Origin of the sequence: Neobacillus piezotolerans, assembly GCF_003362805.1 — a bacterium.
Classification (GTDB): Bacteria; Bacillota; Bacilli; order Bacillales; family Cytobacillaceae; genus Bacillus_D; species Bacillus_D piezotolerans.
Genome location: NZ_QNQT01000001.1, coordinates 573,507 through 804,192, shown reverse-complemented (window position 1 = coordinate 804,192; position 230,686 = coordinate 573,507). Strand labels below are relative to the sequence as shown.

General features: G+C 46.0%; 215 protein-coding genes, 1 tRNA gene and 1 other annotated feature (2 of these 217 only partly in view). Of the genes, 16 read left to right on the top strand and 200 right to left on the bottom strand.

The window, feature by feature from the left end:
* The 9 genes from DRW41_RS03775 to DRW41_RS03740 all read right to left on the bottom strand — a co-directional run.
* Window positions 1–1,462: the 5' portion of a glycoside hydrolase family 3 protein gene (locus DRW41_RS03775; RefSeq protein WP_115450605.1), read on the bottom strand. It extends 656 nt beyond the left edge of the window; 1,462 of the gene's 2,118 nt are visible here — the first part of the coding sequence; the start codon lies at window positions 1,460–1,462; its stop codon lies beyond the left edge, outside the window.
* 207 nt (window positions 1,463–1,669) lie between these two features.
* The gene (locus DRW41_RS03770; protein WP_245959326.1) at window positions 1,670–2,587 is read right to left on the bottom strand and encodes an RNA polymerase sigma-70 factor; all 918 of its coding nucleotides are present in this window, start codon (window positions 2,585–2,587) and stop codon (window positions 1,670–1,672) included.
* Window positions 2,588–2,946: 359 nt separating this feature from the next.
* Window positions 2,947–3,540, bottom strand: a complete 594-nt coding sequence (locus tag DRW41_RS03765; protein ID WP_115450604.1) for a glycine/sarcosine/betaine reductase selenoprotein B family protein — start codon at window positions 3,538–3,540, stop codon at window positions 2,947–2,949.
* A 257-nt stretch (window positions 3,541–3,797) separates the two neighbouring features.
* Window positions 3,798–5,096: a cell division protein FtsZ gene (gene ftsZ, locus DRW41_RS03760; protein ID WP_115450603.1), complete on the bottom strand. Its 1,299-nt coding sequence runs from the start codon at window positions 5,094–5,096 to the stop codon at window positions 3,798–3,800.
* Window positions 5,097–5,584: 488 nt separating this feature from the next.
* On the bottom strand, window positions 5,585–5,722 hold the full coding sequence (locus tag DRW41_RS22830; RefSeq protein WP_181884394.1) for a hypothetical protein: 138 nt from the start codon (window positions 5,720–5,722) through the stop codon (window positions 5,585–5,587).
* Window positions 5,723–5,832: 110 nt separating this feature from the next.
* The gene (locus tag DRW41_RS03755; protein ID WP_115450602.1) at window positions 5,833–6,048 is read right to left on the bottom strand and encodes a hypothetical protein; all 216 of its coding nucleotides are present in this window, start codon (window positions 6,046–6,048) and stop codon (window positions 5,833–5,835) included.
* 501 nt (window positions 6,049–6,549) lie between these two features.
* Window positions 6,550–6,822: a hypothetical protein gene (locus tag DRW41_RS03750; RefSeq protein ID WP_115450601.1), complete on the bottom strand. Its 273-nt coding sequence runs from the start codon at window positions 6,820–6,822 to the stop codon at window positions 6,550–6,552.
* Window positions 6,823–7,054: 232 nt separating this feature from the next.
* Window positions 7,055–10,801: an SIR2 family NAD-dependent protein deacylase gene (locus tag DRW41_RS03745; RefSeq protein ID WP_115450600.1), complete on the bottom strand. Its 3,747-nt coding sequence runs from the start codon at window positions 10,799–10,801 to the stop codon at window positions 7,055–7,057.
* Between the two features lie 826 nt (window positions 10,802–11,627).
* On the bottom strand, window positions 11,628–11,927 hold the full coding sequence (locus DRW41_RS03740) for a hypothetical protein (protein WP_115450599.1): 300 nt from the start codon (window positions 11,925–11,927) through the stop codon (window positions 11,628–11,630).
* 1,202 nt (window positions 11,928–13,129) lie between these two features.
* Between DRW41_RS03740 and DRW41_RS23540 the strand changes: the two genes are divergently transcribed.
* Window positions 13,130–13,255 (top strand): hypothetical protein, encoded by a 126-nt coding sequence (locus DRW41_RS23540; protein ID WP_281272277.1) that lies wholly within the window; start codon window positions 13,130–13,132, stop codon window positions 13,253–13,255.
* The gene (locus tag DRW41_RS03735; RefSeq protein ID WP_115450598.1) at window positions 13,256–13,894 is read left to right on the top strand and encodes a Shedu immune nuclease family protein; all 639 of its coding nucleotides are present in this window, start codon (window positions 13,256–13,258) and stop codon (window positions 13,892–13,894) included.
* Window positions 13,895–14,151: 257 nt separating this feature from the next.
* On the opposite strand, the gene DRW41_RS03730 is transcribed toward DRW41_RS03735, so the two are convergent.
* The 4 genes from DRW41_RS03730 to DRW41_RS03720 form a co-directional block, all read right to left on the bottom strand.
* Window positions 14,152–14,649 (bottom strand): DUF7380 domain-containing protein, encoded by a 498-nt coding sequence (locus tag DRW41_RS03730; protein WP_115450597.1) that lies wholly within the window; start codon window positions 14,647–14,649, stop codon window positions 14,152–14,154.
* A 582-nt stretch (window positions 14,650–15,231) separates the two neighbouring features.
* Entirely contained in the window at window positions 15,232–16,098 is an 867-nt protein-coding gene (locus DRW41_RS23225) for a hypothetical protein (RefSeq protein WP_115450596.1), read from the bottom strand.
* A 23-nt stretch (window positions 16,099–16,121) separates the two neighbouring features.
* The gene (locus DRW41_RS22820) at window positions 16,122–16,292 is read right to left on the bottom strand and encodes a hypothetical protein (RefSeq protein ID WP_181884393.1); all 171 of its coding nucleotides are present in this window, start codon (window positions 16,290–16,292) and stop codon (window positions 16,122–16,124) included.
* 22 nt (window positions 16,293–16,314) lie between these two features.
* The gene (locus DRW41_RS03720; protein ID WP_115450595.1) at window positions 16,315–16,971 is read right to left on the bottom strand and encodes a hypothetical protein; all 657 of its coding nucleotides are present in this window, start codon (window positions 16,969–16,971) and stop codon (window positions 16,315–16,317) included.
* A 210-nt stretch (window positions 16,972–17,181) separates the two neighbouring features.
* On the opposite strand from DRW41_RS03720, the gene DRW41_RS03715 reads away from it, so the two are divergent.
* Window positions 17,182–17,586 carry a helix-turn-helix domain-containing protein gene (locus DRW41_RS03715; protein WP_115450594.1) on the top strand — a complete coding sequence of 135 codons (405 nt, stop codon included), beginning with the start codon at window positions 17,182–17,184 and terminating at the stop codon, window positions 17,584–17,586.
* Complete coding sequence (locus DRW41_RS03710) at window positions 17,587–18,381, top strand: ImmA/IrrE family metallo-endopeptidase (protein ID WP_115450593.1); 795 nt, start codon at window positions 17,587–17,589, stop codon at window positions 18,379–18,381.
* A 185-nt stretch (window positions 18,382–18,566) separates the two neighbouring features.
* Here DRW41_RS03710 and DRW41_RS03705 read toward each other — a convergent pair whose 3' ends face one another.
* From DRW41_RS03705 to DRW41_RS03675, 7 genes are all read right to left on the bottom strand, one after another.
* Window positions 18,567–19,082 carry a hypothetical protein gene (locus DRW41_RS03705; protein ID WP_142752172.1) on the bottom strand — a complete coding sequence of 172 codons (516 nt, stop codon included), beginning with the start codon at window positions 19,080–19,082 and terminating at the stop codon, window positions 18,567–18,569.
* A gap of 103 nt (window positions 19,083–19,185) precedes the next feature.
* Entirely contained in the window at window positions 19,186–20,058 is an 873-nt protein-coding gene (locus DRW41_RS03700; protein ID WP_115450591.1) for a WD40 repeat domain-containing protein, read from the bottom strand.
* Between the two features lie 895 nt (window positions 20,059–20,953).
* Window positions 20,954–21,364: an SMI1/KNR4 family protein gene (locus DRW41_RS03695; protein WP_115450590.1), complete on the bottom strand. Its 411-nt coding sequence runs from the start codon at window positions 21,362–21,364 to the stop codon at window positions 20,954–20,956.
* 14 nt (window positions 21,365–21,378) lie between these two features.
* Window positions 21,379–21,984 (bottom strand): HNH endonuclease, encoded by a 606-nt coding sequence (locus DRW41_RS03690; protein WP_115450589.1) that lies wholly within the window; start codon window positions 21,982–21,984, stop codon window positions 21,379–21,381.
* Window positions 21,981–24,986, bottom strand: coding sequence for an ATP-binding protein (locus DRW41_RS03685; protein ID WP_115450588.1), 3,006 nt, complete (start codon window positions 24,984–24,986; stop codon window positions 21,981–21,983). Before DRW41_RS03685 ends, DRW41_RS03690 begins: the two co-directional genes overlap by 4 nt.
* 21 nt (window positions 24,987–25,007) lie before the next feature.
* On the bottom strand, window positions 25,008–25,628 hold the full coding sequence (locus tag DRW41_RS03680; protein WP_115450587.1) for a hypothetical protein: 621 nt from the start codon (window positions 25,626–25,628) through the stop codon (window positions 25,008–25,010).
* A complete protein-coding gene (locus tag DRW41_RS03675) occupies window positions 25,621–27,633 on the bottom strand; it encodes a dynamin family protein (protein ID WP_115450586.1) in 2,013 nt (670 codons plus the stop codon). The genes DRW41_RS03680 and DRW41_RS03675 overlap by 8 nt, the downstream gene beginning before the upstream one ends.
* 252 nt (window positions 27,634–27,885) lie before the next feature.
* On the opposite strand from DRW41_RS03675, the gene DRW41_RS03670 reads away from it, so the two are divergent.
* On the top strand, window positions 27,886–29,835 hold the full coding sequence (locus DRW41_RS03670) for a TnsA endonuclease N-terminal domain-containing protein (RefSeq protein ID WP_115450585.1): 1,950 nt from the start codon (window positions 27,886–27,888) through the stop codon (window positions 29,833–29,835).
* Window positions 29,836–30,149: 314 nt separating this feature from the next.
* Here the strand turns inward: DRW41_RS03670 and DRW41_RS03665 are convergent, their stop codons facing one another.
* A complete protein-coding gene (locus DRW41_RS03665; protein ID WP_115450584.1) occupies window positions 30,150–31,460 on the bottom strand; it encodes a hypothetical protein in 1,311 nt (436 codons plus the stop codon).
* Between the two features lie 147 nt (window positions 31,461–31,607).
* Here DRW41_RS03665 and DRW41_RS03660 point away from each other — a divergent pair, with 147 nt between their 5' ends.
* Window positions 31,608–31,853, top strand: a complete 246-nt coding sequence (locus DRW41_RS03660; RefSeq protein ID WP_115450583.1) for a tyrosine-type recombinase/integrase — start codon at window positions 31,608–31,610, stop codon at window positions 31,851–31,853.
* Window positions 31,854–31,968: 115 nt separating this feature from the next.
* Here the strand turns inward: DRW41_RS03660 and DRW41_RS22815 are convergent.
* Window positions 31,969–32,065, bottom strand: a tRNA-Sec gene (locus tag DRW41_RS22815).
* Between the two features lie 136 nt (window positions 32,066–32,201).
* On the opposite strand from DRW41_RS22815, the gene DRW41_RS03655 reads away from it, so the two are divergent.
* The gene (locus DRW41_RS03655) at window positions 32,202–32,627 is read left to right on the top strand and encodes a DUF2621 domain-containing protein (RefSeq protein ID WP_115450582.1); all 426 of its coding nucleotides are present in this window, start codon (window positions 32,202–32,204) and stop codon (window positions 32,625–32,627) included.
* Between the two features lie 55 nt (window positions 32,628–32,682).
* Here DRW41_RS03655 and DRW41_RS03650 read toward each other — a convergent pair whose 3' ends face one another.
* Both DRW41_RS03650 and DRW41_RS03645 read right to left on the bottom strand, forming a co-directional pair.
* A complete protein-coding gene (locus tag DRW41_RS03650) occupies window positions 32,683–33,165 on the bottom strand; it encodes a CcdC family protein (RefSeq protein ID WP_115450581.1) in 483 nt (160 codons plus the stop codon).
* Window positions 33,166–33,277: 112 nt separating this feature from the next.
* Entirely contained in the window at window positions 33,278–33,988 is a 711-nt protein-coding gene (locus DRW41_RS03645) for a cytochrome c biogenesis CcdA family protein (protein WP_115450580.1), read from the bottom strand.
* Between the two features lie 232 nt (window positions 33,989–34,220).
* On the opposite strand from DRW41_RS03645, the gene DRW41_RS03640 reads away from it, so the two are divergent.
* Window positions 34,221–34,424, top strand: coding sequence for an aspartyl-phosphate phosphatase Spo0E family protein (locus DRW41_RS03640; RefSeq protein ID WP_181884392.1), 204 nt, complete (start codon window positions 34,221–34,223; stop codon window positions 34,422–34,424).
* A gap of 54 nt (window positions 34,425–34,478) precedes the next feature.
* On the opposite strand, the gene DRW41_RS03635 is transcribed toward DRW41_RS03640, so the two are convergent.
* From DRW41_RS03635 to yneA, 9 genes are all read right to left on the bottom strand, one after another.
* A complete protein-coding gene (locus DRW41_RS03635) occupies window positions 34,479–36,290 on the bottom strand; it encodes an ABC transporter ATP-binding protein (RefSeq protein ID WP_115450579.1) in 1,812 nt (603 codons plus the stop codon).
* Window positions 36,277–38,028, bottom strand: a complete 1,752-nt coding sequence (locus DRW41_RS03630; RefSeq protein ID WP_115450900.1) for an ABC transporter transmembrane domain-containing protein — start codon at window positions 38,026–38,028, stop codon at window positions 36,277–36,279. Before DRW41_RS03630 ends, DRW41_RS03635 begins: the two co-directional genes overlap by 14 nt.
* 367 nt (window positions 38,029–38,395) lie before the next feature.
* A complete protein-coding gene (locus DRW41_RS03625) occupies window positions 38,396–38,947 on the bottom strand; it encodes a dihydrofolate reductase family protein (RefSeq protein ID WP_115450578.1) in 552 nt (183 codons plus the stop codon).
* 200 nt (window positions 38,948–39,147) lie between these two features.
* The gene (locus tag DRW41_RS03620; RefSeq protein ID WP_115450577.1) at window positions 39,148–39,369 is read right to left on the bottom strand and encodes a YneF family protein; all 222 of its coding nucleotides are present in this window, start codon (window positions 39,367–39,369) and stop codon (window positions 39,148–39,150) included.
* A 77-nt stretch (window positions 39,370–39,446) separates the two neighbouring features.
* Entirely contained in the window at window positions 39,447–39,887 is a 441-nt protein-coding gene (gene sirA / locus DRW41_RS03615) for a sporulation inhibitor of replication protein SirA (protein WP_115450899.1), read from the bottom strand.
* 297 nt (window positions 39,888–40,184) lie between these two features.
* The gene (gene tkt, locus DRW41_RS03610; RefSeq protein ID WP_115450576.1) at window positions 40,185–42,191 is read right to left on the bottom strand and encodes a transketolase; all 2,007 of its coding nucleotides are present in this window, start codon (window positions 42,189–42,191) and stop codon (window positions 40,185–40,187) included.
* 186 nt (window positions 42,192–42,377) lie between these two features.
* Complete coding sequence (locus DRW41_RS03605) at window positions 42,378–42,611, bottom strand: DUF896 domain-containing protein (RefSeq protein ID WP_115450575.1); 234 nt, start codon at window positions 42,609–42,611, stop codon at window positions 42,378–42,380.
* A 54-nt stretch (window positions 42,612–42,665) separates the two neighbouring features.
* On the bottom strand, window positions 42,666–43,322 hold the full coding sequence (locus DRW41_RS03600; RefSeq protein ID WP_115450898.1) for a YneB family resolvase-like protein: 657 nt from the start codon (window positions 43,320–43,322) through the stop codon (window positions 42,666–42,668).
* 17 nt (window positions 43,323–43,339) lie between these two features.
* Entirely contained in the window at window positions 43,340–43,669 is a 330-nt protein-coding gene (yneA, locus tag DRW41_RS03595; protein ID WP_115450574.1) for a cell division suppressor protein YneA, read from the bottom strand.
* Window positions 43,670–43,824: 155 nt separating this feature from the next.
* On the opposite strand from yneA, the gene lexA reads away from it, so the two are divergent.
* The gene (gene lexA, locus DRW41_RS03590; protein ID WP_115450573.1) at window positions 43,825–44,445 is read left to right on the top strand and encodes a transcriptional repressor LexA; all 621 of its coding nucleotides are present in this window, start codon (window positions 43,825–43,827) and stop codon (window positions 44,443–44,445) included.
* Window positions 44,446–44,494: 49 nt separating this feature from the next.
* On the opposite strand, the gene DRW41_RS03585 is transcribed toward lexA, so the two are convergent.
* Window positions 44,495–44,719 carry a hypothetical protein gene (locus DRW41_RS03585; RefSeq protein WP_115450572.1) on the bottom strand — a complete coding sequence of 75 codons (225 nt, stop codon included), beginning with the start codon at window positions 44,717–44,719 and terminating at the stop codon, window positions 44,495–44,497.
* Between the two features lie 1,082 nt (window positions 44,720–45,801).
* Between DRW41_RS03585 and DRW41_RS03580 the strand changes: the two genes are divergently transcribed.
* Window positions 45,802–46,026 carry a WGxxGxxG family protein gene (locus DRW41_RS03580; protein ID WP_115450571.1) on the top strand — a complete coding sequence of 75 codons (225 nt, stop codon included), beginning with the start codon at window positions 45,802–45,804 and terminating at the stop codon, window positions 46,024–46,026.
* Between the two features lie 394 nt (window positions 46,027–46,420).
* Here the strand turns inward: DRW41_RS03580 and glnA are convergent, their stop codons facing one another.
* The 19 genes from glnA to miaA form a co-directional block, all read right to left on the bottom strand.
* Window positions 46,421–47,755, bottom strand: coding sequence for a type I glutamate--ammonia ligase (gene glnA, locus DRW41_RS03575; RefSeq protein WP_115450570.1), 1,335 nt, complete (start codon window positions 47,753–47,755; stop codon window positions 46,421–46,423).
* 30 nt (window positions 47,756–47,785) lie between these two features.
* Window positions 47,786–48,187, bottom strand: coding sequence for a MerR family transcriptional regulator (locus tag DRW41_RS03570; RefSeq protein ID WP_115450569.1), 402 nt, complete (start codon window positions 48,185–48,187; stop codon window positions 47,786–47,788).
* A gap of 121 nt (window positions 48,188–48,308) precedes the next feature.
* Window positions 48,309–49,490, bottom strand: a complete 1,182-nt coding sequence (locus DRW41_RS03565) for an MFS transporter (protein WP_281272276.1) — start codon at window positions 49,488–49,490, stop codon at window positions 48,309–48,311.
* A 281-nt stretch (window positions 49,491–49,771) separates the two neighbouring features.
* On the bottom strand, window positions 49,772–50,299 hold the full coding sequence (locus DRW41_RS03560; protein ID WP_115450567.1) for a GNAT family N-acetyltransferase: 528 nt from the start codon (window positions 50,297–50,299) through the stop codon (window positions 49,772–49,774).
* Between the two features lie 200 nt (window positions 50,300–50,499).
* On the bottom strand, window positions 50,500–50,901 hold the full coding sequence (locus DRW41_RS03555) for a hypothetical protein (protein WP_115450566.1): 402 nt from the start codon (window positions 50,899–50,901) through the stop codon (window positions 50,500–50,502).
* A 92-nt stretch (window positions 50,902–50,993) separates the two neighbouring features.
* The gene (locus tag DRW41_RS03550; RefSeq protein WP_115450565.1) at window positions 50,994–51,296 is read right to left on the bottom strand and encodes a hypothetical protein; all 303 of its coding nucleotides are present in this window, start codon (window positions 51,294–51,296) and stop codon (window positions 50,994–50,996) included.
* Between the two features lie 206 nt (window positions 51,297–51,502).
* Window positions 51,503–52,216 carry a hypothetical protein gene (locus DRW41_RS03540; RefSeq protein ID WP_115450563.1) on the bottom strand — a complete coding sequence of 238 codons (714 nt, stop codon included), beginning with the start codon at window positions 52,214–52,216 and terminating at the stop codon, window positions 51,503–51,505.
* Window positions 52,217–52,396: 180 nt separating this feature from the next.
* Window positions 52,397–52,819 (bottom strand): hypothetical protein, encoded by a 423-nt coding sequence (locus DRW41_RS03535; protein ID WP_115450562.1) that lies wholly within the window; start codon window positions 52,817–52,819, stop codon window positions 52,397–52,399.
* A 175-nt stretch (window positions 52,820–52,994) separates the two neighbouring features.
* Window positions 52,995–53,369, bottom strand: a complete 375-nt coding sequence (locus DRW41_RS03530) for a VOC family protein (RefSeq protein ID WP_115450561.1) — start codon at window positions 53,367–53,369, stop codon at window positions 52,995–52,997.
* Between the two features lie 152 nt (window positions 53,370–53,521).
* Window positions 53,522–53,701, bottom strand: coding sequence for a hypothetical protein (locus DRW41_RS03525; RefSeq protein WP_115450560.1), 180 nt, complete (start codon window positions 53,699–53,701; stop codon window positions 53,522–53,524).
* A 203-nt stretch (window positions 53,702–53,904) separates the two neighbouring features.
* Window positions 53,905–54,186, bottom strand: a complete 282-nt coding sequence (locus tag DRW41_RS03520) for a hypothetical protein (RefSeq protein ID WP_115450559.1) — start codon at window positions 54,184–54,186, stop codon at window positions 53,905–53,907.
* Between the two features lie 393 nt (window positions 54,187–54,579).
* Entirely contained in the window at window positions 54,580–55,320 is a 741-nt protein-coding gene (locus DRW41_RS03515) for a DUF4230 domain-containing protein (RefSeq protein WP_115450558.1), read from the bottom strand.
* Window positions 55,321–55,637: 317 nt separating this feature from the next.
* Window positions 55,638–56,900 (bottom strand): methionine gamma-lyase family protein, encoded by a 1,263-nt coding sequence (locus DRW41_RS03510; protein WP_115450557.1) that lies wholly within the window; start codon window positions 56,898–56,900, stop codon window positions 55,638–55,640.
* Window positions 56,901–56,914: 14 nt separating this feature from the next.
* Window positions 56,915–58,174, bottom strand: coding sequence for a GTPase HflX (gene hflX / locus DRW41_RS03505; RefSeq protein WP_115450556.1), 1,260 nt, complete (start codon window positions 58,172–58,174; stop codon window positions 56,915–56,917).
* A 1,052-nt stretch (window positions 58,175–59,226) separates the two neighbouring features.
* Window positions 59,227–59,460, bottom strand: coding sequence for a glutaredoxin family protein (locus DRW41_RS03500; protein WP_115450555.1), 234 nt, complete (start codon window positions 59,458–59,460; stop codon window positions 59,227–59,229).
* Window positions 59,461–59,627: 167 nt separating this feature from the next.
* Window positions 59,628–60,575 (bottom strand): stage V sporulation protein K, encoded by a 948-nt coding sequence (spoVK, locus tag DRW41_RS03495; RefSeq protein WP_115450554.1) that lies wholly within the window; start codon window positions 60,573–60,575, stop codon window positions 59,628–59,630.
* 353 nt (window positions 60,576–60,928) lie between these two features.
* Window positions 60,929–61,228, bottom strand: coding sequence for a hypothetical protein (locus DRW41_RS03490; RefSeq protein ID WP_115450553.1), 300 nt, complete (start codon window positions 61,226–61,228; stop codon window positions 60,929–60,931).
* 349 nt (window positions 61,229–61,577) lie between these two features.
* Complete coding sequence (gene hfq / locus DRW41_RS03485) at window positions 61,578–61,814, bottom strand: RNA chaperone Hfq (protein WP_053366255.1); 237 nt, start codon at window positions 61,812–61,814, stop codon at window positions 61,578–61,580.
* A gap of 29 nt (window positions 61,815–61,843) precedes the next feature.
* Complete coding sequence (gene miaA / locus DRW41_RS03480) at window positions 61,844–62,797, bottom strand: tRNA (adenosine(37)-N6)-dimethylallyltransferase MiaA (protein ID WP_115450552.1); 954 nt, start codon at window positions 62,795–62,797, stop codon at window positions 61,844–61,846.
* A 325-nt stretch (window positions 62,798–63,122) separates the two neighbouring features.
* On the opposite strand from miaA, the gene mreBH reads away from it, so the two are divergent.
* Window positions 63,123–64,130 (top strand): rod-share determining protein MreBH, encoded by a 1,008-nt coding sequence (mreBH, locus tag DRW41_RS03475; protein ID WP_115450551.1) that lies wholly within the window; start codon window positions 63,123–63,125, stop codon window positions 64,128–64,130.
* A gap of 230 nt (window positions 64,131–64,360) precedes the next feature.
* Here the strand turns inward: mreBH and DRW41_RS22810 are convergent, their stop codons facing one another.
* The 5 genes from DRW41_RS22810 to DRW41_RS03455 form a co-directional block, all read right to left on the bottom strand.
* Window positions 64,361–64,510, bottom strand: a complete 150-nt coding sequence (locus DRW41_RS22810) for a hypothetical protein (RefSeq protein ID WP_181884390.1) — start codon at window positions 64,508–64,510, stop codon at window positions 64,361–64,363.
* Between the two features lie 372 nt (window positions 64,511–64,882).
* Window positions 64,883–65,257, bottom strand: a complete 375-nt coding sequence (locus tag DRW41_RS03470) for a hypothetical protein (RefSeq protein ID WP_115450550.1) — start codon at window positions 65,255–65,257, stop codon at window positions 64,883–64,885.
* Between the two features lie 565 nt (window positions 65,258–65,822).
* Window positions 65,823–66,458, bottom strand: a complete 636-nt coding sequence (locus DRW41_RS03465; protein ID WP_115450549.1) for an NUDIX hydrolase — start codon at window positions 66,456–66,458, stop codon at window positions 65,823–65,825.
* Between the two features lie 15 nt (window positions 66,459–66,473).
* Complete coding sequence (locus tag DRW41_RS03460) at window positions 66,474–66,791, bottom strand: iron-sulfur cluster biosynthesis family protein (protein ID WP_115450548.1); 318 nt, start codon at window positions 66,789–66,791, stop codon at window positions 66,474–66,476.
* 171 nt (window positions 66,792–66,962) lie between these two features.
* The gene (locus tag DRW41_RS03455) at window positions 66,963–67,391 is read right to left on the bottom strand and encodes an organic hydroperoxide resistance protein (RefSeq protein ID WP_115450547.1); all 429 of its coding nucleotides are present in this window, start codon (window positions 67,389–67,391) and stop codon (window positions 66,963–66,965) included.
* Between the two features lie 234 nt (window positions 67,392–67,625).
* Here DRW41_RS03455 and DRW41_RS23220 point away from each other — a divergent pair, with 234 nt between their 5' ends.
* Window positions 67,626–67,763, top strand: a complete 138-nt coding sequence (locus tag DRW41_RS23220) for a hypothetical protein (RefSeq protein ID WP_222928822.1) — start codon at window positions 67,626–67,628, stop codon at window positions 67,761–67,763.
* A gap of 77 nt (window positions 67,764–67,840) precedes the next feature.
* Here DRW41_RS23220 and mutL read toward each other — a convergent pair whose 3' ends face one another.
* Window positions 67,841–69,820, bottom strand: a complete 1,980-nt coding sequence (mutL, locus tag DRW41_RS03450; RefSeq protein WP_115450546.1) for a DNA mismatch repair endonuclease MutL — start codon at window positions 69,818–69,820, stop codon at window positions 67,841–67,843.
* A gap of 82 nt (window positions 69,821–69,902) precedes the next feature.
* Window positions 69,903–72,548 carry a DNA mismatch repair protein MutS gene (gene mutS, locus DRW41_RS03445; RefSeq protein WP_115450545.1) on the bottom strand — a complete coding sequence of 882 codons (2,646 nt, stop codon included), beginning with the start codon at window positions 72,546–72,548 and terminating at the stop codon, window positions 69,903–69,905.
* Between the two features lie 244 nt (window positions 72,549–72,792).
* On the opposite strand from mutS, the gene DRW41_RS03440 reads away from it, so the two are divergent.
* Entirely contained in the window at window positions 72,793–73,233 is a 441-nt protein-coding gene (locus DRW41_RS03440) for a cupin domain-containing protein (RefSeq protein ID WP_115450544.1), read from the top strand.
* A 59-nt stretch (window positions 73,234–73,292) separates the two neighbouring features.
* Here DRW41_RS03440 and DRW41_RS03435 read toward each other — a convergent pair whose 3' ends face one another.
* Window positions 73,293–73,496: a hypothetical protein gene (locus DRW41_RS03435; protein WP_115450543.1), complete on the bottom strand. Its 204-nt coding sequence runs from the start codon at window positions 73,494–73,496 to the stop codon at window positions 73,293–73,295.
* Window positions 73,497–73,631: 135 nt separating this feature from the next.
* Here DRW41_RS03435 and DRW41_RS03430 point away from each other — a divergent pair, with 135 nt between their 5' ends.
* Window positions 73,632–74,804 carry a 4Fe-4S dicluster domain-containing protein gene (locus DRW41_RS03430; protein WP_115450542.1) on the top strand — a complete coding sequence of 391 codons (1,173 nt, stop codon included), beginning with the start codon at window positions 73,632–73,634 and terminating at the stop codon, window positions 74,802–74,804.
* A 205-nt stretch (window positions 74,805–75,009) separates the two neighbouring features.
* Here DRW41_RS03430 and DRW41_RS03425 read toward each other — a convergent pair whose 3' ends face one another.
* The 98 genes from DRW41_RS03425 to DRW41_RS02935 form a co-directional block, all read right to left on the bottom strand.
* Window positions 75,010–75,552 (bottom strand): outer spore coat protein CotE, encoded by a 543-nt coding sequence (locus tag DRW41_RS03425; protein WP_115450541.1) that lies wholly within the window; start codon window positions 75,550–75,552, stop codon window positions 75,010–75,012.
* Between the two features lie 510 nt (window positions 75,553–76,062).
* Window positions 76,063–76,503: a YlbF/YmcA family competence regulator gene (locus tag DRW41_RS03420; RefSeq protein ID WP_115450540.1), complete on the bottom strand. Its 441-nt coding sequence runs from the start codon at window positions 76,501–76,503 to the stop codon at window positions 76,063–76,065.
* Complete coding sequence (gene miaB, locus DRW41_RS03415) at window positions 76,504–78,063, bottom strand: tRNA (N6-isopentenyl adenosine(37)-C2)-methylthiotransferase MiaB (RefSeq protein WP_115450539.1); 1,560 nt, start codon at window positions 78,061–78,063, stop codon at window positions 76,504–76,506.
* Window positions 78,064–78,256: 193 nt separating this feature from the next.
* Window positions 78,257–79,123 carry a 2-oxoacid:ferredoxin oxidoreductase subunit beta gene (locus DRW41_RS03410; protein WP_115450538.1) on the bottom strand — a complete coding sequence of 289 codons (867 nt, stop codon included), beginning with the start codon at window positions 79,121–79,123 and terminating at the stop codon, window positions 78,257–78,259.
* Window positions 79,124–80,857, bottom strand: coding sequence for a 2-oxoacid:acceptor oxidoreductase subunit alpha (locus DRW41_RS03405; protein WP_115450537.1), 1,734 nt, complete (start codon window positions 80,855–80,857; stop codon window positions 79,124–79,126).
* Window positions 80,858–81,152: 295 nt separating this feature from the next.
* Window positions 81,153–82,076: a dipeptidase gene (locus tag DRW41_RS03400; protein WP_115450897.1), complete on the bottom strand. Its 924-nt coding sequence runs from the start codon at window positions 82,074–82,076 to the stop codon at window positions 81,153–81,155.
* Window positions 82,077–82,230: 154 nt separating this feature from the next.
* Window positions 82,231–82,491 (bottom strand): stage V sporulation protein SpoVS, encoded by a 261-nt coding sequence (gene spoVS, locus DRW41_RS03395; RefSeq protein ID WP_010193268.1) that lies wholly within the window; start codon window positions 82,489–82,491, stop codon window positions 82,231–82,233.
* Window positions 82,492–82,662: 171 nt separating this feature from the next.
* Complete coding sequence (ymdB, locus tag DRW41_RS03390) at window positions 82,663–83,460, bottom strand: 2',3'-cyclic-nucleotide 2'-phosphodiesterase (RefSeq protein ID WP_115450536.1); 798 nt, start codon at window positions 83,458–83,460, stop codon at window positions 82,663–82,665.
* 287 nt (window positions 83,461–83,747) lie between these two features.
* On the bottom strand, window positions 83,748–85,310 hold the full coding sequence (gene rny / locus DRW41_RS03385) for a ribonuclease Y (protein ID WP_115450535.1): 1,563 nt from the start codon (window positions 85,308–85,310) through the stop codon (window positions 83,748–83,750).
* A gap of 245 nt (window positions 85,311–85,555) precedes the next feature.
* Window positions 85,556–86,599 (bottom strand): recombinase RecA, encoded by a 1,044-nt coding sequence (gene recA, locus DRW41_RS03380; protein WP_115450534.1) that lies wholly within the window; start codon window positions 86,597–86,599, stop codon window positions 85,556–85,558.
* A 272-nt stretch (window positions 86,600–86,871) separates the two neighbouring features.
* Window positions 86,872–88,122, bottom strand: coding sequence for a competence/damage-inducible protein A (locus tag DRW41_RS03375; protein ID WP_115450533.1), 1,251 nt, complete (start codon window positions 88,120–88,122; stop codon window positions 86,872–86,874).
* 30 nt (window positions 88,123–88,152) lie between these two features.
* Window positions 88,153–88,731 carry a CDP-diacylglycerol--glycerol-3-phosphate 3-phosphatidyltransferase gene (gene pgsA / locus DRW41_RS03370; protein WP_115450532.1) on the bottom strand — a complete coding sequence of 193 codons (579 nt, stop codon included), beginning with the start codon at window positions 88,729–88,731 and terminating at the stop codon, window positions 88,153–88,155.
* Window positions 88,732–88,778: 47 nt separating this feature from the next.
* Window positions 88,779–89,690, bottom strand: a complete 912-nt coding sequence (locus DRW41_RS03365) for a helix-turn-helix domain-containing protein (protein WP_342771976.1) — start codon at window positions 89,688–89,690, stop codon at window positions 88,779–88,781.
* A 12-nt stretch (window positions 89,691–89,702) separates the two neighbouring features.
* Window positions 89,703–90,494, bottom strand: coding sequence for a DUF3388 domain-containing protein (locus DRW41_RS03360; protein ID WP_115450530.1), 792 nt, complete (start codon window positions 90,492–90,494; stop codon window positions 89,703–89,705).
* A gap of 153 nt (window positions 90,495–90,647) precedes the next feature.
* Window positions 90,648–90,905, bottom strand: a complete 258-nt coding sequence (locus tag DRW41_RS03355) for a DUF3243 domain-containing protein (protein WP_115450529.1) — start codon at window positions 90,903–90,905, stop codon at window positions 90,648–90,650.
* A gap of 79 nt (window positions 90,906–90,984) precedes the next feature.
* Complete coding sequence (ymfI, locus tag DRW41_RS03350; protein WP_115450896.1) at window positions 90,985–91,707, bottom strand: elongation factor P 5-aminopentanone reductase; 723 nt, start codon at window positions 91,705–91,707, stop codon at window positions 90,985–90,987.
* Between the two features lie 112 nt (window positions 91,708–91,819).
* Complete coding sequence (gene yfmH / locus DRW41_RS03345; protein ID WP_115450528.1) at window positions 91,820–93,109, bottom strand: EF-P 5-aminopentanol modification-associated protein YfmH; 1,290 nt, start codon at window positions 93,107–93,109, stop codon at window positions 91,820–91,822.
* Window positions 93,102–94,388: an EF-P 5-aminopentanol modification-associated protein YfmF gene (gene yfmF, locus DRW41_RS03340; protein WP_115450527.1), complete on the bottom strand. Its 1,287-nt coding sequence runs from the start codon at window positions 94,386–94,388 to the stop codon at window positions 93,102–93,104. Before yfmF ends, yfmH begins: the two co-directional genes overlap by 8 nt.
* Window positions 94,389–94,782: 394 nt before the next feature.
* A complete protein-coding gene (locus tag DRW41_RS03335; protein ID WP_115450526.1) occupies window positions 94,783–95,733 on the bottom strand; it encodes an ABC transporter permease in 951 nt (316 codons plus the stop codon).
* A gap of 1 nt (window position 95,734) precedes the next feature.
* The gene (locus DRW41_RS03330) at window positions 95,735–96,814 is read right to left on the bottom strand and encodes an ABC transporter permease (protein ID WP_115450525.1); all 1,080 of its coding nucleotides are present in this window, start codon (window positions 96,812–96,814) and stop codon (window positions 95,735–95,737) included.
* Window positions 96,811–98,334 carry an ABC transporter ATP-binding protein gene (locus DRW41_RS03325; RefSeq protein ID WP_115450524.1) on the bottom strand — a complete coding sequence of 508 codons (1,524 nt, stop codon included), beginning with the start codon at window positions 98,332–98,334 and terminating at the stop codon, window positions 96,811–96,813. The genes DRW41_RS03330 and DRW41_RS03325 overlap by 4 nt, the downstream gene beginning before the upstream one ends.
* A 170-nt stretch (window positions 98,335–98,504) precedes the next feature.
* On the bottom strand, window positions 98,505–99,614 hold the full coding sequence (locus tag DRW41_RS03320; protein WP_245959325.1) for a BMP family lipoprotein: 1,110 nt from the start codon (window positions 99,612–99,614) through the stop codon (window positions 98,505–98,507).
* A 72-nt stretch (window positions 99,615–99,686) separates the two neighbouring features.
* A complete protein-coding gene (locus tag DRW41_RS03315) occupies window positions 99,687–100,412 on the bottom strand; it encodes a GntR family transcriptional regulator (RefSeq protein WP_115450523.1) in 726 nt (241 codons plus the stop codon).
* Window positions 100,413–100,885: 473 nt separating this feature from the next.
* A complete protein-coding gene (locus tag DRW41_RS03310) occupies window positions 100,886–103,240 on the bottom strand; it encodes an FtsK/SpoIIIE family DNA translocase (RefSeq protein WP_115450894.1) in 2,355 nt (784 codons plus the stop codon).
* A 179-nt stretch (window positions 103,241–103,419) separates the two neighbouring features.
* On the bottom strand, window positions 103,420–103,629 hold the full coding sequence (locus DRW41_RS03305; RefSeq protein ID WP_115450522.1) for a YlzJ-like family protein: 210 nt from the start codon (window positions 103,627–103,629) through the stop codon (window positions 103,420–103,422).
* Window positions 103,626–104,357, bottom strand: coding sequence for a ClpP family protease (locus DRW41_RS03300; protein WP_142752184.1), 732 nt, complete (start codon window positions 104,355–104,357; stop codon window positions 103,626–103,628). Before DRW41_RS03300 ends, DRW41_RS03305 begins: the two co-directional genes overlap by 4 nt.
* Before the next feature lie 164 nt (window positions 104,358–104,521).
* A complete protein-coding gene (locus DRW41_RS03295; RefSeq protein WP_115450520.1) occupies window positions 104,522–106,189 on the bottom strand; it encodes a ribonuclease J in 1,668 nt (555 codons plus the stop codon).
* Window positions 106,190–106,487: 298 nt separating this feature from the next.
* Window positions 106,488–107,369: a 4-hydroxy-tetrahydrodipicolinate synthase gene (gene dapA / locus DRW41_RS03290; protein WP_115450519.1), complete on the bottom strand. Its 882-nt coding sequence runs from the start codon at window positions 107,367–107,369 to the stop codon at window positions 106,488–106,490.
* A 77-nt stretch (window positions 107,370–107,446) separates the two neighbouring features.
* The gene (dapG, locus tag DRW41_RS03285; RefSeq protein WP_115450518.1) at window positions 107,447–108,694 is read right to left on the bottom strand and encodes an aspartate kinase; all 1,248 of its coding nucleotides are present in this window, start codon (window positions 108,692–108,694) and stop codon (window positions 107,447–107,449) included.
* 29 nt (window positions 108,695–108,723) lie between these two features.
* Complete coding sequence (gene asd / locus DRW41_RS03280) at window positions 108,724–109,779, bottom strand: aspartate-semialdehyde dehydrogenase (protein ID WP_115450517.1); 1,056 nt, start codon at window positions 109,777–109,779, stop codon at window positions 108,724–108,726.
* A 186-nt stretch (window positions 109,780–109,965) separates the two neighbouring features.
* Complete coding sequence (dpaB, locus tag DRW41_RS03275; RefSeq protein WP_115450516.1) at window positions 109,966–110,565, bottom strand: dipicolinate synthase subunit B; 600 nt, start codon at window positions 110,563–110,565, stop codon at window positions 109,966–109,968.
* Window positions 110,562–111,464: a dipicolinic acid synthetase subunit A gene (gene dpaA, locus DRW41_RS03270; protein WP_115450515.1), complete on the bottom strand. Its 903-nt coding sequence runs from the start codon at window positions 111,462–111,464 to the stop codon at window positions 110,562–110,564. The genes dpaB and dpaA overlap by 4 nt, the downstream gene beginning before the upstream one ends.
* 361 nt (window positions 111,465–111,825) lie before the next feature.
* Window positions 111,826–112,074 carry a YlmC/YmxH family sporulation protein gene (locus DRW41_RS03265; protein WP_115450514.1) on the bottom strand — a complete coding sequence of 83 codons (249 nt, stop codon included), beginning with the start codon at window positions 112,072–112,074 and terminating at the stop codon, window positions 111,826–111,828.
* 180 nt (window positions 112,075–112,254) lie between these two features.
* A complete protein-coding gene (locus tag DRW41_RS03260) occupies window positions 112,255–113,493 on the bottom strand; it encodes a M16 family metallopeptidase (protein WP_115450513.1) in 1,239 nt (412 codons plus the stop codon).
* A 98-nt stretch (window positions 113,494–113,591) separates the two neighbouring features.
* The gene (locus DRW41_RS03255) at window positions 113,592–114,548 is read right to left on the bottom strand and encodes a polysaccharide deacetylase family protein (protein ID WP_115450512.1); all 957 of its coding nucleotides are present in this window, start codon (window positions 114,546–114,548) and stop codon (window positions 113,592–113,594) included.
* A gap of 220 nt (window positions 114,549–114,768) precedes the next feature.
* Complete coding sequence (pnp, locus tag DRW41_RS03250) at window positions 114,769–116,889, bottom strand: polyribonucleotide nucleotidyltransferase (protein ID WP_115450511.1); 2,121 nt, start codon at window positions 116,887–116,889, stop codon at window positions 114,769–114,771.
* A gap of 179 nt (window positions 116,890–117,068) precedes the next feature.
* The gene (gene rpsO, locus DRW41_RS03245) at window positions 117,069–117,338 is read right to left on the bottom strand and encodes a 30S ribosomal protein S15 (protein WP_115450510.1); all 270 of its coding nucleotides are present in this window, start codon (window positions 117,336–117,338) and stop codon (window positions 117,069–117,071) included.
* A 148-nt stretch (window positions 117,339–117,486) separates the two neighbouring features.
* Complete coding sequence (gene ribF, locus DRW41_RS03240) at window positions 117,487–118,437, bottom strand: bifunctional riboflavin kinase/FAD synthetase (protein ID WP_115450893.1); 951 nt, start codon at window positions 118,435–118,437, stop codon at window positions 117,487–117,489.
* Window positions 118,438–118,505: 68 nt separating this feature from the next.
* Window positions 118,506–119,429: a tRNA pseudouridine(55) synthase TruB gene (truB, locus tag DRW41_RS03235; protein WP_115450509.1), complete on the bottom strand. Its 924-nt coding sequence runs from the start codon at window positions 119,427–119,429 to the stop codon at window positions 118,506–118,508.
* A 69-nt stretch (window positions 119,430–119,498) separates the two neighbouring features.
* Window positions 119,499–119,870 carry a 30S ribosome-binding factor RbfA gene (rbfA, locus tag DRW41_RS03230; RefSeq protein WP_115450508.1) on the bottom strand — a complete coding sequence of 124 codons (372 nt, stop codon included), beginning with the start codon at window positions 119,868–119,870 and terminating at the stop codon, window positions 119,499–119,501.
* Window positions 119,871–119,887: 17 nt separating this feature from the next.
* On the bottom strand, window positions 119,888–120,166 hold the full coding sequence (locus DRW41_RS03225) for a DUF503 domain-containing protein (RefSeq protein ID WP_181884423.1): 279 nt from the start codon (window positions 120,164–120,166) through the stop codon (window positions 119,888–119,890).
* Window positions 120,166–122,670 carry a translation initiation factor IF-2 gene (gene infB / locus DRW41_RS03220; RefSeq protein WP_115450506.1) on the bottom strand — a complete coding sequence of 835 codons (2,505 nt, stop codon included), beginning with the start codon at window positions 122,668–122,670 and terminating at the stop codon, window positions 120,166–120,168. The genes DRW41_RS03225 and infB overlap by 1 nt, the downstream gene beginning before the upstream one ends.
* A 19-nt stretch (window positions 122,671–122,689) precedes the next feature.
* A complete protein-coding gene (locus tag DRW41_RS03215) occupies window positions 122,690–122,992 on the bottom strand; it encodes a YlxQ family RNA-binding protein (RefSeq protein WP_115450505.1) in 303 nt (100 codons plus the stop codon).
* Window positions 122,992–123,273: an RNase P modulator RnpM gene (gene rnpM / locus DRW41_RS03210; RefSeq protein ID WP_115450504.1), complete on the bottom strand. Its 282-nt coding sequence runs from the start codon at window positions 123,271–123,273 to the stop codon at window positions 122,992–122,994. The genes DRW41_RS03215 and rnpM overlap by 1 nt, the downstream gene beginning before the upstream one ends.
* A gap of 18 nt (window positions 123,274–123,291) precedes the next feature.
* Window positions 123,292–124,425 carry a transcription termination factor NusA gene (gene nusA, locus DRW41_RS03205; protein ID WP_115450503.1) on the bottom strand — a complete coding sequence of 378 codons (1,134 nt, stop codon included), beginning with the start codon at window positions 124,423–124,425 and terminating at the stop codon, window positions 123,292–123,294.
* Window positions 124,426–124,530: 105 nt separating this feature from the next.
* Entirely contained in the window at window positions 124,531–125,001 is a 471-nt protein-coding gene (gene rimP / locus DRW41_RS03200) for a ribosome maturation factor RimP (protein ID WP_115450502.1), read from the bottom strand.
* A 196-nt stretch (window positions 125,002–125,197) separates the two neighbouring features.
* Window positions 125,198–129,526, bottom strand: coding sequence for a PolC-type DNA polymerase III (locus DRW41_RS03195; RefSeq protein WP_115450501.1), 4,329 nt, complete (start codon window positions 129,524–129,526; stop codon window positions 125,198–125,200).
* A 155-nt stretch (window positions 129,527–129,681) separates the two neighbouring features.
* Window positions 129,682–131,379 (bottom strand): proline--tRNA ligase, encoded by a 1,698-nt coding sequence (locus DRW41_RS03190; protein ID WP_115450500.1) that lies wholly within the window; start codon window positions 131,377–131,379, stop codon window positions 129,682–129,684.
* 96 nt (window positions 131,380–131,475) lie between these two features.
* On the bottom strand, window positions 131,476–132,735 hold the full coding sequence (rseP, locus tag DRW41_RS03185; protein WP_115450499.1) for an RIP metalloprotease RseP: 1,260 nt from the start codon (window positions 132,733–132,735) through the stop codon (window positions 131,476–131,478).
* Window positions 132,736–132,834: 99 nt separating this feature from the next.
* A complete protein-coding gene (locus DRW41_RS03180; RefSeq protein WP_115450498.1) occupies window positions 132,835–133,989 on the bottom strand; it encodes a 1-deoxy-D-xylulose-5-phosphate reductoisomerase in 1,155 nt (384 codons plus the stop codon).
* A 54-nt stretch (window positions 133,990–134,043) separates the two neighbouring features.
* Window positions 134,044–134,835 (bottom strand): phosphatidate cytidylyltransferase, encoded by a 792-nt coding sequence (locus tag DRW41_RS03175; protein ID WP_115450497.1) that lies wholly within the window; start codon window positions 134,833–134,835, stop codon window positions 134,044–134,046.
* Between the two features lie 127 nt (window positions 134,836–134,962).
* Window positions 134,963–135,760 (bottom strand): undecaprenyl pyrophosphate synthase, encoded by a 798-nt coding sequence (gene uppS, locus DRW41_RS03170; protein ID WP_115450496.1) that lies wholly within the window; start codon window positions 135,758–135,760, stop codon window positions 134,963–134,965.
* A gap of 381 nt (window positions 135,761–136,141) precedes the next feature.
* Window positions 136,142–136,699, bottom strand: a complete 558-nt coding sequence (gene frr / locus DRW41_RS03160; protein ID WP_115450494.1) for a ribosome recycling factor — start codon at window positions 136,697–136,699, stop codon at window positions 136,142–136,144.
* A 2-nt stretch (window positions 136,700–136,701) separates the two neighbouring features.
* The gene (gene pyrH / locus DRW41_RS03155) at window positions 136,702–137,424 is read right to left on the bottom strand and encodes a UMP kinase (protein WP_115450493.1); all 723 of its coding nucleotides are present in this window, start codon (window positions 137,422–137,424) and stop codon (window positions 136,702–136,704) included.
* 327 nt (window positions 137,425–137,751) lie between these two features.
* Complete coding sequence (tsf, locus tag DRW41_RS03150) at window positions 137,752–138,636, bottom strand: translation elongation factor Ts (protein WP_115450492.1); 885 nt, start codon at window positions 138,634–138,636, stop codon at window positions 137,752–137,754.
* Between the two features lie 358 nt (window positions 138,637–138,994).
* Window positions 138,995–139,702 (bottom strand): 30S ribosomal protein S2, encoded by a 708-nt coding sequence (gene rpsB / locus DRW41_RS03145; protein WP_115450491.1) that lies wholly within the window; start codon window positions 139,700–139,702, stop codon window positions 138,995–138,997.
* 224 nt (window positions 139,703–139,926) lie between these two features.
* Window positions 139,927–140,706 carry a GTP-sensing pleiotropic transcriptional regulator CodY gene (gene codY / locus DRW41_RS03140; RefSeq protein WP_115450490.1) on the bottom strand — a complete coding sequence of 260 codons (780 nt, stop codon included), beginning with the start codon at window positions 140,704–140,706 and terminating at the stop codon, window positions 139,927–139,929.
* 105 nt (window positions 140,707–140,811) lie between these two features.
* Entirely contained in the window at window positions 140,812–142,218 is a 1,407-nt protein-coding gene (gene hslU, locus DRW41_RS03135) for an ATP-dependent protease ATPase subunit HslU (protein ID WP_115450489.1), read from the bottom strand.
* A gap of 19 nt (window positions 142,219–142,237) precedes the next feature.
* Window positions 142,238–142,780, bottom strand: coding sequence for an ATP-dependent protease subunit HslV (gene hslV / locus DRW41_RS03130; RefSeq protein ID WP_115450488.1), 543 nt, complete (start codon window positions 142,778–142,780; stop codon window positions 142,238–142,240).
* A 36-nt stretch (window positions 142,781–142,816) separates the two neighbouring features.
* Window positions 142,817–143,716 carry a tyrosine recombinase XerC gene (xerC, locus tag DRW41_RS03125; protein WP_115450487.1) on the bottom strand — a complete coding sequence of 300 codons (900 nt, stop codon included), beginning with the start codon at window positions 143,714–143,716 and terminating at the stop codon, window positions 142,817–142,819.
* Window positions 143,717–143,778: 62 nt separating this feature from the next.
* On the bottom strand, window positions 143,779–145,086 hold the full coding sequence (gene trmFO / locus DRW41_RS03120) for an FADH(2)-oxidizing methylenetetrahydrofolate--tRNA-(uracil(54)-C(5))-methyltransferase TrmFO (RefSeq protein WP_115450486.1): 1,308 nt from the start codon (window positions 145,084–145,086) through the stop codon (window positions 143,779–143,781).
* A gap of 201 nt (window positions 145,087–145,287) precedes the next feature.
* Window positions 145,288–147,363 carry a type I DNA topoisomerase gene (gene topA, locus DRW41_RS03115; RefSeq protein WP_115450485.1) on the bottom strand — a complete coding sequence of 692 codons (2,076 nt, stop codon included), beginning with the start codon at window positions 147,361–147,363 and terminating at the stop codon, window positions 145,288–145,290.
* Window positions 147,364–147,555: 192 nt separating this feature from the next.
* A complete protein-coding gene (gene dprA / locus DRW41_RS03110) occupies window positions 147,556–148,428 on the bottom strand; it encodes a DNA-processing protein DprA (protein WP_115450484.1) in 873 nt (290 codons plus the stop codon).
* Between the two features lie 155 nt (window positions 148,429–148,583).
* Window positions 148,584–149,486 carry a succinate--CoA ligase subunit alpha gene (gene sucD / locus DRW41_RS03105; protein ID WP_115450483.1) on the bottom strand — a complete coding sequence of 301 codons (903 nt, stop codon included), beginning with the start codon at window positions 149,484–149,486 and terminating at the stop codon, window positions 148,584–148,586.
* 15 nt (window positions 149,487–149,501) lie between these two features.
* Entirely contained in the window at window positions 149,502–150,662 is a 1,161-nt protein-coding gene (sucC, locus tag DRW41_RS03100; protein ID WP_115450482.1) for an ADP-forming succinate--CoA ligase subunit beta, read from the bottom strand.
* Between the two features lie 151 nt (window positions 150,663–150,813).
* Window positions 150,814–151,584, bottom strand: a complete 771-nt coding sequence (gene rnhB / locus DRW41_RS03095) for a ribonuclease HII (RefSeq protein WP_115450481.1) — start codon at window positions 151,582–151,584, stop codon at window positions 150,814–150,816.
* Between the two features lie 55 nt (window positions 151,585–151,639).
* A complete protein-coding gene (gene ylqF, locus DRW41_RS03090) occupies window positions 151,640–152,518 on the bottom strand; it encodes a ribosome biogenesis GTPase YlqF (RefSeq protein WP_115450480.1) in 879 nt (292 codons plus the stop codon).
* 30 nt (window positions 152,519–152,548) lie between these two features.
* Entirely contained in the window at window positions 152,549–153,109 is a 561-nt protein-coding gene (gene lepB / locus DRW41_RS03085; RefSeq protein ID WP_115450479.1) for a signal peptidase I, read from the bottom strand.
* A 294-nt stretch (window positions 153,110–153,403) separates the two neighbouring features.
* Entirely contained in the window at window positions 153,404–153,748 is a 345-nt protein-coding gene (gene rplS, locus DRW41_RS03075) for a 50S ribosomal protein L19 (RefSeq protein WP_115450477.1), read from the bottom strand.
* 135 nt (window positions 153,749–153,883) lie between these two features.
* Window positions 153,884–154,621 carry a tRNA (guanosine(37)-N1)-methyltransferase TrmD gene (gene trmD / locus DRW41_RS03070; RefSeq protein ID WP_142752183.1) on the bottom strand — a complete coding sequence of 246 codons (738 nt, stop codon included), beginning with the start codon at window positions 154,619–154,621 and terminating at the stop codon, window positions 153,884–153,886.
* A complete protein-coding gene (gene rimM / locus DRW41_RS03065; RefSeq protein WP_115450475.1) occupies window positions 154,621–155,139 on the bottom strand; it encodes a ribosome maturation factor RimM in 519 nt (172 codons plus the stop codon). Before rimM ends, trmD begins: the two co-directional genes overlap by 1 nt.
* A gap of 5 nt (window positions 155,140–155,144) precedes the next feature.
* Window positions 155,145–155,537, bottom strand: a complete 393-nt coding sequence (locus DRW41_RS03060) for a YlqD family protein (RefSeq protein WP_115450474.1) — start codon at window positions 155,535–155,537, stop codon at window positions 155,145–155,147.
* A gap of 60 nt (window positions 155,538–155,597) precedes the next feature.
* A complete protein-coding gene (locus DRW41_RS03055; protein ID WP_115450473.1) occupies window positions 155,598–155,828 on the bottom strand; it encodes a KH domain-containing protein in 231 nt (76 codons plus the stop codon).
* Between the two features lie 15 nt (window positions 155,829–155,843).
* Window positions 155,844–156,116 carry a 30S ribosomal protein S16 gene (rpsP, locus tag DRW41_RS03050; RefSeq protein ID WP_115450472.1) on the bottom strand — a complete coding sequence of 91 codons (273 nt, stop codon included), beginning with the start codon at window positions 156,114–156,116 and terminating at the stop codon, window positions 155,844–155,846.
* A 107-nt stretch (window positions 156,117–156,223) separates the two neighbouring features.
* Complete coding sequence (gene ffh / locus DRW41_RS03045) at window positions 156,224–157,576, bottom strand: signal recognition particle protein (protein ID WP_115450471.1); 1,353 nt, start codon at window positions 157,574–157,576, stop codon at window positions 156,224–156,226.
* Window positions 157,577–157,587: 11 nt separating this feature from the next.
* Window positions 157,588–157,920: a putative DNA-binding protein gene (locus DRW41_RS03040; RefSeq protein ID WP_115450470.1), complete on the bottom strand. Its 333-nt coding sequence runs from the start codon at window positions 157,918–157,920 to the stop codon at window positions 157,588–157,590.
* Between the two features lie 124 nt (window positions 157,921–158,044).
* Window positions 158,045–160,750 carry a VWA domain-containing protein gene (locus DRW41_RS03035; protein ID WP_245959324.1) on the bottom strand — a complete coding sequence of 902 codons (2,706 nt, stop codon included), beginning with the start codon at window positions 160,748–160,750 and terminating at the stop codon, window positions 158,045–158,047.
* Between the two features lie 73 nt (window positions 160,751–160,823).
* Window positions 160,824–162,596, bottom strand: coding sequence for a vWA domain-containing protein (locus tag DRW41_RS03030; RefSeq protein ID WP_115450468.1), 1,773 nt, complete (start codon window positions 162,594–162,596; stop codon window positions 160,824–160,826).
* Between the two features lie 11 nt (window positions 162,597–162,607).
* Window positions 162,608–163,477, bottom strand: coding sequence for a DUF58 domain-containing protein (locus DRW41_RS03025; RefSeq protein WP_115450467.1), 870 nt, complete (start codon window positions 163,475–163,477; stop codon window positions 162,608–162,610).
* Window positions 163,474–164,481 carry an AAA family ATPase gene (locus DRW41_RS03020; RefSeq protein ID WP_115450466.1) on the bottom strand — a complete coding sequence of 336 codons (1,008 nt, stop codon included), beginning with the start codon at window positions 164,479–164,481 and terminating at the stop codon, window positions 163,474–163,476. Before DRW41_RS03020 ends, DRW41_RS03025 begins: the two co-directional genes overlap by 4 nt.
* A 4-nt stretch (window positions 164,482–164,485) precedes the next feature.
* A complete protein-coding gene (locus DRW41_RS03015) occupies window positions 164,486–166,087 on the bottom strand; it encodes a DUF8809 domain-containing protein (protein ID WP_115450465.1) in 1,602 nt (533 codons plus the stop codon).
* Window positions 166,088–166,103: 16 nt separating this feature from the next.
* On the bottom strand, window positions 166,104–166,934 hold the full coding sequence (locus DRW41_RS03010; protein WP_245959323.1) for an ABC transporter permease: 831 nt from the start codon (window positions 166,932–166,934) through the stop codon (window positions 166,104–166,106).
* On the bottom strand, window positions 166,931–167,866 hold the full coding sequence (locus DRW41_RS03005) for an ABC transporter ATP-binding protein (protein WP_115450464.1): 936 nt from the start codon (window positions 167,864–167,866) through the stop codon (window positions 166,931–166,933). The genes DRW41_RS03010 and DRW41_RS03005 overlap by 4 nt, the downstream gene beginning before the upstream one ends.
* A complete protein-coding gene (locus DRW41_RS03000; protein ID WP_115450463.1) occupies window positions 167,863–170,238 on the bottom strand; it encodes a DUF8725 domain-containing protein in 2,376 nt (791 codons plus the stop codon). The genes DRW41_RS03005 and DRW41_RS03000 overlap by 4 nt, the downstream gene beginning before the upstream one ends.
* Window positions 170,239–170,597: 359 nt before the next feature.
* Window positions 170,598–171,584, bottom strand: a complete 987-nt coding sequence (ftsY, locus tag DRW41_RS02995) for a signal recognition particle-docking protein FtsY (RefSeq protein ID WP_115450462.1) — start codon at window positions 171,582–171,584, stop codon at window positions 170,598–170,600.
* Between the two features lie 17 nt (window positions 171,585–171,601).
* Window positions 171,602–175,168, bottom strand: a complete 3,567-nt coding sequence (gene smc, locus DRW41_RS02990; RefSeq protein WP_115450461.1) for a chromosome segregation protein SMC — start codon at window positions 175,166–175,168, stop codon at window positions 171,602–171,604.
* Between the two features lie 42 nt (window positions 175,169–175,210).
* Complete coding sequence (gene rnc, locus DRW41_RS02985; protein WP_115450460.1) at window positions 175,211–175,954, bottom strand: ribonuclease III; 744 nt, start codon at window positions 175,952–175,954, stop codon at window positions 175,211–175,213.
* Window positions 175,955–176,070: 116 nt separating this feature from the next.
* Window positions 176,071–176,304 carry an acyl carrier protein gene (locus tag DRW41_RS02980; RefSeq protein WP_043933362.1) on the bottom strand — a complete coding sequence of 78 codons (234 nt, stop codon included), beginning with the start codon at window positions 176,302–176,304 and terminating at the stop codon, window positions 176,071–176,073.
* Window positions 176,305–176,367: 63 nt separating this feature from the next.
* The gene (locus DRW41_RS22805) at window positions 176,368–176,505 is read right to left on the bottom strand and encodes a hypothetical protein (RefSeq protein ID WP_181884388.1); all 138 of its coding nucleotides are present in this window, start codon (window positions 176,503–176,505) and stop codon (window positions 176,368–176,370) included.
* A 116-nt stretch (window positions 176,506–176,621) separates the two neighbouring features.
* Complete coding sequence (gene fabG, locus DRW41_RS02975; RefSeq protein WP_115450459.1) at window positions 176,622–177,365, bottom strand: 3-oxoacyl-[acyl-carrier-protein] reductase; 744 nt, start codon at window positions 177,363–177,365, stop codon at window positions 176,622–176,624.
* On the bottom strand, window positions 177,365–178,309 hold the full coding sequence (gene fabD / locus DRW41_RS02970) for an ACP S-malonyltransferase (protein WP_115450458.1): 945 nt from the start codon (window positions 178,307–178,309) through the stop codon (window positions 177,365–177,367). The genes fabG and fabD overlap by 1 nt, the downstream gene beginning before the upstream one ends.
* 16 nt (window positions 178,310–178,325) lie before the next feature.
* Window positions 178,326–179,330 carry a phosphate acyltransferase PlsX gene (gene plsX / locus DRW41_RS02965; protein WP_115450457.1) on the bottom strand — a complete coding sequence of 335 codons (1,005 nt, stop codon included), beginning with the start codon at window positions 179,328–179,330 and terminating at the stop codon, window positions 178,326–178,328.
* Window positions 179,314–179,910 (bottom strand): transcription factor FapR, encoded by a 597-nt coding sequence (fapR, locus tag DRW41_RS02960; RefSeq protein ID WP_115450456.1) that lies wholly within the window; start codon window positions 179,908–179,910, stop codon window positions 179,314–179,316. The genes plsX and fapR overlap by 17 nt, the downstream gene beginning before the upstream one ends.
* A gap of 96 nt (window positions 179,911–180,006) precedes the next feature.
* A complete protein-coding gene (gene recG, locus DRW41_RS02955) occupies window positions 180,007–182,055 on the bottom strand; it encodes an ATP-dependent DNA helicase RecG (protein ID WP_115450455.1) in 2,049 nt (682 codons plus the stop codon).
* Window positions 182,052–182,936, bottom strand: a complete 885-nt coding sequence (gene sdaAA, locus DRW41_RS02950; protein WP_115450454.1) for an L-serine ammonia-lyase, iron-sulfur-dependent, subunit alpha — start codon at window positions 182,934–182,936, stop codon at window positions 182,052–182,054. Before sdaAA ends, recG begins: the two co-directional genes overlap by 4 nt.
* Window positions 182,937–182,978: 42 nt before the next feature.
* Window positions 182,979–183,641 (bottom strand): L-serine ammonia-lyase, iron-sulfur-dependent subunit beta, encoded by a 663-nt coding sequence (sdaAB, locus tag DRW41_RS02945; RefSeq protein ID WP_115450453.1) that lies wholly within the window; start codon window positions 183,639–183,641, stop codon window positions 182,979–182,981.
* A 168-nt stretch (window positions 183,642–183,809) separates the two neighbouring features.
* On the bottom strand, window positions 183,810–185,486 hold the full coding sequence (locus DRW41_RS02940; RefSeq protein ID WP_115450452.1) for a DAK2 domain-containing protein: 1,677 nt from the start codon (window positions 185,484–185,486) through the stop codon (window positions 183,810–183,812).
* Between the two features lie 16 nt (window positions 185,487–185,502).
* Complete coding sequence (locus DRW41_RS02935) at window positions 185,503–185,865, bottom strand: Asp23/Gls24 family envelope stress response protein (protein ID WP_115450451.1); 363 nt, start codon at window positions 185,863–185,865, stop codon at window positions 185,503–185,505.
* A gap of 296 nt (window positions 185,866–186,161) precedes the next feature.
* On the opposite strand from DRW41_RS02935, the gene rpmB reads away from it, so the two are divergent.
* Window positions 186,162–186,350, top strand: a complete 189-nt coding sequence (gene rpmB, locus DRW41_RS02925; RefSeq protein ID WP_115450449.1) for a 50S ribosomal protein L28 — start codon at window positions 186,162–186,164, stop codon at window positions 186,348–186,350.
* 110 nt (window positions 186,351–186,460) lie between these two features.
* On the opposite strand, the gene spoVM is transcribed toward rpmB, so the two are convergent.
* The 17 genes from spoVM to DRW41_RS02840 all read right to left on the bottom strand — a co-directional run bounded on the left by spoVM (window position 186,461) and on the right by DRW41_RS02840 (window position 204,664).
* Complete coding sequence (spoVM, locus tag DRW41_RS02920; RefSeq protein WP_048824436.1) at window positions 186,461–186,544, bottom strand: stage V sporulation protein SpoVM; 84 nt, start codon at window positions 186,542–186,544, stop codon at window positions 186,461–186,463.
* 100 nt (window positions 186,545–186,644) lie between these two features.
* A complete protein-coding gene (locus DRW41_RS02915) occupies window positions 186,645–187,292 on the bottom strand; it encodes a thiamine diphosphokinase (protein WP_115450448.1) in 648 nt (215 codons plus the stop codon).
* A gap of 192 nt (window positions 187,293–187,484) precedes the next feature.
* Entirely contained in the window at window positions 187,485–188,138 is a 654-nt protein-coding gene (gene rpe, locus DRW41_RS02910) for a ribulose-phosphate 3-epimerase (protein ID WP_115450447.1), read from the bottom strand.
* Window positions 188,139–188,140: 2 nt separating this feature from the next.
* Window positions 188,141–189,022: a ribosome small subunit-dependent GTPase A gene (gene rsgA / locus DRW41_RS02905; RefSeq protein ID WP_115450446.1), complete on the bottom strand. Its 882-nt coding sequence runs from the start codon at window positions 189,020–189,022 to the stop codon at window positions 188,141–188,143.
* Between the two features lie 72 nt (window positions 189,023–189,094).
* Window positions 189,095–191,059 carry a Stk1 family PASTA domain-containing Ser/Thr kinase gene (gene pknB / locus DRW41_RS02900; protein WP_115450445.1) on the bottom strand — a complete coding sequence of 655 codons (1,965 nt, stop codon included), beginning with the start codon at window positions 191,057–191,059 and terminating at the stop codon, window positions 189,095–189,097.
* The gene (locus DRW41_RS02895; protein ID WP_115450444.1) at window positions 191,059–191,811 is read right to left on the bottom strand and encodes a Stp1/IreP family PP2C-type Ser/Thr phosphatase; all 753 of its coding nucleotides are present in this window, start codon (window positions 191,809–191,811) and stop codon (window positions 191,059–191,061) included. The genes pknB and DRW41_RS02895 overlap by 1 nt, the downstream gene beginning before the upstream one ends.
* Window positions 191,812–192,885: a dual-specificity RNA methyltransferase RlmN gene (gene rlmN / locus DRW41_RS02890; protein ID WP_115450891.1), complete on the bottom strand. Its 1,074-nt coding sequence runs from the start codon at window positions 192,883–192,885 to the stop codon at window positions 191,812–191,814.
* 24 nt (window positions 192,886–192,909) lie between these two features.
* Window positions 192,910–194,259, bottom strand: coding sequence for a 16S rRNA (cytosine(967)-C(5))-methyltransferase RsmB (gene rsmB / locus DRW41_RS02885; RefSeq protein ID WP_115450443.1), 1,350 nt, complete (start codon window positions 194,257–194,259; stop codon window positions 192,910–192,912).
* Window positions 194,260–194,315: 56 nt separating this feature from the next.
* Window positions 194,316–195,260 (bottom strand): methionyl-tRNA formyltransferase, encoded by a 945-nt coding sequence (fmt, locus tag DRW41_RS02880; protein WP_115450442.1) that lies wholly within the window; start codon window positions 195,258–195,260, stop codon window positions 194,316–194,318.
* Complete coding sequence (def, locus tag DRW41_RS02875; RefSeq protein WP_115450441.1) at window positions 195,257–195,742, bottom strand: peptide deformylase; 486 nt, start codon at window positions 195,740–195,742, stop codon at window positions 195,257–195,259. The genes fmt and def overlap by 4 nt, the downstream gene beginning before the upstream one ends.
* Before the next feature lie 113 nt (window positions 195,743–195,855).
* Window positions 195,856–198,270: a primosomal protein N' gene (gene priA, locus DRW41_RS02870; RefSeq protein ID WP_115450440.1), complete on the bottom strand. Its 2,415-nt coding sequence runs from the start codon at window positions 198,268–198,270 to the stop codon at window positions 195,856–195,858.
* Entirely contained in the window at window positions 198,267–199,475 is a 1,209-nt protein-coding gene (coaBC, locus tag DRW41_RS02865) for a bifunctional phosphopantothenoylcysteine decarboxylase/phosphopantothenate--cysteine ligase CoaBC (protein ID WP_115450439.1), read from the bottom strand. Before coaBC ends, priA begins: the two co-directional genes overlap by 4 nt.
* 360 nt (window positions 199,476–199,835) lie before the next feature.
* The gene (gene rpoZ, locus DRW41_RS02860; RefSeq protein WP_115450438.1) at window positions 199,836–200,057 is read right to left on the bottom strand and encodes a DNA-directed RNA polymerase subunit omega; all 222 of its coding nucleotides are present in this window, start codon (window positions 200,055–200,057) and stop codon (window positions 199,836–199,838) included.
* Window positions 200,058–200,672, bottom strand: a complete 615-nt coding sequence (gene gmk / locus DRW41_RS02855) for a guanylate kinase (protein WP_115450890.1) — start codon at window positions 200,670–200,672, stop codon at window positions 200,058–200,060.
* A 10-nt stretch (window positions 200,673–200,682) separates the two neighbouring features.
* Window positions 200,683–200,946 (bottom strand): extracellular matrix/biofilm regulator RemA, encoded by a 264-nt coding sequence (remA, locus tag DRW41_RS02850; protein ID WP_053366139.1) that lies wholly within the window; start codon window positions 200,944–200,946, stop codon window positions 200,683–200,685.
* A gap of 61 nt (window positions 200,947–201,007) precedes the next feature.
* Window positions 201,008–201,883, bottom strand: a complete 876-nt coding sequence (locus DRW41_RS02845; protein WP_115450437.1) for a YicC/YloC family endoribonuclease — start codon at window positions 201,881–201,883, stop codon at window positions 201,008–201,010.
* 99 nt (window positions 201,884–201,982) lie between these two features.
* Window positions 201,983–204,664 carry a cation-translocating P-type ATPase gene (locus DRW41_RS02840; RefSeq protein WP_115450436.1) on the bottom strand — a complete coding sequence of 894 codons (2,682 nt, stop codon included), beginning with the start codon at window positions 204,662–204,664 and terminating at the stop codon, window positions 201,983–201,985.
* A gap of 181 nt (window positions 204,665–204,845) precedes the next feature.
* Here DRW41_RS02840 and DRW41_RS02830 point away from each other — a divergent pair, with 181 nt between their 5' ends.
* Complete coding sequence (locus DRW41_RS02830; protein ID WP_115450434.1) at window positions 204,846–206,558, top strand: Rqc2 family fibronectin-binding protein; 1,713 nt, start codon at window positions 204,846–204,848, stop codon at window positions 206,556–206,558.
* 84 nt (window positions 206,559–206,642) lie between these two features.
* Here the strand turns inward: DRW41_RS02830 and pyrE are convergent, their stop codons facing one another.
* The 24 genes from pyrE to ftsZ (DRW41_RS02705) form a co-directional block, all read right to left on the bottom strand.
* Window positions 206,643–207,266 (bottom strand): orotate phosphoribosyltransferase, encoded by a 624-nt coding sequence (gene pyrE / locus DRW41_RS02825; RefSeq protein WP_115450433.1) that lies wholly within the window; start codon window positions 207,264–207,266, stop codon window positions 206,643–206,645.
* A complete protein-coding gene (gene pyrF, locus DRW41_RS02820; protein ID WP_115450432.1) occupies window positions 207,263–207,982 on the bottom strand; it encodes an orotidine-5'-phosphate decarboxylase in 720 nt (239 codons plus the stop codon). The genes pyrE and pyrF overlap by 4 nt, the downstream gene beginning before the upstream one ends.
* Window positions 207,951–208,892: a dihydroorotate dehydrogenase gene (locus DRW41_RS02815; protein ID WP_115450431.1), complete on the bottom strand. Its 942-nt coding sequence runs from the start codon at window positions 208,890–208,892 to the stop codon at window positions 207,951–207,953. Before DRW41_RS02815 ends, pyrF begins: the two co-directional genes overlap by 32 nt.
* On the bottom strand, window positions 208,889–209,665 hold the full coding sequence (locus DRW41_RS02810) for a dihydroorotate dehydrogenase electron transfer subunit (RefSeq protein WP_115450430.1): 777 nt from the start codon (window positions 209,663–209,665) through the stop codon (window positions 208,889–208,891). Before DRW41_RS02810 ends, DRW41_RS02815 begins: the two co-directional genes overlap by 4 nt.
* On the bottom strand, window positions 209,662–212,868 hold the full coding sequence (carB, locus tag DRW41_RS02805) for a carbamoyl-phosphate synthase large subunit (protein ID WP_115450429.1): 3,207 nt from the start codon (window positions 212,866–212,868) through the stop codon (window positions 209,662–209,664). Before carB ends, DRW41_RS02810 begins: the two co-directional genes overlap by 4 nt.
* 2 nt (window positions 212,869–212,870) lie before the next feature.
* On the bottom strand, window positions 212,871–213,953 hold the full coding sequence (locus DRW41_RS02800) for a carbamoyl phosphate synthase small subunit (RefSeq protein ID WP_115450428.1): 1,083 nt from the start codon (window positions 213,951–213,953) through the stop codon (window positions 212,871–212,873).
* On the bottom strand, window positions 213,950–215,233 hold the full coding sequence (gene pyrC, locus DRW41_RS02795; protein ID WP_115450427.1) for a dihydroorotase: 1,284 nt from the start codon (window positions 215,231–215,233) through the stop codon (window positions 213,950–213,952). The genes DRW41_RS02800 and pyrC overlap by 4 nt, the downstream gene beginning before the upstream one ends.
* Window positions 215,196–216,122, bottom strand: coding sequence for an aspartate carbamoyltransferase catalytic subunit (locus DRW41_RS02790; RefSeq protein WP_115450889.1), 927 nt, complete (start codon window positions 216,120–216,122; stop codon window positions 215,196–215,198). The genes pyrC and DRW41_RS02790 overlap by 38 nt, the downstream gene beginning before the upstream one ends.
* 161 nt (window positions 216,123–216,283) lie before the next feature.
* Complete coding sequence (locus DRW41_RS02785) at window positions 216,284–217,588, bottom strand: solute carrier family 23 protein (RefSeq protein ID WP_115450426.1); 1,305 nt, start codon at window positions 217,586–217,588, stop codon at window positions 216,284–216,286.
* Window positions 217,589–217,813: 225 nt separating this feature from the next.
* Window positions 217,814–218,353 carry a bifunctional pyr operon transcriptional regulator/uracil phosphoribosyltransferase PyrR gene (gene pyrR / locus DRW41_RS02780; RefSeq protein ID WP_115450425.1) on the bottom strand — a complete coding sequence of 180 codons (540 nt, stop codon included), beginning with the start codon at window positions 218,351–218,353 and terminating at the stop codon, window positions 217,814–217,816.
* A 350-nt stretch (window positions 218,354–218,703) separates the two neighbouring features.
* A complete protein-coding gene (locus tag DRW41_RS02775) occupies window positions 218,704–219,615 on the bottom strand; it encodes an RluA family pseudouridine synthase (protein ID WP_115450424.1) in 912 nt (303 codons plus the stop codon).
* Window positions 219,587–220,081: a signal peptidase II gene (lspA, locus tag DRW41_RS02770; protein WP_115450423.1), complete on the bottom strand. Its 495-nt coding sequence runs from the start codon at window positions 220,079–220,081 to the stop codon at window positions 219,587–219,589. The genes DRW41_RS02775 and lspA overlap by 29 nt, the downstream gene beginning before the upstream one ends.
* A 218-nt stretch (window positions 220,082–220,299) precedes the next feature.
* Complete coding sequence (gene ileS, locus DRW41_RS02765; protein ID WP_115450422.1) at window positions 220,300–223,071, bottom strand: isoleucine--tRNA ligase; 2,772 nt, start codon at window positions 223,069–223,071, stop codon at window positions 220,300–220,302.
* A gap of 74 nt (window positions 223,072–223,145) precedes the next feature.
* Window positions 223,146–223,384 (bottom strand) — a binding site (T-box leader).
* 51 nt (window positions 223,385–223,435) lie between these two features.
* Window positions 223,436–223,951 carry a DivIVA domain-containing protein gene (locus DRW41_RS02755; protein WP_115450420.1) on the bottom strand — a complete coding sequence of 172 codons (516 nt, stop codon included), beginning with the start codon at window positions 223,949–223,951 and terminating at the stop codon, window positions 223,436–223,438.
* 134 nt (window positions 223,952–224,085) lie between these two features.
* Window positions 224,086–224,859 (bottom strand): YlmH family RNA-binding protein, encoded by a 774-nt coding sequence (locus DRW41_RS02750; RefSeq protein WP_115450419.1) that lies wholly within the window; start codon window positions 224,857–224,859, stop codon window positions 224,086–224,088.
* Window positions 224,860–224,940: 81 nt separating this feature from the next.
* A complete protein-coding gene (locus tag DRW41_RS02745) occupies window positions 224,941–225,204 on the bottom strand; it encodes a YggT family protein (protein WP_115450418.1) in 264 nt (87 codons plus the stop codon).
* 6 nt (window positions 225,205–225,210) lie between these two features.
* Window positions 225,211–225,651 (bottom strand): cell division protein SepF, encoded by a 441-nt coding sequence (locus DRW41_RS02740; protein WP_115450417.1) that lies wholly within the window; start codon window positions 225,649–225,651, stop codon window positions 225,211–225,213.
* On the bottom strand, window positions 225,641–226,342 hold the full coding sequence (locus DRW41_RS02735) for a YggS family pyridoxal phosphate-dependent enzyme (protein ID WP_115450416.1): 702 nt from the start codon (window positions 226,340–226,342) through the stop codon (window positions 225,641–225,643). The genes DRW41_RS02740 and DRW41_RS02735 overlap by 11 nt, the downstream gene beginning before the upstream one ends.
* Window positions 226,342–227,169, bottom strand: a complete 828-nt coding sequence (gene pgeF / locus DRW41_RS02730; RefSeq protein WP_115450415.1) for a peptidoglycan editing factor PgeF — start codon at window positions 227,167–227,169, stop codon at window positions 226,342–226,344. Before pgeF ends, DRW41_RS02735 begins: the two co-directional genes overlap by 1 nt.
* A gap of 59 nt (window positions 227,170–227,228) precedes the next feature.
* Complete coding sequence (locus tag DRW41_RS02725; RefSeq protein WP_115450414.1) at window positions 227,229–227,510, bottom strand: YlmC/YmxH family sporulation protein; 282 nt, start codon at window positions 227,508–227,510, stop codon at window positions 227,229–227,231.
* A gap of 163 nt (window positions 227,511–227,673) precedes the next feature.
* Window positions 227,674–228,453: an RNA polymerase sporulation sigma factor SigG gene (gene sigG / locus DRW41_RS02720; protein WP_115450888.1), complete on the bottom strand. Its 780-nt coding sequence runs from the start codon at window positions 228,451–228,453 to the stop codon at window positions 227,674–227,676.
* Window positions 228,454–228,614: 161 nt separating this feature from the next.
* Window positions 228,615–229,334, bottom strand: a complete 720-nt coding sequence (gene sigE, locus DRW41_RS02715) for an RNA polymerase sporulation sigma factor SigE (RefSeq protein ID WP_053366117.1) — start codon at window positions 229,332–229,334, stop codon at window positions 228,615–228,617.
* 44 nt (window positions 229,335–229,378) lie between these two features.
* A complete protein-coding gene (gene spoIIGA, locus DRW41_RS02710; protein ID WP_115450413.1) occupies window positions 229,379–230,311 on the bottom strand; it encodes a sigma-E processing peptidase SpoIIGA in 933 nt (310 codons plus the stop codon).
* A gap of 243 nt (window positions 230,312–230,554) precedes the next feature.
* A protein-coding gene (ftsZ, locus tag DRW41_RS02705; RefSeq protein WP_115450412.1) for a cell division protein FtsZ crosses the window boundary here: on the bottom strand, window positions 230,555–230,686 show its end. The gene runs 1,005 nt beyond the window's last position; 132 of the gene's 1,137 nt are visible here — the last part of the coding sequence; its start codon lies beyond the right edge, outside the window; it ends in the stop codon at window positions 230,555–230,557.

Sequence of the window (230,686 nt, the reverse complement as noted above, 5' to 3'; positions counted from 1 at the left end):
GATGCGCCAAATCAGCACGTTCTTGTGATGCTGGGTCATTCGCAATGGTAAGGGCATTCTTCGGGTCAACATAAGGATTTTCAAAGAGGCCCAGCTTCATCATCTCAGTCAGCAAATAGGTTGCAGACCGGTTGATTCTATCTACACTTACCAATCCTTGGTTAACGGCCGTAATAATTGGAGTTGGATTTGAAACACCTGAGAAAATATTAGTCCCTGCGTTCAACGCTTTCGCAAACCGCTGTTCAACTGGTAAATCTAGAGCTCCCCATGCTCTGTCAACGACAGCACTTGTATCAGAGTTGACATAGCCGAGAAATCCCAGCTGGCCGCGGAGGTAATCGGTAATAAAACTTTTATTCATCGCAAAACCAACTTCTTCAAATTGCTGCTCTGGACTAAACCGTGGCAAGCCCTGCTCGGCACTTTTATTGCTTGGATACGCGTAATAAGGCATGATTGACGTTGTATCCGCTGCAATCGCTGCTCGAAAAGGCGGAATATGGTACCTCACCAGACTGCCTTTTGTCGGATAAATATTGTATTGGCCTTCTTCAAAATGCGGATCCTTCCCTTCTTCACGCGCTCCTCCGCCCGGGAAATGCCTTACTGTGGTTGATACACTATTTTCATTAAGGATATCACCCTGATACCCTTTAACAATTCTAAAAATGATATCTGAAATAATCCTAGGATCTTCACCAAAGGTCTCATCAATCCTTGGCCATTCTGGATCGGTCGACACATCTGCTGAGTACCCATATAGTTTACGTATACCTGAAGCCCTGAACTCTCTTCCGGAAATTCGAGCAAATTCTGAAATCAGATTCAAATCGCGTGTAGCTGCCAGGCCCAATGGATCTGGCCAGTAAGAAAATTGCCCAGCAGCCTCCAAATTTGGGGCATTGGCCGGATGATTCCTAGGATTTGAAATAATCACGGCCGGAATTCCTAATCTTGTTGCCTCCGCCGCTTCCTGAATCTGATTATTGTAACCTGCAATCACATCCGCGCTCGGGAATTCACGGAAAATGAAATAACGGGTAGTTTGGTTAATCATCTTATTCGGGAGGACCAGCTTCCCTTCCTGGAACTTAGGAAACTCTGGAATAACCAGCAGACCCGCCTTCTCCTGTAATGTCATTTTAGAAATCAAGTCCCGTGCCCTTTCATTATCGGAAAGCTGCCAGTTTTCATAAGGGTCTAGCTGTCCATTCCCGTTTAAGTCCTTAAAGGTCTTTCCCTCAACCGTTAATGTTTTTTTAGCTCTAGCATCGATTATAGGCTGCGCCGTTTGTTGTCTTTTTTCCGCACCCGCCTGCGGAACAAATAAAGAAAACGTTAATAACACAACTAAAGAGAAAGAAATTATTTTCTTCAGCATTAACCCCATAAAAACACTTCCTTTATTAAGAAATAGTATCCACCATTTTTTACTGTCTCTTTTCAGCAGATAATTCATCCCAAAAAAATAAAAAAAGTAAGTTTAATGGACCTTTATCTTCCACCCCGTTCAAATAGAAAAGAAGCAAGGAAAGTATCCTTGCTTCAACAAGATTTTTTGAACTAGCTGACAACCATCTCTGCATTTACCCCTAGGCTATTATACCCGTACAGCCAGTAAACACCGCAGATAACGTTCAAACCCTATAAAGTTTCACTCCCACTGTCATTTCAGCTTTTTCAAATGCTTCAGTTTATCTGGATTAACGATGTTGTATAAAGCAGATAGTTTATCTTCATCGAATTGAAATGCCATTACATAAAAAATTTGATCGTCCACCTTCATAATCATTCCCGGTTGTCCGTTCACATCCGCTTCCATGAAAATCAAATTGGATGGGATTTTGTGGTGGAAAGACCTTAAAGCGGCGACGGCTCGTTCAATTCCAAAGATAGGACGCAAGTTTGCTTTCGCTTTACCTCCTCCGTCGGAATAAATAGTGAAGTCATCAGATAAAATGGACAAAAGTTTTTCAGTGTTGTTGCTTTGAACTGCTTCCATAAAGTCACGCACAGTTTCTTCTCTTTTACTCCTATCTCCCCCCACTTTAGGGGATAAATCGCCGACTTTTTGTTTCGCTCTGCTTTGAATTTTTCGGCAGTTATCAGGAGATTTACCGATTAAATGTGCAATCTCATCGTAAGAAAAAGAGTAAACTTCCCGTAAAAGGAACACCGCTCTTTCCACTGGATTTAAGTTTTCAAGTAGAAGTAAAAATGCGATGGATAACTCCTCATTGGTAATCACCCGGTCTGCCGGATCCGCATCCTTTCGGTTAAGGATCGGTTCCGGTAACCAGGAGCCTACATACACTTCTCTCCTCTTTCGGGCAGAACGCAAGAAGTCAATGCTTAGGTTTGTAGTAACCTTCCATAAATAACTTTTCACATGATGAATCGAATCCAAAGAAACTTGATTCAAATTCAAAAAAGCTTCTTGCACAATGTCTTCTGCATCGGCCACACTTCCCAACATACGATATGCAAGCGAAAAAAGGACCGATTTATAAGAAGAGTAAACTTCTGTCATATTAGTCATACCATCATCATGAGGAAGATGTTTAGATTCAAAGCCGTCCGGCATTCAAAGCACACCCTTTTGTCTTTTAGACCCTGTATTACACTATTTTCTAAATTTTAGCACAACTTAAGGTCTAATAAGGCTATACTATCCATTGGGACGAGATTGTTTCATCTCGTCCCGGTGATCATCTCCCCTTTTTTTGCTTTAGCCAATGCATCCAAACATTGTAACAAAGCGGAGTACTGTTCCCCCTTTTTGTTGGCACGACCAATCGGACTCCCCAGTTTGTTAGGGAAGTAAATCGATCGGGGTACTCCCACAGCATTTGTCGTTTCGGGTAACAGGGTTACTGTGATTGTCGCTATTCCCTCTTTTTCCAATTCTCGTGCGATCAGTCCCACGGACCGATGGCAGTGACTTCAGGCGGGAGTCAAAATTGCCAAATCCACGTTGTCTTCCACAAGACTGCGCGCAACTTCCGGCGCAGTTTTTTCAACCAACGGAGAGGGATCATGAATTCCTCCCTGAAAACTAAAGTGACGCGGAGCGATACTCCCTACTTTACCTTCCTGTTGCAAGCGGTGAAGAGTGGCTAAAGGGAACATGATTTCCAAATCAACCTTTACATCGCTATGATCATAAAATAAATGACTAATCACCGTTTCACTTGGGGGTGTATCTGAGGGAATCACACGATAGGAGCAATCCCCCTTGGAATCGTTCAAGTCAAATGGGGGTTGGCTTTTCAGGATGATGCCTCCAGTGGTAATGAGAGCCACCCGACTTTCCTCAATCGGCCTTTTTAATGGAGTCCAGGGAACATCTCCATTCCTTTCTCTCCCTAAATTCATACTTTTTTTACTGATTCGATCAATTAATTGGGGGTATTTCTCCACCAATTTACCTAATAATTTCGATTGTGCAAACTTGAATGCTAGCCTTCTTCCAAAGCCAACCTTGGAAGATGAATGAATATTTGACATAAAATATGCCTCCTTTTCATTTTCAACCATTTTTATCTTTCACCCTTGTGACGGAATAGCAGGAGTATTTGTGACATGGTTATGAGTTTTTTATGTAACGGTATTAAAATGAATCCTGGACCTAGAAGAGAAATGAAGAAATGCCCACAATTTGCGCCGAAAAAATAATGATTCAGTTTTGTAAATTCTCCAACCTACCTTTACCAGTTAAAATGGCGGAATTTCAGATTATTTTCATCAATAGTAAAAGGCCAAATCGCATATGATTTGGCCTTTTTGTTCGTAGGTTACCGCCTTCTATTTCGATTCCGAAAGAACGATGGAATTTCAAGCGAGTCGTCTTGCTTCTGAGTATCCCGTTCGTAATACTCTGGCTCTTCGTAGGCAGGCGGTGCGCTGTGATAGCCGGACTCTTCATAGCTATCGGATTGGCTGTCGTTTTCGAATTGGCCATAGTTTCCCGAATGGCTGTAGCTGCCGGACTGGCTGTAGTTTTGCGCTCTGCCGTAATTCCCCGATTCTGCATGGGCAAAAGGGTCCCGCTGTCTCGACTGTGCCTGGTAATGCTCACGGGAATTGGCAACCATGTCTCCAGGACGGCGCGATGTGTTCAACGGCGGAGTTTCCTCCTCATCATGATTGAAGCCGGTCGCAATCACGGTCACCATAATTTCTTTTTCCAGATTTTCATTGATGACCGATCCAAAAATCATGTTAAGCTGGTCATCTGTTGCAGCCGCGACAATATCGGCCGCTTCCTGGACTTCGAACAAACTGAGGTTGGTGCCGCCTGTGATGTTCATCAGCACTCCTTTCGCTCCATCGATGCTTGTTTCAAGCAACGGCGAAGAGATGGCCTTTTTGGCAGCTTCAACAGCACGGTCTTCTCCTGAAGCCACCCCAATGCCCATCAGCGCCGTTCCATTGTGGGACATGATTGTTTTAACGTCAGCAAAGTCCAGGTTAATCAAGCCTGGCACGGCAATCAAATCGGAAATGCCCTGGACACCCTGCCTGAGGACATTGTCAGCCTCACGGAAGGCTTCAATCATCGGCGTTCTCTTGTCAACGATATCCAGCAATCGCTGGTTAGGAATGATGATTAACGTATTAACAGCTTTCTTCATCTCTTCAATCCCGGCTGCAGCATTTTGTGCCCGCTTGCGGCCTTCGAAAGTGAACGGACGAGTCACCACTCCAATGGTAAGTGCCCCAAGTTCGCGCGCGATTTTGGCGATTTCCGGCGCAGCCCCTGTCCCGGTTCCGCCGCCCATACCGGCAGTTACGAACACCATGTCCGCACCTTGCAGGGCATCCTTGATCTGCTGCCTGCTTTCCTCGACAGCTTTTCTGCCGATTTCAGGATTTGCACCCGCCCCCAGGCCCCTGGTCAGCGAACCGCCGATTTGCATCGTGACCTCCGCTTTTGACATCTTAAGCGCCTGCGCATCTGTATTCACAGCAATGAACTCCACTCCCTGAATACCGTCCTCAATCATCCGGTTCACGGCATTATTTCCGCCGCCGCCAACCCCAATTACCTTTATAGTGGCAAATTGATCAATATAAGTATCAAATTCTAGCATATACAGTCCCCCATTAGCTTCGGTTATTGCCCCCAATTTTTCTCTATACCTATAAAATTCGAAACAAGCTTAGAAATTCTGTCTATATATGCGATTTGTTAAAGGACTGTAACTTTACAGTAATAAAGTGGAATTCTTCATGGAGATGGAGTGTACAAGCGACTCGAGGGAGTGAAATTAAATGAGAAATAGAATATATTAAAAGAAAGACTAGGCGATTCATATATGCATATCGAGGACCTGAATTATTAAGGAAGACCATCCAATTAAACTTTGGGCTGGATATTCATCATAAAGCATTGTCCTCTTTAAAGGATTCGAAAAATGGTCGACACTCTCATTCCAAATGGAATTGCTGGGATTAAACTAAAATAAGAAATTGAAACCATTAAAAATGATGGTATTAATTTAACTTGTTTTCATTCACCGAATATATTTCTCCAATTTTAATACTTTCCGATTTTTCATAATCCGGAAAAAGGTTTACCTTAAATCCATATTTTCGATAAAAATGAATGATTTTCATCTACTTTAGAAATCCAACCATTAATTCTTAAAGTGTTATTTACTTTAGCTATGTTAATTAATTCTTCAATTAAAATAGAGCCATAACCTTCGTTTGCCATTTCCTCTATGATATTTATATCAGCTAAGTCAATATCATTATTTTGTTCATCAATAAAAAAGGCATCTAGTTTTGGTTCTGGATTAAGCTTGCCTTTCGAAGTAATAATTTTTACCTTAACATAATACTTTTTTCTTCTTTCTCTGGTACATCGAATAATATTCGATATAATATTACCTTTTTATGTTTTAAGTTTATAACTTTAATAAACTTGTTTTCTTTTTGGATATTTCTTAATTGTTCTTGAATTTCAAACTCAACATCTCCACTTCTTGCCTGGGGAACACTTCTTACTACTCTTTTAAAAATATTTAATAAAAAGTTCAATTAATACACCACCCTTATCACAGCAACTAGAAATATTTGGTACTTACATTTTATCAAAGTAAATTTCCAAAAAAAGTATTATATTTAAACCGTTAACTCTTAAAAGGCCGATTTGGACGCTCACTAAAATTATCGTCTTTACAGCTAACCTGAACTCTAGCCTAGCTTACTACAACGGAAAAAATTATTTAACCGAAAAAGTGAAATTACTCAGACCAGGTTATATTAATTAGTTTAGGTTTCAGGAATGGTCTTGAATTATTTTAATTAATTTTTCAAAATCAACTTTACATTCTACTCTTTGCAGTAAGGTAATTAAATCATAGGTTTTTTCCAATTTAGGACTACTTCATCCGATTTTTTCACCGATTTAAAATCTTCAATTGCTTGTTTTTGTGTGAAACTTCAATTAACGTTTTTAGCCATTTTATAAGAAAAGAATAAGGTTTTTCCTAAAAAGGGTTCTGCTACAACACCCGTCAGTCCCTCAATGCAAAATTTTTAACTCTTTTTCCTTAAAGTTTGAGAATCTTTCTCAATCCAGGCAATAACATCAGCATCGGTTTGGACTTCCGGCAATTCTTTTATATTTACCCATTCACCATTTTTGTTTAAATAGAATCTTCCTGTTTTTGGATAAAGTTCTACTAGTACATTCTTCCGAAAGTTCAGGGATTTAACATATTCAATATTATAATCCGTACCTTTTACAAATTTTACAACATAATTCGAGTTACCCCTATAATATGCTAATAGAGAATTTACATTTATCACAATTACACCTCATTTTTTATTGATACTAAATTGTATTTAAAACTGTGTAAGCTAATTACAACTTGTTATCAAGAAGGTTTTAAATAAAAACAAACAAGTAAGCAGTCCAGCGGAATTTTTAATGCGTAGTAGAATTTATGAGAATAAATTTCCACAACAAAAATAAGAGTGCGATAATATCTTATTTCGCACTCTTGGTTTAAACATTAAATTTAGTGATTACGCTTATTATTCAATTCCATTGTTTCCGTAAGTCAGGAATTATGTTATTCTCACTCTCTTCTTGGTATACCCTCAGGATCTCGGGAATTGATTGGTTATTTCTTACTAAGTTAACATATAGGTCGTGAGCTAATTTTGTAGCGGCAGCTCGTAAGGATAAAAACTCTTCTTTTCTCCATGTCACAAAATGTTCATCTGAAGGAGCTTTAATTTCCGTTTCATCATATATATTCTTTAATGCTTCTATCACTTTCTCAAATTGTGTCGAAGAGAGAGAATAAAAGTGTAGATTTATAATCTCAATCAATAGCTTGATTGATTGTTCTAAATACGGCAGCCTTCTTAAAAATACTTTTTGAATTAATTCATCGAGTGCTTTTTCAGGCATAGTATCTATTAACTCATCTTTATAAAGGTCTATCCAATTCTTTATTGCCTCTAACGCATCAAATACTTGATCTTTATTATTAGAGTGTAGAAAATAAATAATAGTTAACTCAGTGTTAGCAATTTCCTCTCTTTTGGAAATTAAGGGCAATAAGCTTACTGTATAAAAACCTCGTGTTTCTAGATCATTTAACATTATTCTAATTCTTTCTATTATTTGCTTATCAGAAGAGGACACATAAAGAAGCTTATATAAAAACCTTTTAAAATAAATAAAAAACTGATTGTTTGAATCGGACTTTAATTTATCCCTATTTAAAGTCCACCATACTTCTAAACCGTCAATCAACGATAAAAATTGATTTCTAAAGTACGTAAAATTAATACATTCTGAATTGCCTAGCAATAACTGAGATAACTCAATTAAATGTCGTTCAATGAGATTTACACGACTAGATGAATATGAAAATCTATACCCATTTTCTTCACCAAATACATCAACAAATTTTCTTTCCAATAAACTTTTTATCCCAGCTTCTATTGATTCTTTAAATTTACTGTCTGCTTGAAAAAAGTGAGAAATTAGGCTTTTAAAATAAAAGACAGTATTATCTATATTATTTTTACCTAATAATAAATTTCCTATTTGCACTTTTTGTGTATTACTCATTGTACTTAGATTATCTAATGTGATTAACCTTAATAAAGTTTCCGTGTTAATATCTTTGGTCATCTTTAGGTCTTCAATCAATCTATAAACATTTGTTTCTATGATTATTCCAAGAGAACTAATAGTTTCCTTATAATGTTGGTTCTTTTTAAATTCCTTTCTATCTAAATAATAGAATGGATCAATTATATGACTATTTGCGGCTACAGGTAAGTTTAACAAATCTTTTAGTCTATTTAAGATATCTTCATCATCCAAAGCGTATATCGTTCTCTTAAATAAATTATTAAGTTCGGTATCAAATAAATGACTATCATTAGAATGGTTAGAGACTGACATAAAAATATCTATGCCCAAACTCAAACAGTCATCTAATTTTTCTCTGCTTAGTTTTATCGTTAAACGCGAAAGAATTTCAAGTAATATTGAAAATCTCTTATCCTCGAATAAATTTAATTGGTGATTTATTCTTAGATTATTTAAATAAATAAGCGAATTATATATTTTTGTAAAAAGTCCACAAACTGTATCCTCCTCCAAAGTAGCTATAATTTCTCTTGATAATAAAGATTTAATAAAATCCTTATTTTCCAATTGTATAGCTGTTATAAGAGCAAGCATAAAATTTGTTGGCAGTATAAATTCGCAAGCAATGATAACCCTTTCTTTATCAAAAATTGTGTTATTAATTTTAAATCTATGTCCGGTATTTTCCATCATTCTTATTAATTGTAATGCATTTTTATTATCCACTTCATATTGATTATTAAAAGAAAAAGAAATAATTTCAGTCCCCGGATCAAACGATTTATTAAGCTGTTTTGGTTGCTTAATCAATGAACCATCTATTGCTGTTACAATCTCTTCATATATCTGATTGGCATCACAGTGTATTGTTTTTAAATAATTCTCCTTCTCTATGTTATTGTATATATTTTTATACGTTCTTTCCTTTTTTAAAGCGTTTAAAATTCTTAATATCCAGCTTTCTTGAGATAACAATTCAATATCATTACCCTCTACATTCCTTCTTCTGATTTCATTTAATGAGGTTATTAATATATTCTCAGCCTCGCTTATTTCTCTAAGCGCAATTAAGATGGACGCTCGTCTAACTTGCCAATATGGAATGTTGTAATTAACAGTCCAATTATTTAGGATTTCAAAGACTTTCGGGTAATTAAAATTATTTAGTTCAATGAGACACTGGTTATAATAACTTTCTGCTTGAAGCTCTTCATCTTTGTTTATTAGAGGCTCATATAATTCTAATAATTCATATACTCTTTCATTATTTAATTGTTCTCTGTAGTAGTTCACTAAACTAAAACAAAGTCTTATACATTGTTGTTCAATTACATCGATATCTTTATTTTCCACTTTATAGAGTTTTTTTATTTTTTCATAATCTCCTATACAATTCCCAAATTTATCGACAATTTCTTCAATTACTGGTAAAAGTAAGTTAAATCTAGGATTTGAAAGGGATAAGAGAGCAACCTCTAATCTCCATAATATTTCATGTAAAATAAATAGAAATTGTTTGAAAGAAAAAGTCGTTTTAGAGTTAACAATTGACTGAATTAAGTCAAAATGAAAATCGTTCCAAATAAAGTTTCTTGCTTTTCGCGGGGCAACTACCCATTGTGGATAATAACTTCTATCCTCTTCCCAAATTTTAGCTATATTAATAATACTTTCCGTTGAGAAAAGACCCTTCTGCCAGTCATAATAATCAAATGAATTATATTTTGTTGGCTTATCTTCATTAAAACTAAGTTTCTCTTTAACTTCTTGTGAAATTGACCAACTAGAAAGAGGATTATTTCTATTTGGTTCGGGCCAATAATATGGTGTTCTAAATTCTGGCTTCATTAATTCTAAAAAGAACCATTGTAAAGCATTTTTATAATTATTTGTTCGTTTTTCATCTGTAAATAATTTACCAAAATCAATGACTCTAATTTTTATACTTTCTAGACTTCTTTTCTGAGACTCTGTTAAGAATCCACAAAAATATATTGACGATGCATAATCACCTAGATTATCTCTAACCCATCCGATCCAATTTTTAAAATTTGGATCATCACCAGAAAAACCAATAAGGCATAATGTATTTTCCATTATGCTTTGCTGAACAAGGTTTATAAAAGGCGAAAATTTATTAGGATAGGTCCTATAATCTTCTTCAGTGAATATAAATGGTCTATGTGATGGAAAACTACCGTGCAGTTTAACAATCCTTGGCCTAATCGAATTGGGTATATCACTTACGGTCTGTACAAGGCTATAGTTTCTGTCATAAATAAATTCTCTAGTTTTCTCAATTAAGGTATCATAATTTGTTGTAAATATATCAACCCAAGGTAAAGATAATAACATTTTATGTAATTGTGCAGGAGTATAATTATTATCTGGTAAAGACTCTTTAAGGAATTTATCCAATGCTTCTCTGCCAAATTCAAATTCAAACTCAGCTGCCAATTTCAATGGATCTGTAGGGGCATATTTTCTAGCCTCTTCATCAAAATAAAGTTTACATTTCATTTTATCAATAAGCTGTGACCAAGTTAAGAAAGAGCCTTTTGATTTTGAAAGATGTGTTGCATTTAAACTAAAGCCTGCTCCTACCATTACTGAGGCATTACCTTTAATTAGACTCTCTCTAATCTTTTCAATATGATGTTGATCAGAATACAATTAAGTTTCCTCCATTCAACTTTAACTTAAACGATTTGTAATTAATTTTAACATTTTCTTGGAAATAAAAATCCAAATAATTCAATTTATATGTCAAAGATACTGTTTAATAGAAAAAAAAGAGTGCGTAATATATGCACTCTTTAAAACCCGCTTTTTAAATAAGTCGTTACCGCTTAGTTATCAGTCACAATAACCACCAAGCATGGCACCACATTGCACCTAATAATATTTGTGTTGGAGCTCCAGAAATTGTTGGTTGGAACTCCATCTTGTTTGAGCTATACTATTCTTCCAAGAGCATAGATATTCCCACAGACAAAGTGTCCAGAGGGCATGTGGCAACACATGCTTTAAATTTATTACTTTGAATTTTTCTCCATCTATTCCTACCTCCTGTAAATCCTCAGATAAATAGGCATTATTTCCATCCCTCCATTTACAAAAATAATCTGATTATACTCAGTGGAAACTTCCTTAAGAAAAATTAAATAAGAACTCCCTTTTTCAGAAATTTGTTTGGATGGGAAGTGTACCCAAAGACAAAGTGAAGCAATAGAAGCTGTAGGGGCAGCTTAAAAGAATTAGAACTAAGGGGAGTTAATTTTAATATAAGAAAAAAAGAGGAAATCGGAAATAGTTTAGCTGAAGAAATACATGATCTTAAGGCAATAATTATTGTAAAGGTCTATATCTATTTGATCATCAGAACCACCTTGTTTGTAATGAATTATAGCGTTTCGGGTCTTAATAGCTTTTTTCTCTACTACTCCAATAGGAAATCCAATTTCTTCAAAAAGAGTCAAGACTCTCATTTACCTCCATATTATAAGAACCTTTTATTTTTCTTAAGATTCGGTCGGTCTGCATATTCGTGTCCTTGTAATGTCTGTTCGATTGCCTTAAAATCCCCACCTAAAAGTTGTTCAAATTCTTTTTTTGGAATATGGATTCCTTTTGATTTTGTTTTGGTAGATTTAAACCAGCACTTTTTTAATATTTCAAATGCTTTTGCTAGCATCGGAATATTTGTTCCAGTAGGTACATCTTCGGATATCCAGAAACTCCAGAGAGCATCTTTTAACATTCTTTTACTGTTTAAAAGAGTAAAATCTCCATATTTCATTTTCGTCCCTCTTTTACCTAATATTTACTAAATCTATTATACCTTTACATTAGGGAAAGTTAATATTGTAAGTTTCACGTTTTACTTAACTCATAAAACTTAGTCTTTTGAAATACAAAAGGAAATATTATGTCTCCCATTTAAATATCCAGAACTCTTAAAAGGTGCTTAAAGGTTTCAGACCTTCTGGATATCCGATTTCACGTTCTCCACCATTTCCGCGTAACGATTCTCCTGAAGGAGAATGTCCACCCAAAAATTGTCAGGTCTCGTTTTGGGCACTCCAAAATTTAAGTAACGATGGACACCTATTCTCACTTTGACAAATTCGATTTAAGGTATTTTGGTTGATCATTAAAATGGGTTGCTTGATTAACCCGATGATAAAGGTACCACTTTGGAGGCACCCCCAATAAAAAAAAGACCGATTTCACTCGGTCTCCTGGTCTATATATAATAGCGAAAAGCTTTGATATAACTGGTTTGGCGGGACTGTGTGGGAATCGAACCCACCTGACCTGGCACGCAGGTCACAAGCGGTTTTGAAGTTTGCTGGCATCTGTTTTTCTAGTACCTTCATGTACCCAGATGTATTGATAAATCAAGGTTTCTTGCTTTCAAATGTTTCCTTGTAATTTCTAATTTTAAAAATTCGGGCACCAAGCATGGCACCAAAAGCACCTAAATAAAAATTGAGCCAAAGTCTATTAAAATGTAAATCAAAGGTTCAGCAGAACATCTCAACAGACTTTTTAACTACCCAATTGTTTAATATATATTTCCAACTGCGCTGCCTATCGGTTCACAACTATCTTCGTTATTTAGTTTTTTTATCGATCTCGTTTGTTTTTTTGATTACTGTACAATAAATAAATGTGTGAAGAACTATTTTCTCTTTGCGGATTATTATGTATTAAAAGATAAATTATGGCTATTTTTTATTATTTCTATTACAAACCAAATCGTTAATTTCAATTATTTGATATATAATTTACTATATAATGGTTCCAAACTAAGGAGAGATTTTTCTGGAAATAATACTGTCTAAAACTGCTGAAATTTCTGTAAGATCTTTAGAAAAAGATGAACAAAAGAAACTTCAATCAATATTAGTAAATTTCTCACGTTATACCCTCCAACAATTATTACAACTTGGAAAGTTGAAAAAACTGCAAGGTATCCCAGATACATATATTGCGAAAATGAATGACTTACGTTTGATTGTTGAAATAGAAGGTAGTGAAGATTCATTTAAAATTATAATAGTGGACATAATAAAAAGAAGTAGATTGGATTATTTAAAAGATTATTTTAAGGGGGATGAATAAATGAAACAATTCCTTCCCCTTTCATTTGATCCACAAAAGGTTCAGGAAGAACTTGAACTTTTTGGTAAGCTTTTAGCTGAAAACCCTGAATTAGACGAAAAGAAGCATATACTCCCATTTTTTAACAAAAATATTAATTTATCCAACTTTATCGGTATCATTGATGCTAACATGAACTTTCCAAATAAGTATGCATTTGAGTTTGATATATTTGGTGACTTTAAATCTGATTTAGTAATTGGGGATTCAACTAATAATAATTATTTGTTTATTGAATTTGAAAACGCAAAATCTAATAGTATTTTTAAAAAAAATGGCAATAAAGCAACATTAGAATGGAGCTATAGATTTGAACATGGCTACAGTCAAATAATAGATTGGTTTTGGAAATTAAATGACTTTAGACAAAGCGGTAGCTTTAGGACTATATATGGATCTGATTTAAGTAATTTTAATGGGTTATTAGTTATTGGCAGAACTGCTTTTATAGCACCCTTAGAACAACAAAGATTAAACTGGAGAAAGAATTACGTTCAAGTAAATTCAAAGTCAATATTATGCATGACATACGACGAATTATATGAAATTTTAAAGATAAAGCTAAATTTCGCTAAAATACTAGGACAAATTACGGATTAGTCCTTTATCCTTTACAAACTGTAATTCTCAAAATACCAGTCGAGCAGACTGGTTATTTTAGTTGAAATAAAACCTCCTAATTGAGTGGTTAAAGCACTTTCAGTTTTATCCTAATTAATTTAACTTACTAAATTTAGTAATCTGAGTAGCCATGTAGTTCTTAAACTAAAAATTGCAAAGCTGCCATCCTCCACTTTCTTAATCCTCAATCTCATGTTCCCATAATAATAAGCCTGCCTTTCAGCTCTTTCTTTATATTATGGAACACAAGTTCCTTTTATGTGTATAAAAAAACTGCCTTTATTGGCAGCATTAAAACTGTTATGATAATTAGTCCATTTCTCCCAGTCTTCTAATCTATTTGCTGATAACAGGTACATTTCAATTGCAGCTTGTCCTAATTTATATTGTTTATCTCTTGACCAAATGACATCAGCAATTCTCGCTTTTATCTCATAATCATCAATTTCTGAATATATATTACCTAATATTTTTATGTCATTGTCAGATAACTCACATAATGCCGCAGTTCTTTTCCCATCAAATACAGCGTAGGGTTCAAACGGCTGTTTTGGATGCTTTAAATCCATATGATATGAAAGAACATTGATTAATATTTGAACGGATTTTTTTTGCTCCCCTTCTAAGTTATTAACAATGTTTTGTAGCTCTTGCCTATAACTAAAACAATCGTATGACTCTGCCTTACCAATGGCTCCTTCAATTTTTTTTATTACTTCGTTTATAAAAGACACTCCAATTTTTTATTTATTTTAATCATAGGGTATTTCTATGGAAATTGTATGCAACTTCTATATATGGTTTTATTGATAGGAATTTATCTGCGAAATCAATATTTAAATGTACATCTTTTATCGCTTCTGTATTAAACTTTTGTTTCCTTTAAATTTTTTATAAACTACTTTCTGTAATATAAAGGGAATAGTGTTGCCAATGTTCACCTTCCCATCCTTTTGCCTACTATACTTACAAGTCTGCTAGAACGGTTTTTCCTTTGCCTTCAACTATCCTCGGCTTTCATAATGAAAATAACCAAAAATAATTAATTCCACTAAAACAATGACTAAAGATTTTAATATAACTACAAGTTTTCTCAATGTCCTAACTCCCTCTTTTAATCTCCTCAACAGTAATATTTTACCACATATTTCTGTTTCGTTAATAAACCCCTATTAAAGTATTCTGCCACGTTAGCTTATATAGAATCTTCAACAAAAAAAGATGAACACTTTTCACAGGACCAATTCACTCATTAGTATGAAATGGCTGTAAAAATTGGCTCCTCTCCTTGTCCGCGGCAAAACAAAAACCAGCGATTATCTCGCCGGCTGTTTGTGCTTTGCTCTTATTAATGTACTTTTTGAGATATCGGTCATATCTTCTACCTGATTATAGGAGTGAGAAGCCAGCAATGTTAGGTCCCTCGATATTTCCCCTCTCTTCTTAGCTGCCCTAGGCGGTAAGAAGGGAAGGGTATTAATTTTTTTTCCAATATCCGAATGTTCATATACGGATAGTTCAAGTAATGCTATTTGTATCTTTCTTGAAATATCACTTAGATATGCTGTGTTAGCAAATTCCTTTTTCACTTTTAAAAAACCACTCATTATCAGAACGCAGCAAAACAAAAAGAAATACATGCCGATGAGTGAGTTACCTGTTTCAGTGTTGCCATTCTTTATTTCTGAAAAGGCATAAGATAAAATACCGGTAATGGGAATAGCGACAAACATTTGTCTGATCATTTCCTGAAAGGGGTATTTGCTCTCCCTTTCCTCTTTTGCTATTTCCTGCTTTATTATTTCATCAACTATTAACAACTGTTCTTTCGTAATAATCCCGAACTTATTCCTCAGCATCCCCAAAAATGGTTCTATGGTGTATCCGAATGAATTGGCGGGTTTACAATCAATCAACTTCTTTTTGTGTTGTTTTCCCCCCAACAAGACAACTGACCAAAAGATGAACAAGATTAAGAGCATATAGGGCTCGTCTTTTAATGAGGAAAAGTAGAGGAATGTAATAGGCAGAACTAATAGGGATAGGAGGTAGAGGGAAAACCATTTATTTATCTCCATGTTTCGTCTTATTGTCTTCTTAAAACCGAAGTTTTTTCTATACTCTAGTACCAGTTGATCAATGAACATGATTATTTTACCTCCCATTGAGTCTTCAGGGGACACTTGAAAGTGCCCCCTTCATTTTTTCAGCTCTCTTTTCTTACACCTTTAAATGGTTTGTTACTAGACGTTTTTTGATCCATGAATCTACCAGTTTTCGCGTCCCTTTTCACCCAGTTTCCATTCGGTGCGAGAAACTGTGAGCGACCCTTTACTGCACCAATCCGTCCGTTCCCTGCTTGTCCGTTTCTGGCCATCTCTCAATCTCCTTAATATTTATTAATATTGGTAGCGAATGATAAATTCTGGGTCAATCTGGTATCCAAAATTGACAGCAAATCTGTTTGTATTTGCAAGATGGACAACCTGCTCTGCTATCTCTTGTCCATGATCGTCTATCCCGAGTGTTTCATTAGGGTCAATCTGGGCACCGATTGGGCAAAGGACACTGACCTGAACCCTTCCACCGGAAGGATTGAGAATCAGACCGTCAAATGGCAATGTAATGCGGAAGTCAAATGCAGAAGGATTGTCCTTAACCGGGTAGACCTTATGCTCGTACGACAAATGGTATGTGTTTGGCGAATCAGGTAATGGCACTAGTATTGTCTTCTTAAGCACCGCCCTCATTAGAAACTTAGCCGCATCCATTTGTACCTCTTGAAGCTCTCCTTGTTGAGCTTGCTCCCTTATATCATCGGTGCCCGCCAACACGTTTTCTTCCAAAGTAGGCTGCATTTTCAGCCCTGTAGCGTTGAACAATGCCAGTACTTCATTCGGAATGCTGACGCCTGCTGGAACATACCATGACATTTCTGTTGGGATTGGTTCAGTTGTTACTAGCAAGGTTTCTACTCTTGCCATATCGTACCTTCCGCCATTGTAACGTGAAGTTCCCATAATGGTTACGGTTAAATCTTGCAGCTGAATATTCATTTACATGCCTCCTCGATTTTGCAATTGGCTGGGTAACTAGAATCTTAATGAATTCCGCTTTTTACGTTCTCCTCCAATCATTTTTACGTTTATAACGTAATCTCCTGTATGGATTTAGTATATTGCATGAAAAAAATTTAATCAATACATATTTACGTAATTAACGTAAAAAAAAATTTATGTTACACTGTAAGCGTAGGAGGAGAGAATATGAAATTAGGAGAAAGATTAAAAGCCTTTCGGAAAAGTGCTGATTTAACCTTGGCACAATTGAAGGATTTGACAGGCCTATCAGTTTCTTACCTTTCGGACTTAGAAAGAGGTAGAACCAATCCGTCCATAAATACCCTTAACAAATTAGCCGGCATTTACAAAATTTCTGTATCAGCTTTAACCGAAGGTATAGAAGGTTATGGAGATGAATCGGAGGAAACATTTATTCCCCCAGCACTTAAAGCACTCAAAGAGGACCCTGATATCGGTCATTCGGTTACGGACAATGATTTACTTTCGCTTAGCCGTATTTCCCTTCGTGGAAAACAGCCTCAGACAGCATTGGAATGGAAGGAGATTTATCTCTATTTGAATAGATTGTTACCAAGCGAGGATGAGTAGATGGAGATTCCAATTGATTTGTGCCAACGAATGGAGTCACTGGTTCATAAAACAGTTCAGGAGTATGGACTTGCCAACATAAAGGATCCAGAGATAGTGGCAACAAGACTGGGAATTAGATCAGGCCGAGGGTATCTCCAGAAAGTAAATGGCTTTTTTCATCATGATAGCAATGTAATCGTCATTAACGACAATATTGATTATGCACAGAGAAAAAGATTTACCTTCTTCCATGAGATTTGCCACAGCCTGTTACGGAAAGATGACGATTTTCTTTCGGTTCTAAATGACTTATATGAAGATGACGAGCAGTTTAGAGAAGCAGAGGAAAGACTATGCGATGTAGGGGCTTCGGAGTTTATTGCTCCTAAAGGTATGGTCGGGCAGCTGATTCGGGACAAAGGGTTCTCCATCAACCTTCTTTTTGAGCTTGAAAGGCTGTTCGGCACTTCAAAGCAAATGGCTATGTGGCGCTTGGCCGAATGTGCCGCTCACCCCTGTATCCTGGCAATATGTAAACCTGAGTATCATCTCTTTCCTGTTATTAAGATTGGGGTAAATGAAATAAAGGTGATTAATTCCTGGAATTCAGATTCAACCCGCTATAAATTAAGGAAAACAACTCCAATTCCTATTGGCCATCCAATTTGGGATACCTATTCTTCTAACAACGAAGTTTTTACATTCCCAAATTCCTTCATTCAGTATTATACAGGCAAGCAAATGGGTGCTGCTGTGGAGGTAATCTGGATTAACGGTTGGGCTTATACAGTCTTCAATTTACATCAAAAATGATTATAATAATAACCGCCCATAGCCTTTACTCTGGCTATGGGCTCATTTACTTTTTTCAACCTATTCTTTTCGGTTATATTTTTTCATGAACTTGGTAAAATCATTTGCCTTAAAAGTAGAGAACGTATTTAAGTAGGTTTGCATCTCAGGAAGAGTTGTGAAGGTCTTTGTGGTTATTTCTTTTATTAAAATTCCTCCGTTATTAATTCATTGACTAACATTAAGTACTCTGGCATAGGTATATCGAATTCGGAAATTTTAAACTCCTTAATTAAAGAATATATATTTACCCCGTAACTCGAATTAAAGCTACTCGCAGATAACTCACATAATAAGTAACAACGTATACCTGTTAAAATATTCGCCACATATTCATAATTTTGCTTTTCTTTATCAGTCATTGTATCGCCATAAATAGAATAAGTCACTGTGTCCATTATTGGTGAAAGGGTGTTGAACAAATTATATTTTTCAAAATTAAGCATATATTCTTTGTATACATTAAATACAATAGGTGTTGCGGCAATATATAATGCACGGCGATATTCTGAACTCGAAATATAATTACATTCTACAGATATTAACTGTTTATAATTACTGTAATGTTCTTCATTTAAAAACCTCAAAGCTTCTCCCCACTTCTCCCTGAAAATTATAAATATTGAACAAAAATGAAAAAATACAAAGGTTAGTATACTCATTGGACCACTCAGTTTTCTTAACATTAAGTCCTTATAACTAAAAGTTTACAAAACTAGTGGTTAAATTATTTAAATTAACCACATAATACAAATAGAGCTTTTTTTAATAATCTCTCATACTCCATAAATGGGTTGTGCCACTATGACGATTAACATTAGCCCCTAAAATAACCTTGCTACCGTCATTTGATACAGCAAAAACAGGTCCAGATTCTCCTTCTAGAGTTTGGACTATTTTATAACTGTAACCATCTATTATTGTTACTCCTTTGAAACTAGAGAATGCAATATATTTACCATTATCAAACCAATTAATATGATGTACTTGGGTGTTTGCCTCATATTCAAAAACAAATTTTTCATCAAGATGGTCGTATACTTTAAAAGTAGTTCCTGCAGCTACTGCTATTTCAGGTCCGAATCGTGACATTGCAATAGAATATGCATTTTGATTTTCATAGCCTACTTTAAATTTAGTACCTGAGTGATCTGCGGTAAAAAAGAAAGTTTGAACATTGTTTCCAAAACTTACTCCTAATTCCAATTTATCTCGAAAATCTATCCCCTCTACGCTCTGATTAAAGGTTTTATAGGGAAATATAGTTTGTTCATTCCAATTGAGAAAATAAACAGTATCATCAACAACAATTCCAAGAAACGACCCATCTCTTGTAAATTTTAACGATGTAATTGCTTTTTCAAATTTTGTTTGACCAATAATTTGCCCTGTTCGGAAATCTATAACCCTTAAAATTCGGTCTCCACAGCCAACGACTAACAAAGGCTCAATCGGGTGAAAAACGACTGCATTGACATAATCATTAAATTTTAATTTCGTTTCATTTTCTTTACTTTTCCATGACCAAATATATAAATGAAAAAAATCGGCAGTTGCAAAATATTGGCCATCAGGTGAAATATCAACAGCTCTTACCTTGTGATCAACTAATGTTTTTTCTAATTTGTAGCTTAACAAAACTCAACAGCACCTTTGCATGATTAGTAAATTACATTTATTGTTTGAGACTCTCTTATATATATCGGTAATCTTCACCACTTTGTTTAGAGACTTCAGCGCTATCCCATAAAAAAAGAAAGCCCCTCTCTATTTTGAAGGGCCGTCTGACCTTACTTATTCGAACTTGATTAATTGGCGTTTTCAAAATGAATTTTATTATAGAAGAAAGTCGGTAAAATTAAGGTTTTTTAAATATCGTTTTAAAATCATTTCATACCTTTTTAAGTGGTACCGGCATTTTATCGGCACAGAAACCGGCACGCAGTTCATTCACTTGATTTTTAATTTATTAATTGCTCTTTATTAGGGATAGTATTTGTTCTTCACAATTAGGCTATTACATCTGCTACTGATCTTGCACTCAAAATGACTTATATCTGGCCTATTGTCACCTAACTTTAATAAGGTGATACAGTTTCAACTAAACCTTATAATTCCTAGCTAACCATTGCTACATAGGAAAATGCGACTTTTTCTGGACTGTCGGGCAATGGCTTTACTATAACTATATAGCAGCTATTATGGTACATCATGCCGCCCCTAAGGTGAGAATGTGTTATTTCTTTAACGACATATGAAGAGAGTGCGGTATATCAGGGTTTTGCTAAATTCTTACTGTAATATCGTTAACGAGATTTTACCGTTTTTCATTGGATTGCGTGAGCAAAATGTTAGCAAATACTTTTTTATTATTTGATTAGAATATCGATGCATTATTAACCAAATCTTTTTTGATATGACCTATGTTTCCTCAATCGCCATACGTGATAGAGATTAGAGGACCTTGAGAAATTTTTGGTCTTTAAAAGTATAGTATGATTACATTTATCGAAAAGCTCTTTCTTTCTACAAATTATTCTACATATAGTCCATTCAAAAAGGTTGTGAAACTATCCGAAACCTTTTCAGTAATGTTTGTTTCATGTAACCAAAACACGATATCTTTGTGGATCAAATTATAACAAATGTAGTTTCCACTTGGGTCCGATGCAATTGGTACAAGACTCTTTCTTTCATTTTTGAGCACATCTATCGCATCATAAACCGTTTCTAAATCATCTTTGTTGAAGGAGAGTAAACTTTTCATAACTCGTCCTTCTGACACGTCCGTATCAAAGACTTTTTTATCAGGTCTACCTCCATTATTTTGTTTGATACAGTCAGTAATATCCTTTGGTAATTGCACATCATTCAAAGCTTCAAAGCCCTCAACTGATTCATTATCCTTAAGTGGTTTAACATATTTCCAAGTTAATTTACTCATAATTACACACTCCTTTACCTATTTCCGCTTCCGCCGCCCCATATGGCTCTGCCTCCGGTGTGTCCTGTTTGTGCATGTATTTTAGAGTCAACCAATTGCATTTTTCCCTTTTCAGCATCATGATGCCAAGTATACCCATCAGGTGTATCACCATTCATAATTTGTTCTAGTTGCTCTTCTGTAAATTTCGCAGCCAATTCTGGATCGTTTTGTACTGCTTCTTTTAATTGACGATTACATTCTGAAAACTGCTTATTGTCAGTAGCTTCATATAATTCCTCTGGCAAGTGCAAATCAAAGATACTATCAAATTCAGGTACAACAACCTCTACCAATTCGCCTTTACTATTTTCCACGACTTTTACAACGTAAGGAACTCCTGTATCTGGGTGGTTCTTACCCTCAAGATCTTGTTTTCGTGTTGGAATTCGTTCGATTCCTTTTTCAATGTTTGTTTGTATAACTGACTCCAGCGATTTCCACTTCGCAATTTCAATGTTAGGTTCTAAAACTTTCTTTCCAATTTCACTATACTCTTTAGTTTTTGTAAACTCAGTTACCTCGACTGTTTCTGCGGCCTCTGCGATTTTAGAAACTGCTGCAATTATTTCACCAATCATCTCTCGCCGCCTCTCTTTATGGCATCAATAACATCTGCCACATCTTGATTATTGCACTTTAAGAAGAAATTCCTAATAGACGCATCAAAATCTATGCCTTTTTCATATTGAAATTTTACCATTTCAGAAACAATGGTAATTCCCATATTTCTTGTGTCTCTTGCATATAACTGTTTAACATTCTCCTTAAATTCATTAATTCTCTCTAATGTGGGTGTTCTAAGCATATTAAAAATCAAATCACTTAAATCATCATTAATTAATTTTCCTACCCTACATATACCACTCATGAGATATATTTTCACAGTATCCGAAATCACTGTTGCTAAAATCTTGTTTGTATCATGACACAATACTAAATCAACACCTTCTTTACATAAGACATTTTCTATTTCTTCTTGTAAAAAATAAATTGAAGAAATACATCTATCAATGTCACAAACTAGTAAGGTATTAATTAGTTTGAAGGCCATTCTTTCAATTGTATCAGTAGTAGCATCTTTTACGATATTTGAATTAACCAAGTTCATCCTCTGTTGAAAGTCTTTATTATACAAATTTTCATCCGGCACAAAAATATCTTCAACTGAGTGGATCTTTACACTTACTGGTTGTGTCATCCCCTCTTTATGACAAAGGGCAAAACCCGTCTTCAATGTACCTAAGTAGATTGCTTCATCTTCAGGTATACCAATTGTATTTGCTATTATTGCCTGATCATCTGCTGATACAACTCTTTGAATAATTTTATTGGACGAGTTTTTTATTACATCTGGCGCAAGTTTTGATGGTATCTGCTCCGCAATAATAACCCCCTGACCGTAGGAACGCATTTCAGCGATCATATTTGTAAAATGTTCAACAGCCTTCCCTTTAGGATTACCCATATTTTCAGAAGCACGCTCAGTATCCACATTTTTCAATAATCTATGAGCCTCTTCAACAACCAGCAAATGCTGAAGTCCTGATTTTTTATTTCCTTGAGCTTCTTTATGCACTTGACGATATTCATTAATAAGCACTATCAATAGACCAACAGAAAAAGCCTTGTCTGAGTCATCTGCTAATCCCTCTAATTCAAATACAACATTTTCACTTAATAGCTTTTCCATATCTGCGTATTCATTTGTATTGAACATAAAGCCTTTTACACCATTACAAAGGCTCTCTAACCTTGTCTTGATAGCTGTTTTAATATTTCCTGCAACCTCGCCATCATACTGCATTTCTTCATCTATATACCTTTGAATTTCACATTTCAAATCATACATTGTAGGGAATAGGTATTTATGTGAACTAATTTTGTATTTTCTTTTCATTGCATTTATATCAAAGAAATCTACAGGGTTATCTTTATTAACTAAAAGTGGATGGAATCCAAGTGTTAAGTTCCAGCCCTTGTTTTTATACACGTTTTGTAAACATTTTTCGAGGATATATGGCATTGGACCATAAAAAGAGAAGGCAGCATTGAATAAATCCTTTAAGTAATCGATATGTGTCTGCACACTAACCCCCGCCATAATGTAAAAAGGGTTCATTTGTAGACAGTTTATCTCTGGCTTCCCTAAAGTATAAATTATCGGAGTTTCATTTTTTTCAAGCTTGATATTTCGATACTCTTTTTTTGCTGATTCGATTACCATAAAGGGTTTACTACAGCTTGTTAAAATTTTCTTAACAGTTGTTGTTTTTCCACTTCCGGTAATACCACAGATAAATGTGTGCTTATTTAAGTCTTCCTCGTTTAAGGCAAAAGGCATATTTTCAATAACTCTACCGCTGTCAGTTATATTACCAAGCTCAATGTTGTCACCAATTCCAATAGCTGTTAATGGATATTGCTTATTATGTTTTATTTCAAAGTTAGGCGCACTATCAACAGGCATAGTACAGATTAATCCTACTTCCTCAGAAGTTAACAATGTACAAAGAGGATTTTCATTGATTTCACAGCTAAGGAGATATTTAGGAATAAGCAATGCCTGACCATTTTTTTGTTCTATTGAGAATGGATTAGCTGGAAGCAATTTCGAATTAGGCTTTGATATTTCACCATTCAAACTGGCCTGTATAATATTTCTAGCCATTTCACTATCACTCGAATATGTAATTGTGGTTTGCCACATCCCGCAACTCTGCCCAAGCTTAAGCCTTTCGATTCCATTTTCAGCATAGCCCATTAATTCAAGTGCAAAGCCATTTTGAATATCGCTAGATATAGTTTCACCATCTGAAATTGCAGCTGAAATACTATCATTCCAATTACCACCGCCATTAGCTAAAATGATGCTTACACCCCAACTTTTCCCCTCAGAATGAGAAGCTGTAATTGTTGTGTTTTTTTGTCTCGAAATATTTCTTTTACTAACAGAAAAGCATTGATCCCGTATAGACAATAATTCATTCAGCTTTTGTGCAATTACATTTTTGGGCATTGGTTTTGCAATAAAAAGCATTGTATAGTTTTGACCATTAAGACTTCTCATCATAGGTGCAATATCAAACTTCTGAGGTTTATCGTCTATTTTAGTTGTTGGTACGGCAGGATATATCCCAAAATGATTAGGATGCATTGTATGCTTCATGAAATTAGGAGTAAATTTCACAAGTTCAACACCGGACAATAATCCGCCAATTATTGTATTAAGGATATCAGCATTACTTTTTCGATTTATACCAATAACCAAATTTGGGACACAATCATAACTAATTATTCCATAAGCAATTGTGACATCAATGGAATGTAAAGCTGTAAAAAGCTTCTCCATTTTTTTATTCAAATAGGCGAATTCGTCTTCAACATTATCTATAGTGCAACTCATAATACGATAATAAGTAAACCCATCCAACAACTCGGACGAACTACATTCCACCAATTCTAAAAGATTTTCAGAATTCACAAGGTGAGATGGATATAATGAGGTCAAGAGATTATATGTTTGATGACTTATTATGTCCGTATCTTTTTTGAAAAAATCTGTTTGAGTTAAATCATCCATAACTATACTCCTCTATAACGATTAATCAATCTTGTCTATACACTTGTTATAGTATCCTTCAATTTCATCAAACCATAAAATGAACTCATTTTTTGTTTCAGTTAGAAACTCATCTATTGCTTTTCGAAAGGCTGTTTTGTTTAAAAGTGGTATACCCTTAAAAAAAGATATACAAAATGCTGTAACTGCACCGGCGATAATTACCACTATCGGTATATTAATTGCATTAACCAACACATATTTCAATATACCTCCTATGGCAGCAGTTCCAGCCGCTACTGCTAAGGATGAATATAGTTGATCAAATTCTTTGTATTTTAAACCGTTTTGAAAAGCATTAATAGTAGTAATATCAAATTGGTATTTTGATAATATTTGTCCTCTGATATTAGCTCCATAAAATAGACTTTTTCTTTCGGCATCACTAAAAGAAGGAGAAGACAATGTTTTTTCTGAGAGACAGGCATACATATCTGTTAATAAAGTTTTGCTACGAATAGTAGTTTCGGATGAAACGGCATCAACAATCATTTTAGAAGCGGTGGTTGCATCTGAATGAATAGCTATAATCTCGGAGGACTGGATTCTCAATTCTTTAAACATATCCTCTATTTTACCGACAAGTATTTCCTTATTATACATTTGTATCAATCCCTCCTTTTCTTTCACTCACATCCCTTATCAATGGTACTATTTTTTCAAGAATCCTTTGCAACGACTCAATTGTCTCTTGAATTTCCTCTGCATTCTTTTTTTCTTCCATGATTCTATCTAGTTCTTCTTTTTTAGCTTTCGCATTTGCTGCCAATTCTTCAGTATAAGTTGTCGCTGTTTGATTGGCGAAGTCAATCAGATTGTTTATAGCTTCATTTTGTATGGACTTTATGCGTGTCAGGATACTGCTCTTTATTTGCTGAAAATGCTCAGTTCTCGAATACTCTGAGTAGTAATGCGTTTTCTTAAATGTTTTTCCAGTTGTATATGACTTTTCTACCTGAGCAGAAGATTCTGTTTTCTTTTTGATTTCCGCAAATGTTTCAGCAGTAAAATCAGGCTCTAAGGAGGTGTATTTTATCTTATTTTCATTGCTGAGAGCAATTAGAGCCGCATTACACTCAGCAACTATGTTTTTTTCCAGTTCCTCTTGAAATTTTTTTGCTTCGTCAATTTTTCTAAATGAAATCTTCTCCAATTCGTTAATATCATTGTTGGAAATTGCTCCGACTGAAGTAGTAAAGTCATCTATTGCGCTTTTTGCTTTTTTCCTGACAACACCAGAATCACCCGTGTAACGCACAACAATCTCATCAACAGTCTTTCCCATTTTTGCATTGATTTCATTTAACTTTCTTTTTATATCACCTATCTGCCTGGCTAGTTCAGTAGGGTCTTTTGCTTTAAGTTTATTCAATTTTATCTGTTCTTCAATGTCATCCATAATGCGCTGATAGAGTTTAAGCATACGTCCCAACATTTCGCTTAATGCCAAGTAATGAGTCTTCCGTCCAAATATGTTCATTGCATGGTCAACAGCAAGAAAGTTGGATTTTGCTTTTAAAAAATCAATGTACTTCTCTTTGTTTAATATTCTCATCGAGCGAGGAGGCGTAATAAAAGCATCCAGGCGGCCACTGTTATCCAGTTCATCTAAGTATGCTTCAATCTCCTCAACCGTCATGTTGGATATCTTGTTAATAAAAAGTTCAACCTTACTATCCACAGAAATAATATGACTGGAATTTACAGTCTTTCCGTATAATTTCAGTGCCTCCTGCTGTAAACGTTCCAAATTCTCTGGATTTTCATTTGCCGAACGAGTTAATATTAAAAATAATGCATTACGATTACGTTCCACACTTTTGCTATCAAGAAAACTCATGAAGGATGTTGATTCTAAAGCTGCTCCCGTAATAGGCTTTAAAAACATAATTGCATTTGCATTTTCAATATAGTCATTGGTGATATCACCTACACGACCTTTAGCATTAACTCCTGGACTGTCAATAATTTCAATACCACGTAAACTTTTATCATTGAACGGATATGTAATGACCATTTTAGTTACAATTTCTGCCCAATTATTCATATTTTTTGTTATATAAGACCTAATTCTCTTTTCATATTCTTCTGGCGATAAACCATATATGTTCTCAGGCTGAACACCATTTATGATGTCTTTAATGACTCTTTCTGGGATTTTTCCTTTGTACTTGATAAGAATCTCATTGTTAATGGTTGTCATAGGAATTTCTCTATAATCATCATTGAGAGCAGCATTTTCCACAAGAAACTCTCTTATTTTTTCTTCTCCAGCCACCATTTTTGTTTTACCACTTGCATAAGTTGCTATAAGGGTGAAGTTGTCCCCATATTTAATTTCTACAATAGAACTTGTGCATTGCTTTACATCCATTGGTAGAATTTCCTGTCCTAAAAATGCATTAATAAATGTTGATTTCCCGCTCTTTGCTTCTCCAGCAATCATTAAAAGGAACTTTTCCTTCCGAATGTTTTCAGCTTGGTTCTTTAATGCAATCATTGACTTGTTGTCCAGAGGAAAATTAACTTCATCGATTATCCTAAGGAATGTCTGGTACATATTAAGAACTTCTTCTTTAATTTGTTTGTAATTTGTAATCATTTCCATATTCACATCCTACCGTTTACTAATTTCACATTTCTTACCATGATTTTGCTTTAGAGAAATGTCGTATTATTATAGATTTGGCTTATTGTCATCAGACAGCTAAATCACATTTCAATAGTAGTAGTAAAGCGTACTAATAAAATAGTAACACACATATTTTACCACAATATAGAAATGAGGTATTATAAAACTACCAATAGATTTGATCAAGGAAATGGTATTGTAAAAGAATAATATAATGTTGTAGTATACATGCGAGGTAAGGTGAGTGGTTTGGATTTATCGAAATTGTCACCCTATGAACTTGGAGAATCAAAAAATGTAGAAGCAATAGAGTATCTTATTAGTTTCCTAGGTTCTGGAACTAAAAATGAAAGAAGGCTGGCTGCTTCTGCTGTGAACAAATTATATAATTTATATCCAAGTGAGTGCCAAATAACAAAACCGTTACTAATTAAAAACTTAAAGCATGATGGTCCACAAGTAAGAAATTATTGTTTAAAGGCAATAATGAAAATGGATTTAACAGACGAAGAAATTATTGAGATTGAGAGAATTTGTGAGTTCGAGGATAAGGACTACAATCGAAAACTTGTGCATCAAATTGTTAAATTGATGGATGAGAATAGAACTCCTTTAATTAAATTCAATGTTCCAATTCAAGAAGATTTTAATAGCGAACAAAATAATAGTAAATTAACCCAAAGTGAATTTAATGTTGAGAAACCGAAGCCACTCCTCGAAAAAGAAGAAAATAATATTAATACTTATACTGAGCAAAAACAATTAGAGACTACTAATAATTTCTCATATTATAAGATAAATATATTTGAAACGATTTCTTATGCTATTAATAAGGTTATCAGCATTTTTAAAATAGAAAAGCAACAATCAATTAAGGTTACCCCTACAACAACAGAAGAACCATTTATTAACTACGATAAGATTGAAGAAGAAATAGCAGCTACAATTGCTTCTTTTAAGGTAACAAATATTAGTGATAATGAGATTGGCTCCTTTTATGATCTTCAAGAGGAGTTAGCGGATGAGTATGTGGAAGAATATCTTCAATTAGGAGATATTTTTATTGATTTTTTATATAAATGTTTAGAAGGTTTAGGCTTAAATAGCAGGGATTTTAAAATACTTATTATGAGACTCAATTTTTATGGAGAAGGTGCTAAAACTCTTCAGACAATAGGTAATGAATTTAACATCTCCAGGGAGAGTGTTAGACAAATAGTAGTCAAATCCATAAAAAAGCTATTAATTTACTTACAAAGAAAAGAAACAGAAGATAATTATTATCTAAAACAATTCATTAACAAACTTTTCAGCAATAGTTCTAAAGAACTGGAGAAGAGAGTTGTTTTGTTTTTTTATTATGCATTTGAAACACCTTCGCCTTTCTTCTTAAAATTTCTAGGTGAAATAATTTTTATTGAACGGGAAAATAGTGCAAATATCCAAGATATGTATAAGAACTATCGAGATAGGCAAATTTTTGCTGAAAATGAAATGTTTAAGCTACAAAGAATGTACGAAAGAAGTTTGAAATCTTTTAAGGAAAGAATTTATAATAAGATTCAATGGCCGAATAAAAAATCTCAATGTAAAGATTTTAATTTTCAAGAAGTAAAGTCAGTTAGGGAAGTAAACTTTGATCTATCTGGTAATAGCGGAAAGTATTTTAGTGAAAAATTATCTAAAGAAATACAATACGAATCAGAATTAGAAAGAAAAGTTCTGATGCTTATCGAAAATTGTACTAGAGTAGTTTTTTATGAGGTTCAACCATTTGAAATAACCTATTACCATAAAAGAAAAAGAGTATATATACCGGATATATTTATTGTACTTGATGACGGAAGTGGGATAATCATTGAAATAAAACCTAAGATACACATGGCAATTAATATAAACATTATTAAATACCAAGCATTAGAATCATTTTGTAATGAAATGGGTTATGGGTTTTTAGTTACTGATGGTTTCACTTCATTCGAAGAAATTAAAATGCATACATATAATAAATCCTTTGAGGATGAACTTCTAAGTGAATTGAAAAAAGGACCACTCAGATGGAGTGAGTTTATAAAATTTAAATCTAAATATAGTATTGGCTTGGATCTTTCGAGTATTATCATTAACAATGATTTAATTTATGAAAAAAGTCCATTTTTAATTAAAAAGAGAACTTAAGTCTTACTTAAAGTTAGAGTGCGAAAAAGTGATTTCTCGCACTCTTTTTGACTAAAATGGAAAAAGTTTTTCCCGAGTCTTCATTTTTATTAGAGAAAAACGTTATGTTCTTAATTGGATATTCCTATAACTCTTGGGATATAGGGAACTAAATCCTCCCACTCATGCCAAGCTTTATCTGTTGCCGGATGTACTGGATATTGCATTTCTGAAGGATACATGTAAAGCTCCGATGTATACCGTTGCAACCTTCGAACAACCATTGAAATTCTCCTCCACATCCATTATTTGTCCCCACGAATTTACTTGCTCGATCATAAAGGACGGACAACTCCAGCTTCAATACCAGAAATCATGCTTCCATATACTTTTCTTATTACACTTTCGTTTTCTATTGCTGTATTCCATTTAGTACTAAGATTCCTAGCCATTAATATAAAAAATTTTTCAACATGAGTTTCCAAATGTTTTTTATAATCATTAAAAGACTCATAAGAACTTATATAACTAAAATAGGTTTCAAACAGAAGTGCATCATCAAAGTATGTATCAACTATAAAACAATACATTGAACCAGTAGGGAAAAAATACTTCTTCATCTTTTTAAATAAATCAAATTGCTTTTCTTCTAATTGAAACCACTCGTTTGGCAAAAGTTTTCTTTTTTCTGGATTGTTTTTATCATACCTGTGTTCAATTGCTAATTTTGAAATATATTTTCCTGAAATAACGACTAAAACATCAGAAATTCGAAGTCCAACATGATTTATAGAATCTTCATCTAATTGTATTGATGGAAAATTTAATTTCTTGAACGGTTCTAATGGAATACCTTCATCAAGAATCAGCTCTGAGGATTGCAAATTAAATTTATTAGAAAGGCCCATTTCTGTAATCCACAAATCAATGTCAAATGACACCTTGTTCCAATCAAATGAGACCTCATTAAAAGGAATGTCTTGAATAAAATGCTTTGCTTTTCTAATCGTTTGAATTATATTCCTATAATCCTGTATTTGGTCCTTCATTCTCGGAATATTTTTGTTCTTTTCAACAAAAGCTGCCATGTCTTTCTGAATTTCTGTAAGAACTTCTCTATTTCCCTTATTTGAGTCAAAAATAGATTGAATCACACTATTACTAGCTTCATTCTCCAAATATTTAACAAGTGAATATTTTAGAAGCCGTGCCGATTCTATATATCTTTTTTCTTCCAAATTTAGAATCCAACCTGTCAATCTTTTGTCAGCAACTAGAGACATTTTATTTATTGAAAATATTAAATTATCAACGTGATTTTCTAGGAGTATGTCAATTAAGGAATGATAAAAATCTAGTTCACGACCTTTAAGACTAGCGATACCATATTTAAAATTTTTGTCCAAAATATCTTTTCCTTTTAATTCTCTATCGTCAGGAAAGTTTCTGGAAGATATGTATTTTCTCTCTAAAATTTTATATTTTTCTTCAATCTCAAGGAGACTTTTGTCATTTATCTTGATTAAGTTAGCAACATAAACATACATGTTGTCGTTTCCTAACTTAATTTTCTTTACTTCATCACAGGGAGTCGTCATCCTAATTGTTTCTTGCGGTCCTTTTTCATCAATATATAAGTAATCCATTTTTTCGTCCTTTCATTTTTATATGAAAATAAATAAAATTTTGTATATTATAAGAGATTAAACTAGAAAAGATGGCGTAGAATCCCAATTTACACCATCTTTAGCTGGAGTTCATTTGAAGTAGCTCACCCTCGCTAATCTTTTTTTATGGCTCCAACTGAAATAACTAGAGCGCTAAAAAGGTGCTTAAAGGTAGCAAACCTTCCAGACATTCGGTGTCATGACTTGAGGCATTCACACGCAACGATCTTGCTGAAGGAGAATGTCCACCCGAAGATTGTCAGTGCCCGTTTAGGCCACTCCAAAATTAATGTGACAATGGATCTCTATTCTCACCTGACAAATTCGATTGAAGGCATTGCAGTCGACCATTTAAATGGGTTGCTTGAGTAATTTGGGCACCAAAGTACAAATGGCACCATTTTGGGCACCACTCAATAAAAAAAGACCGATTGCGCTCGGTCTTCTGCTCTATGTATGATAGCTAAAAGCCTTGATATGACTAGGTTGGCGGGACTGTGTGGGAATCGAACCCACCTGACCTGGCACGCAGGTCACAAGCGGTTTTGAAGACCGTGGAGGACACCAGTACCCCATTCAGCCCCGTGTGTAAGACAGTACTCATTATATCAAGTATTCCCTATTGCGGCTATAGTTTTGCTGCAAATGTCTAAGTCTTGTCATATTTTGCTGTTTAACCCTATAATAGAGGGAGATTATTACGTTCTGTAGGTGAGGGTTATGCAAAACATTTGGGCCCAGTGGTTTATCTTTTTCTGGGGATTTACGTTAATTGGGTTGTTTGCTATTGGCGGGTATTTCATGTTCCGCAAGTTTTTGAAAAAGCTGCCCAAGGAAGATGGGAAATCCATCATGGATTGGGAAGAACACTATGTGAACGAGTCGCGCCATTTGTGGCCCGAGGAGCAGAAACATTTCCTCGAGGAGCTGGTGATGCCTGTTCCCGAGCTGTTCCGCGATGTCGCACGGCATAAGATTGCCGGCAAGATTGGTGAGCTGGCGTTGACAGAAAAGGTGAACCGGATTGACCAGGACCTGGTGATCAGGGGTTATATCCTGGCAACGCCGAAGCGTGACCATAAGTTCCTCAAAAAGCATCTTAGGGAAAAGCAGATAGATATGACGCCGTTTGAGCATTTGTTTTAATAGCCGCCATTTTGCGCGGCTTTTTCTATTTTCCAATAAAAAACAGCCGGCACATTTAAGCCAGCTGTTTGTTATTCATCAATTTGGTTTGGAGTTTCTTGAAATCCCTGTACATGGCAATTCGCCACGGGACTATCATCGAGAATGCCAGCAGGAAGAACATCCCTGATACTTCCCCATAATCGATCGTGGTACTCAAGATTGCCTTCATTACAATCCTCACTAGCAAAAGGCCGACAAGGATAAAGAAAAACGCTTTGGAACGCTTTAGATAGATTTCGTCCCCTTTGATTTCGAACGCCGAGGTTTTGATCAAAAGGATTGAAAACAGCATTCCGACGATGACCGCTTCGGCGATTTCGAGTGGAGTCAGCCTGAATTGCGGTACGATATACATAAGCGCCCCACTGCTCATGAATACTGGGGGCAGGATAATTTTTTTGATGGAAGCGGGCTTTTTGGCAGCCTTCATCCGGACGAACATCGCGGCTGTTGCCATGCAAACCGCCCCGATTGAAGAAGCGAGAACTAGATTCATGAGGTTTCATCCCATTCTTGTAAGATTAACATTATGATTATACTACAAATTCGATGGGATTACACGCCCGCCAAACGAAAGGTAAGCGGGTTTTCTTTTTAAAAACATTGCCTTAGAACCCCGTAAAGCCGCCAAACATTTCAGTAAGCACGATAATGATTTGAGTCAGCCAGTCAAAGAACAGCATGATTCCCATCACGATCATGACATAGCCGCCGATTTTCATGATTTTCAGAGAATTGCGCTTGATCCAGCCCATTCGGCCGATGAAGAATGATAGGATGAAGAACGGAATCGCAAACCCAAGTACATATGCGATCATGAGCGGCATGCTCGAACTTGGATTCGATGCTGCCATTGAAAGGACAGCGCCGAGGATTGGGCCTGTACATGGCGTCCATCCCGCTGCGAACGCCATCCCAATCAGGATGGATCCCGCAAAGCCTGAAGGCCTGTTTTTAAATTGGAACTTCCTGTCTTTCATCAAAAATTCCGGTTTGAACACACCGACAATCATCAGCCCGAAGAGGATCATGAAAATCGCGCCGATGCGGCGGATGAGTTCCTGGTTCTGGAACAAAAACTCCCCAATAAACGATGTCGCAAAGCCCATCATGATGAAGATGGACGAAAATCCAATTAGGAAAAAGATTGTATGAATGATGCTGCGCCTTTGCATCATCCCGTTTTCGCTTTTCAGCTCGCTCACGGACATTCCAGTAATATAGGAAAGGAATGCCGGGTACAATGGCAGGCAGCAGGGCGAAATGAAGCTCATGAAGCCCGCGCCGAGCGCAAGGAATAAGTTAACGTCGGTAGCCATCGATCCAACTCCTAAACATGTTGTTGCTTCCATTCTATCAAACCGTATGGTAAAAAGGATATAATTCTGATTGAACGTTTTGTGTCGTGGCCCGGTTTTTTCCTTATTTTCACACTGGAAAAGTAATGGATATTTTTTTACATAAATCTTTTGAATTTATTACCATAATGAGTTATACTAAGTCGAGATTAATAAATTTGTTATAATTTGTCTGATTAAGACGCCTATATAAATGGAGAAACTCCAGAAAGGAATTACAGCCGTGTTGAAACAGGACTTGCTCTCCCTGATCGAGCAAAAGAGGGCGGAATTGATCCAAGTCGCTTGCACAAACGGCTTGAGTTCCACACTTGCTATACGCCACAGCCAGGAATTGGATCAACTTCTGAATCAGTATGACAAAGACTTTTTAAAAAAAATTCCGACCCATTCATAGAAACAGCCTGGCAAATTGCCAGGCTGTTTTAATTTTATTGAAATAATTGCTTCGTTATGAACCCTGCCTGACCGCATCCTCCATCCGCTCAACGAGTCCGTTTTGCAAGAGGTACATCTTGTGGTACAAGCCCTTTTGCGCAAGCAGTTCCTGATGGGTGCCGCGTTCGACAATTTCTCCCTGGTGGAGGACAAGGATCAGGTTGGCGTCCTGGATGGTGGAAAGCCGGTGCGCGATCGCAATCGTCGTCCGCCCTTCCCTCATCTTTTCCAGCGCCGTCTGGATCGCTTCTTCCGTTTCCGTATCAATATTCGCCGTCGCCTCGTCCAGGACAAGGATTTTCGGATCGGTCGCGATCGTCCTCGCAAACGCGATCAACTGCCTCTGCCCACTCGAGAAAGAGGAGCCCCGCTCGACGACTTTGTGGTCATACTTATCGTCAAGCTTTTCAATGAACGTATGCGCCTGGACGAACCTCGACGCCTCGATGACTTTTTCCTCAGGCATATCGTGGTTGTGGAGGCGGATGTTGTCTTTTACCGTGCCATAAAACAGGAATGGATCCTGTAGGACAAGCCCCATCTTCTTCCGCAATTCATCCTTTGAATAGTCGCGGGTGGACTTTCCGTCAATGAGGATGTCTCCCCTGTCATACTCATAGAACCGCATCAAGAGGTTGATGATCGAGCTTTTTCCGCTCCCGGTATGGCCGACAAGCGCGACCGTTTCCCCTGGATTGGCGGTGAACGAGATGTTCTTTAGCACATCCGTTTTTCCGTCATAGGAGAAGCTTAAGTTGCGGATTTCAATTTTCCCTTCTTCGATTTCAAGCCCTGGTTTGCTTTCCTGGGCTGGCGCGTGTTCGCTTTCGTCAAGGAGCCTGAAGACCCTTGAACCGGCGACAATCGCCTGCTGGTACAGGGAAAGCCTCATCATCATCTGGTTGACTGGCTCGAAAAAGCGGTCGAGGTAACTGATGAACGCATACAGAACCCCGATTTCCACGGAAGTCTCCATGGAGGTAATGCCGAAGTAGCTCAAGACCATGATTAGCGCCATGATGTAGATCAGGTCGATAGCTGGCCTTAAAAGCAGGCCGTCCAGCTTAATGTTCTTCATCCCAGCCTGGAAATGCTTTTCGTTAATGTCTCCGAATTCCTTCCGAAGGCGCCTTTCCTGCCTGAAAACCTGGATGATCTGCATGCCGCCGAGCGATTCGGCGAGTTTTGCATTCAACTGGCTCAGGCGCTCGCGCATGTCCATGTAAAAACGGGAGCTGAATTTCCTGTACATCGTCATGACGCCGAGGATTACCGGCAGCAGAATTGTACAGAACAATGCAAGCTTCACGTTCAGGAAGAACATCGCCACATAGATTCCGAGCAGGAAAACCCCGCTCTGGATAAATGTCGCAAGCACGGTCACGAACATATCCTTGATCGCCTCGGTATCGTTGGTCACCCTTGATACGATGCTCCCGGCAGGCGTTTTGTCAAAATACCTCATCCCGAGCGCCTGGACCTTTGAAAAAACCTCTATCCGGAGCTGCTGGATGATTTTCAACGCGATTTCCTGGAACTTCACAAGCTGGAAGAACAGCAGGAACACTTTCACGATCTGGATGCCCATATAGATCGACCCGAGCATAAGCATCGGCTTCACAGCCATGTTGCCCGGCGTCAAATAGTCATCAATGAATATTTTTACAAGATAAGGCCCGGCGATGTCCCCAAGCGTAGTCAGCAGGAGGAGCGTGAAGGCCAGGATAATCAGTTTTTTATGCGGTTTTGTATAGGTCAGGAGCCTAAAGAGGATTTTCCTTTGGTCCTTTTCAGTCAATTGTGTGTCCACCTTAATGCCCCCCATGCTCAACGAGCTCTTCAAGCTGCTGGCGCAAATACATTTCCCTGTACCAGCCGCCTTCTTCCATCAGCTCTTCGTGTGTACCCCGCTCGGCGATCCCGCCGTCCTCGACGACAAGGATAAGATTCGCGTGCTGGATGGCGCTCAGCCTGTGGGAAGTAATGATTGTTGTCTTCCCTTCCCTCTCCTGCTTCAGGGCCGACAGGATTGCCTTTTCCGTCTTCGCGTCAACAGCGGAAAGCGAGTCGTCGAGAATCAAAACTTCCGGATTCATGAGAAGCGCCCGAGCGATCGAAATCCGCTGCTTTTGCCCTCCTGATAGCGATACCCCGCGTTCCCCGACAACTGTTACATAGCCTTCGGTGAATCCAAGGATATCGTCATGGATGTTCGCAAGCTTCGTGGCACCGATAATTTCTTTCTCAGTCGCATCCGCCTTCGCGAACGCGATGTTCTCCCCGACTGTCGCAGAAAACAGGAAGTGGTCCTGCGGCACATAGCCGATGGCCTGCCTCAATTTCTCTAGCTTGTAGTCGGAGATGTTATGTCCGCCAAAGAGGATTTCCCCTTTTTCTACGTCATACTCCCTGATTAACAGCTTTAGCAGCGTTGTTTTTCCAGCACCTGTTTTCCCGACAATTCCAAGCGTTTGCCCTTTTCCGATATCGAAATTGATATTTTTTAAAAGAGGCGCGTTTTCACCCGGGAATGTAAATTCATCAATCGCAAATTCGATGCTCCCGGCAGGAACCTCGTCGATTGCGTTTTCTTTATCCTTGATATCGACTTGCTGGCGCAACAGCAGCGAAACACGATCATAGGAAGCCCGGCCCCGTTCGACGATATTGAACAGCCATCCGAATGCGAGCATCGGCCAAATGAGCAGGCCAAGATACGTCGTGAAGGAAATCAGCTGGCCAATCGTCAGGTTGTCATTCAGCACTTCCCTTGCCCCGAACCCGATCGAAAGGAAAAACGAAATGCCCGCAATGATCGAAATGGTCGGGTCATATAGCGAGTCAATCTTCGCGACGACCATATTTTTCTGGACGACATCCTCCGACTGATTGCGGAAATCCTCGATGTCCTCTTCTTCCTGGCCGAACGTTTTGATGACCTTAATCCCGGTAATGCTCTCCTGCGTTTTGTCATTGAGCGATGAAAATGCTTCCTGCGCCTTGTGGAAGGAGCGGTGCAGCATCGTCCCAAACCAGCTCGTCAGCATCGCCATGAACGGCATCGGGATGAGCGCAATCAGTGTCAATTTCCAGCTGATTGTAAACGCCATCGCCAAGATGACAAATCCCCCTGTCGCCAGGGAATCGACCAGCGTCAACACTCCGGCACCGGCGGTCTGCTGGATGGCGGAAAGGTCGTTTGTCGCGTGCGCCATCAGGTCGCCTACACGCCTGTTCTGGTAAAAGTTCGGCGACATCTTGGTGAAATGCTCGTAAAGGTTGTTCCTGAGATTCCGCGTCAGTTTTACAGCTGAGCCGAATATCATGATCCTCCAAAAATAGCGGAGGATGTACATCGAAAGACCCGCCCCGAGCAAAACGAGTACCCATTTAATTAGGGTCGCCGTAGTCATGGAACCGGCCTTGATCTGGTCAGCGACGATTCCGATTACTTTCGGCGGGATCAATTGAAGGAATGCCACAAATAAAAGCAAAATGATTCCGGTTATGTATGCCTTTCTCTCTTGCCAAAAAAACCATTTTAATTCAGCAAATATTCTCATAAGCCACACCACTCTTTCTCTCTCTTTATCCGGTTCCGGATAAAATTGACACCAATTTCAGCCACATTACCCAATCATCGGAATTACCATTTTACCAAATTTTTTAAAAATAAGGAAGATTGTTAATCCTTGTTCGGATGGCAAAAGGCGGTTTCTGGGGGGGATTTGGCAGGGAATTTTTTTATATAAGACCAGGGTGTTTTTGTCCCAAAGGCGGCTTAGCGGAGGAAAATTGTTCTGTGGTAGCAATAACTACCAGAGGTGCTCTTCATGAGAGAAACGAAGCAGCCGGCAACTGTTTGCCGGCTACATCATGTTTTTTTTCGTCTTCGTCTTGCCGTGCGATTCCCCTTAATTAGCCAAACCGTCAACGAATAGGCGTGTAGCGGAGCAGGACGACGCCTGAGCCGAAGGATTTGGTCCCGGTCAGCTTGAGATTCAGTCGATCACTTACTCCACCTAACAATTTGGGGCCTCGTCCGGCAACGATTGGCTGTACAAGGAAGTGGTACTCATCCACCAAGCCTAGTTGTGCGAGGGTGGAACCGAGGCCGGGACCTCCGTTAACGACCAGGTTCTTCCCTTCTGTCTTAAGCTTCGGCACCTCCTCGGAAACTGGCCCTTTCAACAAGAAAGAGTTCTGCCACGACACGTGATCCAGCGTCCGCGAGAATACGTACTTGGGTTTCCGATCGAGCTTGCGTGCGAAGTCGACCATGAATTGCGGTCCGTCCCCGCTTCTGGCTATGGCTGGCCAGAAACCCTCCATCAACTGGTAGATTTCACGTCCAAAAAGCATACCATCGGACTGGTCAATCAAATCCGCTGTATACTGGTGTAGCTCCTCATCCGCAATCACCTGCGTGTGGTCACAGCAACCGTCCAGTGTCACATTCATCATCAGGATAATACGTCCCATATCTAAGCCTCCTTATCTCTGCATTTTATCATCCAAAAGCAGGCTCGGTTTCTCATGGATTGCTAATGCTCACAGTCCGGGCCTGATTGAATTCCAACGGAACCAGGTCAAGTAGAGTTGCAACTACCAACCTCGTGGCCAAAGAAAACTCTTATCCTGAAATAAAAAAGCGCCCATTCTGAAATGAGCGCTTTTGAGTGTTATTTTGTTTGCTTGTTCATTGCTGCCATCATTTGGTTGATTTTCTTCTGGGACGGTTTCATGCCCATTTGCATCATCATAACTTTCAGCATTTGTTCGTTGATTGGCGGGTTTTTCTTTAGATAATCCATCATGTACTTGCGTGTTATAAAAAATCCGATTGCGACGCCGGCTACAAGGGCCAGAACGGCAATAAGGATTACATAACCAGTACTCACCATACCATATTTCCTCCTTCATGTTGTCCTGCTAATACAGTGTAATTTACCAAGCGTAATTATACAATAGTTCGTGGGCTTTAGACAAATTTTCTTTCCTTAATTGGTTTCAGCCACCCATATTTATCATTTTCCAAATCAATCGCCAGAAACGAAGCTTCGCATTTACGGAGGACTTCAAAGAATGCCGTTTCCGCCTCGTATCCGCCTTCCGCCTCGATTACGATAAAGTTTTCCTTCACCGAGAGGTCAGCCATGCTTGTCCGATTGTTCAGTTCAATTGTATAAAGGCCATTTTCCGCTTTGAGGCTATTCGACTTCTCCAGCTTCTTGTGGAGCAGCTGATGAATCCGCAGCACGGGCAGCGGTTTTGTGATATAGCTGATTTGCTTGTCTGTTATTTGCTTCAGTTCACCGACAGCCTGCCTATTTTCCTTAAATAAATGAAAAAATATGCGCTCTCTTCCGAAGTAATGGGAGGCAAACTCGTCTTCAATTAAATAGAGCTGGTACTTTCTCATTCCATTCTCTCCCTGCTTCAATTCCATTCTCCTTTTACCTTGTAACGGAGGAAAAGCGAATCTTGATCATTTACGGTGGCTGGTTTGTCGGTATCCCCTTTTGCAATCACTTTTTCAAAAATAACCTGGACAGAGCTTATTATTTCGATTATTGTGAAATTTTGCCTTGTCTTTCATTATACTATTTTAAGGCCGGGCTGTCACGGGTTAGAGGGATACTCCTTAACAAAGAATTTACAAAACGATTCTTATGTAAAAGGCCGGGCAAATTTCTGCCCGGCCTTCGAAGTAACTCTATTATTTTCCAAGAAGGTCTTTTACCTTGGAAACAACATTCTCAACACTGAATCCATATTCTTTCATGACCAGTTCACCTGGAGCCGATGCACCGAATGTATCGATTGCGAGTACTTCGCCTTCGTCGCCAGTGTAGCGGTGCCAGCCAAGGGATGCGCCCATTTCGATTCCAAGGCGCTTCTTAACCGACTTCGGAATAACCGATTCCTTGTATTCCTTTGATTGCTTTTCAAATCGATCCCATGACGGCATGCTTACTACCGATACTTCAATGCCTTCCTTGGCGAGTTCTTCCTGAGCTTTCACAGCAAGACCAACCTCGGAGCCTGAAGCAAGGAGAAGAGCGTCCGGAGTTTCCTTCGAGGAAGGAGATACCACATAGGCACCTTTCTTAACGCCTTCATAAGCATTTTCATCCGTACCTTTGATGGTCGGCAGGTTTTGCCTTGTCAGGACAAGGGCGGTTGGGATGTCTCTTGATTCAATAGCGAGCTTCCAAGCTGCGGTTGTCTCATTTCCATCAGCCGGACGGACGACGGAAAGGTTCGGCATCGCCCTTAGAGCCGCAAGTTGTTCAACTGGCTCGTGGGTAGGGCCGTCCTCGCCGACCGCGATGCTGTCATGCGTGAACACGTACGTTACTGGAAGCCCCATCAAAGCAGCAAGCCTGATTGCCGGGCGGAGATAATCGGAAAACACAAAGAATGTTCCAGCGAATACCTTTAAGCCGCCGTGCAGTGCCATACCATTAAGCGCCGCGCCCATCGCGAATTCCCTTACGCCGAACCAAATGTTGCGGCCTTCGTAGGAATTCGGCAGGAAGTCACCCGCATTTTTAATCAACGTTTTGTTTGAACCTGCAAGGTCAGCGGATCCGCCGAAGAAAGTCGGCAGGTTTTTGGCGATTGCATTAATCGCTTCTCCTGATGACGCCCTGCTCGCAAGGCTTTTTCCTTCACTGTATACAGGAAGGTCCTTGTCCCATCCTTCTGGAAGCTCGCCTTTAAGAGCTTGTTCCAGCTGGCTGCCAAGCTCAGGATAATCTTTTTTGTATTTCTCGAACTGGCTGTTCCATTCCGCTTCTTTTTTCTCGCCGTTTTCCTCGATCATGTTGCGGAAGTGGGAATAAACTTCGTCCGGCACATGGAAATCTTCTTCAAATGTCCATTTATACGCTTCTTTTGTCAGCTTCAGTTCATCCATTCCTAGCGGAGCGCCATGGACATCGGACTTTCCGGAAAGGTTCGGGGAGCCGTATCCGATGATTGTTTTTACCTCGATCATTGTTGGGCGATCAAGATCGCTTCTCGCTTCTTCGAGCGCCTTCGCAACCTCATTGAGGTCGTTTCCGTCTTCCACACGGATGTATTGCCAGCCGTAAGCAAGGAAACGGTCTTTAACGCTTTCAGAGAAAGACTGGTGAAGTTCGCCATCTAAAGAGATGTCGTTGGAGTCGTAAAGCACGACAAGCCGTCCGAGTTTCAGATGGCCGGCAAGTGAAGCTGCTTCCGCAGAAACGCCTTCCATCAAATCACCATCTCCACAGATGCTGTATGTAAAGTGGTTTACGAGCTCGTAGTTATCCTTATTGTATGTCGCAGCCAAATGGCGCTCTGCCATTGCCATACCAACCGCCATCGCGATACCCTGTCCAAGAGGGCCGGTTGTCGCTTCTACGCCTTCAGTGTGGCCGTATTCAGGGTGTCCAGGTGTTTTGGAGCCCCACTGGCGGAATTGTTTAATATCGTCCATTGTCACATTGTACCCAGAAAGGTGGAGCAGGCTGTAAAGCAGCATGGAGCCATGGCCCGCGGAAAGTACGAAACGGTCACGATTAAACCAGTTCGGATTTTTGGGGTTATGGTTCATGAAACGGGTCCATAGCGTATAGGCCATAGGTGCGGCGCCCATCGGCATTCCCGGATGCCCGGAGTTGGCCTTTTCGATTGCATCGATTGACAGCGTCCTGATTGAGGTAACGGACAAATCATCAATTTTATCAAACATATATAACATCCTTTCGTCATCAGTTTCCTACCTTCTTAATATTAAAGCTCTCATGTGAATTATTCAACAAATCGCCCTGTATGAAGGCGCTACCATATAAAAATTATTTTTCAGCTGGAAAAAATGCTTAAATAAGCGCTGAAATAAGGATATTTTAGGATAAAAAAAGCAAACAGGCATCCCATTTTAGTGGAGATGCCTGTTATTTTTTCTTGCTTTGATTTTTTCCGGAGTGACATCGTTCCCCTCCGGGTCGATAATGGTCGTGTTGGTCAATGTATCCAGCATGGAAGAGCGGAAAACCTGCAGGTATTCCTTCCGCAGCGAGGTTTGCTCTTTGGCTTCTGCATCTGTCAATCCGACCGACTTCGATTTCCTGGCCAATTCATTAATCCGGGCCATTTTTTCTTTAGATAGCATGGTACTCCCTCTTTCGGTTAGACTACCATGCATGATACTAAAAAATACAGTCCTTTACAAGGATGAGGTCTTTTCTGAATCCATCGCTTCCCTGTACCTTCGGTGGACAGTCGCTTTTGAAACATCGTATCCGAACCCCCTGAGTGTCGCGGCGATTTCGGAGAAGGTAAGGCCGTTGGCTTTCAGGCGGATGATTTCATTTACAGGGACCTCGATCCTTTCACGGCCCGGGCTTTCGTTAAGGTTCTTGAGATTTTGCTGAGGCTTATATCCTTTTTCAACAGCCCTTTTCATTCCACGCTTTATCTTAATGTTGTGAAGTTTTCGCTGATATTCCTCGACCATAACGACAATATTCAGGATCATTGAATCCGATTCAGACAGTTCGAGTTCACCATCATGCGCGACGCTGTATAACTTGATGCCATTCTTTGATAAAACATGGAGGATGGCTATCTTCGCGTTCCCCCTGCCAAGCCTTGTTTCGTCCTGGATAAGAACAGCATCGATTTCCCCTTCCTTTATAAGTGCGAGCAATTCAAGTAGCCCCTCCCTTTCAAGGGAGTAGCCGCTTGCCTGTTCCCGGTAAACCACAGCCGTCTCGAATCGCCGTCTTTTTGCAAGGGCGAGCAGTTCCTCTTCCTGCCTCGCGAGTGAAGTTTCCTGGGCTTCCTTATCTGTGCTGACTCGGCAATAAATCGCTGCCCGGATGCCCTTGTTCCCCATACTTACTCATCCCCTCCGGCGCTGGCGAGCTGCTGGCCCCCGCTAATGGTTAGCTTTTTTACAGGGACGATGATTTTATCCCCCGGATAAATTGTGTCGCTCGCTAGCCCATTGTTTTTCTTTACCCAGTTTATAATATCAGAACGGTCCATCGAATGGCGTTCGGCAAGTTCCCCGGCGACAGCCCAAAGGGAATCGCCTTCTTTAACTGTTATGGTCATATATGTATTTTCGTTGGCTGGTTCACTCAAATACGAAACCAGGCCCGCGCACAGGCAGCTGAACAAAATGAATAAAACGGCGTAAGAATTGTTTTTCAAAAACTTTTTCATTGGACGCACCCCTTAGGAATGTATGTTCGGTTTATTTGATTTAATTATAAGCCGAACATTTGTTTGATGTCAACACGAAACTCGAACTTATGTTTGTATATTTGTCCAGGCCATGCTATAATAAGGTAACATTCCCAGAAGAGGTGTATCCATTTATGGCTAAAATATCTAAGAGGCAGCAGGAAATCCTGGATTTCATTAAAGGTGAAGTAAAAAGAAAGGGCTATCCGCCGTCCGTCCGTGAAATCGGAGAAGCAGTCGGGCTTGCCTCAAGCTCGACAGTACATGGCCACCTTGAACGGCTGGAATTGAAGGGCCTGATAAGAAGGGACCCAACAAAGCCCAGGGCGATTGAAATTCTCGAGGCCGATGAAGCTTACATTCCGAAGGTCAGGGTCGTCAATGTTCCCGTCGTCGGGCGCGTTACCGCCGGCCAGCCAATCACAGCTGTCGAGAATGTCGAGGAGTACTTCCCTCTTCCCGAAACGATGGTCCCATCGGACGAGCAGGTTTTCATGCTTGAAATCATGGGGGAAAGTATGATCGAGGCGGGCATCCTGGATGGGGACTATGTCATTGTAAAGCAGCAAAAGACCGCCAATAACGGGGATATTGTCGTCGCGATGACAGAAGAGGACGAAGCCACGTGTAAGAGGTTTTATAAAGAAAAAGATTATATCCGCCTCCAGCCGGAAAACCCTGCAATGGAACCAATCATCCTTCGGGAAGTTTCCATTTTGGGAAAGGTAATCGGCGTTTACAGGAGCATCCATTAAAAAAACAGGCTATTTTGGTTAGCCTGTTTTTTCTTTGCTTCTATTATGTTTATTGCTCTGTCTGTGCTTCCCTTTCCTGGGCACGCTCATCATACCAGAGCTTCGCATGGGTAAGGATTGAGAAAACAAGGAAGAAATTCATTGCCCAAACACTGACAAATGGGCTGATGCCACCAAACTCGATTGTTGTATACCCCTTTAGAATCATCACAAGATAGGATTCAATAAAAACCAATACGAACCCAGCCGCACCCGCGATCGCCATTCTAATCATGCTGATACCCCCCTAGTTTCGGAAATTCAAAAGTTTGTCACTTTGTTTTTACAGCTTTGTGAACATAAACAACATACCAACATTTTTAACCTGGAATCTGTTATTTTAAAAGTACAGAAAGACACCAACAGCAATCTTCACAAAAAACAAGTCACCATGAGATTGCTTAGACAAACATCACTTTTACACCTAGATCTCAGCAAGAAATGGCAGCCTTGATGCATCAGGTAATCAATCTCTCATCCGGAATCGACGGGGAGTTCACCAAGATGCACCCACGAACGGCATCCAGATACAGACAATTTCAGCTTAGAAGCACCAAAGAATTAGCAGCATGAGACATACGATTTCAGCTAAGAAACTGCTAAGAATTGTCAACAAGACACACACAAATTCAGCCTAGAAACTGCAAAGAATCTTCATCAAGATACACAGGGTTTCAGCTTAGAAACACCAACGAATCGCAGCATAAGAGACAAACACCGCCATCTGCATCAAGAGGCAACAAGAACCTGCATCTCAGAGACAGCTATGCGAAGAAACACACCAGACCAGCTGGCAGTTTTCGCAACCGCCTGCCAGCTGTGCCCGCTTAACCGCATTGAAAAATGCTGTATATACCCCAAAATGGCCGCCCACCCCCTTGGCGGCTATTTGCTGTTGTATTACCTCTATTATATACCATCCTTTGCCGGATAGTCATAATGAAAATTCACTATTTTGTCACATTTTTAAAATAGTCACTGACGTGGAATTATTGTTTTAATTAAAGGCCTAATACATACTCCCTAGCTTCATCCTTGAAAAATAGCAGCCAGTTCTATAAAGCTGAAAATCGGTTTCCATTCATTACATGAATTTGCGGCTTAGGAAATAAATCTTTTTTGAGTTAGGGTAATTTAAATCCAGTTTCGGGCAATATCTTGGAATGGATACTGCAAAAAAATCTCTTTTACTGAAATACCGCCTCCCTTCGAGCAGAGTCCTCAACTCCTTCGCACGGGATTTTATATAAATTTTTGCTGAATAATTTCTCCTTTGATAACAAACAATAAAGGCAATTACGAAAGGAGGAAACAAATATGTTTAAAAAAATTCTGTATTCATTTTTTGCCCTTTTAGTTACTATTATGATTTTGGGAAATTCCACTGGATTTGCTCAAAATTCAATTACAAACCTTTTCAAAACTACTGAAAGTGCACAAGACAACAATAACGGTGATGATGATAATGATTGGGGATGGATCGGGTTAATTGGTCTAGCAGGTCTTTTAGGATTGAGAAGGAACGATAGGAATAATAGATAGTCAACAATCCATTAGCCCTCCTCGAACAAGATTTTATACAAACATAAACATTTACGGTTTGTATTGTTATTCTAGTGATGGTCTTACATATCCCGTGAGCGTTTTTGGATCCCATCCTTAGCTCCCGGGATTTTTACGTTAGCGGCTAATTCGTATACTGCATACATATCCGTGTACAATCTATCTAGTTCATTGTTAAAAAGGTTAGCCTTAACAAGTGTTTAGTCACATGTTACAGAAGATGAAGTTCGCATCCATAGGTAAATACGAGGAATATCGATTCGTTCAGGAAATTCCGGGGATATTCCGGGGAAGTATAACAATCAAGACGAAAAAGAAAAATTGCCCTAAAAAAGAAAACCCTTGAAGCTAATAGCCTCGAGGGTTTTACCAATTAGTACGTGCTCATATACTGCTCGCGTTCCCAAGGATGTACTTGGGTACGGAACATATCCCATTCGATTTCCTTCGCTTCTAGGAAGTGTTCAACGATATGCTCGCCCAGCGCTGACAGGATTACATCGTCAGTTTTCAACAGATCAAGCGCCTGTGCAAGTGTAGCAGGCAGGTCTGCGATTCCTTCTTCGATTCGCTCTTCCTTCGTCATCACGTAAATGTTGCGGTCAACTGCCGCTGGCGGCGTCAGTTTGTTCTTGATGCCGTCAAGACCGGCCTTCAAGAGGACAGCCATTGCCAAGTATGGATTGGCCGAAGGATCGACGCTCCGTACCTCAACTCGTGTGCTCATTCCGCGTGAAGCAGGAATACGGATAAGAGGTGACCTGTTTTTCGCCGACCATGCAACATAACAAGGCGCTTCATAGCCAGGGACCAGACGCTTATAAGAGTTGACAGTCGGGTTTGTGACTGCAGTAAAGTTTATTGAGTGCTTCAGGATACCAGCGATGAAATGGAACGCATTTTCGCTCAGATCCAACTTGGCGCCTTTTTCATAAAACACGTTTTCGTTCCCTTTGAAGAGGGACAGGTTGCAGTGCATGCCGGAACCGCTCACGCCGAACAACGGCTTAGGCATGAACGTTGCATGCAGGCCATGCTTCCTGGCGATTGTTTTAACAACGAGTTTGAATGTTTGGATATTATCGCATGCTGTGATGGCATCCGCGTATTTAAAATCGATTTCGTGCTGGCCCGCCGCGGTTTCATGGTGGGAAGCTTCGATTTCAAAGCCCATTTCTTCAAGCTCAAGAACGATATCACGGCGGCAGTTTTCGCCAAGATCGGTAGGAGCGAGGTCAAAATAGCCGCCGCTGTCATTCAGTTCAAGAGTCGGTTGGCCATTCTCGTCAAGCTTGAACAGGAAAAATTCCGGTTCCGGCCCAATGTTAAAGGTCGTGAAGCCGAGTTCTTCCATTTCTTTAAGAATTCGTTTCAAATTGTTGCGCGGGTCGCCGCCGAATGGCGTTCCATCAGCGTTATGGATGTCGCAAATAAGGCGTGCTACCTTCCCTTTTTCGGCTGTCCACGGGAAAATGACCCATGTATCAGGATCAGGGAATAAATACATATCGGATTCCTCAATCCGGACGAAGCCCTCGATTGAGGAACCGTCGAACATCATTTTATTGTCAAGCGCCTTCCCAAGCTGGGAGATTGGGATTTCCACGTTTTTGATTGTCCCGAGTATGTCCGTGAATTGGAGACGGACAAATTTTACATTTTCCTCTTTCGCCATTTTTTCGATGTCTTCACGTGTGTACCTTGCCAAGTTGTTTCCTCCTTTAATTATAGCAACGGATTAATTGAAAAATCGGGACATATCGCCTTGCCTTAAGGTCGAACGGTTGAACCGCCCGGCATGGAGCAATTCATTGCGAAGCATCTTCCTTAATTCAACTTCCGTTAATTCCTTTTTCGGTTTCTTTTGCTTATCGGATTCAGGCTGCCCTTCCGCCTGGTTGACGAGGAACAGTTCCCTGATGCCAGCCATATTGACTCCCTTGTCAATCAGATCCTTAATTTCAAGGAGCCTGTCAATATCGTTCAAACTGAACATTCGCCTATTTCCTTCAGTCCGCGCGGGAGAAATCAGTTGATGTTCTTCATAATAGCGGATTTGCCTAGCGGTCAAATCAGTTAACTGCATCACAATTCCAATTGGAAACAGCGGCATGGAGCGGCGAATCTTGCTTCCCCCCATGATTTCTCCTCCTTATCGTGACTTACAAACTGAATTATATTTGAATGTCAGTTCACCTGTCAAGTTCATGTTAGGTTTCCTCACATGATTTTTCGAAATAATTTTTTCTCATTCAAAAAATTCAAGAAACCAGTGCTGGAACGCTATTCTCCTTTTCCTTTTTCGGACGGGACATCTTAAAAAAGATTCCGACCGAAACCGAAATAAGAGTTCCGGAAAGAATACATAAACTTAAATAGCCCATACCTTCACCTAGATGGGAAACAATCCTCATGCTTGCAAACCCAGCAGCGCCTATTCCGACAGTCGAGGCCATAAATCCAATGCTGTTCGTTAATCCCCTGCTCGTCGCTGGGATTCTTTCCATCAAAATCTTTGACTGGATTGGCATCATCGCATAGAACAAGGCCCTGAAACAGATGATGACCGCGACGGTTATCCACATATTCGTTGAAAGACCCAGAACCAGAAGGCACGGAATTGCTACGGCCTGATACATTAGTATGATTCGGTTCTCCCCTACCCTCCTTGTAATGAACGGATTCACAAAAATCATCACTACGGTAAAGAGAGTGGCTGATGAAAATATAAAACTGATCGTCCCGGCCGATAAGGCGAAGCGAGCCAAAAGGAATAAATTGATAAAAGGCAGGGTAAGCCCTACGCCGGTACCCTCGAATAGCTTCACAAGACCGTAAATCCACATATGCGGAGAGGTTGCTTTCCTTTTTTGCCCCACGGTCGCTTCTGTCCCTTTAGGCTTATTCCCTATTTTCTCTCTTTTAATAGCTAAAAGCGGAATTATGCTAATAAAAATGATTGCTGCGGCGGAAAACAGCACCAACTTAAAGATGATCACAGGCGGCAAAGAGTAGTATTTTTTAAAAAAGTCTGCCGATGCGCCCGCCCTGAATGTCCCAAGGAACATGAACAAATTTCCCGTCCCGTATGCGATACTGAAAAGCTTCGCCCGCCCTTCCGAATTTGAATGCTCTGTCAAAAGCGGAACGAACATCACATTCGTCAATGCCTGCCCCACTCCGGTCACCACAGTAAAAAGGTACAGGGACATCATCGATTGAGCAGACACACTACCAAATATTCCCCCTGATAAAATAATAATACCCAGCAGCAAAACACGCCTCGGGCCAATCATGTCAGAAAGCATGCCGGAAACGATTGAAAACGCGCCGTAAAAGAGATAGCTTATCCCCACCAGGCTGCCTATCGTGCGAATTGAATACACTTCGTTTAAATAAAGGTTAAAAAGGACTGTATACACACTTAGCCCAAGACAAAACAAAATATTCCATAGTAAAATGTATCTAACAGAAACTTGGAATTTTTCTTTGTAAAAGTAATACAAAAAAGCACCTCAGACCAAACCTAACCGGGTGGGTTTTGAAGTGCGAAATTGAAATTTACATTAATATTTACCTATTAAATCCAAAAGAAATAGCAGATGTTTTGGAAAGTAAATTAGCGTAAAAAACGGTTGGAGCTATTCTGATCATTTTTTACATAATTTAGCATTAGCTGAGTTAGTTTAAGTCTAATTCTTCACATTCACAATTATCTATCTGATTATCTTTTGTTTCGTAAAACAGTTATAAACCCATTCAAAATATTGTGGCTTACAGCAAAACCTTTACGTTTATAAAATTCTAATGCATCATTACCATTTGAAACAAAAATAAAATAATCCTCTATATCATCAAATTGGTTCAACCATTTCATTGACATATCAAAGAGAACTGAACCAATTCCATATTTTCTATATTCTTCTTTTATATAAAACTGAGATAAACACCCTACATTGTTTCTATTCACTGAAGAAAGGTCAAAAAAAGTTGCGAAATCATTTGAGTAGGCTTCCTTAGGAGAGATATTTGAATAAACATAACCCACCATTTTGGCACCATCTCTTACAACCACGATTTGATTGTCTATAGCACTTTTTATAGAAGGAAGCATCCTTGTCTCAAAATTCATGTCATCAAACAATTCAGGGGTAATTTTTGCCTTTGATTTTTGAAAAACCATAAGTTCATTACACAACTCTTTACAAAAGTAAGCTTTTTCAATCGGTAAAATTTCATATTTTATATTCATCTTTTATTTCACACCTTTTGATATCATACTAATAATTATAATCCTTCCTTATCTAACAATTCAGCTTTGTTGGTTTAATAACTTTTAAAAAAGTGCATTAATCCTTCGTGAATCAACGCACCCGTTTGTGAAGAAGAGTGTTAATAAAAATAGAGTGGAAAAATAAACCTACTGGTATTTTGGTCGGTTCTTCTAATTGGTTATTTAATATACTGAAAAACATTATCTTCTTCTTTAATAACTGTATACTTTCCTAAAGCACCTTTTAGCTCTATTTTTAAAAAGTAATTTGATCCAGGAACACTAAAATAATTTTTTTCAATCTCTACAGAAGTTGATCTTCTTGACGTCCTCCCGCTATGTGAACGCATTGAAATAGATTTGGTATGACCATTTTCCGTAACCTCAATAGCAAATTCAGTACACTCAGAATCCTTACATTCAATACCGTATCTTTCTTCCATAAATGCTACAAAATCATTAATTGTAGGTTTTGAATTAGTGACCCAAGAATAACCCATAAAGCTAATAACTAAAAGCAAAGTAACGATTCCCCCCACAATATAAAAGGTCCGTGATTTCTTCCTTTTAAAAACGTTCATTTTTCCCCCCCAAAAAAATAGTATTAAAACCAAATAAAAGGTTATTCCTTGTCAAACTAAACTCCCTCAATAAGAAAAGTAGTTATTGAGTGTTAGTCAATAAGGATAAAGGTATTTTCCAAACCCATCATATACTTTAAGTTTTTATCTAAAGCATATTGATTTGGAAAATCCTTTTCCAACACACACAATATATTCCCCGCTTCTCCTAGTGATAAATTAGTTAGCTGTAAAAAATTCTCATTGCCGTATATAAATGAAACTAAGTATTCATAGTAATCATCTTTTTTCTCCTCAATATTTAAACCAACATTGTACAATCTAACCCTTGTACCTGCCCATACCTTATATTCGTCATTAATGGTTGCTAAAGGAATCAACTTAGAACTTTCCATTTGATACCTCTCAATATAGTTGAACTTAAATAAACCTGCTCCGTTTGCTTAATAAAGAAATTCAACAAAAAGGCGGCTATTCCTTCATGGTTTAACACACCTGTTACAGTAAGCAATAGGAAGCGACTGTCTAGTTGAACAACCACTTCTGCTAGCTCGATATGATAAATAGCAACTTCTTCAACTTGTGATAGTAGCAATTTTTATTACTTCTTTAGATTTGATACTTCATGGTTAATAACTTCCTTTATTTCATCGTTTCCAATTGCTCCATTATGGAATGTATTAGAATCGCCCCAATAAAGTTGCCTAAATGAAACGCCATTATTAAGTTCAATCTCCAAAAATATACGATTGCCTTCTAACTTGCCTACATCAATCAATGACTGTACATCTTCTAATTTTAACTCATAAAATTCGGTTAGGAACTTATCCTTGGAAGACTGTGAGAAAGTATGCATTCTTTTTCCATCATCGGTACTTTCAATATAGATGTTCTTCACCAACTTATCCATAGGGTAAAGTTCTCCTGCAGTTTTCGCCTTTTTATTTGTGTTGGCTACATATACAACATCATTTGCAGCAACAATCAAGGAAGTTGGATATCCTTTTATTTCATAAATGGTTGTTCCTTCTTTTAAATATGCCGCATCACCATTTTGCATCTTGTGATTACTACATGCATTGTCCGCCATTTTATATGTCACTTTACCAAGTTCTCTACCTTTTTCAATCGTTATAGGAAGATTTTCATCCGCTGGCTCTGGAAAATGATGCTCGTATTTTATATCATCAATCATCAACATATCCACCCATTCAATTTCTGCATCAGGACACCCTTTAAGAGAAGTGAAGTTACTGCAAGAAGATAGCAGCAAAGCGAATATTGAAATTAATATCATATTCTTAAAAATAGTCATCATAACACCCCCTAGTTATTAGGCTCTTATCTCAAAAATAAGTTGCATATATCGGTTGGTATTCTATCAATTTAAATTTATACGTTCTTACACTTACCTCCCTTTAGAACAAAAAGGAATTCAACAAACAGAGCTGAAGATTAATTACAGACTAACAACCCCTCTTTTGTTGTTCGAAATCTATTTTTTGCTAACGCTAAGCTTTTTGTAGTAGTCATCTACAATCGGATATATATCTGGGACCGACTGGTAATAAATGTTATCAATTTTACTTAATGTAAATTTAAATTCTTTTTTACCATCAAAAAGACTAATACCATACCGCCATCCTTTACGTTTTTCTTGATTGTCTTCTTGAGTAAATTCGATATTTTTTATTAGAGAAAGAAATTCATTTATTTGCTCCTGCTCAGTTATAGATTCTGAGTTTCCAGTTGTACCATCTTGAATAATTATTTTATCTACATTTTCAACTTTTTCAGCCATATAAAATTCTTCTAATGTTTGTGTTTTCGTACCAGTTGTTTGTGTTTCCTTACCAGCACAAGCAGACAGCATAAATAGATTGCCCAACAATAAAATTAGAAAAAAATATTTCCTCATAAGACCACCTCCAAAAAACACTCTGGTGATTATTAGACGTATTAGCATGAAGAATATCGCAGTATTCTTTTTGAAAATTACTGCCGATTTATTTCAACAAGAAAAAAGCATTCCTTGAAAAAAGAATGCCGATTTTTAAGTAAGACTTATTAAATTACATTTATATATACTTTTCTTACCAGTGCACTTGAAGTTTATTACCATTTAAATCAAAAAAGTGGAAATAGGCATGTCCATTATCCTCTTTTATATTCTCAACCTTAACACCATTTTCAATAAGGTGTGTATGAAATTTAGATAATTCTGGACTGGTAAAACCAATGCTAAACGCTGGGACATTACCAATTGTAAAATGTGCAAATGTATCATCATCAGTAGGTACTAGGATAAGTAAAAAAGGGCCATCATTAACTTTTATAATGGCAAATGGATCCTCAGTAATGGTTAATAATTGAAGCCCTAATATATCTCTATACCATTGTGCAGACTGCTCTAAATCTTTTACGGGAATTCTAATATAATGTACTGCTTCAATAAATGATTTACTCATAAAATATCTCTCCTATTTAGAATGGTATATCAAGTAATTCCCTTTTTATATCCCTTTCTCCTTCCGATTCATTGAACTAACCTTCACGTTACTTCAAAAAGAAAGCGATCCTCCACTATTGAAGAATCACTTTAGGTAGTTACAAAGGATTATTAAAATCCTCCGGTGTCTTTATAATCGCCCATTATATAATTTGAACTATCCCCTGGCTTAGCGTTTGGATTGGTTGGAATATGAGGGTTATTATTGTTTTTCTTTCGTTTCAAGTCGATTATTAATGCAAATCCCAAAATGCCGAGAATTAGAATAATAAAAAACCAAATTACAGCCAAATAAAAACACCCCTCTCCCTTACATTATATTCCATAAGGTGAATTACAGCCATTTTTATTTTATCCTTATTACAGGAATGCCGACCGTTTGTTCAATAAGGATTTCAGCAAAAAGGGCGGTTAATCCTCCCTGGATCAGTCGAATAGAAGGGAGCGACCAAGGCTCGGCCGCACTCGTACCAGTTAGTTGTATATTCAACCACTTAACTTGCTGTTGTGTTACCTCTAAACTTCAAAAAAGTTTTTACCACTAGTGCAAGGGCAATCAACAAATTAATAAAACTTGCAACAAAAAAACCAATTGCATAGCTAGGAATATTTGCTTCTGGCACTCGGTCATTTATTTCTAATCCTAAAAAGTATACTCCAATGCCATCACCATCCACATTTGTACCAAGAGACCATAAATCTAATCCTTTATTGACCATCAAAACGGTAATGAAAGCAAGAAAAATAAAAACGATCCAACGAAAAATAGCATTCATTTTATTTCCCTCCTTATTTTTTAAACTGCACCGTTTGTTGAATAAGGACTTCTACAAAAAAAGCGGAAATCCTTCCAGGATAACCGCTACCATTTTGTTGAAGTATATTTTTTACAACCTTCTTTTAGAAAAGGAATGAGCATTATACGTCCCTACATATTATTATTTTTTGGATCTCATAAGTACTCCGTTTTTCCATTCCCGGACAGGCTTCAATTAGCTAACTCATGACTTCTTGTTTACATATTTCTCTTTTCAAGCCTCTTAGCACCTTAAACACCCCGTTGTAAAAAGTGCACAAGTGTTGGTCAACTAAACTGCCACCTTCTAACAATAAGCAAAAAAGACCGCCGCAGCAATCCATTTTGAACTCTTTCCCCTAGCTGCATCCAATTATTTGAAAGTAACCGTTACGGAATAACCTTGGATTTCAAAAATATCTTGGAGGGCAAGTCTGGCATTCATTTCAGCTTCTGTCAAAAGACCATTCTGCCTGGCTTCCTTTTCCATTTTTTGTTTAGCAATATCTTCTAGTTTGAACCCTTCATCCCAATTTGGTTCACTGCGAAACAAGCCTTCATCAGAAAACTTTAAAATGTTCTTTGAGTCGATAGATGGAGCTTGGACAAAGGTGGCAGGCGGCAAGGTGATATGGATCGTCTTCTTTTTGGTATCCAAAGCAATGTCCTTTTTAGTCAAATTCTTTAAGTCAACACCTGCAGTCACTTCTCCAGGAACGACCATAAATAACGTCCTTTTTGACCCGGGAATATCTAAACCAAAAGGAATGTCTTTGCCAAATAATTTATTATCTTTATCAGATAAGGTTGTTTCCATATGTGCTCTTGCTGTTGCCAATGTAGCTAATTTTTCAATCCTCTTAATGACAGTTGCACTTTTTAATGTTTCTTCTTTTTGTAAATAAGCATACCCTGCTAATAAAATGACTAGACTAACGGCAATCCCTATTAAACTTGGCAAAACCGAAGATCTCACCGATTGTACTTTTTGCTGCCGTTGAACAGCTCTAGCTGGTTGCAGTGCTATAGTGGCAGCTGTTTCATTTTGAGTTTGCTTAAGCTGATTAGCAATATAATCCAAATCACTTTTTGAAATTTTGCCTTCTTCCTTCATACATTACCCTCCATTTTCAACCATATATTTAGTAAAATGCGACTTTGAATCCACAAACCAACAATTTTTCCATAAACCTATTATACTTCTATTCGACATTTTTTGTAATATCTATCGAAATCTTCCAATCATTAACAATTGGCTAATTTCTAAGCTTGCTTGAAGGGAGGTGAATTTTAGAGCTAAAACATCGTTAAATGCACAGAAAACCTTAATATATATACAAAAAATAGCAGTCCAATTCAGTTGCGAATTGGACTGCTCATTTGTGTGCAAATTAAGTTTTTGTACTCGAAAACCGAAACAAAGAGAATTTTCTATACCAATCCTTCTTCAATGAGTCGGTCAAGCGCGAGGCAGATTGCGATTTTCACATGGGAATACGTTAGCCCGCCTTGTACGTATGCGGCATAAGGGGGACGCAGCGGCCCATCGGCGGTAAGCTCGATGCTCGCTCCCTGGATAAATGTGCCCGCCGCCATGATGACGTCATCTTCGTATCCAGGCATATACGCGGGATATGCCGTTACATACGAGTTCACCGGGGAGGCAAACTGGATTGCCTGGCAGAACGAAACCATCTTCTGGCGGTCGTTGAATTCGACAGCCTGGATGAGATCTGTCCTTTTTTCGTCCCATCTCGGAAAGGATTTCATCCCGAACCGTTCAAGCATCGCCGCCGTAAAAACAGCGCCTTTCAGCGCCTGGCCCACAACATGCGGAGCGAGGAAAAATCCCTGGTACATTTCCTGGAGGCTGTAAAGCGAGGCGCCAGCTTCGGCCCCGATTCCCGGTGATGTCATCCGGTATGAGCATGCGTCGACATATTCCTGCTTGCCAACGATATAGCCGCCTGTTTTGGCAATTCCGCCCCCTGGGTTTTTTATGAGGGAGCCAGCCATCAAGTCGGCGCCTGCGTGGCATGGCTCTTCCAATTCAACAAACTCGCCATAGCAGTTATCGACAAAGACAACAACGTCCGGCTTGATTTCTTTTACAATCCTGATCATTTCGCCAATTTCGGCAACTGTAAAGGATGGCCTGGTCGCATATCCCTTGGACCGCTGGATACCGATCATTTTCGTATTCGGATTAATCGATGCGGCGACACCACCCCAGTCGATGCCGCCTTCTTCCGTCAATGAAACGCTATTGTACGATATCCCGAATTCCTTTAGCGACCCGTTCCCAGTTCCACGGATACCGACAATTTCCTCGAGTGTATCGTACGGTTTTCCGGTTATGTAAAGAAGCTCGTCCCCCGGCCTTAAAATCCCGAACAGGGCAATGGAGATGGCATGGGTGCCTGAAATGATCTGCGGGCGCACAAGCCCTGATTCCGCTCCGAACACCTCAGCATAGATGCTTGCGAGCACATCCCTTCCCGTATCGTCATACCCGTAGCCGGTGCTAGGAATAAAATGCGAATCGCTCACCTTGTGCTTTTGAAAGCTTTGCAGCACCCTGAATTGATTCGCTTCGATCGTTTCATCGATTGCCCTGTGAATAGGGGCGATTTGATTTTCCACCTCCCGCGCGGCCAGGCTTAGTTGTTCACCGTTCTTCAATTGCTTAAACATCATGTTGCTCCAATCTATACTGTGAATTTTTGCAGTTGCCCCGCAACCTGGTGGTCCCTAAGTGTATAGCCTTTGCAACTATACACCTGTTCATTTTCCTGAAAAGATAGCTCCCTAAGGACCGTTTCATTTTTCAGCATGGATAACAGCTTTCCTTCATTCGCGGGTACGAGGACATTATAAGGCTCCATCATCGCGATGGCAGTTTCTTCGATTTTCTTTTTCAATGCGTCGCGGTCCTCTTTGTCAAAAGCCGATATGAACGCTGTCGGAGTATCAGCTGTCGGAACAAAATCCGGATGCTGGATGTCTCGCTTGTTGTAGACCGTCAGCTGCGGGATGTCTTTCACATCAAGCTCTTCAAGCAGCCTATTGACAGTTTTTTCATGGTGGAAATAATCCGGGTTCGACATATCCACAACATGGAGGATCAAATCGGCTTCCCTCACTTCTTCAAGCGTGGAACGGAAAGCCGCGATCAGGGAGGTCGGCAAATCCTGGATGAAGCCAACCGTATCGGTAATCAGGCAAATAAAGCCGCTTGGCAAAATCATTTTCCTCGTCATTGGGTCCAGTGTCGCGAAAAGCTGATTTTCCTCGTAAGAGTCCGCTTCCGACAGCCTGTTGAACAATGTAGATTTCCCGGCATTCGTATAGCCGGCAATCGCGATTTGGAATGCTTTGTTCTTTTTCCGGCGTTCCCGGTACCTATCCCTGTGCTGGACGATGATTGCAAGCTGCTGCTTGATTTCATCGATTCTCCTGCGGATATGCCTCCGGTCCGATTCAAGCTTTGTTTCACCGGGACCCCTTGTGCCGATTCCGCCCCCAAGCCTGGAGAGCTCCGTCCCCTGGCCGGCGAGCCTTGGCAGTATGTATTGCAATTGGGCGAGCTCAACCTGCAGCTTCCCTTCTTTAGAACGGGCCCTCTGGGCGAAGATATCAAGAATCAACTGAGTCCTATCGATTATCCTGGCATCGAGTGCCGGGCCAAGGTTCCGCTTCTGGCTTGGAGAAAGCTCATCATTGAAAATGACAATATCAGCTTCAAGCTGCCCGACAAGCCCCTTCAGCTCCTCCACTTTTCCTTTTCCAATATAGGTTGCGGGGTGAATCCGCTCGCGCTTTTGGACAACTGAAATGAGCACTTCCCCTTTCGCAGTTTCGGTAAGAGATACAAGCTCTTCCATCGAATATTGAAAACGCAGGTCATCATCTGCGGTGGTCTGGCAGCCGACTAGGATAGCTTTTTCTTTTTCCATCTTTACTTCCATGCGCCACACTTCCTTCACCATTATCTTTTTCTTTTCCCCATAATAACAAAACTTTGGCGATTTCTCTATCTTGGTATGCGAGAGGGAATGCATAAAGGGGTTTTTACTAGTCTCTAGGGATAAGGTTTTTGGAAATTGAATGGATGTTCATCATATGGTGTTGAGTGACATTTCAATTGGTTTTTGCATTCGAATGTCACTCAAATGGGGGTTGCGTGACATTTCGTTTGGATTTTTGAATATGAATGTCACTCAAATGGGGGTTGCGTGACATTTCGATTGGTTTTTTGCATTCGAATGTCACTCAAATGGGGGTTGCGTGACATTTTATTTGGATTTTTGCATTCGATTGTCACTCAAATGGGGGTTGCGTGACATTTCATTTGGATTTTTGTATTCGAATGTCACTCAAATGGGGGTTGCGTGACATTTTATTTGGATTTTTGCGTTCAAATGTCACTCAAGTGGGGGTTACGTGACATTCCAATTGAATTTTTGCATTCGAATGTCACTCAAGTGGGGGTTGCGTGACATTCCAATTGGATTTTTGCATTCGAATGTCACTCAAATGGGGGTTGCGTGACATTTCAATTGGATTTTTGCATTCGAATGTCACTCAAATGGGGGTTGCGTGACATTTTATTTGGATTTTTGCATTCGATTGTCACTCAAATGGGGGTTGCGTGACATTTCATTTGGATTTTTGTATTCGAATGTCACTCAAATGGGGGTTGCGTGACATTTTATTTGGATTTTTGCGTTCAAATGTCACTCAAGTGGGGGTTACGTGACATTCCAATTGAATTTTTGCATTCGAATGTCACTCAAGTGGGGGTTGCGTGACATTCCAATTGAATTTTTGCATTCGAATGTCACTCAAATGGGGGTTGCGTGACATTCCGATGGTTTTTTGCATTCGACTGTCACGAAAATGTAGTTTTCATGACATTCCCCGGTTTTTTGTCAGGACGTTGTAACTCATCCATCGTGAAGTGGCGCCTCCCGGGTTCTCTGACCTCCTGGCCGGCATAAAAAAAGAGGCCGCGGCCTCTTTATTCTTTCACGTATTGCATTAATGTTTCAGGATCAAATCCAAGCACCCAGTGCCCGTTGACTTTTGTTTGCGGCACGCCCATTTGTCCGGTTTCGTTCACCAGTTTTTCCGCGGCGGCGCGGTCGTTTTGTACATTCACTTCGTTATAGTCCAATCCTTGAGCCTCAAGGAAGTTTTTCATCATTGTGCAGTACGGTCAAGTGTTGGTGGAGTAAACTGTAATCTCGTTCATTTTTAATGCCTCCTCATCATTTTTATACCCTTGCAGGTATTATGGCCGATTTCCATTTTTGCTGTCAAAGATTCTGCTCTAATCAATCATCTGCAAAAAAGGATACAGTATTGTCATTCCCTTTTTTTACGGTTTTACACAAAAAAAAGACCCCTAAGTGGGTCAAGTTAATCTTCTTCGAAAACAAGGTCGTTGCTTCGGATGGTCATGAGGTCATGACGGTCGTAGCTGTTTTGCATGAGGAGCCTCATTGCCTGGGCGCGGATCGATTTTTCGATGATGTTTCGGATATAGCGGCCATTCGAAAAGCTGTTTGGCGACAGGACCGACCTGATCCAGATCAAATGCTCCCTCAATTTCTTTTCCGCCTCGTGGCTAAGCGAATATTCCCTTTCCTTTACCATCCTCCCGGCAATGTCCATGAGCTGGTCGATTTTATAATCGGGAAAATCGATTACGAGCGGAAACCTGGAATGGAGGCCGGGATTTAGCGACAGGAAGTACTCCATTTCCCTTGAATAGCCCGCGAGGATAAGAATGAATTCATGCTGCTTATCTTCCATATGCTTGACAAGCGTATCGATCGCTTCCTTCCCAAAATCCTTTTCCCCGCCCCTCCCGAGCGAGTAGGCTTCATCAATGAACAGGATCCCGCCCATTGCTTTTTTGACGAGGTCACGTGTCTTCTGTGCGGTATGGCCGATATACTCCCCAACCAAATCCGCCCGCTCCGCCTCGATTAAATGCCCTTTTGAGAGGACATTCATTTTTAAAAAAAGCTTGCCAATCAGCCTTGCGACAGTCGTCTTCCCAGTTCCGGGGTTTCCCTTGAACATCATATGGAGCGCCTGCTTCTTCGCCTTTAGGCCGGCTTCTTCCCTCTTTTTGTTGATATATATCCAGGCATAAATTTCTTTGATCGTTTTTTTCATCTCTTCCATTCCGACAAGTGCGCCGAGCTCTTCTTCGATTTCCTTCAATGCCGCGTGCTCTATTTTCTGTACCGCCTTGGGCAGTGAGGGTTCGTGCTCCCGCATCGGTGCCGGTTTTCGTTTCTGTGTATTCAGAACAATGCTGATTTGGCCATTGTCCTTCATGCGCATCGGCTGGTCCAAAGCATTCACCTCTCAATTGCGATTGCATCTCTCTGTTGCAATGTTCCGGGACCGGGAAGTTACGGGCTCGAAACAATATCCTTCTTACTATCCTATTCGCCCATGGAGAAAACATTTCAGTTTTACAAAAAACAGCATTTCGAATGGGAACGGCCCACAAATTCTCCTAAACCGCCTCCCTTTTCCCGAATTTTAGATAAACTAGAATGACCTCGAAAATGACTAGAATGTTTGAAAAAATAGCTAGAATCATTCGAAAAATGACTTGAATAAAAAAGGTAGAAAAAAATAAACGCCTGGGTAAACCCAGCATTTTGGCAGTTTCTTTTCTTTTTTCTTTTACTAAAGCATCTTTATTTAAACAATCTAAGCCATATAGGATAATCAAATTGTCCATCTGAAATCTGAAAGAATTTACCCATAATACCAAGGTGGGTTATTCCATGTTCAGTTATAAAAATGGGAGTATAGGTTGAGAAAACAAAAAAATTTATTCTCTCCAATTCAGACATATACAGGCTATCTTCCGGCGATTTTCCATACTTTTTTTCGGTAAAATCATAATAATCTTTTTCATTAGGATTTGTAAACGCAAGGACGAGCAGAACAAAAATAATTGCAATTCCAAATACCCATCGTTTCCTGGTTTTCATACAATCCCTCCAATTCACTATATACTTACCGAAAAACAGAATTGTTGTTATCGAGTTTTTACAATTAACATTCTAGGAAAAAACAGGTCAGGAAAACCAAATGACTTTTTACTAAATATTAACACAATCCCGATAAACTAATGGGGATATTTTAGTTGCGACAATAAACTTTGATTTGCTGATTTTTTGATTTGTTTCTTCCAAAGAAAAAGGTATCGAAAATTAGCATAGGCTTTCCACCCCAAAATCTCCGAATTTATTGCAGCCCAAGCGTCTATTCCACATAAACGAACGAAAAAAGGCCCGGCTGGATTCAACCGGACCTTGTTCATATTAAAATTAGCCGTCCTTATTGCCCCTGGCCTTCAAGGTCTAGCTGGACATTGCGGGCAGGAGCGAACGTTGAAATGGCATGCTTGTAGACAAGCTGCTGCTTCCCTTCGGATTCGAACAATACGGTGAAGTTATCAAATCCCTTGATTTGGCCCCTTAGCTGGAAACCGTTCAAAAGGAATACGGTAACGTTCGTGTTATCCTTGCGAAGCTGGTTCAAAAATTGGTCCTGGATATTGATGGCTGTTTTCATTTAAAATCCTCCTCTATTATCTCTACATTTTATGTATTCGATTTAAGTTCAAGCTTTCCTTCCACATACATGAATATTTCGGGAATTATTTTTGGAAAGGCGTCCGTATCTGACATATCATACCATTCCACGTCCATCTTGTTTCGAAACCACGTAAGCTGCCTTTTGGCATACCTTCTCGTATTTTGTTTCAGTGTATCGATCGATTCCTCCAGAGTGGTGTTCCCGTCAAAATAGCAATAAAACTCTTTATAGCCGATTGCCTGGATTGACTGGCACTCTCGAAGGCCCTGATCGTAAAATTTCTTCACTTCATTTAGAAGCCCTTCCTTGACCATTTTATCGACCCGCCTATTAATCCGTTCGTATAGTAACTCCCGGTCCATCGTTAGGCCGACGATTGCGGCGTTGTACAGAAGCTCCGGATTGGTCGATTTCTGGTTTTCGGCGAGCGGCATCCCGGTTGACTTGACGATTTCAAGCGCTCTTATGACCCTTCTGACATTGTTCGGGTGCAGCTGTTCCGCCGCTTCCGGATCCAGCTCCGCCAGTTCCCGGTGCACAGCCTCGTTTCCCTCTTCTTCCGCCTTTTTTTCGAGGCTTGCGCGAAATTCCTCGTCGGCCGGCGCTTCGGAGAATTGGTAGTCATACAAGACGGACTGGATATAAAGGCCGGTTCCACCAACAACAATCGGGAGTTTTCCCTTGGACGTGATCTCGTCAATTTTTTCCCTGACAAGGCTTTTGAACTCGGCGACCGAGAAACCCTCTTCCGGATTTTTTATATCGATGAGATGGTGGGGAATGCCTTCCATTTCCTCTTCGGTGACCTTTGCCGTCCCGATATCCATCCCGCGGTAGATTTGCATTGAGTCCCCGCTTATCACCTCGCCATTGAAGTGTTTCGCCATTTCAACTCCCAGCCTCGTTTTTCCGACCGCCGTGGGGCCGACAATGACCACTAGTTTTTGCAAGCTTTCCAAATTGCTTCACACTGCCCTCTCATACTGGATGCCCTTATTATACACAATGAAAGCTTGAGTACAAAACCGGAGCAAATACCGTTCAAGTATCGACGTTCTTTTCCAAACTTATTCTAACCTAATTGGCTGCCTTGCATAATTTTACATGTTTCTTTACAATTCGATAACGAATGCATTACATTCCTCCGCTTACCCCCAAAGCAATGCTAGTCTAATAGAAGTCTATCTTGTGAGGGAGTTTACACTATGCTCCCGCTGATTATGCAATTTTCGGGTCAGATTTTGTTACGCCCACGTAAATTTTAGAATGGGGGATTTGAGAAACATGTTTTCATCTGCTGAAATCGGAATTGATTTAGGAACAGCTAATATACTTGTTTATAGCAAAAATAAAGGAATCGCCGTCAACGAACCTTCCGTTGTAGCGATCGATACTGAAACGAAAGGTATCCTTGCCGTCGGGAAGGACGCAAAGGAAATGATCGGTAAGACGCCTGGCAAGATTGTCGCGATCCGCCCGCTGAAGGACGGAGTCATCGCCGATTATGACATGACCACCGAATTGCTCTCCCATATTATGAAGAAAGCCGCGAAGAAAATCGGCCTTTCCATGAGGAAGCCGAACGTGATTGTTTGTACTCCTTCCGGTTCCACTAGTGTCGAACGCCGCGCCATACATGATGCGGTCAGGAACGCGGGCGCGAAGAAAATCAATTTGATTGAAGAACCAGTCGCCGCGGCAATTGGCGCCGGTATGCCGGTTGACGAGCCTGTGGCCAATGTTGTCGTCGATATCGGCGGCGGAACGACAGAAGTCGCGATCATTTCATTTGGCGGCGTCGTTGCCTGCCATTCAATCCGTATTGCCGGCGACCGTCTTGACGAGGACATTATCAAGCATGTGCGCAACGAATACAACGTCCTGATTGGGGAACAGACCGCCGAATTGATCAAAAAGGAAATCGGGTATGCGCTCGTCGACCATCCTGAGCTCCATTTGGATATCCGCGGCCGCGATCTTGTTACAGGCCTGCCAAAAACAATTAAGCTGTCTTCCTATGAAATCAGGGATGCCCTTAAGGAGTCGCTTCTCCACATCCTTGAAGCAATCCGTGCAACTCTTGAGGATTGCCCGGCCGAACTGAGCGGCGACATTGTGGACCGCGGCGTTATTTTGACTGGCGGCGGCGCGTTGATGAAGGGCATGGAGGAATGGCTTTCAACTGAAATCTTCGTTCCTGTCCATGTTGCGGAAAACCCGCTTGAATCTGTCGCGATTGGTACTGGCAAGGCTCTCCAGTATATCGGAAAGCTTCAGACAGTCGCGAAATAGGGATCTTTCACCAAAAAAACAAAGCACGCCTTTGATTCCATGGGTTTAGCTTTGAAATACAAAATTTGAATTAACAGTGCTTTTATCATTTAAATTCGCATAAAGATTCAAAAGCGATTTTGAAGGTAAAATTGTACAAAGAGGCTTGGAGACCGATATGGTTCCAAGCCTTTTAACTTCGAATAAGAAAAACATAGGGAGATTTTAGTCTTCCTATGTTTTCATTCATATTATTTATCTGTTTGTTTTTGCTTATTTTTCATATACTCCGCACGCATTTTTTCAAGCTGCTGCTTTTTATCAAATTTAGCAGGCTTCTGTTTTTCATGAAATTTTGTCACAGCTAACTTACCTTTGGAATCCAGTTGATATTTTCCCACTTTGTTCACCTACTTTTCTTGTCCCTAAAAAGAATCTATTCAACAAATATAATATACCTTATTTTACTTAAGTAAACCTTATTACTTTATTAGTGTAATGCTAACCTGCATATGACGGAAAACCCTGTTATTAACTTTTATACTAATATCTATCTTGATTCAAATATTACCTTATTCAACTCCCTGCGCCTTTATTACCACTTTTTGGGTAATGATTCAGTGTACTTTACCCTGAAATGAAATCGTATTAAAGCGGAAAAAACTCTTTGCAAATAAAGCTCCAAGTGTTTTCTCTTACACCTTGTTATTTAACATACGGACTCTTTAGTTTAAGTGTAATTGTTCACAAACTTGTTAATTAAATAGCTACAGCTATTTTTTTTCAATCGCCATACGCAAGTTCGAGATAACTCCAAGAAGCAATACTAAAGAACAAACCATTTTTTCAAAAGGTGTTCCAAACAATTGTTGTATAAATCCAAAAGACCAAAGTACAACAAAAAACCAACATATAACGGTTATTCCTCTTTTGTATTTATATAATTTAATTCTACCAACAATCAACGTAAAAACTACTCCAATAATAGAAATAACGATATTTATAACAGATATTTGTAGCTGTTCACCGAATGATTCAGACCTTCCACCATTAACCCATGTAAATGGAATACTTTTGCTTATAATAAGAAAGTGGATTAAGATAGTCAAAGAGTAAAAAATAATTCCTATAAATACAGCAGTTTTCATATTAATTTTCCTTAGTTTTTCTAAAATACAATCACCTCATTTTTCTTCCTGTTTTAATTTTATTTAATCCAGTAATATACTATTCCTATATCACTTACCATCTGACAGGTAACTGAATGTAAGATTTCGAAGAGTTATCAAAAATCACCATTATTCTTAAACAGAGCAAAAAACATCGGCTAGGTATTCTTGTAGAACAAAACTGCCCGTCAATTTCTTCTTTTTCAAATCTTTCAAATAGGTTCCTAAGGCATTTCATTATACGCTTTGGTCAATCCTTCCGTATCAGTCACCATGTAATTTAACTAATATGCGTCTTCACACAATAGCTCTCTATATTTCAACATAAATATCCAATTGATTTCCGAAAATTAGCGATACAAATGTACAAGCTGACAAGAAATTACTAATTCCCCCACAATTCGCTTTTTATGCTTTAATATCAACAAAAAAAGCAGCCTCATTCTAGTTCGAATAAGGCCGCTAATTGTTGTGGTAATTTAATTTATTATGGTCCAAAACCAAACCCCTTACTTTAAGTGCCATGCTTCTTTTTTTGTAAAAATTAGGCCTTGTCCAGCCCGTCTTCTTTGATAATCGCAACGAAATGGGCAAGGATACGCGCGGTCAGGCCCCAGATGATCCTGCCTTCATAATGGTAAAAGTACTCCTCCATCTGCCTGGCCCGCCAGTTATAATTCTTCCCGCCGGGAACCCAGTCGAACGGGAAGTTCTCTGCCGGTTCCGGCTTAAAATGGACATGGTAAACATCAGGCTCCGCTGCCATGAAAAAATCAAGCGGAACGGTGAACACCTCACCTACTTCAGCCTCACTCGGCCTGATTTGGCCTGCGTCCTGAATGAACCCGGCAAATGGGTAGATGATCATGCCGAACGGGGAAATGAGGTAATCAAGCGGCTGCACGCCTTTGATGGACTCGGGCATTACTCCAAGCTCTTCGACCGTTTCCCTGATGGCTGCTTCCTTTTCGTCCTTATCACCCGGGTCAACCCGCCCGCCTGGAAAACAAATTTCGCCTGGCTGCCTCCGGAGTTTCATCGACCTCACCTCAAACATGACCGCTACACCATCCGCGGTTTCGATGAGCGGCAGGAGGACGGCATATTTCGAATAATCCTCGCTTCCCAATATTTTCGGCTTATGCCTCTTCAGTTTTTCACTAATCGCATTTGGTGTCATTCGTCATCATCCCCATCACATCGATACCCTTTCCAGCTTCAGGTTGTACCTGTACACCTCTTCGTCGGACGAAAGCTTAAAGCCCATGCCGGGATTGTAATCAAGCAGAATCCGATTGTACAGGTGCTTTTGGCTTTCATTTGAAACAAGGACCGGAACGCCATCCACCTCAAAAAGGTCGTCATCTTCATTCTTTTTATCGATTTTCAGGGAGTACTCCGCATAGATGGAACAGCTTCCGATAAAGACAGCTTCCACCCTGATTCCTTTGCCTTCATTGAAGTCGACCTTTTTCAATTCTTCTCGTGCGGCCGGTTTTATGATAATTTCCATGGATTCCATCCCTTTTTTTCGCTGTTTCGTTTATTTTTTGTAAAAAATAAAAATTGCAGTCCGTGTGACGATTTTTTTTCTCCAAAAAAATCAAAAGGTGCCGCATGGCAGCACCGAGTTGTCTTTCTCATCCTATTAGTGAACACGTTGGAAAGGAGTTGAATCAACCGTTTATTCGGCCTCAGATTCCAGCGTGACCTCGATGTTCCCGCGGGTTGCCTTTGAATACGGACAGAATTGATGGGCCTTTTCGACAAGGCCTTCAAGCTTTTCCTGCTCGATTCCTTTCCCTTTTACATGGAGAGTGACAGCGAGCTTGAAGCCATCATCCTGTTCGTCTTTCAATAAGCTTACATTCGCGGTTACCTCCGAGTCAAACTTTATGCGCTCCTTCTTTGCCATCAGCTGCAGCGCTCCGTCAAAGCAGGCTGAATACCCCGCCGCGAAAAACTCCTCGGGATTCACCGCGTCCGGAAGTTGTTTCGCCCTATCCGTGCCTGGCATCGCCATATCCATGTCGATTTTCCCATCGGAAGAACGGACATGGCCTTCCCTTCCACCAGATGCTGTTACAGTTGAAGTAAGAATTTTTTCACTCATCGTTCCATCCCCTTTACGGTTAGTCCTTTTACCTTTTCCACTGGCTGGATGCCACTAAACCATTCCCAGGAGAATGGAGTTTTCAATCCAGGCATAATGAATATGTGTAAAAAAGATGTCACATTCTTCTATCCACCTTGCCGCAGCACATTGTACAATGAAGGTATAGGATTTGCTTTCAAAAGCGGAAACTTTCAGCAAACCATAGATAGACGCGGCAAGGGGAGAGACTATTTGCAGCAAAGTTCCATTACAATCGATACGAACAAGACGATCATTACGCTATCCAACTCCGGCGAGACAATCGACAACACCCACTTTGAACCCGGCAAGGAATACGTCGTCACAATCCAGCTGACAAAAATTAAATAACTTGAAAGCAAAAAACATCCCCTTTGACGAAAAGCCAGGGGATGTTTTCATTTCAGTTGCGCTCGGAAAATAACCTTTTACATTACCCGTTTGAACATCTTCTCCATTTCATACGAAGAAAAATGGACGATAATCGGACGGCCATGCGGGCAAGTGAACGGATCCGAAGCGCGGCGGAGGTCATCGAGGAGCGCCTGGATTTCATCAGTCCGCAAATGGCGGTTTGCTTTGATGGACCCTTTGCAGCTCATCATGATGGCCGCTTCTTCGCGAAGTTTTTTAATATCGACTTTTTTCATGGAGAGCAGCTGTTCAATCATTTCCTCGATTACTTCCTTTTCCTCGCCGTGAGGAAGCCATTGCGGGTGGGACCGGACGATGAAACTGTTCGGCCCGAAGTCCTCAAGGAAGACGCCGACCTTTTCAAGCTCTTCCTTGTATTCATTGATTTTCATGCATTCGTCTGTCGAATACTCAAACGTCAGCGGGACGAGCATATCCTGAAGCTCGCTTTCAACCTGCCCGACCTTCACGCGGAAAAATTCATATTTCAAACGTTCCTGCGCCGCATGCTGGTCGATGATGTATAGGCCGTTCTCATTCTGTGCCAGGATGTACGTGCCGTGCATTTGGCCGATTGGGTACATACGTGGCACACGCTCGGCAGATACAGTTTCCGGTTCAGTCTCAACTGGGATTGGCTGCCGGTTCCCCTCTTCCACTTTCTGCGGCAAGAACATTTCTCTCACCTGATCTGGCAGGCTCGACCAGGACGCTTCCTGGCCCGCAGTCCGCCTTGGCGGGTACGAAGGAGACGATTGGACCTGCGGGGTTGGTCTTCCCATACCCGCGCTGGATTGCTGCAAAGCCCCGCTTTCAAAATCAGAAGTTACCTGGCCTGACAAAACGGTCGGTGCTCCAGCTCCTGAAGTCGCCTGCCCCCCAAAACTGTTAAGCGCTCCTTTTTGCACAGGTGTTGATACTTGTTCCGGGCCGTTATCGAGTTCCAGGAAGGTTTGTTCGGATTTCGGTTTCTCGGCCCTTTCGGGTTTGTAGCCTGACGGGATGAGCTGTTTTTGCTTGAAGGCTGCCGAAATCGCCGACTCGACGAGTTCAAACAATTCCGCTTCTTTGCTGATCCGTACTTCCATTTTCGAAGGGTGGACGTTCACATCGACGAGAATCGGATCCATTTCGACATTCAAAAGCACAATCGGATAGCGGCCGATTGGGAGCAGCGTGTGGTACCCCTCCATCACTGCCTTCGCGAGCCCGTAATTTCGGATGAACCGGCCGTTAATCATCGTCGAAATGTAATTCCTCGACGCCCTCGTCACTTCGGGAAGGGACGCATAGCCGCTGATTTTGTAATCGAGCGATTTTCCTTCAATCGGCACGAGCATCTTGGCGATTCCCATGCCGTAAATCGCAGCAAGAACCTGGCGGACATCCCCATTCCCGTTCGTATGGAGAAGCTTTTTCCCATTATGGATGAGCCGGAACGAAACTTCGGGATGGGACAAAGCGAGCCTGTTAACAAGGTCTGTAATATTGCCGAGTTCCGTGTGGATTGTTTTCACATATTTCAGGCGCGCTGGCGTGTTGAAAAACAAATCCGTGACCGTAATATCCGTCCCCCGCCTGCTCGGCGCCTTTTCAAAAGCGGTTTCACGCCCGCCTTCGATAACTATCCTCGTTCCGGCGGAGTCGCCGGTGGACGTTTTCATTTCAAGCCGGGAAACAGAGGCAATACTCGGAAGCGCCTCCCCGCGAAAGCCTAGCGTCCGGATCCGGAACAAATCCGTCTCATCCTTGATCTTGCTGGTCGCGTGGCGGTGAAAAGCCTTCGATACGTCGTCCTCGGCGATGCCTTCTCCATTATCGGTAATCCGGATTTTCGCAAGGCCGGCTTCTTCAACTTCTATTTCAATGATGGTGCTTCCCGCGTCAAGGGCATTTTCGGCCAGCTCCTTGACAACGGATGCCGGGCGTTCGACAACCTCGCCGGCGGCTATTTTATTTGATAACGCGTCATCAAGCTGAATGATTTTGCCCACGGGCACACCTCCGGTTCATTTCTGTGGTGACAAGGAAGCCAACCTGGGAAAAGGGTTCCCCGCTGCGGCCCTGCCACCCTAACTAATTTTTTATCTTCCTTTGCAGCTCATAAAGGACGTTCATCGCCTGGAGCGGTGTCAAATTCAAAATATCCAAATCGCGGATTTTATCGACAACTTTCTTTTCCTTCGGGGCAAGCTCCGCCTTTTTCGGGACGGCAGGCTCGTCAAAAAACGAAAGCTGTGCCTGATGTGAAGCCTGTGGCGCAGGCTGAGCCTCTGTCTCCGTACCGTCCGGCAGCACAGGAACAGGTTTTTCTTTTGTACCAGCTGGCTTTTCCGTCTGCTCTGGCTGCTGCTCAAGCGATGAAAGGATTTCATTCGCCCGTGAAATGAGTTCCTTCGGGAGGCCGGCGAGCTCGGCGACATGGATGCCATAACTCTTATCGGCTGGCCCTTCCTTAATTTTATGAAGGAAAACGACCCTGCCATGGTGCTCAATCGCACTGACATGCACGTTATGCAGCCTTTTAAGCTCTTCCTCAAGCACGGTCAGTTCATGGTAATGCGTTGAAAAGAGTGTTTTCGCGCCAATCCGGTTATGGACGTGCTCAATGATTGCCTGTGCGAGCGCCATCCCGTCATATGTGGACGTCCCGCGCCCAATTTCATCGAACAAAATCAGGCTGTCCTGTGTCGCGTTCGCGATCGCATTTTTCGCCTCAAGCATCTCAACCATGAATGTACTCTGCCCGGAAACAAGATCGTCCGCCGCGCCGATTCGTGTAAATACCTGGTCGAAAATAGGCAGAACTGCTTTCGAGGCCGGTACATAGCAGCCAATCTGCGCGAGAATCGCCGTTAGTGCGACTTGGCGCATGTACGTGCTTTTACCCGACATATTCGGCCCTGTGATCAGGAGGATTTCCCGTTCGCCGGACATTTTGCAGTCGTTCGGGACATATTCCTGCGAATCGAGCACCTTCTCGACAACCGGATGCCTGCCTTCTTCAATGACAATTTCCCGGCTGTCGGAAAACACGGGTTTCACGTATTTTCTCGACTCGCTTACTTCCGCAAAGCTTTGCAGCACATCGATTTCGCTTAATGTTTTCGCCAAAGCCTGGAGCCTTGGGATATGCTCCTTGACCTGGTCGCGGATTTCACAGAAAAGCTCGTACTCAAGCTCACCGCATTTCTCCTCCGCCTCAAGGATCAATGCTTCCTTTTCCTTTAAGGCCGGCGTAATGAACCGTTCCGCGTTTGCAAGCGTCTGTTTCCGCTCATACTGGCCTTCCTCTAGATGCTGGAGGTTTGCCCTTGTCACCTCTATGTAATAGCCGAACACCCGGTTATAGCCGACCTTAAGCGATTTGATGCCCGTCTTTTCCCGCTCGTCGCGCTCAAGCTGGGCGATCCACGTCTTCCCGTTCCGGCTTGCATCGCGGTACTGATCAAGCTGCGCGTTGAAGCCGTCCTTGATGATATTCCCTTCCTTGACTGACAGCGGCGGGTTTTCCACAATCGCCTGTTCAAGCAAGTCGACCACTTCCTCGCAATGGTCCAAGCTTTCAGCAAGCTCACCTGTCTCCTGCCCCGGAATCCGGCTGAGGATTTCGTGCAAATGCGGAATTTGCTGCAGGGAACGCAGCAGCTGCTTCAGGTCACGGGCATTCACATTCCCGAATGCGACCCTTCCCGCAAGCCTTTCAAGGTCATACACTTCCTTGAGGCGTTCCTGCAATTCCTTCCGTTCAAAATAAGAGCTGATGAACTGGCCGGTCAGCGCAAGCCTCCGTTCAATTTCCTGCCTGTCAATCCGCGGCCTGTCGACCCATTGCTTCAGCATCCGGCCGCCCATCGCCGTCTTCGTCTCATCGAGCAGCCAGAGAAGCGATCCCTTTTTCCCTTTCGAACGGATCGTTTCCGTCAGTTCAAGATTGTGTTTCGAATAATAATCAATTTTCATGAACTGGTGCACCTGGTACGTCGTCACTGGCTGCAGGTGGTCGAGGCTCCGCTTCTGGGTGCGGTGCAAATAGTTGAACAGTCTTGCCGCCGTCACACGGAACTTGTCCTGGTTCAGGTCCTTCATCAGGCCGGAAAAAGAATCCACGGAATCCGTCTCTTCCTCATACGAAATCGCAAGCACATTCCGCTCGCGCATCTTCCTTTGAAGCCCTTCATCCAGCTTTGCGGACAGGACAACTTCCTTCGCGCCGAGCACGGAAATTTCGTTCAGTACCTCTTCCTCTTTTGCCGGAAGAAGCGTGACCTTGTTTTCGCCAGTAGACAAATCCGTATACGCGAAACCATAAGTGCCGTCCTGGAATTGCGTGACCGTCGCAAGGTAATTGTTTTCTTTTTCCTGCAGGCTGCGGCCCTCCATGACCGTCCCCGGAGTAATCAGCTGGATAACCTCCCGGCGGACAACCCCTTTCGCCTGCTTTGGATCCTCGGTTTGTTCTGCTATTGCCACTTTATACCCTTTTTCAATCAAACGCTCTATGTACCCTTGCGCGGAATGATACGGAACGCCGCACATCGGAATCCGCTCATCCGTCCCGCCTTCCCTGCTTGTCAGCGTGATCTCAAGCTCCTGGGAAGCATTCAGCGCGTCCTCGAAAAACATTTCATAAAAATCGCCAAGGCGGAAAAATAAAAAGGCATCCTGGTACTCTGCCTTGATTTTCAAATATTGTTGCATCATCGGCGTGTAAGCTGCCATCGTATCCTCCAAAATTCGCATTCTAGTAGGGTCTTTCCCCATTCGTGTTCCTTCGACATTTAATTATATCATATTTCAGCAGCACTGCCCTGACGCCAAACGGTTTTTTCACAGCCTAGGAGCGCGAAAAATGCCGGTATTGGGAAATTTCCCACGAAAATTGCAAACTAGTTTAAACTTCCAATAATTCGGGAATCAATTGGATAAAACAGTTCATGGCTGATTATTGGGAGGGTAGAAAGGTATGAAGTATTCAGATGTAAAAGTAATCTATTTGCTTGAAAATCGTTTTTTGCCCGGGAAACCAGCAAGGCCTGTGCTTTACTATCCCGGTGCGCTGAAAGACGCAACACTCGACAGCGAAAAGCAATTGATGGACAAATGGAGGAACGGCATCTCGGGATACTATCGCAACCACCGCTCCAGCCATGAAGTTCTGGGCGTCATCCAGGGAAGCGCGGCCCTTGAAATCGGCGCAGAGCGCAAAGTCCAGCTTGAAGTGAAGCCTGGCGATCTTATCGTCTTCCCGACAGGCACCGAGAAACGGCCGGTCTCCGTAAGTCCGGACTTCAAGGCAGCCGGATTCAATTCGGACGACGACGGAGGCTATGAAGCCTTATACTCCGAAATCCCGCTTTACCACAACCAGGAAACGCACTATTACCAATTATCATTCAACTTCTAGAATTGAACCTAACGAACAAAAGCAGCCCGCCCATCAAACGGCAGCTGCTTTTTGGTTTGTCAGTCGGAGAAAAATTCCTCGAACTTCCCCTTATCTGTCTTCTCTTTGTTTTCATAATATGGATTGTCCTCCGTCGGGCTGTCCGGGTCAAGATTCGTCTTAATGACAAGCATTGGTCCCTTTGCCCCTTTGGCAATCACCCTGTCATCGAGTTCCTTGAAATCCGGCATTCGTTCACTGCCTGGTTTATTCGGTTCCGTCATCACCGCACCTCCTTTTCCTATTTTCCCTTGAAATAGCGTGTTTATGTACAGAGTGCTCCTCTTCCGACTTTTTGTGATTTCTGCGGGCCTTTTCATCGTTGATGGGGCTTCCGACTATTTTATGAATAATTGAGCATGAATAACAAATACCAATCTTTCCGGTATACAATGAAAGAAAAAGGATTGGAGCTGAGGCAAGTGTCCATCCTAACCAACTGGCTCGAAAGCCTTGCCGGGGAAATCGAACTAACCACTGTTTGCAGGCGCGCCCACAGCCCAAAAAGCAGCTGCACCAAATGTATTTCAGCCTGCCCAGAACAAGCAATTTATATCTCTGAATCCGGCTTGGCCATCGACAGCACCTTATGCACGAACTGCGGGCTATGCGTCCCCGCTTGCCCCGTACAGGCAATCCACGGCCGCTCCCCAGAACGGACCGTCATTGGCAACATCCTCCTCCTTGACGATGGACCGTTGCCCGGGGTCGAAGAGCTTCTTTATTTTTATAAAAAAGGGGCCAACACTCTCTATTTCGGCCCTATGAGCAACGGTTCCCCGGATGCCCTCAAGGTTGCGGACTCCCTGCTCGCCGGCTTGGGCCTGCCTCCTTTTAAAGTGGTCTGCTCGCTACATGCCGATTCAAAGCGGAATGGTTCTGAGAAGGATGATACCAGGTTGGAGGTTTCCCGGGAAGATGGCTCTAGGCAGGAGGTTTTTACGACTGGCGTAATGCGTGAGGATCGTTCTGGACGGGAGGCTTCTACGGCTGGCGTTTCGCGTGAGGATCGTCCTGGACGGGAGGCTTCTACGGCTGGCGTTTCGCAGGAGAATCATCGTTCCAGGCGGCAATTTTTCCTCCAAGCATTTTGGGAAAGCAAAAAAATCGCAGCCAAAACGCTTACCCCCGCAAAGTGGCGCTTTAACCATTGTGAATTTAGCCTCGCCGGGATGTTCCCCAATGCGTCCCTGTTTAAAGTTGAATTGGACCAAAGAAGCTGCAACTTTTGTGAAGCCTGCTTCAAAATGTGCAAACAGCATGTTTTTACCATAAAAAAAAATGCCCTTGAAATTCACCATGTAAATTGCAATGGCTGTGGGCTTTGCGCTGATATATGCGAAATGGGTGCTGTCCGAGTGCTCGTAAAGGCCAGCCAATTTTTACACGTAGAATACCCTCTCACGCAGGCAGAATGCGGTGAATGCGGGAACCCCTATTACGGCTGGCCCCAAAATGGTATAGAGGCGCAAACCTGTCTCGCATGCAAAAACAGGAAATCGCTTGGGTACTTGAGCCCGTATATCACTTAAAATCCCGGAATTAACTGTTGTTGTAAAAACCGTTTCAACTAGTTTGCTTTTTTGAAGCGGTCTTATGGAACCGTGTAAAGACCGTTTCAACCAGTTTGTTTAATCGAAACGGTCTTGTTCCATCGAAACGGTTTTAGAATTTCCACCCTTACCACTTAAGCCCGAAAAAGAAGAAAACTAGGAAGAGGACCCTCCTAGTTTACGATTATTCTTCCTCCGAGCCGACAAGGAAATCGGGATTGATTTCTTCAAACTCCCCTTCATCCAGGCCAAGATCCCATTCTTCATCAGAGCCGCAACCATCCGGATTGATTGCCACGCAGACTTTCGTTTCACCGATTACCTCGACGGAGAATTCCCTCTCCACGTGGACGATGATTTTGTTTCCGCTCGGCGAGATGACTGCTTCGCAGCAGTTTGGCTGCTGTAGGACTTTCGCGATGATGCCGTCGTCATCCTGGCAGTCTTTGTCCCGGTATTTCAGCTTGATGACATCCGTGTAGCGGACCCGTTCAGTGACAACTTCTGTTTTTGTATTATCATTGTACGAGTGCCAGATGTTGATGTCATAGGAGCCATGGATTTCAACCGTTTTGCCGACTTTTTTCGCTTCGTATTTATGGTTGATAATCCAGCAGCCAAGTATGCTGGATGGATTGTGCGCCGGACAGATCGTGTGCTGGGACTGCGTAAACTTGTGCCCCTTAGCGACGACTGCTTTTGTAATTATCTCTCTGTAATCTCCCATTCGAGCAAACCCTCCTCATTCAGTATCACTTCATCCTATGCGCGTGTACAGACTTGGGTGCACTTAATTTACAATGCATCGGATAAATGTATAGGCATGCTTCATTATATGCGCCCTGATTTGAGAAGTTCCTAACGAATGGGTTACTCGTAGGTTTTTGTCAGAAAAATAACCTGGCTGCAATTGAACCAGGTCTTGGGTAGTTTGTATTTGTGTGGCGTGCGACAACCACACCGGATTTAACACGGTCAGTTCTCAAAGCAGACTTGGATTTGGACAGCAATCAATGATTTCACCTGATCGGTGTCCAAATGAGCATCGGATTTGGACACCAAACATTGATTTCACCCAATCCGTGTCAAAATGAGCATCGGATTTGGACAGCAATCATTGATTTCACCTGATCGTTGTCCAAATGAACCCTGGATTCTGAAAGCTATCGAGGATTTAATACAGTCATCAATAACAAAAAAACAGGCCCAAAAAATGGGCCTGCCGAGCATCATTGTATTAATAGTCGTGATCGTGGTCGCATCCGGAGCCGCTTTTCACAGCCGCGCCAGTTTCGCCGCGGAGAACATCGCCGCCTGTTGATTCGATCACAATATCGGTAACTGTGTTTGAAATGGTTGTCGCGATCATTTGGAGAAGTTCATTTACTTCTACTTGAGATTGCTTGAAATCCTGTACGACTGGAATATCGTCCAGTTCTTGTTCGATAGATGAAATTTTCTCTTCAACTTTTTTAAGCGCTTCGGGCTTTCCGTAATGCTGGAGGTTTACGGCCTGTTTTTGAAGGCCCTTGATGTCCGAAATCAGCGTGCTTACCTTTGGGTTTTCATGGATTTGCGCTTCCGCTCTTTTGAAAAAATCCACTTCTTCCGTTTCAGCAATCATGTTGGCAAGCTCTTTCGCGCGTGCAATGATATCGTCTTTCGAATACTTCGCCATTTAATTCACCTCTGCCAATGATACAGCTTCCTGAGCTGTTTCTTCAATCATTTCACCGTTCAGGGACCATGTTTTTGCGTCAATGATTTTTACCTTGACGATTTTGCCGATTGCCGTTTTTGGCCCTTTGAAGTTGACGAGCTTGTTCTTGTCTGTGTAACCGGCGAGAATATCCGGATTGTTTTTGCTTTCCCCTTCAACAAGAACCTCGACAATTTGATTTACATACGGTTTCATTGCTTTTGCCGAAAGCTCATTTACAAGGTTATTCAAACGCTGAAGTCGGGCTTTCTTTACATCCATCGGTACATTATCCTGCATTTTCGCGGCTGGGGTTCCTTCACGAGGCGAGTAAATGAATGTGTATGCCAGCTCGTAGCCAACTTCCTCGTATAGAGTCATTGTCTCTTCGAATTGTTCATCCGTTTCATTTGGGTATCCGACGATGATGTCTGTCGTCAATGCGACATTCGGGATGGACGCCTTAATTTTGCGGACAAGCTCAAGGTATTCTTCCCTTGTATATTTACGACCCATAATTTTCAGGACTTCCGTCGACCCTGACTGGACCGGAAGATGGATATGCGGCATTAGGTTCCCGCCCTTGGCAAGCACTTCGATAAGGCGGTCATCAAAATCCCATGGATGGCTCGTTGTAAAACGGACACGAGGGATGCCGATTTTGCGTATGTCATCCAAAAGGTCACCAAGCCCATATTGAATATCTTCTATATCTTTTCCATACGAATTTACGTTCTGGCCAAGCAGCGTAACTTCATGGTAGCCTTCAGCAGCAAGCTGGCGGACTTCTTGGATTATATCTTCAGGCCTGCGGCTCCGTTCTTTTCCACGAGTGAATGGAACAATACAATACGTACAGAATTTATCACAGCCGTACATAATATTGACCCATGCCTTAATGTTTCCGCGGCGCACTTTAGGAAGGTTTTCTATAACGTCCCCTTCCTTGGACCATACTTCCACTACCATTTCTTTCGACATATACGCATCGTTCAGGATGTTCGGCAGCCTATGGATATTATGGGTTCCGAAAATCATATCGACATGCTGATAAGTCTTTAGAATTTTGTTTACGACGGATTCTTCCTGGGACATGCATCCGCAGACCCCTAGGAGCAGGTCGGGACGCTCCTTTTTCAGTCCCTTCAAATGGCCCAGTTCACCGAAAACTTTGTTTTCCGCATTTTCACGGATGGCACATGTGTTTAACAAGATAACATCGGCATCGTCGGTCTTATCTGTTGGTTCATAGCCAAGCGCCATGAAAATACCGGCCATAACCTCAGTATCATGTTCATTCATCTGGCAGCCGTAGGTACGGATATAAAACTTCCTGCCATCTCCCATTCCCCGGAATTCCTCGGAAATAGAAAAATCATCATGGTACTTAACTTCTTCTTTGCCGCGCTTTCTCGCATCTTTTAGGGAAGGTGGAACAAACACGGTTTCGAAATACTTGCTGTAATCCTTCGCGGATTTTTTGTCCGATGAATTATCAGCTTTTGCCTGGCTGGATTCTAAACGCTGTTTCTCGTTCATTGTCCTGCTCCTTTCCTTCTGTTTTTCTATTAGAAAAAACACTTTTCATATAAATCTGCACATTACTATAGTATAAATGGTTGGGAGAGCGAAAACAACAGAAACTTCCCGCCCGGTACCGCTTCCCTCCTGCAGGGCAAAAAGAAAACACCCCGTCAGAAAAGGCGGGGTGTTTGAAATTCCAAAGGTTGTATTACATGAATTCGGCGACAAGCTTATCGAAATGAGCCTGATCAAGGTTAAGGTCCGCGGAAGAAAGCGGAGTTTCGGAATAGCCGTTAATCAGCTCCTGGTAGGATTGGCGCTCAGTGTTCTGGTAGATGAGCCCTGTTACCAGGCCGTTATGCTTCATAAGCGTCTGCATGGCAGCCTCGCGGTTATGAGGGTCATAGCCTTCGATGTCGCTCAGCTTTGTCAGGTTTTCCTTGAACCAATCGTATGTGTTCACTTTGTTATACGTTACGCAAGGGCTGAACACGTTGATCAGGGAAAATCCTTTATGATTGATGCCCGCTTCGATAAGGGCGGTAAGGTCTTTCAAGTCGGTTGAAAAGCTTTGGGCTACAAATGTCGCGCCAGCAGTCAATGCCATTTCCATAGGGGCGATAGCCTGTTCGATCGAACCCATTGGAGTAGACTTTGTTTTGAAGCCGGCGGCGGACCTTGGGGAAGTTTGCCCTTTGGTCAATCCGTAAATCTGGTTGTCCATGACAATATACGTAATGTCGATATTGCGGCGGATCGCATGGATTGTGTGTCCCATCCCGATCGCGAAACCGTCGCCGTCCCCGCCGGACGCGAGGACCGTCAAATCGCGGTTGGCCATTTTAACGCCTTGTGCGATTGGAAGCGAACGGCCATGGATGCCATGGAAACCGTATGAATTTATATAACCGGAGATACGGCCCGAGCAGCCGATCCCTGAAATGACGGCAAGTTGTTCCGGTTCAAGGCCAACGTTCGCAGCTGCGCGCTGGATGGCAGCCTGCACGGAAAAGTCCCCGCATCCTGGGCACCAGTTCGGTTTTACATTGTTGCGGAATTCCTTAAATGTTGCCATTTAGAACAACTCCTTGCTTTTTGTGTAAATTTCATTAGGAAGGAATGGGTTCCCGTCATATTTTAAGAGATTGTACATCTTTTCGGCATTGCCCACATTCATCTTCATAATATTAGCCAGCTGTCCGGTTGCGTTGTTTTCGACAACCATGACCCGTTTTGCGGAGCGCACCAGCGGCAGCACTTCATTAGCCGGGAATGGGTGGATCAGGCGGATATGGGCATGGTTCACTTTATGGCCGTCCGCTTCCAGGCGAACAATCGCCTCTTCGATCGCCCCTCTCGTGGAATTGAACCCGACGATGAGCAGGTCTGCATCCTCATGCGGAGCATACGCATGGACAGGCGTGTTGAATCGGATATTCTTGATTTTCCTGAAACGCTTATCCATTTGCGCAATCCTGTTGGCTGCCGATTCGGACGGCTTGCCAGTTTCATCGTGCTCAACGCCCGTGACGTGGTGGATACCGTTTTTCATACCAGGAATAACCCTTGGAGATACGCCGTCTTCTGTTACTTCATAACGCTTAAAGTAGCCTTTGTTGTCAACTTCAGGAAGCTCGCCAGTCGCAAGCTTTCCGCGGCGGATTTCCACTTTGCTGAAATCAAGCGGCTCCACCGTTTGCTTTCCAAGGGAAAGCTGTAGGTCGGAAAGGACGATGACTGGGCACTGGTACTCTTCCGCAAGGTTGAACGCCTCGGCTGTATCGTAGAACGCTTCCTGCACCGTGCTTGGCGCCAGGACGATCTTTGGAATCTCGCCATGGGTTCCGTATATCATTTGCATCAAGTCGGATTGCTCCTGCTTGGTCGGAAGTCCTGTTGATGGGCCGCCGCGCTGCGTGTCGACAATGACGATTGGCGTTTCGGTGATCCCGGCAAGGCCGATTGCTTCCATTTTAAGCGAAAGCCCTGGTCCAGCGGATGCTGTAATCGCGCGGACACCCGCATAGTTCGCTCCGATTGCCATCGTAGCCGCGGCAATCTCGTCTTCGGTCTGGATAACTGTTCCGCCTAGCGGAGGCAGTTTTTTGATAAGGTATTCCATGATTTCGGAAGCAGGCGTGATTGGGTAGGCAGCCATGAACCGGCAGCCACCTGCGAGCGCTCCCAATGCGATCGCATCGTTCCCGATCATGAAGAGCCTCTTCTGCCCATCAGCCTTGCCAAGCTGCATGGTGCGGACGCCCGCGAGCTGCTCATTCATGTAATCTAGTCCCGCTTTAATCGCTTCCATGTTTTTCGCGACAACCTGGTCCCCCTTGCGGCCAAAGATTTCGCGGACAACCTCTTCAAATACTAAAATATCAAGATCCAGGACTGCTGTGGTAGCGCCGATAGCCACCATGTTTTTCATCAGCGATGTTCCCAGCTCGGTAGCAATATCTGTAAATGGAACCGCATACATAGAAGCCTGTGTATCTTCAGGCTTTTTAGGGCTGAATTTTGCATCGGCCAGGATGACGCCCTTGCTGTGCAGTTCCTTGTAGTTCAAGTCGATGGTCTCCTGGTCAAAAGCTACCAGAATATCAAGGTCATCAGAAATGGACCTGACTTGAGTCGTGCTAACCCGAATTTTGTTGTTCGTATGGCCGCCTTTGATCCGTGAAGAAAAGTGGCGGTATCCGTACAAATAGTAACCCAGGCGGTTCAACGCAATTGAAAAAATTTCTCCCGTACTTTCAATACCTTCCCCTTGTTGCCCTCCAACTTTCCAAGAAAGTTGATTGATCATGCTTTACACCCCTTTGGATATGTAAAAAAATTATAGTATTGACTTTCTACTAAAAGTGTAGCACTTTTCCAAATAAACCACTAGGAATACGCTTGAATCTCAAGGATGGCAAGCTCTTAGGAATCTATCTGGAGGGGTACTAAACGCTATCAATTCTAGACCTATGTCGACAAAAAAGCAACCCTTTATGGCATTTTTGATGATCTAAATTTTTATATTTTTCAAATACTCTTTTTTATTTTTCCATAACAATAGACATTCGAGAAAATTTCGGATCCTAAGAGATAAAGAGTCTCTATTTCGGGAGTCGTTTCTCCATATTTTTAAAAAGGAATCTTTCAACTTGTATTTCAGAATAGTGTTTTTGCAGCTCATTTATTAGATTCGTATACTCCCTTGTCGAAGATAGCCGATCCACTGTCTTTTCAATTCCGTCAAAATCCGATCCAAAGCCGACATGGTCCTCCGCGCCAAGCGAACAAACATGGTCCAGATGCCGAAGAACGTCATTAATCGCCGCTTCACCAGATTCGTTTAGGAAATACGGGACGAAGGTGAGTCCCATCACGCTGTCCCTCCGGATTAGCGCCCGGATCTGGTCATCCTTCAAATTCCTCGGGTGGCGGCATAGCGTATGGCTGTTCGAGTGGGATGCCATTGGGAAATCCGCCAGCTCGATGACATCCCAGAAGCCCCTCTCGGATAAATGCGAGACATCGCACCACGTTTTTGTTTCATTCAGCAGCTCGACAACTTCCCTTCCGAAAGGCGTCAACCCCCTTCCCCGGGTTTCCTTTGCCCCATCGGCAACCGCGTTCGCCCAGTTCCATGTAAGGCCGACCGATGATACACCGTATCCGAGAAGGGTATTAAGCTTTCCAATGTCACTTCCAATGCAATCGCAGCCCTCAAGGGTGAGCATGGCACCAATTTCATTTTCCTTCAACCGGGAGATATCCTCCCTGTTCCTGACGTGGACAAGGCCTTCATTTTCCCCAACGACCTTTTTGTGGAAAATGTTCGCCATTTCCTCTGCCGCATCAAACTTCCGTTCCTGCTCCAGCTCGGATGGGACGAAAATCGCGAAGCATTGAACCTTAACGCCAGATTCCTTCATACCCTCCAAATTAGCCTGAAGGCTAGGTGAATCCTTAAAGTTAATCGTTTTGTCTTCATACAGCTTTAACAGGACGTCACAATGAGCGTCAAAAATTTTCATGTCGGTCATTTCCTCGTCTCCTTTCTATTTCCATCTTATATTATGGCATGAAAAAGCCTGCTTGGCATTCACCAGGCAGGCCACTGCGCTATTTTGGTTTTCCGGAAAAAGTGAAGGATCATCCGTTCCGGCAAACAGCCTTTGTCCGTTTGCCCTAGCGCGGTTCAACAATCAATTTAATGGCTGTCCGTTCTTCCCCATCTATGAGGATATCTGTGAATGCAGGGATGCAAATCAAATCGACTCCGCTAGGCGCCACGAACCCTCTTGCAATCGCTACTGCTTTTACAGCCTGGTTCAATGCACCTGCACCAATCGCCTGGATTTCCGCTCCGCCTCTTTCACGCAGGACCCCGGCAAGCGCACCAGCTACAGAATTAGGATTAGATTTTGCTGAAACTTTTAATATTTCCATTCCTAGCTCCTCCTCGTATAATCCCGATCCCGCATGAGCAGCTCATGGACAAATCAGGTATATATCATTCCATTCATACTATATTCATGGCCAATGGGACATATTCCGTCCTGGAGGATATTTCAACTATCTATCTCTTCTGAGCTGGTCCGGCAGACTATTTCATTGGCGCTAGGAATAAAACGGATGGTCGCTGTTGATCAGAATCCTCTCTATTTTCTTCGCATTACCCGTTTTACGGTCCAGTTCGATGGAAACCGCGGATAGTTGAAAGCGCCCTTCTTTTGGAACCTCGAACCTGACGGGCATCGATGTCAGGAACCGCTTCAGCACCGCATCCCTTTCAACACCTAAAATGCCATCATATGGCCCCGTCATGCCAACATCTGTTATGAAACCAGTCCCTCCCGGTAAAATCCGGTTATCGGCCGTCTGGACATGTGTGTGCGTACCCACTACGGCGGAAACCCGTCCATCAAGGTACCAGCCCATCGCCTGCTTCTCGCTCGTTGCTTCGGCGTGGAAATCCACAAATATGAATGGCGTCCTTTTCGCAGCTTCGTCCACCAATTCGTCCGCTTTCCTAAATGGGCAGTCGATAGGAGGCAAAAACGTTCTGCCCTGCAGGTTTATGATTGCGACTTCAAGCTCGTTAATTTTAATATAGGCAATCCCTTTGCCAGGCGTTCCCTCTGGAAAATTCGCGGGCCTTACCATGTTTTTTGCCCTGCCGATAAATTCGAGGATATCCCGGTTATCCCATGTGTGGTTGCCAAGGGTCACTGCCTGGGCGCCGGCCTCAAGGAAGCTCTTGTATATCTGTTCGGTAATCCCTTTTCCTCCGGCGGCATTTTCTCCATTTATGATAGTGAGGTGCGGCCTGTATTTGTCTTTTAGCTTCGGGAGGTATTCCTTCACCATATCCCTGCCAGGTGAACCTACAACATCACCAATAAATAATATATTCATCTTGTTTCTCCAATGCTCATTTTTTGTCTTTGCCCTCATTGTATCACATAAACATGCCCTTTATCCCATCCTTATGCGTACCCGACAAGGTCCTCTTTATCCCCGTGCACAACGGTGGAAGGAACAGCTTAATCATAAAGGCCACCAGTTTTTCTGGACATTTCTCGCGCATAAAACCGAACCCGATACCTGGACTTTCGGGACTCACTTCGCTGCTAAAACACAATCTGTGGATTCATGTAGTTAAAAAAAATTAAGACAGCGGCATGACTGCCGCTGTCCATTTTTTACTTAGCGTATTCTACTGCACGGGTTTCACGGATGACCGTTACTTTAATATGTCCCGGATAGTCAAGTTCTTCTTCAATCCGTTTGCGGATATCCCTTGCAAGCCTGTGGGCTGCCAGGTCGTCAATCGCTTCCGGTTTAACCATGATCCTTACTTCGCGGCCTGCCTGAATGGCGAATGATTTTTCGACTCCATCATAGGATTCGGAAATCTCCTCCAGTTTTTCGAGGCGGCGAATGTAGTTTTCAAGGGTTTCACTCCGTGCGCCAGGGCGGGCTGCCGACAAGGCGTCCGCAGCTGCGACAAGGACCGCGATGACCGAAGTAGGCTCTTTATCCCCATGGTGAGAAGCGATGCTATTGATGACAACCGGGTGTTCCTTGTACTTCGTAGCAAGTTCCACGCCGATCTCAACATGGCTTCCTTCAACTTCATGGTCGATTGCCTTACCAATGTCATGCAATAGTCCCGCGCGGCGGGCCAGAGTCTCGTCCTCCCCAAGTTCAGCGGCCAATAGCCCCGATAGGTGGGCCACTTCCATTGAGTGTTTAAGGACGTTTTGCCCGTAGCTTGTACGGAATTTCAGGCGGCCGAGGATTTTGATCAAGTCAGGATGCAATCCGTGTACCCCGACCTCGAAAGTCGTCTGCTCACCGATTTCCCGGATATGCTCATCGACTTCACGGCGTGCCTTATCAACCATTTCTTCAATACGCGCCGGGTGAATCCGTCCATCCTGCACAAGCTTGTCAAGCGCAAGGCGGGCAGTTTCTCGGCGGATTGGGTCAAACCCGGATAAGATAACAGCTTCTGGGGTATCGTCTATGATCAGATCGATACCAGTCAATGTTTCAAGGGTTCGGATATTCCGGCCCTCACGGCCAATTATGCGGCCTTTCATCTCATCATTCGGAAGGTTGACAACTGATACAGTGGTTTCTGCCACATGGTCGGCCGCGCAACGCTGGATCGCAAGGGAAAGGATATCCTTCGCCCGCTTGTCAGCTTCCTCTTTCGCACGGTTTTCTGTTTCCTTGATCATCATGGCCATATCATGGGCAAGTTCTTTCTCTGTCTGGTCCAGAATAATCGCTTTAGCTTCTTCCCTAGTCAAGCCTGAGATCCTCTCGAGCTCGGCCTGCTGGGCCCGTACCATCTCGTCCACTTTGCTTTCCATCTGTTCAATATGCTGTTGTCTTTGGTTAAGAGAATCATCCTTTTTCTCTAAAAGAATTTCACGCTTGTTAAGCGTTTCATCCTTCCGATCCAAATTTTCTTCTCTTTGCAGCAAACGGTTTTCTTGTTTTTGCAGTTCGTTTCTTCGCTCACGAATCTCACGTTCAGCTTCAGTGCGAAGCTTGTGAATTTCATCCTTCGCTTCAAGCAGGGCTTCCTTCTTGGAGGCTTCCGCATCCCGCTTCGCATCTTCAAGAATCAAAGCTGCTTCGCTCTTCGCACCAGCTACTTGTTTTTCCGCAAAGGATTTACGAATAAAATAGCCAACAACCGCACCGACGAATAGGCCAAGCAAAATGGAGATGATGATAGTGAATGTGTCCATCGTTACACCTCCTCTTGCTATGAACTTTTGTTACATTTTCAAGTGTCGGCATGTACATTGTAATCAACATACAGCAAGCACCAAGGCTTTTTAACATGTAAAATTACCAAAAATGTAAAATATACAATGTTAATTGTAAATGTGTCAATAATCATTGTCAAGGGTTTGTCCTTTAACGCTTTCAATAATTGGAATTTACTGATATCCAAAAAAGCAAAGCCGAGAAGGCTTTGCTTTTTTGGGGATTAATCAATCAGTTCAAACTGTTCGGGATCTTCATCAGCTTCAGTGACGATCTTTTCTCCATCAAGGCCAAAATGATCACGGATTTTTTGCCTGATTTCTTCACGGATTACATGGTTTTCTTTCAGGAATGCCTTTGCATTTTCCCTGCCCTGCCCAATCCGTTCCTCATTGTAGGAATACCAGGAGCCGCTTTTCTGGACTATGTCGAGTTCAGAACCAATGTCCACAATTTCCCCTTCCCGGGAAATGCCTTCTCCGTACATGATGTCGACTTCCGCGGTACGGAAAGGAGGAGCCACCTTGTTTTTGACTACCTTGATTTTTGTCTTGTTCCCGACCATTTCGGTTCCCTGCTTCAGGGTTTCAGCGCGGCGCACTTCCAGCCTGATCGTGGAATAAAACTTAAGGGCGCGTCCGCCGGGAGTCGTTTCCGGGTTACCGAACATGACGCCTACTTTTTCACGGATTTGGTTAATGAAAACGGCAATGGTCTTCGACTTGTTGATCGCCCCGGAAAGCTTGCGGAGAGCCTGGGACATCAAGCGGGCCTGCAGGCCGACGTGGGCATCGCCCATTTCCCCTTCAATTTCCGCTTTCGGAACCAATGCAGCGACCGAGTCAATAACAATAATGTCCACCGCGCCGCTCCGGACGAGTGCCTCGGCAATTTCCAACGCCTGCTCGCCGGTGTCCGGCTGGGAAAGGAGCAATTCATCGATGTTGACCCCTAATTTCTGCGCGTATACAGGGTCAAGGGCATGCTCGGCGTCAATGAAAGCCGCCTGGCCGCCTTTTGCCTGGACTTCCGCGATGGCGTGAAGAGCTACCGTTGTTTTACCTGAACTTTCAGGTCCGTAAATTTCGATAATCCGCCCGCGTGGATACCCTCCTACTCCAAGGGCCGCGTCAAGGGCAAGCGATCCGCTTGGCATGGTTGAAATCCTCTGCTCGGCTCGTTCACCGAGTTTCATGATTGAACCTTTGCCGAATTGTTTTTCTATTTGCTTTAGCGCCATTTCTAAGGCAGCCTGACGATCACTCACTGTGTTTCCTCCTTAAAATCATATATATAAAATCATAAGCGATTGACTCAAATCTAGCAAATTGCTTCTATTAATACTATACAATTTTCAAATGTATTTGTCCAGCAAAAATACGAACATTTATTCGATTTTTTTCGAAGGGCGTAAGCTCGTAAAAAGGCTGATTATCCTATAAAACCAAGCGTTTTACCCCGTTACACCTCATCGTTTGGCTTTTTTGCCCCGTAATCTGAAAATTTGCCCGCCCCCCAAAAAAGCAAAAGGAAGCCGCTTTAGGCTTCCTTCCCTTCATTCAGCTGCTTGAGCAGAAAATGGCAGCCGTATTTGACCGTCCTTATCCGGTTGGCTTTCCTTCCGCCGCCAAGGTTCAGCTTCTCGACATGCGCAGGCTTTCCGATCTGGCTGATGCCGATATAGACCGTACCCACTGGCTTTCCTTCTAGCTCATCCGGCCCGGCGACACCGGTAAAACTGATTCCGATGTCGGCTTTCATTAATTGCGCGGCATTTTCGGCAAGCTCGGCCGCGCATTTGGCGCTGACAACCCCTTCGTTCTCAATCGTTTCCTTTTTAACATGAAGCACGGAGGCCTTTACTTCGTTCGTATAGCAAACCACGCCCCCCTTAAGGCTCGAGCCTGCTCCAGGTATGCTTGTGAATTCCTGTTGGAACATCCCGCCGGTCAGGCTTTCGGCACACGCAAGTGTCAACCCGGTTTCCTTCAATTTCTTAGCCAGCTCATTCATTAGCGAAGTGTCGTCATAGCCATAAAAGTAATCGCCAACTCGGCCAAGGATTTCCTTTTCCGTTTCATCAAGCAATTCGATGGCGCTTTCTAAAATCGAATGTTTGGCGGTCAGGCGGAGGGTGACTTCCCCTTCAGATGCGAGCGGGGCAATTGTCGGATTCGATTGACTGTCTATCAAATCCTCAATTTCGTTCTCGAGCATCGCTTCACCGATTCCGAAGAAACGCAGGACCCTGGAAACGATCTGCTCCTGGGAGGACTGCCTGCTTGTCAAAGCTTGGGCGCCGTATGAAAGGAACATCGGCTCCATTTCACTCGGCGGCCCTGGAAGGAGCATATAGAGCTTTTCCCCTTTCTTCAGGACCATGCCGGGAGCCATCCCATGGTCATTTGGAAGGACCTGCGAACCTTCCAGGATAAGAGCTTGTTTTCGGTTGTTCTCCGACATCACCCGGTTGGTCCGCTTGAAGAAAAGCTCAATCGATTCCATTGCTACTTTATCCGTTTCAAGTCCGACCCCGAGGTGCGCAGCGATTGTTTCTTTCGTAAGATCGTCTTTGGTCGGGCCAAGGCCGCCGGTAATAACCACCAGGTCGGAGCGCCTTTCGGCAATTTCCAGCGCCTGCTTCAGGCGTCCGGCATTGTCCCCTACAACTGTGTGGAAATACACATTAATGCCAATGAGCGCGAGCTGCCCGGAAAGGAAGCGCGCGTTCGTATTCGTAATTTGCCCGAGCAGCAGCTCGGAACCGACTGCTATGATTTCAGCATTCACCCATCGATCACACCTTCAACTGTAGAAGCTTTATTTGGAGTTTTTAAAGACATGCATATTTTTAGCAAAATAATCCCATCCGGACCACATCGTGAAAATCAGCGCCACCCAAAGGGCGATGTCATCGAATGGAATGGAAATCATTTCAAAAATTATATTATGAAGCAAAAGGGATGAAACCGCGATAATCTGCGCCCATGTCTTAATTTTTCCAAGCATATTGGCGGCCACGACTTCTCCGCCCTCTACGAGGAGGAGGCGCAATCCGGTTACCGCGAATTCCCTGCTGATAATCAGGATGACTATCCAAGAAGGCGCGTACTGCAATTCAACCAGAACGATCAGCGCTGCGGAAACAAGCAATTTATCGGCGAGCGGATCAAGGAATTTCCCCATATTCGTGACAAGCTTATACTTCCTTGCGTAGTAACCGTCAACCCAGTCCGTCGCCGCAGCAAAAATGAACAGCAGCGCCCCAACCAAATGGGTGACGGGCATTGTCGCCCCTAGCAGGCTCACTGTCCCCCATTGAAACGGGACCAGCACAATGATCATAAATAAAGGGATCAATAAAATTCTTGAAATTGTTATCTTATTAGGTACATTCATTTTCTTTCCTCCAAGGTGCGAGAAAAAATAGCCATCATGCAGGATGACTATTCATTCCCTTTAATATAGCGGATCTTAATGTTTTGGGAGACTGCTTTGGTTGGTGGAATCGCAAATTCTAGCTTCTCCCCATTCACAAAGATGTCCGTATCAACGGAATTCCCGACTCTTAATACCGCTTCTGATTCATTGGAAAAATCGACTGTTTTTTCGCTTTCCGGCTTGCCAACAGCCAATAATCCCTGGAAGAAAGAATTGCCTTTGCCATTTTTTATACTTACCCAGGTTTCACCTTTGGAAACAACCTTCAGCTCAAATTTTTCAGCATTTTTCAATTCATAGGTAGATGTAGTCCCGGCAGATTGGACCATCTCCAATTCCTGTGCGGGTGTCTCCGGCTCGGCAGGTTCTTCTTCCTTCTGTTTTTCATCATCACCCGCATCTTCGCCGGCTTCAGGCTTATCCTCCTGTTTTTCCGTATCCTTTTTATCCGGCGGCTTTACAATTGAAGCAGGGGCTTTTGATCCGCCATCACCCGAGCTGGAATCCCCGGCGGCGTTTTGCTGCACAACGTAATAAATCAGCGCGGCAACTCCCAAAACTACAACCCAAACCAATATTTTCGGAAGGATTTCAATAACCCGGGAGCCGCCTTCCCCAAGCCCTTTCCTCGATTTTACACGTGAAAGCTGCTCAGGCAAATCCTGCTGGTAAGGGGAGGGGATATCCCCCTTGTACTCCTCGAATATCTCGTCCGCATTTAGCCCAATCGCTTCACAGTATTGCTTGATAAATGCGCGGACGTAAAAATCACCCGGCATCGTGGAATAATTCCCTTCCTCTATACCTGAAAGGTATCTTTTCTGAATCTTTGTAGCTGCCTGCAGGTCATCGAGGCTCAGACCCTTCGCAAGCCGTTCCTCCTTCAATCGGTTTCCCAATTCCGTCAACTCAAACACCTTCCAACTTTATTAAAAATCGAATTCTCCAAAATCGGATGCGAACGGTTCGTTTTCATTGTCGACCACTTCGTATGTAATTTCCTCGTCGGCATCATTGCGGAGCTCAATAATATAGTCAAAATCATCCAAAGTATATTCCGAATTCCTTACAAAGAGATCCGGGTGTTCAATTACTTTGACAGCGGGCAGGCGCATGATTTCCCGCACAAGCTGCCAGTGTTTTTCATTCGCCCTCCTGGATGAAACAATCCCGTCGATGATGAAAATATTGTTTTCACTATATTCATCTTCAAGCAGCTGGCTCCTGATTGTTTGCTTTAGAAGTGTGGACGATAGGAACAGCCACCTTTTATTCGCGCAGACGCTGGCCGCGACAATCGATTCCGTCTTCCCAACCCGTGGCATACCCCTGATCCCAATTAATTTGTGGCCTTCCTGCTTGTACAATTCCGCCATGAAGTCAACAAGGACGCCAAGCTCGTTCCTGACAAACCGGAACGTTTTCTTGTCATCGGCGTCGCGCTGGATGTACCTCCCATGCCTGACAGCCAGCCGGTCCCTAAGTTTCGGTTCACGTATTTTAATTACCTTTATTGTATCCATTGTGTGTAAAATTGACTCAAGGCGCTCGATCAGGTCATCGTTATCAGCGCGAATCAAAAGCCCTCGCCTGCCCTGGTCAACCCCATTGATCGTCACGATATTTATGGAGAGCATGCCTAGGAGAGACGAAATATCGCCCAGCAAGCCAGGGCGGTTTTGCTGGATTTCATATTCGATGTACCATTCTTTTTTTTCCATATTTACCTCCTGGCACTGCATCTGACAAATTTCATCATATTATCTAAACCTATATTATATGATTTTCTTAGAAGATGAAAGGAAAAACAATGTGGTCATCGATTCTAGCCATTTTACCGGTAAAAAGAAAAAAAGAGAGGGTATCCTCTCTTTTTAGCGTGTGCCATTATTTTGGACAAGCTTGACCATCATGTTGGCGATAGCTTGCTGCTCATCCTTGTCAGCTACAGACCAAAGATCTGCAAGAATTCTTTCCTGCTCGTTCTTCGGTTCAACCTGATTCGCGAGATAGTCGCCAATCTGATAAGCCAAATCGGAAACCACATCTTTGTTGACACCTTCGTCCTGTGCCTGGTGAAGCCTGTCAGCAAGGAAATCTTCCCATTGTTTCCAGTTATCGAGTACAGACATCGCAATCCCTCCTATTTCATAATACAACGTTAGTTTTCCGGAGGGCTGGCGAAAATATACCTGAATTTTTCAAGGCTGTTCACGTATACCATCCGCCATTGACGGACAGGATGTGTCCGGTAATATACGACGCCTGCTCCGAGAGAAGGAATGCGGCGGCATTGGCAATTTCCTTGGGGCGCCCTAGCCTGCCCATCGGGATTTCGTTCGCCAGCTCCTCCAATTCCTCTGATGAGAACCCAGCGATCATTTGCGTCTCAACAGCACCAGGGGCGATGGCATTCACCCGAATCCCGCTCGGCGCAAGCTCTTTACCCAATGCTTTCACGAAAGAAATTTGCGCGCCTTTCGCTGCCGAATATGCTGCTTCACATGCTGCCCCGGTTTGCCCCCAGATGGAAGCAATAAAGACGATGCTGCCCGTCTTCCTTTTCAAAAGTTCCGGAATCAACGCCTTTGTCAGGAGCATCGGATTCAGGACATGGATGTTGAAAAGGCTAGCGGCTTCCTCGTCGTCAAGGTCCTGGAATAACCCATAGGCGGCGGTTCCCCCGCAGTGCACAACCGCGTCAACCCCGAACAGGCTGGGGAGCAGCTCCTTGTACCCCCCCTGCCTTGAAAAATCAGCCATGATGGGACTGTATTCCCCCCCGTGCACAGAAAGGCTTTCCACCAGGCGTTCGGCAGCTTCCTTATTCGAATTGTAATGAAGATATAAATTATAGCCCCGGGCGGCGAGTTCGGCTGCAATCGCCTGGCCAATCCCGCCGCTCGCGCCTGTAATCAACGCGAATTTCCGCATTTCCCCAACCCCAATCATTCAACACGATTTCTCTAAAAAAGCGCCTGAATGGCGCTTTTCCTCTTGCATAAAGCTTAATGGGAACCGCCGCTAAACGGGCGTTTCCGCTTTTCTAATTTCCACCGGGAACAACTTGGCATACCGAATAGCGTTCTTCCGAGAAAAGTTCCCTCGCCGCGGCCCGTATATCATCGACCGAGATTTTCTCAAGTTCCGGCACGACAGAGAAGAGGTCCATTTCATTGAACGCGTACCGGGTGAATTGGTTGGCGATGAATTCAGGCGAATTGACCGCCCTCAGGAATGAACCGATTCGTTTCCGTTTTGCCCGCTCAAGCTGCTCCTCGGATATGTTGCCTTCCTTGGTTTTCTCAAGGATTGCCTTTAACGTGTCGGCCAGACCATCGGGATTGGCCGTATCGCCGCCAATCATCGCGAACCCGAACCCCTGCTCCTGGGTATAGTCGAACGAAAACGTCTCATCAATAAGCCCGCTGTCATAAAGGCGGATAAAATTTTCGGAACTTTTTCCGAAAAGGATATCGAGAAGCAAATTGATGGACAATTCCTGTACAAGCATTTCCCTTCCTTTTGTATCGGTATGCGCGGCCTTAAGCCCCACAAGGCATTTCGGCGTCTGGACGTTCATTTTCAGCACTTGCTTCGGAGTGGCGACGCCCGCCTGCTCTGATTCAAACTTCCTTTCAACCGGCGGCCGGTCGACGAATTCCTTCTTTGCCTGGTTATCCCTCACCTGGTCCATAATCTTTTTGGGAGAGACAGGGCCCACTATGAATAATAGCATATTCGCGGGATGGTAGAATGTATGGTAGCATTCATACAGCATATCCTTATCAATTTTCGCAATTGAATCAATCGTCCCCGCGATATCAATTTTAACAGGATGCGCATGGTACATGTTTTCAATCAGGCCGAAATAGAGGCGCCAATCCGGGTTGTCATCGTACATCGTGATTTCCTGGCCGATGATTCCTTTTTCCTTTTCAACCGTCTTTTCGGAAAAATACGGATCCTGGACAAAATCGACGAGCGTTTCAAGATTTTCTTCCACCCGTGATGTACTTGAAAAAAGGTAGGCAGTCCTTGTAAAGGATGTAAAAGCGTTCGCTGACGCCCCCTGCTTGCTGAACTGCTGAAACACATCGCCGTCTTCCTTTTCAAACAGCTTATGCTCGAGGAAGTGGGCAATCCCATCAGGCACTTTTACGAACTCGTCCTTGCCATGGGGCTTGAACGTGTTGTCAATCGAACCGTATTTCGTCGTAAACGTGGCATACGTTTTGTTGAACCCTTTTTTCGGGAGGACATACACATCCAGCCCATTCGGCATCTTTTCGTAATAAAGTTCTTCGTTTAACTGGCCGAACTGGAGTTTATCCATTATTGGCAGCCTCCTTTCCCGTTAAAAAATAAATCGTATCGAGTTCGATTTTTTCACCGACTGCGACAATATCTTCACGTGTCGCCTCCTCCATGCCTTTAATCCAGCTGTCAAAAGGTATATTTTTTCTCCCGGCCACATTGTGGTAAAGGACTTCGACAATGCCCCTGTTCGTATCGATTGTTTCAAGCAGCTGGTTGACGATAACCGCCTTCGTTTGTTCCAGCTCCTCATCCGAAAAATCACCTTTTTTCATCGCTTCCATCTGTTCCTTGATAATCCCGACGGCCTGGTCGAAATTTTTCATTTCGATTCCCGACATGACGAGCATCAGGCCTTTATGGCTTTCAAGCCGGCTTGCGGCATAGTAAGCGAGGCTTGCCTTCTCGCGGACGTTTATGAACAGCTTTGAATGCGAGAAGCCTCCGAAAATACCATTGAAAACCTGAAGCGCGTTGTAATCCGGATCTCCATAGAGGATATTGGTACGGTAGCCGATGTTCAGCTTTCCTTGCTTCACATCCTGTGCTTCCTTAATCACTTTCGGCTCCTCTATTTTAGAAAGCGGCTCGTTTGCAGGAATTTTTGCTTCTCTTTTTTCAAAGCGGAACAGTTCTTCGGAAATATCCTTCACCGTATTTTCTTCGACGTCGCCAACAATATAAATGTCCACTTCATCCTCTGAAAGGGATGAGCGGTAATAATTATACAAACCTTCCGGGGTGATCGCGTCGATGTCCTCGATTCGCCCATTCACGTTGATTGCATAGGCTTCCCCTTTACACATTTCCTCGATTAGGCGGAAGCTCGAATACCGCATCTTGTCATCAAACGTTGATTGAATCCTTTGTTTCAGCGTCCGCTTTTCCTTTTCGACAGTCGCCCGGTCAAAACCATTTCCTTCAAGAAGCGGGTTAAGGATAATTTCCTTAAGGAGCTCCATTCCTTTTCTAAGTAATGGAGTCTGGTCCGATAAAAATTTCTCATTGGCAATTTCCATAAAAAACGTAATAATATGCGCATTTCCCTTTTTCGCGAGATCTACACTTAGGACCGCTCCATACAGGTCATCCAGATAGGACCGGAGCAATGTGGTGGTTGGGTATTCAGCCGAGCTGCTTTGCAAGACATGTGGGAGAAGGGCCCTCAGCGTCGCGGTTTCTTCGTTCAGGGGGGCTTTCATTTTGAAAACAATCGCATTCGTTTTATATTTTTCCGTCTTCGTCACATGAAGGTTATACCCTTGCATGGAAAAGGTTTGTTCAGGCAAAAAGCTCATGTTCGCGGCCTCCTTTGGTAAGAGCAATAGGCAATAATATCCATATTTCTGCCATATTATTTTCCCCATGCCATTTACATTCTATTCTAACTATAATTTGTCAGGACTCGTTTTTACAACTTATACAGCTTTTGTTTGCCCAGTATGAACAAAATGCGAAAGCGCCTTGGTCAGCCCCGACCTGCATAAGACGGGGCCCACAGGACGGGCCTGCCCTCCGGAGGGAACCGGCTTATGACCTCGAGGGGCTAGGCGCTGGAGCTGGATTACAATATATTGTTTCGAGTTATCCACAAGGTTCCAATTTATAATTTCCTAGACAATAAAAAAACCTCCTGGATGGCCAGGAGGCTTGTGAAACCAATTTTGCACTTGATGCTTTTCCGCGAAAAGATTACCGTTTCGCCGAGTCGAATGGTTCGCCGACCGCTTTTGGCGCCTGGGATGATTTCGAGAATACAACCAGGGCAATCAACGTAACGACGTATGGGAAAATCTTCAGAAGGATTGGTGGAATGACGGACAATTCCGGTATAACCTGCGAAACGTTGGCAATCGTGCTCGCGAATCCAAAGAAGAAGGTCGCGGCTAATATGCCGAGTGGCCTCCATTGCCCAAATATCAAGGAAGCAAGGGCAAGGAACCCAAGCCCGGATACCGTACCCGTGAATTCGCCGGCATACGTAAGAATGATAATTGCACCGCCCAATCCGGCGAAAGCCCCGGATATCAGCACGCCGGCATATCTGATTCTCCGGACATTGATGCCCGCAGCCTCTGCAGCCTGTGGGAATTCGCCGCAAGACCGCAAACGGAGACCAAATTTCATTTTATACAAAATAAAGGTACTGGCAAAAAGAATAATTAGGATGAACCATGTCGTAGGATACGTTTTAGTAAAAAATAAAGGACCTATGACAGGAATGTCCGCGACTCCGTGAATTGTTTTCGGAGAAAAGCCGCTCACCCTGATATTGCCGCTTCCAGTCATGTTCCTCGCAAGGAAAATTGTCAGCGCTGTGGCAATCAAGTTGATAGCAGTACCGCTGATGATTTGGTTCGCGCTTAAATTGATGCTCGCAAAGGCGTGCAGGGCAGCGAACAGGATGCCTGCGACTATCGCGGCGAAAAGGCCCGCCCAAAGAACCATCGTATGACTGGCCCACTTATCGTTTAGGTAGTGGACTGTAAGCGCGCTCGAAAATGCGCCGATAACCATCAAGCCCTCCAACCCAATGTTGACAACACCGCTTCTTTCACTAAAAAGGCCGCCCAATGCAGTAATCAGAAGAGGAATTGTAAAAGCAATCGCATAAGGAAATATTTGCTCTATGATGGTCCACATATTATGCTTCCCCCTTCTTTGCCGCCGGCACATCATTCACATTGCCTTCGGAACCGCGCTTCCAGAATTTATTGACAAGGCGGTGGATTAGGACGCTCGTGGCCGCGAAATAAATGATAATCGCAATGATTGTGTTCGCCAGTTCAGGAGGGATTTCTGTCATCGCATTCATAAATCCTGTACCGGAATAAAGAATCCCAAACAGGATGGCTGCGAAAAACACGCCAAACGGAGTATTGTTCCCAAGCAGCGCAACCGCGATTCCGTCGTAGCCCTGGAATGGCAGGATTCCAATTTGGATGCTTGAGGCATTGCCTGTATACATCGCGACCCCGCCAAGCCCAGCAAGCGCTCCCGAGATAACCATCGAAAGGATAATATTCCTGTTTACCCGCATTCCCGCGTATTCCGCCGCATGCCGGTTAAATCCAACCGCTTTTAACTCAAACCCAAGCGTTGTTTTGTTAATAATGAAAGCGATAATGACGACACTGATAATGCCAAGGAATATTCCAAGGTTGATATAGGAGCCATCGAACATATCCGTCAAAAACTGGACTTTCAAAGTAGCTTTTTCCGGTAACTTCTTCGATTCGGTTTCAAGGAATTCGCCTTTAAAATAGCCTGGAACCACATAATATACGGTCCAATAAGCTATCCAGTTCATCATGATTGTCGCGACGACTTCGTGGACGTTGAATTTCGCTTTCAGCAATCCGGGAAGAAACGCCCACAATGCGCCGCCCAGGATGCCAGCCGCGATCATTGCAAGCAGAAGGACCGGCCGAGAAAAATCATAGGTCAGGCCAACCGCGGACGCGCATAGGCCGCCAATCAGCATTTGGCCCGAAGCACCGATATTGAAAAGGCCAGTCCTGAATGCAAACGCTACTGAAAGACCTGTAAAAATAAGCGGCGTGGCGGTGGCAAGCGTGTCACCGATGCGCTTGGTGGTCATAAATGCTCCCTGTAACAAGTACATATATCCCTCAAGAGGGTTGCTACCGATAAAGAGCATCAAAATCCCGCCAGCAATGAGGCCGAGGATTATCGCGATTAAAGATACAATGGCATTTCTCATACGTTTCTCTCCTTGTTTACACCAGCCATCATGAGTCCTACTTCGTTTTCATTCGTTTCGGACGCATTCACGACGCCGATTAACTCTCCATTGTTTATGGCAGCTATCCGGTCTGAAAGCTGGAGGACTTCATCAAGCTCGAGGGAAACGAGTAAAACGGCATTCCCCTTATCCCGATGCTCAATAAGCCGTTTATGGATATATTCAATTGAACCGACGTCCAGCCCCCTTGTCGGCTGTACCGCAATCAATAGCTTCGGATTCAGTTCGATTTCCCTGCCTATAATCGCTTTTTGTTGATTTCCGCCTGATAGTGTGCGGGTTATCGATGCGCCTCCTTTTCCGGAGCGGACGTCGAAATTTTCAAGGATATTATTCGCATATTTTTTCATTTCCTGTTCATTCAATAAACCGTATTTTGCAAAAGGCTTCTTATTATAAACTTCCAAAACCATATTGGATTCGAGGGTGTAGTCAAGCACAAGGCCTCGTTTCTGCCTGTCTTCCGGAATATGCCCGATTCCTTTTTCAATTCTATCCCTAATGGGAAGGGCAATGATTTCCTCGCCATTTAATTTGACTGATCCTGAATCCGCTTTCCTGAGCCCTGTAATGGCCTCAACAAGCTCGGTTTGGCCGTTCCCGTCAACCCCGGCTATCCCGACGATTTCTCCGGCGCGTACTTCAAGAGAGAAGTCTTTCAGCGCAAGGACTTTTCTGTTATTTTTTACGGAAAGAGAATCTATTTTCAATACGACATCGCCTGGCGTACTTTCTTTCTTATCCACTTTGAATGAAACATGGCGCCCGACCATCATTTCCGCGAGTTGTTCTGTGCTAGTCTCGGCCACATCCACAGTACCAATCGATTTCCCTCTTCTAATTACCGTGCATCGGTCCGCCACGGCTTTAATTTCTTTAAGTTTATGGGTAATGATAATGATTGATTTGCCTTCATTAATCAGATTGCGCATAATTTTCATAAGTTCATCGATTTCACTCGGAGTCAATACCGCTGTCGGTTCATCAAAAATCAGGACTTCCGCTTCCCTGTAGAGCATTTTCAGAATTTCGACCCTTTGCTGCATACCGACAGAGATGTCTTCAATTTTCGCATGTGGGTCCACATTAAGGCCGTATGATTTTGATAATTCTTCAATCCTTTTAGCCGCACTGTCAATATCAATGACCAATCCTTTTATCGGCTCGCTTCCGAGAATGATATTTTCGGTGACTGTAAAATTGTCCACCAGCTTAAAATGCTGATGCACCATCCCGATCCCCAGCCTCGTCGCGACGTTTGGATTTGTGATGCGAACTTCTTCGCCTCGAACTTTAATTACTCCCTTTTCCGGCTGGTACATCCCGAACAGGACTCCCATCAAGGTCGATTTTCCCGCGCCATTTTCACCGAGGAGAGCGTGTATTTCTCCCGTTTTTAAAGACAGGGAGATATTATCGTTGGCAACAATACCCGGGAATTCCTTCCGGATATTCAGCATTTCAACTACATAGCTCATCGTTACACTCACCTTTGCCATTTACTGTTTCCTTAATGTTAAAAGGAAAAACCCATATTTGGGATAAAAGAAACCTTCCCCGGGCCTGGTAGTTTGCAAGAGTCCTATATTTCAAGTCCAATATACAAAAGAGACGGGAAAAGAACCGTCTCATTTTGTATACACTTTTATTACTTGAAGAGATCGCCTTGTTCACTCTTTACTTCGATTTCTCCGCTCTTAACTTTTTCGTAAACCTCTTTAACCTTGCTGGATGTATCATCGCTCAAGTTAGGGTTTTCAGCAGTAATGCCGACGCCATCATTTTTAGCATCAAACATGAGGGTCTTGCCGCCCTGGAATTTGCCGTCAAGTTCGTCCTTAATCATGTCAAATGCCGATTGGTCAATATTCTTCACGGCAGAAGTAAGGATAACTGACTTGTCCCCATCATATTTACCGTCTTCGTACTGGTCTACATCAACTCCGACGATCCATACATTTTCGCCTGCTTTAACACGGTTTACTGCTTCCTTGATAGCTCCAACGCCAACTCCGCCTGCAGCTGCGTGAATGACATTAACTCCGCGGTCGAACATAGAAGCTGCAATTTGGCCACCTGCGGCAACGTTGTCAAAAGAGCCTTGGTAAATGAAGTTTTCCTTCTTCATGCCAATCTTGGTTCCCATGTTTTCATTGGCGTATTTAATACCTTGCTGGAAGCCCCAGTTAAACTTTTGGACTGGAGGGATTTCCATTCCGCCGATGAAACCTGCTTCGCCTTCTTTCAGTTCAAGGGCAGTAGCTACCCCTGCCAAGAAACCTGCTTGGTGTTCTGCAAAGAAAATAGAAACGGTATTTTCCTTCACGACTGGATTAAAATCGCCGCTGTGAGGATTTCCGTCGATAATGACAAATTTTGCATCCTTATAGTTGTCCTGTGCCTTGAATACAGCTGTTTCGAACTTAAAACCAGGTGTTACGATGAATTTGTAGCCTGCATCGTAAAGGTTGCCGATTTCTTTCAGGTAATCAGCTTCAGTTGTACCGGATGGCTTCAGGTATTTGGTCTGCACGCCAAGCTCGTCCTTGGCTTTCAAAATGCCTTCCCAAGTACCTTGGTTGAACGATTTATCATCGATTGTACCCGCGTCAGTAACCATACCTACTTTAAGGTCATTCTTCTTTTTGTCGCCTCCACCATTATTAGTGGAAGCATCTTCTTTACCGCCACAAGCTGACAAAAGCATTCCCGCAGACAAAAGCAGCGACATGAACAAACCGAATTTGCGCTTTTTCAAGGCATTGTCCCCCTAAAAATTGTTGTTTGATTTAGTAGCAATGTTTTTTCGCGGCGGGATTGTCCAACAAGGCTATACCCTCTTCCTAAGGACCTTGAAGCTGAACTTATCCGCTTTGAAATAGTTTACCGAGTAAAGGATTGGTTCGTCGTCTTCATCGAAGTGCATTTGCTTCAGCACCAATAAAGCTGTTTCCGGATCGCATTCGAGGATGGGCGAAATTTTATCGTGATAGCCGAGCGGTTCAATCTGGGCTACCGCATATGTAATTCTTCGTCCTGCCTGGTTTTCCAAAATGGAAAGAAGGGATTCTTCCTGGTGGGAGAACGCCTCGGGCAGTATGCGTACAGGTACCTTGTCTATGCAATAGACAACCGGTTCGCCATTTGCGGTCCTTACCCTCTCGGTCACGACGATTGCTTCATCCAGTTCCAACGAGAACCGGCGAATGTCCTCCTCTGCCGGCATTTGTGTTGATGAACTCAGAAAAATGGTGCCCGGCCTCATGCCAGCCTGCAAGATCATGCTCGTCACACTGCTGAGCTGCTCGATCCCGGATGTAAACAGCGGCTTTGCGTTAACGAACGTCCCGACGCCATGCCGGCGAATGATAACGTTTTCTTCTTCGAGTATGCGCAACGCCTCCCGAAGAGTCGCCCTGCTTACCCCCAGTTGTTTCGCAAGATCGAATTCAGAAGGCAGCTTTTCTCTTTCTTTATAAACGCCGTCTTCTATATTTTGCTTCAACCGATCGATCACCTGCAAATACAAATGACGGTTATCCGACTTAATAGACATGTGCATCCTCCAGGCTCCTGAGACATCAGACCTCTGATGTTTAATCATTCCTACTAATCGACAATACTATAACACTTTTCAAAGCATAAATAAATAGGATAGTATCATTTTTTTGGAAAACAAAAATCGTCGAAATCAGCAATTTTTTGTTGACATTTGGTATGTTCCTTTGTTACTAGCCTTGTGGTTCACCCAAAATGCAAGGACCCTGCGAAAAAATGAATTTCAGTTTAGGATCACCTCTTCTTTTCCAATTCACCCTTCACGTGCATGATGATATAGTATGTCATATTCATAAAAAATAACCATCCAGCATGGCGCTTAAACAGGTTGTTTATTCCTGTCCTGGTTGGCCTTGGAAACAAGTTGCCGCAATAGGATGCATATTGTTTCCGTTTTCATCAAGGTTCCATTTTTATATTTTCCTAGACAAAAAAAGAAGCCGGAATCCCGGCTTCCTTCATCATCTTCTCTTAATGGCCTGCTTCTTCCGGCTGCTTTGAAACGAGCACCGCCCTCGGCTTGCTGCCCTCGTACGGGCCGACAACGCCCCGCGCCTCCATTTCGTCAATCAGCCTTGCTGCCCTTGTATAGCCAATCCTGAACCTTCGCTGCAGCATCGACACAGATGCTGTCTGCATCTCGGTAATCAGGTCGACCGCTTCCTCATAAAGTTCATCGTCCACTTCACCCTCGACTTCCTGCACGTCATCAGGGATCATTTCTTCCTGGTACTGCGCTTTTTGCTGGGAAATGACAAACTCAACTGTATCTTCGACTTCCTCGTCTGATAAAAATGCCCCCTGGACCCTGATTGGCTTTGAAGCGCCGACAGGCAGGAAAAGCATGTCTCCCCGACCGAGCAGCTTTTCGGCGCCGCCCATATCAAGGATTGTGCGTGAATCTGTCTGCGACGATACAGCGAAAGCGATCCTCGATGGAATATTCGCCTTGATCACACCCGTAATGACATCCACGGACGGGCGCTGGGTGGCGATGATGAGGTGGATGCCCGCCGCCCTGGCCATTTGCGCAAGCCTTGTTATGGAATCCTCAACATCCGAGGACGCAACCATCATCAAGTCGGCTAACTCGTCGACAATGACAACGATATATGGGAGCAGCGGCTGCTTATCATCTTCTTCCGCATTATGCCTTCTGACATGTTCATTATAGCCTTCAATATTGCGTGTCCCTGTAAATGAAAAGAGCTCATAACGCCTTTCCATTTCATTGACGACTTTTTTCAGCGCCTGGGAAGCTTTTTTCGGATCAGTTACAACTGGAGCGAGCAAATGGGGAACACCATTGTACACATTCAGCTCGACCATTTTCGGATCGATCATCATCATCTTCACTTCATGCGGCTTCGCCCTCATCAAAATGCTCGTAATGATTCCGTTGATGCACACACTTTTCCCGCTTCCCGTTGCCCCGGCGACAAGAAGGTGCGGCATCTTGTTCAACTCCGCAAGGACCGCCTCGCCGGTAATATCCCGCCCAAGCCCGATCAGAAGTTTTGATTCCGGGCGGTCGTTCTGGGTCGCTTCAAGCACTTCCCTTAAGGAAACCATCGCTACCTCGGAATTCGGGACCTCGATTCCAATCGCCGACTTTCCCGGAATTGGCGCTTCAATCCGGATATCCTTGGCGGCAAGCGCTAGGGCAAGGTCATCATTCAGGCTGACAATTTTGCTTACCTTGACGCCCACATCCGGATGGACCTCGTATTTGGTAACGGCTGGGCCAAGGTGCACCTGCGTTACCCTCGCTTTTACCCCGAAGCTGTGGAAGGTGCGCTCAAGCTTCGCGGCATTGGCGTGAATGAGTTCGTATTCCCCGCTTTGGTCCGCTTTTCTTGGAAGTTTTAGCAGCGAAAGCGGCGGCAGCTCATAAGATGTGTTTTCCAGTTCCACAAAGGTGATTGGGGGAGCGATTTCCTCTTCCTCCATCTCCTTTTCTCCGGAATCGGGCTGGTGCTTTTTATGGCGTTCCTGTTTCGCTCCGTTTCCATAGGCTTTGTCGATAAAACTTGAAATGATAGGCTCCGGCACAGGCGGTTCTTCCTCTATGGCAACCGTGGCGCCATCGATTAATTCGGTTGGTGCCGCCACTGGTTTTTCCGCTGCCTTTTTCTCTTTTTCACGCTTGTCCCGCTTTTGCTGATCTTTCTGCTTTTGCCTTTTTTTCTTCCATTCGGACAAATCGGCTTTAAATGCCTCAAGCTGGTTCCGATAGCCTGAACCAATTATCGAGAAAATTTTACCGAGCGCTTCCCCGAACGTTTTTCCAGTCAGGAGGATCACTCCGCTTGCAATCAGCAGCCCAGCAATGATTTTTGTTCCTGTTGTGGCAAACAGGTAGTGGAACATTGCGTACAGCACAGCGCCGACCATTCCCCCGCCAAGATCAGGGGAAGACGGATCACCCTTTACTTCGTCCCAAAAAAACGTCCAGGTGTTGGCTATCACACTCGGATTCTCAAGCTGTCCACTCTTTGCCAGGGACCCGAACAGCGTGATATGGCTCAGAATCAGCAATGCGGCCAAAATCAGATACGCCCCCATAAGCCTTGACGGAAAAAGAAAAGGCATTTCACGTTTCCACATCATGATGATGCTTAACATGAACATCCCGATAAGCCCGGCCATCCCCCATTCCCCAAGCCAAAAACGGAAAAACAGGGATACTCCATTTCCCACAGCCCCAAGCTCCGCCATTGAAATAATGGACAGGGCCAGCATGACCAGGCCGGCCAGTTCAAATTTTAGAGTTGTTTTCAATTGGCTATCCCTGCTTCGGGTTTGCCTGCGTTTTTTCTTGGCCATCCTAATCACCTTTATGTATAAGTCTTCAGCCAGGATCGCCAAATAGAACAAGCAGCCCTCCGGCTGCTTTATTCAGTCTGGCATTTCCAGCTTTTTGGCTATCATCCAAAAATGCCATTTTCCTAAACCGTAACCTGATTATACCATAAAGGGATTCCGGATTGGACAGGACCTTCAGGCTATAGGGAAATTTTCGACCCTGGCAGCCATCTTGCATCCATGTAATGGACTGGGTCCGTGCTTAGCAGCCTGACAATCTGGAACCCGTCGCCCGAGCTCTCCACTTCCATCGAAACCCCTTCCTTGGAGATTATTTTCCTTTCCTTCGGCACCGCATCCTGCTGTTGTTGAAAAATAAGCTCCTCGGGCATCATTGTGTAAAGGATCATTGGATCAGCCCTTCCTGCTCAGTCTTGTTCATTTCAATTAGGTCATTCAGCTTTTTCATTGCCGGCCCAAGCCCGCCAACTTCATCAATGAGCCCGTATGCGACTGCATCGGCGCCAACTACATTCGTACCGATGTCCCGCGTCAGGTTTCCCTTCGCGAACATCAAATCCTTAAACGTTTCCTCCGGGATATTGGAGTGGCCTGTTACGAACCGGACGACCCGTTCCTGCATTTTATCGAGATACTCAAACGTTGCCGGAACGCCAATGACAAGCCCAGTCAGCCGGATTGGATGGATGGTCATCGTGGCCGTTTCGGCAATGAAGCTGTAATTGCATGAAACCGCGATTGGGACCCCGATTGAGTGGCCACCCCCAAGGACAATGGACACGGAAGGCTTGGATAGTGATGCGAGCATTTCGGCAATGGCTAGGCCCGCTTCCACGTCCCCTCCAACCGTGTTCAGGATTACAAGCAATCCTTCTATTTTCGGATTTTGCTCGATCGCCACGAGCTGCGGAATGATGTGCTCGTATTTCGTCGTTTTATTTTGCGGGGGCAAGGCGAGATGCCCTTCGATTTGCCCGACTATTGTCATACAGTGGATGCGTGAATCATTTGAAAGCTGCGGCACGTTTGTCGCGCCAAGTTGCTGGATTTTTTCAATAAGCTTGGAACCTGGTTTGTCATCGGTTTCCGGGCTAGGTGCTTCCTCTTGATCGCCCATCCGCGTTGATGGAATTAAATGGTCCATTTTAACTGTCTCCCTTCGGTTCATATATGGTTAGTATTGGACCTCGTCGGTTAATTCATGCCTTTTTGATTTATAGATCATGGCCAGTTACGCTAGCGTATATAAAAAAGCACCGGCAGGATTGCCGATGCTTCGGTTTACGCTTCCATAATGATCGGAAGGATCATTGGGCGCCTTTTCGTTCTTTCGAATAAATACTTGTTCAAATCGTCCCTAATTTCCTGTTTTAGGCTCGTCCAGTCAAAGAAATCGCGGGAAATGTTCTTTTCAACAATATCCCTTACCAGCTTGCCGGATTCCTCCATCAATTTTTCCGATTCCCTGACATAAACGAATCCTCTTGAAATGATCTCCGGCCCCGCGAGAATTTTACGCTCTTTCCTTGAAAGCGTGACGACGACAATCAATGTGCCGTCCTGGGAGAGAAGCCTGCGGTCGCGAAGGACAATATTGCCGACATCGCCGACGCCTATTCCGTCTATCAGAATGTTGCCTGATGGTACTTTGCCCGCCGGAATGAACATTCCATCCTTGATTTCGACCACTTCCCCATTATCGGGAATGTAAATTTGTTCCCTGGTAAGCCCGCATTCCCTGGCGACTTTTTCATGCGCCTTCAGCATCCGGAATTCCCCGTGGACCGGTATGAAAAGTTTAGGCCTCATCAAATTGATCATGAATTTCAGTTCTTCCTGGCTCCCATGGCTTGAAACGTGTATCGTCTTTTTGTTCGAAACGACATTCGCGCCAGCGCGAAGCAACATATCCACTGTTTTTGCGAGGAAAAGTTCGCTTCCCCTTAGTGTTGAAGCTGCAATCAAGACCGTATCGCCTTCCTTGATATTGACAAGCCTATGAGACTTGCGGGCCATTTTTTGCAGCCCTTCAATTGGTTCGCCTTGCGAACCTGTCATTAGGATGACGATTTCCCTGTCCGGAAGGTTCCCTATTTCCGATGCAGGGATGATCAGCCCTTCGGCGATATCAAGATAGCCAAGTTCGACGGCGATATGGTAAATCCGTTCAAGGCTCTTCCCGACAACAGCGACCTTCCTGCCCGTTTCCTCTGCGGAATCGAAGATATGCTGGATGCGGTTAATGTCAGATGCGAAGCACGCCGCGATAATCCTTCCGGACGCGCTATAGAAGGTGTCACACATTTCCCTTGCCACATTCGCTTCGGAAATTGTATAACCCGGCTTTTCCGCCTCGGTGCTGTCGGAAAGCAGGCAGAGCACGCCTTTTTCGCCAATCGCGGCCATTTTGCCGATTTCCGGCTTGTACAATTCTGTCGCGGCCTGGTCGAACTTGAAATCGCCTGTGTAGACGATCGCCCCTTCGGTTGTGTTAATACAAATCCCAACCGATCCAGGGATGCTATGGTTTGTTTTAAAAAATGAGACGTTCACATTTCCGATTTCAATAACCGAATCCGAATTGATTTCATTAAAATCTGTTTTACCATTGAATTCCTGTTCCTTCAGCTTCGCGGCGGCAAGCGCCAGGGTCAGCTCCGTCCCGTAAACAGGAACCTTGATTTGTCTCAGGATGTAGGATAAGGCGCCGATATGGTCCTCATGGCCATGGGAAAGAAAAACAGCCTTGACCCTTTCCTTGTTTTCGAGCAGATAGGAGATGTCGGGAATGACGATATCAATGCCAAGCATTTCATCCTCGGGGAACATTAAGCCCGCATCGATAACGAAAATATCCCTGTCCACCTCGCACAGGAACATATTCTTCCCGATTTCTCCCATGCCGCCCAGGGCGACGATCCTGATATTCTTATTTTTTTTCTTTGCCAATTTCTGTTTCCTCCTATGATGATTTAGGCCGATCGAGATCAGTTACAATCATTATACTTGAATGCGGAAAATCTTTACAACCTTATTCCCTTTCCCGCGCGCCAAAAGAAAAAACTGCCAGGCACGGCAACTTCTTCTCTTTAAAAAAGCAAGGTAATAATTGCGCTTCTAATACACAAATGGCCTCTTTACTGTTCGTTGAAAATTCACCTTGCCCATGAAAAAAGACAGCGGGCATTAATCGCGCCTGCTGCCTTGAAAATCATGTCCTTTTCCCTTTTGAGGGACGAAAATACAATTAAGAGGGCTGATGGATCCCCAGTACTGACGTCAATGCGGTGCGCTCTTCAGCGCTTAATGGAACGAGCGGAAGCCTTACAGAGCCTACGTCCATCCCTTTCAGCTGAAGGGCTGTTTTTACAGGAGCCGGGCTAGGAGCCGCGAACAGCCCCTGCATGACCGGAAGAAGCTGCTGATGGAGACGGGCCGCTTTCTCAAGTTCCTTCGCGAAAAATGCCTGGATCATTTCCTGCATTTCATTGCCGATGATATGGGAAGCCACCGATACGACGCCAAACCCTCCAATGGAAAGAACCGGCAATGTAATACCGTCGTCGCCGCTGTAGAGAATGAAATCTTCCGGTGTATTTGCGATGATTTTTGTCATGGCATTCAGGTCGCCGCTGGCTTCCTTGACTGCTACGATATTTGGGATTTCGGAAAGGCGGATGACTGTTTCCGGCGCGATGTTGACAACAGCCCTGCCAGGTATATTGTAAACCATCACCGGCAGCTTAGTGCTTTCCGCGACTGCCTTGAAATGCTGGTAAAGGCCTTCCTGGTTCGGCTTGTTGTAATAAGGGGCGACAACCATGATCGCGTCCACGCCAAGCTGTTCCGCTTTTTTTGTCATTTCAATTGATTCATAGGTGTTATTGCTTCCTGTTCCAGCGATGACAGGAATCCGGCCGGCGACTGCTTTGACAGCATGGCTGAACAGAGCTAGTTTTTCCTCCTTGGATAATGTAGGCGATTCGCCGGTTGTACCCGCGATAACTAGAGAGTCAGTCCCATTTTCGATTAAATGGTTGATTAACTGGGTTGTTTTCGTAAAATCGATATGCCCTTTCTTATCGAAAGGCGTTACCATCGCAGTTGAAACTCTGCCAAAATGAATCATGGTCCTCTTCACCCGTCCTTTGATTGGTTTGGGCAGGCAAGGCACCTGCCGGCTTAATACCTTTTTGTTGTTGTATATTAAATTCCTTGCGGCCTTTCAAACTCTGCGGACTCGTTTTCCAGATGGAAGGCATCGTGAAGGGCATTGACAGCCTTAATAAGGTCGTCCTGCTCTACGAGGACCCAAATGGTTGTATGGCTGTCGGCGGATTGGAGGATGCGGATGCCCTGGCCTGCCAGCGCTGTTACAATCCTTGCCGTGACGCCCGGCACTCCGGCCATTCCCGCGCCGACAACCGATACTTTCGCGCAATTCCTTTCCACAACGGGTTCATGGCCAAGGACGTTCAGGACGGAAATAGCGCGGTCGGCTGAATCCTCGGACACGGTGTAAACAACCCCGTTCGGAGAAATATTGATAAAGTCGACAGAAATTTTTTCGTTTGCCATTGCCTTGAAGACTTCCGATTGCAAATTGTACTGCCCGTCTCTCGCGAATACCTTAATCTGGGTGACGTTTGGAACATGGGCAATCCCTGTAACCGGCCGTTCTTTTATATCGCTGCCTGCGCTTGTTCTCGCCTGGCTAGTAACGAGTGTGCCCGGCCCGTCTGAATAGGTGGACCGGATCCGCATCGGCACTTTTGCCTGCATCGCTATCTCAACTGCCCTTGGGTGGATGACCTTCGCGCCTTGATAGGCGAGGTTGCATACCTCCGTATAAGTGACAATTGGCAGCGGCCTTGCGTTTTCGGCGATTCTCGGGTCGGCGGTCATGATTCCTTCCACATCCGTGAAAATATCGATCCATTCGGCGCCGAGTGCGGCGCCAATCGCGGCCGCGGACGTATCGCTTCCGCCCCTGCCAATAGTCGTCACGTCTCCGTTTTCGGCCACTCCCTGGAAGCCGGCGACCACGACGACATCCGCTACATTTAGCTCTTCAAGGAGCCGCTCACATTTCATTTCGATGATCTTGGCGTTTGTATGATCGTCATTTGTCCGGAAACCTGCCTGCGCTCCATTTAGGGCGACAGCTTTAATACCCGATTCAAGAAGAAGCGATGTAAACGCTACGCTGGAAATAATCTCGCCGCAGGACATCAGCATATCAATTTCGCGCCTGCTGATTTTCCCAATGCTCCCTTCCAGAAGGGAGAGAAGGGTGTCCGTTGCATACGGGTCACCTTTGCGTCCCATGGCCGAAACGACAACGACAACCTTATATCCTTCAGAAAGGGCCTTTTCAATATGGTTTTTGGCATTTTGCCTGCTTTCTTCGTTCCTGACTGATGTACCGCCAAACTTCTGGACTATTACTTTCATTCAAGCACCCCAAAACTGCTATGTTGTTTTTATTTCTGTCCGACGACGCCTAGGCGGACAAGGCTTTCCGCGATTTGGACGGAATTCCATGCAGCGCCTTTCAGGAGATTGTCCGAAACGACCCACATATGGAATCCTTTCTCATTATCAAGATCCCTTCGGATCCTTCCCACAAAAACATCCTGTTTCCCTACGCAATCCGCGGGCATAGGGTAAACCTGGTTCGCGGGATCATCCTGGAGAACAACGCCGGGTGCGTCCTTCAAAAGTTCCTTAATATCATTCGCGGTGACGCCTTCCGATTCGATTTCAAAGTAAACCGATTCGGAATGGCCCGTCTCGACCGGCAGCCTTACACATGTAGCCGCGACCTGTAGGCTTTGGTCGTGCATAATCTTTTTCGTTTCATTGATCATTTTCAGTTCTTCAAAAGTAAAGCCGTTATCTTCGAATTTATCGATTTGAGGAATCGCGTTGAAGGCAATCTGGTAATGCCTATCGGCCCCTTTTACCGGAAGGACTTTCGGTTCATATGCCTCACCCGCAAGGATGGCCCGCGTTTCTTCCTTCAATTCCTCAATCGCCGCCGCACCCGCTCCGGAAACCGCCTGGTATGTGGAGACAATGATCTTTTTCAGGCCGAACTTCTTGCGGACTGGTTCAAGCGCGACAACCATCTGAATCGTCGAACAGTTTGGATTCGCGATAATCCCTTTATGTGTATGCACATCTTCTTCATTTACTTCCGGAACTACAAGAGGCACTTCCTGGTCCATCCGGAAAGCGCTCGTATTGTCGATGACAATGGCTCCGCGCTTTGCCGCTTCTGGCGCGAGCTCCTTTGAAACACTGCCGCCGGCGCTGAACAAGGCGATGTCAATGCCTTCAAAGCTTTCCGGCTTGGCCTCCTGGACAACATGCTCCTTACCATTTACTGTTACAACCTTTCCAGCAGAACGGGCTGAGGAAAGCAGGACAAGCTTTTTAATAGGGAAATCCCTTTTTACGAGTGTTTCAATCATTTGCTGGCCAACAGCGCCTGTTGCACCGACGACAGCCACATTCAAACCAGTTTGACCATCCATTTTTCTGTTTACCCCTTCCGTCAAAAAGCATTCGCTTTGATTATTCAAGTAAATGCAATCTATGATGGCACTCGGCCCCATATGTATGAAAGATATCAGCGGGCGATGCCCGCCGACAAACTTTCCTACATTTTATCACATTCCTTCAACAATGAAATAATCAATTGCACGTCTGGCGCGAATTGGCTAATTTTCATCAAGGTATCTCTCAACCAGGACGGGTTGCAGCTGGTTTCCCTCAAGGGCTGCTTCCACTGCTTCTTTTAAGAGACTCATCCTCGCAACCATCGAATTTGGTTTTTTTTCCGGGTCGTCCTGCCCGAACGGAATGAAAAATATGTTCTTCGATGCCATGAGCCTCATCAGGTTGACGCCGTTCAGCCCAAGTGCATCATTCGTTGAAATCCCCAACACAACCGGTTTCTGGTTCCTAAGCGTCGCCTTAGCGGCCATCAGGACCGGCGAATCATTAATCGCATTTGCAAATTTACTCATCGAGGCTCCGGTCAATGGCGCAATGACCATACAATCAAGAGGTTCCTTCGGTCCGAGCGGTTCGGCTTTAACGATTGAATCGATCGCGGTTTTTCCAGTCAGTTTTTCAATCCTTTCAATCCAGTCCTCGCCCTTGCCGAATCTTGTCTCGGTATTCTTTACCGTGAACGTGACTACAGGGACAACCTCTGCTCCAGCGTTGACAAGCTTCTCAATTTCCGGATAAACGGCGTCATAGGTGCAATGGGATCCAGTGAGACCGAAGCCGATTCGCTTTCCTTTAAGATTCATATCGCTTTCCCCTTTCGGTTTTTAAGATCCGCCTGAAGCAATTGCGTCAGGACATTCGCCAAAATCTGGCCGGCTGTCTTCGGAGCGACGATTCCGGGCAGCCCCGGGGCCAAGAGCGCTTTGATGCCCCGTTTTTCCGCATAACGGAAATCGGTCCCGCCCGGCTTGGAGGCAAGGTCGATGATCAGCGTATGCACCGCCATTTTCGAGATCACCGATGCACTTACAATTTGGTGCGGAACTGTGTTGATGACAATATCCACATCCCTAAGCTCTTTTTCTATGTCTGATAGATGAAAAGGCTCAAGTGCCATTTCGGTCACCCGTGCAAGGTGTTCGCTCCTCCTCGCGCCCACTTTCACCTTGGCGCCGAGAGCGGCAAAGGCCCTTGCCACGCTCATTCCCGTCCTGCCAAGACCGAGCACGGCGACTTTTGATCCATGGATTGTTATATCGGTATGCTGGATTGCCATCATAATCGTTCCCTCGACGGTTGGGATGGAATTGTATATCGCGACATCATCCCGCTCAAACAGCTGGACGAGACGCCTTTTCGCTTGCTTTGTTATGCCAGTCAAATATGGATTCGTAATTCCGGTATAAATCGTGCATGCTTCAGGCGTTTTGGCAAGGCATGCTTCTGTTAAAATGACCTGCTCATTCGAAAAAATCGTCTCAACCTGGCCCTCCAGGCTCGTTCCCGATACAGGGAGGATAAGCGCATCCATTTCAGAAAAATCCGCTTCCGATAATTTTTCTTTTTGCGCACCTGTAAAGGCATGATCCAGTTGTTCGAAACCAATCAGCGATAGCTTCGCATCCAGTTCGGTCAGCTTCCTGATGATTTCGAGCTGCCGGGCATCCCCGCCAATGATGGCTATCTGCATACCTGTCAGCATGAACCCTTCACCTTCTTTTTCAAAAAATCATTCGTTGCCCAGTCTCCAGGCTACTTATCAGTTTATGAAGGGAAGCAGATTTCTGTGAAAACGAAAGCGGAATGCCGGCTTAATCAACCCCCAGCTCTTATGTAAAAAATTCCTGTGCTTCTGTGAACGATAGCGGTTTTGTGGGACCTGTATCCGGTAAAAAGGGTTTTATTCATTTGATGCAAGAAACGAAAAATAACCCGGCTGCCTTCAACCGGGTTTTGTTAACATAATTAAATTATTGTATTTGGTATTGGGATGGGAAGGGATGGGAAAAGCTAGCAGTTTTTGCTGTAATGGTCAGGAATTTCATATGATTTCTCTATTGAAGTTACTCGTCTGCTTCTCCAGGGAAATCAATGATAATCATTTCGGCGCCGATTTTTTTTATGTGCTTCCATTGAACCCGGATTTCTTCGCCCTGCTTCCGGAGACCAAACCATTTTAGCGACGGGATTAGCAATGCCTGGATTTGGCCTGTTTGTTCATTTATCTCAAGATCGGTCTGGCCAAGGACCCCCAGACGCTCCGCCCGCTTCACATCCACAATTTCCTTCCCGCTAAGCTCGCTCAGCCTCAATTTGATCGCCCCCCTGCTATTCTTCTATTAGTGTATAGCCCTTTAGCGGAAAATAGACTACCTGTTAAAGGATAGCTGGTTTCTTTGCTTGGGCTATTAAATTTTAAGACTGTTACTTTTGTTTGATTAGATTTTGGAATGAAAAAAGCCATTGCATCCGCAATGGCCGTAAAATATCAATTATTTCAATTTGGCTGGGAGTTCCCCGTCAGGACTGATCAAAGCGACCGAGAAGTGGTCGGTAAAAATTGAGCTTGCAAGGCTATCAACGCTATGCTTTGTCACATTGTCAATCTGCTCGACGATTTCATCCAGTGAACGGTGGTATTTTAACAGCAATTCATTTTTTCCGTTCCGGCTCATCCGGCTGTTCGTGCTCTCAAGGCTGAGCATCAGGCTCCCCTTGAGCTGCTCCTTGCTGTTCACAAGCTCTTTATCTGTTATTCCGTCACGTTTCAGCGTATCAAGCGTTTCCTGGATTGTTTCGTACAGCAGGTCGAGCTGCTTCGCGCCTGTGCCGCCGTAAATTGTGACAATACCGCTGTCCTGATAAGCTGAATGGTACGAAAAGACCGAATACGCGAGACCGCGCTGTTCACGGACATCCTGGAAGAGGCGGCTGCTCATACTCCCGCCAAGGACATTGTTTAAAACAATCAGGCTGTAAATATCGTCATGGCCAACCTTAAGGCCTTCAAAGCCAATGCACAGGTGAGCCTGTTCGGTTTCTTTTTTCCGGGAAAGACGGTTAGCATGGAAGTCAGGCTTGTTTTCACGGATTTCGGGATTGCCGCCTTCGTAGGAGCCGAAATGCTTTTCTACCTTGGAAATGAACGAGTCAGTAATGTTACCGGCAATCGAGATGACGACATTCTCAGGTGTATAATGGTTGAAAATATATTCATTAAGCTTGTCGCCGGTAAAGGTTTCAAGTGTCGATTCAGTTCCAAGGATCGGATAGCCGAGCGGATGCTTTTCATAAACCGCCTTGCTTAAAAGATCATGGACAATATCATCCGGTGTGTCGTCGTACATTTTGATTTCTTCCAAAACAACATTCTTTTCCTTTTTAAGTTCGTCGCCATCGAACGTTGAATTGAAAAACATATCCGATAGGATTTCCAAGGCGAAATCCGCGTGTGTATCAAGCACCTTTGCGTAATAGCAGGTGTATTCTTTCGAAGTAAAGGCATTTACCTGGCCGCCGATGCTGTCGAATGATTCAGCGATTTCCCGGGCTGTACGTGTTTTTGTTCCTTTAAAGAACATGTGCTCCAAAAAGTGTGAAATTCCGTTATTCTCAGGCACCTCATTCCTGGAGCCTGTACCGATCCAGACCCCGATTGCAACGGACCTGACCGTTGGAATATTTTCCAGCACAACTCGCACACCATTTTGGCAAGTATATTTCTTAATCATCGAATTCCTCCTGTTCTTGGACAACTGCTGCGGCTTGCTCTGAAATCATTTTACATGTTCGTGGCCGATTCTCCAAATTTTAGAGGAGCCGCCGCAACCTACTCTATTACTTCTACCCTGCTTTCCGATAGCATATCGGAAACGGTGCCAATTTTGAGCTTCTTTTCTTTTATCGACAATATCAGCCGTTCCAGTGCGAGTGCTGTTGGCTCGGTTGGATGCATTAAAATGATTGAACCATTGGAAACCTTCGATGAGACCCTGTTAATAATTGTTTCCGGACTTGGCTTTTTCCAATCCACCGTATCGACAGTCCACATGATGGTCCCCATTCCTGCCTCGGCGGCAATGGCTGCTGTATCCGGTCCCATGCTGCCGCTCGGGGGGGCAAACCAGGTACATTTATTGCCGATTGTGGCTTCAATGACCTCATTTGTCTTCCTTAACTCGTCAAGGGCCTTTTCCTTTGATATTCGTTTCATATCTGCATGGGAATAAGAGTGGTTCCCAATTTCATGTCCCGCTGAGGCAATCATTTTAGCAATCTCCGGATTCTTCTTTACCCAATTTCCTTCTAGAAAAAAACTGGCGGACACATTGTGCCTTTTCATAACAGCCAGCATATCCGGCAAAAACTCGTTCCCCCAGGCAACATTGACGGCAAACGAAACCATTGGCTTTGACGGGCTGCCCCTGAATATAGGCGCAGGCGGCAATTGCCCGAGATGGATTTTGGGCTTGACTTCCTTATAAACAAGCTTTTTCGGGTCAAATTTGCCCGATGCTTTCATTTTCCGGTATGACGCGGGAATGTCGATTTCCAACCCATTATAGCCGGGCATTGTTTTCCACACTTTATCAATGCGGGCATCCTCAGCGGGAATTCTCTTTTCCGCCGCTTCCATTGAAATTCTCTCGTATAGAGGATCATTCTGCTTTGAAACGGCCTCCGCGCCGATTTTCAGAGATTGTATGTATGACCCGACCAAAGGGCTGTTTACGAGTGAAATAAAAAGAAAACATGCCATTAAAAATAACCCAAACCGCTTAACCATATAGCTCCCTCCTCCATACAAAAGTATGTTGGAGCAGCGTATGGTAGAACAAGCCCCCTACGCCCTGGGCAATCTGGATATTTTCACACTGTCTCAAGAAGGATACAGGCAATCATTTACGGATTCCAAAAAAAGACAAAGCCAGGGTTGTCCCCTGGCTTTGTCTTCTTACTGATATTTAAGCCAATCAACACAGCCGCGGAATTTCGTGGATGCGATTTTATTTATTTTGTTGCTCCGCTTTTTCGCGCTGTTCTTTCAGTACAGCTTTCCTAGACAGGTTCACCCTGCCCTGGCGGTCGATTTCAGTTACCTTGACAAGCATCTCATCGCCGATTTTCACGACGTCTTCAACTTTACCGACGCGTTCTTCGGCAAGTTCCGAAATGTGGACGAGGCCGTCTTTGCCGGCAAATATTTCTACGAAGCAGCCAAACTTCTCAATCCGCTTCACTTTTCCTAGATAGTATTCCCCGACTACGACTTCACGGACGATATCTTCAATGATTTTCTTTGCTTTCTGGTTCATTTCTTCATTTGTGGAAGCAATGAAAACCGTTCCGTCCTGTTCAATGTCGATTTTTACGCCGGTTTCTTCAATGATTTTGTTGATTTGCTTTCCGCTTGGCCCGATAACATCCCTGATTTTGTCCGGATTGATCGTCATTGTCAGGATCTTAGGCGCATAAGGGGACAACTGCTCTCTCGGCTCAGAAAGGGTCGCAAGCATCGATTCAAGGATTTGCATCCTCCCTTTTTGCGCCTGTTCCAAAGCTTCTTGGAGAATTTCGCGGGAAAGGCCTTCAATCTTGATGTCCATTTGAAGCGCCGTTACGCCTTTGGATGTACCGGCAACTTTAAAGTCCATATCGCCAAGATGGTCTTCCATACCCTGGATATCTGTTAAAACCGTATAATTTTCCCCAGATTTCACAAGTCCCATCGCGATTCCCGCAACCGGTGCCTTGATTGGCACACCGGCATCCATCATAGCAAGGGTGCTTGCGCAGATGCTCGCCTGGGAAGTCGAACCGTTCGATTCCAAAACCTCCGATACGAGGCGGATCGTGTATGGGAAATCCTTTTCGGAAGGAATGACTTGCTCAAGCGCCCTTTCGCCTAAAGCACCATGGCCAATTTCCCTGCGGCCAGGGCCCCTGATCGGTCCGGTTTCCCCTACAGAGAAGAGCGGGAAGTTGTAATGGTGCATGAACCGCTTTTCTTCCTCAAGGCCGAGGCCATCCAGGATTTGGACGTCACCCATCGCACCAAGCGTACAAACGCTTAGTGCCTGAGTTTGCCCGCGGGTAAACAAGCCGGAGCCATGTGTGCGCGGCAAAATGCCAACCTGTGAGGACAATGGGCGGATTTCATCCACGCCACGGCCGTCTGGACGTACCTTTTCTTCAGTAATCAAACGGCGCACTTCATCCTTGACGAGCTTGTCCAGGATTTGTTTTACCTGTTTGATGTCTTCGTCGGTTGCTTCCTGCTCTGCGTATTTCGCAAGGACCTGGTCCTTCACTTCTTTAATGGCAGCTTCACGCGCGTGCTTTTCCTGCACCTGGATCGCGTTCAGCATATCTTTTTCACAAGCTTCAAGGACTTCGGCTTTCAAATCCTGGTCGACTTGATATAAGGTCACTTCACGTTTTTCCTTGCCGCAAACCTTAATGATCTGATCCTGGAATTCGACGAGGCGTTTGATTTCCTCATGGCCGAACATGATCGCTTCAAGCATGACTTCTTCAGGAACTTCCTTCGCCCCCGCTTCAACCATGTTGATCGCATCCCTCGTACCTGCGACGGCAAGATGGATATCGCTCTTTTCACTTTGTTCGACAGTCGGGTTAATGACAAAATTGCCGTCAACGCGTCCGACGATGACTCCCGCGATAGGGCCTTGGAATGGAATGTCGGAAACGCTCAAAGCAAGTGAAGATCCGAACATCGCTGCCATATCGGATGGACAGTCCTGGTCCACGCTCATGACGATGCTGATAACCTGGACATCATTCCTGAAGCCGTCTGCAAACAACGGACGGATCGGACGGTCAATTAGGCGGCTGGCGAGGATTGCCTTCTCGCTTGGGCGCCCTTCACGTTTAATGAATCCGCCAGGGATTTTCCCGACGGCGTAAAGACGCTCCTCATAGTTGACTGTCAATGGGAAAAAGTCGACATTTTTTGGTTCTTTTGATGCGGTTGCGGTGCTTAGGACCGCTGTATCACCATAACGGACAAGGACAGCGCCATTCGCCTGCTTTGCAAGCTGGCCAAGCTCCACTGTTAACTTTCGTCCCGCCCAGTCAATCGAAAACTCTTGTTTCGGTGATTCCATATAGTTATTACCCCTCTTTCCGGCTCATTCGCTTTTGAATATTCCCACAGCACTAAAACATATATTTAATAACAAATTAATGTTAGTATGCTCAAATTACACCTGGCTTAAAATATGTATGAATATTGCCACTCTATTTTTACCTAACAAAAAAGCGGGAAAATTCCCGCTTCTTTTGACTATCGACGTAAGCCAAGCTTATTGATTAACTCACGGTAGCGTTGAACGTCCTTGTTGCGAAGGTAAGTCAAAAGGTTACGGCGCTTACCAACCATCTTCAAAAGACCGCGGCGTGAATGGTGGTCTTTCTTGTGAGTGCGCAAGTGATCGTTCAGGTTGTTAATCGATTCTGTAAGGACAGCGATTTGGACCTCTGCGGATCCAGTGTCGTTTTCATGAGTTTTGTACTCATTGATCAGCTCGTTTTTGCGTTCTTGCGTGATTGCCATCCTGGTTCACCTCCTAAAATTTCAATCCCCGTTTACTGAGCAAGCGTCGGTGACTCGACTTGCCAAGCAAAGGTTCTTTTTTTGATACGTTAATAAGAATACAATGTTTTGGCCCAAAAAGCAAGCATAAACCATGGTTTGGAAGGATTTATTCGGGACGAATGCCAAAATGGACCATCGCATCCAGCTTGTCTTTCGTGATTTGGGCCACGAGCTGTTCGATGCCTGAAAATTTTTGTTCCTTCCGAAGATATTTGTGCCATTCAACAAGTACATTTTCACCGTATACATCATCTGAAAAATTAAAAATATGCACTTCAACGGATGGCTTCCCACGCATGTCTTTATTGAATGTCGGCTTAAAGCCGATATTGCAAACCCCAAAATGCCATTGGCCGCCAATCTTAATCCGTACCGCATATACTCCGGGAGGCGGGATCAGGTAGCCGTTTTCCGGTTCAACATTCGCTGTTGGAAACCCTATGGTCCTTCCCCGCTTATCTCCATGGATGACCACCCCGGGGGTTGTGTAATTCCTGCCGAGCAGCACGGCTATTTCATCTGTCCGGCCTTCCGACAATAGTTTCCTGATGCGGGTGGAACTGATTTTCTCGCCGCCCTCGCTTAGTTTCCCGACGGTCGAATAAGTGAATTTCCCTCTTGAATGGAACGGCAGTGTTTCCATCGTACCTTTCCCCATCCGCCCGTATGTATAATCAAAGCCGGCGGAAACATGGACAATATTAAGGCCAATGATGTATTGGTCCACAAACTCCTGAGGGGTCAGGTTCGCAAATTCAGGGCTGAAATCAACAATGTATAATATATCGACTCCCTCACCCTGGATGCGCTCGATCTTTTCCTTCAGGGGAGTGATATGCTCTATATCCTGATCAAGCTTTCTAAGCACAGCCTTTGGATGCGGGTGGAAAGTCATTACAGCAGTTTTTATTCCCTTTTTCGAGGCTTCCTCCTTCGCATCGGCAATGACGCGCTGATGGCCAAGGTGGACTCCGTCAAAATACCCGAGCGCCACGGCCGCCTCGGGCACAGATTTTTGATCCAGGTTATGGGGAAATCCGAGATTTATTACTTCCACTATAGGTTCACCTTTCTCGTAAAGCTGCGGTTTCTCCGGCAATTTAATGCAGCGGAAAAGCACGCTCTTTAAAGTTCCCTGTCATTTCGAAGCACTTTGACCGGCTTCATGATCCCAGGTTTTTCAGGATGGCGGCTGTAAATAGCCAGGGCCTTTCCGTCCCCGCGCTCAACAACGACAGGGCCGTCCAAATTCGTGAATTGCTCAGGGATTGGCAGGCGCATCCCGTTCTTTACTTTCTCTGCTAATGTATCATTTATCCTGTATTTGGGCAAATGAAGAAGCGCGCTTTCAAGCGGCCTGAGCGCATTCCCAATCTCCCCTTTTTCCATCAATTCTTCAATATCGGAAAAAGTGAGGCAATCGTCAAGAGAAAAGGATGCGGACCTGATCCTGACCAACGATGACATATGGGCTGGATAACCGAGGCGTTCACCGATCATGACGGCCAGGGTCCTGATGTAGGTCCCTTTGCTGCATTCCGCCCTGAACCGGAAGGTGATTTTATCACCGGAAAATTCTGTCCGATCGTCCATTAACTCAAGACTGTATATGGTGACCTTCCTAGTCGGCCTTTCAACTTCCTGGCCGCTGCGGGCGTATTCATACAACTTCTTCCCATTCACCTTAACTGCCGAATACATTGGCGGAATCTGAACGATCTCCCCTGTCAGCGTTTCAAATACCGAGAGGATTTCCTCCCTTGTTATCACACGGCCAACATGTTTTTCCTCAACGATGGCTCCCGAAGCATCTTCCGTTTCTGTTGAAACCCCAATGGTTACATCGCCTTCGTACGCTTTTCCCGCATCTGTTATGTATTCCGCGACCTTTGTCGCCCTGCCGACGCAAATCGGCAAAACCCCTGTAACATCGGGATCGAGCGTCCCGGTGTGCCCAACCTTTTTAGTCTTTAAAATTTTCCTCAATTTAAAAACGCAGTCATGAGAGGTTAGCCCGGCCGGTTTATAAAGCGGTATAATCCCTTCCATCGCAACTGCTCCCTTCATTTATTCTTCAGTCAGAAAAAAGATGGATAGACATACGTCTACCCATCGCGCCTATTCCTCATCGTTCCGGTCATCCTGCTTATCTTCATTGTGGATTTTTGTAAGGAGTGTTTCAATCCTGTTTCCATAGTCAATCGACTCATCGAATTCAAATACAATTTCAGGGGTTTTCCGCAAGCGGATCCGGTTGCCGATTTCGGAGCGGATGAATCCTTTTGCCTTGGCGAGGCCCTTCAACGTATTTTCCCGCTGTTCTTCATCACCGAGAACAGAAATGTAAACCGTTGCCTGCTGAAGGTCCCCGGTTACATGAACATCTGTTACCGTTACGAATCCAATCCGAGGATCCTTGATTTTCCGGCCGATGATTTCGCTCAGCTCTTTTTTCATTTGTTCTCCAACACGGTTTGCTCTATGGCTCATGTCAGTCACCTCTTATTTTAAAGCCATTCTATATCGGTGAGGGTCCTTTCTATTTCCGGAAAGGAATCAATCAGTTTGATTGCGTTTTGGATTTCCCGTTCGGCCGGGACCTTCGCGGAGGCGACGGCAGCGACCGCAATCGCTGTCCTCTGCCATGCATCCTGATAGTCCACTTCCGAAACGGAAACATTGTATTTTTGCCTGATGCGGCTGATAATCCTTTGCAGGACCGCGCGTTTCTCCTTTAGGGAGCCGGCATCATAAATCATGCACTCACATCTGGCAATGCCTACAATCATTTCCTTTCCACTTCCTCCATAATAAACGCCTCGATGACGTCGCCTTCTTTAACGTCATTGAAGTTCTTGATTGTGATACCGCACTCGTACCCTTGCGCTACTTCTTTGGCATCATCCTTGAAACGCTTCAAGGCGTCGATTGTACCTTCAAAAATAACAACGCCGTCACGAATGACGCGGATTCCGCTATCTCGGGTAATCTTGCCATCTGTTACATAAGAACCGGCAATTGTACCAATTTTGGATACTTTGAACGTCTGGCGGACTTCAGCCTGACCGATAACTTTCTCCTGGAACTCAGGATCAAGCATACCCTTCATGGCAGCTTCAATCTCTTCAATTACCTTGTAAATAATTCTGTGCAAACGCATATCCACTTTTTCAGCCTCAGCCGCGCGCTTGGCATTCGCATCAGGGCGGACATTAAATCCGATTACGATAGCATTCGAAGCAGCGGCTAGGGTGATGTCGGATTCGTTAATCGCACCGACTCCAGTATGGATTATCCGGATATTGATTCCTGGAACTTCAATTTTCATCAGGGATCCAGCCATTGCTTCCGCGGAACCTTGGGCATCGGCTTTGATAATGATGTTCAAGTCTTTCATTTCCCCTAGTTTTAACTGTTCAAACAAGTTATCCAGGCTTACACGGGACTTTTCGCCACGGGATGCGACCAATGCTTGTGAGGCGCGGGACTCCCCGACCTGCCTTGCAGTTTTCTCATCTTCAAATACGACGAAACGGTCGCCTGCCTGAGGGACATCATTCAAGCCGGTAATTTCTACCGGAGTTGATGGGCCGGCTTCTTTCACGCGGCGCCCTTTGTCGTTAACCATCGCGCGGACGCGGCCGAACGTATCGCCGACAACAATCGGGTCACCGATTTTTAGTGTTCCATTCTGGACAAGCAATGTCGCGACAGATCCGCGGCCTTTATCAAGCTGGGCCTCGATGACTGTTCCGACCGCTTTACGGTTCGGATTCGCTTTGTATTCTTCCACTTCACCTACAAGAAGAATCATTTCAAGGAGATTATCGATCCCTTCCCCTGTTTTCGCTGAAAGCGGAACGAAAATTGTATCCCCGCCCCATGCTTCAGGAACAAGGGCGTGCTCGGTCAATTCTTGCATGACCCTGTCAGGATTCGCGGTTGGCTTATCCATTTTGTTGATTGCGACAATAATTGGCACTTCCGCTGCCTTCGCATGGTTGATTGCCTCAACCGTTTGCGGCATTACGCCATCATCAGCTGCTACGACAAGGATGGTGATATCGGTAATTTTAGCACCACGTGCACGCATAGTTGTAAACGCGGCGTGTCCAGGCGTATCAAGGAAAGTGATCTTTTTGCCGTTTTCTTCTACCTGGTATGCACCGATATGCTGGGTGATTCCACCTGCTTCGCCTGCTGTTACTTTTGTATGGCGAATGGAATCAAGCAATGTCGTTTTACCATGGTCAACGTGGCCCATGATCGTAACGACCGATGGCCTTTCAACGAGGTTTTCAGTTTCATCCTCTGTGAAGTAAACTTCAAGGTCAGTTGTGTCTATTTTGATTTCTTCTTCGACTTCAACTCCGTACTCGCTGGCAATCAGTTCAATCGCATCTTTATCAAGTTCCTGATTGATTGTCGCCATCACACCGAGAAGGAACAGCTTCTTGATGATTTCGGATGGCTCCCTGTAAAGCTTCTTCGCGAGTTCGGCAACTGTCAGGGATTCTGTGAAAGTAATCTTTTCAGGGAGTTCCCTTTCTTTTTTCACGACAGGAGCCGGCTGATGCTGATGAGGCTTCTTGCCAGGCCTATTCCTGTTTTGGCCCTGATTCTGATTGGGCCTATTTGAAGTTTTCCCTTTATTGAACGCTTTATTTTCTTTTGACCTGTTATCATTTTCCGATTTTTTGCTCTCTACAGGCTTTTGGCCAGCAGGTCTTGAAGGACGTTGCTGATTGGCTGCCGCCGGCTGTTGGGGACGGTTTTGCTGTCCGCCTTGCGGGCGCGTTCCTTGGCTGCCTTGTGGACGGCCATCGCGGTTTCCTTGCGGGCGCGTTCCCTGGCTGCCTTGCGGACGGCCATCGCGCTTTCCTTGCGGGCGCGTTCCCTGGCTGCCTTGCGGACGGCCATCGCGCTTTCCTTGCGGGCGCGTTCCCTGGCTGCCTTGCGGACGGGTACCTTGGCCGGATTGCGGCCGGTCATCGCGGTTCCCTTGTGGGCGGCTGTCCCTATTTCCTTGTTGACGCGGCTGCTGGCTGCCCTGTGGCCGGTTATCCCGGTTTCCTTGCTGCGGGCGGCCAGTTTGGTCTCCCTGCTGCGGACGCGGCTGCGGCCTGTCATCCTTTTTATTGTAGATGGCTTCCAGTTTATTGAAAGCGTCATTTTCTATCGTCGCCATATGGTTAGAGACTTCAACATTCATATCTTTCAATTTGGCGATTATATCTTTACTCGAAACATTGTATTTTTTAGCGTATTCATATACACGTGTCTTACTCATTCTTTCACCCCCGCTAGTATTAATCGAGCAGTGTCATCAATTTCCCGGCAAAACCATCATCCAGTACAGCCACCACCACGCGCGCATCTTTTCCGATTGCCGAACCAAGGTCGAACCGATTATCGACGGTCCTGCAAGGGACTTGATAGGAATTGCACTTGTCCGTGATTTTTTTGGCGGTATTGGCTGATGCATCCGCGGATAGCAGGATTAATTTGGCCTTCCCGCTCCGGATTTCCTTTATGGAAAGCTCTTCCCCTGAAATGACTTTGCGTGCCCGATTTGCCAAGCCAAGCAATGACATCCATTGATTTGGTTTCATCAGGATTGCCGTTTCTCCTTTTCAATGAGCTCGAGGAGCTCGTCATATAAAGTAGAATCTATGTCAGTTTGCAAATGGTTTGATAGTACATTCTTTTTCTTTGCCAATAGAATGGCTTCACGATCCAGGGAAAGGTACGCGCCGCGGCCCGACTTCTTGCCCGTGGGATCGATTGAGACCACGCCTTCTTTAGAGCGAACGATGCGAACAAGTTCTTTTTTGGGTTTCATTTCCCCTGTTGCGACACATTTACGCATCGGAACCTTTTTCATTTTGTTCACGCCAATTCCCTCCGCTCGTTAATCCGTTTCTTCTTCAAAGTCAAAATCGTCTTCCTCGTAATACTCTTCTTCTTCATCAAAAAGCCTGATCGTTTCCTCACGCGGGAAGATGCCCATTTCACGAGCTTCGGTTTCTGCCTTAATATCAATCTTCCACCCGGTAAGTTTTGCCGCCAGGCGCGCGTTCTGGCCTCTTTTGCCAATCGCCAGGGATAGTTGATAGTCTGGAACGATGACCGTTGTTGCCTTATCCGCCTCATTGACGATGACATCCAGAACTTTTGAAGGGCTAAGCGAGTTCGCAACGAATATGACCGGATCATCCGACCATTTCACGATATCTATCTTTTCGCCTTTTAGTTCATTCACAACAGCCTGTACGCGTGTTCCCTTAGGGCCGACGCATGAGCCGACCGGGTCAACTTCCGGATTCTCGGAATGGACGGAAATTTTCGACCTGTCTCCCGCTTCGCGGGCGACGGATTTGATTTCAACTGTGCCGTCGTAGATTTCAGGCACTTCGATTTCAAACAGCCTCTTCAGCAGGCCAGGATGGGTCCTTGAAACGAAAATTTGCGGCCCCTTGGTGGTCTTTTCGACTTTTGTTAAGAAAACCTTGATCCTGTCATGCGGCTTGTAGTGTTCGTTTGGCATCTGTTCGTTGATTGGCAGCAGGGCCTCAATTTTCCCAAGGCTAACATAGATGAATTTCGAATCGATCCTTTGGACAATACCGGTCATAATGTCTTCTTCGCGATCGATGAACTCCGAATAGATAATACCGCGTTCAGCCTCACGTACGCGCTGAGTGACTACCTGCTTCGCGGTCTGGGCGGCAATGCGTCCAAAGTCTTTCGGCGTAACTTCCATTTCAACGATATCTTCAACCTGATAGTTAGGGTTGATTTTCCTAGCCTCGTCGATAGAAATTTCAAGACGTGGATCGAAAACCTCGTCAACGACTTCTTTCCTTGCGAAAACGCGCATCAGCCCGTTCTCCATGTTAATATCGATTCTCACATTTTGCGCCTGGTTGAAGTTACGGCGATATGCCGAAACGAGGGCTGCTTCAATTGCTTCTATTAATACATCCCTGGAAATTCCCTTGTCTCTTTCCAGAATAGTTAGAGCATCCAAAAGTTCGCTGCTCATGAGTTCTAATCCCCCTTTAGCCTTTTTAATAATTTTGGCAAATAGGCGGGCGAGTTGCTTTTTTCCTTAAGCATCCGCCCCTCATTTGCCGTTTAGGCGGTCCAATCAGCCGAATGTTACCGCCAGCCGCGCGCTCGCCACTTTCCCGAAAGGAATCTCAACTGTTTTTGTGCGTGTTTTCACCTTGATTTCGAGTTTGACCGTTTGACCGTCATATTCGAGCAGAATACCTTCAAATGACTTTTCACCGTCGATTGGCTCGTACGTTTTAACAAAAACATTTTTTCCAATCGCGCTGATGAAATCCTTTTCCTTCTTTAGCGGCCTTTCCGCGCCAGGGGACGAAACCTCCAGGAAGTAATTGTGCGGGATCGGGTCGAGTTCATCGAGTTTTTCGCTTAAGCGCTCACTTACCGTGCCGCATTCCTCGATATCGACGCCGCTTTCCTTATCGATATACAGCCTCAAAAACCAATCCCGGCCTTCTTTAACGTATTCAACATCGACCAATTCAAGGCCTAGATCATTAACAATCGGAGTGGCCAATTGTTCCACCACTTCAGTTACCTTGCTCATCGCTAACCTCCTTTACAGCTCTTTGCCCTATTTTGCGCTTTTTTCGCGGAGACAATTATCTTTACCCGACAAAATGCCTAATACAACAACGAAAGAGTGGGTTTCCCCACTCTTCCGGACATTTTGCTTAGTATTTCCAATAAAACTATACCATACACCTTACTTGATTGCAAATTGCCGGCTTCATGCCTGGGTTTTAGAAAAGCGAAAGCTGGTTCTGTTCGGGAAGGGCTTCCAGGCAACCCTGCTTTTCAAGGTATTCAAGGATGGTTTTTGAAACCTTTCCACGCTGCTGGAGATCTTCCTTGGATAGGAATTCGCCGTCTCCCCTCGCTCTAACGATGTTTTCCGCCGCGTTCGTCCCAAGGCCGGGAATCGAATTGAACGGTGGGACAAGGGTATCGCCGTCGATAATGAATTCCGCCGCTGCTGATTTGTACAAATCGATTTTTTGGAACGAAAAACCGCGTTCGCACATTTCAAGCGCAAGCTCAAGGACGGTTAGAAGGTTCTTTTCCTTCGGAGATGCGTCCAGGCCCTTTAAGTTGATTTCCTCAATTTTGGCCCTGATAGCCTCCGAACCCCTCGCCATCGCTTCAATGTCAAAATCCTCCGCCCTTACCGTAAAGTAAGCAGCGTAATATAGGAGCGGAAGATGGACCTTGAAATAAGCGATCCTTACCGCCATCAGGACGTACGCCGCCGCGTGCGCTTTCGGGAACATGTACTTGATCTTCTTGCATGAATCAATGTACCATTCGGGAACCTCATTCTTCCGCATTTCCGCTTCCATTTCATCCGTCAATCCTTTTCCTTTACGGACCGACTCCATGATTTTAAAAGCAAATGCGGGATCAAGGCCCTGATAAATGAGGTAAACCATGATATCGTCCCGGCACCCGATTACTTCGCTTAGGGTGCAGATTTTGTTATGGATCAATTCCTGCGCATTGCCAAGCCATACATCCGTGCCATGTGAAAGTCCGGAAATCTGGACAAGCTCCGAAAATGTCGTAGGCTTTGTGTCCTCTAGCATCTGGCGGACGAACCTCGTGCCGAATTCCGGAATCCCGAGCGTGCCGGTTTTACACATAATCTGCTCTTCCGTCACACCGAGAGATTCGGTTCCGCTAAAGATCTTCATGACTTCGGGATCGTCCGTCGGAATCGTTTTTGGATCAATCCCGCTTAAATCCTGAAGCATCCGGATGACTGTCGGGTCATCGTGCCCAAGAATATCAAGCTTAAGCAGGTTGTCATGGATGGAATGGAAATCAAAGTGCGTTGTCTTCCATTCCGAAGTCGCCGAATCGGCGGGAAATTGGATTGGTGAAAAATCATATATATCCATATAATCAGGAACAACGATAATACCGCCAGGATGCTGCCCGGTTGTCCGCTTAACGCCTGTACAGCCGGAAGCGAGCCTGTCAATCTCTGCGCCTCTTAGGTGAAGATTGTTTTCCTGCTGGTACGCTTTTACGTATCCAAACGCAGTTTTGTCTGCGACGGTGCCGATCGTTCCCGCCCGGTAAACATTGTCTTCCCCGAATAATACTTTTGTATAGTTGTGCGCCCGTGGCTGATATTCACCCGAAAAGTTCAAGTCGATATCGGGAACCTTATCCCCTTTAAAGCCAAGGAACGTTTCGAACGGGATGTCATGTCCGTCCTTCCGGTATTTCGCCCCGCATTCCGGACAATTTTTATCCGGAAGGTCGAATCCGGAACCGACAGAGCCATCATTAAAGAACTCGGAATGCTTGCATTTCGGGCAAACATAATGAGGAGGCAGTGGATTAACCTCAGTAATCTCGGTCATTGTCGCGACAAACGACGAACCGACGGAACCCCTCGACCCTACGAGATAGCCGTCGTCGAGCGATTTTTTAACAAGCTTGTGTGAAATCAGGTAAATAACCGCAAATCCGTGCCCGATGATGCTCTTCAATTCTTTTTCGAGCCGCGCCTCGACTATTTCAGGAAGAGGCTCGCCATAGATTTTCCGAGCCATCGAGTAGCTCATTTCCCTCATCTCATCGTCGGCGCCTTCAATTTTTGGCGTGTACAGGTCATCCTTGATTGGCTTGATCGCATCAATCATATCGGCGATTTTATTCGGATTTTCGACAACGAGTTCCTTCGCCTTTTCAAGCCCTAGGAAACTGAATTCCTTCAGCATCTCATCCGTTGTCCTGAAGTGGACGTCCGGAAGCTTGTGGCGATTCAGCGGATTCGCGCCTCCCTGTGAGTTGATTAGGATTTTCCGGTAAATCTTATCGTTTTCATTCAAATAGTGGACGTTCCCGGTCGCCGCAACGGGCATGCCGAGTTTTTCGCCAAGTTTGACGATATTGCCGATAATCTCCTCGAGCGCTTTTTCATTCCGGACAAGCTCCATTTCAATCAAATGCGCATAAACGGGCTTCGGCATGACTTCAAGGTAATCGTAAAATCCTGCCAGGGCTTCGGCTTCCTCTGGAGACTTCTGCATCATCGTTTCAAATACTTCGCCGCGGTCGCAGCCAGAACCGACCAATATGCCTTCCCTATATTTTTGCAGGATGGACCTTGGAATCCTTGGAACCCTGTAAAAATAGTTAAGGTGTGAAATCGAAATGAGCTTGAACAGATTTTTCAGCCCGGTATCGTTTTGAGCCATCAGTGTGCAGTGATATGGGCGTGCCCGCTGAAAGGCATTCCCTTTCCCCATATTATCATTGAACTGGTCGTGGTATTCGATTCCTTTTTCAAGTGAGTCCTTGAGCATTTTCATCAGCAAATAACCGGTCGCTTCGGCATCGTAAATGGCCCGGTGGTGCTGGGTCAGTTCGACGTCGAATTTCTTGGCCAATGTATTCAGACGGTGGTTTTTCATTTCGGGATACAGGAATCTTGCGAGTTCAAGCGTGTCGATAACTGGATTAGGCGATTTTCCGTAGCCAAGCTTCTTATAGCCTGTGTTAAGGAAGCCCATGTCAAAGGAAGCGTTATGGGCGACAAGGATGTCATCTCCCGTCCATTCCTTGAACCGTTCCAGCACCTCGCCTACTTCCGGTGCGTTTTGCACCATGTCATCGGTAATCCCCGTAAGGTTGATCGTTGTGGCTGACAGGCGGTGGTGAGGATTGGCGAAAGACTCGAACCGGTCGATGATTTCCCCGTCCCTAATTTTAACCGCCGCAAGCTCGATGATCGTATCGTAGAATGCCGACAAGCCGGTTGTTTCAACGTCGAAGACGACATACGTTTCTTCGGCGAGCAGCCTGTGGGCGTCATTGTAAGCGATCGGAACCCCATCATCGACAAGGTTGGCTTCAATCCCATAAAGGATTTTTATATCGTTTTTCTTCCCCGCGGAAAATGCTTCAGGGAATGACTGGGCAACCGCGTGGTCTGTGATCGCGATAGCCTTGTGGCCCCATTTTTTCGCCTGCGCGACCAGGGCGGCTACCGGGGTCACTGCGTCCATCTGGCTCATCGGGGTATGAAGATGGAGTTCGACCCGCTTTTCATCATCAGGCGCGGTATCTTTCCTGCTAACCGGCCTAATTTCGTTAATATCATTGCCGATCATGACAAGGTCCCTGACGAACGTGTCGTTTTGGATGCTTCCGCGCACCCTGGCCCACATGCCTTTTTTCACACGCTGGAAAAGTGCCGCGTCTTCCTTGTCGCGGGAGAACATTTTCACCATGATCGAGCTTGTATAATCGGTTATTTTAAATGTCAACAAAGTCCTTCCGCTTCTCAGGTCCCTTGTTTCCGCATCGAAAATGTAGCCTTCTACGGCAATTCTCCGCTCCTCATCCACAATTTCGATAAGCCTGCGGAACTCGGCATCGTCCTTGATTGTCAGGCCGATAACAAGCGGGCCCTCATCGCCCTGGGATCCACCCTGGTCTTTCTCGGATTCTCGCTTCTGCAATTCAGCGACCGCGAGCAGAGCCCGTTCCTGGTCCTCTTTTAACTTTGCCTCCATGAACTGCCGGTACTCCTCGTTCTTTTCTTCGGAAATTATTTCCGTGTCAATGGAGAGGAATGGGAATCCAAAGGTTTGGTAGATGGAAGAAATAATCGCGCCATATTTATTCTTGACGGCTCCTCCTTCCGCATCGTTCCTGACGGTGAGGATTAGCCTGGACCCGTGGACTTTAGGTGTTTGGTTGTGCATGAGTTTGAGGAGAGGAGGGGCGATGCCGTCTATTTCCTGGACGGATTTTTGCCAGTAATCGAGGATCAGCTCTTCTGATATGGACTGATCGGAAACCTTTAATTCAAATGAAACCCCTTTTGCCAATTCCGAAAATTTCTGTTTCAGCCTTGCTTCAAGCATACTGTATACCCTGCAAGGAAGAATTTTTTCCAATGACAACACAAAATGCATTGTTCTCGTTTTTTTGCCGATTTGCACTTTTTCTATTCTTGCTTTTTGAAAAAATGGAACAAGGGCGCCGTCTGTCATTTCCAGCTGCTGGAGCAGGATTTGCAGCCGTTCCGTCCTGTCATCTGAATGGGTATTCATAGTCACTCTCCCCATCTTTTTCAATCTATTGTCAAAAATTAATTATACCACAGAATCTGCCTTGATTCGGGGCAAACCAACAAATATTATGGGTGGCGCCATATCTATAAAACCGAAAAAATGCCGGGCGCCGCAATGTGGGCGCCCGGCTGGTATTAGAATCCCAAAATCGAACTGATTGTTTCTTTAAGCTTATCAGTCTGCACTTCAAGGACTTCGCCTGTTTTCCTGACCTTTACTTCGACAATCCCGTCAGCAGCTTTTTTGCCCACTGTTACACGCACTGGGAGACCGATCAAATCCGAATCGGCAAACTTAACCCCAGGGCGTTCCTGCCTGTCATCAAATAAAACTTCGAATTTTTCTCCAAGTGATTTATAGAGCGTTTCTGAAAGGCTTGATTGGGCTTCATCCTTCGTATTTACCGCGATAAGATGAACCTGGTATGGCGAAACGGCTTCCGGCCAGACAAACCCTTTGTCATCGTTGAACTGTTCCGCAATCGCGGCAAGTGTCCTGGAAACGCCAATCCCGTAGCAGCCCATAATCATTGGCTGGGATTTTCCATTTTCATCAAGGTATAGGGCATCCATGGCCTCGCTGTAGCGTGTACCAAGCTTAAATACGTGGCCGACCTCAATTCCTTTAGCAAACAGGATGTTCCCTTGCCCATCCGGCGAAGGATCTCCTTCTTTAATGAATCTCAGATCCTCATAGCGGCTCGGTTCAAAGTCCCTTCCCGGGTTGACGTTCACATAGTGGAAATCTTCTACATTGGCCCCGCATATGCCATTGACAATCGATTCAACCGCATGATCGGCGACAATCTCGACATTCTTTACACCAATCGGGCCGACGGAACCAACTTCACATCCGAGGATGTTCTTCGTTTCGTACGCTTCGGCAAGTTCAACCGTCGATGCTTCGAACAGGTTTTTCAGCTTAATATCATTGACTTCATGGTCTCCCCTTACCAATACAAGGACAGGCCGCCCATCGATCTTGAACAAAAGTGACTTGATGCACTGTGTTTCATTTACATTAAGGAAGCTTGAAACCTCGGCAATCGTTTTCTGGTTTTCGGTTCTGACTTTTTCAAGGCCGCGCTCCGCTTCTCCACTTTTTTCATAGGATGCTTTGACTGGTGCCATTTCAATGTTGGCGGCATATGACGAGGTGTCTGAATAGGCGATTGTATCCTCGCCAATATCGGAAAGGACCATAAATTCATGTGTATCCTTCCCTCCCATTGCCCCTGAATCCGCGATTACCGCCCGGTAGTTCAAACCGCAACGGGCGAAAATGTTCGAATACGCCGTGAAAATCCTCTCATACACATCATCAAGGCTTTCCTTTGATGAGTGGAAGGAATAGGCATCCTTCATGATGAATTCTCTGCCGCGTAAAAGGCCGAAACGGGGGCGCTTTTCATCACGGAATTTCGTCTGGATTTGATACAGGGTCAACGGAAGCCTTTTATATGACTTTACTTCATCACGGACAAGGCTTGTAATGACTTCCTCATGGGTCGCGCCAAGTGCAAATTCGCGTTCATTTCGGTCCTTAAGGCGCATCAGTTCCGGCCCGTATGAATACCATCTGCCCGACTCCTGCCAAAGATCTGCCTGTTGAAGGGCCGGCATCAGCAGTTCGACTGCCCCAGCCTTATCCATTTCTTCCCTGACAATCGCTTCAATCTTTACCAAAACTCTCCTTGCAAGAGGTAAATAACTGTAAACCCCGCTTGCGTTTTGCCGAATGAACCCGGCCCTCAATAAAAGCTGATGGCTCTTAACGTCCGCATCAGCCGGAACTTCCCTCAATGTAGGGATCAAGGTCATGCTTTGTCTCACTATGTCCGCCTCCAACAATCTGCTTCTTTAATTTTTCCGCCTTCAGACAAAAAGGCATATGTATGCCGGCCAGGATTTCCCGGGCCGGCTTGGTTTTTACAAAAAGAACCTTTGGATGTCGTGCCATGTTACGACCAGCATCAGCAGCATCAGCAGGGCGAATCCAATAAAGTGGACAAGGCCCTCTTTTTGCCTGTCGACTGGTTTGCCCCTGATTGCTTCAACAGCGAAAAACAGCAGCCTTCCACCATCAAGTGCCGGAATCGGCAAGAGGTTCATGATCCCAAGGTTAACGCTGAGCATCGCTGTCCATTTCATCAGGACAAAGATTCCGGATTTCACCACAGTATCTGTCGTAGCATAAATCCCGACAGGTCCGCTAAGCATGTCGATTGCGAATTGCCCAGTCACAAGCAGCCCGAGCATCTCGAAAATTTTCTTTGACCAGTATACCGTTTCTGTAAATCCGTATTTAACCGCAAGCGCAGGTGATTTTTCCACAGGACTGTATACCCCGATAATCCCAATTTCTTTCTTTTCGACTTCCTGGGCTTTCGGCGTAACTGAAATTTCCTGTTCTTTCCCGCCACGTTCAATCACGAAATCCAGCTCTTTATTCGGATTTTTACGGATGATTTCCACAACATCCGCCCAGCTTGATATTTCAGAGCCAGCTATGCTTTGGACAACATCGCCTTCCTTCAGCCCCGCTTCGACCGCGGCGCCACCATCGGCAAGCTTGCCCAGTTTAGGTTCGTTGGAAGGAACTCCTTGGATAAAAGCAAGCACAAGAAAAATCAGGAACGCAAGGATGAAATTCATCATCGGCCCTGCGAAAATCGCCATTGCTCTTTGGCCGAGCGTCTTGGAAGCGAACTGGCGGTTGTATGGCGCGATTTGGGTTTCGGCGCCGTTATCGACCGTTACCGCTTCAGGGTGAACCACAAAAGACTGTAGCGATTCATCCGCATCTTCCGGATAGCCCTTCAGCACAAGCTCCCTTTCAAGATCCGCATGCTCGATTTCAATGATCCTCGCTTCAGGGAACTTGTCCTTATTGTTAAGAATAATCTTGCTTACAGTGCCATCTTTGCCAAAAAGAAGGCCGACCCTGTAACCAGGCTTAATTTCCACAGCTTCGGGATCATCGCCGGCCATCCTGACGTACCCGCCGATTGGCAGGAGGCGGATGGTATACAGCGTTTCCCCCTTTTTATACGTAAACACCTTTGGGCCCATGCCAATGGCAAATTCCCTGCAGAGTATCCCGGCTCTTTTTGCGAAAATGAAATGCCCTAATTCGTGGAAGAATACGATCGCCCCGAATATGACAATAAACGCTATGACTGTATTCAATAAAAAAACCACCTTTTAAAAGAGTTCCGTATGGACTTCTGGAAATTGGTACTGCCCGGCATCCCAAATTGCGAACGCTGACACATGAATCCGAATTGATCAATTTCGTTTGACAAGGAGGGAATGGACGAAGTTCCTTGCATCCAGGTCTGCCTGAAGAATTTCTTCGAGCCCCGGATTCGCGATACGTACATGCGCATTGAGCGCGCTCTCAATCAAATCCTCGATTTCAAGAAAACGGATTCTCCCATCAAGGAACGCAGCCACCGCCGCTTCATTGGCCGCATTAAGGACGGTTGGCAGCGACCCGCCTTCTTTCCCCGCGTCATAGGCGAAGCGAAGGCATCGGAATCGTTCGAAATCCATCTCCTGGAAATGTAGTTTCCCGATTTCCGCTAGGTCCAGCCGCTTTGCCGAAGAAAGCGGAAGCCTGTCTGGATAGGTGAGGGCATATTGGATCGGGACCCTCATATCAGGACTGCCCAGCTGCGCTATGATGCTTGAATCATGGAACTCTACCATCGAATGGATAATGCTCTCCCTGTGCAGGAGAACGCCAATCTTCTCATATGGCAGGTTAAACAGCCAATGAGCTTCAATAACCTCAAGCCCTTTGTTCATCATCGTCGCCGAATCAATTGTAATTTTCGCTCCCATTGACCAGTTCGGGTGGTTTAGCGCGTCCTCGACTGAAACGCCCTTCAATTCCTCCCTGCTCCGGTCCCGGAAGCTTCCACCCGATGCAGTTATAATCAACCGCTCGATGTTTTTTGCTTTTTCCCCTTGAAGCGCCTGAAAGATGGCGGAGTGCTCGCTATCTACCGGAAGAAGGGCAACCCCATTCTTTTTTGCGGCATCCATGACGAGATGTCCGGCCGTTACGAGTGTTTCCTTGTTTGCGAGAGCGATTGTCTTGCCGCAGGCAATCGCTTCGAGTGTCGGTTTCAGTCCAACACTGCCGACCACCGCGTTAACAACGATATCCGACCTTTCGAAAGTTGCGACACCTGATAGGCCATCGCCACCGTATGAAAGGTAAATGCCCGGAAATTCCGCTTTAAGCTTTTCAGCATCGTCCTTGCCTTGCATGGAAACAAAGTCCGGCTGGAATTCTGCGATGATTTTCCTGGCAAGTCTGATATTCCGGCCCGCCGAAAAGGCAGCAAGCCTGAAGCTTTCCGGATGTTCACGGATTATATCAAGTGTCTGAATGCCGATTGAACCAGTGGCACCCATCAAACTAATGTATTTCATTCAATACCTCTCCTAAAAACAGCCCTCTGTTACTACAACAAAGTGACTTTTAAGTCAAATAAGCTGGAACAAATGGATTAACGGCCAGACAAATAACAGGCTGTCAAATCTATCAAGGATACCCCCGTGCCCAGGAAGGATCTTTCCGGAATCTTTCACATTGTACTTTCGTTTAAACGCCGATTCGGCCAGGTCCCCAAGCTGTCCAAAAACAGACAGAAGGGCCGTTATCACAAGCAACTTTATAGGGGCGGCATCGATATTGCCAAAGAGCAGGAAAGCAGCGGCAACAAGAAGTGCGCACACTACCCCGCCAATCGCACCCTCGACTGTTTTGTTCGGGCTGATTTCCGGCCATAGCTTCCTTTTTCCCATCGCGCGGCCGATAAAATACGCGCCTGAATCGGTCGCCCACATGATGAACAAGGAGTAAAACAGCCAGTTCAGCCCCCCGGCTTCCCTTGTTTCCATAAAATAATAAAAACCCGCACCAACATAGACTGCCGCCATCACCAAAAATGACGCATCGTCAAATGTGAAACGGTTCTTTGTTGCGACAGTATAAACGAGAAGCAGCAAAACAGCCAGAATGGCGATCTCCTGCTTTTCCATTCCGATTGATGCAAGAAACCCATTATAGTCTTCGGGAAGGATTAAGATCCACATTGCCAGGAGTGACACAACCCCAGGAAAGGAAACAAGCTTAATATTCTTCATTCTCGCCAGCTCATATAAGCCGATGCTTGCTAGCGCGTATGCCAGAAAGACAATAGGCAGGCCTCCAACGATTACAATCGGTAAAAAAAGCGCCGCGGCTATTACTGCAGTTATAATTCTTTGTTTCATTCAGTCTCAGGCAATCAGCCCATCCAAAAATAGCGGTTTGGCGGGAAGATTTGCCCTTCCTCCTTCTCGTATAAAAAATGGGGCGATGCGGCTTTCAGCTTCCCAAAACAGCATCGCTCCGGATGTTTCAGGATTTTCCTTTAGAGCCTTCGATCCCGCCAAATCTTCTCTGCCGGTTTTGATACGCCTCGACCGCATCAAGGAAATCCTCTTCGCCAAAATCCGGCCAAAGTACGTCTGTGAACCAAAACTCTGTATATGCAAGCTGCCAGAGCATAAAATTGCTAAGCCGGATTTCTCCGCTCGTTCGGATTAACAAGTCGGGGTCGGCCATCTTAGATGTCATCAAATAGGAGGAAAAGGCCTCTTCATCCAGGCTGTTTGCATTCATTATACCACTCTGGCAGTCTTTTAAGACATGTTTTACAGCATCGAGGATTTCCGCCCTGCTTCCGTAATTAAGGGCAAAATTTAGAACAAGGCCTGTATTCTCCTTCGTCTCCTCAATCGCCCGGTTTAACGCCTTTAAGGTATGGGAAGGAAGCTTTTCCTTATAGCCCATCATTTCTACACGGACATTTTCTTTTACAAGTTCAGGAAGAAACGATCCGAGGAACTCTTCGGGAAGCTGCATTAGGTAATCGACTTCGTTTTTAGGCCTTTTCCAATTTTCGGTTGAAAACGCGTATAATGTCAAGGCCCCGACACCAAGTTCATTGGCAAGCCTCGTTATTTTCCTAACAACTTTCATTCCTTCATGATGCCCCGCAATCCTGGGCATCGCTCTTTTTTTTGCCCAGCGCCCATTCCCATCCATGATGATGGCAACATGGGCAGGCACTCCGGTACTTATTATGCAGTCTTTCCTGTCTCGGAGAGTGGAAGGGGCATTTTGGGTCTTCCAAATTTTAAGTTTATTTAGCATGTTTTTGCTCCTCCAGTACAATCGAACTTCCCTCCGATAAAGGGTGGAACGGATGCGGAATGGGTCCTCGCCCCTGGGCAAGGCCCCTTCGCTTTTCTTTTTGTCCAGCTGCAGGGCCTAGGGGCTCGAGGTCGCTTCGGCCCTCCGGTTGAAGCCAAAAAACGGCTTCCCCCTCCGGTCCTCCAGCGCTTGACGCCCCTGGGCAAGGCCCCTTCGCTTTTCTATGTATATGCCGGTGTTTTTTTGGCATGCTTTTATCATACCAAAAAAGGCTGAAGATATCTCATTTAAAAGGCAGGATGCCACCATTTTTCTAAAAAAGCCCCTAAAGCGGAAAAAACCCCATTTAGGGGCTTTTTACCGGCAGGAACATCATGGGTGCTACACTTCCAAGATTTCCTTTTCTTTATCCTTCGTGATTTGGTCGATTTTGCTGATGTGCTCATCGGTGATCTTTTGAATATCATCGGAATAGCCACGAAGATCATCTTCTGTGATTTCACCGTTTTTTTCGAGCTTCTTTAAATCATCGTTTGAATCGCGGCGGATATTGCGGATGGCAATCTTCGCATCTTCGGATTCCTTTTTGACAACTTTGACAAGCTCCTTACGGCGTTCCTCTGTCAATTGTGGGATCGCGATGCGGATAAGCGAGCCATCATTTGTTGGGTTAAGGCCCAGATCCGATTTTAGGATTGCTTTCTCAATGTCGTTCAGGATGGTTTTATCGTATGGCTGGATGACAAGCAGCCTTGCTTCTGGTGTGCTGATTCCAGCAAGTTGGTTGACCGGGGTTGGAGCGCCATAATAGTCGACTGTGATCCGGTCAAGGAGCGAGGCGCTAGCCCTGCCCGCCCTGATTGTCGCAAGCTCCCGGGTATATGCTTGGATTGCTTTAGCCATTTTCTCCTTTGTGTTGCTAATGACTTGTTTCGGCATTATTATTTCCCCCTAACAATAGTTCCGATTTTTTCACCCATCACTACACGTTTGATATTGCCTTTTTCCATAATGGAGAAAACGATTAACGGGATGTTATTGTCCATGCACAGCGATGAAGCAGTGGAATCCATGACAGCCAAGCCTTCTTTCAATACATCAAGATACGATAGCTGCTCATACTTTTTCGCATCCTTATCATGGCGAGGATCCGCGGAGTATACTCCGTCCACATTGTTCTTCGCCATTAGAATGACGTCAGCCTCAATCTCCGCCGCCCTAAGCGCGGCAGTGGTGTCTGTAGAGAAATATGGATTGCCTGTTCCTGCTGCAAAAATGACAACACGTGTTTTTTCAAGATGGCGGATTGCGCGGCGGCGAATATAAGGTTCGGCAACTTGGCGCATTTCAATAGATGTCTGTACGCGGGTTTCTATACCGAGCTGCTCCAGGCTGTCCTGCAGGGCCAAGGAGTTCATCACAGTTGCAAGCATCCCCATATAATCGGCAGTGGCACGGTCCATGCCCATTTCCTCGCCGATTTTCCCCCTCCAAATGTTTCCTCCCCCAACGACGACAGCAACCTCGACGCCAAGTTCAGCAACTTCCTTCACCTGTTCGGCTATGGATTTTATGAATGCAGGGTTGATTCCGAAGCCAGCGTCACCGGCAAGGGCCTCTCCACTTAATTTTAAGACAACACGTTTATATTTGGGATTGCTCATAAAAACCTCCTATGTAATCTGAGGCCATCGCATGCCTATTCAGAAAAATCCGGTTTTCCGCCAGCTAAGGCGGATGTCCGTATTGTTTATTTCCGCTTCGGGTACACGCTATCCGAGGGGCGTCATTGGAGTCTCCGCGGCGCTATACGCCTGTTGGGCCTCCACCTTGCCGCTGCATCCCGTCGGAAGCCGATACCCTCGGCTTTCATTCAACTTAGTTGAAATTAGCGATCGACTTGTTTTGTCTTTAAAAATAGGGAACACCCTGTGTTCCCTATCCGTTTTAAAACATGTTCGAATGGCGCAAACGCCTTTCAGATGAACTGATTATTTTTTATTTACCTGGCTCATAACTTCTTCTGCGAAGTTGTCTTCACGCTTCTCGATGCCTTCGCCTACTCCGTAGCGTACAAATTCACGTACAGTAGCGCCTTTGGATTCAACGAACTGGCGAACTTTCTGGTCAGGGTTTTTAACGAATGTCTGGTCAAGGAGGCATACATCTTCAAAGTATTTTCCTAAACGGCCTTCAACCATTTTGGCAACAATGTTTTCCGGCTTGCCTTCGTTCAGGGCCTGCTGTGTAAGAACCTGGCGCTCGCGCTCGATTTCTTCAGCGGACACTTCGTCACGGGAAACATATTTAGGGTTAAGTGCGGCGATGTGCATTGAAACATCTTTTGCAACACTTTCATCAGTTGTTCCTTCAAGGACGCTAAGAACCGCGATGCGGCCGCCCATGTGAAGGTATGCGCCGAAAGCATCGTTGTCAGTCTTAGTCTTGATTTCAAAGCGGCGTAGGGAAAGCTTTTCACCGATTTTCGCGATAGCGGAATTGATGTGCTCTTCAACAGTGGCGCCGTTGTCCATTTTTTGGCCCAGTGTTTCTTCGACGGAAGACGGCTTATTGGCAAGCAGGTGGGAACCAAGCTCCTGAACCAGTGTTTGGAATCCTTCGTTTTTCGCAACGAAGTCTGTTTCGGAGTTTACTTCCAGGATAACAGCGTCGTTTCCTTCAACCTTGATTGCAGCAAGGCCTTCAGCCGCGATGCGGTCGCCCTTCTTGGCTGCTTTCGCGATACCTTTTTCGCGAAGGAAGTCAATTGCTTTTTCCATATCACCGTCAGTTTCCTGAAGTGCCTTTTTGCAGTCAAGCATGCCTGCACCTGTTTTTTCACGAAGTTCTTTAACCATTTGGGCAGTAATTGCCATTAGAAATTCCTCCTTTTAATCTATGTACATTGGTTCGGTATTCATTCTAGGGTACCCGTGCAATTTGCTACTGTATTATCATAGCCAGCCTGGGAGTTTGTAAACCTTTTTAATTAAACGGCTGCTTCCGCTTTTACTTATCTAGCTCCTGCAGCCAGCGTCTAGTGTCCTTCGGTCCACTCACTTACGATAAGTCAACATCGAATCGCTTCGCTCTTCGTGTTTCCTTTATCTCGTATCGAGGCCCTCCAGGCCATACGCCGCTTAACGGCTGCTTCCGCTTTTACTTTAAAAAAAGGTGATAAAGGGTGTTCCCTCTTATCACCTTTTTATTTACCGTGCATGAACGATTGTTTGCTTATTCAGCAGGGACAGCTGTTTCTTCACCTTGTTTTGCTTCAAGGATCGCATCAGCCATTTTGCCTGTCAAAAGCTTAACAGCGCGGATAGCGTCATCGTTCGCAGGGATGACAACATCGATTTCATCCGGATCGCAGTTTGTATCAACGATACCAACGATTGGGATGTTCAGTTTGCGTGCTTCCGCAACAGCGATGCGCTCTTTGCGAGGGTCGATGATGAACAATGCGTCTGGAAGAGTCTTCATGTCCTTGATACCACCAAGGAACTTTTCAAGGCGCTCTTGCTCTTTCTTAAGCTGAACGACTTCTTTCTTAGGAAGTACTTCGAAAGTGCCGTCTTCTGACATTCTCTCGATATCTTTAAGGCGCGCGATACGCTTTTGGATTGTTTCGAAGTTTGTAAGGGTTCCGCCCAACCAGCGCTGGTTGACATAGTACATGCCGGAACGTTCCGCTTCTTCCTTTACGGAATCCTGAGCTTGTTTCTTAGTACCAACGAACAGCATTGTGCCGCCTTGGCCAGCAAGCTCCTTAACAAAGTTGTAAGCTTCTTCAACCTTTTTAACTGTCTTTTGAAGGTCGATGATGTAGATGCCGTTCCTCTCAGTGAAGATATATTTCTTCATCTTAGGGTTCCAGCGGCGAGTCTGGTGACCGAAGTGTACACCAGCTTCAAGCAGTTGCTTCATAGAAATGACTGACATGTTTTTTCCTCCTAATGGTTTTGTTTTCCTCCGCCTGTATCGGCTTCAGCGGGAACTGGCTTGCCAGCACCGTCCGCGTGAATCAACAGGCGTGTGTGATTAACACCATGTAGTAATATAGCACAAGACGAAACCACAATCAAGAATTTCATACAAAAATCGAAAGCTTTTCTCTTTGGTAAAAATAAAAGCCTGCCGGGTATCGCCCGGCAGGCAATGATTCATTAGTTAGAGCGAAGCTTATCAAGCTCAACAAGGAACTTGTCATTCAGGACTTTGATATACGTCCCTTTCATGCCAAGTGAACGGGACTCGATTACGCCTGCACTTTCAAGTTTCCTAAGTGCGTTGACGATCACAGATCGGGTAATGCCGACACGGTCGGCGATTTTTGAAGCGACAAGAAGGCCTTCATTGCCGTTAAGTTCTTCAAAAATATGCTCGATTGCTTCCAGCTCGCTGTACGAAAGGGAACTGATCGCCATTTGGACGACGGCTTTGCTCCTTGCTTCTTCTTCAATCTCCTCGGCTTTTTCACGAAGGATTTCCATCCCTACCACCGTCGCTCCGTATTCGCCAAGGATTAGGTCGTCATCATGGAATTTTTCATGCAGCCTTGCAAGGATCAGCGTCCCAAGGCGCTCTCCTCCGCCGATGATCGGCACGATTGTTGTAAGTCCATCACGGAATAAATCCCTGTTCTCAACCGGGAAAGCGGTATACTCGCTGTCCACGTCTAGGTTTGAAGATGTTTCGTGGATATCGAAGAGGCCGTTCGTATATTCCTCAGGGAACTGGCGGTCTTCTAGCATCTTCTTCATTCGCTCATTTTCAATTTGCTGGTTGATCGCGAAGCCGAGCAATTTTCCTCTGCGGCTCACAACGAAGATGTTAGCCTCGATAATTTCGCTTAACGTTTCGGACATTTCCTTAAAATTAACCGGTTTTCCTGCCGCTTTTTGCAAAAGCGCATTAATCTTTCTCGTTTTTGTTAACAAATCCATTTTTCTATTCCTCCTATATGCTGCATCCATTGCTAAAAATTAACTGCTTCTATTGGAATGTCTATCTCTGAATTTACCCTTGGGAAGCCTCGGCAAAACGGCTCCCTAGAGGATGAACTGGCTTAAATCCTTGTTTCTGGAAATTGCCCCCAGTTTTTCTTCCACATACTGCGGGGTAATGACGACTTTTTCAAGATTGATATCAGGCGCTTCGAAGGATAAATCTTCGAGGAGCTTCTCTAGGATGGTGTGAAGCCTTCTCGCACCGATATTGTCGGTATTCTGGTTCACCTCAAAGGCGACTTCCGCGACTCTCCGAATAGCATCGTCAGAAAATTCAATTTCTATACCCTCAGTCTGTAATAACGCTTTGTATTGTTTAATGAGTGCGTTATCAGGCTCTATCAGAATCCGATAAAAATCATCCACAGTAAGCTTGCCGAGTTCCACCCGGATTGGGAACCTTCCCTGCAATTCAGGGATAAGGTCAGACGGTTTGGCCATATGGAACGCACCCGCTGAGATAAACAGGACATGGTCTGTCTTGACAGGACCGTATTTGGTGACGACTGTTGAGCCCTCAACAATCGGAAGAATATCCCTTTGGACGCCTTCGCGGGAAACATCCGCGGATGATCCGCCCGTATTCTTGCTTGCGATTTTGTCGATTTCATCGATGAAGATGATTCCCGACTGTTCTGCCCGGAACACTGCCTCTGTTGTAACTTCATCCATATCAATCATCCTGGCGGCTTCTTCATTCGTTAAAACAACCCTAGCCTCCCTAACGGTGAGCTTCCTTTTCTTGCGTTTTTTAGGCATAAGGTTACTCAAGGCATCCTGCATGTTCATACCCATCTGCTCCATGCCTGAACCTTGGAGCATATCGAACATGGACGGCGCCTGTTCTTCCACTTCAACTGTGACGATTTCGTTTTCCAATTCGCCCTTTTCAAGCCTTTCCTTAACGGCAGCCCGCTTTTGCTGGGCTGAATAATCCTCGCTTGCTTCCGGTTCCGGTTCAGGCTGGGCATTTGCTCCGCCAAAAAGCATTTCAAGAGGATTCTTGTAGCTGGCCTGTTTTTTAGCTGATGGAACCAAAAGGTCGATAAGGCGGCGGTTCGCGCTTTCTTCCGCCCTCCCTTTCACCTTTTGCATCTTTTCTGCCTTGACAAGCCTGACAGCCGTTTCGACTAAGTCGCGGACCATCGATTCGACATCACGGCCGACATAACCAACCTCGGTAAACTTCGTTGCCTCTACTTTTATGAAAGGGGCTCCCGTCAATTTGGCAATCCTTCTTGCGATTTCGGTTTTTCCAACGCCTGTTGGCCCGATCATCAGAATATTTTTCGGAATGATTTCATCCCGGATGCTTTCATCGAGCATTTCCCTGCGATATCTGTTTCTGAGCGCCACCGCAACCGCTTTTTTCGCGTCCTTTTGGCCGATTATGTACTGGTCAAGTTTTTCGACAATCTGGCGGGGGGTTAGACTTGCTGCCTTTGACATATTCGCATCCTCCTTCCGGTTATAGCTCTTCTACGATGATATTCGTGTTTGTATAAACGCAGATATCTGCCGCTACTTCCAATGAAGCCTTCGCAATTTCCCGCGCCGTCAAATGGTCCCCGGCGAAATTCTTCAGGGAACGGCCGGCAGCCAGGGCATAATTGCCTCCCGAGCCAATTGCGAGAATTCCGTCATCCGGTTCGATGACCTCGCCCGTCCCGCTCACAAGAAGGAGATAGTCCTCATTCATGACGATGAGCATGGCTTCAAGTCTCCTTAGCACCTTATCGCTCCGCCATTCCTTCGCAAGCTCAACTGCAGCCCGCTGCAAATTCCCGCTATATTCTTCAAGCTTTGTTTCAAACAGCTCGAATAATGTAAAGGCGTCGGCAACCGATCCTGCAAAGCCCGCTATTACTTTACCATTAAATATCTTCCTTACTTTTTTGGCTGTGTGTTTCATCACAACCGCATTCCCGAATGTCACCTGGCCGTCTCCTGCCATGGCGCATTTTCCCTTGTGCCTGATTGCAAAGATTGTAGTCGCGTGGAATTGGGACATGGTGTACCCCCTTCAAGATTTGGGCGTTTTTTCACTTTACGCCCTTGGATGATGGGCCATATATGTTTTTTTCAGCTTCTCATTCGTCACATGGGTATAGATTTGGGTCGATGACAAAAATGCATGCCCAAGAAGCTCCTGGACTGTCCTCATGTCGGCGCCATTATTAAGAAGATGGGTGGCGAATGTATGCCTTAGCATATGCGGATGGATTTTTCCAGTCAGCGATGACTTTTCGATCATTCCATCCAGTATGGTCCTTACCCCCCTGGTTGTCAGAGGGCCACCCCTATGATTAAGGAAAAGGGCGTCCTGGTTGGGTTTACCCTCAACCAGTTTTCTCCTCCCGTCGCCGATATACCTTTTCAAAGCCTCGGCAGCCTTTGCCCCAAAGGGAACATACCGTTCCTTGCTGCCTTTCCCCATTACAAGGACGGTTGACAGGAAAAAATCGAGATCTTTGACGGATATACTGCAGCACTCACTGACACGGATCCCGGTCGCGTACAGAAGCTCCAGCAAGGCGAGATTCCGCTGGCCAAGGGGAGTTTCGGATTCGCACGATTCGAACAGGATACCGAGCTCATCTTCATAGAAAAACTCGGGGAGCCTTTTTTCGGTCTTTGGCAAAATAACCAGAGCGAAAGGATTCTCATTTACAAGGTTTTCCCTTAACAAAAACTTATAAAAGCTGCGCAGGCTGGAAATTTTCCTCGAAATCGTTTTTCTGGCCTGCTTTTCGCCGAAAAGTTTTGTTAAAAAAAGCCGGGCATCGTGGTACTGCACGTTGTTTACATCCTCAATGCCATGTTCAGCCATAAGGGTAAAAAATTCACTAATTGCATGATGATAATGGGCAATTGTATATTGTGATGAATTTTTTTCAATTTGTAAATATTCAAGAAATAACTTTAAACAAACGTTCACATTTCCCATTTTAAATCACCTCGCACGGCCTTATAAATCGTATCATACTGAAAATACACATGCAAGAAACTTTACAAATTTTTCACAAATTTCTGAATTGTTTCAATCGCCCGATTCGCATGCTGTAAATTTCGCTCCTGCTTCCCTTTAATTCTTTCCGGCAATTCAGGGAACAAGCCAAAATTCGCGTTCATCGGCTGGAAATTGTTAGGGTTGGCATGGGTAATATAATGGGCCATGCTTCCCATTGCAGTTTCCACTGGGAGCTCCACAGGATTCTGTCCCAGCGCTAGCCTCGCTGCATTGATTCCGGCAATCAGCCCGCTTGCCGCCGATTCCACATAGCCTTCAACTCCGGTCATTTGGCCAGCGAAAAACAAATCTTTCCTCGCGCGGAACTGGTAGGTCTTCTCAAGCACTTTTGGCGAATTGATGAAGGTATTCCTATGCATGACACCATACCGGACGATTTCCGCATTTTCCAGGCCTGGAATTAACTGGATGACCTCTTTTTGCGGACCCCATTTTAAATGTGTCTGAAATCCGACAATATTATAAAGTGTGCCGGCGGCGTCATCCTGGCGGAGCTGGACAACGGCGTATGGCCTCTTCCCTGTCTTTGGATCTTCAAGCCCAACAGGTTTCATCGGGCCGAAGAGCATTGTTTTCTTTCCTCTTGAGGCCATGACTTCAATCGGCATGCATCCTTCAAAAAAGATTTCCTTTTCGAATTCCTTCAAAGGCACTGTTTCAGCAGCCACAAGGGCATCATGAAACCGGTTGAATTCCTCTTCGGTCATCGGGCAATTAAGATAGGCCGCTTCCCCTTTGTCGTAACGCGATTTCAAGTACACCTTCTCCATATTTATGCTTTCTTTTTCAATGATAGGCGCCGCGGCATCGTAAAAATACAAATAATCCTCGCCTGTCAGCTCTTTCAGGCTTGCGGAAAGCGCCGGGCTTGTGAGCGGGCCAGTCGCGATGACGGTGATCCCTTCCGGTATTTCGTTTACCTCTTCGTTAATGACGGTAATATTCTCATGGTTCTTAACAAGTTCGGTAACTCTCCCGGCAAACTCATGCCTATCCACAGCCAAAGCTCCCCCGGCGGGTACGGCGCATTGGTCCGCGGAGGAGATAATAACGGAATCAAGCATCCTCATTTCTTCTTTTAATACGCCGACGGCATTAGTAAGCGTATTTGCCCTAAGTGAATTACTGCACACAAGCTCCGCGAATTTGTCCGTATGGTGGGCCGGAGTCTGCCTTACCGGCCTCATTTCGTAGAGGCGCACTTTTACTCCCCGCTTGGCAATCTGCCATGCTGCCTCGCTGCCGGCAAGGCCTGCCCCCACCACATTTACTATAATTTCATTCATATTCCAACCTCCAGGATGTTTTCTGTTGAACTTATTCGACTGTTCCACTAATATCGCGTAGTTATACCCCATTCATCTCCATATTGCGTTTAACAATACGTATGGGCAAGCAAAAAGTTTCATTTGCTTGCCTCCCGGGACAATTGGATGGCATTTCCTATACCCTCCCCAAAGGAAAGGAGCGGGCAATTCAGCCCACTCCTAGCTTTGCTGCTCTTCCTTGTAATCACAATTGGAGCATTGTACCTGGACGCCTTTTTTCAGCTTCTTCTCAATCAGGACATGGTCGCATTTCGGGCAATTCCTTGGAAGCGGCTTATCCCAGGAAAGGAAATCACATTCCGGAAACCGGTCGCAGCCGTAGAAAATCCGCCTTTTCTTGCTCTTCCGCTCGATGACGCGGCCTTTTTCACATTTCGGGCATGTGACGCCAATGTCCTTGACAATCGCCTTAGTATTCCGGCAGTCCGGAAAATTGCTGCAGGCCATGAACTTGCCAAAACGGCCCATTTTAAAGACCATCGGGCTGCCGCAGTTTTCGCAATCCTCGCCTGCGGGCTCGTCCTTGATTTCAACTTCCTGCATTTCCTTTTCGGCCACTTCAAGCCTTTTCTCGAATCCCTCATAGAATTCGCTGATAATCTTGACCCACGCTTTTTTTCCGTCTTCCACATCATCAAGATCCTGTTCCATTTTCGCAGTAAATTCAACATCGAGAATTTCCGGGAAAAATTCCAGCGTCAGCTCATTCACTATTTCCCCGAGCTCTGTTGGGATAAAGCGTTTATTGTCGAGCCCAACATATCCCCGCTTTTGAATGGTGTCCAATGTAGGGGCATAGGTGGAAGGCCGTCCAATCCCCAGCTCTTCAAGTGTCTTTACAAGCCGGGCTTCCGTATACCTCGGCGGCGGCTGGGTGAAGTGCTGTTTTGGTTCGATGTCGGTTTTATTAACCTCATCGCCTTCCTTGAGATCGGGAAGCATTCGATCCGTATCTTCCACCTGATCGTCCGTTCCTTCAACATACAGCTTCATGAAGCCAGGAAAACGGATTTTCGAGCCTGTTGCCCGGAATGTGACATCCCCATTGACCAAGTCGACGCTCATCGTATCCATTATGGCCTGGGCCATCTGGCTGGCGATGAAACGGTCCCAAATCAGCTTATACAGCCTTAGTTGGTCCCTTGAGAGGAATTCCTTGAGCGACCCCGGATCGCGAAATGCGCTTGTGGGGCGGACCGCTTCATGGGCGTCCTGGGCCTTTGGCTGTTTCTTTTCTTTTCCGGCTTCCTCTTTCAAAAAGTTCTCGCCGTATACCGATGATATATATTCCTTCGCTTCAGTCTGGGCAACTTCGGAAACCCTCGTCGAATCCGTCCTCATGTAAGTGATCAGACCGACTGTCCCCTCCTTGCCAAGGTCAATTCCTTCATACAGCTGCTGGGCGAGCATCATTGTTTTTTTGGCGCGGAAATTTAATTTCCTTGCCGCTTCCTGCTGAAGGGAGGAAGTTGTAAATGGCGCGGCGGGATTTCGCCTCCGTTCTTTTTTCGTCACGGCCGAAACGGAAAACAGATCGCCTCTCACGCCACTCAGCACTTCTTTGACATCCTGATCGGAATGGAGTTCCCTCTTTTCGCCGCCGATTCCGTAAAAGTACGCTTCAAATGTATCCTTGCCTTTTGTAAAGCTTCCGCCAATTGTCCAGTATTCTTCAGGAACAAATTCCTGGATTTCTTTTTCGCGGTCTATGATCAGTCTGACAGCGACGGACTGGACCCTTCCCGCTGAAAGCCCTTTTTTGACTTTTTTCCAAAGCAACGGGCTGATATTGTAGCCCACAAGCCTGTCGAGCACCCTTCTGGCCTGCTGCGCATCAACGAGGTCCATGTTGATGGGCCTTGGATGCTTAAAAGATTCCTTGATTGCATCCTTCGTAATTTCATTGAAAACGACCCTGCAGTCCGAATCGCAATCCACATCAAGGGTGTGGGCTAGATGCCAGGCAATCGCTTCCCCTTCCCTGTCGGGGTCAGCCGCGAGATAAACTTTTTTTGCTTTTTTGGCAGCGGCCTTCAATTCTTTCATGACCGGGCCCTTGCCGCGGATTGTGATATATTTTGGGTCGAAACCATTCTCTATATCAACGCCCATTTGGCTTTTTGGCAAATCGCGCACATGGCCCATGGACGCTTTTACTTTATATTTTTTTCCAAGATACCGCTCGATGGTCTTCGCCTTTGCCGGCGACTCTACGATGACAAGAAATTCTGCCATTCAATCATCCTCCTTGCGAGGGATTATTCTAATACCTGTTGCAAAATGTATACCAGTTTACTAATAATTTCAACCTTTTTCGTAAAATTTACGCAAATTTTTCCAGCCGACTCACAAGAACTATTGCTTGGATAGGCCGTTTCGGACTGAATTGTCTTCAGCCACTTACAATACCCCCGGATTTGGAGATTGTCAATAGCGGAGCTCATCGAGAATATCTTCCGCCCTTGTGACAAGTTTCGCGCCATGCTGGATTAATTCGTTCGCACCCGCTGAAAAAGGGCTGAAAATGCTGCCTGGAAGTGAGAAGACATCCCGTCCTTCATGAACGGCATAATTCGCCGTTATAAGCGAGCCGCTCTTATTTTTTGCCTCTACAATGAATGTTCCCCCGCATAGGCCGCTGATAATCCTGTTTCTCATCGGAAAATGCCAGCGCGCGGGTTTTGTGCCGGGAGGATATTCCGAAAGGACGAGCTGATTTTTCATCATTTCGGAGGCGAGCCTCCTGTTTTCTTCAGGGTATACATGATACAGCCCGCCTGCGATTACCGCAATTGTTTTGCCTCCATTTCGGATGGCGCATTCATGCGCGGCCGTATCAACACCCTTTGCCAGGCCGCTCACAATCACAATGCCTTTCTCTATCAATTCCGGGAATAAGAGCCTAATCGCATTTTTACCATAATCGGTAGCCTGGCGAGAACCCACCACAGCAAGCTTTTGAGATGCGTTGAGAAGGGAAAGGTCCCCGCATGCGAAAAGGGCCCAGGGAGGCTGATAGATTTGTTTTAATAATTCAGGATAACCCGGATCAAGAATGGTAATGATGGAGATTTTTTTTGATTTATACTGCTGGAGAAGGGTGGAGAACGTTTCATCTGGGGGATTGATATGATTAACAGCGATTGAATCAGTTTTTTTCAACGGAGGCAATAACTTTAGTGCGGCAAGGCTGGCAAGCGAATCTGGAAGGGTTTCCGCCTTCATCATGCGGCCGACGGAATTCCATGTGGCATCTGGCCGGTGAAGGAACCCGATAAGTTTTCTTCTAATCCTTTCCATTGGAAAGACCTCCATGGCGTGGTTTTTATTTAAAATGGGTATGTTTGATGGGCGGTTAGGGAGGATTGAAATTTTGCCAAAAAAATGGGGCATTATATAGATACGGGAATAAGCCCTCCAAAATTGAAAGGGCTTATTTTCCCGCTATCGATTCCTTAATGGGTTTTGCACTTTTCGTAAAGGCCGTTTTCCTTCAATACTTCAATAAGCGTTTCGCCCATTACGGAAGGAGTGTCGGCCACTTTAATGCCGCATTCGTTCATAACCCGGATTTTTTCATCGGCAGTGCCTTTACCGCCGGAAATGATCGCTCCCGCGTGGCCCATCCTCTTTCCTGGAGGGGCTGTGCGTCCGCCGATGAAGCCTACGACCGGTTTTGTCATGTTGGCTTTCACCCATTCCGCGGCTTCCTCTTCGGCTGTTCCGCCGATTTCGCCAATCATGATGACCGCATACGTTTCAGGGTCTTCATTGAAGGCTTTTAGGACATCGATGAAGTTGGTTCCATTGACTGGATCCCCGCCGATTCCGACAGCAGTCGTTTGCCCGATGCCAGCCTGTGTGAGCTGGTGGACCGCTTCGTACGTGAGGGTTCCAGAACGGGAAACAACGCCAACATGGCCTTTTGTATGGATATATCCTGGCATGATACCGATTTTACATTCGTCGGCAGTGATGACCCCAGGGCAGTTTGGACCGACAAGGCGTGTTTTCTTGCCTTCCATGTAGCGTTTTACTTTTACCATATCCAGCACCGGGATATGCTCAGTAATGCAGATGGCAAGGTCAAGCTCGGCGTCGACTGCTTCAATAATCGCGTCAGCGGCGAACGGAGCCGGTACATAGATGACGGAAGCATTGGCGCCTGTGGCGTCGACTGCTTCTTTTACAGTGTTGAAGACAGGCACGCCTTCAACTTCCTGGCCGCCCTTGCCGGGAGAAGTCCCGCCGACAATTTTCGTGCCGTATTCAAGCATTTGCTTTGTATGGAATAGCGCAGTTGATCCAGTGATCCCCTGCACAATGACTTTGGTGTCTTTATTGATAAAAACGCTCACAACAGTTACCCCCTTCTATTTCACCAATGAAACGATTTTCTGGGCGCCGTCCGCCATTGATTCCGCCGCGACGATGTTCAGCCCGGATTCGTTCAGGATTTGCTTGCCAAGTTCAACGTTTGTCCCTTCGAGGCGGACAACAAGCGGAACTTCAAGCCCAACCTGCTTCGCTGCCTCGACGACGCCTGTCGCGATGACATCGCACTTCATGATTCCGCCGAAAATGTTGACAAAAATGCCCTTCACTTTCGGGTCGGAAAGGATGATTTTGAACGCTTCGGTAACTTTCTCGGCTGTAGCGCCGCCCCCAACATCAAGGAAGTTGGCCGGGTCGCCGCCGTAATGCTTGACGATGTCCATTGTCGCCATAGCCAGTCCGGCTCCATTCACCATGCAGCCGATGTTGCCATCAAGGGCGATATAGCTCAGGTCATACTTGGAAGCTTCAATTTCCTTCGGATCCTCTTCTACAAGATCCCGGTACTCCAGAACATCCTTTTGGCGATAGAGGGCATTTGAATCAAAGTTCAGTTTGGCGTCGAGCGCCATGACTTTTCCGTCTCCGGTTACAACAAGGGGATTGATTTCCGCGATGGAGCAATCCTTTTCAATATAAGCATTGTAGAGGCTTGTCATGAATTTGACAGCCTGTCCGACAAGCTCTTTCGGGATGTTGATGTTAAACGCAAGGCGGCGCGCCTGGAATGGCTGAAGGCCGATTACAGGGTCGATTTCTTCTTTGAAAATCTTTTCCGGGGTTTTTTCCGCAACCTCTTCAATTTCCGTTCCGCCTTCTTCGGAACCCATCAGGACAACACGAGATGTAGCCCTGTCAAGGACAAGGCCGATGTAATATTCCTTCTTAATGTCACAGCCTTCTTCAATTAAAAGGCGCTTGACCTCTTTCCCTTCAGGGCCGGTTTGATGGGTGACCAGCGTCTTGCCGAGAATTTCACTCGCATATGTACGCACTTCATCAAGATTTTTGGCAACTTTAACACCGCCGGCTTTCCCCCTGCCGCCAGCATGGATTTGCGCTTTTACGACACAAACCTTTGTTCCAAGCTCACGCGCGGCCTCGACCGCTTCCTCAACCGTGAATGCCACTTTTCCATTAGGGACCGCTACTCCGTATTTCCTGAGTATTTCCTTCCCCTGATACTCGTGGATATTCATTTCCCATCCTCCTAACAACCTGTCAAAAATTGCACTGCGCTTTCATTTTATATAAAGCCTCGTGGCTTGTCCACCCTTTTAGGCTGAACATGGCCTTTCACTTGAAAGCTCTCAATCTTATTTTTGGGAGTTGGAATGAGCCGGGAAGGAGCTATTTCTCCGCTTGTTTGACCGGTGCGAATGATTTTCTGTGGTGGGGCGTTATCCCGAATTTCGCAATCGCTTCCATATGTTCCTTTGTTCCATAGCCCATATTTTTTTCGAATCCGTAGGCGGGATATTGTTCAGCTATTTTTTTCATGAACCTATCCCGTTCATTTTTAGCCAAAATGGAAGCCGCGGCAATTGAGATGCTTTTCGCGTCCCCTTTAATAATGGCTTCTGAGGGAAAGGGCATATCAAGTTTGACCGCGTCGGCAAGAACATAGTCCGGGAGCGGTGAAAGGCCGGCAATCGCTGCCTTCATCGCTTTAATGGATGCCTGGTAAATATTCAGTTCATCAATTTCCTCCGGCCCGATTAGGCAGACGCTGAAGGAAATGGCGCTCCGTTTTATAATCTGTTCATGTTCTTCCCGTTTTTTTGCGGTTAGCTTTTTTGAATCATCAAGACCTGGCAGGAAAAAATCTTCAGGCAGGATTACCGCGGCGGCAGCGACCGGCCCCGCGAGCGGACCCCTTCCCGCTTCGTCCGTTCCGGCTATCAATTTATAACCTTGTTGCCTCGCCTTCTTCTCAAAAACGGCCATTTCGGAAAATTTGGCCTTCATTTTTTCGGCGCCAAGCCTTGCCTTGTTCCACTTTTCCAGCAGCAAGGCGACTCCTTTCCGTTCATCCCTGCTTAATTCCCTCAAAAACGGATCTTGTTCATCTGTGATGGAGGAAAGCCTTGCCTCGATATCCCTGATACTCAATTTCGTCATATTATTTCTGCCCCTATGTATTGATTTAATGAAAGAAGGCCCTCGATACGAGAGCCTATTCCATTCCATTTTCACTTTTTTCGTTGGTTTCTTCCGGCCATTCAAAGGTGAGTTTGCCAAACTTTTCCATCCTAATTTCACGAACGACCAATTCAGCGACCTTGTCATAATCAACTGTTCCTCCGCTGCCTAGCGCTCCCCTAAGCAAGCCGATATGGTCGAAAAGCTCAACCGGGTCCTCCGGAACCTCATCAAGCTGATACCGTTCCTTCAACCGGCCCGGATAATTCCGCTCCAAAAACCTTAATCCAAAAAGGGCCAAATCGTGCAAATTCAGAATGGTGTCCTTTATGGCGCCAGTAAGCGCGAGTTTTTTTCCGACTTCCTGGTCCTCGAACTTGGGCCAAAGGATTCCGGGGGTATCAAGGAGTTCCAGTTCCTTGCCAACCTTGATCCACTGCTGGGCCTTTGTCACGCCTGGCGTGTTTCCTGTTTTGGCGATGTTTTTTTTGGCAAGCCGGTTGATCAGTGTCGACTTGCCAGCGTTCGGGATGCCGACAATCATCGCCCTGATCGCCCGCGGCTTAACGCCTTTCGCCCTGAGCCGATCGAATTTTTCCTTTAAAATTTCATGGGAGGCTGCAGTTATTTCTTTCATTCCTTCTCCAGCCTGCGCGTTGATTGCCAGCGCCTTTATCCCATTATCCGCGAAATGGCGGATCCATGCTTTTGTCGCTTCCCTGTCCGCCATATCCGCTTTATTCAGCAGGACAAGCCTGGGCTTGTGCTGGATGATTTCATCAATCATCGGATTCCTTGACGAATATGGAATCCTGGCATCAATCAGTTCAAAAATGATATCAACCAACTTAAGTTTTTCCGTTACTTCCCTGCGGGCCTTTGCCATGTGGCCAGGAAACCATTGGATGGTCAAAGCGGCCACCTCCTGTTGACTTATTACGAACTACTCATTCAATTTTACTATGCGCATATCCTCGAAAGGCCAGTACACAACACTCGTTTTTCCTAGCACTTTTTCCATAGCGACCGTCCCGATATGGCGGCTGTCCTTCGAATACCTGCGGTTGTCCCCCATGACAAACAATTCGCCCTCGGGGACCGTCTTTTCGCCGGTCTTTTCTTCAAGCGTGAACGGATCAGTCAGCGGGCCGTCCACGACCATTTTCTTGTAGGCGTCCAAATATGGTTCTTCATATGCCTTTCCATTTACATAAAGGGTGTCGTCCTTATATTCAATATGGTCTCCAGGGAGGCCAATTACACGCTTAATATAATCTTTTTGCTCCGGCGCGTGGAAGACGATGATGTCAAACCGTTTTGGCTCGCCTATCCGGTAGCTTAATTTATTCACAATCATCCGGTCCTGGTGCTTCAGGGTTGGCATCATCGATTGTCCGTCAACGACAATCGGCGCGAAAAGGAAATAGCGGATGACCGCGGCAAGCGCGACAGCGACAAGCAGCGCTTTGGTCCATTCCCATACTTCATTTTTCTTTTTTGTCATAATCTGTTTCCCACCCATTTCCCTTAAAGTTGATTCCATACTCTATTTTACATAACCCGGCCCACTTAAACACAAATGGAAGGCAAATTTCAGGAGCAAATTTGATGATTGTTAAAAAAATGAAACATATTTGGACGGCGGAAAGTCTTTTTGACAAAAAAAAGGCTTGTTGCGCAAGCCTATTAAAATAAAAGAAGCGCCACCGCGGGGCACCGGCCGACAATGGCGGGAACCTGGCGAAGGCGCTTCCTTGTTTTCTTGTCCAGCTCAGGCGCAAGGCGCTTTGGCTGCTTATTATCGAATTTCTTTGATACGGGCTTTTTTGCCGCGTAGTTTGCGCAGGTAGTAAAGCTTCGCACGGCGGACTTTACCGCGGCGGAGTACTTCCAATTTCGCAATTTTTGGTGTGTGGACAGGGAAAGTACGCTCAACGCCTACTCCATAGGAAATTTTACGGACAGTAAAAGTTTCGCTGATTCCACCACCACGACGCTTGATCACAACACCTTCAAACAACTGGACACGCTCGCGTGTTCCCTCGATAACCTTAACGTGTACACGTACAGTGTCACCAGGGCGAAACGCTGGATGATCCGTGCGAAGCTGTTCTTTTGTGATTTCATTGATTAATTGTTGCATCGTATTCAACTCCTCCCACAGATGCTCTTGCAATCCCTTGCCTATGCAGCGGAACATCGTTTTAAAGGCTATAAACCGGCAACCGGCCCAAGCCACAAGATGTATCTTACCATAAATGGCCGCGCGGCGCAATAACTAGAGGCCTTCTTTTTTAATCTCCTCAAGACATTTTCTTTGGACAGGTTCTAGCTCGATTGCTTCAAATAAATCAGGGCGCCGTTCCCAAGTCCTCCGCAGCGATTCCTTCGTCCTCCATTCCTCGACGAGTTTATGGTTACCGGAAATTAGTACATCCGGGACTTTGAGCCCCCGGAAATCCGCTGGCCTTGTGTAATGGGGATGCTCCAGGAGCCCTGTGCTGAACGAATCCTTGCGATGGGATTCCTCGTTCCCTAGCACCTCGGGTAGAAGCCGGACAACGCTGTCAATTACGACCATCGCCCCAAGCTCCCCCCCGGTCAAAATAAAATCCCCGATTGAGAGTTCATCCGTCACGAGGTGTTCCCTTATTCTCTCATCATAGCCCTCATAATGGCCGCATATAAAAATCAAATGCTCTTCCCCGGCAAGCTCTTCCGCTTTCCGCTGGGTATGCCGTTCCCCCTGCGGGCACAAGAGGATGACCTTGGGCTTCACGGCCGCGCCGTCCGACAAAGCCTGGACGGCGTCGAAAATCGGCTGTGGCTTCAACACCATGCCAGCCCCGCCCCCGTACGGGTAATCGTCGACCGTTTTATGCTTATTGTCCGCGTATTCGCGGAAATTCACGACATTATAGTCGACTGCACCTTTTTCCGCAGCCTTTTTTAAAATCGAGCTGCCGAATACCCCATCGAACATTTCCGGGAATAACGTCAACACATCGATTTTCATCATGACAGGAGGCCTTCCATTGGGTCGATGATGACCGTCTTTTCCTTTACATCCACCTTCAGGACGACATGGGCGATATAAGGAATCAGATACTCTTTGCCGCCTTTTCCTTTTACGACCCATACGTCATTCGCGCCCGGCGTGAGGATTTCGGTCACCTTGCCGATTTCCTCTCCTTCCGTTGTCATAACGTTGCAGCCAATAATTTCGTGGAAATAAAATTCATCTTCCTCAAGCTCGCCAAGCTGTGATTCATGTACTTTAAGGATGCCTTCCCGGAACTTTTCAACATCGTTGATATTCCCGTAGCCCTCGAACTGGAGGAGATCGAAATTTTTATGCTGCCTGTGCGCTTTAACCGTCAATTCCAAAGGTTCTTTTTCCTTTGGGAGAAACAAGTAGAGCTTGCTTCCGGGCTTGTACCTTTCTTCTGCAAAATCGGTTCTTGAAACGACCCTGACCTCGCCCTTTATTCCATGGGTGTTGACAATCTTTCCGACGTTGAACCATTTATCCATCTGCATCACCTCTTGCGTATCTCTTCAATAATTCCGTCGCGAATGATAATTTCCTCCTGATGGAGGCTATCCTCCCAGGAATCGCCTGGCTTAATGTCGACGATTGCCTGTACTTCGGATTCTTTCAATTCACTCCCTAATGGTAGCATATGCAGCTGTTCGATTTGAAACTCAAGCTGCGCGATCCTTTCCTTGCGGGAGAAGATTTCCTTTTCAAATTGCCTTTTGGTTTCAGATGGCGGAAGCTTGCCAGCCTTCTCAATCTTTTTCTGCTCGAATTTCAGCTGGCCGCATTCTTTTTCAAGCTGCACTTTCCTTTGACCATAGGCATCAAGCAGCCTTTGGCGGCTCGTTTCCGTCAGGACTTGCTTCACTGCGACAGTGCGGAGAATTTTCATACAAAAACCTCCTTATGTAGAAATACCAAAAAAGGAGGGATTCCTCCCTCCTTTAGATGGTTATTCACCTATTTCCAAAAACAGTTTTTTCTGTTCCGATGCACCAGCCGCATAGACGACTGTGCGAATTGCTTTCGCAACGCGCCCCTGCTTTCCAATAACTTTTCCCATGTCACTCTTGTTGACGGAAAGATGATAGGTTACGCGCTGATCTTCTTCCATTACGTTCACACGAACATCTTCAGGAAAATCAACAAGGGGCTTTACAATCGTTTCGATCAACTGTTTCATAGCATACCGCCGTTATTATTTGCCAAGCTTGGCATTGTGGAATTTCTCCATGATGCCGGCCTGGGAGAATAGGTTGCGGACAGTGTCGGATGGCTTCGCGCCATTTTGAAGCCACTTAAGAACCAATTCTTCGTTGATATCGACAACCGCAGGCGCTGCAACTGGGTTGTAAGTGCCTACTGTTTCAATGAAACGTCCATCACGCGGTGAACGGGAATCTGCTACAACGATACGATAGAAAGGAGATTTTTTTGCTCCCATACGCTTTAAACGAATTTTTACTGCCATTTTAACTTGCACCTCCGAATAGTTTCACACAAGATAGTATAATACCAATTGTTAAATGGTTTGTAAAGTCTTTTTTCTTAACACCTAAAAATAGGGAATTTTTCCACTTAGAAAGGATTGAACGGAAGCTTGAAGCCGCCTTTCTTTTTCCCTTTTTGCTGCATCCCCGCCATTTGCTTCATCATCTTTTTCATGTCCTCGAACTGCTTCAGGAGCCTGTTCACCTCGGGAACGGTCCTGCCGCTTCCTTTTGCGATCCTCTGTTTGCGCCTCGAGTTCATGATTTCCGGATTCGCTTTTTCCTTCGGGGTCATCGACCGGATAATCGCTTCCACATGGGCGATTTGTTTCTCATCGATTGAAACATTGTTCAAACCTTTGATTTTGTTCGCGCCCGGAAGCATTTTCAATATATCCTCAAGAGGCCCCATTTTCCTTACCTGGCCAAGCTGGTCGAGGAAGTCATCGAGGGTGAAGGAAGCTGTCCGCATTTTTTGCTCAAGTTCCTTCGCCTTTTCCTCATCGACATTCGCCTGGGCTTTCTCGATCAGGGTCATCACATCGCCCATCCCGAGAATCCTCGAGGCCATCCGTTCAGGATGGAACGCTTCGATCGCATCCATCTTTTCGCCAAGGCCGACAAATTTGATCGGCGTGTTCGTAACGGATCGGATGGATAAGGCCGCTCCACCCCTTGTGTCGCCGTCAAGCTTCGTCAAAACGACTCCCGTGAGGCCAAGCTGCTCATTGAAGCTTTGAGCCACATTCACAGCGTCCTGCCCGGTCATCGCATCGACGACAAGGAAAATTTCATCTGGCTTGGCAAGATCCTTGATGTCCTTCAATTCGTCCATCAGCGCTTCATCAACATGAAGCCGGCCCGCTGTATCGATCAGGACATAGTCGTTATGGTCTTCCCGCGCTTTCGCGATCGCCTGCCTCGCAATTTCAACCGGGCTAACCTGGTCGCCGAGCGAAAACACTGGCATATCAAGCTGTTTGCCAAGCGTTTCAAGCTGCTTGATGGCAGCCGGACGGTAAATATCCGCTGCCACCAGCAACGGTTTCCGGTTGTATTTTTTCCTGAGCAGGTTCGCGAGCTTCCCGGTAGTCGTCGTTTTACCGGCACCCTGCAGGCCGACCATCATGATGACCGTCGGCGGCCGGTTCGCAACCGCAATCCTGCTCTGCTCCCCGCCCATGAGTTCGGTCAGTTCTTCTTTAACAACCTTGATGACCTGCTGGCCTGGCGTCAGGCTTTTCAAAACTTCCTGGCCTACTGCCCGCTCACTGACTTTTTTGACGAACTCCTTGACTACTTTAAAGTTAACGTCTGCCTCAAGCAGCGCCAGCCTGACTTCCCTCATCATCTCCTTGACGTCCGCTTCATTAACTTTCCCCTTGCCGCGGATTCTCTGGAGAGTATTTTGCAGTCGGTCGGCCAACCCTTCAAATGCCATAGTGCCGCCTCCTAATCTAGTTTCTCAAGCTCGGCCACCGCATCAAGCATGGCCTGCTTAGGGATTGGATCGGAATTGATCAATTCTTTCATTTTCCCCAACATTACGCTGCGCTCCTGGAACTTCTGCAGCAGAAGCAGTTTTTCTTCATATTCCTCGAGCATTGCTTCAGTACGTTTAATATTATCATAAACGGCCTGGCGGCTCACATCATACTCTTCGGCAATCTCCCCGAGCGAATAATCGTCCAGGTAATAGAGAGACATATAGCTTTGCTGTTTTTCCGTCAACAACGACTGGTAGAAATCATAAAGATAATTCATTCGCGTTGTTTTCTCAAGCATGCTATCCCTCCTTGTTAAGTGAAAAACCTTTACATCGTTAGTTTACAGTCCGCAAGCTGCGGTGTCAAGGTCCCGGGCGGCGCTCCGAAAACAAAACACCGCTTATTCCGGCGGTGTTTTCAGTCTATCCTTTTCTCTTCTTCGCTTCAAGAAGGCGTTTCATCCTGTCCTCCTTCCCAGAAGAACCGAAGTCCATTGATACAGGCTTCTTTTCTTCCGCAGTCGGCTGGACAGGGACGCCTCCATTTTTATTAAAAGTTGTTTCTGGATCCTTTAGGAAAGGAGGATCAGGCTTCTTCGGGCCAGATTTATTCCCGGTACGCTCCTTCGCTTTCGCCAGCCTGCCCAAAACAGCAGTTCCGGAATCAGCTCTTGTTTCTTCCCGAGGCTTCCGTTTTGGTATTAACTTCCCGAGCACTCCGATTCCAAACCTTCGCAGGAAGATTTCAGCGACAAGCAAAAGGAAGGCAGCCAGGAGCAGATACTCGCTGACAGGCTGTTTTCTGAGCGGCTTTGACGCCAAAGGCCTGAACGCATCTTTCGGGGAGGAAAGCTCCCTTCCCCCGCTTATGGAAACAAGCTCATTCAAAAGCTCCTTATTCGTTCCCTTCAGCAAAAACTCTTCCGAATAAGGGACGGAGAAGCCGGTGCGGTATAAAGACGCGGTTCCATCTTTATCCTTCTTCCTGATGGATAGGTAATACATTCCGGGCTTTCCAGGGATAACAAGCTCGTACTGCCCTGGGGAAACCAGCTTCGTATACGCATCAACCGCTTTCCCATCCTGCGTCAGGACTGACGCTTCAACCGGTATGATTTCGGCGTTTCCGCTGCTCAATGAAATAACCGCGTTCCCTTTATCTTTATTCACTTCCACCGAAAACGGCTCGCTAGTATATTTCGGAAGCGATTCGGCGACAACCTGATTTAGGAAGCCCGGCCAGCCAGCCCACTTCGCCCAATCTCCGGCCCATTTTCCCGCAACGCCGGACGTGAACGCGAGAGTTGAACCAAGTCCGTACTGCCACTGGGCGAGGACTGGGTCGTCTTTTTCGCTTAAAATAGGAACGCTCGCCCGCGGCTTTGGCGTAACGGCAATATACGCATTCATTTGTGGAACGCCTTTTTCAAAAAGGGACATCCACTCAGGATAAGCCTCTATCACCGGATAAAACGGGTCGTCCTCGATATATGTCCTCGTTGTCATGACGGTTTCACGTGATAGCACGCTCGGGATAACCGAGGCGTCCGAAACATCATAAAACCGGCCGCTCCCCATCATTGCCAGCTCCTCAAGCAGCCTCCGGTCAGCATCACTGCCTAGTGCAAGAGTTGAGAGCGTGATGTTCCGCTTTTTCCCTTCTTCTATCAATGCCGCATAATTTCCGTCCGTGGCGGATTGGCCATCGGTCAGTAAAATAATATGCTTGCGCTGGAGTTTTAAATCCCGAAGCTCGCTATATGCCTTTTCGAGGGCTGGATAAATATTCGTGCCGCCGCCGATCGCGACGGAACGGATTTTATCTATGGCTTCCTGCTTATTTGTCAATGGGGCCGTCTCGACCACCACCCAAGGCCTGTCATCGAACGCGATGAAACCGAGTGTATCATCCTCCCGAAGCAATTCAGCTGACCTTGCCGCCGCCTCCTTCGCGAGGGCGAGCTTTGCTCCATCCATACTTCCGGAACGGTCAATGACAATCACCAGGCCGAGTGACGGCATTTCTTTCTTTCCTTTTATATCCATATCGACAGGAAGCAGCTTTTCGATCGGGGTTTTAAAATAACCGCCGAGTCCAAAACTGTCTTCGCCGCCTGTCATGACGAAGCCTGTCCCGAATTCCCGGACCGCTTTCTCAATCAGGCCCATTTGTTCCTCGGACACCGTGTGGCCGGGAACATTCTCGAAAACGATCGATTGGTATTGCAGATACCGGCCAAGGCCGGTTGGCAGCCTTTCCGGCGCGATGGCATCGACCGTAAGGCCAGAAGCACGCAGGATTTCCGGGAGCATGCCGCCTGGCGTTCCTTCGACAACTAGCACTTTGGGGACACCTTTTACATCCGCGACAGCGAAAAGTGAATTGTTTTCTATATGCGCATCCCCGGAATTGATTAATTCCGCCTTATAAACCGCGAGTCCGGTGCCAGAAGAAGCGTGGGAAAATGTATAGGCATTGTTCCCTTCCTTCAGCTTTACTCCATTTCTTAAAATCTCCCTGTTGTTAACTGTCAGCCTTAAAGTGGCATCCAGTTCAGCATTGCTGGAAATGGCAACGGATACTGATGTCTTTTCCCCTTCAAAAAGAGTCGGCGGAACTGTGAACGACGTGATCGCGGCGTCCTTTCCTTCCGCTTGCTTCATCGCGACGTAGTCCAGTTCGATCATCCTGTTCTTTACCATCCGGGCCGCTGAAGCTGCTTCGCCTGCAGTATTGTTTCCATCTGTAAAAACGACAATCCTCCCCGCCTGGTCCCCTGGTATGAGCGAAGAAGCGAACCGCAGTCCTGAGCTGATGTCTGTTTCAGTCTTATCAAGATTACCGCTAAATTGGGACGGGATTTCGGCGCCGCTGGACAGGGACAATTCGGATTGCGGATTTTTCGCAAAAGAAGCAATCGCAAATTGTTTTCCCGCGCCATTTTTGGAAACTGCCTCATGGATCCAGTCAAGCGCTTCTTCACCAAGGGACTCGACACTTTTCGATCTGTCCACAAGGAAAACTACCGTTTCTGTTTTGGCCGGAAAAACAAATTGCGGTACAGCCAGTGCGAATATGATCAGCAAGAGAACAGCAGACCGGATGATTCCGATAATTCTTTGCTCCATCGTACCCGTCCGCCTGAAAAACAAGTACATGAGATAAGCCGCCGGGAGAGTGAGGGCAAACATGAGGGGATATTTAACGTCCAAGCCCACGCCTGTACACCTCCCATTCTATCAATAAAGCGAAAAAGGCAAGCATGGCGAGCGCCAGCCAGGCGGCTTCATTTTCGCGGACGCCGTTTTTCCCCTGTTCACGGGGCTTTTTATTCAATGTAAATGAATCCGAACTTGGCGCGGCCTTTTCCCTGTCGTCCAATAACACGGAAAAGTAATGAATTTGGCTGCCGGTGGATGCCTGGTAAACGCCTGGTTTAAAAGGTGCTTTGAAATTCTCTTTCGATAAATCATATTCGGCCAGGTTTTTCCCGCTCCGGCCAAAAATGGCGAGTTTCCCTTCCGGAGAATCCAATGCAAGCCACTTCTCTTCACCGGGCTGGAAATACCCTAGAAACCGGGATTGCTGGGAGAGCCATTGATAGCTATTGTACAGGAAGATTGGAAAGCCTGGATGAAGCGGCCAATCAGAGTCTTCAATCGCAAAATTTACCGCGACCGCTGGCTGCCCTTTCCTGTAGCCTGTTTGGATCAGCGGGCGTCCGCCGGATTCCGCGATTGTCTGGAATGAACTGTTATATGGTTCCGCCGCATATTTTACGAAGGTTTTGCCAAATTCCGTGAATTGGAGCAAAGGGGAATCCACAGCCGTTACTTTTTCTTTCAATTCCCACCTTTGCCCTTTCTCCTTATTAATCAGCAATATCGGAAGATCAGGCAGGTTTCCCGGCTCCTTCCCCTCAACAAGCAAAACCCCCTCCCTTATGGAAGCGATCGAGTTTTTATCAGCCTGTATGCTTTCCATCCCAAGCGACCTGAACCCTTTCAACAAAAAAGGATTCACTTCCCCGATTGCATAAATGGGCGGATTGGGAGGGGTTAGGACGGCCGCGGCCTCGTTGTCCGCCTGATAGCCATCCTTCACGACCGCCTCAGCCAAATAATAAGGATTTTCCGGTAAACCGGGTATGTCGATGATTTCCTGGCTATTAGGGCTAATTTTCAGGCTTTTTTCAAAATAAGCTTCTTTATCGCCCTTAACCCTGAACAGCACTTCGCGTTCTTTGCCGCCCTGGTTTTCTATAACCGCGGCGGCGTTGATTTCATCGCCTTTCCTCGCGGCGCCAAAGGATAGAAGCGACAGATTCTCTATCTTTGTGCCGCTATTATGGACCTGGATAAATTGGTTTCCTGCAAGCGGCTCTATCTCGTCCTTAGGGGCGGCGTCTGAAAAAATATGTATCTCGTTTCCTTTACCCGAAGACAGCGATACAGCAAGCTTTACCGCTTCAATCAAATTCTCATGCTCGTATGTCAACGAAAGGGACCGGATCGCATCCCTGGCAGCCTTAGTTCCTGTTTCCCTGTTCAGGATTACCTCGGGCCTTTGCCCAGCGGTTATGAGAGTTACTTCGCTGCTTCCACCGTTTTCCACTAGTTCAAGCATCTTTTCTTTCGCACCGTCCACCCTTGTCCCTTCTTCCGCCGGCGCGGACATGGACGAGGAAGGGTCGAAGATCAGGAACAAATGCTGCCCAGCCAAGCCCCCGCTTTGCCAGCCAGGTTTTCCAAGCGCGAACATCAACAGGGCCAGCGCGGCAACCTGAAGCCACAAAAGCAGGCTGTTCTGCAATTTCTTCAGCCAGGGGGATGCCTGCCATTCGTTCATCGCCTCGGCCCAGAGCAGGTTGGAAGGATTAATGACAGACTTATATTGTTTGCGGAAAAAATAAAGAAGAATGACAAATCCTATCAGGCCTGCCAGAGCGAAATAGGCGGGGTTGGCAAAGTGCATTCAGGTTCACCTCATTCCAGCACTTTTTTGGCCGTGCATTTTTGAAAAATAAACTCGTGGAAATCATCCCTATCGGACACCGCCAAATAGGAAAAACCATATTTACTGCATAGCTGTTCAAGTGACGCGTTATGCGCCTTCAGCCTTCTTTGGTACATTTTAATAATGCTCTCCCGCATGGTGACATCGACCGCGGTTCCGGTTTCGCTGTCTATCAGCCGCAAATCCCCGGCCTCTGACGGAAAAAGTTCCTCGCCCGAAAGAATCTGGATAAATTTCACTTCAATCTTCGATAAAGCAAGTTTCCTGAACAGGGTGTCAAATTCCCCGGGATTTTCAAGGCCGTCGCTTATCACAATCGCAGTTTGGGTACTCTTTAGCCCTTCGCGTAGCGCATTTTCCGTAAAAGTCCCGGCCTTCGCCATTCCGTCTGTCGCCAGGATGCTTTTGTAAACGCTTTTGGCATAGACCGTGCCCTTCCGGGTGATTTTTCCTTCGGCTGAAGAGGAGGCCGGAATGAAGGATAGCCTATCTTCACCCATCAGGACAATATAGGAAAGAGCCGCGGCAATTTCCTTCGCCATCCTCCATTTCGTATCGATCGTCCTCATCGACGGTGAAGCGTCAAGAAAAATAGCCACATGGATTTCCTGTTCATCGAGGAATCTTTTAATATAATGCTTGCCCGTCCTCCCGTAAAGATTCCAGTCAATCAGACGGATATCATCCCCTGGCTGGTAAGCACGAAAATCGGAAAATTCCAGGGATTGGCCCGGCCGCCCCGATCGGCGTCCCCCTTTATGGGCCGCCCTTCTTCTCGTCTTTACGGAAAGCCGTTTCCTTTGGAGCCTGGCAAGCAGCCCGTCCTGTCCGGCGCTCATTTTGCCTGGGCCGCCTTTAATGCATGTTCAAGGAGCTCATGGATAATTTCATCCGTTTCAAGGCCCCGTGCTTCCCCTTCAAAATTCAAAAGCAGCCTATGGCGAAGCGACGGGATTGCCGCATTTTTCAAATCCCCGGTTGATACATGGTACCTGCCTGAACACAATGCCCTTGCTTTTGCCAGCATTAAAAGGCTTTGAAGCCCCCTCGGCCCAATTCCATACTGGATGTACTTATTGACTGATTCCGGGGCTTCCTCCTGCCCGGGATGTGAACAGGTAACGATTGCAACCGCCGATTCGAGGATTTCATCCGAGACAAGGATTTCCTTCGCGAGCTGCTGAAGCTGGAAGACCTCATCTTTGGAAACGACCTTTTTTACGGTTGGCGTCTCTGTCCCTGTCGTCCGCCGGGCGATTTCCTTTAACTCCTCCCTTGAAGGATAGCCAACAAGGATTTTGCAAATGAACCGATCCATTTGGGCTTCGGGCAGAGGGTAGGTGCCTTCCATGTCAATCGGGTTCTGAGTGGCCAGCACGAAAAACGGCCGTGCCAGCACTTTTGTGTTCCCCATTACGGTGACAGTCCGTTCAGCCATTGCTTCAAGCAGGGCGCTCTGCGTTTTTGGTGTCGCCCTGTTGATTTCGTCGGCAAGGACAATATTTGCGAAAATAGGCCCCTCATGGAAAACGAATTCCTGCCTGCCGTTTTCGCCTGGCTGGAGAAGCATTGTCCCGGTTATGTCGGAGGGCATTAAATCCGGCGTAAACTGAATCCGGTTGAAGGAAAGATCCATACAGTCGGCGATTGTTCGGATCAGCATTGTTTTTCCGAGCCCTGGAAGCCCTTCAAGGAGGCTGTGACCGCCTGAAAGGATGCTCCATAGCACATGTTCGACCGTTTCTTCCTGGCCGACAATGGCCTTTTTAATCTCTTCCCTGGCTGATTGAAGCAGTTGGGCCGCTCTGTTGAATTGATTTTCCTTGTCTTTTAAAGACTCCATGGAATCACTCCTTCTCGGGATCCAAATCAGAAAAATAATTTTTAACGATTGTTTCGAGGCCTCCCGGCAGCTTGACCCTGTCAAGGCTGTTGCGGTAGGACGCGGCATATTCACCGTATACCTCTTCATACGGACGGAGCGTTCCGAGTTGGATAGGACCATCGCTTTCAAATTGGGATGAGCCTCCTTCACCAAGCTCCCCAAAATCAGATTCGACAGTCTTGTTTCCGCCTATTTTCTCCGGGACAGTCAGAAACTCCCGCGATCCCTGCCCCAGCCCTGCTCCTGCGCCAGGGCTGCCCCCTTGCCCAATGCCGGTTCCTTTCCCCTGCCCGGCGCCGCTGCCAGTTCCCTCCCCTTGCCCGGTGCCTTGTCCAGTCCCCGTTCCGTTCCCATTTCCATTGCCGCTTCCTGGGATGTTTCCGGGCACCCCACCGTTGCTCGGTTTGCTGCCGGGCCGCGTACCCGTAGAACCATTAGTTTCCGGAGGAGGCGTTCCCTGTTTATTGCCGGATTGCGCCTGGCCTTTGGGTGGATTCTTTTGTGGCCCCATCGCGAACTCGCCTCCAGTAAGGCCTTTTGCGGCCATTTCGCTTTTCAGTTCCTGCCCTTGCTTAGTTAGCGCATACTGAAGGGACGCAAGCTCTTTCAAACCGTCTTGTGAGTTGAATGTCTCCTCAAGTTTTTGCCGCAAGCTGCCGAGCTGTTCCTCCGAAAGCCTGCCGTCCGTCCCGGTAAGTTTTTTCATGGCGGAAGATTGAGCCGGGGACAGTTTCCCCCCGTTATTTGAAAGCCGTTTAATTTCCTCCAATGCCTTATCAACATCCTTTTCAGCAAGGGAGGATGCGAGTTTTTCAAGCCCCGCTCCCTCTAACTCATTCGCTAGTGCTTCGAGCGTGGCGTTTTTTTCTTTTTCCTTCAACTCCTTGAGGACGAGCTCCTTCCTTTTCCGATCGATCGCTTTCAAAGCCTCTTCCGGAGTCCGAGCTTTCGCAAGTTCTTCCATCAATTCTTCAAGCTCTTTTTTCGAAAGTGGATTTATCTCCTTTTTCAGCTGCGCGGCCATTGCTTTCTCCGCTTTTTTCACGACTTCAAGCTCGGATTGCCTTTTTACAGCGGTTTCGATATTTTTAGTCGGAAATTGCTCCAGCGACACAGCCGAAGCGGCGATGAGAATGCCGACCGTGAACCATTTTGTTATGGGATATTTCTTTTTACGGGAAAGGACGCGTTCCTGTTCCATTTTCATTCGGGAGACCGTTTCCTTGATGAGCAGCTTTTGGATGGCGCCATCCTCGCCAAGAAATGAATGGGCGGATAGCACCCTGTCTTCCGGAATATAGCTGTTATAAAGCGCCGCGGCTTCCTTCCAGCCCGGCAAACGCCGGATAAAAAACAGAAACGCAATAATGAATACCAGCCCGGAACAGACATATGCAGCCTGGTGATAGTATGGAAAAACAACCATCCTGGCGACTAGAAGCACAGCCACGAAAACAGCCGCGCCAATCGCAAACCCGTATTGCGCGCCTAGTATTGCCCGCTTTAGCCTCAGCTGCCGCCTTACCGGGGACAAAAGCTTGAGAAACTGACCTTTATCATCCATTTCCGTCCACCCTTTTTTAACGTTTTGTTCCTGCTTTCGGACGCAGTTTTCGAATGCTGATCAAAATGGCGGCTGTAAAAAGGAGCGTGTACGAGATCAGCAGCGCGGCCCATAAAGGAAAATCAATTCCCGTCTGGCCGCTTAGGCCGTCAGTAGCTGAAGGCTCAAAAATTCCGATCAAAATGGCAAATGGATTCAGCATCGCAAGGAAGTATGGAACAGGATTGGACCCCTGCGCGCCATGGCCGAACTGCAGCGACACTAGCATAAGGAAAGCCGTACCCGCCGTAAAAAACAGAGCAGTTCCATACGTTGAAATCATCGAAACAATCGTTCTCCGTATCAATGTAGAATAGAGGACGCCAAAACTTCCGAATACGAAAATGATAAATATATAGTATCCAAGGACGGTCAGGAGCTGGAGCGGCGAGATGCCGCCAAACAGGAAAACGATGCTGTAAATTGGCAAACTCGCGAAAATCATCAGCAACAAAAACGAGACAGAGGATACGAGCTTGCCGATGATGATCGCACCCGAACTCTGGGTCGTGGTCAGCAGGATATTGAGCGTTTGTTTCTCTCTCTCCCCGCTGATGACGCCAGCGGTCAAACCGGGAGTAATGAACAGGATCAGCCCAAGTTGAATAAAGGAAAGAATCATGAACATCATCCTGCTCTCATCGGGCCTTACATAAGCGCCTCCCATCGATTGGGAATTTAGAAAAACAAAGCCAGCAACAAAGATTGAAACAGCCAGTAAATAAAACATGAGCCCGAGGAAACTCTTATAGGAGCGGAACCTGAGCTTGTATTCCTTAAGCATGACCGGATTTAAAAACGGCTTCAAGACAGCTCAACTCCTTTTGTAATTTCCATGAACACATCTTCAAGGTTCGACTCGGCCTCCGAAAAGCTGATGACTTTTATATCCGCTGCGACCGCCTGTTTTAAAAGGAGGAACTGCTCTTCGTCCGTACCTCTAAAAACAAACTGAACCTTTTCGCCATCGTCGCTCTTTTCAAGGCGGCTGACCAAGTGATGGTCCTCAAAAAACGACGCGGCCAAGTCCTGATCTCCCCATAGTTTCACGGTGATGAGCTTTTCTCCCTGAAGGCGCCTTTGGATTTCAGCTACCGAGCCTTCTGCGACGAGCCTTCCCTGATCGATAATTCCGATTGTATCGCACATTTCCGCCAGCTCGGGCAAAATATGGGAAGAAATGAGGATGGTTTTTCCCATGATCTTCAGTTCTTTCAGGATTTCCCGCATTTCAACCCGCGCTCTCGGATCCAGCCCGGAAGCAGGTTCGTCAAGAATCAGTACTTCAGGGTCATGGATGAGCGACCGCGCCAGGCAAAGCCTCTGCTTCATACCGCGCGAAAGAACATCGACATACGAGTCCGCCTTATGGGACAGGTTGACCAGTTCAAGAAGCTGAGGTATCAGCTTTGCCCTTTCCTGAGCAGAGATTCCATAGCTTGCTCCGTAGAAATCCAGATATTCGACAGCCTTCAGCTGGTCATAGACCCCGAAGAAATCCGGCATATAGCCTATTTGCCTCCTGACCGCCGCGGGTTCTTTTGCAATGTTGCACCCATTAATATAGGCTGTTCCTGAAGTTGGCGCCAATAGTGTGGCCAATATGGAGAACGTAGTTGATTTGCCCGCACCATTTTGTCCGACAAAACCAAACACGGTTCCCTTCTCTATTTTCAGCGTAAGGGAGTCAAGGGCGGTAAACTTGCCATACTTTTTTGTTAATCCCATTATTTCAATCATTTGCCCGCCTCCCCCTTAATTGTTACCGATGGCAACCTTACTGCCGGGTCGCCTTGCCCCTTTTTATCAAGCCGAATCGTTATTTCGCCTTCCCCGGAAACGAACCTTTCCGGCCGTTCTGTAAAACTTGTCACTGGATTTTCCAGGCTAGTAAATTCGCCGCTCTCGGCATTTTTAATAGAATATGCCGCTTGGCCAGGCTGGAGCATAATCGAAATTTCCTCGAATTTTATCGTTCCCCCGGAAAGCTGAGAAGGAAGATGAAGGATGTATTCATATACACCATCTTCTAGGAACGCCTCTTTTGCTCCGGGCTGGTAATCGATATTCCCGCCTTTGACAGGAATCAGGTCAAATGAAAGAGAATCCTCGTTAATCGAGAAGGCGCCGCTGAGTCCCCCGGCAACATCCACATCTTGATAGATGAGCGAAATGCTCGCCGTTTTCTCTCTTTTATCCACAAGGTCGGCCTTCATGACCCGGTCTTTTGTAAGGCCATAGACAATTGGCTTGTTCTGGAATCTGGATTGATTATAAAGGAAGCTGAGCCCTTCGTTTTCAAGCCTTTCTCTTTTCATTTTTTCTATATTCTCACCGTAATAGCTTGGGCCCTGGTATCCGTACCCTCCAATAATTGGCGCCGTTAAATACTTTTTGCCCATATCCTGATCAACCTTTAAGGATTCTCCCTTTTTCAGGCCTCCAAGTTCCACTCTTTTTGTACCGGACCATATATACACATTTTCAAAATTATAAGGAAAGTTGTTTACAATTGTTCCAGTGATCCTATTTCCGGAAAAAAGAAGATTTGTTTCAAATCCGCCTGAATTATCGATCGATGTATTTCCGTATAATGTCCTTGTTGACCAATATTCCACATTCCGGAACGTTACCGAATCCTCCTTCCTTCCTTTTTCAAGGATGGCGAAGCGCTGCGGGGCGGAAGGTGGTCCAAAAGAAGACCCAGGGATTCCATTAAACTCGCCGCCCTTGAAGGAAAAAGTATAATCGCCGCCTGTATTGGACAGAAGTGAAACGGCTTGAACGCCAGTTATACCGCCGCCAAACGCTTTATATACTCCCATCTGGCTAACCTGCGGGCTTGCAATCCGGTCCTTTGCGCCAATACCAAATATCACGGCCGAGCATACAAGCGCGATGGACGGAACAATCCACCAGGCATGTTCCCTTTTATCAATCCTCTTCAACAGGAAATAAAGGGCCGGCCCAGCAAGCAAAACATAAAATGCCAGCATCAAGACAATTTGGCCAGTTGAAAAGTGGACCGAAGGAAAGTACGCATTAACATCGGCGACATTTGAAAAATAACTATCGTAGGGATTGTAGTAGCCTGGCATGTTCCCAGCTTTTAATGGCCGGGCCTTCACCAGGATCGAGGAGAACCATTCACCATAGCCCTTCCACGAGGAAAAAGGTTCTTCCCCCGCCGAAAACGCGGTTTGCAAAATCTCTCCATTCCCGGCCCGCCTTTTGGCGACAATTGGAGTATCACCGGATTTCAGTACCACTTCCGAGCCTTTGGCCGCTGATCCGAAATAAACTGGCACCGATTTAAATTCGTCTCCGGGATTGATGGAGCTTTCCAACCCAGTAAGGTCCGCCTTTGATTGGGTGCCGGTTTCCATTGGAAGTTCGCTGTAAAGCTTCCCATATGCCTGCGCGGCATTCGCTGCTCCGCCCGCGATCAGGATTCCACCATTTTTCACCCAGGCAAGCAGCGCTTCTTCCTGTGCCGGACTCAGGCTTGAAAGCGGAAAACCGTCAAGAAGGATGTAATCAAAATATTCCAGCCCATAATGTTCCTCAGGTATTGCGGATCCATCAAGGATAACCGTTTCAATCCTGCTGTCAGCGGGCAGCGGTTTCAGCTCCTTCAACCGGTCTGGTTCCTCGCTCAGAATGCCGAGCGTTTTCCATGATTGGTCGGTATATTTCAGGGCAAGGTTGTTTGGACCCTGGAAAGCAACTTCCTTCCCTTTTTTCCAGCTTCCCTCGTACAGGAAGATGTTCCGGCTGCCCGGATTCGAATATTGCCCTTCGTCGGAAATGCCGGGAAGGGATACACTGTACGTTTTCTTGCTCCCTTTTGGCACGTCAATATGGAGTGCCCTTGCGCCAGATGAACTGTATGTCGGGTAAAAATTAAGGAGAAGATCGCCTTTAAAGTCTTCACCGCTGTTTTCAACCGTGATAAAGACTGGAAATCCCCTGCCAACTTTCACATAGCCGCCATAACCTGTTTTCGTTGAAATTTTAATCCCATCCGCAGCTGCGGAAGCAGGGAAGGGGATTAAAGAAACAAAAAGTGAAAATATCAAAAATAAAAGAAATATTCCGTTCTTCCGAGCCAAACTGATTCCCCCCAATGATTGCTTACTATATAGGTTTTTTAAATTTCATTTCCCGCTTAACCTTGCGGTTGATTTCCGCTACAGGCACACGCTTTCCGCGGGGCGTCAGTGGAGCCTCCTCGGCGCGGGCGCCTGTGGGGTCTCCAGCTTGCCGCTGCATCCCGCAGGAGTCGGTGCCCTCCGCTCCAATCAACCAAGATTCTAAATTTAATTCAGCCTATATAGATTAGACGTATTTTCTCTGTTTTTTGCTCCACTTTTATGTAAGTAACTTGGTGTAATTTTACACTTTTAGCGAATAAAGTGCAATTATTAAAAAAACAGTACCGCTACTATTGCGATACTGTTCAAATAGCTGCCTATTCAGTTTTGTCAACCTGGTCGGCAAACAGGCCGTACACGTATTTTTCAGGATCAAATTCCTGAAGGTCATCCATCTTTTCGCCGAGGCCGACAAATTTCACAGGGATATTCAATTCATTCCGTATTGCGAGGACGATTCCGCCCTTAGCGGTACCGTCGAGCTTCGAAAGGACAATGCCCGTCACATCCGTTGCTTCCTTGAACGTCTTTGCCTGAATCAACGCGTTTTGCCCTGTTGTCGCATCAAGGACAAGGAGCACTTCATGGGGTGCGTCCGGGATTTCCCTTTCGATGACCCGTTTCACTTTTTCCAGTTCTTTCATTAAATTTACTTTGTTTTGCAGACGGCCCGCGGTATCACAAAGAAGGATATCCGCCTTTCTTGATTTCGCCGCCTGGATTGCATCGAACATGACCGCCGCCGGATCCGATCCCTCGGCTTGTTTAATGACAGCTGCGCCGACGCGGTCGCCCCACACTTCAAGCTGGTCGATTGCGCCTGCCCGGAATGTATCCCCAGCAGCAAGCAGGACCGTTTTGCCTTCTGTAATGAATTTGTGAGCCAGCTTTCCGATGGTCGTTGTCTTGCCAACGCCATTTACGCCAACAAACAGGATAACCGTAAGCCCGTTTTCCTGTATATTCAGCTCGGAGGATTCGTTTCCGCCGGCATTATAAATGTCGACAAGCTTTTCCGAAATAACATTTTGGACTTCTGCTGGGTCGCTAATGTTACGGCGCTTTACCTCGAACTTCAATTGATCGATCAATTCCATGACGGTGTCAAAGCCGACATCCGCCTGGATAAGGATTTCCTCAAGTTCTTCGAAAAAATCCTCATCGACTTTACGGTATCTGGCGACAAGGTCATTGACCTTCCCGGAAAAGCTGTTCCTCGTTTTGGAAAGCCCTTCCCTGAATTTGTCCGTTACACTGTCGGTCTGTTTAGTAAACGTTTCTTTTAGTTTTTTGAAAAAACTCATCTCAACACGTCCTTGTTTTATGTTTCAACCAGCTCTTTCGTTTCTTCAAGCCTTACAGAAACAAGCTTGGAAACCCCCGATTCCTGCATGGTTACCCCGTAAAGCACATCCGCTTCCTCCATCGTCCCTTTCCGATGCGTGATGACGATGAACTGGGTGCCAGTGCTGTAGCGCTTCAAATATTGGCTAAAGCGGTATACATTCGCCTCATCGAGCGCCGCCTCCACCTCATCAAGGATGCAGAATGGCACAGGGCGGACCTTAAGGATCGAAAACAGTAGGGCGATTGCTGTCAGCGCCCTCTCGCCTCCGGATAAGAGTCCGAGATTTTGCAGCTTTTTCCCTGGCGGCTGTGCGACTATGTCTACCCCGGTATACAAAAGATTTTCCGGATCCGTAAGCCGCAAGTCCGCCCGGCCTCCCCCAAACAATGCCTTGAACACAGGTTCGAAATGCATCCGGATTGCGGAGAAGGTTTCTTCGAATCGCTTTATCATCTCTTCATCCATTTCGCTTATTACAAGATGGAGCGTGTCTTTTGCTTCCTGCAAATCATTTTTTTGCTCGAGCAAAAATTCATACCGCTCCGACACGCGCTCATATTCCTCTATGGCTCCCAAATTAACGTTTCCAAGTTCCTCGATGCCGCGCTTAATGAGCTTGACCTTCCTTCTTGCCTCATCTGGCGGAAGCAGGAGAGGGTGGTTTTCCTTCGCTCCTTCAAACGTAAGCAAATACTCTTCCCGAAGATGGGCAAGTTTATTTTCAAGTTCTACATCCAGCCGGTTAAGCTTGACCTCCTCATCACGGAGCGCTTCCGCCATCCCTTTATGCAGCCTCCTAAGCTCTTTTGCCCCCGCTTCCGACTGCTCAAGTTCAGCTGAAAGGCGAAGCCTTTCTTCCCTGCGCGTGGAAATTAGCTTCAAGGTGTTTTCCTTATCTTTTTGCTTTTCGGCTGCGGCAGCGAGCAAATGTTCCTCTCCTGACAGGCTGCCATCCATTTCGGATACAAGAAGGCCGAGGTCTTCTTTTTGCACATCCAGCTTCATTGAAACGGCATCATGCTCTTCCGACACGCGGTTAACCCGTTCCATTGCATGAAGATATTGCTCGTTTTTAGCAGCAAATTCAACTTTCAGGCGATTGATTTCCTCTGAAACAGCTTCTCTCGATGTGAGGGTTTTTGCCTTTTGGTCAGACAGCCTGGCGATTTCGGCGTCAAGTGTTTCAATTTTCTTCCGCGCGCCATCAAGGGCAGATTCAAGCTCGGTTTTTCGAGCAAGCAGCCTTTCCCTATCCTCATTAATTTGGCCTTTTTCCATATCATAGATTGCGAGCCGGTCGCTGATATTTTTTAATTCAAGCTCCGCTTCCCGAAGCGTGCCTTTCAACCTCTGCTCCTCAAGGCGTTTTTCTTCGCCCGTTTTCCTTAACTCTTCAAGCAGGCCTTCGGTTTGTTTTACTGACGTCTTCAGCAATTTTACTTCTTCCTCGAGCTGGGACGTCTTTTCTTCCATCCCGCCCAGCTTCACCTTTAATTCATCAAGTTCGGTTTTTCTGCTTAAAAGCCCGGTGCCGTTTTGCTTCACCGCACCGCCCGTCATGGACCCTCCGGCGTTGACTACATCCCCTTCAAGGGTAACGACCCTCATCCGGAATTGAAGCGAGCGGGCAATGTCATTCGCGCCTTTAAGGTCGCTCGCGATTAATACATTTCCCAAAAGGTTTTCAATGACATGCCTGTATTTATCACCGAATTCGACTAGGCTCGATGCGGTTCCGATAAAGGAAGGATGCTGCCTGGCCGCTTCAAGCTGGGACGGCGCTGGCGATTTGCTTTTCATTACGCTCAACGGAAGGAATGTCGCCCTTCCGTAAGAATTCCTTTTTAAAAATTGGATTGCCTCACGGGCGCTTTGTTCCGTCTCGACGATAATATGCTGAAGCGCTCCGCCAAGTGCGGTTTCAATAGCCGTCTGGTACTCTTTTGGCACATGGACGACCTCCGCCACCGCGCCTTCTATTCCATTCAGGCTTGTTCCTCGCGCCTTTAATACTTCCTTAACGCCCTGGAAAAAGCCGTTGTAGCCTTCTTCCATTTCCTCAAGCATGTCTTTCCTTGATTTTGCCTGCTGGAGGTATTGGTATGCCTGGTACAGCATTTTTTCCTGCTTTTGATAATTGGCGGAAACCGTTTCAAGCTGCCTTTTGTTTTTTAAAAATTCCTGTACTTGGGACTCAAGTTCCTTAGCAACGGTTCCCAACTCGGCCTTGATTGTTTCCACTTTTTCGCCCGCGTTGGCGCGTTCTTCAAGGAATCGCCCGTTTTCGTCGTCAAGCCTTGCGCTTTTCCTGTCAAGCTGTTCAATCTGCTGAAGGACGAGCTTTGTTTCATTCCTCGCACCCGCCTGCGCGTTCAGCTCCTCAATGTATTCACTTTTTAGCGATTCAATTTTATCATCGGCATTTTCACTAAAGAGGACAAGTTCGCCCTGTTTCGCTTTAAGTTTTTCCTGGAGCAGGGAAGCTTCGTTTCCGAGCGCTTTGGCGGAAGCGAGAAGGTTCTCACGTTCAAGCTCAAGCGATTCTTTTTTATCGGATAGTTCTTTGATGCTATCCTCGAGTTGCTTTCTGTTTTGGGCGGCATTCTTTTTGCGTTCCTTCAGGACTTCTTTCCTGCCCTCAAGCTTCTCGAGTTCTTCGCTTGCGTGGAGAAGGACTGTTTGCAGGTCGCTGATTGATTCATCCACAGCCGCAATCCGATCCCTGGCCTGTTCGATTTCGGCTTCTTTTTTATGAAGGGACGCGGACAATTTTACTTCTTCCGCCTTATGTACGTCGAGAAGGCGGGATAGCTCCTCCCATTTTCCGTGCAGTTCCTCAATCTCGAAAACAGTCAGTGCAACCTCGATTTTCTCGAGCTCTTCTTTCTTTTCCTGGTAATCGCGGGCAATCGATGCCTGGATTTTCAATGGCTCGACCTGGCTTTCCAACTCATGGAGGATGTCCTTGACCCTGTTCAGGTTATCCTGGGTTTCCGCCAGTTTTCCTTCGGCCTTTTTCTTCCGCTGCTTGTATTTCAGAACCCCGGCGGCCTCCTCGAAAATGCTCCTGCGCTCCTCCGCCTTGCTGTTCAGGATTTCTTCTACTTTTCCTTGGCTAATAATCGAGAACGCTTCCCGGCCAAGACCCGAATCCATGAAAAGGTCGACGATATCCTTAAGCCTGCATGGCTGCTTGTTTATCTGGAATTCACTTTCGCCAGACCTGAATACCCTTCTTGTTACACTTACCTCATTATAATCAATCGCAAGGCGCTGGTCTTCGTTATCGAGGGTAAGTGTTACCTCGGCGAAATTCAGCGGTTTCCGTGAATCGCTTCCTGCGAAAATGATATCTTCCATCTTCGTGCCGCGGAGGGATTTGGCCGATTGTTCGCCAAGCACCCACCTTATCGCATCGATGACATTGCTTTTTCCACTTCCGTTTGGCCCGACTACGGCGGTGACACCGGGGACGAAATCGACGCCAATCCGTTCGGCAAAGGATTTGAAACCTACAACATCGAGCCGTTTTAAATACACTGCCTGTTTCCTCCTCTAACAATTGCCGGTTTTCCCGTTTTTTTAACTGTCTTCCGGCTTAAGCCGTGAAAGCGCCTTTTGAGCTGCCAACTGTTCCGCTTCCTTCTTGGAACGGCCAGTACCGACACCGAGCTCCTCCCCATTCAGGGAAACCCTGGAGACAAATTCCCTGTTGTGGGCAGGGCCCTTTTCCTGGAGCACCTTGTACTCGATCGTTCCGGCGCCGTCCCTCTGCACATATTCCTGGAGCTGGCTTTTAAAGTCCATAACATGGGAAAACGCGCCGGAATTTATTTTTGGAAAAATCGTTTTTTCAAGAAAATCGACTACTGGCTCCAACCCTTGATCCAAATAAAGCGCGCCGATAAACGCCTCGAATACATCCGCGAGCAATGCCGGGCGGGTACGGCCTCCGGTCATTTCCTCGCCTTTTCCGAGTAATATCAGCTTGCCGAATGAAAGTTCATTTGCAAAAGACACCAAGGACGGCTCACAGACAATCGCCGCGCGGAGCTTTGTCAGCTCCCCTTCGCTCATCATTGGATATTTTTTAAAAAGGAACTTTGAAACGGTCAATTCAAGGACTGCGTCACCAAGGAATTCAAGCCTTTCATTGTCTTCAAAAGGCTTCCTGCGATGCTCATTTACATAAGATGAATGTGTAAAGGCCTGTTTAAGCAGCTTCTCATCCGTAAATTGAATGCCAATCCGGGACTGGAATTCTTTAAATAAATTTTCTTTTGCGCGATTCACCGCAGCCTCTTTATCCTTATAGTTTTTGCGCATAAATCTTCACCATGCTCCTTCTTTCTTTGGCCATCCATACATGAAAGGAAAACCTCGGGTAGTTCTATAATACAGAAGAAAGCTCCGTTTGAAAACGGAGCCCGAGAAACCTGCGATTAATTTTTGCTATTTATGTAGTTAACAGCATCTCCTACTGTGCCGATTTTCTCAGCATCATCGTCAGAAATCTCCATATCGAACTCATCTTCCAATTCCATAACAAGTTCAACTACATCAAGGGAATCAGCGCCAAGATCATCCTTGAAGGAAGCTTCAAGTGTAACCTGGGATTCGTCAACACCAAGGCGATCCACGATAATCTTTGTAACGCGTTCTAATACTTCTGCCATGCTTGTCACCTCCCCTCAAGCTATTATAGAGTATTTCCCCGAAGGAATAAAGCGAAACTTCCATTAGCGGATGGTGTTCCCGCTAATGGTTAGTCCCCGTTCTACTGCCGCTAAAATCTTCCCTTCGTGAAGATTATAAGCGGACAGTACGAACCCGATTGGTTCAACTAAACCGCTGAAGTACACAGCGGTAAGTTTCACTGTATCTCGCCAATCGGACCTTTAGGGGCAGTTGATTCCCTCTAGGGAATCCTACTGCCCGTTAAGGTGGGGAAAAGCGAAACTTCCATTAGCGGGCGGTGTTCCCGCTAGTGGTTTTACATAACCATTCCGCCATCAATATGAAGCGTTTGCCCGGTCATATAGGAAGAATCATCAGAGGCCAGGAACACAACCGCCTTCGCGATATCGGACGGTTCCCCGAAGCGGGCAAGCGGGATTTGCTTCAGCATTTCCGCCTTGACGTCCTCGGTTAATTTGTCGGTCATGTCCGTCGTGATGAAACCTGGGGCAATCGCGTTAACATTAATGTTCCGCGAAGACAATTCTTTAGCCGCCGTTTTGGTTAGGCCAATCACTCCCGCCTTCGCAGCCACATAATTAGCTTGCCCAGGATTCCCGCTTACCCCGACAATCGAGGCGATATTGATGATGCGGCCGCTTCGCTGCTTCATCATCTGCCGGGTCACGGCTTTCGTGCACAGGAATACGCCTTTAAGGTTGATATTAATAACATCATCCCATTCGGATTCCTTCATCCTCATCAGGAGGTTGTCCCGTGTAATGCCCGCGTTGTTGACGAGAATATCAAGGGAGCCAAACCGGTCGATTGTTTCTTTGACCATGGCTGAAACGGCGTCCGGGTTGGAAACATCACCCTGAATCGCAAAGGCTTCGCGTCCCATTGCTTTGATGTCCTCGGCAACTTCATTCGCTCTTGCTTCGCTGCCCGCGAAGTTGATGGCAACATTCGCGCCTTGCCTTGCAAGCTCAAGGGCGATTTCCCTGCCAATTCCCCTAGACGCGCCCGTAACAAGCGCCGCTTTTCCTTCAAACTTCATTATTTTTCCTCCTTAAGGGCGGCAATAGTCTCCATGCAGCTCTGTTCATCGGAAACAGAATAGATTTTCACTTCCCGGCTGATTTTTTTCACAAGCCCGCCGAGCACCTTGCCAGGGCCGAACTCGATGAACGTATCGACGCCTAATTCAATCATTTTCCGGACGGAATCTTCCCATAATACAGGGGAGTATAGCTGCTTCACTAAATTCGCCTTGATTGTATCCGCATCTTCCATTGGCATTGCATCGGCATTTGCGATTACCGCGACGGATGCATCCCGGATTTGCGCGCCATTAAGTACATCTCTTAGTTTTTGCGCCGCGGGTTCCATCAAGCTCGAATGAAACGGACCGCTTACATCCAGTTGAATGACCCTTTTGGCTCCTGCTTCCTTCGCTTTTTCGCCGGCCTGCCTAACGCCTTCCACGGTGCCGGAAATGACAATTTGTCCAGGGCAATTAATATTCGCGAGTTGGACCGGATAACCCTCGGCAGTAACGGCTGCGGCCGCTTCCGCGAGAATGCCCCGTTCAAGGCCAAGTACCGCGGCCATTGTTCCGATACCATCGGGAACGGCTTCCTCCATGAACTCTCCCCGTTTCCTTACAATGCAGACACCCTCTTCAAAAGAAAGTGCGCCCGCCGCGACAAGGGCGGAATATTCACCGAGGCTGTGTCCCGCGGCATAATCGGCCTTGATGCCGGATTCCTTGAATAATTCCAGGAGCGCAGTGCTGATTGTCAGCAAAGCGGGTTGGGTGTTGACCGTTTTCGTCAACGTTTCCTGGGGACCTTCAAACATGATATCCGACAAACCATAACCTAAAAGTTCATCCGCTTTTTCAAATAGAGCCCTGCTTCTTCCATGATTCCCGGCAAGTTCTTTGCCCATCCCGACGGTTTGGGACCCCTGCCCAGGAAAGATAAATGCGATTTTTCCCATTGAAGCACCTCTTACATTAAGATTCTTTATCGGCCAGCTTTGCGCGTTCTGCCGATTGTTTGATTAGTCCGGTAACATCGTTTGCAACCATTTCCCTTGTTTGGCGGATCGCGCTGAACAGCGCCTGTGCATTTGATGATCCATGCGCCTTAATAACCGGAGCTTTTAATCCGAATAAAGCGGCGCCGCCGTATTCCGAATAATCCATCTGATTTTTTAAAACTTTCAGGTCGGGCTTTAGGACGGCTGCGGCCAGCTTGCTTTTAAGGCTTGACGTAAGCGCGCCTTTCAGCATTTTGAAAACGGACATTGCCGTGCCTTCCACGGTTTTCAATACCATGTTCCCGGTAAAGCCGTCCGTGACGACAACATCGGCCACGCCATTCAGCAAATCCCTCGCTTCGACATTTCCGACAAAATTCAGGTTGGATTCTTTTAAAAGGGTGAATGCTTCCTTTGTCAGATCGTTCCCTTTCTTTTCCTCCGTCCCGATGTTGAGAAGACCCACCCGTGGGTTCGCGATTCCGCGGACCTTATTAGAGTAAACGGAACCCATCAACGCGTATTGGAACAAATGCTCCGGCTTAGCATCCACGTTCGCGCCTACATCGAGAAGCAGGAATCCTTCCCCGCCAATCGTCGGCAGGGTCGGCGCAAGGGCGGGCCTGTCAATCCCATCAATCCGTCCAACCACAAACAGCCCGGACGCCATCAGCGCCCCTGTATTCCCGGCGGAAATGCAGGCGTCCGCGGCTCCTTCGGAAACTTGCCTTGCCGCAAGGACCATGGAAGCATTCTTTTTGCGCCTTACCGCCCTGACCGGCTCATCCGTTGCAAGAATAACTTCATCGGTATGGAGAATCGAAATCCTATCATGCCCGGTGAATGTTTCCCTGATTTTCGCTTCATCGCCGACTAGCAGGATTTCGATGTCTTTATATGTGTCGGCCGCCTTAACCGCTCCAAGGACGATTTCCTTCGGAGCATGGTCGCCGCCCATTGCGTCAATTGCCAGCCTCATCCGTATTGCCACCTCTGCTTTTATTTGAGCGGAACATTTCAAATTCCCCGATGAACACAGGCTCATTATTCACATAACTTGTCACTTCAACAAATGTTCTGTCGTGCTCATTATCAATCCGGGTTACCTTAGCTTTTGCGATAACCCTCTCGCCTTCATGCACGGACCTTTTAAACTGAAGCCCGGATTTCGCAGTCAGCGCGAGTTCATCGTTGATGACCGCTACCGCGAGCGAATTGGCCTGGGCGAACAAGTGATGGCCTCGGGCAATCCTGTTCCGCTTGAACACATGCTCCTTTTTTATATCCAAAATGGAAATGGCGCTATGGTCCAATTCAATATCGATAATATCCCCAATTACTTCATCAATCGGCAAGGACCGCACTTCATCCTCGAACTTTTTTTCAGCCACGTTCTTGATCCGTTCCCTCAGTTCTGGAATGGACAGTTCAAGGCGGTCAAGCCGGATTGTCTGGACGCTGACCGAGAATAGCTCAGCCAATTCCTCGTCGGTTATAAATGGATTTTCTTTTATTGTCAACACCAGTTCACGCTGGCGTTCCTTTTTGTTTCGCTTCATCGCATCCACCGCCATTTGCTCTTATGACTAGGTACTAACAGTAGTATAAAAGTTAGATATCCAGATTGCAAGAGTAATTATCTAGCTTGCAGGGGATCAATCCAGCTTCTCCCCTGTAAGAATGCCGGCTTCAATCAGCCCTTCCCGGAGGCTGGCATACTCGGGTGATTCCCAAAATGCCCTTGACTGGACAAGCTTTGCCGCGTCTTCCCTAGCCGTTTCAAGGGCACGGTAATCATGGACCATATCGGCAACTTTGAAGTCCGGAATCCCGCTCTGCTTTTTCCCGAAAAAGTCTCCCGGCCCCCTTAATTCAAGGTCCTTTTCACTGACAACAAATCCATCGTTCGTTTCGGTCATAATCTTCATCCGTTCCTTACCCACTTCTGATTTCGGTTCGGCTAGGAGGATGCAGTAGGATTGGTCGCTTCCCCTTCCGACCCTGCCCCTTAGCTGGTGAAGCTGAGCGAGGCCGAATCGCTCCGCGTCGTAAATGACCATCACTGTGGCATTTGGGACGTTAACGCCAACCTCGACGACGGTGGTTGAAACAAGAACCTGGATTTCATTCGCCGCGAAGGCACGCATCACTTCCTCCTTTTCGGAAGAATGCAGACGGCCGTGCATGAGCCCTGCTGTGAAGCGGTCTTGGAAATAGTGCGTGAGGGAAGCGTGGACATCGATGGCGTTCTGGACATCCAGTTTATCGGATTCTTCAATCAGGGGGCAGATGACATATGCCTGCCGCCCCTTGCGCAATTCTTTTTCCATGAACGCCAGCACCCTGTCGAGCATATCCTCCCTCGCCCAATACGTTTCAATCGTTTTCCTTCCCGCCGGCATTTCGTCAATGACGGAAACATCCATTTCCCCAAAAACTGTAATGGCAAGCGTTCGTGGTATGGGCGTCGCCGTCATGAACAGGACATCGGGATTTTCACCTTTTTCCCTTAGGACACGGCGCTGCTCGACACCAAACCGGTGCTGCTCATCGGTTATGACAAACCCAAGCCGGTGAAATGCGACCTCCTCCTGGATTAGGGCGTGCGTCCCGATCAGGATGTCAACTTCCCCGGCGGCGAGGGCAGCAAGGATCTCCTTTCGCGCCTTACCTTTTACTGAGCTTGTCAAAAGTTCGCACCTGACCCCATTTGGGCCAAATAGTTCTTTAAGCGAAGCGGCATGCTGTTCAGCGAGGATTTCGGTCGGGACCATAAGGGCCCCTTGCCTTCCCGACGTAACGGACGCATACAGGCCAATAGCCGCAACGACCGTCTTGCCTGAACCTACATCCCCTTGCAGAAGCCGATTCATCCTGTACGGCGATTTCATATCTGTGAGGATTTCATTTACAACCCTCTTTTGCGCCCCTGTCAGCGGAAACGGCAATGCATCGATGAACGCCTTTAGCTTAGCCAGGTCGTAATTTTGGACGATGCCGGGGGACTGCTCCCTTTCAAGCTTCCTAAGAGCTTGCATTTTAAGCTGGAAGGCGAGGAATTCTTCATAAACAAACCGCCTTCTCGCCTTCTTCACATCTTCCGGCAAATCGGGGAAATGCATGATTTTTAAAGCGTCTCGCCTGTCTGGAAGCCTGTATTTCGCGATTAACCCCTCTGGCAAGGTTTCTTCAATGTCTTTCCCATATAGGTTGAACGCCTGGGCAATGTATTTGCGCATGCTCTTCATCGTCAAGCTGCCCCGCAGCGCATAAACCGGTTCAAACATCTTCCCGGCCCTGTTTTCACCAAAATGCATTTCCGATACGGTTATCGCCATACGGTGCTGGTCCCATTTTCCGGTAACTGTAACTGTTTCACTTATTTTAATTTTGCCTTTCAAATATGGCTGATTGAAGATGATGGCCTGGACGAGGTACCGCCCGACAAGCAGGCGTACCGTCATCCGGGATTTGTTTTTTCCAAAACGGGCAAGGGAAGGCTCGCTATGAACCTTCCCCTCCACGGTTATTCTCTCATCATGCTTCACATCAGCCAGGTCGCGCAGCCTGTAATCTTCGTAGCGGTATGGGAAATGTTCGAGCAAATCCTTGATCGTAACAATGTTCATATCTGCCAGAAGCTCTGCTGTTTCATCGCCTATTCCTTTTAGGACTTTTACTGATTGCATGAGATTTGTATTCACTGTTTTGTAAGCGGGATTCCAAAGATTTTGGCTTCCAGTTCCCTACCGGTTGGAGTCGCCGCCAGACCTCCCTGTGCTGTTTCTCTTAGTGCGGACGGCATGGATTGGCCAATTTTAAACATCGCGTCGATTACTTCATCGCACGGGATTCTGCTTTTAATTCCCGCTAGCGCCATATCGGCCGCTACCATCGCGTTTGCCGCCCCCATCGCGTTACGTTTTACACATGGTACTTCAACAAGTCCAGCGACTGGGTCGCAGACAAGCCCAAGCATATTTTTCAATGTGATGGCCATTGCTTCGGCGCACTGCTCAGGTGTTCCTCCCGCAAGCTCGACGAGTGCCGCTGCCGCCATCCCTGCAGCGGAACCAACTTCCGCCTGGCAGCCCCCCGCGGCGCCCGAAATTGACGCGTTATTCGCGACCACGAAGCCAAACGCGCCAGAGGTGAACAAAAACGAAACCATTTGTTCACGCGTTGGATTTAGCTTGTTTTTCACGGCAAATAAAGTACCAGGAACAACTCCCGCGGAACCCGCGGTCGGCGTCGCGCATATAGTCCCCATCGCGGCATTCACTTCATTCGTGGCAACCGCCTTGCTCACTGCGTCAAGCAATGTTTCACCCGATAGAAAATTACCTTTTTTAATATATTCCTGCATAAGGACCGCGTCGCCGCCTGTTAGCCCGGAATGGGATTTGACCCCCTGGATGCCGCGCTCGACTGCCTGTTCCATTACCAGAAGGTTACGGTCCATCATCGCGATGATTTCTTCCCTCGTGCGCCCTGTTACTTCAATTTCCTGTTCAATCATGATTTCCGATATTTTTGTATTCCTGCTGGTTGCCAGTTCAACCAGCTCAGCGACATTACGGAACATCCGCTTTCCCCCTTTTTTGGTGTTATATTTATTCACACATTTTTAGTCGACAATTTTTGTTACCTTCAGGATATTTGGCAGCTTTTCTATCTCATCAAGGATATCTTGCCCAATATTATGGTCAACCTCGATTGTCATCAAAGCCATTTTCCCCTTTTCCTTCCTGGAAACTTCCATATGGCCGATGTTGACCTGATGGCTCGCAAGGACATTGGCAACATTTGCAATCGCACCGAATCTGTCGTTGTGGACAACGAGGATGGCCGGATGGTGCCCAGAAAGCTTCAATTCAAAGCCGTTCAGCTCGGTAATCTCTATTTTCCCCCCGCCGATTGAAATGCCGACTAGTTCAAGCTCGCCCTTATCGTCGCCGATGATGACCCTTGCTGTATTCGGGTGGTCCGTCACCGCGTCTTCCTCTATGAATCTCAGTTTGATTCCCTTTGCCTCCGCGAGATCAATCGCTTTGATAATCCTGGGATCATCCGTATCAAAATCAAGCAGGCCGCCAATCAGGGCTACATCGGTGCCATGTCCGCGGTATGTTTTTGCAAAAGAACCATAGAGTGAAATGTTCACCCATTTCGGCTCCCTGCCAAAAAGGCTTCTGGCAACACGGCCAATCCTTGCCGCTCCTGCGGTATGCGAACTTGACGGCCCTATCATCACCGGGCCGATTATATCAAATACACTTTTATATTTCATGATCCCTTCCCCTTATCAGCTCGGGCCGAACCCGTTTATACTAAAAAGCCTTATCCTTTATTTTAACGAATATTATTGTATTTTGACAAATTGTTTCTATTTATGGCGGCTGGTAAAAAGAAGAAAAGGCATTCGCCAATACTGGCTGAATGCCTTTTTCGTCAATGTTTATTCAATTGCGAAAATGAATGAGTAAAGCGGCTGTTCGCCATTATGGATTTCGATTTCGACATCCGGGAAATTATCCTCTACAAACGAAGCAAGTGCCGCCGTCTCCTCTTCGGAAACGCCTTCGCCTTGAAGGATTGTCAGGATTTCCGATTCATCATCCAGCATTTTCGCAAGCAGCTCCTGGGCAGCCGCTACTTTTTCCTTGCTCTTCACGACAATTTTCCCTTCGTTGATGCCCATGAAATCTTCTTTTTCGATATCAAGTCCGTCGATGTTCGTATCCCGGACCGCAAAAGTGATTTGGCCGGTCTTGACATGGCCCATCGCTTCAGCCATCGCGGCTTCGTTCGATTCCATATCTGCGCCAGGGTTAAATGCTAGAAGAGCCGAAAGCCCCTGCGGAACGGTCTTTGACTGGATAACGACAGCTTTTGATCCTGTAACTTCCGCCGCCTGCTGCGCCGCCATGATAATGTTTTTATTATTAGGAAGGATAAATACCTTATCCGCATTTACTTCCTCGATCGCCTTGACAATGTCCTCGGTGCTTGGATTCATCGTCTGGCCGCCTTCAATGACGGAATGGGCGCCGATGCTCCTGAATAATTCGGCAATTCCTGATCCCATTGATACAGCGACAATGCCATATTCCCGGCGTTCCTTTGGCGCGTTCGCCGCAACGAGCGGCGTATGTGTTTCGCCAACAATGTTGGAATGCTGCTGGCGCATATTTTCAATTTTGATATTAATGAGGCTACCATACCGCTGCCCATAGCTTAATACCGTACCAGGCTGCTCGGAATGGATATGTACTTTTACCACATCCTCATCGGCAATAACCAGAAGGGAATCGCCGTATTGGCTGAGATCCTGGCGGAAGGATTCTTCCTTGAAAGGCTTACCCGCGAGCTTGTCCGCTTCGAATTTCACCATGAATTCAGTACAATAGCCGAATTCGATGTCCTCCGTGTTCATATGGGACTGCACGCTCCGATGGTGCTCGGCGTTGACGAGTTCATTCATGGACGGCATCGCCTCAGGTGAATCCGGGAGCTTTTCCCCCTTCAATTCCGCAAGGAAACCCTCGTAGACAAAAACAAGGCCTTGGCCGCCGCTGTCCACTACCCCTACTTCCTTTAGCACAGGGAGTAGGTCCGGCGTACGCTTCAAAGAAGCTTTTGATTCTGCAAGAACCGCCTCCATGATTTCAATGATGTCATCGGTCGACTTTGCCGCTTGGACACCCTTGCGTGCCGAGTCCTTTGCCACTGTCAGGATCGTACCCTCGACAGGCTTCATGACAGCTTTGTATGCCGTTTCGACACCGGTTTCAAGCGCCGCGGCAAATTCTTTTCCGCTGATCGACGCTTTGGTTTCAATCGCCTTGGAAAATCCCCTGAACAGCTGGGATAGGATTACCCCTGAATTTCCTCGCGCGCCCATTAAAAGGCCCTTGGAAAGTGCTGATCCGACCTTGCCGATATGTTCCTGGACATTGTTTTTGACTTCTTTTGCCCCTGATGTCATCGACAGGTTCATATTCGTTCCGGTATCGCCATCCGGCACGGGAAAAACATTCAAGGAATCAACCAGCTTTGCATTAGCTGAAAGGTGGTTGGCGCCCTGAATGACCATTTCCGCAAATTGTATACCGTTTAACGCATTCATTGACACTTATGCTTCCTCCTCACTACGGGTTCGTTACGCGAACTCCCTGGACGTAAATATTTACAGAGTCAACCGTCAAGCCGACCGTTTTTTCGAGGGTGTATTTCACTTTCGATTGCACGTTGTGGGCAACCTCGGAAATTTTCGTTCCGTAGCTGACGATAATGTACATGTCAATATGTACCTGGCCATCTTCCTGGCGGACAATCACGCCGCGCGTGAAATTTTCTTTCCGGAGAATTTCAGTGAGGCCGTCCTTAATCTGGTTTTTCGAAGCCATTCCCACAATGCCATAGCAATCGACTGCCGCACCGCCTGAAATGGTCGCGATTACTTCATTTGAAATATCGATTTGCCCGTACTTCGTCTTCATTTCGATGGACATGAACGTTCCCCCTTTTGGTAATTGCTCATTTGCTAAAGCCATTTTACTATAGTCCGGTCTTTTTTGAAAGTTATACTGCCTTGCTTATTATACAGCAACATCACCTGTTTGATGTCAAGGTTTTTTTCTTGAAAGCTTTTGTTTCATCTATTGCAATCATAATCGTTGTATGATAAATTATTAAAGTATCTTTTAGAAATGGGGACAGGGTTCTTTTCCCCGCTCCGGACGAAACCGGATATGGCGAAAATGCAATAGAAAAGTACTCGCTTATGGATGTTAAGGAGGGAAAAAATATGCCACGCAAATGTGTTATCACCGGCAAGAAAACTTCAACTGGCAATAACCGTTCTCACGCTATGAACGCCAACAAGCGTACATGGGGTGCAAACCTTCAAAAAGTTCGCATTCTTGTAGACGGAAAGCCAAAACGTGTTTGGGTATCCGCAAGGGCACTTAAATCAGGCAAAGTAGAACGCGTATAATGCTGTTCAGGGACAGGCATCCAACCGGGTGCCTGTTTTTTCTTTTCGCAAAAGGCCTTGCAAAAAAGGAAAAGCACCCTTTTGCAAGGGTGCCGCTTCATACATATTCCTCATTCGCCTTTTCTAAACATCCCAATCATCGCCCGGACAAGACCACCTAGGAATCTCGGCAGTTTGATCGTATAAAATTTCATAGTGCCCCTCCTCACCTTTTCACACGGCTCAATCTTTACCTGCACTCTTATTTAGGATATTCCGCTCATTATAAATAAGTACATTAAACCGGAGAGCAGATTAGTCATTGCTCCTTATGACTATTAATATGCCTTCGGAAAATGAAAAAGTACCTGTTTCATCAATAAGTTCATTGCTGACACAAAGGGTAGATCCTCTTGGAACATATTTATTTTCAAGTGGGTATTTGAATCCGCGCAAGGTCAGGCCAGACACATCGAGTGAACCCGGCAGGAAGGATATATATTTTTTGCCGCTCTCTTTTTCAACGTGATAGGCTCCCGGCTTCTTTACAGAAACATAATTGGAACAATCGATTAGGGAGATTTCGCACGACTTTCCTTCGGTGGCGTATTTTTCAAGCAAGTGGATATTTGCGAGGAAGTGGTCAATGCGCCCACCAGTCGCACCGAAAATTGCAATGCTTTCCGGATTTTGGCGAATCGCCCATGAAAGGGCCAGTTCCATATCCGTTTCATCTTTTTCGGGCTTGTACTTTTTCAGGTCTGGAATGGACGTTTCAAATTCCGCCAATTCCTTCTTTGTAACCGAATCAAAATCTCCGAATGCGGCATCGGGCTTAATCCCGTTATCCAGCAAAACTGCGGTGCCGCGGTCGACTCCTATCCAAAGACTTCCGGGAATATTGAAATTCCCAAGGGGAGGGATGAACGCAGTCGGACCTCCTGCTACGATATTGATATACAAATGTAAACCTCCTTTTCCCAATTTGAAAGTCGAAACCACTCTTACTTAGCCTTGCACAGTTTGGGAGCGGTGTGCCATAAATGAGGCAATTGTTAACGGATCTTGATTTCCGCCGCCAAAAAGCGCTCAATTATATTCCACTTGGGCGATATAGCCTAAAAGAAAAAACCAGCATAAGCTGGCTTTGATTCATTATTTGTCATTGCCACGGATATCGGCTATCGCCTTTGCCCTGTCTTCCTGTCCGTAGACTGCCGAGCCGGCGACGAGTACTGTTGCCCCCGCGTCAATACAAAGCTTGGCGGTTTCCGAATTGACCCCTCCGTCTACCTCTATTTCCACTTCCCTGCCGGCCTGCCGAGCCATTTCTTTCACATCTCGGATTTTTGGCAGTACCCCTGGTATAAACTTTTGCCCGCCAAAACCTGGATTTACGGACATCAGCAAGACCATGTCGACATCTTCAATGATATGCTTGATTGATTCGACGGGAGTTGCAGGATTTAGGACGACGCCTGCTTTTACGCCGAAGCTTTTAATGAGGTGGATTGTTCGGTGCAGATGGCGGCTCGCCTCGACATGGACGGTAATGTAATCCGCGCCTGCTTTTACGAACTCTTCAATGTATTGGTCTGGGTTTTCAATCATAAGGTGCACATCGAGCGGAAGTTCAGTAATTGGGCGGATTGCTTCGACAATTAACGGACCAATCGTGATATTCGGTACAAAGTGCCCGTCCATAACATCAACATGGATGTAGTCCGCTCCGCCCCTCTCGACATCTTTAATCTCCTCGCCAAGCTTTGAAAAATCAGCTGAAAGGATTGAAGGGGCTATTTTTACCATAACTAATACCTCGGCTTTCTGTCTTTTATTTCCTGTAAAAAATCCAAATAGTTTTCATAGCGGTAAGGTGGGATCGTGCCTTCCTCGACCCCGGCCTTTACCGCGCATTTCGGCTCCTTCACATGGAGGCAGCCTCTGAACTTGCAGTTTTCGGCGGCCCTGGAAATCTCGGGGAAACACGCGCCGAGTTCGGCCGCCTCGATTTCCTGGAATTCCAGCGAGCTGAAGCCTGGAGTATCTGCAACAAGCCCGTCCCCGATTTCGATCAGCTCTACATGGCGCGTCGTATGTTTGCCCCGGCCAAGATGGCTTGAAATGCCGCTCGTCTTAAGCTCAAGTCCCGGGCGAAGTACGTTCAGCAACGATGATTTCCCGACTCCCGATTGGCCCGCGAAGACGGATATTTTTCCTTCGAGGTGGGGATGGAGCTGCTCAATCCCCGCCTCTGTTTCCGATGAAACGAGAACGACTTCATAACCCGCAGCCCGGTAATCTGATGCATACTGTTCAATCTCGCCCAATTCGCTTTCGGATGCTAGGTCGGTTTTCGTTATGCAGATAATCGGTTCGATATGATTGTACTCAACCAAGACCAGAAAACGATCGAGAAGGGCAGGGCTGAAGGCCGGTTCAACAGAGGAGAAGACAAGGAACGCCCGGTCGACGTTTGCGATCGGCGGCCTGACAAGCTCATTTTTTCGATCCTTGACTTCGAGGATGTACCCTTCCTGTTCATTTTCGGCCTGGAAGACAACATCATCCCCAACAAGGGGGGTAATTTTGTTTTTTCGGAAAATCCCTCTGCCCCTGCATTGGGTAACCGTTCCGTCATTGACAACATAGTAAAAACCGCTTAATGCCTTAATAATTTTCCCTTCAGGCATATACACACTCCTTGATTCATCTTTTTCTCCAGGAAACAAGGCCTAGGGCAAAAACACCCCTGGCGTCCCGAACTATTCGGCATCGTCATATGAAACGGTCCCGTCGTCAACGACCCTGTTGTCGACGATGACTTTGTAGCCCGCTTTTTTCCCGTATGGCACTTGGAGTTCTATGATAATTGTCTCATCAGTTGTAATCAGGCCTGTTTGGGCCGCTTCCGTCATAGTATGAACAGCGTCATCGATATAAACTTGATATTCCTGCGGCTGACCTGGAACTTCCGGATCATATTCAAGGGTTACTTCCCTTCTTACCATTTTGGGCCGGATTTCTTCTTTCCCTTTTGACAGTACGACAGTGACCGTATCGCCTTTGTAAAGTTCGGAACCCGCTGGAGGAGTTTGCGAAACGACTAGCCCTTTTTCTACCGTATCATCGTAGACCGGTTCGGCCATTTTCACATTCAAGCCGGTGGATTCGGCATAGTCTGCAAGGCTTTTTTCATTGTACCCCTTTAAATCGCGGAGCGTAATTTTTTCGGGACCCTTGCTGACGGTAAACTCCATTTCAGTTTCTTCTGGCACAACGAGTTTCCCTTTTGGTTCACTTTGCCTGAGGATTGTCCCAGGATCGCTTTTATCGTGCTCCGGTATCGCCCGGACATCCTTGAAATTTTCTTTGTTAAGCAGTTCTTCCACTTCTTTGAAAGGCCTTCCGGTGTAATCCGACAGTTCATACCTTTCCTTGCCCGAGCTGACGAACAGGTCAATCCTGGCCCCTTCCTTGGCGGTATCCCCGCCCGGGGGATCTGTCTTGACGACCAGACCTTCCTGAACTTTATCATCCGGAATTTCCTTCGTTTCACCAATCGCAAACCCCGCCTCTTTCAAATCGGAAATTGCCTTATTCAGGTTTCCGCCGCGAACATCCGGGATTTCCACGTCCTTAGCCCCGAAAAGTGCCGGGAAGACGGTTAATGTCATTATGCCAAGGAGTACGAGCGCCACGAAGGTGGAAACGAGGATAATCGGCCATTTTTTTCGCTTCTTCTTCACCTTTTCCTGATTTAACGCGGATTCGCCCATGTTCTCCTTATCCTGCGCGTGCACAAGGGTTTCATCCAGGTTTTTCAGTGCCTTATCCGCCGTTATGACAGGAATTGCTTTCGTCGCGTCATCGTCTTCCGGTATCATAAATTTCGGCTCATTGATCCTTTCCGGGTAAAGCGAAGTGCGAAGGTCGTCTTCCATTTCCTCAACACTATCGTAACGGAGGAACGGATCTTTGGCGGTAGCCTTTAACACAATGTTTTCTACGCTCTGTGGAATTTCGGGATTCCATCTTCGTACGGAAGGCGTTTCGGATTGAAGGTGTTTCAGCGCGATGGAAACGGCCGATTCGCCAAAAAACGGAAGCCTGCCAGTAATAAGCTCAAACATCACGATGCCAAGGGAATAAATATCCGACTTTTTGTTGGCCATTCCACCCCTGGCCTGTTCGGGAGACAGATAATGGACCGAACCGATGACCGAATTAGTCTGGGTAATGCTTGTCGAACTTAGGGCCATCGCTATGCCAAAATCCGTAACCTTTACATTCCCCTTCCTGTCGATGAGAATGTTCTGGGGCTTGATATCCCTGTGCACGATATGATTCTGGTGGGCATGAGCGATCGCCGAGGTCAACTGCTTCATAATATCGATCGCGGCTTCCACCCTGAGCGGGGAATATTGCTGTATGTATTGTTTCAGGGTCTGACCATCGACGTATTCCATGACGATGTAATAAATGTCTTCTTCCTCGCCAACGTCATAAATGCTGACAATATTCGGGTGGGCCAGGCTCGTAGCCGACTGTGCTTCGCGGTGGAATCTTCGAATGAATTCCTCGTCATTCGCAAAGTCAAGGCGGAGCATTTTAACGGCGACATTCCTGTCAAGGATCATGTCATGCGCAAGGTAAACGTTCGCCATCCCTCCGCCGCCGATTGTATCAAGTATTTTATAGCGTCCGCTAATGCGTTTTCCAATCATCATTAGCTATCAACCTCGCTGACGCCCGCAAACTCGACAATCGCCAGGGTGATATTGTCTTCCCCGCCATATTCGTTTGCAAGGGAAATGAGCTTTAAGGCTTTTTCCTCTAGCGAAGCTGCGCTTGAGAGGACGTCGGCCATTTCCTTTTCACTCACTTTATTGGACAGCCCGTCGGAACAAAGCAAAAGCGTGTCGCCTTCCTCAAACATGATGGTGCTGATGTCCATTTCCACGTTTTCCTCCGTGCCAAGCGCCCTGAGAAGGACGTTTTTGCGCGGATGATTTTCGGCATCCTCCCTTGATATCTGTCCGGAACGAAGCAATTCGTTAACGAGGGAGTGATCTTCGGTTATTTTTCTGAAGCCTGTTTCATTGAGGATATAACAGCGGCTGTCGCCAATGTTGGCGATTGTCGCGGAATCCTCCAGCATGATGGCCGCAACGATGGTTGTCCCCATGCCGTCACATTCCTCGTTTGCGCGGGAGTGCCTGAAAATTACCCCGTTGACAAGGCTGATGTGCTCCTTCAGCCATCGTTCAGCCTGGTCTGGCAATTTGATTCCCCTGGCATTTTCCCAAAAATTCTTCATCTCGGCCAGAGCCATACCGCTTGCAACATCCCCGGCGCGGTGGCCGCCCATACCGTCAGCTACGATGGCAAGGCGGTAACCGTCGGCATTAAGGAAAATCCCCCCGGTATCCTCATTATGGCTTCTGATTCTCCCCTGGTCAGTCATATAGACCGCTCTCATCTAGCTTTTCAACTCCTCCTTGCGGGCTTTGGCCCGCAGCTGTCCGCATGCCGCATCGATGTCATGCCCCTGCTCTCGCCTGATGGTTACATTGATTCCCCTGTTTTTCAGGGCTTTTTCAAACGCAAAAATCTGGTCTTTCGGAGTTCGTACATAATCCCGTTCCGGAACGTAATTTACCGGGATCAGGTTTACGTGGCATTTCAGCCCTTTTAGAAGGTTAGCAAGTTCCTCGGCATGTTCGATTTGGTCGTTAACCTTCCCGAACAGCCCGTATTCAAAACTAATCCTTCTTCCCGTCTTATCGATATAATACCGTACAGCCTTCATTAAGTCATCAAGTTTGTAAGCCTTGTTTATCGGCATTAGCCTGCTTCTGAGCTCGGTATTCGGAGCATGGAGGGATATTGCGAAATTGATTTGCATGTTCTCATCGGCAAACTGGTATATTTTTGGAATGATGCCGCTCGTGGAGACTGTAATGTGGCGTGCTCCGATATTGAGCCCTTCGTCATGGTTGATGATTTTCAGGAAGGAGAGCATGTTGTCATAATTATCGAACGGCTCGCCAATTCCCATGATTACGACGGAGCTTACCCGCTCGTCTGTTTCATCAAGAGCCTTTTGGACTTTGACGACCTGGGCGACAATTTCTCCGGCCTCAAGGTGCCGTTTCAGGCCTCCAAGTGTCGACGCGCAAAATGTGCATCCGATACGGCAGCCGACTTGTGTCGTAACACAGACCGAATTTCCGTATTCATGGCGCATCAGCACCGTTTCGATCGAATAGCCATCATGGAGTTCGAAAAGGAACTTAATAGTCCCGTCCGCAGAGGTTTGCTGGATCGCCGTCGTGAGGGTTGTCAATTTGAAATTTTCGTCCAGTTTTTGCCGCATTCCTTTGGACAGATTACTCATTTCCTCAAAAGAATCGGCCCTCTTCTTATATAGCCAATCAAAAATCTGCTCGGCCCTGAACGCCTTTTCTCCATTCGCTGTTAGCCATTCTTTTAATTCGTGAAGCTGAAGAGAATAAATGGAAGGTTTTTGCTGTTCTTCCTCTTTGTTATTCATAGTTGTATTTATCGGTTCCAACCGTTACACCTTCTTTCGTAGACTTGCAATATAAAACCCGTCAGACCCGAAGTCCTGCGGCAAGACCTGCAGCTCGCTGCCGGTGACCAATGGGCGGACAGCTTCCGGCATTCTGCCAATCAGCTCCCCATCCGGTTCATATTCGGGATGCCTATTCAGGAATCCCATTACACTTTCGTGATTTTCTTCTTTATCTACTGTACACGTACTATAGACTAGAATTCCACCTTTTTTTAACAAAGGAGCGATGGAATCAAGCAGTTCCTGCTGAATTTTTCCGAGCCTGCCAAGGTCTTCCTCTTTTTTCGTATACTTCATATCCGGTTTTCTCCGCATCACGCCAAGGCCCGAACATGGCGCGTCAAGAAGGATGCGGTCAAACGAATCAGGTTTGAATCTGCTTTGGGCACCGCGGCTGTCGAGCGCCATTGCTTCAATATTCGGCAAATCAAGCCTGTCCGCATTTTCCTTTATAAGCTTTACTTTATGCTCATGTAGGTCAAGCGAAACCACTTTGCCAGTCCCCGCCATCTTTTCGGCAATATGGGTGCTTTTCCCTCCCGGCGCCGCGCAAGCATCCAGCACTTTTTCATCCCTTGCCACTCCAAGCGCGTACGCGGCAAGCATTGAACTTTCATCCTGTATTGTCAAAAGCCCTTCTTTGAATGCCCGGGAAGATGCGAGGTTGCCTTTCAGGGACCTAACAGCCTCCGGAATGACAGGGCTTGCCTCCACTTTAAACCCTTCTTCATCCAAAACCGTTATACAATCCTCACGTGAAATTTTCGCCAAATTCACCCGTCCTGTTTGAAGTGGCGCTGTCAGATTGATTTCACACATCTGTTTCGTTTTATCAAAACCAAATTGGCTGATCCATCTTTTGACCAGCCACTCCGGATGGCTTGTTTCAATGGCCAGCCTTTGAGCCGGATCTCCTATTTTTTCAAGGGAAGGGACCCCTTCCCGCTGGATGCTCCGGAGCACCCCGTTCACCATTGAGGCTATTCCTTTATGCCCGCGTTTCTTTGCAATTTCCACTGCTTCAAATATGGCGGCCCTGTCCGGTATTTTATCGAGATAGACCATTTGATATACAGTCACCTTTAATAGGTGGATGACCCAGCGCTCGATTTTTCGCGGATTTTTCAGGAACGGTGACAGGTAATAATCAAGTGTCATGCTTCTTTGAAGCGTTCCGTATGTGAGTTCTGTCAAAAGCCCGATATCCTTTTGGGGAAGCTCGTTCTTTTCAATTGTATGGTTTAGGAGCAAATTGCTGTATGCCTGGTTCTTTTCGATTGCCTCCAGAAGATCCAATGCCGTCTCCCTGACATTTTTCCTGTTTGCCGCCATTTATTCGGGCTATTAAGCGCGCCCTTCTCTCCTTTCAATCCGGAACAAAACCGGTGTTAATCGCCGAATTTATGGCCAGCCTGCAGTTTACTGCCGGCCCCCCGCAAAAATTGGCCCGCATCCATCGGCTTTTTACCTGAAGGCTGCAGCTCTGTTATTTTAACTCCGGTTTCGTTTCCGGTTCCAACCGTTATGCCGAGTTCATCCAAGGAAACGATCTGGCCAGGCTGACCGATCCCCTTTAACTGGACTTTTTCTGCCGCCCACAGCTTCACCACTGTGCCGCTGAGGGTCGTATAGGCAACCGGCCATGGATTCATTCCCCTAATTTGGTTATAGATTTCTTCGCCTGTTTTGTTCCAGTCAACCCGTTCTTCTTCCCGTTTTATATTGAATGCGAACGTGGCTTCATCTTCATTTTGTTTAACCGGGGAAAGTTCCCCTTTAAGCAGCTTTGGCATTGTTTCGGATAAAAGTTCCGCACCCGCTGCACTCAACTTGTCATGAAGGGTTCCAACCGTATCAGTTTCGGTAATTGGGACCTCCGCTTGGGTAAGGATATCACCCGCATCAAGCTTTTCCTCCATATACATGATTGTTATTCCGGTCTTTTCCTTACCCTGGATTATGGAGTAATGAATCGGAGCGCCACCGCGCAGCTCTGGAAGCAAGGAGGCATGGACATTAATACAGCCATGGGGCGGGGATTCAAGAAGCTCCTTTGGCAATATTTGCCCGAATGCCGCTGTGACAATGATATCGGGTGCAAATGCCAGCACTTTGCCCACTTCCTCCTTCAGCCTTATTTTCTCGGGCTGAAGGACAGGAATGCCATGCCTTTCCGCTTCCACTTTTACTGGAGGCGGAGTCAGCACCCTTTTCCTCCCAACCGGCCTGTCAGGCTGGGTAACAACCGCGGCCACTTCATAGCCGTCTTCTATCAGCCGCCTTAGCACCGGAACCGAAAAATCGGGAGTTCCCATAAAAACTATTCTCGTCATTCGCTTTCCACTCCCTCTAGTTCGTCTTTTTCCAAGTACCGGGTAACTTTGGAGGTAAATAGTACTCCATCGAGGTGGTCGATTTCATGCTGGATGGCCCTGGCGAGGAATCCATCCGCCTCCATGGTATAGCTTCTTCCTTTACGGTCACTGGCTTCGATTTTCACATAATGTGGCCGTGTTACCTCGCCGTATAGACCAGGAAAGCTGAGGCAGCCTTCCACCCCTGTTTGTTCCCCTGATGTGGACAGGATTTTGGGGTTGATCATTTCAATCGTTCCCGATTCGTCATCCACATCGACAATGGCAACTCGGACTGGCTGCCCGATTTGAGGGGCTGCGAGGCCGACGCCATCGAATTCAATCATTGTTTCATACATATCATCAAGGAGCTTCCCAAGCTTTTTATCAAACTTGCTGATTTCGCTGCAGGGCTGCTCCAAAATTTCTGCTGGATATACTACTAGTTTGCGAATTGCCAAAGAATGTTCCTCCAATTGCCTTTTAGGTTACTTTATTACTTTTACCAAAAAAAGGGGGTGGTAATCCCGTTTTTTCATGGCCATGGCCTGCTTGGGCGGGAATCCGCCGCCCATTACATCAATAAGAATGGATTGATGTCGACCGAAACTTGAAGGCCGCTTGCGCCTTCCTCTTTCTGGTATCTATCAATCACCTGTTTCAAGTTTTCAGGAAGGGATGGCTCACGTTTGTATTTCACGAGGCATTGATAACGGTATCGGTCATTGATCCTTGGGATAGGGGATGCCACCGGTCCCAATACGACAGCGTCCTCGGAAACCCTCGCCCTAAGGAACGCGGTGATTTGCTCGGTGACCGACACCGCCTTCATGAGCTGGCCATGGCTGACCGTGACAAGGGCGAGATAGTAAAACGGCGGATATTTATGAACTTTTCTGGACATCATTTCCCTCTGGTAAAAAACATCATAGTTTTGGCTGCCTGCAAGTTCAATGCTGTAATGTTCGGGGGTGTAGGTCTGGATGACCACCTCGCCCGGAAGCTCATGGCGGCCCGCACGTCCGCTTACCTGGGTCAGGAGCTGGAACGTTTTTTCCGCAGAGCGGAAGTCCGGTATATGCAGCATCGTATCCGCCGATAGGACGCCGACAAGGGTGATATTCGGAAAATCCAGGCCCTTGGCAATCATTTGTGTACCGAGAAGGATATCCGCCCGCCCTTCCGAGAATTCCTTCAATAATCTCTCATGCGACCCTTTCCTGCCGGTTGTGTCCATGTCCATCCTGACTACCCTGGCATGGGGAAGCAGCTTGCCCAATTCCTCTTCCACTTTTTGTGTGCCCGTCCCAAAGTAGCGGATATGGTCGCTCAGGCATTCAGGGCATTGTAGCGGGACGTGCGTTTCATATCCGCAATAATGGCACTTCATCTGCTCGTTTCTCCTGTGGTATGTCAGGGAAATATCGCAATGCGGGCATCCCATGACATAGCCGCAGTCCCTGCACATTACAAAAGATGAATGGCCGCGTTTATTAAGGAAGAGGACAATCTGTTCCTTTTTGCCAAGCCTGTCCTCGATTTTTTCAAACAGCTTCCGTGAAAACATCGACCGGTTCCCGGAACGCATTTCTTCCCTCATGTCGATAATTGCGACCTCGGGCATTGGCTGGTTGTTCATTCTGTCCGGAAGCGATAAAAGGGAATATACCCCTTTCTGGGCCCTGGCGAACGACTCAAGGGATGGGGTCGCGCTTCCGAGGATGATCGGGCAGGCATGATTCCTTCCCCTTTCAATAGCGGCGTCCCTTGCGTGGTAACGCGGCATATCCTCTTGTTTGTAGCTTGTTTCATGCTCTTCATCAATAATGATAATTCCCAGGTTTTCAAACGGGGCGAAAATCGCCGACCTCGCGCCGACGGCCACCTTTACCTCTCGGCGCTGGATTTTCCGCCACTCATCGTATTTTTCCCCTGCCGATAAACCGCTGTGAAGGACTGCCACCTCCGCGCCAAATCTTCCCTTGAACCGTTCGACCATTTGCGGCGTAAGGGAGATTTCCGGAACAAGAACAATTGCTTCCTTGCCTTTTTCAATCACATCCTGGATTGATTGCAGGTAGATTTCCGTTTTCCCGCTGCCCGTTACCCCATAAAGCAGGAATACCTCATGGCGGCCTTCCGAAATCGCGGCCTTCACTGGTGAAATGGCCGCCTTTTGCGCGGCGGTCAGCTTAAGCGGGGCTGTTTTTGGAAAATGACGGTCCTCATACGGATCGCGGTATACCTCAAGCTCTTTCTCGCCGAGGCAGCCCCGGTCGACCAGGGACTTGACCGCTGATTGAGAATACCCCAGTTCATTCGTCAGCTTCTTCGCCTCTATCGGCTCAGGATTGCCAATAAAGAACTCAAGCAGTTCCTTCTGCTTTGCGGCCCGACCGGATACTTCCTCATATTTGGCCTTCAGCCCCTCTGGAGGAAGAAGTGGAACGATATATTTTATATGTTTTTTCCCAAGCCTTTCGCGCACTTCATATAGGACTTCAAGGGTGCCCGCCGCCGCTTGTTTCTGAAGGACGGGAACAAGCCCGCCCTTTACGGCATCTTCCCATCCAATGGCCTTGTCGCCTTCAAAATAATGGCGGAGGCTTTCCGGAAGATCTTCGATGCTTGCTCCCTGGGCGAGCTTTACTTTTTTATTGTATTTTGCTTTCAAAGCGGCCGGCAGCATCGCCTGGTACGCTGAAATTTTAAAGCTGAGCGTTTTTTCGGTGAGCCAGTTGCCAAGGCCCAGCAGTTCACTGTTCAAAACAGGAACCAAATCCATCGGTTCCTGGATTTCCCTCAGGCTTTCGAATTCGGAATGGTCCTTCAGGCCAATCACGAACCCCTGCACCCGCCTTGGACCAAAGGGGACAATGACCCTCATGCCAGGAACAATCGCACCAATCCATTTTTCGGGGATTTCGTAGTCAAATGGCTTGTCCGTCTGTTTTGCAGGCACATCGACGATGACGCTCGCAATATTCATTTACCCGCCCCCTCTGCCAGGATGGATGCTTCCTGTAAAATCCTTCTCGCGACTTCATGCTTTGCCAAGAGCGGGAGGCTTTCGTTCGAACCATCAGTCCTGAACAGCGTTACGATATTCGTGTCGGTCCCGAAGCCCGCCCCGCTGGCTGTGACATCATTCGCTACAATCATATCGGCGTTCTTGGCTGCAAGTTTCCTTTTCGCGTATTCCTCGAGATTGTTTGTTTCGGCCGCAAAGCCAACGAGTACCTGGCGAGTTTTTCTTTTTCCGAGTTCCATCAGGATATCCTTTGTCCTTTCAAGCTCGATTGTTTCATTGCCTGGCTTTTTTTTGACTTTGTGCGCATAGGTGGTTTTTGGCCGGTAATCGGACACCGCCGCTGATTTTATGACGATATCCGCCTCCTCGAAATAGCCCAGCGCTGCATCGTACATTTCCTGTGCGCTTTCAACCCGAACAACCAGTGCCCCTTTTGGCGGCTCGATCCCGACCGGCCCTGTGATAAGAATGACTTTCGCTCCTTCGCGGAGGGCTTCCTCCGCAATCGCGTAGCCCATCTTTCCACTCGAGTCGTTCGAAATGAACCTGACAGGGTCAATCCTCTCCCTGGTTGGGCCTGCTGTGACAAGGACCGTCCTGCCAGACAATTTCCCTTTTTCCCCGGCGAAGAAACTGGCGGCAAGCTCGACTATCCTTTCCGGCTCTTCAAGCCTGCCTTTTCCGACATACCCGCAGGCAAGGAAGCCTTCGCCAGGCTCAATGAACCTGTATCCGAATCCATGAAGCGTTTCGATATTCCTCATTACCGCAGGATGTCCATACATATGGACATTCATAGCGGGTGCGATCCAGACCGGCGCCTCGGTTGCCAGGAGGGTGGTTGTGACCATGTTATCGGCGATGCCTCCCGCAAGCTTTCCGATTGTATTGGCTGTGGCTGGCGCGCAAATTACCAAATCCGGCCAATCCGCCAGATCTATATGCGCGATGGCCCCTGGAATTTTCTCATCAAATGTATCGGTATAAACATCATTCCGCGATAAAGCCTGGAATGTTAATGGCGCGACAAACTTAGCTGCTGACTCGCTCATAATTACTTTCACCTGGGCCCCGGCCTGGACAAGCTTGCTCGTAAGCGCGGCGGCTTTGTACACCGCAATCCCTCCGGTGACGCACAGCAAGATTTTCTTCCCTTCAAGCATTTGGCATTCCTCCGCCTCTACTGTCATTAGGTTCTAAAAGAAACTTAAAAAGATAATTCCCGTAACCAGGAACACCCGTTCCTATTATACCAAAATTGAAAGAATATGGGTACTGCGAGTGCTTTTCTTCCGCTTCTTTCTTAGAGTGCGGATGGTGTAAAATAGCGGCGTTCCGAAAAACACAAGCGCCCGGAATTAGGCGCTTGTGTTTGGTCAAATCGATGTATTGGTTTCTGTCCTCATGTCGGTTGCGGGCAAAAAGAAAGGGGATGACGTTTTGCCTCTGCCATGCCCCGATTAAAATCCTTGCAAAAGACCCCCGCGTGAATTAGCGGGACATTTTCCTACAGGAAACCCAGCCTACGATTCAGCAGGCGTTTCAGCTTTTTTTCCTACCCGGTAGGTCAGCTGTCCGCTGTAAATTTCTTCGAGAGCTTTCCCGACAAATTTATGTGAAACGTATTTTTCCAGGATGGGCCCGCCACTTTGCTGCATAAATCTCGCCCGTTTCGCCGCGACAGATACGAGTGAGTATTTCGAATCAATTTTATTCAATAGGGAATCAATAGATGGATATAACAATTATTCCGCCTCCAATAATTTAATGTATCGCTGTTCCACCCGTTCACGGCGGCAGTGTTCCGCGGTGACGATGGCTTTGATCCGCTCGCAGGCCAGTTCGACCTGGTCGTTTTCGACTACGTAGTCATAAAGATGCATCATTTCGATTTCTTCACGGGCTGTGAGCATCCGGTTATTGATGAGATCTTCCGTTTCCGTTCCCCTTGTGACAATCCGGTTCTTCAGTTCCGTAAGGCTCGGAGGCATGAGGAAAATGAACAGCCCCTCCGGGAATTTCTCCCGTACCTGCTTCGCGCCCTTCACTTCGATTTCAAGGAATACGTCTTTCCCCGCTTCGAGCGTTTCCCTTACATAATCAACAGGGGTTCCATAATAATTACCGACATATTCGGCATATTCAAGCAGCTTCCCTTGGGAAATCAGCTCTTCAAACTCTTCCCTGGATTTAAAGAAATAATCCACTCCATGGACCTCGCCTTCGCGGGGATTCCTGGTTGTCATTGAAATGGAATATTCAAAAGACGTATCAGGCTGGGAAAAAATTTCTTTCCTGACAGTACCCTTCCCAACTCCCGACGGCCCTGAAAGTACTATGAGCAATCCTTTTTCCTGCATTTGGCCAATCCTACCCTTCATCCAAAATATCTTCCCGATCCGAAAGCCTGCCGGCAACCGTTTCCGGCTGAACCGCCGATAAAATGACATGGTCGCTATCCATGACGATAACAGCCCTTGTCCTTCTTCCATACGTGGCGTCAATCAGGGATCCGCGGTCACGAGCGTCCTGTATAATCCTTTTTATCGGAGCGGACTCGGGGCTCACAATGGAAACGATTCGGTTCGCGGATACGATGTTCCCAAAACCAATATTGATCAATTTAATGTTCATGCCCATTCTCCAGTCATCAATTTTATAATTATGCCCCGACGCTGTTTATCTGAAACGGGGCCTACTCAATGTTCTGAATTTGTTCCTTCAGTTTTTCCAACAGGCTCTTCATCAAGACGACGCGTTCGGAGATGCGTGAATCATTCGATTTGGAGCCGATTGTATTCACTTCCCGGTTCATTTCCTGAACGAGGAAATCCAGCTTCCTTCCTACCGGTTCCGTTTCATCCAGAATGCAATTGAATTGGCAAACGTGGCTTTTCAGCCTCTCCAATTCTTCATGGATATCCGATTTGTCGGCGAAAAGGGCGGCCTCGGCAAAAATCCTGGACTCATCCACCTCGCCATCAAGCAATTCTGCCATCCTTTTGGACAGCCTGGCTCTGTATTGTTCAATGACGGAGGGGGCATATTCTGCCAATTCTGCTGCAATCGTCTGGAAACCAGCCAAATTCGCGGACAGGTCATTCTTCAAAGCCACGCCTTCCGCAAGCCGCATTTGCTTCACAGACGCTCCTGCTTCATCGATTGCTTCGAGGATAATTGCCTCAATCTCCTCATTTCCCGATTCGCGTTCCTCAATATGTAAAAATTCCTCCCGCCCCAGCGCGTGCTTAAAGGCTTCCATGGCATTAAATCCATATTTGGCGCCCGCTTCGGTAACAAACTGGTAATATTCGTCCAGCAGGTTCCAATCAACTTGAAGAGCCCTTACACTCGGCCCTTCCCCGTCCACGGAGATATGGACTTCGGCGCGGCCCCGGCGTATGTGCCGGCCAAGAGCCTTTTTAAACTTGTCCTCTGCCTTCAGCAGGTAGCGGGGCATGCGGAAACTAAATTCGCTAAAACGATGATTAACCGTTTTGACTTCAACTTGAATAGAAAAGGTTCCGGTTTCTTTTTTGCAGCTTCCAAAACCAGTCATGCTCACAATCATTCTTCTGCACATCCTTTTCACAATCCGGCTGGCAAATTGCCGCAGCATAAAGAAAAGGCAATAGAGCCCACTCTACTACCTTTGTGATTATATCATACCTCATTTTGTTTTTCTTGCCAAAAATGTACCTGCCAGCAAAAAAGTTGGGATTGCGGACAGCCCGCAAATCAACAGCCAATCATTCGGCTTAATGGCGATCGTATGGAATACCGGCTGCAGCGGCGGATAATAAATGACCGCGACCATAAGGGCGGCCGATGATACAACCGACCAAACAAGATATTTGTTGCCAAAAGGATTCCTCGAAAGGACGGAAATTTCACTCCGGCAGTCGAATACATGAATAAGCTGGGCCAGGACGAGGGTGGCGAATGCGACTGTCCTTGCATACTCCAGCTGTTCGGGGTGCCTGTTGTAGATCGCCATAAAAGCGAGCAGCGTCACAATCCCAATCAAAAACCCCCTTGAGACAACCTTCCAGCCAAGGCCACGCGCGAAAACCCCTTCCCGCGGGCTTCTCGGTTTCCGCTTCATCACATTTTCTTCTGGCTTATCTAGGCCAAGCGCCATGGCGGGCAGCCCGTCTGTCACAAGGTTCACCCAAAGAATCTGGATGGGGACAAGCGGAAGCGGGAGGGCCAGGATCATCGCGAAAAGCATGACAAGGATTTCCCCGACATTAGAGGCAAGCAGGTACCGGATGAATTTCCGGATGTTTTCATATATATTCCGGCCCTCTTTGATAGCCGATTTAATTGTGGCGAAATTATCGTCAAGGAGGACAAGAGCGGAAGCCTCCTTGGCGACATCCGTTCCCGCTATCCCCATGGCAATCCCAATATCGGCGGCCTTGATTGCGGGAGCGTCATTTACGCCGTCGCCAGTCATAGCGACAATATGGCCCCGGTTTTGGAGCGCCTTGACAATTTTCAGCTTATGTTCCGGTGAAACGCGCGCGAATACCGAGATCTCCTCGACCACTTCTTCAAGTTCATCGACAGCCATTCCGGAAAGAGTCTTTCCATCCATAACCCGGCTGTTTCCGGCAAGGATTCCAAGCTGGCCCGCTATTGCCTTGGCCGTAATTATATGGTCTCCGGTAATCATGACCGTTATTATCCCTGCTTCACGGCATTCACGGACCGCATCCTTTACCTCCGGCCGTGGAGGATCGATCATTCCCTGTACGCCGATGAACGTCAATTCTTTTTCCGCTTCCCTTTCATTCAGGATGACCCGCCCGGCAGGCAAAGCTTTGTAGGCAACCGCTATCGTCCTCAACGCCTTTGACGCAAGGCTTTCGACAGCGGCAATCACCTCAGTCCTCGCTTCGCCAGCCATCGTTTGAACCCTTCCATCCTTAAGGATGCCGCTGCTGACCCCAATGAGGACATCAGGAGCGCCCTTTGTTACAATAAAGACCTTTCCCTGCCGGTCTTGGACGACGACACTCATCATCTTACGGGTGGAATCGAATGGAAACTCATTCAAAATCTTATATTCTTCGAGAAGTTTTTTTCTGTCATAGCCGGCTTTCATGGCGCTGACAAGGAGTGCCCCTTCCGTCGGATCGCCATCGAGTACAAGCTCCTCTTCTTTACGCGCCAGTTCGGAATGATTGCAAAGCATGCCAAACATTAAAAGCTGCTGCAGCGCTTTTTCGTTCCTGACCTGGACGGGCTGTTTGTTCTCCCCGAAAAAGCTGCCCTCCGGCTGATAGCCGATCCCGTCCACTGTCCAGCTTTTCCCGCCGCTCCACAGATGTGTTACAGTCATCTTGTTCTGAGTCATCGTTCCCGTTTTATCCGAACAGATGACCGATGCACAGCCAAGAGTTTCAACCGCGGGAAGCTTCCTCACAATTGCATTGCTCTTGATCATCTTCTGGACGCCAAGAGAGAGGGCAACCGTTACAATCGCCGGCAGCCCTTCCGGAATGGCCGCGACGGCGAGGGAGACTCCCGCCAAAACCATCTCGTACAGCCCATGTCCTTGAATAACGCCGATGACGACAACAAGCAATGTTAATAATAGCGCGACTGTTATAAGTATTTTCCCAAGCTGGGCAAGCCTTCTTTGTAAAGGTGTTTCCGCTGATTCCGCACTTTGGAGCAAGTCGGCGATCTGCCCCATCGCCGTTTTCATCCCTGTCGCTATAATGGTGCCAAGGCCGCTTCCCCTTGTCACCATCGTCCCCATAAATGCAATATTTCCCATATCACCAAGACCGGGGTTTGGCACAGAAAGAATACCGGCCTCCTTGGAAACCGGCACAGATTCTCCAGTAAGGGCAGATTCTTCGATTTCGAGGCTCTTCGATTCAATGATACGGACATCCGCCCCAATTCTATCCCCGCTTGAGAATTTGATAACATCACCGGGAACAGCTTCCCTCGATGGAATTTTCAGCCATTTTCCCTCACGGAGCACGTGGATTTGCGGCGCCGACAATTCCTTCAATGCCTGAAGCGATTTTTCGGCTTTTCTTTCCTGAAAAAAGCCGAGGCAGCCATTTATCAGTACAATCATAATAATTGCGATGGCGTCGATATACTCGCCCAGCAGCCCTGATATGAGCGTAGCGGCCAGCAGGACAAGGACCATAAAATCCTTGAACTGGCTTATGAACAGCAGCAGCGCGGATTGCTTTTCCCCTTCATCGAGCTCATTGTACCCGTGGATTTTTATCCGCTTTTGCGCATCCTCCAGGGATAATCCAGACGAATAGTCAGTATTCAGCGCCTCTTCCACCTGGCTTGCATTCATTTCATGGAATTTCATCCGGCCATCACGCTTCCCCCTTTGATTTTTCCATGGAAGGCCTTATCCTCCGGCATCCCATACTCTCAAGTAAGCTTATTCAGACTCGTCCAAAAAAATGCTAAAATAGAAGGAGCGAACGCGGCGGCGTTCCGCATCAATGCAAATTACATGAAAACTATTGAAAGCGAAGGTATTTCCAATGTCATTTGATGGATTATTTACAGGAGCAATGGCCGGCGAGCTCGCCAAAACACTCGCGGGCGGCCGGATTAATAAAGTTCAGCAGCCATATAAAAATGAAATCATCCTGGTTATAAGGGCAAACGGGGCCAATCACCGCCTCCTCCTGTCCGCCCACCCAAGCTACGCGCGGGTCCAATTGACTAGTGAAACACATGAAAACCCGAGTGAGCCTCCGATGTTCTGCATGCTCCTAAGGAAACATATCGAAGGCTATATCCTTGAAGATGTGCATCAATCCGGAACGGATAGAATTCTCATTTTTGAAATTAAGGGGCGAAACGAAATTGGCGATGTCAGCTACAAGCAGCTGATTGTCGAGATTATGGGGAAACACAGCAATATCATCCTTGTGGACAAAAGCAGGGAGATGATTTTGGACAGCATCAAGCATGTATCGTTCGCGGTGAATACACATAGGGCCATCCTTCCGGGCCAGCCCTACATAGCGCCGCCCACACAAAACAAATTGGATCCGTTCCTGGCGACGGAGGAAGATGTGCTGAAAGCGATTGATTTTAACAGCGGAAAGCTTGACCGGCAGCTCGTCGACGCTTTCTCTGGTGTGTCTCCGCTGTTTGCAAAGGAAGTGGTGTTTGAAAGCGGCCTTGCGAACAGGACTACTCTGCCGAAAGCTTTCGTATCAATGATGGCAAAGCTTCGTGAAGGCAGAATTGAACCTGCCATAACAGCTGGCCAAAACAAGGAGGCCTTTTACCTGTTCCCCCTACTCCATTTGAAAGGGGAACCGAGGATTTTTCCGACGTTGGGTTCAATGCTGGACCGCTATTATTTTGGCAAGGCGGAAAGGGACAGGGTAAAACAGCAGGCCGGGGATCTGGATAGGTTCATCGCGAATGAAAAAGAAAAGAATGAAAAGAAAATAGAAAAGCTGAAGAAAACCCTTAAGGACGCGGAAAAAGCAGAGGAATTCCAAAGATTCGGGGAGCTTTTGACAGCAAATATGCATGCTGCCAAAAAAGGCATGAAGGAAATCGAGGTGCTCAATTACTACGATGAGAATGGGGCGATGGCGGTTATTCCGCTCGACCCTCAAAAAACGCCATCCGAAAACGCGCAAAAATACTTTTCCAAATACCAGAAAGCCAAAAATGCGGTACTTGCGGTGAAGGAGCAAATTGAAAAGGCAGAAAAGGAGGCGGCTTACTTCGACGGACTGCTGCAGCAGCTTGATTCCGCCTCGCCAAGCGATATCGAAGAAATTAGGGAGGAGCTTGCGGAAGGGGGCTACATCAGGCAGCGTGCTAAAAAGAATGGCAAAAAACAAGCCAACTTGAAACCGGCGCTCGACAGCTATACTGCTTCGGACGGGACAGAAATCCTTGTCGGCAAAAACAACAAGCAGAATGATTACCTGACCGGAAAGCTGGCCGGAAGGGATGAAATTTGGCTCCACACGAAAGATATTCCTGGTTCCCACGTTGTCATCCGGAGCAAGGAGCCTTTTGAAGAAACACTTCGCGAAGCTGCGATGCTCGCAGCCTATTTTTCAAAGGCACGCAATTCAGGTTCCGTTCCAGTCGATTATACTCGTGTCCGGCATGTTAAAAAGCCAAATGGCTCGAAACCGGGATTTGTTATCTATGACAATCAAAAAACTGTCTATGTGACTCCGGATGAAGAAACCGTCCTGTCCCTAAAGAAAAAATGATTTTCCCGGCCCGTGCCGGCGGCGAAGGATTATTGTTAAATATCATAAGCCCGGCTTGGCCGGGCTTAAACTATTTGCGTGTATTTATTGCATCCATCCACTCGGGTTTTTGTACCATTCAATCAGAAGACCGAGTTCCTCTTCCTTGATATATCCTTCATCAGCCGCGATTTTAGCAAGTTCAGGGAAATCAGTGATCGTATATGTATTGAGGCCAGCCTCCGCAAGCTTCTGCTTCCCTTTATCGAGCCCGTAGGTAAAAATCGCCACAACCCCTAGCACCTCTGCACCCGCTTCCCGAAGCGCATGTGCAGCTGTAATCACACTTCCTCCGGTCGAAATAAGGTCCTCGATGATCACTGCCTTTTGCCCATGCTCAACCCTGCCTTCGATTTGATTGCCCTTTCCGTGGCCTTTCGCGCTTCCGCGGACATAACACATTGGAAGTTCCATCGCTGCGCTGATCCATGCAGCATGGGGAATTCCCGCTGTGGCAGTCCCTGCAATCACTTCAACATCCGGAAAATGCAAATGAATGAGAGAAATAAGCCCTTTTGCAATCTCCTTCCTGACTTCCGGATACGAAAGTGTCAGCCTGTTATCACAATAAATTGGCGACTTGATTCCCGACGTCCATGTAAACGGCTCGTTCGGCCTCAAGGTGACTGCATTGATTTCCAATAGTTGCGCTGCTATCGTTTTGCTCATCGTGTTGCTCCTTTCCAAGCTTCCATCCAAGTTTCATAGGCTTCAACAGGTTTGTCAGCCCTGATGATCGGCCTGCCTACCACAATGGCCGATATCCCGGCTTCGCGCGCCTTTTCAGGGGTCGCGACCCGTTTTTGATCCTGGTGGCTGTCGGTGCCCATCCTGATCCCCGGGGTCACCGTCAAAAATCCGTTCCCTTGCCTTTCCATGATCTTGCCTGCTTCCCATGCCGAGCAAACGACTCCATCCAGTCCAGCTGACTTTGCGAGAGCAGCATAATGCAATACAGATTCTTCAAGGGAAACAGGAATTAGCTGCTCAGCCTGCATCCTTGCTTCTTCTGTACTTGTAAGCTGTGTGACGGCAACACAGGCGGGCCGTGTTTCTCCAGCAGGCGTCCCGGCCTCTAGCCCTTCCATTGCCGCTTCCATCATTGCTCTTCCCCCGGCCGCGTGGACAGTTACCAGGTCACAGCCAAGGCTTGAAAGCGAACGCATCGCGCTCAAGACGGTATTTGGAATGTCGTGCAGCTTAAGATCAAGAAAGACGCGATGCCCCATTTCCTTCAATGTGTGGACTGTACGCGGACCTTCTTTGTAAAACAGCTCCATTCCGACTTTTAAAAAAAGGTTATGTTTATTAAAAGGCTCAAGGAATCTTTCAACCTCATTCAGGCTGCCAAAATCAAGCGCGATGATAAGCGGGTTGTCCTGCATTGTTCCAGCTCCTTCCCCTGCATTCAAGGATATGTTCGTAGCCTAATTCCCCAAGTAAGCCAGGCAGTTCTTCGATAATTTGCGGACAGATAAACGGATCTGTAAAGTTGGCCGTCCCAACCGCGACCGCGCTTGCCCCAGCGTAGAAAAATTCAATAACATCCGCGGCGGACTGGATGCCTCCCATGCCAATGATTGGCAGGCTGGTTTTCTGGCTTACTTCATAAATCATCCTTAAGGCAACCGGTTTGACTGCAGGACCCGAAAGTCCGCCGGTCCTGTTCGCAAGTATTGGCTTGGCTGTTTTCAGGTCGATTCTCATTCCGAGGAGGGTATTGATCATTGTGAGGCCGTCCGCGCCGCCGGCTTCCGCGGCAAGGGCGATTTCCACTATATTCGTTACATTTGGCGACAATTTAACATATACAGGAACATCTGAAGCATCCTTTACTTTTTTCGTCAGTTTCTTTAAAGTTTCAGGGTCTGTCCCAAATGCAATCCCGCCTTCCTTCACATTAGGGCAAGAAACATTCAGCTCAAGCGCATGGACATTTTCCGCCTTTGAAATATGCCTGGCGACTTCGATATATTCTTCTTCAGTGGAGCCTGCGATATTTGCGACAATCGGGACATTGAATTGCTCGAGCCATGGAAGTTCCGTGGCGAGGATTTCCTCATAGCCGGGATTTTGCAGGCCAATCGCATTCAGCATGCCCGAAGGGGTTTCAGCCACCCTTGGAGTCGGATTCCCGAACCGGGGCTCCCCGGTTGCCGCCTTGATCATGATCGCTCCCAGAATGTCCAAATCATAAAGCCGGCTATATTCCCTTCCAAAGCCAAAACAGCCGGAAGCAGGCATGACCGGATTTTTCAAGTTCAATCCAGGCAACGAAATATCAAGTTTCTTCATATTACTACCTCCCCAGCCCGGAATACCGGCCCGTCACTGCAAACTTTCCTGTATGAATGCCCGTTTTGGTCGTCCTGAACCCTGCAGACACACGCGAAGCAGGCCCCGATTCCGCATCCCATCCGTTCCTCAAGCGACAGGTATGCTTTTTTATCCGGAAATCCTTTCTCCAGCGCCTTAAGCATCGGTACGGGTCCGCAGGCAAATAGGGTATCAAATTCAAGCTGCTCCCCTGAAATGATATCCGTAACAAACCCTTTCCTGCCATATGAACCATCGGCTGTCGCGATAAAAGTCGGTCCCAGCAAGGCAAATTCTTTTTCATAAAAAACAGCAGAGGCCGTTTGGAAGCCAAGCACATGGACAACGTACACTCCATTTTCCACTAACTGGCGGGAGAGTTCATAAAGAGGCGGGACGCCGATTCCTCCGCCTACCAAAATGGCGGTTGTACCAGGCACTGCTTCGGAAACAGGAAATCCGTTCCCAAGAGGACCCAAAACATCCACTTCCATGCCTGGTCCACATTTGGATAAAAGGGCGGTTCCTTCACCAGATACACGAAAAATCATTGTAAAGCTTCCATTATCCCTGTCTATGGAAGCCAGGCTGATCGGCCGCCTCAATAGAGGACCCCCAGCCCCGCCGGTTTTAACATGAACGAACTGGCCGGGCTTTGCCTTGCTTGAAAGCCTTCCCTTTAACGTCAACTTGAAAACCGAGTGGGCAATTTGTTCCTGGCTGACAACTTTGCACATTTCTTTTGTAATCAAACCCGCACTTCCTCTCTTGCTGTTGGGCCAATAGCCACCGCTGAAAAATTCATCGACTGAACCACCTTCAGGATGGCTGAGGCCGTATCCAATGATGTAAGGCATGGTATTCCGTTTTCGACTGCTTCCCTGCGAATCCTGAAACCGTCGCGTTCTGGCTGTTTGCCTTTGGTCAATGTGTTGATAATGAACTGCACCTCGCCATTCCTGATGATGTCAAGGAGAGTCGGGCCATCAGAGCCGATTTTACCAGCCACCTTTACAGGTATTCCTTCCTGTTTAAGGACAGCCGCTGTACCGCTGGTCGCCATAATCCGATAGCCTTCTTCCGCGAAGCGTTTAGCCAGGATTGCGGCTTCCTTTTTATCCTTGTCCGCAACCGTAAGGAGGACTGCCCCGAATTGCCTTATGGAAATGCCGGAAGCAACCAGCCCTTTGTATAATGCTTTTTCTAGAGTATAGTCCTTGCCCATCACTTCGCCTGTTGATTTCATCTCTGGCCCAAGCGTAATATCGACATCTTTTAATTTAGCAAAAGAGAACACCGGGACTTTTACATATACCTCTTCTTTTTCTTTCAACAAGCCTGGGGAATAACCCTGTTCGCGCAGTGATACCCCAAGCATCGCTTTTGTCGCGATATTCGCCATTGGCACATTTGTAATCTTGCTAAGGAAAGGGACGGTCCTGCTCGAACGCGGATTCACCTCCAGCACATATATCCCGCTGTCTGCGAGGACAAACTGGATATTTAGGAGCCCAACAATGTTCAATCCCATTGCCAGTCTGGTTGTAAAATCCGTAAGCATAAGCCTGTTTTCGGCAGTCAGCGACTGCGGAGGATAAACCGCTATCGAGTCGCCAGAGTGGACCCCGGCCCGCTCGATGTGCTCCATTATTCCGGGTATGAGCACATCCGTCCCATCCGAAATCGCGTCCACCTCGATTTCCTTCCCGGTAATATAGCGATCTATTAAAACTGGATTTTCAGGATTGATCCTGACCGCATTGTGCATGTAATGAAGAAGGTCATCCTTTTGATGAACGATTTCCATCGCCCTTCCGCCAAGTACATACGAAGGCCTGACAAGAACTGGAAAGCCGATTTCTTCCGCAATTTCAACAGCTTCTTCAACGGAAAGGGCTGTTTTTCCAAGCGGCTGCGGTATCCCTAGTTCCACAAGGGCCTGTTCGAACTTATCCCGATTTTCGGCGCGGTCAATATCCTCCAACCTTGTTCCAAGAAGCTTTACCCCTCTTTCGGCAAGCCCAGAAGCTAGATTGATCGCCGTTTGCCCGCCAAACTGGACAACGACCCCAATCGGATTTTCAAGTTCAATAATATGCATGACATCTTCAACTGTAAGTGGTTCAAAATAAAGCTTATCGGAAATGCTGAAATCCGTTGAAACCGTCTCCGGGTTACTGTTAATGATGATCGCTTCGTAGCCTGCTTCCCGGATTGCTTTCACTGAATGGACGGTCGCATAATCGAATTCAATGCCCTGGCCGATTCTGATGGGACCGGAACCAAGAACCACGACACTTTGCCGGCCGCTTGCAATTGATTCATTTTCTTCTTCATATGTTCCATAGAAATATGGAGTCGCAGATTCAAACTCGGAAGCGCACGTATCGACCATTTTATATACAGGGATGATGCCTTGGGCCTTCCTCCATTTGGCGACAGTATGTACGTCGGTGCTCCAGAGCTCCGCGATTGTCCTGTCAGCAAAACCGCTTTGCTTCGCTTGCTTTGCGATTTCATACTCAAACGGATTGGCTTTCAGTTCATTCTTCAACTCTATGATTCCCATGAATTTTTTTAGGAAAAAGTAATCAATTTTGCTCCATTCATGGATGGTTTCAATTGTGACGCCCCGTTTCATGGCTTCTGCAATATAGAAGAGCCTTTCATCACCGGCCTTGCGGATCCGTTTCTTAATAATCTCTTCGGATACGCCTTCTCCTCCCGGGAGTCCGAAGTGGTACACGTTGGATTCGAGGGAACGGATTGCTTTCAGCAGCGACTCCTCGAACGTCCTGCCAATTGCCATGACCTCCCCGGTCGCCTTCATTTGTGTTCCGAGCGAGCGGTTGCCTGACTCAAATTTATCAAACGGCCATCTTGGTATTTTACAAACGATGTAATCAAGCGCGGGTTCAAAACTGGCATAAGTCTTTCCTGTCACTGGATTAATCATTTCATCGAGCGTTAGTCCGACAGCGATTTTGGCCGCCAATTTGGCAATCGGATAGCCTGTCGCCTTCGATGCGAGAGCGGAAGATCTGCTTACCCTTGGATTTACTTCGATAATATAGTAATGAAAGCTATCAGGATCGAGAGCCAGCTGTACATTGCAGCCTCCCTCAATTCCGAGCGCCCTGACAATTTTCAAAGATACATTTCGTAAAAGCTGGTACTCCCGGTCGCTTAGCGTCTGGCTCGGCGCAACCACAATTGAATCGCCAGTGTGGATGCCTACCGGATCAATATTCTCCATGTTGCAGACAACAATCGCCGTGTCATTCGCATCACGCATCACTTCATACTCGATTTCCTTATAGCCGGCGATGCTCTTTTCCAAAAGGCATTGGCTAACAGGACTGTTTTTCAATCCGCTAAGGACAACTTCCCCAAGCTCTTCAGGTGTGGAACAAATTCCGCCCCCAGTCCCTCCGAGCGTGAATGCGGGCCGAACAATCACCGGAAAACCAATCGATTCAGCAAACTCCCTGGCTTCAGCCAATGAATGGATAATGGCACTTTCAGGGACTGGCTCTCCAAGCTTATTCATCAAATTCCGGAACAATTCCCTATCCTCGGCCATCTCTATCGCATCAAGCTTTGTCCCGAGAATTTCAGTTCCACATTCTTCTAGCACGCCGGATTTTGAAAGCTCCACCGCGAGGTTCAAACCGGTTTGTCCGCCAAGCGTAGCAACCAGTGCGTCCGGGCGTTCTTTTCTGATAATGCGGGAAACAAATTCCACGGTAAGTGGTTCTATGTAGACTTTGTCGGCGATTTCGGCATCTGTCATGATTGTCGCAGGATTTGAGTTCACAAGGATAACTTTGTAGCCCTCTTCCTTCAGCGCAAGGCATGCCTGTGTTCCTGCATAATCAAATTCAGCGGCTTGACCAATGACGATCGGGCCTGAGCCAATGACAAGGATTGTGTTTATATCGGTACGCTTTGGCATGGTTACGCTCCTTCCTGCACATGCGAATCAATCATCGCCAAGAATTTGCAAAAGAGGCTGTTGGCATCTTCCGGCCCCGGCGATGCTTCTGGATGGAACTGGACGGTGTATGCCGGAAAATGTTTATGGCGTAGCCCTTCGATGCTTCCGTCGTTTACAGCAATATGAGTCACTTCCAAATCGGTTTCCGTTAGCGACTCCGGATTTACCGCAAACCCATGATTTTGGGATGTAATAACGACTTTACCTGTGGCCGTTTCCCTGACTGGATGATTCGAGCCTCTATGCCCGAACCGCATTTTTTGTGTATCGGCGCCGCAGGCCAGGGCAAAAAGCTGATGGCCAAGGCAAATCCCGAATACGGGAACTTTTCCAAGAATTCCATTCAGCATGTCAATTGCCTCCGGAACATCCTTTGGGTCTCCTGGCCCATTGGATAACATAATGCCATCAGGCCCGAGCTGAAGAATCTCTTCGGCGGAACTATTGTAGGGAACAACGGTCACGTCACAGCCCCGCTCGTTCAATTCGCGCAAAATGCCATGTTTCATGCCAAAATCGACAAGGACAATCCGTTTTCCCCGTCCCGGGCTTGGGTACGGATTTTTCGTAGATACGATTTTCACCTGGTCGCACTGCAGCGGTTCCTGACTTAGTCTAGCCGCGACTTCTAGAGGATTTTCATCAATTCCGCAAATAGTTCCCTTCATGGTTCCATGCATGCGAAGGATCCTCGTCAGCTTTCGTGTATCAATTCCCTTCAATCCGGGGATTTTCTTTATTTTCAAGTATTCATCAAGCGTGAATACGCTTCTCCAGTTCGAAGGAAATTCGGCGGCTTCTTTTACAATCAGCGCACTGGCAGCCGGATTGATCGACTCGAAATCATCCCGGTTTATCCCGTAATTCCCAATCAACGGATAGGTCAGGACAACAAGCTGGCCGCAATAGCTCGGGTCGGAAAGAATTTCCTGGTAACCAGTCATCCCTGTATTGAAAACAACTTCTCCCTTTGCTTCGTCCAGGCATCCAAAGCCTTCTCCGATAAATGAAGTTCCGTCTTCCAATACTAGCTGCCGCTTCATGCCTGACGGCTCCTTTCCCAGGCGACCTTTCCGGCTGAAATTGTCAATATCGGCCACCCTTTGCACGCCCAGCCCGCAAATGGCGTATTCTTTCCTTTGGACAAAAATTCGCGCGGGTTGATTTCCTTTTCCGTTTCAAGGTCCAGCAGGACAATATCTGCGGGAGAACCTTCTTCAAGCCTTCCGTATGGAAGCCCGAACGCATCAGCCGGTTTGATTGTCAAATAATCGATCAGCTGCCCGAGGCTGAATATTCCTTTTTCAACAAAATGGCTGTACAAAAGCGGAAAAGCTGTTTCAAGGCCAGTGATTCCAAATGGCGCCAGCTGCATTCCCTCCGCCTTTTCTTCTTCTGTATGGGGTGCGTGGTCGGTTGCGATAAAGTCGATTGTCCCATCAAGGAGCCCTTCAATTAAAGCCTCCTGATCGGCCTTTTCCCTCAGAGGAGGATTCATTTTATAATTGGCGTCAAGGCCGGGAATGTCATCCTCGCACAAAAGGAGATGGTGCGGGGTGACTTCCGCGGTGACACGGATGCCGGCGCGCTTCGCATCCCGGACAGCCCTGACAGATTCTTTTGTGCTGATGTGGCAAACATGATAGTGGCAGCCCGCCGCTTCGGCAAGCAGCACATCACGGGCGATATGGACGCTTTCGCACACGGAAGGCAGCCCGTTTAGTCCATGCTTTTTTGAAAAAGACCCTTCATGGACACAGCCTTTATTGATGAGCGAATCGTCTTCGCAATGGGCGACAATCGCCATATCAAACGCGGCCGCTTTTTTCATTGCCTCAAGCATCATCGCTGCCGTTTGCACTCCTACTCCGTCATCCGTAAAAGCGAACGCGCCTGCCTCCTTCAACTCTCCGAAGTTGGTCAGCTCCCTGCCCAATTCACGGATCGTAATCGAGGCGTATGGAAGCACCCGGACAGCGGCGGTTTCTGCAATCCTTGCCTGCAGCCAGGCCAGCTGCTCTTTCGAATCCGGAACGGGCCTTGTATTCGGCATCGCGGCCACTGTTGTGAAGCCGCCTTTCGCCGCGGCGAGCGTTCCTGATTCAATAGTTTCTTTCTTCTCCCCACCGGGCTCGCGGAGATGGACATGGAGGTCGATGAAACCGGGCGCCGCCAAATATCCATCCCCATCAATGATCCTGTCCGCCTCCAGATTTAGTTCATGGCCAATTTTCGCAATCGTCCCATTTTCTATGAAAATATCAGTTTTATTAAATCCTGTTTGTTTATCTTGCAACCGCACGTTTTTCAGCAAAAGCTTCATGGTACCTACCCCCTATTTTGTGGGCAAGCGCCCTCTTTAACACAGCCATCCGTACATATACGCCATTTTCCATCTGTTTAAAAATCCTCGAACGATCTGATTCCACAAGGATGGAGGCAATTTCTACATCCCTGTTGACCGGGGCTGGATGCATGATAATGCTTCCGGGCTTCATAAGCTTTTCCCTTTCAAGGGTAAGTCCGTATTCGCGGTGGTAATCTTCCTTCGATATCCCTGAATGTCTTTCATGTCGTTCGTGCTGAATCCTGAGGAGCATGACGACATCCGCCGTCTTTACCGCCCTGTCAATCGGCTCATAATTTGTATTCTCGTCGAACCACTCCTGCGGACCGGAAAAAACTACTTCGGCACCGAGCTTTTTCAAGGCGACGGCATTGGAATGAGCAACCCTGCTATGCCTGATGTCTCCGACAATCGCAACCTTCAAACCTGCGAACCTGCCAAACTCCTGCCTGATTGTCATAAGGTCGAGGAGCGACTGTGTCGGATGGTGTCCACAGCCGTCTCCGCCATTCAAGATCGGGATTCTGCAGCCCTCTATGAGTTCATCATAGTACTGGTCTGCCGGATGCCGGATAATCACCGCATCGACTCCAATCGATTCCAATGTGCGGACCGTGTCATATAGCGTTTCGCCCTTAAGCGCGCTTGAAGCACTCGCCTCAAACTGGATGACTTCAAGGCCAAGTTTCCGCTCCGCGACTTCAAAGCTGCACTTTGTCCTTGTGCTTGGTTCAAAGAAAAGATTCGAAACAAACGCCTGCCTTAGCGGAGTCCAGATTGCCCCTTTGGAAAACCCTTCTGCCTCATCAATCAGTGTGTGGATTTCTTCCGGCTGCAAGTCAGCCATTGTTAGTAGATGTTTGATCATTTGTACATTCCTCCCCAGATTTTGTGCTTTAGGGCGAAAGAAAACGCCCTCGGCGGTAGCCTGGGCGCATGATTTTCCCTATGCCTGGAAGTCAAATTCCCGGGCACTAGGGCGTGCACCCTTACCGGACTCACGGGACCGGTTTAAAAGGTGGTACCTTATGCAGATTGTTTGTCTGATGAAGCTTCGAACATGTCTTCTTTTACTGGCTCTCTTCCAGGCAGGATCAGGTTCAGCAATACCCCGAGGATTGCCGCGAGCGCCATTCCCTGGATTTCGAAGCCGCTTGTTATCTTGATGAACGCCCCTCCGATGCCGACTACAAGGATGACGGATGAGATGATAAGGTTCCTATTGTTGCCAAAATCAATGTTGTTGTCAACAAGCATCCTCAGGCCGGAAGAAGCGATTATACCGAAAAGCAGGATGGAGACGCCGCCCATGACTGCCGGCGGGATTGAGCCGATTAGCGCGGTGATCGTTCCGCTGAAACCGAATATGATTGCCGCCACCGCCGCGCCAGCGATTACATACACGCTATATACCTTTGTAATCGCAAGGACGCCGATGTTTTCACCGTAAGTTGTTTTCGGCGGGCCGCCAATCAGCGCGGAAATCATTGTCGCTGTACCGTCACCCAAAATGGAGCGATGCAGGCCTGGCTGTTTAATGTAATCCCGGCCAACTACCTTACTGAGAACGAGCTGGTGGCCGATATGTTCAGAAATCGTCACGACCGCGACCGGAACCATCAAGAGTACGAGATCCAAAGTAATTTTTATTTTATAATCAACAAACGGAATGATGAAATCAGGCATTACAAAAAGATTCGCTTCTACTACCTTTGAGAAATCGACCAGACCCACTGCCAGCGAATACACATATCCGATAATAATTCCCGCAAGGATTGGAATGATGCTTAGTACCCCCCTCGCATAAATCGAGAATATTATAGTGGAAATAAGCGTAACAAGAGCCGCCGAGAAATGCAGCATGCTGTAATTATTGATGTCTTGCAATGTATTCATCGCCATCCCGACTGCGGTTCCTGCCAGTGAAAGGCCAATGACCATGATAACCGGGCCAACTACGATTGGAGGAAGAAGATTCATGATCCAGCGATGGCCCGCCTTCTTAATGATTAAGGCGACGATGCCGTATACGAGGCCAGCCATGAAGCTGCCAATCATCGCGCCCCCAGGGCCGCCCATTACCTTCGCGCCGATTATCGGTGTAATAAAGGCGAAGGATGAACCGAGATACGCTGGTACCTGCCATTTTGTAATTGCCAGGAAGGCCAATGTGCCAAGGCCACTCGAAATGAGCGCGATCGCCGGGCTTAAATCGACGAGGTAAGGCACAAGGATCGTCGCGCCAAACATTGCGAACAAGTGCTGAAGGCTTAGTGTAAGCATCTGGCCGAACCTTGGTTTTTCGTGTACATCCAGGATTGGATTGTTCATTCTTTTCTCCTCCATTTTTTAAAAAAAGTCTGGGTTCTGTCTCTTTTTTGCTTAAAACTTTGAAAAAAAAACCTCCCTGCAGCCTAGGCGCAAGGAGGTTAAAATGCACGCCGGACATCTCGGTCATTCCGGCTTCAGACAGTCCACACCCGTGGCCCGCCCGGCATTTCCCCCTTTGCAGGCTCTCTGGACTGCGTTTAAAAGGGATATTCGGTTGGGTTTTGCTTATTCGTATATACTCACCTGGTCGCTTCCGTCAACTTCTTCGAGCTCGACGACAATCCGTTCGGAACTTGAGGTCGGGATATTTTTGCCGACATAATCCGCCCTGATCGGCAATTCTCGGTGGCCCCTGTCCACAAGCACCGCCAACTGGATTTGAGCCGGCCTCCCGAGGTCCATGATGGCATCCATGCCTGCCCTGACTGTCCTGCCTGTATAAAGGACATCATCGACAAGGATCACTTTCTTATCCTTCACCCCTCCAGGGATATCGGATCCCTTCACATGCGGCTCCTGATCCTCGGTTACTTTTGTCAGGTCATCCCTGTACAAAGTGATATCGAGTTCGCCGGTAGCCACCGAAGCCCCTTCGATTTCACGAATCCTTTCAGCAAGGCGCTCCGCGATGTAAACGCCTCGTGTCCGGATTCCGACTACGACACAGTCTTCAATTCCCTTATTTTTTTCAATGATTTGGTGGGCAATCCTTGTAAGCGCCCTTCTAATTGCCTGTTCATCCAGCACAAGTGCTTTCTGGCCCATCTTTCTACCTTCTTTCTATTAGGGCTTAGTTAATCAGTCCTTGTTGATTTCCGCTCCAGCCAGACGCTTTCCGCGGTGCGTCTTTGGTGCATCTCTGCGCTATCGCCCAGGGTCTCCACCCTGCGCTCCATCCCGCCGGAAGCTGTGCCTTCGCTTTTAATCAACATCGACGCAGCCTTCCTCTAAAGAAGGGCATAAAAAAACCTCCCGCAGCTTGTGGGAGGTTGGAAAATCGCATGTAGCCACATGCCCTCTTGGGCCTGTGTAAATCCGTTCCTTCCCAGCCTCACTGGACTGCATTTAAAGGGCTTATTAACTTATAGTTATACTACTTGAACCTTTTCTCCGTGTCAACCGTTTTTGCGTAAATCTTCAAGAAGATTGTCGAAATATCCTGGCAACGGGGCTTCGAATTCAAGATACTCCCCTGTCCTTGGGTGCTTAAAGCCAAGGATTCCCGCATGGAGAGCCTGGCCGCCAATATCAAGCGTTTTTTTCGGTCCATATTTTGGGTCACCCGCAAGCGGGTAGCCAATATATTTCATATGGACTCTTATCTGATGGGTCCTTCCTGTTTCAAGCTGGCATTCAATAAAGGTGAAATGGCCCAGCCGCTCAAGGACATGGAAATGTGTCACGGCATGTTTTCCGTTGTCCACGACGGTCATGCTTTGGCGGTCCTTCGGGTCCCTTCCGAGAGGTGCGTCGACCGTTCCATAATCGTGGGGTATGCTTCCGTGAACAATTGCTTTGTACTTTCTTGTGACTGAGTTTTCAACGAGCTGGTTTACGAGGCTTTCATGTGCCATATCATTTTTCGCAACCATCAGAAGGCCCGATGTATCCTTATCGATCCTATGGACAATCCCCGGCCTCAAGACGCCGTTTATCCCGGAAAGATCCTTGCAATGGTACATGAGGCCATTTACAAGCGTCCCTGTCAAATGGCCGGGTGCGGGATGGACCACCATCCCTTTAGGTTTGTTCACCACTAGGACGTCCCCGTCTTCATAGTAAATCTCGAGGTCCATTTTTTCAGGAATCGCATCGAGCTCTTCAGGTTCAGGGATCGATATTTCAATAACATCGTGTTCTGCGCATTTATAATTCGTTTTTACCGGCTTTCCATTTACAAGCACATCGCCGTCTTTTATCCATTGCTGGACCTGGGTCCGGGACCAGTCTGCATTTAGGCTTGATATAGCCTTGTCTATTCTGTCACCCTTTTCGCGTTCAGCGATGGTGTGTACCATTTTTTCCATATGTTTTCTCCTTTTTGCTTTCGCGCTCTTCTTTCAGCATCTGGAACATCAAAAGGATGACGCCGATTACCAGCGCTGAATCAGCAATGTTGAATACGGGGAAATTGTAGCTGAAAATGAACGTGTGGATAAAATCGACCACTTCCTGCCGGTAAACCCGGTCTATAAAGTTTCCAATCGCCCCGCCGAGCATAAAGCCAAGCGATACTCCTAAAAGCATATTTTCCCCCGCGGCTTTTCGGATGTAGTAAACGATTCCTATTATAACTACAATGGTAATCACATAAAAGAACCACATTTGCCCTTGGAGGATTCCCCATGCAGCACCCCTATTCCTATGTGAGGTAATATATAGGAAATCGTTGATCACAGGGATGCTGTCCCCGATATTCATGTTTTTTACAATCAGCCATTTCGTAAATTGGTCAAGTGCAATAATAAATCCCGCAATCAGGTAATAAAACACCAACTAAACCCTCCACATCTTCTCGATGACTTCTTATGCATTTTAGCATAAACAAGCCTACTACCACAATCACAGGCAGCCAAACCATTTCCCATGGACAAAATGCCCTAGGACTCCTCGAAAAGTTCGGTGATCAATAAAGTTCTATTCCGTAATTCCTCTGCCATAAAAAACAGCCGCCCTGCAAAAAGCAGGCGCGGCCTACATTTATTAATCAATTAAGCCTCAGCAGGATATGATTCCTTCACAACACTCGCGCATCTTGCACAAAGGGTTGGATGGTCAGGATCCGAGCCAATATCGGTTGTAACAACCCAGCACCTGTCACATGTCTCGCCTTCCGCTTTCGTAATCACAATGGAAGCTGTCTCCAGTTTCAGGGCCTCTTGGGGAGCCTGTTCAACTTCGCCCGCCACTTCAAATCCTGAAACGATGAATAGCTGTTTCAGATCTTCTTCGATGGAATCGAGGAGCTCCCTCGTTTCGCCATTAACATAAAGGGTAACTTTCGCGGTAAGCGACTTTCCAATCACTTTTTCATTTCGGGCTTCTTCGAGCGCTTTTAGGACATCATCCCGAAGCTTCATGAACGCCGACCATTTTTCAATAAGTGCGTCAGCATTTGGATACTCCTTATATTCAGGCATATCGGTCAACTGGACGCTCTCTTCTTTAACTCCTGGAATGAATTCCCAAACCTCGTCCGCAGTATGGGACAAAATCGGGGAAACGAGTTGTGTCAGAGATACGAGCGATTCATAAAGAACTGTTTGAATGGCGCGCCTCGACTTGTTATCTTTTGCCTCGATGTAAAGGATATCTTTTGCAAAATCAAGGTAGAACGCACTCAGGTCAAGCGTGCAGAAATTATTGACCGCATGGTAAATTCCCGAGTATTCATACTTATCATAAGAAGTTCTCACCTGCTTAATGAGCTTGTTCAACTTGACGAGCATGAACTGGTCAACCTCTCGAAGCTCGCCATAGGAAAGAGCATCTGTTTCCGGATTGAAATCAGCCAGGTTTCCGAGCAGGAATCGGAATGTATTCCTGATTTTCCTGTATACTTCGGCAACCTGCTTCAAGATTGCATCGGATACGCGAACATCGGATTGGTAATCGACCGAAGCGACCCAAAGGCGTAGGATGTCGGCTCCCATCTGTTTCATGATTTTTTCAGGAACCATGACGTTCCCCAGGGACTTGCTCATTTTCCGGCCTTCCCCGTCCAGGACAAATCCATGGCTCAATACCCCTTTGTACGGTGCTTTGCCTGTCACGGCCACAGCGGTTGAAAGGGAAGAGTTGAACCAGCCCCTGTATTGGTCAGAGCCTTCCAGATAAAGGTCTGCGGGACGCTGCAGGTCATCCCTTTCTTCAAGCACGGCTTGATGGGAAGAACCGGAGTCAAACCAAACATCCATGATGTCGGTTTCCTTTGTAAATGTCCCATTCGGAGATCCCGGATGCGTAAACCCTTCAGGCAGGAGATCCATGGCTTCCCTTTCAAACCAAACATTCGAACCGTGTTCACGGAATAAGTTTGAAACATGCCCGATTGTTTCATCTGTAATGATAGGCTCGCCATTTTCAGCATAAAAAACAGGGATCGGCACGCCCCAGACACGCTGGCGGGAAATACACCAGTCGCCGCGGTCACGGACCATATTGAACAGTCGGGTTTCCCCCCATGCCGGAACCCACTCGGTTTCTTTGATTGCTTCAAGCAGATCGCTCCGGAAATCCTTGATCGAAGCGAACCACTGGGCGGTGGCCCGGAAAATTACCGGTTTTTTTGTCCGCCAATCGTGCGGATATGAGTGTGTAATGAACGATAGCTTTAGCAGGGCGCCGGCTTCGTCCAGCGCCTGTGTAATCGGCTTGTTGGCTTCATCGTAAAACACCCCTTCAAAGCCTTCAGCCTCAGCAGTCATGTAACCTTTGTCATCCACAGGGCAAAGCACGTCAAGGCCATATTTCTGTCCTACATAAAAGTCATCTTCCCCGTGTCCAGGCGCGGTGTGTACACAACCGGTTCCTGCATCGGTCGTTACGTGCTCGCCAAGCATGACAAGGGAATCCCTGCCGTAAAGCGGGTGGGCAGCTGTAATGGATTCAAGGTCGCTTCCTTTTACTTTCTGGACTACTTCATAGGAATCCCAGCCAATTTCCTTAACTACCGACTCAAGTAGGGCCTCGGCTACAAGGTATTTCTTTCCTCCAGCGGAAACAACCGAATACACGAGATCCGGATGCACGGAAATTCCTAGGTTCGCGGGAATGGTCCACGGTGTTGTCGTCCAAATCACAATGCTCGTGTCTGTATCAAGAACGCCTTTTCCATCTTTCACTTTGAATCCCACATAAATGGAAGGCGACTTTTTATCCTTATATTCAATTTCAGCCTCCGCGAGCGCGGATTCACTTGATGGAGACCAGTAGACAGGCTTTTTCCCTTTGTAAATATAACCCTTTTTAGCCATTTCACCGAACACCTTAATTTGCTGTGCTTCGTATTCAGGTTTCAAGGTGATATATGGGTTTTCCCAGTTTCCCCTTACACCCAGGCGCTTGAACTGCTGCCTTTGGCTGTCGATTTGGCCGAGCGCATATTCTGTGCAAAGCTGCCTGAATTCAGCAACTGTCATTTCTTTTCGTTTAACGCCCTTATTTGTAAGTGCCTGTTCAATTGGCAGGCCATGAGTATCCCAACCGGGAACATATGGCGCGTTGTAGCCTGTCATGGACTTGTGGCGGACAATGATATCCTTCAGGATTTTGTTAAGGGCATGCCCCATATGGATATCGCCGTTCGCATATGGAGGGCCGTCGTGGAGTACATACATCGGGCGGCCTTTTGTCCGCTCCTGCACCTTTTTATAAATATCCTCTTCTTCCCATTTCGCCTGGATTTCAGGCTCCCTCTTCGGAAGGTTGCCCCGCATAGGGAAATCCGTATTCGGCATCAACAATGTGTCTTTGTAATCCATTTTCTTTTCCTCCTGAATCATTCTGGCCATTATCGTGGGACGTTCTCGTCAAAATAAAAAACCTCCCCATCCCAAATAGGGACGAGAAGGTTTTGATTTCCCGCGGTACCACCCTGATAGGCAGCGTGTAACCGAGCTGCCCGCTCGAACATCCGTAACGTGGAATAGCACGCCGCAGCTTACTTGGCTAAATTTAAGCCTTTCAGTGCGGGACTCATGGGTGATTTTCCAATCCCGGCTTTTACCGGCTTCCACCAGCCCCGGCTCGCTAAAAAAGCTTTAGGAATTGTACTGTCCCTTTCATTGCCTGTGTGTCTTTTTAATTCTTCTATTAGGAAATTATATGCCATCTGGAAGGCATCCGTCAAGCGAGCGAATCCTCTTCCTCACTGGCCCTCAGTTCGGTCGCGTCCAGCTTATAGTCTAGGAGGTGATCCCAGTCATCATTGTTGATCATATCAAGCTGCGCTTCAATGAGCATTTTAAAGCGCGTCCTGAATACTTTGGATTGTTTCTTCAAGTCTTCGATTTCAAGGGCGATTTTGCGCGCTTTCGACAGGGATTCGTTAACAATCCTGTCCGCATTCTTCTCGGCTTCCTTAATGATAAGCTTGGCTTCTTTCTGGGCGATTCGCTTAACTTCCTCGGCTGCTTCCTGCGCAATGATAATGGACTTGTTCAGCGTTTCCTCAATATTGGTAAAATGGCCGAGACGGTCATTCATATCATTCAGGCGCTCTTCCAATTCCTTTTTTTCGCGGAGGATCAATTCATAATCCTTGATTACCTGATCGAGAAATTCGTTTACTTCGTCTTCATCATACCCCCGGAATCCTTTTGTGAATTCCTTATTGTGTATGTCCAATGGTGTTAATGGCATGACGCCACCTCCCTAATTGAGTATCGTTCTTTATGCAGGCAGGCCGGGCTGTTTTTGTCCCAGGCTTGTTTGCTATGTATTTTATTAATTTAAATTCGACAGGAACAGGCATATTCCTTCATTTGGCATTAAATTTATTTTTGTTTTCCGGCAATAATCCGCCATTTTTCTTTTTTTGTTTTTCCCTCTATGGCAATCAGCCTTGATCTTCCATATCCCCTGGCAGATATCATGTCACCTTCGCATATCTCGAAAGCAGGATTGGCCGCCTCGGCCCAATTGACCTTGACGAGCCCCTGCTGGATGAATAGCTGGGCTTTTTGCCTGGATATATGATGGATGGCGGCAAGAACGGCGTCCAATCTGAGGGAACTGACGGTCATTGTGTCTTCTGTCCATGCCTCCGCCGGTTCAAGTGCTTGTTCCATTGGGATTTCGCTTAAACTCACCGACGCCCTGCCAATCGATTCAACCTGCATTTTCACAAAATCAGCCACCTCGGAGGCGCATAAAAACTGGGCTTTCCCTTCCCCGTTGAGGATATCCCCGAACTTACCCCGTTTCAGCCCGAGTGACATAAGGGTTCCGAGAACCTGGGGATGTTCGATTGTTACGAATTTCGAGGGATAACGGATATCAATCAAGCTGATTTGGAATTCATCCAGGGCGGCTTCGGCATAATCCGGAAGCAAAAGCGCGCGTTTTCGTTCAACATAGTCCGGGCCTCCCCAGAATGCCACCCGGACTTCCCCAGTTTCCCCGATGAGCATTTTTAGGATGTGCTGTTCCCTCGGGTCTAGAAAGTCGGTTAATTTCACTGAATACGAAGATTCCACCTGGCTTTTCCATTGCAGTGCCTGATCGATGAATTCCCTTTCCCCCGGCCTGAAATGCTGGTAAATGTTCATATGTTTACTCCTATATTGCAAGGTCCCTTACGAAAAAAGGACTGGCTGCATATGCCAGCCCGCCTAAAGGCGATGCGCCCACTAATAAAACCAGGTAAACACCCTTTGCAGGCCATGCATCGCAAATTGAAGGACAAGGATGGCGACAATCGGAGAAATGTCAATCATTCCTAGTGGAGGGATAAACCTTCTGAATTGCTCAAGATACGGCTCGCAAATCCTTGCAAGGAACTGGCCGATGGCAGTCCCTCTCGCATTCGGGAACCAGGACATTAATATGTAGATAATTAAAGCCCAAATATATAAATCAATGATTGTTGTCAATAATTTTGCAACTGTTACCATTAACTCTTACCACCTCGAATCCTGGAAATCATGTTCCTGCATAAGCTCCGAGATATTGCCGGAAACCTCGACATTATCCGGGGTGCACAGGAAAATGCTCAAACCAATTTTTTGGATATCCCCGCCAATCGCGTATACTGTCCCGCTAAGGAAGTCAACGATCCGCTTAGCCTGGTCATGGTCAATCCGCTGAAGGTTAACGACAACCGCCCTGCGGTTTTTCAGATGGTCGGCGATTTCCTGCGCTTCGGAATACATTCTAGGCTCAATCAGCACCACTTTAGAATTGGAAGACTTTTGTACACTTTGGAGGCTGACGACATTCTGGGTCCTTGCCGGCTGCTGTTTTTGCGGCGCTCTTGTCTCGGGCTCCTCTACATAGTCCTCTTCTTCATCGTATTGTTCATCAAGAAAAAAGAAATTTTTAAATTTTGATTTAATGCTCATCTTCCTGCACCTCCATATCGTTTTTTCCGACTAGCGCCGTTCCGATCCGGACCATCGTCGCCCCTTCCTCCACGGCAACCTCATAATCGTTCGACATCCCCATGGACAATTCCTCGCACGGGGCATGCGGCAGTTTCATTGACCTTATCTTGTTCCTGAGTTCCCTCAGTTTTCGGAAGCAATCCCTTAGGACGGCTTCATCATCCGTCAGCGGGGCCATGGTCATGAGCCCCGCAATGAGGATGTTTCCGTATTGCTTCACTTCTGAAATAAAATCCAGTGCTTCTTCGGGAGTCAGCCCATGCTTCGACTCCTCCCCGGATACATTGACCTGAACAAGGCACTTTACTTTGCCATCTGCCCGTTTATCAATTTCCTTTGCGAGTGATAGCCTGTCCAATGAATGGATGTAATCAGCCTTCCCGATAATATTCTTTACTTTCCTGGTCTGCAGCGAACCGATAAAATGAAACGCGGCCCTGCCTCCTAAGGCGTCCCACTTACGGAGGAAACCCTCGTCACGGTTCTCACCGATGTCAGCGACCCCAGCATCCACAGCCTCCAAAGCCCTTTCCAGGCTAACATATTTGGTTACGGCGATAATTTTCACATCATCAGGATCCCTGTTGGATATAAGGCATGCATCTGCAATCCTGGCGCGTATTTCTCTAATGTTTTCTGCTACCCCCATTACCTTGAAGAACCCTCCTTCCAGCCTATGAAGCCCAGCATCCTCCCGGTTTTTCCCCTGTCCCTCCGATGGGAATAGAAGTTCCCTTCCCCGCAGGATGAACATAATCCGGTGATGGCGATGTTTCGCGCTGGTATTCCGGCCTCTTCGAGCAGAATTTTGTTCATTGCCCGGAGGTCGAGGGAATATTGCCCAACGCTAATTTGATTATATGGTTTTTTTTCGACATGTTCTAGTCTCTTTTCCGCAAAACCGATTACCCTGTCATCGACTATGTAACAATTTTTGCAGATGGACGGCCCGATTGCCGCGAAAATGCCCGACGGAGAAACTCCTTCCGCTTTCCAGGCTTCGACCATTTTTGGACCTATCCCGTCCACCGTACCCTTCCATCCCGCATGGGCGATCCCCACCAGCCCGCTATCCGGGCTAAAGAAATAAAGCGGAACGCAATCTGCGAAACAGAGCGACAGCAGGATGCCCTTCTCATTTGTATAAAATCCGTCTGTATCCTTGACGGAATCACTGTAGGAGGCTGCTCCCCTTCCTTTTAAATGGGGGCCGGCTTTCACAATATTCGTTCCGTGCGTCTGCTCGGCACCCACAATATCTTCAAGTGCGAAGCCCGCCAAATTGGCGATTGCCTCCCTATTCTTCTTAACGAGGCCAGGATTGTCCCCAACATGGTATCCTGCATTCATGCTTTCGAACTCACCAGAACTTGCCCCTCCACACTTTGTGGTAAAGCCGGCGGAAAGTCCCGGAAAATCCTTCAACCACCCGTCAAGAAATAATACCGATTCGTTTTGGGAAATAAATGGTTCCATGGTTCTCCCCTGTTTTTTTCTCTAGTTTACCACACTGCGCCTAATTCCGACAGGCTAACTTACCCGGCGCTGTTTTCCTGGCCTTCCGGCACTGGTTTTTGGGCGAGCCCTCCAGCCCTTACGAGGATTACATCCTGGCCAATTTTGAGGATATTTGACCAAGGGATGACTGTATCCTCATCCTTGCCGAAAAAACCGAGCACCTTTCCCGTTCCTCCAATTACCACTGCCTGGATTTTTCCAGTAGATAAGTTTATATCTATATCGGTTACGTTGCCAAGTTTTTTTCCATCCGCGACATTAATGACGTCCTTCATTTGAAAATCGGAAATCCTCACCATTTCAATCCACTCCCGTCCTTTGCTATTTAAACTATATGACAGACGGATTGAAAAATTGAGCGCATCGGACAGAAAACTTGGCAGGCTCATCCTGAATACAGCCTTTTTCTTTTTGACATTTATGTTCTGAGTGGGGAAAATGAAAAAGCCGCCTTTGGCAGCTTTAACTTTGGATATTTTTATTCATTTGTTTGATGGCCGCTTTTTCAAGCCTTGACACCTGCGCCTGCGAAATCCCGATTTCATCAGCGACTTCCATCTGCGTTTTTCCCTGGAAAAAACGTTTTCGCAAAATAAGCTTTTCGCGGTCGTTCAGCCTGCGCATCCCTTCCTTAAGAGCGATTTCCTCAATCCAATGCGTATCTTTGTTCCGTTCGTCGCTTAATTGGTCCATAACATAAATCGGATCTCCACCGTCATTGTAAATGGGCTCGAAAAGGGATACGGGATCCTGAATCGCATCAAGGGCAAAGACAATTTCCTCATGGGGAACCTCAAGAACCCGTGCTATTTCTTCTGCAGTTGGCTCCCTTGATGTTTCGCCCATCAGCTTTTCCCTGACCTGCAGCGCCTTATAGGCGATATCCCTTAGCGACCTCGAGACCCTGATGGGATTGTTATCCCGGAGATAGCGCCGGATTTCGCCGATGATCATTGGCACAGCGTAAGTTGAAAACTTTACATTTTGTCCTAAATCGAAGTTATCGATTGATTTCATGAGGCCGATACAGCCAACCTGAAACAGATCGTCAACAAATTCACCGCGATTGTTGAAGCGTTGGATGACACTTAGCACAAGCCGCAGGTTTCCATTGACGAGCTTTTCCCTGGCAGTAAGGTCCCCTGCCTGCATTTCCCGGAAAAGCATGCGCATTTCATCGTTTTTCAATACAGGAAGCTTAGATGTATCAACGCCGCATATTTCAACCTTATTTCGGGTCAATGCCTTTCCCTCCTTGTAGGAGCTGCTGTTCAAAAAACAGTATCTCCTTGGAAAGGAAAAATATGCAGGGGGTCGGACCACGGGATTGAGGCTGCCATGCCAAACCCCTATCCGTCCGCGATTTAATGATGCAAATTTTTTTTTTGCGGATTTGATGGCGGTTATACCATTTTATTGAATTCCTTGCGAAGCCTCTTGATAATCCGCTTTTCAAGCCTAGAAATATATGATTGCGAAATGCCAAGCATATCGGCTACATCTTTCTGGGTCTTTTCTTCGCCATTTGCAAGCCCGAAACGCAGTTCCATAATTTGCTTTTCACGATCCGAAAGCTGGTGGAGCGCTTTGGATAGCAGCTTTCTATCGACATTCGCCTCTAAATCCCTTGTAATAATATCGTCATCTGTCCCGAGCACGTCCGACAAAAGAAGTTCATTTCCATCCCAGTCGATGTTCAAAGGCTCATCGAATGAAACTTCGGAACGGATTTTATTGTTCCTCCGCAAATACATCAGGATTTCATTTTCAATGCATCTGGACGCATATGTCGCAAGCTTGATTTTTTTTTCAGGATTGAATGTGTTGACCGCCTTGATAAGGCCGATCGTTCCAATTGAAATCAAATCCTCGATATTGATCCCTGTGTTTTCAAATTTCCTCGCTATATAAACGACGAGCCGCAGGTTTCTTTCGATGAGGATTGACCGCGCCGTCTTATCTCCCGCGGGGAGCTTTTTCAGAAGAACTTCTTCCTCCTCTTTACTAAGCGGCGGCGGCAGTGCTTCACTTCCTCCTATGTAGTGGACTTCTTCACTTTTCAGGCCCAGCTTAAAAAGCAGCTTGGACCAGTAATAATATAGGCGGAGCCTCCATTTTTTCACGTTTTTTCCTCCTTCTAAAAAAAGTATCAGTGAGTATATTAGTATTAACTTGCCATGCCGGGGCCCCCCGGAGCGCCTGTCAGCATCTTTGGATGGACAATGCACTCAAAGGACCCATCGGATGAAAGCTCCTGAAGCGTAAATGAAACGAGCGCCTTATTGGTGCGGAAGGTTTGTCCGCCCTGCGTTATTTCAACCATGTCCGGTTTGATGGCAAGAACCAGCTTATTTTCTTGTCCAATAACCGAGTAAGGGACAATCCTTATACGGTGTGCCCAGTCGGCATCCAGTAAATTGCCGCCCTGCATGACCGCCTCGGGCTCGGTTGATGCCGCCTGGAGGGCTGGAGGCAATGCCGCAATGCACTTTTTCACGGATGCAAACATGACTGGAAGCCTCGATAACGGGTCATACAGCTGGTTTCCGCTGTCGACTAATCCCGTAAAGCTAAACGATTCCCCGTTTATCGCAATTTGGACTTTGACAAGCTGGGCATACTTGATTTTTGCCATTTCCAAGGCGCCAAGCCTGTTTTTCGAAAAATGCCATGCCAGTGGGAAACCAATCAAAACAAATGCCCAGCTCACAGGATCGCCGAAGCCTGGCGAAATGGATGCGAGGAACGCCCTGGAGGATGCGCCTCCTGTTTGCAGAAAATAGTGGGCCCCAAAGAGCGCCCCCCCGATCAAAAACGTAGAGAGATAGAGGGCGGCAAGCGCTGAGAAGAAAAATTTGACCCCCTTAAAGCCAAAAGATGACAACACCATCAAAACAGAGAACAGCAGCTTGGAAAGAGGATGCCCTGAATAGAATCCAAGAGGAGTGAAGTGGAGCAAAATAATAAGGGAGCCGATGAACCCTCCAGCCGCTATTCTCCACGGAGGGACGGCCCGTTTCAGCATGATTGCCGCCAGGCTTAGGAGGAGGCAGTCAAAGAGCAGATTCAAAGCCCAGATTACATCCAAATAAACAGCCACAAGCTCAATCTCCTCGTCCGGGCTCCTGGTCGTTCAGGATGCCATGTTCTGTTTACGAAAAAGTATATAGTATATTTACATTCAAAGTGTGTCGATTCATGTATGTGAATTGAAGGAACTTTCAACGATTCCCCCCAGTTTTTGCGACTATCCTATCTAAAGCGGCTATGGAAGAAATAAAAAAGCACGCCCCGTTTATGATGGGACGTGCTTTAAGTTAGTATTTTCCTCTGACAGGCCAGCTTACCTTCTTCTGTTTCGGTTGCGAAGGAAGGTTGGGATATCGAGTGTATCTTCCTGGGAAGCTGTTGAAGGCCGTTGCTGCTCCTGTACCGGTTCTTCACGTTTCGGCTCCCTCTTGACCGCGCCGATCGA

Bases quoted from the DNA above. Each gene is read 5' to 3' on its own strand.
- DRW41_RS03770 (WP_245959326.1), bottom strand. From the start codon at position 2,587: ATGCCGGACGGCTTTGAATCTAAACATCTTCCTCATGATGATGGTATG.
- DRW41_RS03765 (WP_115450604.1), bottom strand. From the start codon at position 3,540: ATGGTTGAAAATGAAAAGGAGGCATATTTTATGTCAAATATTCATTCA.
- ftsZ (WP_115450603.1), bottom strand. From the start codon at position 5,096: ATGCTAGAATTTGATACTTATATTGATCAATTTGCCACTATAAAGGTA.
- DRW41_RS22830 (WP_181884394.1), bottom strand. From the start codon at position 5,722: ATGGCAAACGAAGGTTATGGCTCTATTTTAATTGAAGAATTAATTAAC.
- DRW41_RS03740 (WP_115450599.1), bottom strand. From the start codon at position 11,927: ATGAAATATGGAGATTTTACTCTTTTAAACAGTAAAAGAATGTTAAAA.
- DRW41_RS23540 (WP_281272277.1), top strand. From the start codon at position 13,130: ATGAATGACTTACGTTTGATTGTTGAAATAGAAGGTAGTGAAGATTCA.
- DRW41_RS03735 (WP_115450598.1), top strand. From the start codon at position 13,256: ATGAAACAATTCCTTCCCCTTTCATTTGATCCACAAAAGGTTCAGGAA.
- DRW41_RS22820 (WP_181884393.1), bottom strand. From the start codon at position 16,292: ATGGCCAGAAACGGACAAGCAGGGAACGGACGGATTGGTGCAGTAAAG.
- DRW41_RS03720 (WP_115450595.1), bottom strand. From the start codon at position 16,971: ATGAATATTCAGCTGCAAGATTTAACCGTAACCATTATGGGAACTTCA.
- DRW41_RS03715 (WP_115450594.1), top strand. From the start codon at position 17,182: ATGAAATTAGGAGAAAGATTAAAAGCCTTTCGGAAAAGTGCTGATTTA.
- DRW41_RS03710 (WP_115450593.1), top strand. From the start codon at position 17,587: ATGGAGATTCCAATTGATTTGTGCCAACGAATGGAGTCACTGGTTCAT.
- DRW41_RS03705 (WP_142752172.1), bottom strand. From the start codon at position 19,082: ATGAGTATACTAACCTTTGTATTTTTTCATTTTTGTTCAATATTTATA.
- DRW41_RS03695 (WP_115450590.1), bottom strand. From the start codon at position 21,364: ATGAGTAAATTAACTTGGAAATATGTTAAACCACTTAAGGATAATGAA.
- DRW41_RS03690 (WP_115450589.1), bottom strand. From the start codon at position 21,984: ATGATTGGTGAAATAATTGCAGCAGTTTCTAAAATCGCAGAGGCCGCA.
- DRW41_RS03685 (WP_115450588.1), bottom strand. From the start codon at position 24,986: ATGGATGATTTAACTCAAACAGATTTTTTCAAAAAAGATACGGACATA.
- DRW41_RS03680 (WP_115450587.1), bottom strand. From the start codon at position 25,628: ATGTATAATAAGGAAATACTTGTCGGTAAAATAGAGGATATGTTTAAA.
- DRW41_RS03675 (WP_115450586.1), bottom strand. From the start codon at position 27,633: ATGGAAATGATTACAAATTACAAACAAATTAAAGAAGAAGTTCTTAAT.
- DRW41_RS03670 (WP_115450585.1), top strand. From the start codon at position 27,886: ATGCGAGGTAAGGTGAGTGGTTTGGATTTATCGAAATTGTCACCCTAT.
- DRW41_RS03665 (WP_115450584.1), bottom strand. From the start codon at position 31,460: ATGGATTACTTATATATTGATGAAAAAGGACCGCAAGAAACAATTAGG.
- DRW41_RS03660 (WP_115450583.1), top strand. From the start codon at position 31,608: ATGGCTCCAACTGAAATAACTAGAGCGCTAAAAAGGTGCTTAAAGGTA.
- DRW41_RS03655 (WP_115450582.1), top strand. From the start codon at position 32,202: ATGCAAAACATTTGGGCCCAGTGGTTTATCTTTTTCTGGGGATTTACG.
- DRW41_RS03650 (WP_115450581.1), bottom strand. From the start codon at position 33,165: ATGAATCTAGTTCTCGCTTCTTCAATCGGGGCGGTTTGCATGGCAACA.
- DRW41_RS03645 (WP_115450580.1), bottom strand. From the start codon at position 33,988: ATGGCTACCGACGTTAACTTATTCCTTGCGCTCGGCGCGGGCTTCATG.
- DRW41_RS03640 (WP_181884392.1), top strand. From the start codon at position 34,221: ATGGAGAAACTCCAGAAAGGAATTACAGCCGTGTTGAAACAGGACTTG.
- DRW41_RS03635 (WP_115450579.1), bottom strand. From the start codon at position 36,290: ATGGGGGGCATTAAGGTGGACACACAATTGACTGAAAAGGACCAAAGG.
- DRW41_RS03630 (WP_115450900.1), bottom strand. From the start codon at position 38,028: ATGAGAATATTTGCTGAATTAAAATGGTTTTTTTGGCAAGAGAGAAAG.
- DRW41_RS03625 (WP_115450578.1), bottom strand. From the start codon at position 38,947: ATGGGACGTATTATCCTGATGATGAATGTGACACTGGACGGTTGCTGT.
- DRW41_RS03620 (WP_115450577.1), bottom strand. From the start codon at position 39,369: ATGGTGAGTACTGGTTATGTAATCCTTATTGCCGTTCTGGCCCTTGTA.
- sirA (WP_115450899.1), bottom strand. From the start codon at position 39,887: ATGAGAAAGTACCAGCTCTATTTAATTGAAGACGAGTTTGCCTCCCAT.
- tkt (WP_115450576.1), bottom strand. From the start codon at position 42,191: ATGTTTGATAAAATTGATGATTTGTCCGTTACCTCAATCAGGACGCTG.
- DRW41_RS03605 (WP_115450575.1), bottom strand. From the start codon at position 42,611: ATGCTATCTAAAGAAAAAATGGCCCGGATTAATGAATTGGCCAGGAAA.
- yneA (WP_115450574.1), bottom strand. From the start codon at position 43,669: ATGAAAAAGTTTTTGAAAAACAATTCTTACGCCGTTTTATTCATTTTG.
- lexA (WP_115450573.1), top strand. From the start codon at position 43,825: ATGGCTAAAATATCTAAGAGGCAGCAGGAAATCCTGGATTTCATTAAA.
- DRW41_RS03585 (WP_115450572.1), bottom strand. From the start codon at position 44,719: ATGATTAGAATGGCGATCGCGGGTGCGGCTGGGTTCGTATTGGTTTTT.
- DRW41_RS03580 (WP_115450571.1), top strand. From the start codon at position 45,802: ATGTTTAAAAAAATTCTGTATTCATTTTTTGCCCTTTTAGTTACTATT.
- DRW41_RS03570 (WP_115450569.1), bottom strand. From the start codon at position 48,187: ATGGGGGGAAGCAAGATTCGCCGCTCCATGCCGCTGTTTCCAATTGGA.
- DRW41_RS03560 (WP_115450567.1), bottom strand. From the start codon at position 50,299: ATGAATATAAAATATGAAATTTTACCGATTGAAAAAGCTTACTTTTGT.
- DRW41_RS03555 (WP_115450566.1), bottom strand. From the start codon at position 50,901: ATGAACGTTTTTAAAAGGAAGAAATCACGGACCTTTTATATTGTGGGG.
- DRW41_RS03550 (WP_115450565.1), bottom strand. From the start codon at position 51,296: ATGGAAAGTTCTAAGTTGATTCCTTTAGCAACCATTAATGACGAATAT.
- DRW41_RS03540 (WP_115450563.1), bottom strand. From the start codon at position 52,216: ATGACTATTTTTAAGAATATGATATTAATTTCAATATTCGCTTTGCTG.
- DRW41_RS03535 (WP_115450562.1), bottom strand. From the start codon at position 52,819: ATGAGGAAATATTTTTTTCTAATTTTATTGTTGGGCAATCTATTTATG.
- DRW41_RS03530 (WP_115450561.1), bottom strand. From the start codon at position 53,369: ATGAGTAAATCATTTATTGAAGCAGTACATTATATTAGAATTCCCGTA.
- DRW41_RS03520 (WP_115450559.1), bottom strand. From the start codon at position 54,186: ATGAATGCTATTTTTCGTTGGATCGTTTTTATTTTTCTTGCTTTCATT.
- DRW41_RS03515 (WP_115450558.1), bottom strand. From the start codon at position 55,320: ATGAAGGAAGAAGGCAAAATTTCAAAAAGTGATTTGGATTATATTGCT.
- DRW41_RS03510 (WP_115450557.1), bottom strand. From the start codon at position 56,900: ATGTTTAAGCAATTGAAGAACGGTGAACAACTAAGCCTGGCCGCGCGG.
- hflX (WP_115450556.1), bottom strand. From the start codon at position 58,174: ATGGAAGTAAAGATGGAAAAAGAAAAAGCTATCCTAGTCGGCTGCCAG.
- DRW41_RS03490 (WP_115450553.1), bottom strand. From the start codon at position 61,228: ATGAAAACCAGGAAACGATGGGTATTTGGAATTGCAATTATTTTTGTT.
- hfq (WP_053366255.1), bottom strand. From the start codon at position 61,814: ATGAAAACAGCCATCAATATCCAGGACCAATTTTTGAACCAGCTTCGC.
- mreBH (WP_115450551.1), top strand. From the start codon at position 63,123: ATGTTTTCATCTGCTGAAATCGGAATTGATTTAGGAACAGCTAATATA.
- DRW41_RS03470 (WP_115450550.1), bottom strand. From the start codon at position 65,257: ATGAAAACTGCTGTATTTATAGGAATTATTTTTTACTCTTTGACTATC.
- DRW41_RS03465 (WP_115450549.1), bottom strand. From the start codon at position 66,458: ATGACACCAAATGCGATTAGTGAAAAACTGAAGAGGCATAAGCCGAAA.
- DRW41_RS03460 (WP_115450548.1), bottom strand. From the start codon at position 66,791: ATGGAAATTATCATAAAACCGGCCGCACGAGAAGAATTGAAAAAGGTC.
- DRW41_RS03455 (WP_115450547.1), bottom strand. From the start codon at position 67,391: ATGAGTGAAAAAATTCTTACTTCAACTGTAACAGCATCTGGTGGAAGG.
- mutS (WP_115450545.1), bottom strand. From the start codon at position 72,548: ATGGCAGCTTACACGCCGATGATGCAACAATATTTGAAAATCAAGGCA.
- DRW41_RS03440 (WP_115450544.1), top strand. From the start codon at position 72,793: ATGAAGTATTCAGATGTAAAAGTAATCTATTTGCTTGAAAATCGTTTT.
- DRW41_RS03435 (WP_115450543.1), bottom strand. From the start codon at position 73,496: ATGACGGAACCGAATAAACCAGGCAGTGAACGAATGCCGGATTTCAAG.
- DRW41_RS03430 (WP_115450542.1), top strand. From the start codon at position 73,632: ATGAATAACAAATACCAATCTTTCCGGTATACAATGAAAGAAAAAGGA.
- DRW41_RS03425 (WP_115450541.1), bottom strand. From the start codon at position 75,552: ATGGGAGATTACAGAGAGATAATTACAAAAGCAGTCGTCGCTAAGGGG.
- DRW41_RS03420 (WP_115450540.1), bottom strand. From the start codon at position 76,503: ATGGCGAAGTATTCGAAAGACGATATCATTGCACGCGCGAAAGAGCTT.
- miaB (WP_115450539.1), bottom strand. From the start codon at position 78,063: ATGAACGAGAAACAGCGTTTAGAATCCAGCCAGGCAAAAGCTGATAAT.
- DRW41_RS03410 (WP_115450538.1), bottom strand. From the start codon at position 79,123: ATGGCAACATTTAAGGAATTCCGCAACAATGTAAAACCGAACTGGTGC.
- DRW41_RS03405 (WP_115450537.1), bottom strand. From the start codon at position 80,857: ATGATCAATCAACTTTCTTGGAAAGTTGGAGGGCAACAAGGGGAAGGT.
- DRW41_RS03400 (WP_115450897.1), bottom strand. From the start codon at position 82,076: ATGAAAATTTTTGACGCTCATTGTGACGTCCTGTTAAAGCTGTATGAA.
- spoVS (WP_010193268.1), bottom strand. From the start codon at position 82,491: ATGGAAATATTAAAAGTTTCAGCAAAATCTAATCCTAATTCTGTAGCT.
- ymdB (WP_115450536.1), bottom strand. From the start codon at position 83,460: ATGAATATATTATTTATTGGTGATGTTGTAGGTTCACCTGGCAGGGAT.
- rny (WP_115450535.1), bottom strand. From the start codon at position 85,310: ATGGACACATTCACTATCATCATCTCCATTTTGCTTGGCCTATTCGTC.
- pgsA (WP_115450532.1), bottom strand. From the start codon at position 88,731: ATGAATGTACCTAATAAGATAACAATTTCAAGAATTTTATTGATCCCT.
- DRW41_RS03360 (WP_115450530.1), bottom strand. From the start codon at position 90,494: ATGGAAAAAAAAGAATGGTACATCGAATATGAAATCCAGCAAAACCGC.
- DRW41_RS03355 (WP_115450529.1), bottom strand. From the start codon at position 90,905: ATGTCTGTACTCGATAACTGGAAACAATGGGAAGATTTCCTTGCTGAC.
- ymfI (WP_115450896.1), bottom strand. From the start codon at position 91,707: ATGCGGAAATTCGCGTTGATTACAGGCGCGAGCGGCGGGATTGGCCAG.
- yfmH (WP_115450528.1), bottom strand. From the start codon at position 93,109: ATGGATAAACTCCAGTTCGGCCAGTTAAACGAAGAACTTTATTACGAA.
- yfmF (WP_115450527.1), bottom strand. From the start codon at position 94,388: ATGAGCTTTTTGCCTGAACAAACCTTTTCCATGCAAGGGTATAACCTT.
- DRW41_RS03335 (WP_115450526.1), bottom strand. From the start codon at position 95,733: ATGTGGACCATCATAGAGCAAATATTTCCTTATGCGATTGCTTTTACA.
- DRW41_RS03330 (WP_115450525.1), bottom strand. From the start codon at position 96,814: ATGAGAAATGCCATTGTATCTTTAATCGCGATAATCCTCGGCCTCATT.
- DRW41_RS03325 (WP_115450524.1), bottom strand. From the start codon at position 98,334: ATGAGCTATGTAGTTGAAATGCTGAATATCCGGAAGGAATTCCCGGGT.
- DRW41_RS03315 (WP_115450523.1), bottom strand. From the start codon at position 100,412: ATGTCTATTAAGTCGGATAACCGTCATTTGTATTTGCAGGTGATCGAT.
- DRW41_RS03310 (WP_115450894.1), bottom strand. From the start codon at position 103,240: ATGGCCAAGAAAAAACGCAGGCAAACCCGAAGCAGGGATAGCCAATTG.
- DRW41_RS03305 (WP_115450522.1), bottom strand. From the start codon at position 103,629: ATGATCCTTTACACAATGATGCCCGAGGAGCTTATTTTTCAACAACAG.
- DRW41_RS03300 (WP_142752184.1), bottom strand. From the start codon at position 104,357: ATGGGCGATCAAGAGGAAGCACCTAGCCCGGAAACCGATGACAAACCA.
- dapA (WP_115450519.1), bottom strand. From the start codon at position 107,369: ATGATTCATTTTGGCAGAGTTTCAACTGCGATGGTAACGCCTTTCGAT.
- dapG (WP_115450518.1), bottom strand. From the start codon at position 108,694: ATGAAAGTAATAGTCCAGAAGTTTGGCGGTACATCAGTCAGGAACGAA.
- asd (WP_115450517.1), bottom strand. From the start codon at position 109,779: ATGGATGGTCAAACTGGTTTGAATGTGGCTGTCGTCGGTGCAACAGGC.
- dpaB (WP_115450516.1), bottom strand. From the start codon at position 110,565: ATGAATCTTAAAGGAAAGCGAATCGGCTTCGGTCTCACTGGATCCCAT.
- dpaA (WP_115450515.1), bottom strand. From the start codon at position 111,464: ATGCTGACAGGTATGCAGATAGCCATCATTGGCGGGGATGCCCGGCAG.
- DRW41_RS03260 (WP_115450513.1), bottom strand. From the start codon at position 113,493: ATGATTAAGAAATATACTTGCCAAAATGGTGTGCGAGTTGTGCTGGAA.
- DRW41_RS03255 (WP_115450512.1), bottom strand. From the start codon at position 114,548: ATGGTTAAGCGGTTTGGGTTATTTTTAATGGCATGTTTTCTTTTTATT.
- pnp (WP_115450511.1), bottom strand. From the start codon at position 116,889: ATGGAATCACCGAAACAAGAGTTTTCGATTGACTGGGCGGGACGAAAG.
- rpsO (WP_115450510.1), bottom strand. From the start codon at position 117,338: ATGGCAATCACGCAAGAACGCAAAAACGAGCTGATCAATGAGTACAAA.
- truB (WP_115450509.1), bottom strand. From the start codon at position 119,429: ATGGAAGGGATTATACCGCTTTATAAACCGGCCGGGCTAACCTCTCAT.
- rbfA (WP_115450508.1), bottom strand. From the start codon at position 119,870: ATGAGCCATAGAGCAAACCGTGTTGGAGAACAAATGAAAAAAGAGCTG.
- infB (WP_115450506.1), bottom strand. From the start codon at position 122,670: ATGAGTAAGACACGTGTATATGAATACGCTAAAAAATACAATGTTTCG.
- DRW41_RS03215 (WP_115450505.1), bottom strand. From the start codon at position 122,992: ATGAAACCAAATCAATGGATGTCATTGCTTGGCTTGGCAAATCGGGCA.
- nusA (WP_115450503.1), bottom strand. From the start codon at position 124,425: ATGAGCAGCGAACTTTTGGATGCTCTAACTATTCTGGAAAGAGACAAG.
- rimP (WP_115450502.1), bottom strand. From the start codon at position 125,001: ATGAGCAAGGTAACTGAAGTGGTGGAACAATTGGCCACTCCGATTGTT.
- DRW41_RS03195 (WP_115450501.1), bottom strand. From the start codon at position 129,526: ATGAATACCCATTCAGATGACAGGACGGAACGGCTGCAAATCCTGCTC.
- DRW41_RS03180 (WP_115450498.1), bottom strand. From the start codon at position 133,989: ATGAAATACATTAGTTTGATGGGTGCCACTGGTTCAATCGGCATTCAG.
- DRW41_RS03175 (WP_115450497.1), bottom strand. From the start codon at position 134,835: ATGAAACAAAGAATTATAACTGCAGTAATAGCCGCGGCGCTTTTTTTA.
- uppS (WP_115450496.1), bottom strand. From the start codon at position 135,760: ATGCTAAATAAACTTAAAATTTGGAAGACCCAAAATGCCCCTTCCACT.
- frr (WP_115450494.1), bottom strand. From the start codon at position 136,699: ATGCCGAAACAAGTCATTAGCAACACAAAGGAGAAAATGGCTAAAGCA.
- pyrH (WP_115450493.1), bottom strand. From the start codon at position 137,424: ATGAGCAATCCCAAATATAAACGTGTTGTCTTAAAATTAAGTGGAGAG.
- tsf (WP_115450492.1), bottom strand. From the start codon at position 138,636: ATGGCAATTACTGCCCAAATGGTTAAAGAACTTCGTGAAAAAACAGGT.
- rpsB (WP_115450491.1), bottom strand. From the start codon at position 139,702: ATGTCAGTCATTTCTATGAAGCAACTGCTTGAAGCTGGTGTACACTTC.
- codY (WP_115450490.1), bottom strand. From the start codon at position 140,706: ATGGATTTGTTAACAAAAACGAGAAAGATTAATGCGCTTTTGCAAAAA.
- hslU (WP_115450489.1), bottom strand. From the start codon at position 142,218: ATGTCAAAGGCAGCAAGTCTAACCCCCCGCCAGATTGTCGAAAAACTT.
- hslV (WP_115450488.1), bottom strand. From the start codon at position 142,780: ATGTCCCAATTCCACGCGACTACAATCTTTGCAATCAGGCACAAGGGA.
- xerC (WP_115450487.1), bottom strand. From the start codon at position 143,716: ATGGGAAATGTGAACGTTTGTTTAAAGTTATTTCTTGAATATTTACAA.
- trmFO (WP_115450486.1), bottom strand. From the start codon at position 145,086: ATGAATGAAATTATAGTAAATGTGGTGGGGGCAGGCCTTGCCGGCAGC.
- topA (WP_115450485.1), bottom strand. From the start codon at position 147,363: ATGGCAGAATTTCTTGTCATCGTAGAGTCGCCGGCAAAGGCGAAGACC.
- dprA (WP_115450484.1), bottom strand. From the start codon at position 148,428: ATGGAAAGGATTAGAAGAAAACTTATCGGGTTCCTTCACCGGCCAGAT.
- sucC (WP_115450482.1), bottom strand. From the start codon at position 150,662: ATGAATATCCACGAGTATCAGGGGAAGGAAATACTCAGGAAATACGGA.
- rnhB (WP_115450481.1), bottom strand. From the start codon at position 151,584: ATGACGAAATTGAGTATCAGGGATATCGAGGCAAGGCTTTCCTCCATC.
- lepB (WP_115450479.1), bottom strand. From the start codon at position 153,109: ATGACAAAAAAGAAAAATGAAGTATGGGAATGGACCAAAGCGCTGCTT.
- rplS (WP_115450477.1), bottom strand. From the start codon at position 153,748: ATGCAACAATTAATCAATGAAATCACAAAAGAACAGCTTCGCACGGAT.
- trmD (WP_142752183.1), bottom strand. From the start codon at position 154,621: ATGAAAATCGATGTGTTGACGTTATTCCCGGAAATGTTCGATGGGGTA.
- rimM (WP_115450475.1), bottom strand. From the start codon at position 155,139: ATGGATAAATGGTTCAACGTCGGAAAGATTGTCAACACCCATGGAATA.
- DRW41_RS03060 (WP_115450474.1), bottom strand. From the start codon at position 155,537: ATGAAAATTCTCCGCACTGTCGCAGTGAAGCAAGTCCTGACGGAAACG.
- DRW41_RS03055 (WP_115450473.1), bottom strand. From the start codon at position 155,828: ATGAAACAGTTGATCGAAACGATTGTAAAGCCCCTTGTTGATTTTCCT.
- rpsP (WP_115450472.1), bottom strand. From the start codon at position 156,116: ATGGCAGTAAAAATTCGTTTAAAGCGTATGGGAGCAAAAAAATCTCCT.
- ffh (WP_115450471.1), bottom strand. From the start codon at position 157,576: ATGGCATTTGAAGGGTTGGCCGACCGACTGCAAAATACTCTCCAGAGA.
- DRW41_RS03040 (WP_115450470.1), bottom strand. From the start codon at position 157,920: ATGCTTGAGAAAACAACGCGAATGAATTATCTTTATGATTTCTACCAG.
- DRW41_RS03035 (WP_245959324.1), bottom strand. From the start codon at position 160,750: ATGGAGCAAAGAATTATCGGAATCATCCGGTCTGCTGTTCTCTTGCTG.
- DRW41_RS03030 (WP_115450468.1), bottom strand. From the start codon at position 162,596: ATGCACTTTGCCAACCCCGCCTATTTCGCTCTGGCAGGCCTGATAGGA.
- DRW41_RS03025 (WP_115450467.1), bottom strand. From the start codon at position 163,477: ATGAGCGCCGGACAGGACGGGCTGCTTGCCAGGCTCCAAAGGAAACGG.
- DRW41_RS03020 (WP_115450466.1), bottom strand. From the start codon at position 164,481: ATGGAGTCTTTAAAAGACAAGGAAAATCAATTCAACAGAGCGGCCCAA.
- DRW41_RS03015 (WP_115450465.1), bottom strand. From the start codon at position 166,087: ATGGATGATAAAGGTCAGTTTCTCAAGCTTTTGTCCCCGGTAAGGCGG.
- DRW41_RS03005 (WP_115450464.1), bottom strand. From the start codon at position 167,866: ATGATTGAAATAATGGGATTAACAAAAAAGTATGGCAAGTTTACCGCC.
- ftsY (WP_115450462.1), bottom strand. From the start codon at position 171,584: ATGAGTTTTTTCAAAAAACTAAAAGAAACGTTTACTAAACAGACCGAC.
- rnc (WP_115450460.1), bottom strand. From the start codon at position 175,954: ATGCGCAAAAACTATAAGGATAAAGAGGCTGCGGTGAATCGCGCAAAA.
- DRW41_RS02980 (WP_043933362.1), bottom strand. From the start codon at position 176,304: ATGGCAGAAGTATTAGAACGCGTTACAAAGATTATCGTGGATCGCCTT.
- fabG (WP_115450459.1), bottom strand. From the start codon at position 177,365: ATGAAGTTTGAAGGAAAAGCGGCGCTTGTTACGGGCGCGTCTAGGGGA.
- fabD (WP_115450458.1), bottom strand. From the start codon at position 178,309: ATGGGAAAAATCGCATTTATCTTTCCTGGGCAGGGGTCCCAAACCGTC.
- plsX (WP_115450457.1), bottom strand. From the start codon at position 179,330: ATGAGGCTGGCAATTGACGCAATGGGCGGCGACCATGCTCCGAAGGAA.
- fapR (WP_115450456.1), bottom strand. From the start codon at position 179,910: ATGAAGCGAAACAAAAAGGAACGCCAGCGTGAACTGGTGTTGACAATA.
- sdaAA (WP_115450454.1), bottom strand. From the start codon at position 182,936: ATGTTCCGTAATGTCGCTGAGCTGGTTGAACTGGCAACCAGCAGGAAT.
- sdaAB (WP_115450453.1), bottom strand. From the start codon at position 183,641: ATGAAATATAAAAGTGTATTTGATATAATCGGCCCGGTGATGATAGGG.
- DRW41_RS02935 (WP_115450451.1), bottom strand. From the start codon at position 185,865: ATGTCCATCGAAATGAAGACGAAGTACGGGCAAATCGATATTTCAAAT.
- rpmB (WP_115450449.1), top strand. From the start codon at position 186,162: ATGCCACGCAAATGTGTTATCACCGGCAAGAAAACTTCAACTGGCAAT.
- spoVM (WP_048824436.1), bottom strand. From the start codon at position 186,544: ATGAAATTTTATACGATCAAACTGCCGAGATTCCTAGGTGGTCTTGTC.
- rpe (WP_115450447.1), bottom strand. From the start codon at position 188,138: ATGGTAAAAATAGCCCCTTCAATCCTTTCAGCTGATTTTTCAAAGCTT.
- rsgA (WP_115450446.1), bottom strand. From the start codon at position 189,022: ATGCCTGAAGGGAAAATTATTAAGGCATTAAGCGGTTTTTACTATGTT.
- pknB (WP_115450445.1), bottom strand. From the start codon at position 191,059: ATGATGATTGGAAAACGCATTAGCGGACGCTATAAAATACTTGATACA.
- DRW41_RS02895 (WP_115450444.1), bottom strand. From the start codon at position 191,811: ATGAGAGCGGTCTATATGACTGACCAGGGGAGAATCAGAAGCCATAAT.
- rlmN (WP_115450891.1), bottom strand. From the start codon at position 192,885: ATGAATAACAAAGAGGAAGAACAGCAAAAACCTTCCATTTATTCTCTT.
- rsmB (WP_115450443.1), bottom strand. From the start codon at position 194,259: ATGGCGGCAAACAGGAAAAATGTCAGGGAGACGGCATTGGATCTTCTG.
- fmt (WP_115450442.1), bottom strand. From the start codon at position 195,260: ATGACGAGAATAGTTTTTATGGGAACTCCCGATTTTTCGGTTCCGGTG.
- priA (WP_115450440.1), bottom strand. From the start codon at position 198,270: ATGAATATTGCGAGCGTCATCGTCGATGTGCCTGCAAAACAGACGGAC.
- coaBC (WP_115450439.1), bottom strand. From the start codon at position 199,475: ATGCTTGAAGGGAAGAAAATCTTGCTGTGCGTCACCGGAGGGATTGCG.
- gmk (WP_115450890.1), bottom strand. From the start codon at position 200,672: ATGCAGGAAAAAGGATTGCTCATAGTACTTTCAGGGCCGTCGGGAGTT.
- remA (WP_053366139.1), bottom strand. From the start codon at position 200,946: ATGAACATTAAATTGATCAATATTGGTTTTGGGAACATCGTATCCGCG.
- DRW41_RS02845 (WP_115450437.1), bottom strand. From the start codon at position 201,883: ATGATTGTGAGCATGACTGGTTTTGGAAGCTGCAAAAAAGAAACCGGA.
- DRW41_RS02840 (WP_115450436.1), bottom strand. From the start codon at position 204,664: ATGAAATTCCATGAAATGAATGCAAGCCAGGTGGAAGAGGCGCTGAAT.
- DRW41_RS02830 (WP_115450434.1), top strand. From the start codon at position 204,846: ATGTCATTTGATGGATTATTTACAGGAGCAATGGCCGGCGAGCTCGCC.
- pyrE (WP_115450433.1), bottom strand. From the start codon at position 207,266: ATGAGCAAAACGATAGCAGCGCAACTATTGGAAATCAATGCAGTCACC.
- pyrF (WP_115450432.1), bottom strand. From the start codon at position 207,982: ATGCAGGACAACCCGCTTATCATCGCGCTTGATTTTGGCAGCCTGAAT.
- DRW41_RS02815 (WP_115450431.1), bottom strand. From the start codon at position 208,892: ATGAAGAAACTTGATATTTCGTTGCCTGGATTGAACTTGAAAAATCCG.
- carB (WP_115450429.1), bottom strand. From the start codon at position 212,868: ATGCCAAAGCGTACCGATATAAACACAATCCTTGTCATTGGCTCAGGC.
- DRW41_RS02800 (WP_115450428.1), bottom strand. From the start codon at position 213,953: ATGAAGCGGCAGCTAGTATTGGAAGACGGAACTTCATTTATCGGAGAA.
- pyrC (WP_115450427.1), bottom strand. From the start codon at position 215,233: ATGAAGCTTTTGCTGAAAAACGTGCGGTTGCAAGATAAACAAACAGGA.
- DRW41_RS02785 (WP_115450426.1), bottom strand. From the start codon at position 217,588: ATGAACAATCCAATCCTGGATGTACACGAAAAACCAAGGTTCGGCCAG.
- pyrR (WP_115450425.1), bottom strand. From the start codon at position 218,353: ATGGGCCAGAAAGCACTTGTGCTGGATGAACAGGCAATTAGAAGGGCG.
- DRW41_RS02775 (WP_115450424.1), bottom strand. From the start codon at position 219,615: ATGGAAAAAATGGTACACACCATCGCTGAACGCGAAAAGGGTGACAGA.
- ileS (WP_115450422.1), bottom strand. From the start codon at position 223,071: ATGGATTACAAAGACACATTGTTGATGCCGAATACGGATTTCCCTATG.
- DRW41_RS02755 (WP_115450420.1), bottom strand. From the start codon at position 223,951: ATGCCATTAACACCATTGGACATACACAATAAGGAATTCACAAAAGGA.
- DRW41_RS02750 (WP_115450419.1), bottom strand. From the start codon at position 224,859: ATGAACATTTACCAGCATTTCAGGCCGGGGGAAAGGGAATTCATCGAT.
- DRW41_RS02745 (WP_115450418.1), bottom strand. From the start codon at position 225,204: ATGGTAACAGTTGCAAAATTATTGACAACAATCATTGATTTATATATT.
- DRW41_RS02740 (WP_115450417.1), bottom strand. From the start codon at position 225,651: ATGAGCATTAAATCAAAATTTAAAAATTTCTTTTTTCTTGATGAACAA.
- DRW41_RS02735 (WP_115450416.1), bottom strand. From the start codon at position 226,342: ATGGGGGTAGCAGAAAACATTAGAGAAATACGCGCCAGGATTGCAGAT.
- pgeF (WP_115450415.1), bottom strand. From the start codon at position 227,169: ATGGAACCATTTATTTCCCAAAACGAATCGGTATTATTTCTTGACGGG.
- DRW41_RS02725 (WP_115450414.1), bottom strand. From the start codon at position 227,510: ATGGTGAGGATTTCCGATTTTCAAATGAAGGACGTCATTAATGTCGCG.